This is a genomic window from Lentimicrobium saccharophilum (genome assembly GCF_001192835.1).
GTDB lineage: Bacteria > Bacteroidota > Bacteroidia > Bacteroidales > Lentimicrobiaceae > Lentimicrobium > Lentimicrobium saccharophilum.
In genome coordinates, this window is the sequence record NZ_DF968182.1 from 1915688 (window position 1) to 2146373 (window position 230686).

The window sequence follows — 230686 nt, forward strand, 5'->3', positions numbered from 1 at the left end:
TTTTACGCAGCGCACGGCCGCACAACTCAAGGTCTTTCCTCAGAAGGGGTTCGCCTCCGGTAAAAACCACGGTAAAATTTTCAGGCCTCTCCTTTATTGTATCAACCGCTGCCAGAAAATCATCCACAGGCATGTCGGGAAAACTATAATCTTGGGAACAATCGCTGCCGCAGTGCCTGCAGTTTAAATTGCATCGTGTGGTACACTCCCAGAACAAATAATTCAATTCATGCAACTGTACTTCCGATTCCCTGAACTTTCTGAAAGCAACCCTTTTCAGCGATGAGATCATCTATTTTTCTTCAAGAATGATATCCAGATAAACATTTTCGTTAACATCAGCCAGCACAGTATCTTTACCTGCGTATAGTCCGTTCAGCGTTGAGTCCGTGTCCTGAAATTTCAGTGCCAGATGCTGAATCATCTCCGTGTAGAATGAAAACTTACCATCTTCATCTGTTATTACATATTGCAAATTATCCGCGACTGAAACTTTAATCCCTTTAATGGGCAATCCTGAAGTTTTTGCTTTTACCTGACCTTCGACAAACAAATCATTTCCAAAATCCTGGGGTGTGCCATAACATGCCTGAAAGACAAACAGAGCAGAGGTAAGGCTTAATCCTCCGAGAATTTTTCTTATAAAGCGGCTTTTCATAGGTTCTGGTTTTTAAGTGCAATACTTGAGTTTATTAAGGCATTTTTTCAATAAAACCGGCCGTTAAAAATCAACAGTATTTCCTCTCTGGCAGCCTGAAATGATTGAAAACGGTCCGCCCCGCAATCATCAATAAATTCTGCCTGTTTATGATGTATAAAGATACGAAGAAATCAAGGATTTATAACTCCAGATTAATCAACAGGAAGCCCGGAAGGACTGAACCATTGATTCTATAAGGGTAATCCCTGAAAATCATTCCATAAACCCTGCCCCAGGAGAAGCAACCTTTTTGTCAGGGAGGGATGAAACAAATAACCGCCCGCCGAAACGGGGGCTTTTCAACAAATCAGGGCTGAGTCTGTTATAGAGATTAAAGACAGGCTTATCTTTGCATCTTCAAACGGACTCCTTCCATTCCGGAAAAGATGTTTGAGTTATAGAGAAGAGGGGAGAGAACAGGCTCCGTGAACCTCTGGCAACCCTCCGCTGTTTGGCGGAAACGGTGCCAATACCTGTTCCCCGCAAGGGGAAGCTTATAATTGAAACACACCTGCGTTGCGCTTTCCGGCCTTCCTGATTGTGTTTTACCATGTGTAAACTGCGGATTGTGCAGCCATGCTGCTGAATCCTGTTAAAATGCAAGAACGATGACAAAATCGATAGTCCGCGAACTGGAGCAGCGGGTACTGGTGCTCGATGGCGCCATGGGCACCATGATACAGCGTTACAAACTTGAAGAGCGGGACTTCCGCGGCGAACGCTTCCCTGATCACCCCTGCGACCTGAAGGGCAACAACGACCTGCTCTGCCTCACCCGGCCCGATATTATCCATGAAATCCACACCGCATACCTTGAAGCGGGTGCCGACATCATTGAAACCAACACCTTTAACGCCACCTCGGTTTCGATGGCTGACTACCGGATGGAGCCGCTGGTATATGAAATCAACAAAGCTGCCGCGGAGATCGCGCGGAAGGCTGCCGATGCCTTTACCCTCCGCAATCCTGACAAGCCCAGGTTTGTCGCCGGAGCCATGGGCCCCACCAACAAAACGGCGTCCATGTCGCCCGACGTGAATGACCCCGGTTACCGGGCCGTGCATTACGACGACCTGGTGGAAGCCTACACCGGACAGGCCCTCGGGCTGATCGACGGCGGGGTTGACCTGCTGCTGGTAGAAACTATTTTCGACACCCTGAATGCCAAAGCCGCCCTGTTTGCCATCAACGAGCTGCTGCGCCGGCGCGGCATCCGCATGCCGGTGATGGTATCGGGTACCATTACCGATCTCAGCGGCCGCACACTCTCCGGACAAACGCTGGAAGCCTTTCTGAATTCCGTATCGCACATCGATATGCTGAGCATAGGTTTCAACTGTTCCCTGGGGGCAGAACAGCTCCGTCCCTTTATTGAAGAATTGTCCGGGAAATCGCCTTTTTATGTAAGCGCCTACCCCAATGCCGGCCTGCCGAATCAATTCGGTGAATATGACGAAACTCCGGCCGAGATGGCAGCACATGTAAAACCCATCATTGACGGCCGGGCGGTCAATATCATCGGCGGCTGCTGCGGAACCACACCGGACCATATCCGCGAACTGAGCAGGCTTGCTTCACAGGCGAAGGTCAGAAAACGCCCCGTATTGCCCAAAAGCCTCAAACTAAGCGGGCTGGAGCCCCTGCAGGTGTTTGCAGGAAGCAATTTTATCAACATCGGAGAGCGCACCAATGTCTCCGGCTCGAAGAAATTCGCCCGCCTTATCCGCGAAGAGAAATATGACGAAGCGCTGGCCATTGCCCGGCAACAGGTCGAAAACGGCGCACAGGCCATCGACATCAATATGGACGATGCCCTGCTCGATGCCGAAAAAGCGATGGTGCGTTTTCTCCACCTTGCCATGGCCGAGCCGGAGATCGCGAAAGTACCGGTGATGCTGGACTCCTCGCGCTGGGAGGTGATAGAGGCCGGGCTGAAATGTGTTCAGGGCAAAGCCATCGTGAACTCCATCAGCATGAAAGAGGGAGAAGCGGTATTCAAAGAACATGCCCGCCTGGTGAGGGCATATGGAGCCGCTGTGGTGGTGATGGCATTCGACGAGAAAGGGCAGGCCGCCTCTCTGGAAAGGCGGATTGAAATCTGCCGCAGGGCTTATGATATCCTGACCAATGAAGTCGGTTTCCCTGCCGAAGACATCATCTTTGACCCGAATATCCTCACGATAGCCACAGGCATTGAAGAGCACAACAACTATGCGCTTGACTTTCTGGAAGCCGTGAAGTGGATAAAGCAAAACCTGCCTGACGCGCGGGTAAGCGGGGGCATCAGCAACCTCTCGTTTTCGTTCAGGGGAAATGAAAAGCTGCGCGAAGCCATGCATTCGGCATTTCTCTATCATGCCGTGAAAGCCGGGCTCGACATGGGCATCGTAAACGCGGGAAATCTTCCGGTATATGACGACATTGATCCTGCAGAACTTGAACTTATTGAGGATGTGCTTTTTAACCGGCGACCGGATGCCACGGAGCGCCTTACGGCTTATGCAGCCGGCATGGATAAAACGGAAAAAAAAGAAGACAAAACGGAAAGCTGGCGCAGCCTGCCGCTGAACGAACGTCTCTCCTACGCCCTGGTGCACGGCATCGACAGTCACATTGCCGGAGATGTGGAGCTTGCCAGACACGGTTATGACAAAGCCCTTGAAGTGATCGAAGGGCCCCTGATGGCCGGAATGAATATCGTGGGGGATTTATTTGGTTCGGGAAAGATGTTCCTGCCCCAGGTGGTGAAAAGTGCCCGGGTGATGAAAAAGGCCGTGGCTGTGCTTTTGCCCTATCTTGAAGCGGAAAAGACTGCCGGCGAAAACCGCTCTGCCGGCCGTGTGCTGATGGCCACCGTGAAAGGCGATGTGCATGACATCGGAAAGAACATCGTGGGCGTGGTGCTGGGTTGCAATAATTACGAAGTGATCGACCTCGGGGTGATGGTGCCCGCCGCCAGGATTCTGGATGAGGCGAAACGGCACAAGGCGGACATCATCGGACTCAGCGGGCTGATTACACCCTCGCTTGAGGAGATGGCCCATGTTGCGCGGGAGCTGGAAAAATCAGGCTTTACCACACCCCTGCTGATCGGCGGGGCCACCACCAGCGAAATGCACACAGCGGTGAAAATAGCCCCCGAATATTCGCATCCTGTAGTTCATGTTCGTGATGCAAGCCGGGCAACCTCGGTGGTGGCAAGCCTGCTTTCGTCAGATCAGCAACCCGCTTTCGTCCGGTCGCTGAATGAGCGCTACAGCAACCTAAGAACCAAGCACCTCAATACAAAAGCAGGGGTCACCTATATTTCCCTCGAAGCAGCCAGAAACAACCGTTTTAATCCCGGATGGGAAGGTTATCAGCCACCTGTTCCTGCCAAAACGGGCGTCACCCGCTTTTCCGGATGGCCTTTGGAAGAAATCAGCCGCTATATCGACTGGACTTATTTCTTTTATGCCTGGAAAATCGGCGCTAAATACCCCGAAATTTTTGATGATCCCGAAAAAGGTAAAGAAGCGCGTAAACTTTACGATGACGCACAGGTAATTCTCCGGCGGATGATTGATGAAAAGATGGTTCAGGCCGACGGGGTTATCGGCATCTTCCCGGCGCGTTCGCTTGATGAAAGCATTGAAATTTATGATGCAGACACGGGCAGGACATTAGAAACATTCCACTTCCTCAGGAACCAGGAAGAGAAGGAAGCGGGCAAGCCAAACCTCTGCCTTTCAGACTTTGTTGCACCTGCCGGCAGCGGAATCCGTGATTATGCAGGATTCTTCGCCGTAACGGCAGGACTGGGTGTGGAGAAACACGCCCAACGGTTTACCGATGAAAATGACGATTACAATGCGATCATGGTCAAGATACTGGCCGACCGCCTGGCCGAAGCATTCGCCGAGGTGCTGCATCTTTATGTCCGGAAGGAATACTGGGGATATGCCCCTGATGAAAATATGGCCCTGCCGGATATACTGGCAGAAAAATACCAGGGAACCAGGCCCGCTCCGGGATATCCCGCCTGCCCCGAGCACAGCGAAAAGCGCAGGATTTTCGATCTGTTAAAGGCGGAAGAGTCGGGAATTCATCTTACGGAAAACTACGCCATGATGCCTGTGGCTTCGGTATGCGGATACTATTTTTCGCATCCCGGATCGCAATACTTCAATGCCGGCCGGATCAGCAGGGATCAGATTGAAGCCTATGCATCGCGCAAAGGCCTGTCACCGGTGGAAATCGAAAAACTGCTGGCCCAGAACCTGAATTACTGAAGACTTTAACATCGCTGATTCAGGGGATAAACAGGGAAACAAACCCAGGGAGTAAAAACCACTGCAGATCAACCATTTGAGTTTATCTGTTTAACAGCTCAGACTTACGGACACGAACTTAAAACCGCGTCATCCATCAAAGATGGCAAAACAATGAAAATTACCGAACATATTGCAAACCGCCGGGGCAAAACGCTATTCAGTTTCGAACTGCTGCCTCCGCTTAAAGGTGAAAACTTCGAAGGCATCAGTCAGGCAATTGATCCGCTGGTGGAATTCAATCCCGTGGCGGTGGATGTAACCTATCACCGCGAGGAGATTGTTTACAGGGAGCGGCCCGACGGCCTGATCGAAAAAAGGACCATAAGGAAACGTCCCGGTACCGTAGGAATCTCTGCCGCCATAAAATTCAAGTACAATATTGATGTGGTGCCCCACCTGATATGCGGTGGTTTTACCCGGGAGGAAACCGAGAACGCATTGATAGACCTGTATTTCCTGGGCATCGACAATATATTGCTTGTGCGGGGTGACAACCCGGCCGGCGAAAAGGTTTTCCGGGCCGAACCCGGCGGCAATTATTACGCCCTCGAACTGGTAAAACAGGCGGTCAATATGAACCGGGGCATCTACCTCGAAGAGGAAATCATCAATGCGAATCCCACGAACTTCTGCATCGGGGTAGCAGGTTACCCGGAGAAACATGCCGAATCGCCGAATATGGCTGCCGATATTGTTCATCTGAAAGAGAAGGTGGACGCCGGCGCCGATTACATCGTTACACAGATGTTTTTCGACAATGCGGATTTTTTCCGGTTCGAAAAGGCATGCCGTGAAGCCGGCATCACGGTGCCGATAATTCCGGGGATTAAACCACTCTCCCTGAAATCACAACTCTCAGCCCTTCCCAGGACCTTCTCCATCGACCTGCCGGAAGCCCTGGTCAGAGAGGCTGAAAAATGCGCCAGTAATCAGCAGGTCAGGCAGCTTGGGGTAGAATGGGCCATCAGCCAGAGCCGCGAACTGATCCGGCACGGGGTGCCCTGTCTGCATTTTTATTCAATGGGGAAAAGCGACAACATCCGGGCGATCGCCAGGGAGGTTTTTTGAAATTAAGTGCTTTATCTATCAGCTATTTCTGAACAATTAAAACTCCTTTCACCCTGAAACCAAAACAGGGTCAACGGCTTAGCAGGGTGACACTATCCTGCAACTCCCCGCTGAGCAGTTTAACCAGGCTTTCCTCCAGCCGCAGCTTACCCAGGCTTTTGCCGATAAAAATCAACCGGCTGGCCCGCTCCTCATCTTCATTCCACGGCTCCCCGGCCGAGATCATGATATGGTCTCGCACCGACTGCACCACAACCTTCTGAGGCACTTTGTCGAAACTTACAATGCCTTTGATGCGGTAAATACCGGCGCCATAGTATTCGACCAGGTGATCGAGCCAGAAATTAAACTGATGGGGATCGAAATTGCGGGTGAAAGTGTAACTGTGCGATTCAATATCATGCAGGGCAGGACGCTGATCTTTCTGCACCAGGGCAAAACCTGCGGGTTTCATCACCCCGGATGAAAGCCTGAGTTTTCCTGCATTGATACTGAAGTCCTCGATCACTTTCGGCGCGTAGGTGTATGTATCAAGCAGGCTGGAACCGTTGACACTTCCAAAACTTGAATAAACCAATTCTGCAAAGGGATTGAACGACTTTACCAGCTCAGCGGCGCCGGCCATCTCCGCTTCAGTAACCAGATCCGTTTTATTCAGCACAACTATATCCGCGTAGCTGATCTGTTTGGCAGCCATGGCCGTATCGGCAGCAATGGGCCCGATATTCCTGGCATCCACCAGACACACCACGCTGTCGATGCGGTAAAACATTTCAATCTGCTCCGACGACATGAACGCTTGCACTACCGTGGTTGGATCGGCAATACCGGTGGTTTCCACAACCAGATGCGTCAGTTTGTGCCGGATATTGAGCAGATCAAACAGCAGCTCAGCCAGTTCGCCGTTGAGCGTACAACAGATGCATCCGTTCGACATTTCATAGATATTATCGCTTTCCACACCAACGATCAGATCGTTGTCGATCGGAATCTCCCCGAATTCATTTTCAATGACCGCGAATTTATGCTGCGGGTAGTTTTTAATCAGGTTGTTAAGCAGGGTGGTTTTCCCGGCTCCGAGAAATCCGGTCAGTATGGTTACCGGCAGCCGGTCGTCATCCATGTAGTCTTCCATCAGGGTTAAATTTGGCCTGCGCAAAGGTAATCATTTGCCATGCTTAAACACCCGTGGCAGACCCGCGAAAGATGTCAGGATGGATTGATCAGATATTCGGCCATTTTCGTGTAATATGTTGCAAAACATTCTGAAACCATGACAGAAAGCATTAAATTTAATCCTGATTTCTAAAACCAAACGATCATGCTCAATCAATTAATCAACCTGGTGAAGGAAAATGCCGGGGATGCCATTGTCAATAACCCCTCCATTCCCAACGAGCGCAACAACGAAGCCATTCAGACGGCCGCAAGATCATTGCTCAACAGCCTTCAGGGCCAGGCAAAGGGAGGCAACCTCAATGCCGTGCTCGATATGTTCAAAGGAAACGACAATGCCTCCTCCAATCCGATGGTAAATATTATCAGTTCGGGTGTCGCCGGCGACCTGATGAAGAAATTCGGCCTCGACAATGCCGCGGCAGCCAACATCGTCAACCAGCTTATTCCTGCCGTGATGGACAAACTGAAAAACAAGACCAACGATCCCAACGATAGCAGCATCAACCTGGATCAGATCATTGGCGCACTTTCCGGAAAGAAAGGCGGCGGACTGCTGGGATCACTGGCCGGCATGCTTTTCAAAAGAAAATAGAATTTCAGATATTTAGCCCGGAACAGCCTGCCCACTGCAGGCTTGCGGGGTTTACACTTACCGGCAGGAAAAAAAAACAACATCAGTGGCCTTATCAACCGGCATTTATTAATAGCCGGCCGCCTGCCCGTCTTTTCTTGACTCGGAAGCCCCGTAATAAACTTTTTTCACCGGGTCGGCCATGATTGCCTGATAACCGCCGAAGTCGCCATACGACCACCCGGCTTTATGCCCCATCTGCATCAGTTCGCGGATGGTTTCATAGCCGAACCCGCTTTCAAGCAGAATTTCGCCCCGGCCGGCCTTTCGCAACCCGGTCGGATCCGAAGATCCGGCATGGCTGATCCTGGGGGCATCGCCCGCCTCCTGCAGGTTCATCCCGAAATCCACCAGGTTCATGATGATCTGTACATGTCCCATTGGCTGGAAATCTCCGCCCATCACGCCGAAACTTACATACGGCCTGCCATCTTTGGTGATGAAGCAGGGGATAATGGTGTGAAACGGCCGCTTGCCCGGCGCGTAAACGTTCGGATGTCCCTCTTCCAGACTGAAAAGCTCTCCCCTGTCCTGCAGCATAAAACCCAGTCCGGGCGGCACCATGCCCGATCCCAGCCCCCGGTAATTGCTTTGTATCAGCGAAATGATATTGCCATCACGGTCAGCCACGGTCAGGTAGATGGTACCGCCTTCCATAGGCTCGCCTGCCTCAAAATCTCCGGCCCTTGATTCGTCAATCAACGCCCTCCGGCCGGCCGCATATTTTTCGGAGATCAACTCCTCAACCGGAACACGGGAAAAATCCATATCGGCATAATACCTGGCACGGTCTTCAAACACGAGCTTTTTAGCTTCCGTAAAAAGATGAATATGCCTGGCCGATCCGAAAGGAATCTGCGAAAAATCGTATCCTTCGAGGATATTCAACATCTGAAGTGCCGCGATGCCCTGACCGGAAGGGGGAAGCTCCCACACATCGTATCCCCGGTAATTCACCGAAACAGGGTCCACCCACCCGGAACGGTGTGACGCCAGGTCTTCGCGCGAAAGAAATCCGCCCTGACTCTTTATAAAATCAGCGATCACCCCGGCAATTTCCCCTTTGTAGAAGGCATCCCGTCCTCCCTCTATCAGTTTGCGGTAGGTTGCGGCCAGGGCCGGATTCCTGAATATATCCCCCTTTCCGGGAACGGTTTTTCCGTCAAGTGTATAGGTTTGCATTACATTCGGGAAGCGGCTTCCCAGCGAGGGGACCGAACGGCCCAGATACCAGGACACGAGTTCCGTCACCGGAAATCCTTTTTCCGCATACTCAACCGAGGGCATCAGAATATCCTGCACCGGCAGCTTTCCGAAGCGCGCATGCAGCTCGAACCAGCCGTCGACACACCCGGGAACGCTTACCGGCAGCGGCCCGTGCGACGGGATTCTGCCGATATTCAGGCTTTTGAGATGCTCAAGGGTAAGTCCCTGCGGGGAACGGCCGGAAGCATTCAGGCCGTAGAGCCTGCCACTTTTGGCATCCCACACGATGGCAAACAGGTCACCACCAATCCCGCAGCCGGTGGGCTCCATCAGCCCCAGTGCCGCATTGGCGGCAATGGCCGCATCCACCGCCGTTCCGCCCTTTTTCAGGATATCAATCCCGATCTGGGTTGCTAACGGATGACTGGTGGCCACCATCCCCTGCTGTCCAATGACTTCGGAACGGGTCGCGAAGGTTTTGCCGGTTATCCGGTCCTGCGCGGAAACACAGGTTGCAAGTATTGTTGTTAACAGCAAAAAAAATATCTTCATTGGTTCTGTTTTTTAAGTTTTATACTTCACTACCTCTGATACCGGCTTTATTTCTTCTTATTACGGGCCGTTTTCTTACGACCGGCTTTGAGTGCCTGCATGGCCTGCTCCAATTTCGTCATCAGTGTCCGAAGCTCCGTTTCATAATCCGGTTCCGGCAGCACGATTCCAAAACGCGCTTTCAGCCTGTCCGAAAGATCGATACATGCCTGAACGGCTTTCAGTTGTTCCTTTATGCCGGACGTCAGTTTCCGGATTTCCTTCCGGAGTTCTGCGCCGGCTTCAGGATCAGCGGCCGGATGATCCGGCCTGGATTGCCGGTTTTCAGCATTCAGAAGTACCGGAACTTTTGCGATCAGTTGTTTTCCTTTCCTCAGCTGGCGGCCGGCTGCATAAGCACCCAGTACCAGCGCCCTGCTCCGGCCCTTGCCGTTAAGTTGTTCCACCGCCGACAGCAGCATCAGCACGGCTTTGTTGTAATCGCGGTTGAGATAAGCGGCCAGGGCGCGTTTCAGATAATTGGTTGCCTTCCCCGATTCCAGCTCACTGACCAGAAGGGTTTCGGGGGTTTCCTGTCTGGCAAACTCCAGCACCACGGGATCGGTTTTTATGGAACGCGCATTCAGCGGGGTTTTCAGAAGCAATCCGTTAAACGCTGTACACCGGCTGAGGGCAACGTACACCTGCCCCGGGGCAAAAGCTTCCTCCAGGTCGGCAATGATTTTCTCAAAAGTAAGCCCCTGGCTCTTGTGCACGGTAATGGCCCAGGCCAGCTTCAGCGGATACTGCACAAATGTACCGATGGTCTCCTCCACCACCTTGCTTTCCTTGCTGTCCCATGAGTAACGGATATTCCCCCACTCCTCCCGTTCCACGGCAATGATATCGCCTTCTGGCAACTCCACGAATAGTCCCTCTTCCGATATCTCGATCACATGGCCTATCTTGCCGTTGTAGAAGCGTTTGTTCCTGTCGTTGCGCAGAAACATCACCTGGGCTCCCTCTTTCAGCTTAAGAATGGCGTCGGCCGGGAAACTGTTTTCGGGAAATGTACCTTCCACCACAGCTTCAAACCGCATCAGCGGTTCATCAATCTCACGCAGCCGCTTCTCGTTGGTCTCCTCCACCATGCGGTTGTGGGTCGCCAGAATGATATAATCCTCTTCCTCTTCGGGCGAAAAGCCGTGGAGGTAACGGCTGTTGAGCAGTGTCAGGTCTTCCGGCCCGAGACTGTTCACCCTGATTCGGTTGAGCAGGTCAATGAAATCCTGATCTGTCTGGCGGTAAATCTTCTTCAGTTCAATGTAAACCGGTTTCATATCCTGTATGACCCTTGCACTGAAAAAGAAGGGGCTGGTGTAGAATTGTCCGAGAATACTCCAGTCGTCCTGATTCACGATGGGCGGTAACTGAAAGCTGTCGCCGATCAGCACCACCTGCACCCCGCCGAAAGGGGTAAACTCCCTTTTCCGGAATACCCTGAGCAGGCGGTCGACCACATCAAGCAGATCGCAGCGCACCATGGAGATTTCATCGATAACCAGCAACTCAAGCCCTCGGATGATATCCAGCTTATCGCGGTGGTAACGGAAATGGTCGTTGATAATGCTTTTATCGGGATCTTCAGGCGGAATCCGTGTCCTCAGCCGCTTGTCGCCCGGCACATAAACACTTGGTTTGATATTGAAAAAGGAATGAATCGTTTGCCCGCCCGCATTCACGGCCGCCACGCCGGTAGGCGCCAGCACCACCATATTTTTGTTGCAAACGGTTTTCAGGTATTTCAGAAAGGTAGTTTTGCCTGTTCCCGCTTTCCCGGTAAGGTAGAGCATACGGTTGGTATGCATCACGAAATCAACGGCATAACGGAATTCAGGATTGTCGGCGTCGAGGCTGAAACTGTTGAGCAACATGGGATATCGGATAATCAGATTGCAGAATTGCGTCTCGCTAAATTAGCAAAATGACCGGGATTATGCCTGCCTGAAAAAAGAAAAACCTGCCGGTTTTAAGCAGCAGGTTTATTTAAGCGGTTTATCAGTTACTACCAGCGCTTACGCTGAAAGGGGCGATGATTCGCGCCGGAAGGCCGTGGCATGCGGTTGCGGTGGTGAACAGCTTCAGCCTGCACATCCATTCCCACCTGAGCGGCAGGTACACTGGCCACAAAGCCATTCATGCGTTTCACCTCGATCGAGCGGGGCAACAGCTTATTGATATCCTTGAGACTTCCGCGCTCTTCCGAAGCACAGAACGAAATTGCCGTGCCGGCCTCTCCGGCCCTGCCGGTGCGCCCGATGCGGTGCACATAGGTTTCGGGAACTTCCGGAAGCTCAAAATTGATTACATGCGAAAGCTTGTCAACATCGATGCCGCGCGAGGCAATATCGGTGGCAACCAACACCTTGACGGAACGGTTCTTAAATCCCTGCAGCGCCTTTTGCCTGGCCTGCTGTGATTTATTGCCGTGAATGGCAGCGGCGGAAATACCCAGCTTGTTCAGTTCACGGGTTACCTTATCGGCGCCGTGTTTGGTCCTGGTAAAAATCAGCGCCGTTTCAATCTCTTCAGAGGCAAAAACCTGTTGCAGCATGGCGCGCTTATCGGCCTTTTCAACATAATATACTGACTGGCTGACCATTTCAGCCGGTGCTGAAACCGGAGCCACATTCACTTTTACCGGTTTGTTGAGCAGGCTGTCGGCAAGCGCCCTGATTTCGTTGGGAATGGTAGCGGTAAAAAATCCGGTTTGCCTCTCAGCCGGAAGTCTGGCTATGATGCGTTTGATATCGGGAGCAAAACCCATGTCAAGCATACGGTCTGCTTCGTCAAGGATAAAAATTTCTATGGAATTCAGGCTGACGAAGCCCTGGTTCATCAGGTCGAGCAAACGGCCGGGGGTCGCGATCAGGATATCGATGCCTTTTCGCAGTATTGTCGTTTGAGGATTCTGTGAAACACCACCGTAAATAACGGTGTGGCGGAGTTTCAGTCCTTTGCTGTAGTCGCTGAAGCTTTCGCTGATCTGTATGGCCAGTTCGCGCGTGGGGGCGAGCACCAGTGCACGGATCCCGGAATTGTGCCCTTTACCGTTACTGTAAAGCCTTTGCAGAATGGGAATCGCAAATGCGGCAGTCTTTCCGGTTCCTGTCTGGGCTGTGCCGAAAACATCGGAACCATTTAAAAGATGGGGAATTGCTTTTTCCTGTATGGGGGTGGGTACTACATAACCCTTTTGTTTCAATGCCTGGGTAATGGGCGCAATGATGTTCAGATTTTCAAATGTCATGAAATATTAAATAAAGTGATCGCAGCCGGCAAACAACCGTGACTTATCGGAGAGTCCTGAGTTAAGTTCTGAAAGAATCGTGCATTAACGAAGGTTCGATGGGCAGGAAAGGATATAAACCTATAAATGAGAAACAGCTACTTTAAATGAGCTGCAAAGATACGCATTTAATAAACACCTTCGACAAAACGCATCAGTTGATAATAAGGGATGCCCATTGTGTCCCTGAATCTGATTTAAGTATCAGGAAATACCGCCCCTGTGCCGGTTTCCCCAGATCAAAAAACATTTCATTCTGAAGTACTGCTTCTCCCGACTTCACCAGCCTGCCGGCCTGATCGGCCAACAGCCAGCGGGTTTTGCCTCCTGCCAGTGACAGTCCGCTAATCCTTACCTGACCGCCGGAGGGATTAGGGAAGACTGTAAAAGTTCCTGCCTGGATAATTTCAACATTGGTCACCAGACCTTCCTGCAATAAGAGCACTTCCGCAGATGGACCGCCATTCAACGTAGAAACGGTGATTACGGCAATCCGGTCATCTTCCGAAGGATTCGCTTCATACACGGCACTGATCTGTCCTTCACCCTCGCCTGAAGCCTCCGCATTGCACCAGGTCGCATTGCAGACTGCATTCCATGAAGTATTTGAAAAAACGGAAAAAACGACCGATCCGGCATCCGGGGAAACCTGCTGCATCTCAGGCATTACGGCAAGGGTTGCCGCTGCAGCTTCCTGAACCAGCAACACCTGCTGATCCGGCGCTCCGGCGGCAGAAATTGTGATCGTAGCAGTTCTTGATGTGTTCACAGAATTGGCATAATACTCAGCCAAAAGAGCGGCACTGCCGCTTCCTTCAGGAGTAACGGTGCACCATTCCGCGTTGCTGACCGCCGTCCACACAGTATTTGAAGTTACGGAAAATTCCGCTGCCCCCGCTTCGGACGTCACAAACTGCTCAACCGGAGAAACCGATAAAACGGCGCTTGCTCCGGCCTGAACTACTGTAACAATCTCCGGATCAGCGCCCTCCGCGTTGACAGAAATCGTGGCTGTACGGGGCGACGAACCGCCATTGGCTTCGCATTCTGCAACCAGCATCCCGTTGCCACTTCCCGCCGGCGTTACCGTGCACCACCCTGCATCGCTCTGCGCATTCCAGCTGGTATTCGACACAACGTTAAATTCAGCGGTCCCGCTTCCGGATTCCACCTGTTGAGACTGGGGGGTAACGTTCAGCACAACCGCTGCACCCTGCTGTGTCAAAGTCACTGTCTGGTCAGCGATCCCAGGCGAAGAAACGGTAATCAGCGCCGACCGCTGCGAAACTTCCGTATTTTCAGCATACTGGGCGTTAAGTATCCCGCTTCCCGATCCGGAAGGCGTTACTGTGCACCACCCGGCATTGCTCTGGGCCGTCCAGCCAAGCGTGGTGGTAACTGTAAATTCCGCGGTACCGGCCTGGGATGTTACCTGCTGGCTGGCCGGCATTACCGACAAAACAGCCGCACCCTGCTCATAGGCGATGGCCGCACCAAATATCTCGCTGACAAACTGAGGAGCAACCAGCGCGGTGGCCGCGGCATTCGGGTGACTGTCGGTGTTGCTCACCGCGTATTGGGGCATCTGGTAACCATTGGCATCCGTCAGCTTGGCGAAATAATTAAAAACGTAAACATTCGGAGGCATGGCGCCCATCACAGGGTCAAGTCCCTGCGCCAGGGTATCCTTTGCCCAGGTACAGAATGACTTTGCCAACATCGCGGCATTCGGATTGGTATTTGCCTGATTGAGCGGGGCATTGGTCCATATGGCGAAAAAGTTTTCCGGATGCTGCGCCATCACCGAAACAATGCTTCGCCAGTGCCATTTATAATTATACACGGATTTTACCGTGCGGTTCAGCGTATCGGAAGGTTGTCCCCATCCGGTCATGGCCGAAGAGGGAAAACAGGATTTGACCACAACAATCTTATTGTTTGTGAGGATGGGTGTGATGTTGGCAGCTGGATCCTCCCCGTCGAATATGCGGTGCCAGCGTTCCCATTCGTTTTCCCAGGGATTAAGCGGCCACGACTGCCGCACCATGCTCACAGCCTGACTGCCGGTATAACCATGATTTGTATTATAAACCTGGATTTCCTGGGGGATGCTGGTGGGCGAACCGTTGGGCCCCCAGATGTTCTGACCGGTGGAGTGGGTCAGAAAGACCCCACTGCGGAAAAGGGTTTGCGCAAAGCTGAATAATGGAAATAAGATGACTGCAGTTAGTATAATTCGCTTCATATATAAAATCTCCTGATTTAAAACGAGAGAATTTGCAAGCCAGGGTTGTTCTTGAAAAGGTTCAGGCATCCCCTGCCCTATGAGTGAACGGCATGCGGATAAAATTGTTCAGCCCCGACATGAAAATCATCCCCTGATTCATTCCGAAGTACCAAATATACAACAAATTACAATAATAATCCAGAAAATACATACGCCTGTTTTGCATCCGGAATTCAACTTATGAAACGCCGCGAAATTAATTACCCTGAGCCACGGTTACCGGAGAATCATGCCTGCCGGGCCTATTTGCATTTCAACCGCCGATTTCAGCATCTCAGGAATTTTATTTAAAACCCGGCTCCGGAGCAGCCGTAATTTTGCATTTTCAATGTTAATCAACCATAAAAATATGACATCCATCAGAAGCATTGCATCAATCTGCCTGTTCCCCGGGCTGCTGGCCGGATGCAGCGGCATTTCACAAAAACCGGAAGAAATCGTCAGAAGCGTAAAAGTTGAAACTGTAGTTCCGGCCGATTCCCTGCTTGAGAAATCATTTCCGGGAATCATTACCGGAGGCGGTGAAATCAACCTGGCATTCAGGGTGGCCGGGCCGATTGCTCAGATTGCCGTGAAGGAAGGAGATTTTGTGAGAACCGGTCAGCTGATAGCCCGCATCGACCCGCGCGACTACGAAGTACAGCTGCAGGCGGCTCAGGCGCAGTACGACCAGGTGAAGGCTGAAGCCGGGCGGGTTACCGAACTGCACAACCGCCAGAGCGTTGCCGGCAATGATTACGATAAGGCGGTTGCAGGAGAACGCATGGTTACCGCCAAATTGAAAAATGCGAAAGACCAGCTCAACGATACCCGCTTACTGGCACCTTCACAGGGGTATATTCAAAAAATCAATTTCAGTGTGAATGAGCTTATCGACGCGGGGATGCCCCTGGCTACCCTGCTTGATGCCGGACAGTTCCGGGTGGAAACCGACATCCCGGCATCGCTGTATCTCCGGCGCGATGAAATCGTTTCATACACCGGCATACAACCAAACCTTCCCGAAAATCAATTTAAGCTTAAGCTGCTCAGCTTCAGTAAAAAAGCCAGCCATAATCAGCTTTATAAACTTCAACTGGCCATGGATTCCGAAGCCCGCTCAAAACTTGCCGCAGGAATGGATATTGAAGTAAAAATTCTGCAAAAAATCAGCGAAGGATCACAATTATGCGTTTCTCTCAGCGCGTTGTTCAACCGCGACGGTAAAACTTATGTTTGGATATACCAACCCGGTACGCAAACCGTGACCAGCCGTGAGGTAACCACAGGTAAGCTGACCGGCGACGGCAGAATCCGTATCAGCGGTGGTCTGAAGCCGGAAGAACAGGTGGTAGTAGCCGGAGTCAGCCTGCTCAGCGAAAACCAGAAAGTTGTCCCTGTTGAACCCGTTTCAGAAACCAACGCCGGAGGAATGTTATGATGCACATAACCGATTATATATTTCACCGGAAGGCGATATTCTATTTTATCTTCTTTGCCATGCTGGCCGGGGGTATCCTGGCCTTCCAGCGCATCAGCAAACTGGAAGATCCCGAGCTGGTGGTGATGCAGAGCCAGATTGTGACGGTTTACCCCGGGGCATCGGCCCATGAAGTGGAGATGCAGGTAACCAATGTGATCGAAGAAAAACTCAATACATTGGCCAATGTGGAAAGCATACGCTCCAAATCCATGGCCAATCTTTCAATAGTTGCCGTTACCCTTGAACTTACTGTTCCCCAGGATGAGATTGAACAACGCTGGGATTACCTGAGGCGCCGCATGAACGAAGTGCTGCCGGCATTGCCTGAAGGCGCTCAGCCACCCGTGATTTATGATGATTTCGGCGATGTATACGGCATGTTTTATGCCATGACGGCCGAAGGCTTCACCTACAGTGAAATGAGCCGTATGGCCCGTTATATCAAGCGCGAAATGCTGGCCGTTGAAGGGGTGGCGCGCGTTGAGATCTATGGTGAACAGGAACCTGTCACCGAAATCGTTTTCACTCCTTCGGGTATGGGCGAACTCGGCATTTACCCCCTTCAGGTGATGGCCGCCGTTAACGGCCGTACTTCCACCGTTTACCCGGGGCCCCTCCAAACCGGCGATCAGCGGATCGGTTTAAACGTGGACGGAAAGACAACCCACGCTAAGGATGTGGCCAATACCATGGTCAAAGGCATCAACGGCAACCTCTTCAAACTCTCCGACATCGCTGCTGTAAATGATACTTACAGCGACCCCTTGCGAAACACCCTTTACCTGAACAATCAGAAAGCCATCGGCATTTCCCTGTCGATGGAATCGGGCGAAAACATCGTCGAAGTAGGGAAAAGGGTGGAAAAACGACTGGCAGAACTGCAGCAAAACATGCCTGTTGGATACAATTTCGAAAAAGTATTCTTTCAGCCCGATATGGTTAAAAAATCCATCGACGGCTTTATGCTGAACCTTATCGCCTCGGTGGCCATCGTAATCCTGGTGCTGATGATTTCCATGGGACTGAGAAGCGGATTTATCATAGGAACAGGATTGATTCTTACGGTCCTGGCTACATTTCCCATCCTGCTCGCGGCCGGCGGAACGCTTCAGCGCATCTCGCTCGGGGCATTTATCATCGCCATGGGCATGCTGGTGGACAATGCCATTGTTGTGCTCGACGGCATTCTGGTGAACTTTAAAAAGGGAATCCCCCGACCTGCGGCACTTATAAATCCTGCAAAGAAAACAGCCTGGCCTTTGCTTGGCGCAACCTTTATCGCGGTGGCAGCCTTCCTGCCGGTGTACCTTTCGCAGGACGCTGCAGGCACCTATGCACGCGACCTGTTTGTGGTCCTGTGTATCTCATTGCTGATCAGCTGGCTGCTGGCCATGACCCAGGTGCCGCTGTTTGCCGGCCTGATGCTGAAGCCCTCCGCTGAAAAAGGCGAAGAAGCGCTCTTTACCGGAAAATCGTACCGCACACTTCGCAAGGTGCTATACAAACTGCTTCACTACAAAACCCTAACACTCACGGTATCGGCCCTGCTCCTGCTGGCCGCTGCCCTGAATTTCGGAAATATCAGGAAAACCTTCTTCCCTGACTTCAACTACAACCAGGCATACATCGAGTACCGCATGCCTGCAGGGGTGAGCCCCCGTAAGGTGCAGGATGACCTTAATCAGATCACAGCATATCTTAATTCGCTGGATGAGGTTAAAATGGTGGTTTCAAGTCACGGACAGACACCCACCCGTTACTGCCTGGTGCGTCCGCTGGGCGAAGCCGGCGATAATTACGGTGAACTGATCGTAAACTTTGACGATTATAAAACCATGATCCGGATGAAGCCATTAATTTCGGAATATCTTCACAGGAATTTTCCGGATGCAAGAACAAGGATCAGGAAGTATAACCTTTCCATAAAGGCTTCGCATACGGTGGAGGCCGAATTTTCCGGGCCCGATCCCGCTGTGCTCAGGGATCTCAGCCGGCAGGCCATGGATATTTTCAGAGAAAATCCTTATGTTGACCCGTACACCCTCGAAGAGGACTGGGAATCTCCGGGCGAAGCGCTTACTGTGCGTTACAATGCTCAGGCAGCCGGCAGGGCGGGCGTCAGCAGGCAGGATGTGAGCAATGCGCTGCTGGCAGCCACCGACGGATTGCCCATCGGCAGCTACTTTGAAGATCAGACCCGCGTGAATATCATGCTGAAACTGCGCAACAACGATGGTTCGCGCATCGAAAATCCCGGAGAAATCCCCGTTTGGAGCATGTTGCCCGATATTTCAGGAATCAATGAGCAAACGGTCAGGGAACTGATGACGGGAATTAAGTCGATGGATGACCTGAGCCGGGAGCTGGTAAGCCCGGTCCCGCTGAGCGCGGTCACACACGGCATTGACCTGACTTGGCAGGAGCCTGTTGTGCACAGGGTGAACGGGCGGAGAGCCATTCAGGTGCAATGCGATCCAAAAGACGGTTACAGTCCCGCCGAAACGCGCAGATTCAGCAAAAAGGCGATAGAAGCCATCCCGCTGCCCGCGGGCTATCAGATGCAGTGGGTGGGCGAACATGAACTTCAGGGAGACGCGCTCAGAAACATCTTCAGATTTCTGCCCATCTCCATTTTGCTGATTATCCTCACACTAATCCTCCTGTTCAACGATTTCAGGAAACCGCTGATCGTGATCCTTTGCATCCCCATGGCTTTCATCGGCATTGTTCCGGGCATGATTCTGGCGGGGCAGCCATTCACGTTTATGGCCATCATCGGCTCATTCGGGCTGATGGGAATGATCGTTAAAAACGCCATTGTGCTGATCGACGAAGCGCAAGGGCTGATTGCAGCAGGTATTGAAAAGCACCTGGCACTGATTAATGCTACCATCTCGCGCGCGCGACCGGTGATCCTTGCTTCACTCACCACCATCCTGGGCATGCTCCCTCTACTCACCGATCCCATGTACGCCAGTATGGCCGTTGCCATCATCAGCGGACTGCTGGTCGGCACCCTTATCACCCTGCTCTTTGTACCAATTCTTTACGCCGTTTTCTACGGGGTTAAACCCGCTTCAGTACCTGATAAAAATAACGACACATGCGCATGAACAAACTGATAATCAATTCCCTGATACTGATACTGGCGTTTGGCTCACAGGCTGCAGGGCAGCAGCAACTCAGCCCGGAGCAATGCCGTAAAATGGCCCTGGAGAAGAACGAAGACCTGAAGATTGCCGGCATGCAAACCGAAAAAGCAAACCGCATGCAAGCCGCCGCGCGTACACTCCGGCTGCCTTCGCTTTCAGTATCAGGCACAGGCATCTACCAGAACAAGGATTTTGAAATGGAGATGTTCCTGCCTACGCAAACTCCCAATCCATTGACCGGCCAGTTGGAGCCCAACATTATGGTCAATCCGCTGACCGGACAGCCGGTAATCGGCCCTGACGGCAATCCTGTTTTCAATATGTATGCCTGGCTGCCCCTCGAAATCAGTCTTAATGGCGCGTACCTTGCCGGCATCAGTCTTGAACAGCCTGTTTATGCGGGCGGCAGGATAAGGGCAGGAAATCAGATGGCTGATCTGGGGGTGGAAATGGCCGAAGAGAACACCCGCCTGCAACTGGGAAATACCCTGGAGGAAGCTGACCGCGCTTATTGGACGTTTGTATCGGTCAGGGGCAAAACCATGCTTGCCGAACAGGCGGTAATAATGCTTGAGGAACTGGTTCAACTGGCATCCAACAGTTATGAAGTGGGCATGGCCAGCCGCAACGACCTGCTGAAAGCACAGGCCGAACTCAATCAGGCAAAACTGAACCGGCTAAAAGCACAGCACGGGCTGGAGCTCAGCCGCATGGACCTGTGCCGGGTGACCGGCTTGCCGTTTGACACAAGGATCATAGTTACCGACACCATACAGGATACGGAAAGCTTAACTCCAACAACCGTGAATCCGGAACCCGCCAGGCCTGAAAACCGGCCGGAATACCAGCTGCTGCTGAAAAAGATCGGCATACAGGATCATCAGATCCGTATGGAAAGGGCAGAATTTCTGCCAACTGCAGGGGTGCGGGCAGGATACAACCACATCGGCGGAATTGAACTGAGCGGCACCGGCTTTGAAAATACCGGTTTCAATGTTTTGGCATCGGTCAGTATCCCGCTCTTTCACTGGGGTGAAGGCATACAGAAAATCAAAGCCGCCCGCCTCGAAAAGGAGATCAGGGAAACGGAGCTGACCAAATATCACCAACTGATGCTGCTCGAAGCAGAACAGGCAAGGCTTAACCTGATACTGGCTTCGGACCGGATCCGGATGAGCAAGGAAGCGTTGGAGCAGGCAAATGAAAACCTGCGCGTAAGCCGCGACAATTATGAAGTCGGCATGGGGACGATGAGCGACCTGCTGATCGCGCAAACACAATGGCAGCAAGCGCACAGCGAACTGATCGATGCCCGCTCGGAATACAAAATAAAAGAAACCGCCTGGCTGAAGGTTTCCGGCATGCTCAATGCTGAATAAAAACCAGCCCGCTGATGCATGGATTATAAAACATTTACGGCATGATCTGAATGCCGGGAATTCAAATATTCCGCTTCCTCATGAAAAAGAGCTAAATTTGAGCAGGTATGAAAACAAACAGCATGAACAATCACAACCTGCATTTCATCAGCCGGCTGTCGGATTACACCCTGAAAAGCGTACTGATCAGGATATCGCTGGTAAGCGCTACCGGCTGGCTGTTTCTGTTTTCTGCCTCCCGCCTTGCCGGCGACGGGACGGTAGAGGTTACACTCCTGAAATATTTACGCACTATACTGGTATTCAATATCATCAGCGAAGGAAATGTGCTTTTTGATCATATAGCTGAACGCTATCTGCCGATTCCTGAAAAAATCAGCCTCCGCATTGTCCTGCATGCCATAGTCAGCCTGCTGCTCGGAGTAGCCCTGCTGGCGGCTGTGGTGCTTACAGGGAATGAACCCCTGTTCTTTTCGAATCCCATCATGCAGATGATGATCCTGTTCGGACTGATCTTCACTTTTATCCTGATCCTGATCTCAGTCACCCTGCGCATCATCGACCAATGGATAAATTCCATCAGAGAACTCGAAGAGATGAAAAATCTCAAACTGGCCAGTGATTACAGTTCGCTGCAGGCGCAGCTTAACCCGCATTTTCTCTTCAACAACCTGAGTGTGCTGAAATCAATGATTACCTACGAACCGGAATCTGCCATACAATTTACCCAGAACTTTACCGATGTATACCGTTACGTTTTGCAGAGCAAGGATAAAAGCACGGTGAAAGTTTCGGAGGAACTCGGTTTTATCGGGGCTTATATTGCACTGCACAAGGAACGCATGGGAAACGCCCTGATTGTGGAAACAAATATCAGTAATGAAGCAATCAACCGGGAAATCCCGCCGCTCGCCCTTCAGCTGCTGATCGAGAATGCCCTGAAGCACAACATCGCCCTGAAAGACTCCCCGCTGCATATTGTCATCAGAAGCAGCGACAACAGCATTACAGTCACCAATAACATTAATCATAAAGAAGCTTCATGGTCCGGTAAAACCGGACTGACAAACCTGCAGCAGCGCTATGCCCTGCTCACGGGCCGTCCGGTTGAAGTCAGGCGGCAGAGCGGCTTTTTTGAAGTAGAAATCCCTTTGCTATGAACAGGCCGGTAAACATTCTCCTGATCGAAGATGAAGACTATAACCTCAGGCTGCTGGAGGGCATGATCCTCAAACTGCGCCCCGGATGGAAAGTTTCCGGCACGTTTGAGAGTGTAAAACGCAGCGTGGAATGGCTGAAACAGCATCCGCAACCCGACCTGATATTCATGGATATACAGCTGGCCGACGGACTTTGCTTCGCCATTTTTGATCAGGTTGAAGTCAGCAGCATGGTTATATTTACCACAGCCTATGACAATTACGCCATTCAGGCCTTTAAAGTAAACAGCATCGACTACCTGCTCAAGCCCTTCAGGGAAAAAGAGCTTGAAGAGGCCATCCTGAAATTTGAAAAATTCACGGGGCTTGCCGTTGACTTGCACCATACACCTGATTATCAAGACATTCTTGAAGCTATCCGGAAAGGGGTGAAAAAATTCCGCCGGCGTTTCCTGGTATCGAAAGGCGACGCCTACATCAGGCTGGAGGTATCCGACATTGCCTATTTCCATAATGAGAACCGCATCACCACCGCGGTTACGTTTAACAAGCATACGCACATCCTCGACTTTTCACTGGATGCACTAGAAGAGCAGCTTGATCCCGATGAGTTTTACCGCGCCAACCGGCAGCTGCTGGTCAATGCAAAGGCTGTCGACAGGGTGGAAAACCATTTCGGAGGCAGGCTTAAACTGCGCCTGAACCCGCCCTTTTCCGGCGACCTGATGGTCAGCCGCCTGAAAGCCATAAACTTCAGGCAATGGATGGGGAATTGAGGTTAGGATAAGATTGAGGTTGTGCTTCGGTTGGTCTCGGCTGGTCTCGGCTGGTCTCGGCTGGTCTCGGCTGGTCTCGGCTGGTCTCGGCTGGTCCCGGCTGGTCTCGGCTGGTCTCGGCTACTCTCGACCACCGCCGCTCGACCACCACCGCTCGACCACCGTCGCTCAGCAACCAGGGTTGAGGTTTCTCCAGATGGTATCTTCTAAAAATGTGTCCGGTTGGTTTGGTTCGGCTGGTCCCGGCTGGTCCCGGCTGGTCCCGGCTGGTCTCGGCTGGTCTCGGCTACGCTCGACCACCACCGCTCGACCACCACCGCCCGGCCACCGCTGCCCGGCCACCGTTGCCCGGCCACCGTTGCCCGCAGGCGCGGACGTCCACGTCCGTGCCCATAAATGTGCAAGCCCTGCCGGAATCCGGCAGGGCTTGCACTGCAAATCCATCCACAACCGTCGTGGACTACCTGATCTCCTTTTCTATCCATCCCGAGCGGTCGGGAGGAGCCGGAGACTTCACTTTCTTCACCGGGTTGGCTTCCAGCTCTTTCAGCAGTACTTCCACGGCTTTTTCGATGCCGGGGTCTATGCCTTTGGCCAGTTGTTCCGGACGGTCAACCACTTCAATATCCGGATAAACGCCAATACCCTCGATGATCCAGTTTTCATTTTCATCGAAAATACCGAAACGGGGAACGGAGATGTATCCTCCATCCACCAGGCGTGCATTGCCCGAAATACCAACCAGGCCGCCCCAGGTGCGGGTACCGATCAGCCTGCCCAGGCCCATTTTCTTAAAGAAATAAGGGAATGCATCCCCGCCTGATGAGCTGTATCCGTTGATCAGCATCACCTTCGGGCCGTCGTGGGCAATGCCGGGAGCCTTGCTGGGCTGCATGCCGTTACGGTGCCAGTAGGTGAGCGTACGGCGGTCGAGCAGGTCGGCCATGCGGTCAGGGATAAATCCGCCGCCATTGTAGCGGTCATCGATGATCAGCGCCTCTTTGTTATGATAGGTGTACATGCCGCGATAAAGTTCACGGTTGCCGTCCTGAGCCGTATTGGGCACATAAATGTATCCGATGCGTCCGCCCGAAAGCTTGTCCACCATCAACCGGCGTTCTTCCACCCAGTTGAAGTGCCTGAGTTCAACCTCGCTTTCAATGGGTTTGATGGTTGAGGTTTCAGCACCGGAGCCATCGGCATTGGCGCTGACGGCGATTTCAACCGTTACGCCCGCCAGATTTTCGAGGAAGAGATAAGGATTGTCTTTGGTGGTGATTTCTCTTCCATTGATGCTGATCAGGAAATCGCCCTCTTTTACTTTCACACCCTGCTCGGTAAGCGGCGAACGGCGGGCTTCATTCCAGTTTTCGCCTTTGTAGATTTTTGCGATGCGGTAGCGCCCGGCCGCAGCATCGGCCTCCAGTTCGGCGCCCAGCAGCCCGGTATTCACGCGTTTCACCCGTTTGATGTCGCCCCAGTCAACATAAGCATGGCCCGTGTTGGATTCAGAAACGATCTCATTCAGGATATAATCCAGGTCGAAACGGCTTCCCACATAAGGCAACAGCTCGCCGTAACGCTGCTTCAGGCCCGGCCAGTCCACGCCGTGAAGGTTATCCACATAGAAATAATCCCTGAAAATGCGCCAGCCATCGGTATAAATCTGGTTCCACTCCTTGCGGGGCTCTATCTTCATTTCCATGCGGCCAAGTTCAAGTTTGCCGGTGCCGGGTTTCTGACCCGGAGCAACTTTGGCGATTCCGTAATCACCACCCGAACGGTACAAGAACATTTTACCGTCGGCACTCGGAACAGCCACAAAAACGCGGTCCATAATCTCTTCGGTCTTCTCATCGGCGGCATTGTACCGCATCAGTTTGCCATCGGCGATGTAAAGCAGACCACCATCAGCCGGACCAACGATACGGTAATTGCCTGCGGATACGGGTAAGGCTTCAACCCTGTTATTGATACCTTCAAAGTCGATACTCACCTTCACCTTGTCATCCTTCTTTTCAGGCTCTTCCTTCGACTTTCCTTTCGATTTGGAATCCTTTGCTTCCTCAGCAGGTTTTGATTCATTCACCGGCTCCACATCGTTCTTTGTCTTAATGAGGCGGGTACCGTCGTTCTTCAGCGCTACTGCATAGATTCTGGATGCGTTATTATAGAGGTAATCAAATTCAAAACCTGAGAACTCCAGGTTGAAGTCACGGTCAGACACAAAGAAGATGAACTTACCGCATTTGCTGAATACGGGTGAATAGTCCGCAAAGCGGTTATCGGTGAGCTGAGTGGCTTTTGCCGAAGGGATATGGTAAACCCAGACCGCGGAGAAACCGTTTTCGCTCTCCTTGCTGTAAGTGATCCATTCTGAATCGGGCGAGAAAGCGTAGGTACGGATTTCGCTGTCGGTGGCTTTATCAATTTCTGTCTCTTTACCGGATACCACATCTACCAGCCGGAGTTTCATGGTTCGGTCGCTGTAAACCAGGTATTTGCTGTCGGGTGACCATTCGGCGTCGTATTTCCAGGCAGCGGATCCCGAAGTCATTTTCCGGGGTTTGGCACCTTTTACATTTTCGAGCAGGTAAATCTCATACTCGCCCGATTCGTCAGAATAGTAAGAGATGTATTTGCCATTGGGCGACCAGGCGGGATAAATCTCGCGTGCATCGGGCGTTTGGGTGAGGTTCTCCACCACCCCGTTTTCGGCAGGCACCGAAAAGATGTCGCCACGGGCGTCGAAGAGTGCACGTTTGGCGGTTGGCGAGATGTTGAAGCTGTGAATGTCGTCCTTCACATTCTTAAAATAAGCCACCAGGTTCGGATTGTCGAAATTCAGGCTGACGGTAATCTTTTCGGAACGGCCGGTTCCAATATCCAGCTTGTAGAGGTAACCCCCGTTTTCATATACCACCTGTCCGTTTTCGCCGGAAGGCCACATCACGTCAAAATCCTTGTGAAAGGTAAGCTGCGTAGTTTGTTTGGTGGCTGTGCTGTATCGGTACAGGTTCAGCCGCAGGTCGCGGTCGGAGGCAAAGATGATGTCGCTGCCCCACCAGATCGGCCACTGATCGGATCCGGCGAAGCTGGTAATCTGTTCGGCGGTATTATTTTCAAGATCATAAGTCCACAACTCGGTTGCCCGACCGCCTTTGTAGCGCTTCCAGGTGCGGAACTCCCGGTCGACCGGGGTAAAGGCCAACTTTTTCGCGTCGGGCGAAAGTACGGCAAACCCGCCATTCACGATGGGCAGGGGGCGTTCAAATCCGCCTTCAAGACTCACCAGAAAGTATTTTCCGTTACGTTCGCCAAAGGTGGTGCGGTTGGCCCGGATAAGGATTTCCTTGCTGTCGGGCGTCCAGTCGAGCACCACATGGTCGTATCCGCCGCGCGGCGGCATTACACCGACTTCGTTGTACCAGGTGAGCTGACGGGCTGTACCTCCACCGGAAGGCATCACCCATATCTGGCGGCTTCCCGAATATTCGGCCGAGAAGGCGATCCAGTTGCCATCGGGTGAAATCTTCGGGAAAAGCTCCAGCCCTTCGTGCGAAGTCAGCCTCCGGGCCTCTCCCCCATTGGCTGAAACCGTCCAGATATCGCCTGCATATACAAAGGCGACAAGGTTTTTATTGATGTCGGGAAAGCGCAGCAGACGGGCATCGTCCATCGCTTTAACCCCGGCTGACAAACTGATTGCCAGCACCATAAGTAATAGTTTCCTGATCATGACTGATTAGTTTTGGAAGATTGAAAACAGAAGGGCTAAAGTAAAGTTTTTTTTGATTTGAAAGTGCCTGTAATTCACCCTGCTGATGTGTTGCAGGCCTGGTCCGGAGTTTTCAGCTTCAGGGATTTTTATGCCGGATGGATTGTTGCGCAGGTTTTTACCCAGCGGTTATTTCATAAAAATCAAGGGAGTCTGACCCTTAAAAAAAATCAGATTTTATCCTGCAGCCGGAAAAGCAATTGTTACTCCAGCATAAAAATCAGCACCGCCACCGGCAGCTTTCCTTCAATGTTATAAATAACGGATCCGTAATTGCTGGAACCATGACGCACCAGGTTGCCGTCGAAATTGTACAGAATGGTGCCGTAATCGCTGCTTCCCTGACGGATATATCCACCGCCCCAGTTGTACAACACCTTGCCGTAGGTGCTCCTGCCCTGCCGGAAATTACGGCCATCCCAGTTAAAAAGCACTTCTCCATAGGTACTTGATCCCTGGCGGATTTCAGTCCCATCGTAGTTTATAATAACTTGTCCGTAAGCGCTGCTTCCTTTCCGGAGGTAACGTCCGTCCCAATTCCAGAGCACCTCCCCGTAACTACTGCTGCCCTTCCTCACCAGCGTTTGTGCATGTGCCGTTCCTGTCATCAGGAGCGTGATCAGCACAATCAGGATTTGTTTCATTGTACGAAGCTTTATGAATGCCCTGTTATCATTCCGGAATGCAGCCGGTCTGTATCTTCAGACTTTAAGCATGCCCCTGAATCCCCGGGATGCATAGTAAGATTCAGCACCATTGTGATAAACAAAAACCTTACCATAACGGAAATCGCCAAAAAGAGCACCGCCAAGTTTCCGCACCTCCTCAGGAGTGATGATCCAGCTGGAAGTAGTGGTATCGAAGCTGCCCAGCGTTTGCAAAACCCGGTATTCCGCTTCGGCCAGCACCTCAATGCCCATAGTCTCAGCCATTTCCAGCGCGCTGCCCACCGGCTTGTTCTGTCTGCGCGATTCCAGGGCCTTGCGGTCGTAACAGAGGCTTCTGCGCCCCGAAGGACTTTGCAACGAACAATCACAAAAAATAATTGCGCCGGTTGCGGGTTCCACTCCTGTTACATCCGGCTCACCGCCTGTGCGTTCCATTTCATTCAACGACCAGAGCTTTTCCGGATGCTGCCTCAGCCTCTCCGAAACCGCCCCCCACACCATATCAGGGTGCCGGCGCATATTTTTCAAAAAACGCGCTTCCAGCACTTTCAGCAAGGTTTCGCTATCTGCCGGGGATAAATGTCTTTTTGTTTTCATAACCGGATTGTTTTAGTGCCGGCATCCTGCACGGATACCCTGATCTCCATTAACAATCAGCAACCCATAACTGTTTAGGCCGCACCTGGTCATGAATAACAACAGACTGTCAGTAACCCTTCACATTTTATTGACCTCCAGAAACGCCTTCACAATCGGTTCCGCCTTATCCATGTCCGTATCAAGAATGTATAAATCAACCGAATAGGGAGTTCCGGTTGAGAATCCCCTGAAATTGGATTCTTCAAATTCATTTATAACGTTTGTTGCAATGCCTTCCTTTTCCAGTTCATGCCTAAGCAGGTTTACCGTTATTTCGGAACCGGCAAAAACGCGGATCAGTTTGCTTTTTGTTTCCATAGCCTGATGAATTTATGGTATAAGGTTTATTGATATATTGATTTTACCAATATGAGTTAACAGGCAATCCATGTTGTAGTATTTTCGAAACTGCCAATTATTTTGCAATTATTCCCTTTTCAGGAAGGTTTATAGGTTATTAGCCCGACAGTATTATGGTAATAGTTAAAAAATGATCCCGGCGGCTTATCTGAAATTTTGCAGGATGCTGAATTTTAACCACCTCCGGTTATTAAACCGGGAAAGCAAAAAGACCACCCTGCCGCTTCAGTTATAATTCAGCAACTCCGTTGACAGGCTTTGGTACGGTGAAAAAATAAGCGGCAACGATCAATGTCATGGTCGCTGTTAAAACAAAGGCTGTTGCCGCCCCGAACTTAAACCAGACAAATCCGGTCAGTGAGCTTGCCAGCATTGTGCATATACTCTGAAGCCCTGAAAATGTCCCGATTGCCGTTGCAGTATCCTTTTTTCCGGTAATGTTCGAAATCCAGGCTTTGGAAATCCCTTCTGTTGCGGAAGCATAAACGCCATACAAAAAGAACAATCCGAAAAAGACGTAAAGATTTGTGTTTACTGCCATCCCAAAATATACAGCCGAAAACACCAACAGCCCGGCGATGAATATTGCTTTCAATCCGACGCTGTCGGCAAGGATGCCCATCGGGAATGCAAACAAGGCGTAAACCAGATTATAAAAAATATAAACCCCGATAACCATTGTGTCGTTTAATCCCGCCTGTTTTGCCTGCAGCAAAAGAAACACATCCGAACTGTTGAAAAGCGTAAAAACCAAAAGCCCGGCTACAACTTTTCTGTAAACCGCCGGGCTCTGTTTCCAGTACTTTAAAAATGAAAAGAAACCTGTTCTGACCTTTGGTTTGTCCTTGTGAACATTTTTTTCTTTGAGGCGGAGTGAAGAAATAATGGCGAGCAGTCCCGGAATCAGTGCAATGAAAAACAGTGTCCTGTAGTCCTCAGGATAGAAATACAGATAAATTAAAGCCAGGCCTGGACCGATTACCGCGCCCAGTGTGTCCATAGAGCGGTGAAACCCGAAAACTTTTCCCTTTGTTTCCGGAGTCGCTTCGTCAGAAAGCAAGGCGTCTCTGGCCCCTGTCCGGATACCTTTGCCAAAGCGGTCCATTGTCCGTGCAAAGAATATCCAGAGCGGAAATGTAAATACCGCCATCATGGGCTTTGATAACGCACTTAAAGCATAACCCATCTGCACAAAAGGGACGCGCCTGCCTGAAGTGTCGGAAAGTTTTCCGAAATAACCCTTGCTTAAACCCGCCGTTGCTTCGGCAATGCCTTCAAGTACTCCGATCAGCACCACTGAAAACCCGATTGTTTTTAAATAAATGGGCATTACCGGGTACAGCATTTCGCTTGCCGTATCGGTAAACAAACTTACTGCCGATAAAATCCAGACTGCCCGTGAAATGTATTTCATAATTCAGTTTGCTGATCTGCTATATCATTACCTGCCAAAAGGTTTGCCGCTGCCGCCCGGGTTCGTCAGCGGTTGAGGCCAAGCGCTGGACGGCAGTTTTGAAAGTATCTCTCCCGGGCCTGCAGAATTATTAATAAATGTACAAGCTTTCCCCTTACAACCATGCGCCCGTCCGCTTATTGTCTATCTTTCAAACAATATTTATCCTTTTACAATCTTTTTTACAACGTTTGTATTTACACCAAATACTCTTATAAAATAAACACCGTTTTCAAACTGAGACATGTCTATCTCTGTTTTGGCCTGTTGCATCGGATGATTAAATAATAGTTGTCCTTGAATGTTATAAACTGAAATTGACAAACCATTTTGAAATGCAGCATGTGAGATAATAATAGTATTATTTGCCGGATTCGGGAAAGCGCTTACTCCATTCCGGATTTCAATTTCAGGCGCGCCTTCGGTATGAATTAACAACTTAATGTCATCTAGTATCCAACCAGCTTTACCAGTCTGAACACTGTCACTAATAAATGTATAGCGAAACAGGAGCGTGTCAATATTTTCAACATTTGGTAACATCGCGAAAAATTCGGTCCATTCAGAAATTCTTCCGGTAAATATTGGCTTTGGGGTTAACCAGAACCCATCCGGAATGACATTGTTTGATAGTATATTGTTCCAGCTTAAGCCATTATCTGTTGAAAGTTCTATCAATCCAAAGTCTGTTAATGAGTCGCTTTCCATTTTGTAGAATGCTCCGATCATCGGCATGCACCAACACTGGGAATGATCTGTCAATTGAACTGTAAATGAAGACGTGTCGTTAACCCGATAAGGCCCGGTACTATCGGTGAGAATAGCTAAAGGCGCAGAAAATGCACTTTCAAACGTTTGTTTATTTGGTATACAAATGTGCCAGTTACTCATGGAATATGATGTGTCAATTTTGTAAACACCCCAACAAGGATTGCTTTCAAAATTAATAACACAATCATAGTCATAAGATTGTCCGCTTGATGAACCAAATATTGCTATGATTGCCGATAGAAGAAGTAGTGTTTTTTTCATTTGCATGTTGTTAGTTTTGCCTGTAATGTCGTGTTGACAACAGTGATTATTATCTGTGTGAATCAAAATATCCCGGGTCACATGATATGTAAAGCAACAGATGAATGAAACTTCTTCCGAAGACGCTCAATAGTCTATATCAAACTAAAACTATTAAAGGCCAGTCAGTTCAATGCCTTTTGCACTGCAGGATGGTCTTCGGGAAGGCGTTTCCACATCTGATCGGTAATAACAATTACCGCAACAAACACAAACAAGACTATAATCATGATATTCAGTTCTAAAGGCTGGAGAAATGCAACTACAGTATTTGCAGATGCGTGAGCGATGCCAGCGACCAGCACGCTTCCGCGACTCCGATTATAACACCAGCAAAGAATAATACCGGAAGGTATGTGCAGCAGGCAAGAATTGACCCAGAACGATATTGTCAAGACAGCTTTACCTTCACCGATCCAAAGAAATAAGTGCCACGGTACCCATAACAGAGCCAGTATCAGGCCGGCAACAAGAGGGCTGGCATACACCTGGAGCCTGGGAAGCGCGAAACCGCGCCATCCCACTTCTTCACCGGTTCCGTTAAAGAAAAAGAACTGTGACAGAAGTTTTACAACAATCAACCCGGCCAGGCCAAAACCTGTAGCCGGAAGGCTGGAAAATGAGGGTGACTCTGGACCCAGTAACCTGCTGATTAAAGCCGAAATCAATGTCAGGGAAGGAAAAACCAATAACGCGATAATAATCCACGCAGGAATCGCGCCTGATCTGAATGACTTCAGTTGAAACCCTCTTACAATGGAGTAACGGGTATAGACGAGATTCACGATGAATGCTACAGGAAGAGCTGAGATAGCCACCAAAACCACAAGTGCGGTCGATACTGGCCCTTTATTAATGAAAAGATGATTTGCAATAAAGGCCACCGTTACAACGATCCATGAGATGAAGAAAGCGATCCATGAAATCCTTTTTTTTGCCGATGGTCGGTTTGAACCGGAAATGCATGCTACCGTTATCCCAGCAAGGGCAGGTCCACAGGTTGCCAGGAACATCAGGGGCAAAACAAGATACTTCCCGTTCATGACTGCTATATAGGAAAATCCCAAACCCCATGTTATCACGAATGTGATGATAAAAAAAGCTGTAACCTGGTGACAGCCGATCCATTTGAAAGTTTTAGCAATCATAATTTCTCGCTATTATTGGGTTTGAAAAAAAATGATATAATTTCGTAATAACTGAATTATTAGGTTGTAATTTTCATTTTATAGAAAAGTTAAATAAAAGTACTTAATTGAGATTAATGAATTTACATTTGAAGCATTGCAATTTACGAATAGCATATTTTGAAGAATCATCCCCATAAATTTCTCCGATTGTTTAAAATGGTTTGTTTGGTTTATTCTCAGGGTTTATCTTCTTTTCTTGTGCACTTTTCCTTACCGCCAACATTTTGCGTTTAAGTGCTGTTGCCATTGCCACTATTGCTTCGTAAATAAAGATACGTTGCAAATATTGAACAGACAATAATTACCACTAAGTGGCAATGGCATTTACACGCAGTTGTGCGAAGTTGCTGGCTTTCGGGTAAGTTTATTTCATAGAAATATTGAATATTTTAGTAATATGTATTTCATTTATATCTATGATTTAAATCGCTCCGGGAGGTAATGGCAGTAAGCTGTTTAATGCAAATTCACAATCAAAACAGTGTCAAATATAAATCACTGAATTAATGAATAACCTCCGTCCCTGGAAATACAGATATAGCAGCCAAAAGAATTATAACCACCGTCGAACGCGGTGCCGATAGCTGACAAACTGCTCACCAAAGGTTTGCTGGAGTTTTTTTTCTTCGGGGGGAATAAGTAGAAAGTTCGCAAGCACAAAGAAAAGAAGTGGGAAAAGAAAAGCAATCAGCGATCCGAGAAGTACCGCCAGTCCTGTAAGCCATATCAGCATTCCCAAATACATCGGATTACGACTATAGCGGAATGGACCCGAGGTTACTAGTGCGCGACCGCCTGTCTGCAATTGAAAATCGGTTCCGGCTTTGCGGAATTCTCCAGCACCCGAATTGGCCAATATCAATCCAAAAACAATGACAATAATTCCCGAGAATCTCCAGAATCCGGTTATCACCTTCTCAATTGGCAAAAGAAAGTGGAACAGAATCGGTGCACCCAGTAGTATCATAATTTCCAGAACTGTAGCAGCAGGATTTCGTCTTCGTTGCGTTGCGTTTTTCTCTTTCATGTTACGTTCGCCCCTTTTCTTTCAAGAATCAATGTTTCAAGCTCGATAAGGGCACGTGCTGGTTCGTTTTTCCGTGCCATCATCGATGCAATCGTCCTAGCCTTGTCGCGGTAACCCGATTCGTTGAGAGCACGTGTAATTGCCGAACGAAATGTCTGTGGTGTTGCCTTTTGGGAGATTCTTATCCCCGCGCCCAGCCAAACCACACGCGCAGCAACATCTCCTTGATCGCGACCCATGGGCATACAAATAAGAGGAACCCCGTATGAAAGTGCTCCCAGAACCGTACCGTGGCCACCATGGGTTATTGCAAGAGCTGTGTGTGGAAGTATCCACTGGTGAGGCACAAACGAAACCAATGTAACATTCGCAGGAGCCTGAAACTGATCGGGACTCATGGAATATCCGAGGGTCACCATGACATGAACAGGAAGATCTTCTACGGCACGCAACAGCCGCCGTATTACATTGTCTTGTGCTTGATACGTTGTACTGAGGCTAACAAGTACCAAAGGCGTTTTGTCCTTATCATTCCACGGTAGCTTCCACGATTTAAACTGGCTCGCATCCTCTAGTTGCGGGCCACAGTATACCGTGTGGGCAGGCAATGTTGCGGGAAAGTCAAAGACGCTACTGCTCAAAACCAGCATGCGTCCTGCGCGCAGCATTTGGTCTTTGATGGATTTTACTGAGGAGACACCAAACTGTGCGCGCGTTTCATTGAGTCTTTTCAGATTCATATTCCACAGACGTTGCAAAAGGAAATTGACCACCGAGTCACGTATTTTTCCGGCAGGGCCCTTTGCAAGAGAAAATCCGGATCCAAAAGGAGGTAATCCGGGCGCAGGTAGGGGATAAACGGTAGGGACAAGCGATGCGCACGGAATGGCCAACGCTTCAGCCACAATATACGCGCCGGTCAAGATGTAGTCGGTCACAATGATGTCAACGGGTGACAAAGCGATAGTTTCTTTTACATCGTCGGCATATTCAGCACAAGCGGCAATTGCCACCGACGCCGGACTTTTTACTTTTCCGTCTTGATCGAGCTTCCTGGGATCGCGATCGGGTGCACGCCGATATGGGGAGAAATCGGCACCAAGCGCTTTTACTTTTTGTTCTATAGATCGGGGTCCCAATATCCTTACAATATGGCCGGCGGCAACAACCCGGCTGGCCAAAGTTAACGCCGGAGGAATAGTACCTCCTCCGTCCCATACAACAAAAAGGAATCTCTTTGTATTTGTCTGATTCATTTTTTGGTTCCTGCTCTATACCTTTTCAATTCTTAATGCAACAGCCACATTTTTGGCTTCGTATAATAAATGTAATATACTTTATCAAGAAAAGATTTACGGCTGTTCAATTTCATTTTACGAGCAATTTCGCACAACGGTTTGCAGCTATGCCCAGCAGCCGTGTTGCGGGCTTGTCATTTTCCAGAGGTGCAATATTTCTGCGGGGCACAATGTTTCAAGTTTATATTTCATAGGCTATTGGGCAAAGGTGCTGTTATGTGGCGTTAATTCTTTTTCATTTAGTTTCTTAAAAAGTAGTTCATAAATACCCCAGGAGATCATTCCAGCAATTAATGTTGCTGCAATATCTCTCCAATCACAAGTATTTGTTCCTGGCAATATAAATTGAATAAGCTCATAGACTATCAATCCCAATGTAATAAAAATTATTAAAATTCTTCCCTGTCTATATTTTGGGTTAACAATTGCAAAATCAAAAAAGATTATCGCAATTGTGCCGGTAAAGTTTCCAATAGTGTCTGCAATCCAGAAATCAAATAAGTCATTTGAATAGATGTAAGGTCTGTATATTTTTCTGCCTATTTCAGTAAAGACAAACATGAAGACAAAAATCAGGAAGAATGCTATTCTTTTATTGTCAATAATGAATATCCTGCTTTTCTCTATCATCTGAAAGGTAAATTATCTGGTCTTTTCTACAACTAAAACAAAGTCAATTTTGGATGTTGCTCCCATAAGTTGGAAAGTTGGCCGAACATTCGGTATTACCGAAATAACTTCACCATCCAGTTTATTCAGAAACTGTTCTAATTTTTCCTGCATATTGTCGCTATTGACTTCTATGCGATGTACTCTGTATTTCATAATGCTTTTTTTTAAATTATTTATTTAGTGTTGCCTGTTTTTATAATGCCACATAACTTCTGAGGCTAGCACTGGCGGCAGTTTTGAAAACTTATCTTTCCGACCAGCACAATTTCTCATTAAATGTACAATCTTTCTCCTCACAACCATGCGCCCGATAGCGTTTAGGCTTTGTTACCCACGGTTTGTATTATTCCACGAAAGTTTCCCTTATGGTATTTTTTACTTCAATGATTTCTTTATCAGCAAGTTCGCCTAATATTTTTATTATTCTTTGTTTATCGATTGTTCTGATTTGATCAATAACTACCCAGCCAATTTGATCATTGTGCTTTACTTTGACTCGTGTAGGATATTTCCTTGACTGAGAGGTCATTGGAGCAATAGTAATTGTTTGCAGATGCTGATTCATTTCATCTGGAGAGATTACTACACAAGGTCTGGTTTTTTTGATCTCGCTACCGACAGTTGGATCCAGATTAACAAGAATAATAGAATATTGTACTATTTCCATTCTTCAAAATGTTCATCATCAAAAACATCTGCTATCAGCGGCTTATCATCATTGTTTTCATGCATTTTTTTAAACGCTTTTTCCCAACCTTTTCTTGGGGTTGATTTTGGTCGAATAATAATATAGCCTTTCTCAAGGATCAGTTCAACCGTGTCCTTGATATTATATTTTTCAAGAAGGGTTTTGCTTAATCGTATCCCTTTTGAATTGCCTATTTGTATTACGGATAAATCCATGGTAGATTATTTTGTAAATACAAAGTTATTACATTTTTTTCTAAAAACGTACAACAATCGATTTTTTTTCAAATCGTGGGTAACGGTTGAGGCTAAGCGCTGGCGGGCTCTTTTGAAAATATATCATTCCGGTCAGCACAATTTTCAATAAATGTACAATCTTTCTCCTTAAAACCATGCGCCCGTTAGCGTTTAGCCTTTGTTGTGCGTAGTATTTCTTATTCAATCAGGATTTTTGACGTGTAATCTGTTACATAACTTCTTAAAAATGAGTCAATAAATTTTTTCGAATTTCCGCCTTTTCTTAAGTCTTTCTTGATTTTCTTGTATTCTCTTGTCTTTTTGAATGCCTGAAACTGCCTTCCTTTGAAATTCTCATACTCTATGTAATTGAAGTGTTTTTCCGTTTCCAAGTTTCCTTCGTTAATCTCTAGTAAGATATAGTTTTCGTATGTGGAACCATAACCCATATGAACATAATTCATAAGGTTTCCTAAAGGTAAAACAAGCAATCCCGTAAACCAATCAACCTCCATTTCTTTCGGTTCGGGAAAAACTTCAATTATAACACTTTCCCAACTTATGTCATGATTGTTCCTATCTGCAGTGTCAATACAATGTATTTGAATGTCTTTGACTATGAGTTTGTTGTCTTTGATCTCAAAAGTAGCAACATATCCACGCCATAAGTCAGTAGATTCAATAATTACACCTCCATAAACATGTCTAGGCCTTTTGTCAGGATTTTTCTCAAAATAGATTTCTAATGGATTACTAAATAGATCATACTCAATTCCTTTGTATAGGAGTTTATCAGCTCTTTGTGATGTTGCAAAAGCCTCTACTCCAAACAACAAGAGCAATATTTTTATAAAGATTGATTTCATAGATTTTCGAAAAAATGGTCTGATAATATTACGCATAACGGTTGGTACATGTTGCGGAGCGGATTTCGGAGCGCGTTCCTGTCCGATAGGACGGAACGGCGATGCGAGAATCCGCAGTTGGCATACCACCGAACACCGCCCTGCAATATGTACTTTGTTATGGGCTGATTTTTGTTTAATTCATTAATTTTTAAATAATTATGTGTCAAAAAATTAAAGTTTTTCCAGATGAAGTAAACACCGTTTATAAAGATGGTTTTGTTTACGTGTCAATGAGCGAATATTTTAAAGTAGTACAAGACAACGTTTTATTACGTGAAACCCTCAAAGATGTCTGTCAGAGAGGAGTATCTGTCGAAGCAAGATTGATTTGTGCGCTTACAGAACCTTTTTCTGAAGGTCAGCAATCGATAACTCCATAGAGTTTATTTTACTCTCTATTCTTGACAATTTTGATTTTATTTCGTCGATTTTGTCGAATAAGTTTCGAACGTTTCCATAAGTCGGCTCCATTAAGTCAAACGTGTCATAGGTTCTCTTATTTATTTTATGCGTGTCTGCAAGAATAAGGTTAAAACCTTCAATGATTTTGTCATAGAGTTCTTGATTGGTTTTGTCAGTTGTTTTTTCAGTCATGTTTGAAACTTATTAAATTATTAACTAAGTAATTATCTGTTGTGTGGCTTTTAAATTTGCCCATAACGTTTTGCAGCTACCCGAAGGTGGCGATTTCGAAGCACTTCACAGTCAACCAAGCACGAACTTTGATAGAAGCACAAAGCTTGATTTAACCACTGAACCGCCACTTTTGGGTAGGTGCTGTTATGGGCTGCCTTTCTATCGTCCATAGATTTCATATAAAGTGTTTAATCCTAGTCCTTCGTTGTCGTGTTGCGTCCAAAGGTCTGTGATTGTATATATGATTTCAATTTTTCCATTTTCTGGTCCAAATTGATAGTCTGTCAAAAAATAAACTTTTTTAATTGGTGAGTTATCTAATGCAATTTTTAATAATTTGTCAATGTCAGACTTATATTGTTTTAAAAACTTGAACCTAAATTGTTGATTTGCTCCACGATTATATGTTGGGTCGTTATCGTCATACTCTGGGATAATAATGTCTCCAGGTTCAAAGTCCCAGTCAACTATAGCACCAGCATAAAATCCACCTTCTTTGTCGTCCTTTAAGTCAGGATTTCCAATGTGAACAATGACTCCATTTTGTTCTAAAAGCAGGTCATAAAATAGGCTGCGATGACTAATAAGTTTGTTTTCTTCAATAATAGAAATATCAAAGTCCGTTTGGCTTAGTCCAATTTTTGTCGAGTTTATAGATACTATTTCAATTGTCGGCACTGTTTTCTTTTATTTATTAATTTTGTCGGTCTGTTAAGGTTGCCCATAACGTTTGTGGCTAAGCGCTGGCGGGCAGTTTTGAAAATATCTCTTTCCGGCCAGCACAATTTTCAATAAATGTACAATCTTTCTTCATACAACCATACGCCCGCTCGCGTTTTAGCCTTTGTTAGCACCTGTGCTTTATCTTTTCATTCTATTTTTAATTTCCTCGAATTCATCAAAAAAAATTTCAATGAGAAAGTATTCACCACTCCCCTTTGTTTTTATAATCAATCCGCTTGTCTTTCCGTTACCATATTGTATAGATTTGCTTTCTGCTAATTCATAATCTGTATCCAAGATATTAATTGTCTTTCCTTTGATGAAATTTACTTTTTCTGTACTCAAATTAATTCTTGAATCTTCAAATGTTAACTTCGAAATAACTTTTCCAAATTTCTTAGCTGCTATAGTTGGAGAAATAATTCCTATAAATACAAATAATAACAGAAAGATGGGAAGGGAAGCCCAAAAGAACAATGAACCTCTCATACTAATGTATGACAGACACAAATATGCAATAAAGAAGAGAGGAAAACCAATGAATATTTTGAGATTTTCTTTTCTCCTTTTTTTTAATTCATCTAATCCGGCATTATTTAAATAGTAAATCATTGGGTTTATTTATTAGCATTGGTGCTAACGTTTTGCAGCTACCCGAAGGGCGGGCGATTCACCACAAATGTTGATTAAAAGTACTAAAGTTTCGTTCACCACAAATCTGTCTTTAATGCACAAAAACCCGCCTTTTGGGTAGGTGCTGTTATATGCTGTGCATTTTGTCAGTGTTGATTTAGGTATTTTCACTTAGAATACAATTTTATATCCATGTCCACGGCTATTGATGATTTTTATATTGGGGTCGCTGGATAGTTTTTTTCTCAGTTTGGTGATAAACACATCCAGACTTCGGCCATTAAAAAAAGTATCGCTTCCCCATATTTTCTTTAGTATTAATGACCTGTCCACAATTTCGTTCTTATTATCGATAAGCATCAGCAACAGCTTCGCTTCCATAAATGTGAGTGCGTGAACCTCTGTTTCGTATTGTATTGTTTGTCTACTGAAATCAAAAATATAGTTTCCTAATTTAAATACTTTGTCTTCAAATTGTTGGCTTTGTCTTCCTAGCAATGATTCTACTCTAACAATTAATTCCTCTATGCTAAAGGGTTTTTTTATATAATCGTTGGCTCCCGTTTTAAAACCATACACCACGTCCGAGGTTTGCGACTTAGATGTAAGCAATATGATTGGAATGGATTCGTTTTCTTGCCTTATTTCCTGAATAAGGGTGAAGCCGTCTTTTTCAGGCATCATCACATCCAACAACAATACATCAAAGCCGTTTTTCTGATAAAGTTCCAGTGCTTCCCTTCCGTTATTGGCAACAGTAACAAGGAAATTACGGGTTTCCAAACTTTCCTTAACTATAGTGGCCAATGCAATTTCATCTTCTGCCAGAAGTACATTTATCTTATCCATAGTCTGATCAAAAATTTGTTTGGAGTTATTAATTCAATTGTTCCTTTGTGTTTTTCAATAATGTTTTTGGTGTAATATAAGCCAATGCCAAAACCTTTTATACTATGCATATTCTTTGTTCTTGCTCTGTAAAATTTATCAAAAACGAAAGGTTCGTCTTGTTTTGAAATTCCTTCTCCATTATCGTGTACCGAAATCTGAACTTGGTCGGCACTATCCTTTGTGATGCTTACCGTTATTTCGATACCACCATATTTTATTGCATTGTCAATAAGGTTCGACACTGCATTTTCAAAATGAAATCCGTCCAGTTCGCACTCCAGAGAATCAAAAGTACTCTCGAAGATTATTTTCTTTCCGGTGTTTAGTTGATGCCTTTGCACACACTCTTTAATCAACTTCACCAAATCATTCTTTTGGCAATCCAGTTTCAATTCTGAACTTTCAAGGAGGGATGTTTCCATTACTTTTTCTACCAACAGATTAAGCTTTTTCAGTTGTTGTTCGGAAATATCGAGGTAGCGTTTTGTTTTATCTGAGATTTCTTCGTTGCTGAAATTTTTAATGGCTTCTAATGCACTAGTCACTGTGGCTATAGGTGTTTTAAATTCGTGTGTAACATTACTTATAAAGTCGTGCTTAATTTCAGATAGATCTTTCTGCTTTTTAATTATTTGCAATAAATAATACAAGGCAAAAATAACTATGCAGCACAGAATAAACGATAATATTATCCCGGTTAAACCCTTCAATAATGAAGGTAAAACTGGATCGGCATAATTCATGACAATATCTGTACTCGATCCAAGCGGAGTTAATGATGAATTGGCCTGCAGCATATTAAAATTGTCCGACAATTGACCTAATGAGTCAGTTACTAGGCTATTATCAATTGCTTTTAGTCTATAATCCAAGGTATAGTTGTATAGCTTAAGTTCTTGCTTTAGTAGGCTGTCAAACTCGGTTAAATTCACCTTGACATCAATTACACTATAACTTATTGAGGGTGAATTGTCATTCAATGCACTTAGATGTTGATCCATCTTTAATTCCTCAAGGACCTTATTTACAATTCTTTGTATAGAGTCACTCTTCGAATCACCGATTTCTTTGGTTATTTCCTGATCGGATAGGGTTTTGCCATTGGAATGCGATTGGATATACTCCATGGTTACATCATCCAGAATGCGTTGTATGTCGTTAATTACCAGACTGCGGTTGCTGGCATACTGTATGTAGTTCCAATACGCCTGAATACCAATAGTTAGCAGCACTATTGTAGCAATAAAGAGGACAGTTTTTTGATGTCTTTTCATAGTTTAAAACTACTAAAATAAATTGAAAAGGCAGTCAGGAGTTCTCAACTTTAACGAACGATAACTTTCGGTAACATTCTGTTAAGATAAGTCACCACACCTTTGTACCGTAAATATTTAAACAATTAAAACGATGAAAAATCAAATCAAAAATTCAGGGATGGCTATGGCCATTATTTTATTCACTTGCGCTTTTGCCAGTCTTTCCTTTGCGCAAAACAAGCAAGTTTGCGAAGACATTGTAGCACAAATCTACAACGGTATTAATCAAAGAAAGGCAAATCATCTTACTCAGTATCTATCTAAAGATTTTAGTATGGCTGGACAAAAGGGTGAGATAGCACTAGAGATTTTTCCGGTGTATATCACCAGCTTAAAGGACAATGTAGCAGACATTAAAAAATTCTCCGAAAAACAAACCGATGTTTTAACCTTGGTTTACGAAGCAAAATTTGCAGAGATGGGATTGAAGAAGTCAACTTTTGTTTTTGATAAAAACAACAAGCTGATAAAGATGGATCTTTTACCTACTAAGGTACAACATCAAAAAGGACAGTAATTTATTCTATACAAACATCAAAAAAATTGATATGAAACGAATTGTAACCATAGTAATTTTCTTAGTATTAAACAATATTGCCTTTTCGCAGGAATCAGCAGAATGTGAAAAAATTGTTTTTCAAACCTACGAAGCAATCAATCGAAAAAGTGCTGAGCCATTAATGAACCACTTATCGCCCGACTTTACTATTGCAGGATATACCGGTGAAGTAGCGCTGTTAATTCTGCCACAGCTATTTGACCAGCTGAATATGAAAGTAACGAATATCAAAAAAGTTAGTGAAGTTAAAACAGATGTACTGACGTTGGTTTATGAAGCAGAATTTGGAGAAATGGGGGTAAAACAATCCACCTTTATTTTCAATGAAAAGAATCAACTTAAAGAATTGGGGCTTCTGCCAATGGAGGTAATGGCAACAAAAGCAGATGCCCAAGTTACCCAAAGCGAAAAAGCTTTTTTTTCTATACCGTTTAAAAGAATTGGTAACCTGATTTCGGTACAGACTAAATTAAATGGGGTTTCCAGAACATTTCTCATTGATAACGGTGCTCCAGTTTTTGTTCTAAATAGTGCACATCTTGGAAAGGATAGTACAGATAATAAATTGACTTTGAGTAATACGAAAGGTGCAGGAGGCACAATTTCCAATGTAGGTGTAGCGAAAATAGAAAGCTTTGACTTTGGCGGAATATCAATGGATACCCAAAATGTGATTTCTATGGATTTATCCCATTTGGAGAAGGCTACTAAAACTACTTTTTATGGATTGCTCGGTTATGATGTTTATAAGGAATATGATTTGTTTTTTGATTACAAGAAAAATACAATTACATTCATTAAACCAGAGGCTACAAAAGACTTTCTAGAAAGCAACTTCAAATCTAAAAGACAAGTTGAAGTGCCTATTGAAATGGAGGGGCACATTGCAGTAGTTAAGGGTGTAATTAACGGTAAAGAATATATGTTTGGAATTGATTGCGGAGCAGAATCTAGCTTGTTTGATATTAAACTGAAAGACGAATTAAAACCAAATTTCAGAAAGTTAAAGAAAGACAAGATGGGTGGAGCTGACCTGAATGTAGTGGATATATATACTGGAAAATTAGATTCGATGGTTATTGGAGGTGTTGAATTCAAAAAAACCCAAACTGCATTCAGTGATATTTCTCATTTGAATGAGGGGTATAATTTGAAATTGGATGGTTTAATTGGTTATGATATTCTATCCGAGCAGCCCACGTTGATTAGTTATGTGAACAAAAAAATAGTATTCTTGAAGTAACGTATTCTTTTCTTCTACAAAAGTAAATGACATGATGACAAATAACATTAGGTCATTTTATTTTTCCTTCAATTATTTTTAAATATAATGTTTGCTTTGTTTGTTGATTTCTTTTGCATAGCATATAACGGTTGAGGCTAAGCGCTGGCGGGCTCTTTTGAAAATATATCATTCCGGTCAGCACAATTTTCAATAAATGTACAATCTTTCTCCTTAAAACCATGCGCCCGTTAGCGTTTAGCCTTTGTTGTGCGTAGTATTTCTTATTCAATCAGGATTTTTGACGTGTAATCTGTTACATAACTTCTTAAAAATGAGTCAATAAATTTTTTCGAATTTCCGCCTTTTCTTAAGTCTTTCTTGATTTTCTTGTATTCTCTTGTCTTTTTGAATGCCTGAAACTGCCTTCCTTTGAAATTCTCATACTCTATGTAATTGAAGTGTTTTTCCGTTTCCAAGTTTCCTTCGTTAATCTCTAGTAAGATATAGTTTTCGTATGTGGAACCATAACCCATATGAACATAATTCATAAGGTTTCCTAAAGGTAAAACAAGCAATCCCGTAAACCAATCAACCTCCATTTCTTTCGGTTCGGGAAAAACTTCAATTATAACACTTTCCCAACTTATGTCATGATTGTTCCTATCTGCAGTGTCAATACAATGTATTTGAATGTCTTTGACTATGAGTTTGTTGTCTTTGATCTCAAAAGTAGCAACATATCCACGCCATAAGTCAGTAGATTCAATAATTACACCTCCATAAACATGTCTAGGCCTTTTGTCAGGATTTTTCTCAAAATAGATTTCTAATGGATTACTAAATAGATCATACTCAATTCCTTTGTATAGGAGTTTATCAGCTCTTTGTGATGTTGCAAAAGCCTCTACTCCAAACAACAAGAGCAATATTTTTATAAAGATTGATTTCATAGATTTTCGAAAAAATGGTCTGATAATATTACGCATAACGTTTTGGCGGTATGTTTTTGTTGCCGATTTCGAAGTACTTTCCTGTCAAGTTATACGAAAGTTTATTAGATGCAGAAAAGCTGAACTCAGCACTATCTCGGCAATAAAATATACCGCCTGTTATGCACAGATTATTCATTTAATTCAAGTTGTACGAAAACAAGTAGTAATACAAATTTTTGTAAAAAGGGTCTATTAAAATCAGAGGAATCATACTTTTTTAGTAATCCATTAATTATTACAATCATATTTAATTCAACATTTGGATCATTTACCGCAATTCCATGTATTAATTCATCGTTAAATTCTTCTGCTTTAAATTTATCGTGGTACTTTTCAACTACAGGTTTTACTGTCTCATAAAACAGCTTTTGTATTCCATTTTCTGAGTCTAAACCAATGAATTCCAGTTCTTTTTTTATTTTTGCTGTCAATGAATCATTAATAATTTTGTTTAGACCTCCTCCATGATCAGGTACAAATTTCAAATAGTTATAATAGATCAATCCTTTATCTTCATTTTTACTTACAATATGATTTGAACTTAAATAATTCTCAAAGTAAACTTCAAGTTCTTTGTTAAAATTTGAATTATTTATCGTCAATCTTTTGTCAATGTTTTCATTTATCTCATTTTCAGCCTTCTCCAAATAAGTTTTTGAAGTACAACTTGCAAGAATAATAGCTATTAAAATCAGCAGTGTTCTCATTCTTTTAATTTGTGCATAACGGTCGAGTGTATGTGCCGTAAGGGTTTGCGGAGCATTTCCCTGACCACTAACATGAAAGTTTGAGCGGGCTAAAAGGCTTGAATACCCACTGAAACCCTTATGGCATATACACTTTGTTAGCAACTGGCAGATTATAATTTCAATTTCTCTTTTCTTACTTGATCTCATTCTGAAACAATCGTTTTGCCTCATCTTGAAAAGTCTCGGCAGGGGTGAAGTCAATTTTTTTAGGGATGTATTTTGAAGTATCGACAATCCCATTACGATAAAACTTATCTACAAGATGTTCAAAACCTTCTCGTTGATTATATACAACTTCCATATGCCCCATTGACGGGATAATAACAATTTTACCATTACTCAAGTAAGGATTTAATTCCATAATGTAATCAGGAGGGCTTGAGAAATCCAGTTCTCCGTTGATTATAAGTGTTTTAGCCTTTATGGTGTCAAGTTGTCGGAATTCAGTTGGAATTTGATTGACCGGCCATCCTCCCAATGAAGTTGAATTCCACCAGAATTTTCTTGAAGGGGAGCCAAAAATTGAACCTGTAGGTTCTGAATCATAGCTTTTCGTTGTATCCAAACCACCACTGACAACTTTATTAATAAAATCACCCCAATACTGTCTTGATGTATCAATAACAGTCTCATCATAACCCAGTGAGATCAACGCCAAACCACTGTAATCACCCTTTTCTGCTGCAACGTAAGCATCAAAGAGCGCTGCTGCTGTTTCCGTTTCGTATAACAAATAAAACGAAGCAAGCTTTAGTTTATCAGGATCAATCCTGATATTTTGCCATTCAATTGGTAACGTTTGAAACACTTTTTTAATTGTTATTAGAATGTCGGGTGATTTTAAAACAGCTTCAGAATCTGATTTCCATAGAGTGTTGTAATTATTCAGCATCTTGTCAACCATTTCAGGTTCCCAACCCAATAAAAGACGCTCCCTGTTGCTTGCCCCAATCATAAGATTGCGATGAATATACTGTGGATAACGCAAACAAGCTATGTATGCAACCTGCGTTCCATAGCTTGTTGAAAAAAGGTTGAAATCCTCATATCCCAGAGCATTACGTACAGCCTCTATGTCATCAACAACTTCAAGCATATTGTAACCATTTAAATCAATACTTTCCTGTAGAAGAGAATCGTAAGTTCCCCGTAATGTTTTTCGCATAGTTATAAGCGAGGCTGGCGAAAGAGGATTATTTATGGTCATAGCTTCTCCAATTCCTTTACATTTCAGCTTAATATCACCATCAACACCCCGATAACCAACATTGATGACATCATTATGAGTGTAGAATACTTCCGGCATCTCTGTCCATAGATTACTTTTTCCTGGTCCACCACCCAATAGGAAAATTGGTTTCTCAATTGAGTCATTTCTGGCGTAATGTCTGATGAATGGAATGGTTATGGGTCGTGATTGAGGATTACTTCTGCTCTCAGGTACTAGAATTAATCCAAAATCTGCTTTGTTCTTGTAAATGGTACCACTTTTAATGACAAAATCTCCTGAATTTTTTCCCTCCAATTCAGATTTGTCGGGGAAAGGAGAATCCTGTGCATACAGCCTTGAAATGCTTAATAGCATAATTAACAAGGCTTTGAATATATTTATGCAATACGTATGTTCCATGATTTTTTTCTGCTTGTTGCTAACGGCCAAGGCTAAACGCTGGCGGGCAGTTTTGAAAATATCTCTTTCCGGCCAGCACAATTTTCAATAAATGTACAATCTTTCTTCATACAACCATACGCCCGCTCGCGTTTTAGCCTTTGTTAGCACCTGTGCTTTATCTTTTCATTCTATTTTTAATTTCCTCGAATTCATCAAAAAAAATTTCAATGAGAAAGTATTCACCACTCCCCTTTGTTTTTATAATCAATCCGCTTGTCTTTCCGTTACCATATTGTATAGATTTGCTTTCTGCTAATTCATAATCTGTATCCAAGATATTAATTGTCTTTCCTTTGATGAAATTTACTTTTTCTGTACTCAAATTAATTCTTGAATCTTCAAATGTTAACTTCGAAATAACTTTTCCAAATTTCTTAGCTGCTATAGTTGGAGAAATAATTCCTATAAATACAAATAATAACAGAAAGATGGGAAGGGAAGCCCAAAAGAACAATGAACCTCTCATACTAATGTATGACAGACACAAATATGCAATAAAGAAGAGAGGAAAACCAATGAATATTTTGAGATTTTCTTTTCTCCTTTTTTTTAATTCATCTAATCCGGCATTATTTAAATAGTAAATCATTGGGTTTATTTATTAGCATTGGTGCCAACGGTTGAGGCTAAGCGCTGGCGGGCAGTTTTGAAAAAAAACCTTGCCGGCCAGCACAATTTCCAATAAATGTACAATCTTTCTCCTTACAACCATGCGCCCGATAGCGTTTTAGCCTTTGTTAGCAACCGTAATTATTTCTTTTTCGATGAATTCGACAAAAGGAAATAACAAGGACAACATGTCTTTAATTCTTTACTGTTTTCTGAATAGTATCGGATAGTTTCACTTCTCGATCCTAAATCTTCCTCTACAACATGGGCTTTAGTTATGGAATGAAGTTTTATACCATTTGAAAAAATGTTAAATTCACCGGAGTCTAGCATTTGACAAATTAAATCATCATGTAAACTATTAACACTTCCCAATATTGCACCACTATAATTCGCATCTTTGTCAACAATAATATCAAAGTTTAGAGGGACTGTCAGTTTAATTATTCCGCTGGAGTTGAGATATTCACGAATGGATTTTATCAATAAAGCTACATTTTCAAGATCTTGTTTAGAGAATGCAGAAGTGTCGAGAGTGGTTTCAAAATTTCTGAGTTGTAAGCTGTCCAAATATTTCAGCGACAAACTTTTGCTAAATCGCAAGACAATACCATTAACGCTGTATTCAAGTTCTGTGTCCGGCAATGATTTCGATGATATAATTTTTAGCAGTTCAATCTTCTTGGTACTCTGGTTCTGTCCAGATGAAAGTAAGGCCAAAAATATTAAAATTGTCAAGATGATCGTTTTCATATTATGGTTGCTAACGGTGGCGGTATTAAAAGTTGCCGATTGCGGGCGATTTCTTATCAAGGTACACAAAAGTTGAAGCGGGCTGCAACCATTGAATGACCTACCGACCCGGCAATTTTTTATACCGCTTGTTGCCACCTGTTGTTATTTCAATCTCGTTTTAAATTTCTTTAATTCTTCTTTTGAATAAACACTTCGGTTCAATGCAGTCATTCCTCCTTCAATCCTAGCATTGACTTGTGGAGCATTTACAAGTTTATTGTCAATTATTAGGCCTAATCGCTTACCAATGGATTTTTCAGTCGCTGTTGCCCATAGATTGACATATTCTTTATTAATCCTTATTTCTAATCCAATGTAGTCGGGATATTGTCCTTTAAAATCGGTTTCAAAAAGTTCGATTTTATCAAAGTGGTCTTTTACTAATATTGGTCTAGGGTCAACAAAATAAAATTCATCAGATTTGTCAAGTTGTCTTTTAAATCCATTGTTTGTTTCAATTATATAATACCAACCAGAAACTAATATAGAGTCCATTAAAATATGATTATAAACAGAGTCAATATTCACATTAACAACTTTATTATCTGCTTTTCTTAGTCCGCTGCAACTCGAAAATGCAATCAAAAAAACAAAAACAATCAGTAAGGTATTTTTTAAATCTCTCATTCTAATGCATTATAAAATTTATCAATCAAGTTCTCACAAATTAATCCAAATCTGTTTGGGTTATAGTCTCGGTCAAATCCTTGATATATTAATTTGTCCTTAATTAACTCATCAAGTTCCGAAGCGTTATCTATGTTGTCAAATGTTATAATATATTCATTTTCATTAATCTGATTTAATTCGAATAAACTATCAGAATTAGCCGTAATCTCATTGATTACTTCAAGTTCTGGTTTCGAAATTCTAATTGTTATATGTTTCACAGTGTCTTTCATACAATTGGTGGCAATGGCCAGGCGGATAAGGCGAGTAGCCAGAGAGCTTGCTCTCGATGGCTACGTAAAGCCTTTAGACGCTATTCGCTTTATCCGCTGTTAGCGGATAGTGCCGAAGGCACGAAAGCGAATAGAGGCTACTGCCTGGCCATTAGCGAAAATAGCAGAAGTAAAGCCGTGCAACGGCGATTCTGCGTGCCTTCGGCATTTTCGCTAACGTCCGCGTGTATATACAGTGCAAGCTCAGCCTGCTAAAAGTACTTTAAAAAACTCAAACCTGCTCAATCGCATTGGATATACACGCTGTTGTACGCTTTTTTCATTTTCTTTTAATCACTTTATATCTTGAAGATGCATACCCTTTGTCAGAAGAACCAGCAACTAAAGCAAATGCCCATCTATTCACAGTGTAATCTATTAATAAAAAATCTCCTGATTTTCCGATTCTTGTTCTTTGGAAATTGTATCCGAATATCAAGGGAATTAGAGGAATAATAAACCCTTTAGGTCTTAAATAAAAATATCCATTCTTAAATTTTCCACGTATTTTTTTAGTGAAAATGAAGTCATGGTTATGATAGAAGCTTACATAAGCTTTTTTCGAGTCAATAAATTCAATCTGAATAAATTTTTCGTTAGGTTCAATTATAGTTCCCAAACTGTCCCTCCAAGACAATTCAGGTACAGATAGAAAAAGTTGATTCAATATCGAAAGTCTTTCTAATTCATCGAAGCCATTTCCAGGAGAGTGTTTAAGTTTACCAGATACAGTATCATGTTGATTTTCGTAAATGCCATTTAGTAAAGAAAAGTCACTTTTCTCTATATGTTCTATATCATAATATTCAATTCCAACTTTCGAAAGTGGGGTACATCCGAATAGAATTAAGATTATTCCTATTAATAGTAGATACTTCATTTTATAAATTGCGTACAACGTCAGACTGTCTAAAAACCCCGTATCATCTCCCGAAAAAAACAGCATAAATTTTCAATAATGAATGTCGTAATAATCCAATAATAAGTTGTACATTTAATGCGTAAACAACACAACTTAAATGAAGTACCAACAAGGACAGGACAGGGAACAGCTGCATATCTTTCCAATGAGTATGGAAGCTGCCATCAGTTCCGACAATGAGGTGCGGATGATCGAACTGTTTGTGGAAAGCCTTGATATTAAGTCACTTGGATTCAAGGTTGATCACATGGAGAACGGTCGCCCGGCCTATCACCCCAAGGACTTGCTCAAGCTCTTTCTGTATGGCTATATGAACAGGATCCGCTCGTCACGTGAGCTGGAGAAGGAAACCAGACGCAACATCGAAGTGATGTGGCTGCTCAAAGGCCTGAACCCCGACCACAACACCATCAGTAACTTCCGCAGAGATAACCCCAACGCCATTAAAAAAGTGTTCAGAGCAACAGTTGCCCTGGCAAAGCACTTCAACCTGATTGGCGGCAAACTGCTGGCCGGCGACAGCACCAAACTCAGGGCACAGAACTCCAAGAAAAACAATTTCAACGAAAAGAAAATCCAGCGCCATTTAGATTATATCGAGAATAAACTGGGAGAATATGAGAAGCAATTAGCTGAAAATGATGGCGATAAAGAAAAAGAGCAAGAACTAAAGCAACAAATTGAAACACAGCAGCAACGCAAGCAATCCTACGAAAACATCCAGAAGCAGCTGGTAGAAAGCGGTGAAGTTCAGGTTTCAACCTCAGACCCTGAGAGCCGTCAGATGATTACCCGCAACAACATCACCGAAGTAGCCTACAATGTGCAAACCACAGTGGACGATCAGCACAACATTCCGATTGATTACAAAGTAACCAATGAGAATGATTCAAAAGCCATGGGCGATATGTTGCGCCGGGCAAAAGTCATTGTTGGAAACAATACATTTACAGCCCTTTACGACAAAGGTTACCACACAGGCAGTGAATTTGAGAAAGCAGCAGAGCTAGGCGTTGAGGTGTTGGTAGCTATTCCTGCTGTGGCCGCCAATGCACCCGATGAAGCCTACAATGTGGAGCATTTTCGTTATGAAGCAGCAGGAGACTATTATGTTTGTCCACAGGGATCGGAATTACACACCAATGGCACCTGGTATCAAAGCAAAGCAGCACCTTTTAAACAATACAAAACACCTGACTGTAAAACATGTCCGGTGAGGGAGTTATGCACTACATCCATCAAGAACGGAAAGATCGTCCAGCGCAATAAATATGTTGAATACATAGAAGCCAACAAGATTCGCATCCAACATAACCAGAACTATTACCGCCGACGACAGGCCATTGTGGAACATCCCTATGGCACAATAAAAAGGCAATGGGGCTTCAATTACATCATGACCAAAAAAAGCATCAAACGTGCCTCGGCCGATGTAGGATTGGTATTCACGGCCTACAATTTGCGCAGAATTTTGAATATCATTGGAAAAGAAGCACTTAGGTGTTTTCTTGTTGATTTTTTGATGTATATTGTCGTCTTTTGGGCTTTATTAGAGCATTTTTGGCGCATGCAAAAAAATCAGCTTCAAGTTTCGCTTGAAAAATCAAGTTGTTTAGAACCTAAGTATTTGTTAATTTAGCAGTGTAAAATTGAAGTAAAATGAGAATTAAAGGAGGTTTTTAGACGGACTGACGTCCGACGGTATGACCCAGTTGCCGTGTACATGTGAGTTTCTGTCTAGTTACCGGAAAGTTAGTAAAAATTGTAATTTTTAAATAACCAATTCACCGGCAATTGGTTATACCGTTTGTTGTAAACCGTACTACCTATTTTAGTTCAAATCTGCACAATATGCTATATTCCAACCTAATTTTTTCAAAATCAATATCTAGATCCGATGCGCGCGAGCCATATATATTAGAGCTAGCATATCCTCTAACAACAAAATTCGAAGCTCTATTATCTACATAGCTATTGTTCAGTTCTTGAATATAAATTGCTCTTCCAATATCTTGATTTATGGCCATAGCTAATGATTGAGCCTTTTCTTTAGCAGCTTTTATTGCTTCCATCTTAACCTCTTTTCTATATTCTGTAATTTTACTATTGTCAAGCTGGTCAATTGAGACGTTTGAGATTCCAATTTTTTCTAATTCAATAAATACCTTACTGGCAGTTTTGGCATCTCTAACTATTACTTGATATTCCTTAGCTAGCAAAATCTCATTCTTAGTCAATAGATAATATTTAAAATTGCTTGATATATCTTTAACAAGCAAATCCTTTGAGATATCAATTCCAATTTCACTAAGTTTGTCCGCCATTTGTTGCTCCATTTCAGAAATAGATATCTTGTTTTTATTATCTTTTTCATTTAGCAATATTTTAAGATATATCAAATCCGGACTTATTTCCATCTCTGCTTTTCCTGTAACTTCAATGTAATTAAAGTCAATAAAGTTCTTTTCACTACTTTGCGCAAATGCAAATGATGGAATCAATAAGAGTATTCCAAATAATGTTTTTTTCATGGGTATTGTTTTATATGTGTTTCAGTATGGTTTACAACGGATGGCAATAAGAAACGTAGGGCATTTCAAAGCGCTTATCTTTCAAGTTACTAAGTCGCTTATTAAATGTTATGTCCTTCAAATTTAGCACTTTTTGCCCTATGTTTTTTATTGCGTGTTATGGCACGTTATTCATATAGTAATTTTTCTTTTTTCTTGTATATAATTTTCCCATTTACAGCATCTAAAATAAAGGTTTGCATCTCTCCAAGATATCCATCATGCTCACCTCTAATAGATCTGGAAATTTTCCAGGCAATACAGTTTTTCTTACCGTAATATCCAAATCTCACATAAATATCAGATTTATCATTCTTCCATTTATTTTTTACAATTGATTTTGCTTTTTCAAAGTCAATAAGAGTACAGTCCTTTTTGTCTGAATGGAGAAAATTGTTTTGTCCAATTATTTCACCCTTACTGTTCAAGTAAATATTGAAATAATAAAATTGTTCAATCTGTGAGTTGTGAAATTTGTAGATCAATTCATAGGATGGCAAATTGTACAAAAAATTCTCAGGGTCATTTTGTTTTTTGTTGTAAAACCTTTTAAAATTAGGATTTAAAAATTTTGAGCCAGTCTTTATTATTTGCCCTTTCTCAAAAGTAATATTTGAGAAAAAGCATCCTGTAAGAGATTTTAACGACTGATTAATACTTTCTTTGTCAATGCCAAGAATTGAATCAATGTTTTCAAAGGAGGGGTTTTCTTTTTCGTAATTCTCGAAGTCGAACTTAGACAATCCATAATCAAAATTGTTTTGGGAGTAAGTCTTTAGTGTTAGAAGAACAAGAGTCGAAAATAATAATATTTTGTTCATTTGCTTGAACTTTTGTTTAATTTAATGTGCCATAACGTTTGCCGGTATGAGCTGTTGCGTGATTCAAAGCGCTTGCTTGTCTAGTTAGCAGATCCTGACCAAGAGTATTAACCACCGCAACCCACTGACAGCAATAGCTTATACCGGCTGTTGTGCCCAGTTGTTTTTTATTTCTGTTTCAATTTATCTAAAATCTGAAAGTAATCATCTTTCTTGAATGTAAATGGTCCAATCTCTTTGTAATCATCTAAGTCTGGCTCTGAATAATTATTTTCATATCCAAAATCTTTCCAAATCACAAAGTTATCCGAAAACTCAATCTTAGCAGTTATTGCGCCACATCCAATGTCACCACATTCGGGACAGACGTAAAAAGGTATTCTACCAGTTTTTAATTCAGGGCTTTCAAATCCAAGAAATTCGTCAATTTGTTTGTTTTCATAATCTCTATTATCGCTCCAACCAAAAACTCCTATCAAGTCGGAATCAGGCAATCCAAAAATCTGTCCAAGTGATTGGCCTGAGACCACAAAATCAACATATTTTCGCTCAGTTTTTAAAGAACCATTCTTAAATGTTTCACCATTTCTAATGCCATATTCTAATGACAAAGTATCCATCTATCTTTCTAATTTTTTTATAAGTCTAAAAATATCGGAATTGTAATCATCATAAGTACTTTGTCTCACGCCTAAAAATCCCCCGAGTTTTGGTTGATGTTCTATCAAATCAAACAATGAATCTATTTCATCGTCTCCAGTGTCAGTAGGATATTGGTCAACAAATTGCTCGTAAGAAATCTTTTTATCCATGATTTTCTGAGCTAATTGTGATGCTAGTTGTCTATGTGTCTGTGTTTTCATACAATTGGGCACAACGTTTTGCGTGTATGAGAAGTAGCGGATTAAAAAGCACTTCACTTTCAGTTTGGTACTGACTTTTATTAAAAGCACTGACCTTTGATTTAGCACTGAACCCGCTATTTCTTATACACGCTGTTGTGCGTTCGTACTTTCTATTTTTCAATTTTTTTCCCACTTATTATTCTTGAGATAATACCTTTCTGATTAGTGAATTCTGCCATTAAGACACCTCCTAAATGTATCCCAATAAATGCTACTAAATAGTAGATGCCCAAAACGTGAATTTCTTCCATTGGTTTTTTTAGTTCTTTTGGTCCTAATTCGATGATAAGTCCTGTTACCAAAGAAATTAAAACACAGATATAAAATATTAGATAAGTCCATTTTTGAAATTTCTCCTTTACAGTTAGGTTTTTAGTAAAAGGATTTTGAAACTTCATTTGCCCTAATGTCGGAAGTATGATGCGAATACTAAATAATCCAACCAATACATATCCGATATAAATATGCCAATCCCACATTGGTTGTCGAATTTTTTTGGCTAAGACAATTAGTTGCTCTTGAGATAATGTCTGGTCGGTACCGCTCAAATAATCTTGAATAATGGCTGCAACATTAAACTTATTCAACCACGTCAATCTCAAAAAGATAGTCAATAGTAATAAAGTAAATGATATTGCTATCGTCCAATGAATTATTCGATATACTTTAGAATAATTTGTCTGTTCCATATTGTCTTGTATTAAGTTATTAAATTCTCTTGTCTGTTTTTGTATGACGCACAACGGTTCGGGTATTGCCGCAGTGGGGGATTTTCAGCACCAAAGTTCAATAGATGTACTACCGTTTGTTTAAGCACAAAAGTTTCATAGAAGCACTTTACCCCCCATTGCGGCAATACCTTGTTAGCGGCTGTATTTTTATCAAAGTTCAATTGTCCGTTCTATGTTTATTTGTTCTAAAAATGTTTCATCGTGCGACACAACAATGATTGTCCCTTGGTATTCATTTATTGCTGCTGTCAGTATTTCAACATTCTGTATGTCTAAATTATTTGTTGGCTCGTCAAAAATAATAATATCTGGTGACTTACTGTTAATCGTCAAGCAACAAAGTAACAAACGCATTCTTTCGCCACCACTCAAAGCACTACAAGATTTGTCCCAATCATTTTTTGTAAACAAAAAGCGGTTGAGCCGGATTTTGATTTCGTGTTCTTGTAATGCAGAAACATTGAATTGTTCGGCTTGTTCGTAAACTTTTAGTTTGTTGTCAAGCAAAGAATAGTCTTGGTCAATGTAAACCGCTTTGTTGTCTGCTCGGTAAATTGTTCCTGCTTGCGGTTTAATGTCGCCCAAGATGAGTTTTATCAAAGTAGTTTTTCCCGAACCATTTGTACCTTTCAATGCGATTCGTTCGCCACTTGTAATTTGAAAGTTCAGATTGTCTTTCCAAAGCGGTTGTTTGTGGTAAGCATAATTGATATTTGTTGCCGTAAACAAAACTTTTCCTTTGTGTAATGCTGAATTGTCAAAACCAAACTTCATTTTGTCAATGTCAGGCAACGAAGAACGAAGTTCTTGTAAGTCTTGCGAAATGCCCCCGATTTTTTCTGCGTGAACACTTTTCATTTTTGATGTGCTGTTTTCTGCATTGTTTCGCAAAGTGTTCAACATTATTCGGGCAACGCCCGCTTTTTCTTGTTTGCCTCTTCCACGACTGTCTAATTTTTGCTGTCGTTCCAATGTTTCCCGTTCTTTTTCTTTGGCTTTTCGCAGTTCTTTTTCTTTGCTTTGAATGTCTTGACTTAAAGCGTTGTTTTCAATTTGTTTTTGCTCTTTGTAAAAGTCGTAATTACCGCCATAAACTTTAACTCCGTGTTTACTTAATTCGCAAATTGTGTCCAACAAGTTTAGTAATTTTCTGTCGTGGCTTACAACAATCAATGTGCTTTTTGTGGACTTAATGAAGCTATACAAAAGTTGTCTGCCCGAAACGTCTAAATGATTGCTTGGCTCGTCCAACAAAACCAATTCGGGTTGATGAATGGAAATTCCCGCCAAAAAAACTTTTGTTTTTTGTCCTCCGCTTAACGTTTCCATTTTTTGCGATAAGTCTAAGCCGTCCAATTGCCAAAAGTTCAGTGCCTCTTTGCAACGGTCTTCTATTGTCCAATCGTCATTCAGCAAATTGAAATTTTCCTCGCTTGTGTTTCCGTTCAAGATGTCTTTCAAAGCGTTCAATTTGCCTTCAATTCGCAACGCTTGTGCTATTGTCAAATGATTGAATTGTCCGAAAATTTGCGGAACATAATACGGCTCTGCGTCAATGTTTATTTGTCCGCTTGAAGGTTGAAGTTCGCTTGCAATAATTTTGAGCAAGGTAGATTTCCCTACTCCGTTGTTGCCTATTAAAGCTGTCTTTTCGTGATTGTTTACTGTCAGATTGATGTCGCTAAACAGTAAATCTTTGCTTGGGTGTGTATATGAAATGTTTTGTAAAATCAACATAATTTCTTTCGTTAAAGATGAAACAATACAGCAACCGCTTTGCGGTTGTTGTTCTGATATGTCTGAAAGAAATTATTTTTTACATTCTGTCTTTACTTAATTTTTTGTGTCTGCAAATATATGAACTTTCTGTTTAGCACGGTCGGTTGTAATATAGCCGCTAACGGATGGCGGTATGGTTAGTTGCCGATTACGAGGCACTTTCCTATCAAGTTACAACTACTTTTGATACGAGCTGTGCCGCTCGAATAACCACTGCACCGGCAATTAACTATACCGCGTGTTGGCAACTGGTGTTCATTCATATCCGTCTGTTTATCATTTATTTAGCTTTAATTTTCATATCATTCTCAATCTGCACCAACCTATCCACGAAGCACAAATTTATTTTGTTTTTTTGAGCGTTGGACAAAATGGCTATGCCAAGGTGCGTTGTAAAGGCGGAAGCTCTTTTGCAAGCCTTTGGTTTGAGCGTTGGCTCGTGAGGGCTTGCAAATGTGCTTACGACTGTGGGTTAGAATTTGTAATTGTAACCAAGCCTTATTACCTGCGTCTCGTAATAATCACTGCTAATGTAATTGAACCCATTACCCTGAATTTCTTTTTTAATAATCATTGTATTTAAAATATCTGTTGCGTTTAAAAACAATTCACCTTTCCCTTTTTGTACACTCTTTTTTATTCCAATGTCTAAAGAAAACCGTTGTGCAATTCTTCCTTGCGGAATAATGTCAGGAGCCAAATAAATTGCGGTTAATTGTGCATCAATGTTTTTAGGCAAATGAAAAGTATTATTTAGTTTAAAATTTCCTGAAATAATTTCTTGTTTTTCGTCTGTAAACGTGTTTGGAACTGGATATTTATTTTCAACACTAAAAGCGTTGATTTGATTGTGGTATCCATTGATATTTAAATTGATTGAATACCATTTTGCAATTTCCTGAGACAACACAATTTCTAAACCTGTATTATAACTTCTTCCTGCATTTTGAAATATCGCATATACGATATCACTGTTTGGAGCAATACTCGAAATACGTGTAATTGTTCCTTTCGCAAAACGGTGATAGACGGCAGAATAAAAATATCCTTTTCCCCAGCTTGTTTTGTAACCAAGCTCAAATGAATTGGTAAACTGTGGACGCAAAGCTGGATTTCCAACTTTAATAATTTCAGCATCATCGTATTTAGGGAATATTCTTATATCAACTTCATTCGGTCTATCAACCCTGCGATTGTAAAATAGTGAAATTTTATTGTTATCGTTTATTTTGTATGCTAATCTAAAATTAGGAAATGGCTGTGTATAATTATATCCATCGCTACTATAAGTGTTATGATTAGGATTGACATCATATTGAATTTTCACATATTCTATTCTCAAACCCAACTCTGCTTCCCATTTTTTGTTTTCAAAAATATAGTTACCATAAATTGCAGGAATTAACTCCTTGTAGGTTGCCCAACCACCCGCATTTGTGTCTAAAACGGAATTTACTCCTGGTATAAATTGCATATTTGTTGGAATATTCCTATTGCGAAGTTTTACACCTGTTTCAATTCGTCCGTATTTCAGTGGTTTAATATAGTCGAAATTAAAGTCATAAACCTGCTCGTCTGATAATAATTTAAAAGCATCTGTTCCAGTTTTTGACGGTAAATAGTTGTCATAAAAATATTTTTCATCTTCTCTATGAAATGTATAGTTCAACCCAATATTAAACAAATGACCTGCTTGTTTAAATTTATGTTGATAGGAGGCAGTTGCCATTGCCGTTGTCTTTAGTTCATCTTCCAAAAACTGCCACAATCTATATCTTTCTGAATTGTCTGAATTAAAAAACGGTTGGTCGCCTCTATCAATTATTTTTTCACTTCCAAAAAGCCCTGAAATTGTTAATGAATTTTGGTTATTAATTGTATAATCAATTCCAGATTTGACTGTTGTAAAATGGGTATTCCTATTTCGTTTTAATTGCGAATTTATCACATCACCATTGTCATAACTTCTTGTTACAAATTCATTTTTATTCAGTGTTTCGGTGTATAAATAATCACCTTGAAAAAAAACATTGACTTTGTCTTTTCTGTAATTAAAAGAAACGCTTGGATTTATTTTTGGAGTAAATGTGTATTGTGGTCGTATGGTTGGTAGATTTTCTTGTCGAACCCATAACGAACCTATACCTGTTGTGAAGCCAACTTTCCCATTAAATCCCTCTTGATTGTTCTTCTTCATTACAATATTAATTATGCCTGCATTTCCATTTGCATCATACTTTGATGAAGGATTGTTAATTATTTCTATTTTGTCGATTGACGAAGCAGGAATGTTATCTAAACCTGACTGACTTCCAAAACCGGTTAAGGAAGTTTGTTTGTTGTCAATCAAAATGGTTACTTTATCATTGCCTCTTAATTGCACTTTTCCGTCTTGAACTGTTACGCCTGGCAGGTTTTGCATTGTTTGTAAAACCGAACCTCCGCTTTGGCTAATATTATCTTCAACCATAAAAGTCTTTTTCTCCATTTTACTGCCTACATCATCTTGTTTTGCAGAAACAACAACTTCATCTAATGGTGTTATTAGTTCTTCTAACTCGATAGTGGCTATATCCAAAAAGTCTGAAAGGCTTCCAACATAAATGGATTGCTTTTTAGTGGCATAGCCGATGAAAGAAATTTCAAAGTAATAATTGTTTGGCTTTATGTTAGAAAGAGTAAAGCGACCTTCTTCGTTAGTTACTGTTCCTGTTACAAAGGCACTATCTTTTTCGGTTTTCAAGACTACATTTACATAAGACAAAGCGGATAAATCCGCTTTGCCCTTTATTAAACCTGATATCGTAACACCTTTGTTTTGCCCAAATGAATATGAAATCAAAAATGTGAAAAAGATTACTGTGGAAATTAATTTAGCTTGCATTGTCTAATAGTAAGTTTAGTCATTGGTTTCTTCGTCTTTCTCGGTTTTTACTTCTTTTTTCACTACTTTCCCATCGGGCGAAACAGCTACTTCCATATTTGTTTTGTCTTTTTCCAATTCAAATTCATAAACGCTTCCTTCGGCAGTTTCCGAAATTTCTGCTTCTTCAATTTTGTAGCCGGCAAATTCGGTATCCAAAGTTTGTTTTACATTAGCCGGAATGGCTGATTTTTCAATTTCATGTTCGGTTTCTATCCAAACGCCATCTGTAGAATAGTTCGCCGAATACTCTTGTCCATTGATTTTAAACTCGGCTTCCCATTCCGTTTCGTTTTCTTTGTCCCATTTTACCGATTTGGCATCAGAAAATTTTTGTGTAAAGGCTTTGTTTACTTTCTCAGGAACATTAGGTTTTTGAGCACAAGCATTGATGCTGATTGCTGCAAAAGCAATGACAAATAATTTTGATGTTTTCATTTCTGTAATTTTTTATGTGAATTAAAATTTATATCGCAATATTATAACCCGATTTAGAAGAAATTTTGAATTTTCAAAAAATCAAAGAAAAAGAATGAATGTTTTCGGTAAAAGAATAAAACACAGACCATTGGTTAATCTCTGTTATTTTTTTTACAATAGCCAAACCAAGTCCGTTTCCTTTTTCCAAAGGGTTTGTTTTTGAGAAACGTAAAAATAACTTTTCTCTATTTAATGATTGCGGGATTCCTGTATTTGAAAAAACAATCGAATTTTCAGTCAGTTTTATCCATACTTGGCCGTTTTTTATATTATGTTTGATAGCATTCATAAATAAATTGCTAATAAGAATTTCGGCTAATGTTTGGTTTGATTGAATAATAAGTCTTTTGCTCAATTCTGTTTTTAAACTAATACCTTTTGAAAGAGCTTGTTCGGTAAAAAAAACGAGTTGTTTTTCGATAATTTCATTTATACAAATTGGCTCTATGCTGCTGTAGATTTCATTTTCGATTTTTGAAAGTAGCAATAAGTTCTTATTTAATCGGTTTAATCGTGAAACACTCTCATTTAAAGAACACAAAATCACCGATTGTTCTTCACTTACATCTGAGCGTTGAATCAAAGTATCAATTTTTGCTTGAAAAACAGCCAAAGGCGTTTGTAACTCGTGTGCTGCATTTTCAACAAATTCTCGTTGATTTCTATAAATGGTAGTATTTTTCTCTATAAGTTTTTCAATACTTTGATTCAACCGGTTAAATTCTTCAATGTTCGTTTTGGTCAACTGTGGTTGATTGGTTTTATCAATCTCAAACATTTCTATTTTCTCTAAAGTTAGGTAAAAAGGCTTCCAAAGTTTAGCCGATAATCGTTTGTTGATAAAAAATAATCCAAGGAGTAAAAAACTTAATAAAAATATAAAAATGATGAATATACTTATTATTAAATCCTCAGATTCGACCATGTTCGCACGAACTGACAAGGTATAAGGTTTTCCTTCGATGGAAATAGGAGTATATAATTCCCTAAAAGGTTCATTTTCTTCACTCAATGAATCGTAATAATTTTTATAAAAGTAAGTATCACTTTTTGCAGATTGGTTTTCCAAAATTTTTATATCACGATTATATCTGTTCCATATAGAAATGTCGGCTTCTTTCAATTGGATACTTGAGTATTTTAAAAATTCATCTTTGTGAAGTTCCAATCCTTCATCTATATCTTCGAGATACAAATTTTGAATAACGTAATAAAAAGCAGGAGCCGCTATTACAATTAATATAATTGTAAATAACAGGTAAGATTTTGATGTTGTATTTAAAAGTTTTTTAGTCATTTTGCCATTTATATCCTAATCCGTAAACTGTTTTTAAATAATCGCAACTTCCGGCACCTTTTAGTTTGTTTTTCAGGTTTTTAACGTGAGCGTAAACAAAATCGTGATTATCGAGCATATCAGCCATATCACCCGAAAGATGCTCTGCAATTGCACTTTTCGAAAGAACTCTATTTTTGTTTCCAATCAAAAACAGAAGCAATTCAAATTCTTTTTTAGTAATTTCAATTTTAGTGTTTTTGACTTTTACAGTCTTAGATAAAATGTCAATTTCAATTTCGTTATAAAATAAAATATTGTTGCCATTGAAGTTTTTTCTTCTTATAAGTGCCTGTATCCTGACTAATAACTCAGATAAATGAAAAGGTTTTGTAAGATAATCATCAGCACCCAGATTAAACCCTTCAATCCGTGTTTCTAAAGTTTCTTTGGCAGAAATAATGATTACACCTTCGATTTTGTTTTGACTTTTAAGTTCTTTTAAAATTTCAAAGCCATTGCCATCGGGCAGCATCAAATCCAATAATATGCAGTCGTATTCATAATCAGAAATTTTATCCATTGCGGAATGTAAACTGTTTGCCCACTCACAAACAAATTTATTTCCTGTCAGATAGCCAATAATGCTTTCTGCAAGTTCATTTTCGTCTTCAATGAGTAAAATTTTCATAGCACAAATAAAAATATCAATTTAGAATAAATTTAGAATAATTTCTTTATTAGTTGAACGAGGTGGCAAGATTGCACTCTTTGGCAAAGCTTTGGTTAGAGCGTTGGCTCGTGGGGCTTTGCCAATGTGTGCAATGTGGGTGGGGTTTCTTTCTTTTTTTTGAGGGGGGGGAAGAAAAAAAACAAAATAAATTTCCATCAGATTTGCACTGTCCTATCAAAAAGCTAAATCCTTTCTTTCGTTATTATTTATCACTATCGTATCTGTCTGGTCGTCTGTCTTTTTACACTTGTTGCCAACGGTTACGTATATGAAACGTTTGGCATTTCGAAGCACTTTCCTGTCAAGTTACAAGTACTTTTGATACGAGCTGAAATGCTCGATAACCCACTGACTGCCAAATGTTTTATATACGATGTTACCATGCGTTTTTATTTTCTAAGTTTTACTTTTTCAATATCTTCAACAGGCAACCAATCGTCCATATTTCCATATTCAGACCTATCAATCTTGAAAGGTTCAATATCACTAAAATCCTTTATTGTAATCAACACCAAATATCTTTTGCCTGCAAATCTTTGTTCAAGTCCTTTGTTCAAATGCAGTTTTGGTTGATTCTGCAAAACAATTTCTATAGATTGTTCTTTTGTCAATATATCCGAATTGAAAACACTTTCGACGGTTGCTTTCCCTTTTACGACTCCATCTCCGTTGTTTTCGATGAAATACAAAACATCACCCTTATTGACACGTCCATAAGGCAACTTACGTCCCATGGCTCCTCGAATAATCATAGTTTTATGACCACTTCTAATATTGTCAAGCTCTTTTGCCTTGAAATCTAAATACACTACATTATCCATTTGAATTATTGTTAAACTTTTAATCAATAAATTTTGCTCCAGCAATTCCAATTCCGGCACCAAGTATCAATGAAAATATAATCATTGGAATAATTGCTTTCTTGTCTTTTGGGTAAACAATAATCATAACTGGAATTGCAGAAAGAAATGAAATTATTACCCCCTTAAGCCAAGGAGTCATATCCCAACCGACAAATGGAATAATCAATCCAAGTACAAAATAATGAACGAAAGCTGAGATATTTGCAACCTTCTCAAGTTTCATAATTACCATAGGTGTAACATCTATCAATCCTGCTACAAGTCCTATTATTATTGCTATTAACAAATCATTCATATCGTATTTTATTTGTTGTACTGTCGTTCTTCAAAATGCATGGTAACGGCTGGGGGTGTGGCAAGTGTGGGAGAGCGTGTTACGTTTTCGTCCCCCGACGAAAACGCCCGAGCGGGCGAAACAGCTCCGTAGTCCCACTCTCAACCCACATTGGCTACACCCCTTGTTGTGCGTTCGGCGTTTTATAAATCATCTATCGCTTTTGTTTTGATTATTTCACTATTAATTTTGTCATAATATGACAACATTACAAAGCATCTTGTTACTCCATCGTGTTCAATTGAAAGTTGAATACTTCCTTTGTCAGTCTCATAAGTTGTATAATATTTGCAGTTATCCATTTTAACTGCGTGCATTCTGTCACCGTCATCTTCTGGTTCAGAATAGGTATCAAACTTTTCAACACAATTTGATGGTTTGCCATATTTTTGTGTAAGCATTTCTTTCAAATTCAAATAATTTCCCGACAGCAAAGACCAAGTATCACAATCAGGAAAAATTACTGTAATTTTACTAACTAAGTCCTTCTGTTTTAAAGTTGCTACTCCTACAATACAATTTTTATATGCCGCAAAATCACCCGTTAGCATTGCAACCCCATCTTTTGTGTTTATGAGGGTAAATCCATTATGTTTCATCTTTGACACATATTCATTGAGTGTACCGTCAATCGGAACTCCCTTAAATATAAGGTGGTCTGACAACTGCGTTTGCGCAAACGAAACTATTGTCGTTAATGCAACAATTAATGTGATAATTATTTTTTTCATACCGTTAATTTTATGTTTCTAAAAATTGCTTGTATTTAATGATGTTTAGAATTATGACAATTGTTACAGACAGATACAAGCCATTCGATAGGCTCTTTACCAATATTTCTCTTAGCATAACGTTTATGATGGACTTGTGTTGCCCTAGCACCACAATACACACACCGCCAATTGTCTCGTTTGAGCACTACATAACGTTTTCTTTTCCATTCGTCTGATTGTAGATATACGTTCCTGTAATAGTCTCTTCGCTGTTTTCGACTTATATCGAACCCCCATCTCTTAAATGCAAAGATGATAACTGCTAATATTATCAAAAGTAAAAACTGATATTCCATTATCAATTACTTTTTCACATTCAGTTTGCTTTTCTTGTCCGCACTGTTCTGTCCTACGCTGACGCACAACGGCAAAAATATATTTAGTGCAGACTTGTGATCCAAAGTTACTCAGATTGCTCATTCTTCACACCTGCATTGAATATATTTTTATGTTGTGTGGAGTTTTTTCTTTGTTGTTAAACAATCCTTGAAAAAACTGAAAGTTTGAGCCTGTGTCACCGTGAAAGACTTTAGGCAAAAAATATTGAGTCGATAGCGGGAGCCGGAGCTATGATCAGTCTTTTTTACCGTGAAAATACTCATATCAAACAGCTTAAATTGGCAAATTTCCATCCAAAATTTGACTATCTCAATTTTTTCCTGTAACTTTGCCGGGCATTTTAAGCGTGCCAACGCTTTTGAAAGTGAACTTTCACGCGGTTTCTCCCGCTAATGCCCGCCAGTTTTTCTGAACTTCCATTATTTAAGCTGTTGACTATTTCTTGTTCCTGTATTTTCATGTCTTCACGGTGGGCTCAAATTACACACAACGGATTGGTATATGAAAAGTTGGGCAATACGGAGCGATTCACTGTCAAACCACACAAAGTTAAATGCGAGCTACACACTTGAAATTTAACACTATCTGCCCAATTTTTTATATACCGTGTTACCAACTGGGCGTTATTGTCTGTCAATGGTTTGAGATATTTTTTTAATCCTGTCATACCGTTTTCCCTGTCTTAAAAGATTTAGTTTTTTTGTGTCGGGTAAGTCAGGGTAGGAAAATAGCCAAGCTCTATGGCAGGTTTTGGCTTTAGCGTTGGCTTGTGCGACCTGCCATTGTGCTTGGCTATGTGCGTTAGCGTTTAATTGCTCGAATAATTTCACCTAACCATAAGACAAAAGACGTCGACCCAATAATTACTGCCCAGTCTTTCAATGTTAATGGAACAGTCCTGAAAACTTCGCCTCCAAATTCAACAATTAATATTTGACCTACTAAAATGACAAAAGCTACAATTAAGAAACCAATAGATTTATTTAATCCATGGAAAGCAGATTTACCTGATGCGAATGCTTTTGCATTAAACATATTCCAGAATTGTAACATTACAAATATTGTGAAGAAACGAGATAAGTCATAACGACTAACTTCACCATTATTTGAAAAATAAAAGAGAAGTCCTAATAAAATAATTACGAATGAAAAACCGACAAAAAGAATATTGAACCTCATTGAAGGTGTAATTATAAAATCCTCATTTTTCCTAGGTTTATTATCCATTACACGCAAATTCGGAGGCAGAGAAGCCAATGCCCCTGCTGCAAATGTGTCCATAATTAAGTTCACCCAAAGCATTTGCGTAACAGTCAAAGGTAATTCATGACCGAATATTGAACCTAAAAAGACAATAATAAGGGCAGCAACGTTTATTGTTAATTGAAAAAGAATAAAACGTTGAATGTTCTGGTATAATGAACGACCCCACATTACAGCAGTTGTAATACTACTAAATGAGTCATCTAACAGTGTTATGTCGCTGGCTTCTTTGGCAACAGAAGTCCCTGAACCCATTGATAAGCCAACATGAGCAAAATTCAAAGCTGGTGCATCATTTGTGCCATCACCTGTAACAGCAACAACAGAACCGTTTCTTTGCAATAGTTGAACTAATCTTTGTTTATCGGTTGGTCTTGCTCTGCACATTATTTTTAAATGTTGCACTCTTTTTAGAGCTTCTTCATCGGAAAGATTTTCAAACTCAATACCAGTAATAATATTATGAAAGTTATCACTGTCATTCCAAATACCTATCTGACGACCAATTTCCTTAGCCGTACCCGGAGTATCACCAGTTACAATTTTCACTTCAATACCGGCATTTAAACATTTTGTTACTGCGGAAGGAACATCTAATCTAACAGGGTCAGAGATTGCTGTTACTCCAAGAAAAACAAGATTTGAATTAACTAATTTTCCATTTTCAAATCTGTCAATATTGTCTTCGATAATCTCGTACGCAAACCCCAAAGTCCTCATTGCCTGATTCTGATATTGGGTTAGGGAATTTTCGATTATCGAGTTATATTCCTTAGCATCTTTTAAACCTTGCTCTGTTAATATCTTACCACATTTTGACAAAACAATCTCAGGAGCACCTTTAACATATAAGACTTTTTTACTTAACAAAGGGCTGTTAATCAAAGAAGCCATAAATTTTCTTTCGGTTGAAAATGTAAGTTGTTCGATTACTTCCGAATCTTCACGAATATCTAAATAATTTATTCCTTGTTCATGCAACCATAATAACAGAGCAGCTTCTGTTGGATTGCCTAAAGTTTTTATTTTTGATGGTTCAGAATAATCAAGATATGCTGTTGAATTAACAGAAATACTCTCCTTGATAATATTATGGTTTTCATCATTTGAAAGTTTACCACCATTTAAACAGAAAAAATCAGCTTTATAAACTTGCATTTGATTCTGGGTCAAAGTGCCAGTTTTATCAGTACAAATAACAGTTGTTGCTCCCATTGTTTCACAAGCATGCATCTTTCTCACAAGATTATTGTTTTGAAGCATTCTACGCATGCTTAATGCTAAACTAAGGGTTACACTCATTGGCAAACCTTCCGGAACTGCAACCACAATTAATGTAACAGCTACCATAAAATATTGCAATATCCGACCTGCAACGTCTAGGCTAACCCAAGATTCAGAATTTAAAGGGTTTATACCAAATAAATAACCAGCAGCGGCAAGTATTACAAATGTTCCAATCCCATATAATATCCATCTAAACCAACTACCTTCTTCAACACTTTTAGGTAGTTCTTTTTCATTGCCTAATAACTCAAATGAATCGTAGATGATAGGCAACCAAACTTTGGTCAAGACTATTGAAGCAGATAAAATTACTATGCCAATTGAACCTAATTGAATAATTGTATATTGAGCTTCCCCTAAGAATAAATCTTTAACAAAAAGGGCGAGAAATGTCAAGACTGCCAAAGCAAAACCAACAACACCAATAAATTTAGCCAGTTTGTCCAATTGCTTATTCAACGGCGTTTCTTCACCACTCATTTCAGTTGCTTTCTCTGCAACTTTACCAAATTCTGTTTCATCGCCAACCTTTTTTATTTCAAGAATACCATGACCATCCATTAACTTCGTGCCTCTCATAGCCCAATTTGAGGGATATGTTGCATCCGAATGAAAATTTGCAGGATTGGTAGTTTTATCAATGATTGGTTCTCCTGTTAAACATGATTCATCAATTTGAAGAGACACTGCTTCTAGTAATTCTCCATCCGCAGGAACTTCTTCACCCGTACCGAGAATTACAATATCACCAACAACAATTTCTTTTTTTGGTATTTCGCAAATATTTCCATTTCGTATTACCTTGTAAAGCGTGTCGTCATTAACTTTATTTAAAACATCAAATTTCTTATTTGCGTCCATCTCAAACCAAAAAGCAACACCGGTTGCTAAAAGAATAGCACAAAAGATACCTATTGTTTCAGCAAACTCCATGTGAACAAATGAAATACCTAATGAAAGAAATGCAGCAATTAAAAGTATTCTGATAATTGGGTCTTCAAACTTTTCTAAAAAAAGTTTCCATAAAGGTTCTCTCTCTGGTGGAGTTAAAATATTTTCTCCATATTTATTGCGGCTTTCGAGTACTTGCTCATTAGAAAGCCCGGTATAGTGCTTCTTGTGTTCCATCTTATTTCAATAAATTTAATAATGATTGAGGTAATTGCTTTGATTTTGCTTTTAGGTTATTTAATAAGGTAAGTTCGATTTTATCCAACTTCCCATCACCTTGAATTTTTGCCAAAAGCCATTTTGCTTCTTCTTCATCAACGACACCGGGAGATGTTTCATCTTCTAATAAGAAACTGGTTATTGCATCAACAAAAAGCGTTTCCCAATTAGGATGATTTTCTTTACCGCTTACAGCATCGTTTAACTCGAAAAGAAATTCTGCTTCTTCCTTGTCAATTACGCCATCAGCATACAATACTTCACGTAATTGTTTTACTTCTTGTTCATCAATTACGCCATCGGCGAGTATTGATTTTTTTAGTTCATTTAATTTGCTCATTTTAAAAAATTTTAAGTTTGACAATAAAAGGATTTTGAAATATTACGTTTTATGATTTTACTAATTGCACAATAATTAATCTCCCTCCATTTTCCTTTGATAAAAGAATTTTTTTGCCTTCAGTTAATTCAACAGCTTCGCCAATCTCAATCTTTTTATCAATGTCCTTATCGTACATACTTGTAAGTTTTCTATTTATTAGAATCCATTTGCCATTATGAAAATGAAAGTCTCCTACAGGAATTTTTTGGTCAGGGGTAGTTTTTTCATTAGCATTTACAAAACGATTTACATGCCACATGTACAAAAGTTGCTTATTGTAAACCATCAATCTGTAGTTTTCAGGTTTGAAAACACCTACTTTTGGGGAATAATATAAATTTAAAACAGGTAACTGTCCTTTATATTCAGTACCACAAAATGGGCATTTAGGTTTTGTCGAATTATCAAATACAAACCATTTGTGCCAGCAGTTAGGATTTTGACAAGGTTGCATTAAATCTACAGTTTTTAACAATGCTTGCTCCCATTCGTCAGCAGTTGGTCTAATATCTGGATTTTGTAAACCATCAATAAAAGCCTTATTAAATAGTTCTTTTAAATATGGGCCACAAACAGAATATGGAATCTTAACAGGGTCACCTTGAGGTAGCTGACTTGGGTGTAACTGGTCAACTTTTACTCTGTTACTTCTATCTGTTGGATGTTCAATAAATAGAGCCTTGATACCCATAGAAAGCTCTTCATCCTTTGCTGAATCTAAATCATTAACTTTACCACCTCTTAAAGGATGTCGATATAACAAATACATATAAATCATTACAGCTAAGGCATGTCTATCTGTTTTTATACTTGGCAATTTTCGTTTAGCATCAGTAATTGGAAGGTGTTTTGTTGAAATTACTTCGGGAGCAATAAAATCAGGAGTACCTAAAACATCGGGGGGGTACTTGCCAGGAACGACTAATCCGTCAATGTCTATTATTGAAGCTTGGCCTGTTGTTGGGTCTACTAAAACATTTTTATACGACAAATCAGAATGAGCTAAGCCAGCAGCATGAAGTCTTTTAACTGCACGACTAATTCTAATACAAATTTGAAAATATTTAAACCAATCACCTTTTTCTTCAGGTGCTAAAAATTTGTTTAAATTTTTAGCGGAAGCATACCATTTTCCTTCCTTTTCTTTTCCTTTAATTCCTAAAAAATCATTATTTATAGAGCCCTTCTTAAAGAAAAATTGCTTTTGATATGTTGGGCAAGTAATTCCTAGTTTACCATTATACTCCACAATTTTAGTTGGCCAACAATATAAATCTTTCCAATATTCACCACCAGCTTGGTTAAAAATGTTTTCTCTGTATTTGCCCGTAATATTTTGTAATCGGTCTTTTGCATTAAAATCCTGTTTATCTCTAAAAAAAGCCACTACATAACTTTTGTCAGGGCTAAAATAGACATCTTTCATACCGCCAGCACCAATCATTTCGTCCACAAATTCAACTTGTGAGCCGTCTGTCGCTGTAATTTTTACTGTTTTTGCCATAATTAAAATAGTATTGCTATTGTCCTATCATCATGATTACCCGGCGACCAAAAGTCTAGCCAGTTTAACAATTGGTCTGCTGAGGCTTCGTTATCATCCGAAAAATCAACCTCTTTTGATAGGTCTTGCCATAATTCATTCCATTTTTCAACTTTCAACAAATTTGCATCTGTTTCAAATTTCGGGTCAGTAATTCCATCAGACATAAGAATTAATGCTGTGAAATCATCAACAATATCAAACCTCAGTCTTCTGTATAATTCTGTGGGTTGGGTTATCTCAGGCATTGTTAAAAAACGTGTCTGACCTGCATATTCACCACCATCAGATTCTCCTAGAATCTTTAAAAAATTAGTGTCTTTATTGTAAATACCAATACCACCATCACCTACCCAAAATGCTCCAACAAACCATCCAAATTTGAATTTCTTACAAATTGATACTATTAGAGTCGTGGAATAATCTTTTAAAGGTTTGTTAGTTTTCTTTGCTTCTTCTTCAATGTTTTTTACTGCTTTAAACACTGAATTACCAAGAATACCGTACAAAGAATCTCCCATTTTTTTTCTTCTCTCATCCGATTTTTCAGTGCTAAAGTCTTTGATTAGATTTTCAAATTCTTTCGTCTTTTCCTTAATTAGTTGTTCGCAAACTTCAACTACCGTTTTACATGCTATTTCAGAACCTTTTCTTGAGGATTTAGCAGAACCGGCACCATCAGCAACGGATAAAATATACCAATCTACTTCACTTATATATCTAATATTAAAATCATCATCACGGGGTTTACCTTCTTGGGCATGTGAACGACCTCTTTGGCTTGCTGCAACAATGTCTTTTTTGTGGGTTTTTCCAAGTCCAAATATATTGGTAGAGGATGTGACTTTTACAAAACATTTGTCGCTATCAGGTTTATAATATTCAATGTCATTTGGAGTAGGAATATTTTTCCATAATGATTTTGGGTCTGGATTAATTATAAATGTAATTTGTCTTTCGAATACTGGTTTTCCATCTGACCAATCGTTTCTCTTAATCTTTAGTTTTATTTTATGGTCGCCAGCAGTGTTTGGTTTTCCTTTAATTTCATTTGTGTCAGAATTAAAAATCAGCCCAATTGGCTCTAGTCCTTCAAACCAATAATCGCCAATTTCTGTTAAACCGAGTTCCTCAATTTTAAAAAGAAAGCAATACTCTTGATTTACTTTCCCATTTGGAATAATTATGCTTTTATTCTTTATCTGTAATTCAAAGGAGTTAGAACTTTTATCTTTTATTTGTTCAACTTTTACGGGTGCAGGTGCAGTTTTACTCTCTGCGATTATTGTATTTTCGTTTTGTATAAATACTGATTCGGTTTTATCGGAAGTTACAATCATTTCATTTTCTGCATCAATTTTTGAATCTTCGTTTATTTCTGTTTCTTCTGCTGACACATCATTTATTTTTATTGCATCTTCGTCTGGAATTGTATTAGTGTTAATCACAGAAAAGTTTTGCCATGATGCTTTTATAAAGTCTTTAATTTCTGATTCCTTTTCGTTAAGGAATTTTGATAATTGTTCTTCGTCTTTTGCATCTATTTCAAGACTACCCATATATTTTAAAATATCCATAACTACCCCCTTGTCCTGTTAATATTAATACTACCTTCTCCAAAACCAAATTTTGCTTCAATGCCACACCAAGGACATTTACTAACTTCTTCTTCACCCGTACACATAATATTTCCACAGCCACAATGACTAAAACCAAATTGATTACCACAACAAGGGCAAGCAGGAAAACCAACTAATTCAGAGGTGTTTATTTTGATTTGATTTGAATCACTTTCGCACAAATCAAAGTAAGAGTTTTCAACTGGATATGCACCAACGAGTTTGTAATCTACAGTGTTTAATGCTAATTCTTTAAATTCTGATGGTGAAATTCTTTTTTGATACTTGATTAAATATGGTCTTTTGGTGCTTTGACACTTGGCTAAAATAACAGCAAAATTCTCATCAACCTTTTTACTAAAGCCCTTTTCAAGGTCAATTTTTGATAAATAACCATTTGTGATTGGTGCTAAATGCAAACCATCATCTTTTGATTCCGATACACTTACACTACTTGTTTTGATTGAAGCTGTTACCCATTTAAAAAACTTCTTAAATGATTCAGAATCCGTATTTTTAAGCAATAGCACCTGGTCAGTAATTTTACCAAATATGTTCGTATCAGTATTGTCACCCAATGAGATTACTACAAGATTGGATTTTGATTTATATTTTTGATTCCATTTATCAAAAGCAGATTCATACTTGTCTGTTGGATTTCCATCGGTAAATAAAAAAACAATTGGTTTCCAATCGCCCTTAATTTCAGGAGTAGTTTTTTGAAGCGAAGAATCAAAATCATTCATTAAATAATTTAGTGCATTTCCCAATGAAGTGCCACCACCAATAGGTAATTTTGGCGGATAGAAATTGTAAAGTTCAATTAAAGGTGTTACTTTTTGAGCTTTTCCAGCAAAGACAATTATTGAAATATAAACAGTTTCTAACGCATAAGGGTCTGTTCTAAGTTCCTTAATGATATTACCAATTCCTTCTTGAACTTGTTCAATAGGCTCGCCAATCATTGACTCAGAAACGTCAATTACAAAATATATGGGTAATCTTCTCATAAAATGAATTTTAAAGTTAATAATAGCAAAAAGAGCAAAATTATTTGCGACATATCAACAGCAATGCCATTGCCAACTTGCGCAGGTTTAGCAATTTTTTTTAGAAAGTTTAAGAACGGATTAAATATACTTTCAAAAAAATTGAAGGCTTTTAAGTACCTTCCGGTTAGCCTGTTTTTATAAGGTGTAAGTTTAGAATACAGGAATAAACCTACAATCAATACATTAACTAATATGTATAAAAATAATCTCATAACAAATTATATTACAGAATGAACTTCCGGAGGTGGCGGTGGTAACAACATTTGGTCAGTAGCACCAATACTTCTGTTGCCAACACTAACCGATGCTGAAACCCATTTGAAAAACTGTTTAAATGTGCCACTATCAGTTGTTTCAAGACTAACAATTTTATCGGTAATCTTTCTTACATTATCAACATCCGTTTTCGAACCAACAATACACGCGATTATGCTACCAAAATGGCGTTTTTGTATTTCAGATATTATTGTGTTAAAAAGCTGAGGGTCTGATGCTCTTCCATCACACATTATAAATAGTAAAGGCATCCAGTCTCCTTTTTTATCAGGCGTACTTAACTCCACTTCATTATCCACTTTTTTGCAAATAAACTGTAAAGCTTCCCCTAAATGTGTTGGGCCTGATTCTGGTTGGTTTATTGTTGGTATTTGCAAACTTTCTAATTCAGTTAGAGGAACTAACAACTCAACATTTCTGTTGAAAGTAGCGATACTCATATACACTGATTCAAGTGCAAATGGGTCTTGTCTTAAACTAGCTACCATAGCCTCTAAACCTACTTTTATTGATTCAATAGGTTCACCTCTCATTGCTCCGGAGGTTTGAATCAAAATATATACTGGTAATCTTCTCATCCTTATTTAATTTAGCATAATTCTTGAAATCTTTTTCTGAAGGTAAGTGGGCTCTGGATATTGGCAAATATTTCTTTAGTACCACCTGTCCCTACGATTTGTAAACTACCATACCCTAAAATTCTTCCAAGAATACTTTGGTTAACATTTACACTTTCTATTTTCGACAAATTTAGTTCAACTGTTTTTCGACTAATTAATCCAGTTTTAATAATTACTCTTTTGTTGGTAATTCCAAATTCATCTGTCCATTTATCAATTAATGGAGCAATAAAAAGAGTAAATAAAGCTCTGAACGAAACGAATATTATCCAGTGATAAGATGTCTCATACTCAACAACTTCACCCCGTATAAGATTATTATTGATATAATTTCCCATTATTGCTAATATTTCCAGAATTATTTTCTCCCAAAAAACAATGACATAAGCAAACTCAAAATGGATGAACCTACCTTGCGTTCTAAACCTTGTTTCGTGGTAGGAATTCCCGTTCTACGAGCAAAACTTTGTTTTGCACCGGAAATTCCTACCGCCCTTTTCCACGAAAAGGAAAACCCATAACTTTTATTTCGTCCCATAATTAAACTACAATATTTACTTCGGGTGGTGGTGGTGGTAACTCATTTAAACCAGATACATCTTTTCCGCTTGCCTCAATTTTTTGACTACCAGTACTTACGGAAGCTGAAACCCATTTAAAGAATGCTTTAATAGTTGCACTATCTGCTGTATCAAGCTGAACGACGACTTCAGTAATTTGCTTTAAAATGCTGGTATTAGCACCTGACCCTGCTGCACAAGCGACAACCATTCCGAATTTTTGGTTTTTAAAATCGTTCAAGCCTTTCTGCCAATTATCAGTAGGTTCACCATCTGTCATAATGAAAACCAAAGGTTTCCAATCTCCTTTTACTTCGGCTGTTGATTTTGTCACCTCTGTACTTACTTTATTTGCAAGTAAAGAAAGTGCATCACCTAAAGCAGTTGTACCCGTTGCTTGTATGTCGGGCATCTGAAACATTGATAATTCAGTTAACGGAACAACCTGTCTCGCTGAACTGTCAAAAGTAATTACACTTAAAAAGGCTGTTTCCAACGCATACGGGTCTTGCCTTAACGTTGAAACCAAAACCTGAACACCATTTTTTACGGCTTCTATTGGTTCTCCGGTCATTGAACCGGAAATATCCAAAACTAAATAAACTGGTAATCTTCTCATTTTGCGTATTTGTTTAAAATTGTTTGAATTGTTTCAAGAAAAACTTTGTCTTCTGTCGGGTCACCGATAGCATCAAATTTCCATTCTCCATTGCGTTTATACAATTTCCCTAAAACTAAAGCCCTTTTATTAGCGAATGTGGAGTCTGTGGTTATGTCATAGTTAGAAAATACTTTATTTACCTTTGTTGATGTACCTTCGTACATACGGATTTTTGCGTAAGGTATATTCGTAAAATCAAAACTCTGACCTTGATTAAGATAGATGTTGATGAAAAAGAAAATTTTCTCAATTGTCGAATTTACTTTATTTAAATCTACCGTTATAATTTCATTGTCTAAACCATCATCTCCGCCTTGGTCGCCTTTTCTGTCATCCCCACTATGACGTAATGAACCATCAACAGATGTCAATTTACCAAGTGGAAGATTATTTCGTTGTAAAAAACCATTGTAATCTGGTGAATAGATATAGTCAATTAAATTTCCTGCATTATCTGTCATAATGCAACTCAAATCCAAATCAACATCTTCAATGATTTTTTTAGTTCCAAATAGACCTTTTTTGATGGTTTCAATTGCACCCCAATTAACGCCAACACAGAAGTTAGTGAGTTTCTCTCCAGTTTCTTTTCTAAGGTCAATTTTTTGACCTTTTGATAAATTTATTGCCATTTTCTTGATATTTTAATGGTTAATTATATTTGTTTAAATAGTCTTGCAAACCACCCTTTTGTCCAACCCCAACAGCTTCAAATTTCCATTCTCCGTTTCGTTTATACAAACGACCAAATTCAACAGCCGTTTCAATAGAAAAATCTTCTTCCAATTCATATTTCAGAATTTCTTCTTTTGTATCAGGGTTGTAAACACGCACAAATGAATTTCTCACTTGACCAAAGTTTTGTTTGCGATTTTCTGCATCATGTATTGTTACGACAAAACAAAGTTCAGTAGCATTTGGGTTAATTTTAGACAAATCAATTTTTATGCTTTCATCGTCACCATCACCATCACCGGTAAGATTATCACCTGTATGTTCAACTGCACCATCTGGAGAGGTAAGGTTGTTATAGAAAACAAAATGAGAATCGGTTAGAAGTTTCTTGTTTTCGCCTAATACGAAAACAGAAGCATCTAAATCAAAGTCTTGTCCTGTACTTGAAGCGTTGGCATCCCAGCCAAGCCCGACAACGAATTTTGGTAAATTCACATTAACTCGTTGCCCTTTTTCTAAATTTATTGCCATTGTATTTAGTTTTTAATTTTTATTTACTGCCAGCAGTCCACTTCATACCCCAATTATATGCTTTATCACAATCCCCGTGACCATTGTGAAAGGTTACAAGTTTTTTAACTGTGATAGAGTCATTTTGGTCAAATAATATTTCCGCAATCGCACAAAACTTTTGGGAGCTGTACTGTTTGCCCATTTCAACAACAATTTCAGGATTTTCAGGAACTTTTATTGTAACTACTGCATTTGTTTCAGTCCATTTTGCAACGCCTTCATAAATAAAACAGTAAACTACAATTCTTTTAAGTTCAGATAATCCTTGTGGATTAACTAAAATATTCTCCCCTGAACCAGCACCTGAGCGGTCATCGCCTGTATGCCAAACCCAGGGAATACCTGTATATTTTCCTTGTTTTGTTAGTCTGTCTTTGGGGCCTCCTTGTCCGTGAGCAAATTGAATTCCGTCAATTACAGATTTTTGTCCATCATTAAGAAGATAAAAACAACCGAGGTCAAGGTCAATGCCTTGCGAACCACCAAATAGACCAGATAAAAACCCTTTCTTTTGAGTTTCCTGAGTCCAATTCAAATTTATGATTATCTCTTTATTGGATTTATTCCCTTTCGACAAGTCAATTTTATGACTGTCGCCTTGTTTTTCAAGGGTTACTTTGTTTAGATTTATTGCCATAGCTATTGATATTAAGCGTATTTCTTCACAAAATATTCAAGTCCGCCTTTATAACCGATTCCCATTGCTTCAAATTTCCATTCTCCATTTCGTTTATAAAGCCTGCCAAATTCAACTGCGGTTTCAACTGAAAAATCTTCATCCAGTTCATATTTCGCAATTTCTTCATTTGTTTGAGCATTGTAAATTCTAATAAATGAATTCCTTACTTGCCCGAAGTTCTGTTTCCGATTTTCATAATCGTGAATGGTTACAGTGAAAATTATTTCATGTATTTTTGAGTCAACCTTTGAAAGGTCGACTGTTAAAGTTTCATCATCACCATCACTATTTCCTCCCGTTAAATCATCGCCAGATGATTCAACCGAATTGTCGGGTGATTTTTGATTGTTATAAAAAACGAAAAACTCATCTTTGGGAATTTTTTTGTTTTCACCTAGCATAAATGCAGATGCATCCAAGTCAAAATCAAAACCTGTACCTTCATTTGGGTCCCATCCCAAACCGACACCTACTTTTGATAAGCCAATTTCGATGCGTTGTCCTTTTGTCAAATTGATAGCCATGAAATTTTATTTTAATTAGTTAAACAAACCGTGAAATTACAATTATTTTGTTCAATGAAAGTCTTTGGTGCGAAGGAAAGATTTGGCTCTTTGACTTTTGCGAAGCGTTGGCTCGTGTGTTGGGCAAAAGGCAATGTGCCAAATGTGGGTCGGCTTTCCGCTTTTCTTTCTTGCGGGTCGGCAAAAAAACTAAATCTTTTTTCTGTCATTGTCATTTCTTTTTTCATTCTCAAACCATTTTTTTTCTGTCATTTTCGTTGTCGCTGTCTTTTTCTTCGCCTTGTTGGTAACGGTCGAGTGTAGCAGTAGTAAGGGATTACGGGCTTCATCACTATCAACCTACACGAAACTTAATGCGAGGAAGAACGCTCGATTACCCTCTGAAACCCTTATTACTGCTACACTTTGTTAGCAATCGTAATTCTTAGTGTTTCCAAATATCTTGTCCTTTGCTGTATTTGATGTAAAATTTATCAGCCGAAACATTCTTAAAATATTTTGTCATTGTCATACTTTTTTGTCCACAATACTCATCATATTTTGATTCAAACATTTCGCTTTCTGGATAATTTGAAATTTCTGTTACATAAAATTCATTTTCAAATTTTATAAGATTGTCAGTCTGACCTATGGAATAAGCAATCCTATTGCTGAAAACAAGAGGACTTTGTTCTTTTGAAAATGTCTTAGATTTAATCTGCTTTTTCGTTGGGTATTTAAATAAGTCACAATCTCTGAAAAGTGATTCATTGATATTATATTCTGAAATAATCTTTGAAGTCTTTGATGGAATACATATAATTTTTTCTTCATTGTATGAAACTGAAAAACCTGAAGATGTCAGTATGCCAACAGTATTAGTTGCTGAAATTCTATTTGTTTGAATTAAATCCAAATAATTTAGACCTGTTACAGATTTTGTTGCAGTTGCTCCACGAGAAGTTGTTGCTCCTGAACTTGTCGAGTTTGTAAAAACTCTATTTCTATAATAATTGTAAGAAATTCCGTTTAGAATAAAAAAACTTTCTTCCAAATTCAAGTATATATTTTTGTCTGTTTTGTTAAAAAACTGGAAACCAATATTTCCACCTTCACCCCATAGATTGTATGAAACTTTACAGTTTTCATCTTCATAAACCAAAAGGTTGTCCTTAACAACTAATTTGTCAGAAGGAACAGTTTTATAAACTTGGAAATAAGATGTCGATACGCAAGATGTCAACATCATTGCAATTAATGCGAGTAAAAGGATTTTTTTTGTTTTCATTGTTGATTTTATTTGAGTTAATAATGATGTGTTTCAGTTTTATTATGGTTGCTAACGTTTCTCAGCTATACGCAGGCAGGGATTTTAACCACTGAACTTCCTACGAAGAACTGAACTTCAAATTTACCACTTTCCTGTCTTACGAAGCACGAACCCCCTGCTTGCGTATAGGTGATGTTATGCGGTCGGCTTTCATTTTCTCTTCTTTCTCGTTAATTTGTCAAGCAAAGTTACTAAATTTGCAGTCAAGCAATTTCAATTTTTGAATTATGAATTGTGATTTGAATTCAAGTATTCACCTGTAAGAAGTTACTAATGACAAAAAAGAAATTGCCCGTTCGTTTTACGGGTCAGCACTTTACTATTGATAAAGTGCTAATAAAAGATGCAATAAGACAAGCAAATATAAGTAATCAGGATACGGTTTTAGATATTGGGGCAGGCAAGGGGTTTCTTACTGTTCATTTATTAAAAATCGCCAACAATGTTGTTGCTATTGAAAACGACACAGCTTTGGTTGAACATTTACGAAAATTATTTTCTGATGCCCGAAATGTTCAAGTTGTCGGTTGTGATTTTAGGAATTTTGCAGTTCCGAAATTTCCTTTCAAAGTGGTGTCAAATATTCCTTATGGCATTACTTCCGATATTTTCAAAATCCTGATGTTTGAGAGTCTTGGAAATTTTCTGGGAGGTTCCATTATCCTTCAGTTAGAACCTACACAAAAGTTATTTTCGAGGAAGCTTTACAATCCATATACCGTTTTCTATCATACTTTTTTTGATTTGAAACTTGTCTATGAGGTAGGTCCTGAAAGTTTCTTGCCACCGCCAACTGTCAAATCAGCCCTGTTAAACATTAAAAGAAAACACTTATTTTTTGATTTTAAGTTTAAAGCCAAATACTTAGCATTTATTTCCTGTCTGTTAGAAAAACCTGATTTATCTGTAAAAACAGCTTTAAAGTCGATTTTCAGGAAAAGTCAGGTCAGGTCAATTTCGGAAAAATTCGGTTTAAACCTTAATGCTCAAATTGTTTGTTTGTCTCCAAGTCAATGGGTAAACTGTTTTTTGGAAATGCTGGAAGTTGTCCCTGAAAAATTTCATCCTTCGTAGTTCAAAGTCGGGTGGTTGTCAAGGTGATTTTTTTTGGTTTGGTGTCGTCTTTTAAGCTGCCGCATAACGTTCCGCAGCTACCCACAGTAGGCGGCTTAAAAGTACTAAACAGTCTTGAAAATACCAACATGAAAAGAACCACAATTTACCACGTTACTACAAACCCGCCTATTGTGGGTAGGTGCTGTTATGGGCAGGTTTTCCTCTTAAAGGATATTTATCCATCAAATCAATGCCATACAGTTTTCGCTTTGATGATGCGAGATAATCATATAGTTCTTTTGTAGTCTTTTCATTCAGATTAAGTGGTCGTGAAGGAATTGCAGGCCTCTTGTTTGAATTCAAAGAAATTGAATTTCTTAGTTGTTCAATTGAAACGCCCTTGCCTTTAAGAAAGGGAACAATGTCTATCAATTCCTGTGTTTCATTCTGAGGCTGAAATGAGCTTTTTTCACATGCTTTAATAGTAATTCTCTTTTTTGGTCGTTTTACTCCTTTGAATAGATGCTGTTTCACCCATTTGTAATGATTCTCGTATGCTGGATAGTTATCAACAATTGAATCGTTTATGGATATATCATTGCAATCTTGCCATTCGTGTAAAGATTTTACTTTAAATACTAAATCACAGAAAAGGTGATCAAAGTAAGGGTATGAATCTTTTTCTCCTCGTGAAGCCCAAAAGATAATCTGCCCTATCTCTTTCTTAATCTGAGTTATATGACAAAATGAATGCAAGAAAGGTGAATTCCATATATATGGGTCTTGGTTGCCGGAAAAACTATCATGATAAACTTGCCCCATCTCATTAATATATAAGCATTTCCTGGGTGGATGATACAAGATATAGTTATACATCTATTTTTGGAATTGTTTAGGGTTTCTGACTGTTACTCCTGTTCATGATTGCGTCAATTGACTTAGTGTTGAATCCCCCGCTGGAGGAAGTTTACTCAGACACCTTTTTGCCATTCACTTTAACAGGAGGTGTATCAATAAAAAGTTGAACTGTTCGCGATGCTTTTTTCTTAGAAATTTCATCAAACTTTAAAGGGTCTATCCTTTTTGATGGTTTCCCATTTTCTTCATTTATATAAGCATAAAAAGTATTGTCTTTAATCTCCCAGATTCCTTTTTCATTATATTCTTTATAGACTGGACTTTCCAACCATTTTTTAAAGTATGATTTATATGTATAACTTCGATCGGAATTCAATTTAAAATCTTCATAGAAGATAATTATTGCATCATTTGTATAGATCTTTTCTGACTTAAATTCCCATGTACCTGTAAAATTATGCTCTGTTTCAGTAAATTGTTTTGATTTGACACTATTTATCATTTGAATGTAATCATTTTCCACTTTCTCTTTGGCCATTCTAATGCTATCTTGCTTTCTTTCGAAAGCTTTAATTCTCTCCTCATTAGCTTTTTTATAGGCATTTTCAATACTGTCAAGTTTTTGTTTTACGTCAGCAGAAATATAAACTTCGTCTTTTAAATATTTCCCGTTATTATACACTGCATTAAATCCTTTTTTAGGGCCAAAAGCACTTTCACTACCTCCAGTAAATTCTATGTATGAATTTTCAGTTTTCTTTGGCAAGTATGAATATTTTTTTCCGTAATCGCCTAAATAAGCATAACACTTACCATAATTAACCCATTCACCATCCCTATTTCCACTAATATAGTTACCTTTTGAAAAAATATATTCACCTGTCACCATATCAGGGCCATATTCAACCCAGTAGCCGGTCTTGTCACCGTTTAAATAACTTCCTTCTTCTTTTATTGTTCCATCATCAAAATATGTAATATGTTTTCCATTTGGAACGCCATTCTGATATTCTGTAAAGGATAAAATTTTTGTTCTTGATTTATCAGAATATGTAATTTTCTTTCCGACTATCCGACCTTGAATATAATTAACTACTGTGATATTTTCACCCAAGTAGTGTTCGATCCACTCTCCTTCTTCTAAATCGTTTTTATAATTCCCTGACGCATAACCTAAATATGCTGGTCCATTTTTTTTCCCATTTTTATATGTTATCTTCTTTTGAATCGTTTTTCCATCTTCATAATATAAGATATATAGCCCTTCAATTTCACCATATGAATTAGTTCTATATCTTTCTTTTGGAATTTTAGTATCATACTTTCTACCATACACATCTTCTTTAATCCATGTGGTTTTCAATGGGACCTCTGTTTGTCCATTTACTGATGTTAAATACACTGTTAAAAACATCAATGTAATGATTAAATTTTTCATATCAGGAGTTTTAAGATTTTTTTACTCACTTTTCTTCTGGGTTTCGCCCCATTTTTGGAATGGTTTCTAGTCTCCACTTTTCATTTTAGCAAGTGCACTTGACAAGAGTGTCAAACCAAATTGACGGTGGTGGCTCTCTTGTTTGTTCGCTATATTGACCCTTAAACTTGCCCATAACGGACAGCGGTATGTTTTGTTGCCGACTTCGGAGCACGACACTGTCAACCCGTGATGAAGTTTGAAGCGAGCCACAGCCGTTGATTTCAGCACTAACCCGGCAATAAAATATACCGCATGTTGGCGGTAGTTTTTCTTTATAAATGTGTCACTTTGTAATTATATTTATCAGTTAATCTGTCTGTTACAATTGACCGATGACATGCTTCTGGAAATTCTTCTACACAAAAGAAAGCCACACGGTTTGCCCCAACTTGTTCAAGTTTTTCAATGAATGTTTCAAAGTCAAAGTTTTTTAAAATCTTATTTTTATATTCGATTACAAAAACTTTCCCTAATTCATGTCTTTCCCTTTTTAATTCACCTTTTTCTATGTCAATTTCTTTTTGCAGTCCTCTAATTTCACTTGTTGGGGCTAATTCAGGTACGTAACCATATTTAATTTCTAATTCATTTAATTTTTGTTGAAGTCTATTGCTGTTTACAAAAGAATATTTTGCACCTCGTACACCTCTTCTTTGTCTTATGTCGCAGAATGTGTCAATGTTGTTCTTTGTCAATTTGTCAAAAAACTCTTTTTCCGTTGAGTTGTAAACTCCGATTGTAAAAAATTCCATATTATTTGATTTTTCTTTTTGAAGTCATATCTATTTCGCCCCATAGATTTATTGGGCTTTTACCACCGTTAATAAGTAAATTAACCTCGTTTTGGTCCATTAATTTACCATTTTTAGTAATGTGTTGCATTATTATACCTTCCTTTTGCAATGACAGACCGATTAACTTACTGCGATGACATTCTTCTGGATTTAATTCGCTACACATAACTGCAACATTTAATCCTTTCTCATTTGCTGTTTTTAATCTTTCCAATCCTTTGATAAAAAACTCCTTTTTTTCAATTTTACTATAATCTATTTTCCTTGCTTCTTCATGTTTTTTGTCTGTGTACTCAATGTAGCAAGTTGGGTCTTTTGGTAAGCCTCCCAAAACATCTCCTAAATAAACATAAGTAAATCCTTTTCGCTTAAGTAAATTTGAAAATGCTTCACGATTAAATGTTGGAGAAAATTTTGAATAAGGCGAAGAACGAACATCAATAAGGTATTCGATATTGTATGTTTGAAGCAATTTAATAAAATCTTCAAATTCTCTATTCCCATGTCCAATCGAAAAAATCATACTTGCCCTCCTAATTGATTTTCAAAATGTGAAAAAGAGTTTCCATCAAAAAGGTCTGGAATTGTAATTAATGCCGTTACTTGTTTCCAATGCTGTCCTTGCCATGCTCTCGTAAGTCCAATCCGCACATAGCGATTTGGATTATTATTAAAATTCCTTACAATTTGAGCGGAGTAATTCATATTTCTAATACTTATTTGATACCTTACAAAAGCCAAAGTTAATAAATCAGTAACCGGAACACGCTCATAAAGATTGCCTTCCCAATCCACAAAGTTAATTCTTACTTTAAACTTCTCGTACTGTTCATGCCAAATTCTTCCAATGCTTTGTGCTTTAACTATAAAGAGAGATTTATCTTGACGTTCAATTGCATTATTAAGATTTGTAATAGCCATTCTATTCACAACTCTTAAAATTTCTTCATTAGTCAAATGTCTAATGAAACGAGGTGCAAAATTTTCATTTATTATCCAATCTTCAGTATGAAATGTTTGGTCAGGTCTGTACCTCCTGAATTCAATTTCAACTAAATTAAAATGGTTTACAACCTGTGTCGTGCCGTGCATTAAAAAGTCTCTGTCTAGTCCTGTTGGGAAAACCGGTCTTACAAAATTCCATGTCTGAGGGTCAATTCCAGATACACAAACATTACCACTATTCATTCTTGTAATACCAGTAATAATAATTTTTTTGCGGAATAATCCCTGATTTCTGCATGTATTACAAAGTTGTCCTGCATTTGAAATTATTGGCACAGGTAAATCTGTTCCGCATGCTATACATTTTGTTTGTGTTACTGGCATATCACTGTCTTTTTAAAATTACCGCCAACTAGTGAATATCATAACAAACTTATAACTTTTTTTCGTTTCCCTCATCATCTTCCTCTTCATTTTCATTCTTTTTTCTTTCATCCATCAGTTTATCCAGCGGACTCCGGATCTTGTCAACCCCGCGCCTCGTCAGATGTGTGTATATTGTGGTGGTTTTTATGCTCGAATGCCCCAGCAACGCCTGTATAAACCGCAGATCCGTACCGGCCTCCAGCAAATGGGTGGCAAAGGCATGCCGCAGGGTATGGACAGTGGCTTTTTTCTCCAGCCCGGCCGCTTTCACCGCCCTGCGCATCACATTGGCAACGCTCTGCCCACTGTATGGCTCCCCCTTGTACTGGCCTTCAAACAAATAGAAACTGCTTTTGTACAACTCGCGGTACGAGAGCAACGCGGCCACTATCGAATATGGAAGCATAACCATGCGGTCCTTTTTACCCTTACCCGAACGCACATGAATCTTGTACTCATCAAACAGTATATCTTCCCACTTCAAACCCAGAAGTTCGCTCCGCCTGAGTCCGGTTCCATAGGCCATCATAATCACCATCTTGTGCTTTGGATTATTTATCTGATCAAAAATGGCAATACACTCCTCCTGCGTAACCACCACCGGCAGCTTGTACTCTTTCTTCGGCCGGGGCAGATCTATCTGAAAATGCGGAATCTGCAACACCTCACTGTAGTAGAGATTGAGCGCATTCACACAATTGCTTGCAGTCGATGGTGTTAAACCTTTCAGGATCATGCCGCCCAGGTACTTTATAATCTCTTTGCGCTCAATACCCGCCGGATCACGGTAACCGGTAAACCTGAGAAATGAAATCAAAGCATGACTGTATGTCCTTATGGTACTCGCGCTCTTATTGGTGGCAAGCATCAGATCAGTAAATGCATCAACATATACCCTAGCTCCGGGAGGGGTAAGATTCCGTACATTGTCCATTGCCAGGCTGAGCTCCACCTTGCGCCTCGAAGGCGTGAAACGCTTATTCAGATACTTCTCCGGAAGATGGTTTTCGAGCGTTAGCCCGTTATCTTCCGCTATTTTAAGCAGGTTTTCAAACACCAGCGGGCTGGAAGGCAACAGGTAACATGCCTGCGCTTTGCTGTAACGGCTTCCCGCAAAACGCTTCACAATATGGATAACCGATGAAATCGCCGGAAGCCTCACCTGCATTACCCGCTTGTCGGCCTCATGTACTTCAACAACAATTTTAGCATCCGGTCCCGCAGGCTCAGGGCCTGTCCAGTAATCAGCCGGCAACAGGCCCGGCCTCCCCAGCAGGGCCTCCACACGGGTTTTCACGGCTACATGCCTGTAAACCATCCATGCCTTATGTGGCTTATTCCAATAAACGCCCTTTATCGCCTTAAGCCCAAGACAAACCTGCTCCTGGTAGGGGACTTTTAAAACCCAGTATTTTCCCGTGGTCGACAGGTATTCAGCTTTTAATCCGGCATTTTCATCCGTCAAAGGCGGATTATGTCCCGCACCTGCAGCAGGCGGGCGTTCGCTATCAGCAATAGCTATGGGCGCATTGTCGTGACCATTTTCCAGGCCAGGCGCCGTCCGGTTCAATTCAGCTTCTGCCTCCCTGATGATTTCAATTTCCGGGAAAACATTTTTCAGGGCTTGGTAGCTGGCAACATCATAATCAATATACCAGCACTTCTTTGACTGACTCCATCTCCCCCCAAGGGCTTTTACCTTTTGCTTTATCTCTTCGTTAAAATTAAAAAATATACCGATCCGCGCAGCATCACGGTGAAAAATTTTTCTGATGCTGATGGTGAAATCACCTCCCGGTCCCTGATTACTGCCTGCCATTTCTATAATCCTGAAACTTGAAACGCTTGAATAACAATCTACTAATTATTTAACTAACTATTTGTTTATTAATGTATTACACAGCTTCGCCTGGTCAGTCACATCCTGTAAACAACCTGTCATCAAAACTTTATACCAGACATATATAATAATGATACTATGACAGGCATTTTACACACTGCTAACATAAGCAAATTTCTGCTTCCTGTCAAGATACCCGAAAATTTTCTGAAAATCACTTCGGGACGGGGTATCAGGGAAAAAAGAAATTCTAATTTCTAATTTTTAATTTCTGATTCCTAAAATATTAAATTATAGATAAATAAGCGGTAATATGTATTGTAATTACTGAATTATTAAATCTTTGTCCGGATAGCTATCGGAACACAAAAAACCACAAAAGATTTTTTATATCCTGGCTACAGGTAGACAAAAACAAACAACAACTAAAAATAGGGAATGAGAAGTAACCAGTAGTAATATAACTATTAACTACAATACTTTCTACCTACTTCTTACTTCTTACTTCCTACTTCCTACTTCTCACTTCTGAATCTTTGAATCTTTGAATCTTTGAATCCTTGAACCGACCGAAGAGCCTGTCCCGAACTCTTTTTCGGGAGAGCTCAGCGAAGCTAATCCTTTCAGCCACAAATGCACGAATGTATTTGCCACCAAAACACTAAGGCACAAAAAAACACAAAAGATTTTTTAAATCCCGGCGACAAGCAGACTGAAACAAACAACAATTGAAATTATCGAATAAGAAGTAACCAGCAGTAATATGGTCCTAAACTACTTACTAGCTACTACTTACTTCTTACTTCTTACTTCTTACTTCTTACTTCTTACTTCTTACTTCTGAATCCTTGAACCGATCCCGATCGCTATCAGGAGAGCTCAGCGAAGCTAATCCTTGAATACAACTTAAGCACCAGAACACCAGAACACCAGGAATTTCCAATTTCCAATTTCTAATTTCTAATTTCTAAACTGACGCATTGATCTTTAGGAATATAAGAGACATTTCAGATTGAAATCTTCAGGCTCAATTTACATATTTACATATTTACTCATTTTCACATTTACACATTGCGAAGCACCTGAACACCAGGAATTTCTAATTTTCAATGGCTGTAGTTTATAAGTGCGTTGCTTTTAACGTTTGATATTTCTCTCCAATTGTTCGGTATCTCGTAAGACTTAAAAGGTCAAGTGTTGTGTACTTTACGACTTCTTCTGTAGGTCTAAGCGAGCTCTTGACTGCTTGCTGTACTCTGTACCAGTTTAAATAGTTCTGAAGATATTTTGTGGAGACGCCCCAAAACGTTGAGTCAATCCACTTCTTCACTCGATTATGCAAAGAGTTTACGGTTTGTATGTGATAGATGCCATTCTTAACATATTGCTTAAGGTCTGCGCGTAGCACCACCAATGAAAGCTGGTTATCCTTGGCAAAGCCCTTATAGCTTACGTGCCCATCAGCGCATAGGATGGAGTCCTTTTCAATTCGGTTCCCAATGGCGTTCTCGATGTCAGCTTTGCTGATGCGCCCGAGGGTGACCACCTTCATATCCATCGCCCCCTTACGGTCAGACGTCACGATTACAGCCACCTGGTCTTTGGAAACACCTCTTGAAGAGGAGCTACCCCCTCGCTTGCGACCTTTCCTTGTTTGCTGTTCTTTCCCTTTTTCTGACAGCAAAAAGAATGTTTCGTCACTCTCAACAATCCCGTTGAAATCATCCTTCCTTACCTCTTCGAGAGAGGAAAGCACTTTATGACGCCAATCAAAGGCGGTTTTCTTGTTAATGCTCAGAGCAAACTTTATTTTATCCAATGACATGGACTTATGCATCAGTTCAAGGTAATCATTAACAAGCTCTTTCTTATGCAGACCAGCTAGCCATGTGCCCGTGTACTCCGTAAATGTTCGACTGCAAGCTCTGCATTTAAAGCGTTGGCTGCCCTTATCCTTGCCAAATCTGTAAAACCTTAGGCTTCCGCAATGAGGACAGCCAACCTGCTTGTTTATCAGTTGGTTTCTGCGTAATGATAGGTAGTCGGGGGCACTTTCGTTCCCCGTTAATTCTGCAATCAGGTTCGCCTGTTGGTGCGAGGGTAAGGCGCGAATGGCTGATAATATTTCTTGATAGTCCATTAGCAAGTAGTTTGAGCAAAGATAAACAATATTTTCATAATACAACGCTATTCTAAACTACAGCCTTTTCAATTTCTAATTTCTAAACAGAAAGATTAATATTCAGGAATATAAGAAGTATTTTAAATTGATCCCATCAGACTCCATTTACATATTTCCACATTTTCACGACTTGTCCCGCAGCAGGCGGGATTTTCACATTTTCACATTCTCAAATCCTCAAATCCTCAAATCCTCTCTTTGCGCAGTAAATCCCTCAACGCTCCCTCCACCTCCGGAAACCGGAAAGTAAACCCCACTTTCAGCAAGCGTTCGGGAATAGCTTTTTGTCCGGTAGTGAGCGCGGAAGCCCCTTCGCCGAACAACAACCGGAGGGCAAAGGCGGGAACAGGCATAAAAACCGGCCGCCTCAGCACCCTGCCCAGGGCGGAGGTATAACCCTGATTGTCGGTAACCCCGGGGGCCGTCAGGTTAAACGTCCCCGTAAGACGGTGATCCAGCACAAACATAAAAGCGCTGACCAGATCATCAATATGAATCCATGAGAAACCCTGCCTGCCGCCGGCGATGGGCCCGCCCAGTCCGAGGCGGAAGGGCGTCAGCATTTTGGGCAATGCGCCCCCCTCTTTTGCCAGCACCACCCCCAGCCTGAAAACTGCCAGTCCGGTGGCCGGATCCAGCTGTGCAGCCTCCCCTTCCCACTGCCGGCACACATCGGCCAGAAAACCTTCGGCATAATAAGCATTCTCCTCGGTATTCACCCCTTCATCGCTGTAGATACCCACGGCTGAAGCCGAAATAAACAACTCCGGTTTGCGCTCCGCCAGATTTACAGCTTCCACCAGCTTACGGGTAGTAAGTACACGGCTGTCGAGAATTTCCCGCTTGTAAGCCCTGCTCCAGCGGGCCACGATGGGCGCGCCCGCCAGGTGTATCACGGCCCCGGCATTCTCCACCTTCTCTTTCAGCAAAGCGGGATCGCCGGCAAAATCAGTCCGGCCGGCCGCCGTAACGGTATGGCCCCTTTCCTCCAGGGCGGCCCGCAGCCTGCGCCCAGTCAAACCCGTTGATCCACTGATAAGTATATTCATATTTAAGTTTCTATATGTATTGAAAGTCAGCTTTTTATCCGCTGGCAGGCTGTTAAATTAAAGCTAAAAAGTGCTTGCAGGATAAAAAAACCTATACCTTTGCACCGCTTTTTGTAAGCGGTTAACAAACAAGGCGCTAAAAGGTTTCTGTATAAAATCAATATACCTGCAATGGACAATACGAAGAACACAAATCAGGCGGACAGGCTTTTCGGGGAGTTTCCACCGGTCACTACCGCCGAATGGGAGGCCAGAATTCAGGAAGACCTGAAAGGGGCGGATTATGAGAAGAAGCTGATCTGGAAAACCGCCGAAGGATTCGCCGTGAAGCCTTATTACCGTTCCGGCGACATGGAAGGCCTTGCTTCGTTCGGGGATGCCCTTCCCGGACAGTTCCCCTATCTCAGGGGCAATAAAGCGGATGGCAACAAATGGCGCATATGCCAGGACATTGAAACAGCCAATCCGGCCAACGCCAACGCCCTTGCCCGCGAGGTGATCGCCAAAGGCGCTGACGCTCTCTCTCTCAATGCCGCAAATATTGACAATACCGCCTCACTGAAAACATTACTCGAAGGGATAGACACAGGCAAAATTTCGCTCAATTTCAATTCCGCAAAATCATACCCTGCCCTTGCCGGGATGCTGGTTCAGCATTTGGGCGAAGCGGCCGGCAACACCTGCGGCTCCTTCGACTGCGACCCGCTGAGCTACGTGCTGCTGAAGGGAAATTACCACACTTCACGTGAGAAAGATCTCGGTGAGGTAACGGAACTGGTAAAAAACTACGGCGATAAACTTCCGCCTTTCAGGCTGATCACCATCAACGGCCACTACTTCCACAATTCAGGGGCCACCCTCACCCAGGAACTGGCATTTGCCCTTGCCTCGGGCAATGAATACATGGCCCTGCTCACCTCAGCAGGCATTCCGGCCGGCAAAGCCGCGGAAAGCATGATTTTCGTATTTGCAACGGGCGGAAACTATTTTATGGAAATCGCCAAACTGCGTGCCGCCCGCTTATTGTGGGCACGCATTGTGGAACAGTATCAGCCCGCTTCCCCCGAAAGCGCTAAAATGCGTATCCATTCGGTGACAGCCAACTGGAACAAAACCATATACGATCCTTATGTAAACATGCTGCGTACCACCACCGAGGCCATGTCGGCCGCGCTGGGCGGAGCTGATATGATTACGGTACTTCCTTTCGACCTCAACTACAAGGAACCGGACGGATTCTCCATGCGTATGGCCCGCAACCAGCAGATTATCCTGAAGGAAGAATCGAGCCTCGATAAAGTGGTTGACCCGGCCGCCGGCTCCTACTACGTCGAAAACCTCACCGCTTCGCTGGCCGACGCCGCCTGGAAGCTCTTCCTCGAAGTGGAAGAAAAAGGAGGCATGACCGAAGCCGTACAATCCGGCTTTATCCAGAACAGTGTGGCCGCCAGCGCCGCGCAGAAAAACGCTGAGATTGCCGCACGCCGCACCGTAATGCTGGGAACCAACCAGTATCCCAATATGACGGAAAATATGCTGGATAAGATTCAGGCCGATGAGGAAGAGGAAGATGCTGAAATTACAGACCCCGTTCCGGTATATAAAACAATGGAGCCTTACCGTGGCGCCGATGCTTTTGAAGACCTGAGGCTGGCAACCGAGATTTACGAATCGGAAGAAGGACACCGTCCGCAAGTTTTCCTGCTTGCCACCGGCAACCTGGCCATGCGTAAGGCAAGGGCGGGCTTCAGTACCAACTTCTTCGGATGCGCCGGTTATAAAGTCACCGACAATGCAGGGTTCAACACCGTGGACGAAGGCGTGAAAGCGGCCCTGGAGGCAAAAGCCGACATCGTTGTGCTTTGCAGCAGCGACGAGGAGTATGCCGATATCGCCCCTACCGCGGCCCGGGCACTGAAAGCCGCCAGACCTGAAATCCAGGTGGTGGTGGCCGGTTTCCCGAAAGAGCTGGTTGAACAACTGAAAGCTGCCGGCGTGGATGAGTTTATCCATGTGCGCACCAATGTGCTGGAAACCCTATATGCCTTCCAGCAAAAACTGGGCGTCATGCTGTAAACCTGCATTGAAATTTTTAAATCTTTGAATCTTTTAAGCCACGAATGCACGAATACACTTTTTTTGAATCCTATACCCGCTTTAGCGGAATTGAATTTTTGAATTTTTGAATCTTTGAATCCTTGAATCTTTGAATCCTTGAATCCTTGAATCTTTGAATCTTTGAATCCTTGAATTAAAAAATATGCGTCCCGATTTTAAAAATGTAACGATCAGATCGTTCGGCAAGGCGGATCCCGCGGCGCTGCCCAAGGGCTGCGAATGGATGACCACCGAGCAGATCCCGGTGAAACCGGTTTTCACTGCAGAGGATCTTGAAAAGATGGAGCACCTGAACTATGGCGCAGGACTCCCGCCCTTTCTCCGCGGCCCATACAGCACCATGTATGTAATGAAACCCTGGACCATCCGTCAGTATGCAGGGTTCTCCACCGCCGAGGAATCAAACGCCTTTTACCGCCGCAACCTGGCAGCCGGTCAGATGGGCCTCTCGGTAGCCTTCGACCTGGCTACACACCGCGGCTACGACTCCGACCATGAGCGCGTGGTCGGCGACGTGGGTAAAGCCGGTGTCGCCATCGACAGCATCCTCGACATGAAGATACTGTTCGACCAGATCCCCCTCGACAAGATGTCGGTATCCATGACCATGAACGGCGCCGTGCTGCCCATCATGGCATTCTATATTGTTGCCGCCGAAGAGCAGGGCGTGCCCATGGAAAAACTGAGCGGCACCATCCAGAATGACATCCTCAAGGAGTTCATGGTACGCAACACTTACATCTACCCGCCCATTCCCTCGATGAAGATCATTGCCGATATCTTTGAGTTCACTTCAAAGAATATGAAGAAGTTCAACTCGATCTCCATCAGCGGATATCATATGCAGGAAGCCGGCGCTACCGCCGACATCGAGCTGGCCTACACCCTGGCCGACGGACTCGAGTATATCCGCACGGGCATTCAGGCAGGCATTCCGGTGGATGCATTTGCACCCCGCCTCTCTTTCTTCTGGGGCATCGGCATGAACCACTTTATGGAGATTGCCAAGATGCGCGCCGCCCGCCTGCTCTGGGCCAAGATTGTAAACCAGTTCAACCCGAAAGATCCAAAATCCATGGCCCTGCGCACACACTCGCAGACCTCCGGATGGAGTCTTACGGAACAGGATCCTTTCAACAACGTAACCCGCACGGCTGTGGAGGCGCTGGCGGCCGCCCTCGGTCATACCCAGAGCCTGCATACCAATGCATTGGATGAGGCCATCGCGCTGCCCACCGACTTCTCGGCACGCATCGCCCGCAACACCCAGATCTACCTGCAGGAGGAGACCAACATCTGCAAGGCGGTGGATCCCTGGGCTGGCTCCTACTATGTGGAGTCGCTCACCCATGAGCTGGCCCGCAAAGCCTGGAAACTGATCGAAGAGGTGGAACAGCTCGGCGGAATGGCCAAGGCCATTGAGACCGGAATTCCAAAAATGCGCATCGAGGAAGCTGCTGCCCGCAAGCAGGCGCGCATCGACTCGGGCCGCGACACCATTGTTGGGGTGAACAAATACCGCCTCGAAAAAGAAGACCCCATCGAAACCCTCGAAGTTGACAATACCGCCGTACGCGAAGCACAGCTGAAAAGGCTGGCACAACTCCGCGCCAATCGCGACAATGCGGAGGTACAGGCAGCCCTGGAGGCGCTCACCCGTGCCGCAGAGACCGGAGAAGGCAACCTGCTTGCCCTTTCCATCGTCGCCGCCCGCAAACGCGCATCGCTTGGCGAAATTTCAATGGCACTCGAAAAAGTTTATGGGAGATACAAAGCCGTGATACGTTCCATTTCAGGAGTTTACTCCTCCGAATCGGCCGACGACAGCAGCTTCAGGAAAGCCTGCGAAATGGCCGACCAGTTCGCTGAACTCGAAGGACGCCGCCCCCGCATCATGATCGCCAAGATGGGTCAGGACGGGCACGACCGTGGCGCCAAGGTGGTAGCTACCGGCTATGCCGACATAGGATTTGATGTCGACATCGGACCTTTGTTCCAGACGCCGGCAGAAGCCGCCCGCCAGGCCATGGAAAACGACGTGCACGTGCTGGGCGTTTCCAGCCTCGCCGCCGGACACAAAACCCTGGTGCCCCAGGTGATCGAAGAGCTGAAAAAGCTTGGCCGCGAAGACATCATGGTCATCGTTGGCGGGGTAATTCCGCCCCAGGACTATGACTTCCTCTACAAATCGGGCGCCATGGCCATCTTCGGCCCCGGCACCGTGATTCCGGAAGCCGCCATCAAAATGCTCGAAATTATGATCGAAGCCCGCAGCTAACCCTGCCGGCATCAACCTGCATACCTGACCTGACAAGTCTTCTTCCGACTTGTTAGGTCTTCTTTCTTTAGTTAACGCGCGTCTTCAGACGCGTGCCTCGAACCTTTCCTTTTGTTAGCGCGCGTCTTCAGACGCGTGCCTCGGACCTCAACAGAATAAAACCTGCATAACCTACCCCGCGCAAAGCCGCCACGACGCAAAGATTATTCTGCGTCCCCGCAATTCCAGACTTCCCCGCAGGGCCCGGCCACCACAATCCACAATCTGACCTAACAAGTCTTCTCCCGACTTGTTAGGTCTTCTTTCTTTAGTTAACGCGCGTCTTTCCCGCCAAGAGGCGGGACGTGCCTCGGACCTTTCAATGGGTAATCACGGACCTTTCAATTATGATTCTGTCCCGGTGGTCGGCGATTCCGATCGCCATCGGAACGAGACCATCCGGGATAACCTTTCCCACGCAAAACCGCCACGTCGCAATGATTATTCTGCGTCCCCGCAATTCCAGACTTCTCCACAGGGCCAAACCACAACAAGCAACGACCTGACCTAACAAGTCTTCTTCCGACTTGTTAGGTCTTCTTTCTTTAGTTAGCGCGCGTCTTCAGACGCGTGCCTCGGACCTTTCAATGGGAAACAAGGACCTTTCAATTATGATTCTGTCCCGGTGGTCGGTGATTCCGATCGCCATCGGAACGAGACCATCCGGGATAACCTTTCCCACGCAAAACCGCCACGTCGCAATGATTATTCTGCGTCCCCGCAATTCCAGACTTCTCCACAGGCGTCCCTCGCCCCTCCTTCAGGCGTCCCTCGCCCCTCCTTCAGGCGTCCCTCGCCCCTTCTTCAGGCGTCCCTCGTCCCTTCTTCAGGCGTCCCTCGTCCCTTCTTCAGGCGTCCCTCGCCCCTCCTTCAGGCGTCCCTCGTCCCCCCTTCAGCTTCGTCCCTTTGCATCATTTCGAAAAAATCTGCATCTTTGACTTATGAAATACATAAAACGCATTGCAATCCTCCCGGCACTGATAGTTACCTGCCTGTTGCTGCATGCACAACCACCGCAGCACCGGATTGCCACGGCTGGCAAAGCGCGCTACGCCATTATCCTCAGCCGCGATGCTGACTCCCTTACCCGCTTTGCCGCGGATGAACTGCAGGACTACCTTTTCAGGATTTCCGGAGCGCAGGTCAGGATCGCCGATAAGCCCGTGAAAAGGTTCAAATCAATATTTATCGGCAAGGAGTGGTTTGCCAAAAAAGCGGCTTCCGGCAGGCTTGAAGCCATGAACGACGACGGTTTCTGCATTTTCAGCGAAGACGGTCACTTGTACCTCGGCGGGAAACGGCCGGTGGGCGATATTTACGCGGTTTATACCCTTTTGCAGGACTATGCCGGTTGCCTGTGGCCAGGCAACGGCGAGGTTTATATCCCGGAAAAACCGGATCTCAACCTGCCGGAGATTTCCCTGTTTACCCAACCGGATTTCCGTTTCCGCCATCCGCACTTTCCTGACAAGAACAAACCGGAATACTACTTCCCGGCCCGCGTACATCCCATGGATGAATGGGGCATGTTCGTGCATACCTTCCACAAACTGATGCCGCCCGAAACATACTTCGGCAGTCATCCGGAATATTACTCCCTGGTAAACGGCAAAAGAATCCGCGACGGACAGCTATGCCTCAGCAATCCGGATGTGATCCGCCTACTGACCGAAAACCTCAGGGAAGAAATGAAGAAAAAACCGGATTGTACTTATTGGTCGGTATCGCAAAACGACTGCATCAACTATTGCGAGTGCGAAAAATGCCAGGCCCTTTACGATAAGTACGGAAGCATTTCGGGGGCGTATATCAGCATGGCCAATCAGATCGCGCGGCAGTTCCCGGATAAGCAGATATCCACCCTTGCGTACCAGTTTACGCGTTCCGCTCCCGCGGCCATCGTGCCCGACAGCAACGTGAACATAATGTTCTGCTCCATAGAGTGCAACCGCAGCCAGCCGCTGGCAACGGATCCGCGCAGCGCTGACTTTGTGAAGGATATGAAAGACTGGTCTTCCCTTACGGACAATATTTTCATGTGGGATTACGTGGTGCAGTTCAAGACCTTCACGGGTCCCTTCCCGAACTTCAGCGTGCTGCAGCCAAACATCCGTCTCTTCCGCGAGCACGGGATTCCTATGATGTTTCAGCAGGGAAGCGGCAACTCCTGGTCCGACTTCAGCGAATACAAGCAGGCGCTAATTTCCAGGCTGCTTTGGGATGCGGATATGAACGAGCCCGCTTTCCGCGAAAAGTTTTTCCATGCCTTTTACGGTGCTGCGGCTGACGTGATGCTTGAATACTTTGAGCTGGTCCAACATGAGATGGAAAAGCAGGCCGCCACACGTTCACTGGATATCTACGGCTATCCGGCCCTCTACTCCGGATGGTTTCTGAAACCTGAACTGCTGATCCGCTACCGTGAGATGATGGACAGCGCCCAGGCCCTGGTGCAGAGTGATCCGGTACGGCTGAAGCGGGTACTCCGGCAGCGTTGCAGTGTGGATTTCGCCTTTCTCGATGTCGCCCTCAACGTCAATCACCCCGCGCTGTCGTTTTATCACATGCAGGATGGCCGGCGAACCATCAACCCTGTGATGAAGGATTACCTGGACCGGTTTGTGCGCAACTGTGAGGCTACCGGAATAAAAACCATTGATGAAAACGGCTATTCACCCGAGGCCTACAGAACCCAGGCGTTGAATGTGGCGGCCATGGCGGTAAAGCCGAACAAGGCTGCCGGCAAACAGATTTCTTCACTTACGCCGGTCTCTCCCCTTTACGATGTTGGAGGCACCCGCGCGCTCACCGACGGATTGTTCGGCGGGCAGCACTTCAGGATGAACTGGCTGGGATATCAGGGGCATGATATCGAAGTGCTGATAGATTTCGGGCAGACGGAAACCTTCAGCAGGGTGGAAACCAACTTCTTCCTCGACCTGGTAAGCTGGATCTTTCTTCCCCTGGAAGTAAGGATAGAAGTTTCGGACAACGGAAAGGATTTCAGCACCGTACATACGGAAAAAATTCCCGAACCGGTTAGGAATTTCGGACAAAAACCGGTGCACTTCGGTTTCTCCTTTCCGGAAACAAGGGCAAAATTCCTCAAAATAACTGCCATCAGCCACAAAACCTGTCCCGACTGGCACCGCGGCGCAGGCCAGCCGGCATGGTTATTTATTGATGAGTTGGTGGTGGAATGATTTCGCCCGGATATGATTAATCTTACAATATCCTTTACGCCGGATTTCCACTGTCATTAAGTCCGTAGCGGATCTTTACGGAAAACATCATGAAGAACATAACCCTGCAGAAATTTTTTCAAAGACCGGGGCAACTCCTTCTCTTTGCATAGATAACAAGCCATCCGCCAGCATAAGTTGTCTGCCCTTCCGCAAACGAGGAGGAACCGGGCATACCCCGTGCTGATTCAGGGAAATATGCACCGGATCACTCCTATTTGATAAAGGGATTATAAACTATTCCAGAATCTGCGGTTCCTTCTCAATGCCCCCGGATCTTATCAGGCGAAACCCGCTGTTTTCGAAGGGAGATCCTGATAAGTTGTAAAACCAGGCATTTAGTTTTTACATTTGTATCAATCAACCGGAAAAGATGTACATGCACAGATTAATTCTCTTGACTTATTTAACTTGTACCTCCTTATTACTTTACGGGAGCAGTGAAACGGATCTGCTTTTAAAGCAACTCGACCAAACCGTTAAGGAATACAGAAACTTTGACAGGCAGAAAGAGCAGCGCATTCAGCAAATCAAGAATTCGCTTATTTACACATCTTCAAACCAGCAGCAATTTGAAATATGCGGCAGGCTTTTCGATGAATACAGGTCTTACAAATCCGATTCGGCCCTGGTTTATGCCAGGCGCAAATTGCAGCTTGCCGAAAAATCAAATAACAATACAAATATTACCGATGCCAGGCTAAATCTTGCCTCAATTATGGTAATCATGGGCATGTACAAAGAAGCGCATGACATACTGAGGAATGTTGACATTGCCAGATACCCTGATTTAAAGGCTTATTACTTTCACATCTACCGTACAATTTACGGGGCCATGTCTGATCATGCCCTTTCGGTTCACGAAAAGGCAAGGTACGACAGCCTGACGGAAGCCTACCGCGACTCCCTGCTGCTGTCCAACCCACCATCATCCTCTCCCCATATCATGGTAAAGGCAGACCAGCTGATCGTGAAGAAGCATTACACGTCTGCGCTTCAGTTGTTGCTTAATTATTTCCCGACCATCAGGAATGACAAACATAATAAAGCCATCATCGCATACAGCATCTCCATGGCTTATCAAGGATTAAATGATCATACCAATGAGAAAAAATGGCTGATTATTTCAGCCATCAATGATCTGGAATCGGCCAACAAAGAATATGTTTCGCTGCGCAATCTGGCCTATATGCTATACGGAGAAGGAGACATCAACAGGGCCTATCATTACATCAGCAGGTCGATGGAAGATGCCATCTTCTGCAATGCCAGGCTTCGTACCATAGAAATTTCCCAGATGATGCCGATTATTGATAAAGCCTATCAGTACCAACTCAGGTCCCAGCAACGCACTTTGTTAATCTCGCTGATAAGCATCAGCACCCTTGCCATATTGCTATTGATCGCCGCCGGATTGATATTCAGACAAATGAGGAAGCTTGCCGTTGCAAGGGAAAAGTTAGACAAAGCCAATAAACAATTAAACAACCTCAATCATGATCTTTCAGCAATCAACAATGAATTGAGTGAGATTAACCGCAACCTGAAGGAGGCGAATATCATCAAAGAAAAGTATATCGGTCAGTACATGGATCAGTGTTCGGTATATATTGACAAAATGGACAATTACAGAAAGCATCTTCATAAGATGGCATCTTTCGGCAAAATTGACGACCTTATTCACCGGATAAAATCATCCGAAATCATTGAAGATGAACTGGCAGAATTCTTTCATAATTTCGACACAACCTTCCTTCAACTTTTCCCGGATTTCGTTGAAGACTTTAACCATCTTCTTTCTGACGGGGAATCCATTCAGCTCAAGCAGGGGCAGTTGCTTAACACCGAACTGAGGATATATGCACTTGTGAGACTGGGGATAACTGATAGTGTTAAAATATCCCATTTCCTGAGGTGCTCATTGTCAACAATCTATAATTACAGGACCAAAATCAGGAATAAAGCCAGAGACAGCAGGGAAAGCTTTGATGATAAAGTTTTATCGATAGGGAACAATACCCGGAACTAAGCTTTGGTAAGCGCGGCAAACTGCAGTCTGCAGCTTTGCCGTATAATGCACGGATTCTTGAACCCTGCCTTTGCAGTAAACTGACAAAGTGCCGGCTGCATCTGTAATTGTATCCTGATCAACCTGCAGAAAGTCATCCGGAAAAATTGATCCGGTTTTACTTACAGCTCCATATCAAATCATTCCTTGAGACCTCTGGATTTGGACAGATCCGTTTGTGAATATTTCAGGTATTTACATTCTTCCGGCCCTGATTCCGAAATATATTTCATTGAGGCTCCCTCCATTTGAACTACATTTTTTTACGATCCGTAAATGTATATATTGTTATTTTTAAAGCACTTACATCATTATAATTTAATATCAGGCTACAACTTTTTACATGATCTGGACTTCCCTGATCCGGTTCAATATATTTGCCATGTTTGAGACAGGTAACCTTGGCATTGGTTGAAGGCACCCATTAACTAACCATACGTTAAACATAAATTAAAAATTGATGAAGACTTATCTACCATTGATGCTGCTGCTACTGGGCAGTATGTTTGTCGTTATTCCCGGAGCGGAAGCCCAGATAAAAGGCAAACCGGTTACGGGAATAGTTGTCGATTCAAAGGGGGAACCCTTGACAGGTGTTACCGTCTTGTTGAAAGCGACCTCCATCGGGACCATTACCGATGTAAACGGAAAATTCACCCTGGAAACCGGCTCCAAATCCGGACCGGTGCTTATCTTTTCCTATGTTGGTTATGATTCACAGGAGGTACAAATAACTTCACAGGAAGAAATCCGTGTCGTGCTGGTTGAATCCAATGTTATGCTCAACGAAGTGGTAGTAGTCGGGTACGGGAGTCAGAGAAAGCGCGACCTGACAGGATCGGTGTCATCGGTAAATACAAAAGAGTTGAAAACGCTGCCGGTGCCAAGTATCGGTGATGCTTTGCAGGGACGTTCTGCCGGAGTGCAGGTATTATCAGCCGGTGCCCCTGGCAGCAATGTTACTTTGCGTATCAGGGGAACCGGAACCATTAACAACAGCGACCCGTTGCTGGTTATTGACGGGGTCCCGGCCAACGTATCCCTGAATACAATCAGCCCGGATGACATTGCCGGAATCGAAATCCTGAAGGATGCATCGGCGGCAGCAATATACGGTTCACGCGGAGCCAACGGGGTTGTGCTGATTACGACCAAAAAAGGCGCTCAGGAAAGAAATACCCTGGAATTCAAAATGTTTACCGGAGTACAATCGGTAGCCAACAGGGTTGAAATGCTCAATGCTTCGGAATTTGCATCGCTTCACAATGATATGATGACCAATAATGGCCAGGCCCTGAACCCGGACTTTGCCGATCCGGCAGGACTTGGAGCCGGCACTGACTGGCTTGATGCCATTTTCCGCAATGCTCCCATTCAGAACTACACCCTGGCATATTCCGGAGGTAATGCAAACTCGCATTATTATGTTTCAGGGGCCATTCTCGATCAGCAGGGCATCGTGGCCAACACCGGCTATAAGCGCTATACAGTTCAGTTTAACAGCGACTCAAGGGTTTTTGACTGGCTGAAATTCAGCAACAACCTTACCCTGAATCATGATGTTAAAACGAGCGGGGACTATAATATCCGTAACGCCATGGCAGCCTTGCCGGCACAGCCTGTATACAATGCCGACGGCACCTACAGCGGCCCCATAGGCCAATCGTCGTGGGTGGGTGACATTACAAATCCCATAGGCAAGGCCATGCTGGTGGAAAACAGCACCAAAGGCTACAACGCGCTGGGCAATATATCTGCCGAAATAAACATTCTGAAGGAGCTGAAGTTTAAATCAACGGGAGGCCTCGAAGCATCATTCTGGGACAACCGGACCTGGTCACCGGCATACAACTGGCAACCAACTCCACAGGCAAGCAGCTATCTTTTCCAGCAATACAACAAGGGCATTACCTATCTTTGGGATAATTACCTTACCTACGATAAATATATTAACGGCAACCATCACCTTACTTTACTCGCCGGTAGCAGCGCACAGGCCTTTCGTAAAGATTACATGAGTGGTTCCGCCCAGGGATTCTCCAGTACTACCACCCAGCAACTCAACAACGGCACTACCTCTAAAACCCTGGGCGGCAGTGCCAATGAATGGAAACTGCTGTCATTTATCGGAAGGGGAAATTACGATTATAAAGGCAGATATTTACTAACCGCCACCTTGCGACGTGACGGCAGCAGCCGGTTCGGCAGCAACAACCGCTGGGGATGGTTTCCATCGGCATCAGTGGCCTGGAGGGTTTCGCAGGAAGAATTCATGAACCGTTATACCTGGCTCGACGACTTCAAAGTACGCGCCGGATACGGAATCACCGGAAACCAGAATATCGGCGATTACTCTTTCGCTTCTGTATTACAAACCATTCAGTATGTTTTCAACGGACAGGTCGTCAACGCCGTTGTGCCCCTGGCAATACCCAACCCGAGCGTACGCTGGGAACAGGTTGAGCAATCCAATCTTGGATTCGATGCATCGCTGATCAATGGCAGAATCAACCTCTCACTGGATGCATATATCAAGAACACCAATGATATGCTCGTTCCAATGAGTGTTCCCATCTCAACCGGATATTCCGACATTGTGGTTCCAAGCATTAATGCAGGAAAAGTCAGGAATAAAGGGGTGGAAATCAGCATCACCAGCATCAATACGACCGGCGCCATCAAATGGACCACAAGTGCAAATGTGGCTTATAACCATAACCGGGTGATTAACCTGAATGATACCATCCCTTTATACACCGGAAGTATAGGCCTGAATCAAAACCTCTCGATACAGAACAGTGGCTACCCGGTGAACGCCTTCTACGGCTTTGTAACCAATGGACTGTTCCAGACACAACAGGAAGTGGACAATTATGCCGTTCAGGTTCCCGGCGAAGATCCGTTTAACCGGACGTCGGCCGGTGATATCAGATTCAAAGACCTGAATAATGACGGCAAAATTGACGATAATGACCGCACATATATCGGCAACCCAAACCCGAAATTTATTTTTGCCATCAACAATACCATCGAATGGAGGGGTTTTGATCTGAGTATCTTTTTGCAGGGAGTTTATGGCAATGACATTTTCAATGCCAACAGAATTTACCAGGAAGGCATGGCTGTTGCCCAGAATCAAACCACAGCCACGCTTGAACGCTGGACCGGCGAAGGAACCAGCAACACAATGCCCAGGGCGGTATTTAACGACCCAAACAAAAACACCAGGGTTTCTGATCGATTCATCGAGGATGGCAGTTACTTGAAAATCAAGAACCTGACCTTAGGCTACACATTCAGACAGAAATGGCTTGAGAAAGCCAAACTCAGTTCGGCCAGGGTCTATTTCTCGGCTCAGAACCTGCTGACAATTACCAATTATTCCGGATTCGATCCCGAAGTACCGGTCAATGGCATAGACCTGAATGTTTATCCGGTTACCAGAACGGTCAGCGCCGGTATTAACCTGATTTTCTGAAACAATACAAAACTAAAGATATGAAAACCTTAAAATATACCCTTGCATGCCTGATGCTGATTTCATTGGCTGCATGCGAAAAGTTTCTTGACACTGCCCCCCTCGACAGCATCAATACCTCTAACTTCTACAAGACGAAAGAAGATGCCATTGCAGCCATTAACGGTGCATATCAGCCGCTGCAGTGGCCCAAGCTATACAATATGAGGATCTGGACAACCGATATCTGGGCCGGAAACAGCCTTGTCGGCGCCGGCGGGGGTACCGATGGTATCGAAACCCAGGATATTGCAAACTTTGTTACATCAACCGACAATGCAGCTGCTCTTGACGTGTGGAGGGGGCCCGCTCCCGGAATCCTGAGGTGCAACCTGGTACTGGAGAATGTTCCCGGAATGGACATTGACCAGGATCTTAAAAACCGGATAACCGGAGAGGCTTACTTCCTGAGGGCCAATTACTATTTTATCCTTGTAAGGCTGTTTGGAGATGTTCCGTTAATCACCAAAGCCCAGACCCCGGATGATGACCTCCGGCCCCGCCGCACTGCCGCCTCAGTTGTTTATGATACCATTATAGGCGACCTGAAACGTGCTATTGAACTGTTGCCTCAGCGCGAGGCATATTCGGGTGCTGATATCGGACGGGCCAGCAAAGGAGCCGCCACCGGGATGCTCGCAAAGGTTTATCTGACGCTGGGCAGGTATGACGAAACCGTTAATCTGTGCCAGAGGGTAACATCACTGGGCTATACTTTAAACGAAAACTATACCGATAACTTCAACCCATCAAGAAAAAACTCACCGGAGAGCCTCTTCGAGGTTCAGTATTACGGTAAAACCAGTTACAGTTTCTGGGACAACGAAAATCAGGCCAGTTGGGTCAGCACATTCACAGGCCCCCGGAATTCAGATTTTGTAGCCGGAGGTTGGGGATGGAACCAGCCCACCCAGGAGTTTGTAAGCCTTTATGAAAACGGCGACAATCGCAAAGAAGCAACGATTCTTTATGATGGATGTCCCTCTTTCGATGAAAAAGAGTATAAAGCTTCATTTTCATCAACAGGATACAACCTGCGCAAATTCCTGGTTTCAAAATCTGTAACTGAAGATTACGATGGCAGTCCTGCCAACTGGCCGGTGTTGCGCTATGCCGATGTATTGCTGATGGAAGCAGAAGCCCTATGCGAATTAAACCGCACAGGCGAAGCTTATGGCCCGCTTAATCAGGTGCGCAACAGGGCCGGATTGGACAATCTGAGCGGTTTGTCGCAGTCAGCCCTGCGCGATGCCATCAGAAAAGAAAGAAGAATAGAACTTGCATTCGAAGGCTCACGATGGTTCGACCTGATCCGTTATGACAATGGTCAGTATGCTGCTGCATTCTTCAACAGCATTGGTAAAACAAATTTTTCATCAAAGTTCCTTCTGTTGCCGATTCCGCAAAAGGAAATTGATGCCAACCCCAATTTAACTCAAAATTCAGGTTACTAAACCTTCAAAAATAAAACTATGAAACGATTAACATACATAGCATGCTGTCTGATGGCAATGGCATTTGCAACAGGCTGCAAAGAAGATGAACTCGCCGACCTGAATAAAGGCGACACTCCCCTGGCACTGACCCTTTCGGAGCAAACACTTATCCTGAACGAAACAAACAGGGATAAGACAATATTAAGTATGAACTGGACTTCGGGAAGCAACTATGGAACCAATGCCGCAATTACCTACGAATTACAGATAGCTCAGGCTGGCACAGGGTTTACCGATCCGCTTACTTATTTCCCGGGAAAAACAGTTTATAATTACACTTTTACCACCAAAGCGCTGAACAATGCAATAAGAGGGCATTTTAACACACAGGCGGGAACCGGAATTACATTAGAAGCCAGGGTCATTGCCACTGTAGCAGCAGACAATGTTGACCCACAGGTTTCACCGGTAGTAAGTTTCAGTGTGACCACTTATGAACCTGTTTCAGAAACCCTTTTCCTTTACGGTACTGCAACTTCCGCCGGTTGGGACAACAGTCAGGCCATCGCAATGACTCCGGCAGAAGTTCCCGGAACATTCACCTGGCAGGGACAGCTCAGCTCAGGCGGGTTTAAGTTCTTAACCGTTGCTGGTCAGGATTTCCCTTCTTATGTCAAAGGCAACAGCCAAAACAGTATCGTGCTGCGCACTTCGGCATCCCAAACCGACAACCCCTGGACTATTTCGGATCCGGGAATTTATGAAATCGAAGTCAATCTGCTCGCCCTTTCTGTTTTAATCACTAAAATGGAAGGACCGGCTTACAGTCAGATTTTTATGGTTGGAAGCGCTGCGCCCAACGGGTGGGATATCTCCAATGCAACCGAGCTCGTTCAAAATCCTGACAACCTGTATGAGTTTACTTACACCGGAGTAATGAACCCGGGCGAATTTAAATTCCCTGTAAACCGCAATTCCGACTGGCAACAGGACATGTATATGAAGCTGGATGAAACCCATATGTACCTGCATCACGGCGGAGACCCCGACGACAGCAAGTGGGAAATCGCGAAGAAGGGTTATTACACCATCACGCTGAATCTGCAGGACCTTACCATCAGCATCAACAGGCTCAAACTATACATGGTTGGCAGTGCTACTCCCATTGGCTGGGACATCAGTAATTCTATTGAGATGGAAGAGGATGCTACTGACGGGTGCATATTTAAATATTCGGGGCCTATGATTGCCGGCGAATTCAAATTCCCTGTCAACCGAAACTCCGACTGGGGCCAGGATATGTATATGAGACTGGACGATACCCATATGTACCTCCATCACGGAGGCGACCCCGACGATAACAAATGGACGCTGACAGAGGATGGCAATTACGCGATTACTGCAAATGTTGAAGCCCTGACAATAAACATTCAAAAACTTTAGGTTGGTTTGGATTGGTGTGTGTTAAAAGAATCCGGAATTCATACAGAGAGTTGATAAAACCATTAACGGACAGTCCTGACAATCAGAATCTTATCCGCTCTTTGGGAAACTTAATGATGAATTCCGGTTCTTTTCACCTTACTTTACCGGATTACTCTTTAACTATGCAAGTGACCAAAGCCATTACAAACAGGCCGGTGTTTTTATTTCTCGTTGCCTTAATAGCTCTATCAGGATGCAGCAAGGATAAGGCAGATACAGGCAATGACAGCATCCCCGGAAACCTTCCGGCGCCTGTGTTTTATAATCTGGCCGTAGAATCGGACAAAGCCTGCTATCGGCCCGGCGAGGAGGTAAATTTCTCATTGACCGGACCCATAAGCCTGCCGGCAAGGGTAAGGTATAAAAACCTGAACACCCTGGTTGAAGATATTGAGCTTAACGGAACTGCCTGGAAATGGAAAACCCCCGATACCGATTTCAAAGGTTATCTTGCAGAAGTTTATGGGATGGATAACAACAAAGAAGTGATCTATGCTTCCATAGCGATTGATGTATCATCCGACTGGACAAAATTTCCGCGTTACGGATTCCTGAGCAATTTCGGTGTTGCAGATGATCAAAAAATCCCTCAGGTAATAGCTGATTTAAACCGTTATCACATTAACGGGCTTCAATTTTACGACTGGCACAACAAGCATCACAAACCCCTTCCTGTGTCAGGAGGAATGCCGGAGACAACCTGGAAAGATATCGGTAACAGAATTGTTAGTTTAAGCACAGTTAAACATTACATACAGGCGGCCCACGACCGGAATATGAAGGCCATGTTCTACAACCTGTTGTACGGCGCGTGGGACAATGCCCAGGCCGATGGGGTAGAACGGGAATGGTACATATTTACCGACAATACGCACACCAATCTTGATTTTCATGCACTTTCCAATCCGTTTCTGAGCAACCTCTATCTGCTGGATCCTTCTAATACAGGTTGGCAGCACTACCTGAATGCTCAGCATGAGATCGTCTATAACCACCTTGACTTTGACGGCTACCATATTGACCAACTGGGCGACAGAGGTAACAGGTACACTTACAATGGCAATTTCCTGAACCTGGCCCAGTCATTCGGCTCATTCCTGGAGTCAAACAACACTGCTTTCCCGGGAAAATATGCCGTTATGAATGCAGTAAATCAATACGGGCAGCAAACCCTTGCACAATCACCTGTCAACTTTCTTTACACTGAAGTATGGCAACCTTTCGACACCTACAAAGACCTGACATCTATCATCAAACAGAACAACATGCTGACAGGTGCAACAAAAAACCAGGTACTTGCCGCCTATGTAAATTACGAACTGTCAGATACAAGGGAATTCTTCAATGACGCATCGGTGCTGTTTGCCGATGCAGTAATCTTTGCTTTTGGAGGAGCGCATCTCGAACTGGGTGAACACATGCTCAGCAGGGAATATTTCCCGAATAACAAACTCCGGGTCAGCGAGACCCTCAAAACCGCCCTTATTGCGTATTACGATTTTATGGTAGCTTACCAGAACCTGTTGCGTGATGGAGGCATTTTTAATAACATAACCCTGCATCCGGTTGACGACAAGGTTAAATTCGCGGCATGGCCTGAAACAAGCGGCTGTGTTTCCGTAGCCGGCAAACAGGTTGGTGAACGCCAGGTGATTCATCTGATTAATTTTTCGGCTGCCACCACTACATCATGGCGCGACAACTCAGGAATTCAGGCGATGCCCCCAATCATCAGCGGGGCAAAAATATCATTTACCCATCACGGCCAGATAAACGAAATCTGGATGGCATCACCTGACATCGCCGGCGGTTCACCCCGGAATCTGGAGTTCCTGAAGCAAGGCGACAAAATCAGCATTGAAATCCCTTCGCTGAAGTATTGGAACATGATTGTTGTGGAATAACAGCCGGTTTCATTCCGGGGAAATCAAGCAATGCCAAACAAAAAAATATAAAACTATTAAACACTGACACCAAACACTGCCTTCATGAAGATTCTGAAGCTACTGACTTTCTTCGTAATCGTATCCGGAACAATTTTCGCCCGCGACAATGATACCCCTGCCCCTGTTTTTCCGGGAAACTGCCTTTCGTATCAGATAACCGGGCCACAGGTGACCTTCCGGTGCGAATCTGAAATTAATGTAATGCTGAAACTCTGCTCACCGGGCATAATCAGGTTCTGGTATGAACAGGGTGAATTCAGCCGGCAGAATGAATCGTTTGCCGTTGTTAATGATGATATTGACAATCAACTTACATGGTCGGTTACCGAACAGGAATCAGGGTATGAATTATACACAACCTCACTGATTATCAGGATAAAGAAAAGACCTTTTCAGGTAAGGATTTACGACAAATACCAGAAACTTCTGCTCGAAGATTATGGCAATGAGGGTTTTGAGAAGGTTTCAGACACGATTATCTGCCGAAAACTGCTCAGAGACGGAGAAAATATATATGGATTGGGCGAAAAATCAGGGAAACTCAACCGCCGGGGCGGGCGCTATACAATGTGGAACAGTGATAAACCCTGCTACGACATCAATGAAGATCCGCTTTATAAAAGTATTCCCTTTTTTATCAGCAGTGCAGGGTATGGCATTTATTTCGACAATACTTACCGGAGCACTTTTGATTTCGGGGCTTCAAAACAGGACTGCCTGACTATTTCAGCTCCCGGGGGAGAAATGATCTGTTATTTTATTTATGGCCCTTCAATGCCGCAAATCATCGAAAAATACATGCAGCTTACAGGGAGTCCCATTATGCCTCCGGTGTGGGCCCTGGGCTTTTCACAGTGCAGGGGATTGCTCACCAATGAACAGCTTACCCGCGACATTGCCGCAGGCTATCGGACGCGCCGGATACCCTGCGACATTATTTACCAGGATATCGGGTGGACCAATTATCTGCAGGACTTCAACTGGAGACAGGGCAATTACAAAGACCCTGCCGGCATGCTGTCAGACCTGGCGGACAATGGTTTCAAAGTCATAGTTTCACAAGACCCTGTAATCTCACAAAATAATACCATACAATGGAAAGAGGCCGATTCAATGGGCTATCTGGTCAGCGATATACGAACCGGAAAAGCGTATGATATGCCCTGGCCCTGGGGAGGCAACTGCGGCGTGGTCGATTTTACCAATCCTGCCGTTGCCGGTTGGTGGGGCGACTATCAGCAGAAAGCCATCAGGGATGGTGTAAAAGGGTTCTGGACAGATATGGGCGAACCGGCATGGAGCAATACGGAAGACACCGACCGGCTGTTTATGAAACACCATCTGGGCATGCACAACGAAATTCATAATGTTTATGGCCATACCTGGGATAAGGTTGTAACTGAACAATTTGAAAAACACAATCCGGGCCAACGCATTTTTCAGATGACCCGGTCAGCATTTGCCGGTATGCAACGCTTCACCTTTGGATGGTCGGGCGATGCCGGTGATGGCAATGATGTAACAAACGGATGGAAGCGGCTAAGATACCTGATTCCGCTCGCCTTGTCCTCCGGTATGAGCGGTATTCCATTCTGGAGTTGCGATATTTCAGGCTACTGCGGCGATATAACCGACTACGAAGCCATGGCAGAATTGTATGTCCGCTGGCTTCAGTTCGGGGTTTTCAACCCGATAAGCAGGGCCCATCATGAAGGCAACAACGCGGTTGAACCCTGGCTGTTTGGCCCTGACGCTGAGGAGGCCTGTACCAACGCCATCAACACAAAATATACACTGCTCCCATATATTTACAGCCATGCAAGACAAACCTTTGACAAAGGGTTACCGCTTATGCGGCCAATGGTGATGGCATTCCCCGAAGACAAAGAAACACATAACCTCGATACTCAGTTTATGTTTGGCAGCGATTTGCTGGTAGCCCCGGTCGTGCACCCCAATGCACATATTGCTGAAGTGTACCTGCCCGAAGGGGAATGGGCCAGTTTCAACGATCCGTTTACCCGGTATCCGGGTAACCAGTGGATTGCATATCCGGTTTCATTGCAAACCATTCCTGTTTTCGTAAAGGCAGGCGCTGTTATACCCATGATGCCGGTTATGCAATACATTTATGAAAAGCCTGATGCCCCCGTATGGTTCACTGTTTTTCCCGCGGCCAACGGCAATTCATCCGCCATGCTATATGCAGACGATGGTGAGTCGAACGACTACAAAAAAGACATTTATTCGACAACCGGAGTTAAGTGCAGTTTCAGAAATCATGATATCAGGCTTCTGTTCGAAAAGAAAGATTTCAATGGGGGATATAACTCGGGTAAACGCAACACAGGAGTGAGAATATTTACACAGAATGCCCCTGAAAGTGTGACACTGAATGGTATTAAGGCTAAGAAACTTGCAGATACCAGGCTGCAGGAAAGCTGGTATACAGGCCATAATTCAGCTGCATGGTCATACGATAAAAAAAATGCGATTCTCTGGATCAGATTTCCGGAAACAAAAGATACCTCAGACATCACAATCAAATTTTCCCGTTAATGATAAAGCGAATTATTTTTTTCTCCGGCCTTCTGCTCACTTGCTTGCCGGCAGCATACTGTCAGGAACACGCAAAGACAATTTATCACTCCGAAGCATATTCCATTTATCAAAACAAGGTAGTACAGGACAGTTTCACAGCAACTGCCACATCAGCCACAAGCCTGACATCTGATTACAAAAGCCCTGAAAATGGCAGATACAGCCCGGATATAATTTTTAAATTCAGTATCAACCTGCGCGACAATGAAATGGCCTCAGGGCACGATCATAAAGTCACCCTGCAGCCGGTCAACGGACAATGCACCACAACAGTCCGGTTTGGAAAACAATTTACTCAAACAGCAGAAACAACCGGTTATGACAACCTGGGCCAAAACACACGCTGGGTATTGCGCCTCGACATGCGGGAAGTTTTGTATGCCTTTGAAAAACAAGGTTTCTACACGTTGTATAACGGTGAAAAACTCTACCGTGATGACTTTAAGGGTGTATATGTTGCCGGCAATCAGCCGCCACTGAGCTGGGATTTCAACAATCTGAACTCACAGCCCGGCCTGCAGCTTACTGACGAAGACCATGACGGCATCTTCCAAACCACCCTGGTAATGAATTCGCATGACAACAGCAAAACCACCGCGTCATCATGGACACTGTCAAAGGACATCTCCGCATTCCCGGCCTATCATTCTGACTATCTGATATCCGACGCATTGTATAACCTTGCCCTGGAGGAGATGGTGAAAGCGGTTGAACCCGACAGCACATTCAGAACAGGTAAGGAGTGGGCTGGTGTGTGGACGCGCGATATCAGTTACAGCATCATCCTGTCCATGGCATATCTGCAACCGCAGGTAGCCATGAACAGCCTTATGCGTAAGGTAAAAAATGGCAGAATTATTCAGGACACCGGCACAGGGGGAGCATATCCGGTTTCAACCGACAGGATGATCTGGGCCGTAGCAGCATGGGAAGTCTATAAAGCCACCGGCAGCAAGGAGTGGCTGGATCAAATTTACCCTATAATAAGAAACTCCGTTGAGGATGATCTTCACAATATCTGCAATCCGGAAACCGGCCTGGTAAAAGGCGAATCATCGTTTCTCGACTGGAGGGAACAGACCTATCCCCGGTGGATGCAGCCTGCCGATATCTTTTCTTCAGAAAACCTTGGCACCAACGCCGTTCATTATCAGGCAAATATCGTCCTTGCTGAGATTGCCGGCCGTTTGGGCGAGTCAGAAGCAACCGGAAAATACCTGGAAAATGCAGGAAAAATCAAAGCCGGAATCAACAAATTTCTATGGATGCCCGACAAAGGATACTATGGGCAGTATCTTTACGGCCGAAATTTCCAATTGCTGTCACCAAGATCTGAAGCCCTTGGAGAAGCGCTTTGCATCCTGTTTGGAATCAGCGGTCAGGACCAAAGCATTTCCATAGTAAGGAAAGTGCCGGTAACCGACTTCGGGATTCCGTGCATCTTTCCGCAGATACCCGGCATACCCCCTTACCATAACAATGGCATCTGGCCTTTTGTACAATCATACTGGGCCCTGGCCTCGGCCAAAGCAGGAAACGAGAATGCCGTGGTTGAGTCCATCGCTGCTATATACAGACCTGCAGCCCTGTTTCTTACCAATAAAGAAAATTTTGTAGCCGGATCGGGCGATTATGCAGGCACACAAATCAATTCGGACAACATGCTCTGGAGCCTCTCCGGCAGCATCGCCCTGGTGCACAAAATCCTTTTCGGGCTGGAATTAAGAACAGACAGCCTTTCATTTCAACCTTTTATTCCCGAAGCACTCAGCGGCAAACAATCACTAACCGGATTCAGGTACCGCGATATGGTGCTCGACATTGAAACGGAAGGTTACGGCAATAAAATCCTCCGTTTTACCATAGATGATATAGCAACCAATGCCTTTGCAGTTCCCGCCACCCTTAAAGGAAAGCACAGGATAAAAATCATCCTCGACGGCTTTACAGGAGCCGAAAACACCATCAACAAATGCGCGAATGATTTTTCGCCCGAAACGCCCCAGGTGAAATATGAAGATGGTATACTTTCATGGGATATTATTGAAAATGCAACCGGATACATAATCATCTGCAATGGAAAGACCATTGACACCACGCATGATAACCACTACCGGGTTGAATCGAACGGATATGCAGAGTTCCAGGTTGTAGCAAAAGGACTAAGCAACACCATTTCATTTGCTTCTGAACCATTGGCTGTGTATGAAAAAGATATGTGCATTTCGCTGAATATTGAAGACTTTGCAGGCCCGGTGGCCGGAGAATTCAGGGATTATACAGGGAGAGGCTATATTATGCTTCGCAAAAATGAAAACGGCGATATTACCATTCCTGTAGATATTCCGGAAAAAGGTACATATTCCATACAGATCAGATATGCCAATGGCAACGGGCCGGTTAACACTGAGAATAAATGTGCTGTTCGCAGCCTGAAACTTAATGGAATTGATTCCGGCATATTCGTATTCCCGCAAAGGGGTGCAGGCGAATGGTCAAACTGGGGATTATCCAATGTGGCGATTGTTTCGATGGAAAAAGGGGGAAATATCCTCCAACTCTCCTACAGACCTGAGAATGAAAACATGCATGGCGAGGTCAATGATGTTGCGGTTGACAGCATTATGCTGATAAAGACGGGCTTATGATTCACATTCCTGAGAGGCTCTTTAAGCGATGAACAGGCCTCAGGCTACAGGAGACGATTCCGGATAAAAGGTCTTAACCGCTTGAATCCTGTATTGGCATATGCAAAACAGCATTCATGCGTGACGACCGGCAATTCTTTTAAGTCAATTCCTCCATCAGCATCTTTTTTGCATCCTTTAGTCTGGCTTTCTCCGCTTCGGGCAGCACGGGATATTCCACCTTCAGCTCCTTCAGCCGATTGATGATGATATTGCTCACGGCATATCGCATAAACCATTTGCGGTCGGCCGGGATCACAAACCAGGGGGCATGTTCGGTGGAAGTTGAGGTGAGCATATCGCTGTATGCATTCATATAATCATCCCAGTGGGCGCGCTCCTTTACATCGCCGGAAGAGAATTTCCAGTTTTTTGCAGGATCTTCAATGCGCTCCAGAAAACGCTTCTTCTGTTCCTCTTTAGAGACATTCAGGAAAAACTTCAGGATAATGGTGCCGTTCTCGGTCAGGTGCTTTTCGAGGTCGTTGATCTGCCGGTAACGGCTTTTCCAGAAATCCCTATCCACCGCATCCACGGTTTTAATCCCCGGAAGGTTCTGCGCCAGCAGGTACTCAGGATGCACCTTTACCACCAGCACCTCTTCGTAATACGAACGGTTAAATATCCCGAACCTGCCGCGCTCGGGAAGACATTTGTAGGTTCGCCAGATGTAATCATGATCCAGCTCAGTGGCCGAAGGGATCTTGAAACTGTAGACTTCACAGCCCTGGGGATTAAGGCCCGACATCACGTGCTTGATGGTGCCGTCCTTGCCCGCAGCATCCATCGCCTGGAATATCAGCAAAACCGCATACCGGTTATGGGCGTAGAGTTTATCCTGAAGCCCGATCAGCTCATTCACGTTTTCCTCCAGGAGTTTTACCCCTTCATCTTTCCCGTTAAGGATTCCCTTGTAGGACGAATCAAAGTCCGATACCCTGATTTTTGTTCCGGGCTTTGCCAGAATGGCCGGGTCGTGCAGCAGGTTTTTCTTTCTCATAAACTTCAGATTTCAGCTTAATGGATTACATCTGCTAAAGATAGAAAATCAGGCCTCAAAAGTTAAAAAATTATTCATAAAAAAATCACACAAATAAGTTCTTGCATTTTACAAACAGCAACCTAACCAATCAAGCATTTAATTTATTGTAATACAACTTATTATGAATGCTTTTATGTACCTTCAATCAATAAAATAATATATTCGTAATCATTTTAAATAAATATTTATTTTACCGGCCCGAAAAAAAGCCGTATCTTGCAAACCGAACAAAACCCAATCTATATGATGAACTTTCAATTAAGTGTATTCAATGCAGTATTAAAACCAGGGATTAATGACAAAAATGCGCTAGCCGATTTTCTGTTCGAGCACCTTGACCAGTTTGGCGACAAAAAAGAGGACATTATGAAGGCCATTGATTTTTCTGTCAAAGACAGGGCATCGTTCGGAGGATTTACGCTGGTGGCAAAGGACAATGGCAGTATAATAGGGGCTGTAGTGGTGAATCAGACGGGAATGGAAGGTTATATTCCTGAAAACATCCTTGTATACATTGCCACCCATCGCAATTACCGGGGGAAAGGCGTTGGGAAAAGCCTTATGCAGGAAGCCATAAATATGGCCCATGGCGACATCGCCCTGCATGTGGAGCCGGATAATCCCGCGAGGTATCTTTATCAGAAACTGGGCTTCGACAACAAATACCTTGAAATGCGTCTTAAAAAAGAGGCCGTCTGATGGCATTCATAACGCTGGATCAGCAAAAGTTAAAAGATAATTACCATTATCTGGATAAACTTTTCCGGGAGGAAGGCATACAGTGGGCGGTTGTCTCCAAGCTGCTCTGCGGAAACAGACTCTACCTTCAGGAGGTAATCAGCCTGGGAATCCATCAGTTGTGCGACTCCAGGGTATCCAACCTCAGGGCCATCAAAAAGATGTCGCCCGAAATTGAAACAATTTACATCAAACCTCCTCCCATGCGCTCCATTCCGGAGATCGTGCGTTATGCCGACATCAGTTTCAATACAGGGTTGAGCACCATACAGGCACTTTCGGCCGAGGCGGAAAAACAGGGGAAGGTTCACCAGGTAATTATCATGGTCGAGATGGGTGAACTGCGCGAAGGCGTGATGCGCGATGACCTGATAGAGTTTTACGAAAAGGTCTTCCGGCTCCCGCACATCAACGTCGTTGGCATAGGCACCAACCTGAGCTGCCTTTACGGCGTGCTTCCCAACCACGACAAGCTGATACAGCTCAGCCTCTATAAACAATTGATCGAAGCGAAGTTTAACCGAAAAATCCCTTATGTGTCAGGCGGTTCCTCGGTGTCCATCCCGCTGATCTTTGAGAAGATACTGCCAAAAGGGATCAACCATTTCAGGGTAGGTGAAACCCTCTTTCTGGGAACGGATGTCTATCATGATACAGTCATCAACGGCATGCACAACGATGTGCTGCGCCTGTATGCCGAAATCATTGAACTGATCGAAAAACCCACCGTTCCCATGGGCGAAATCGGCACCAATGTTGAAGGACACAGTTTCAGTTTCGACGCTGAGTCATCAGGAAAAACAGCCTGCCGGGCAATCCTCGACATCGGCCTGCTGGATGTGGAAAGCAACCACCTTTTCCCGGCTGATCCGCAGATAAAATTTGCCGGCAGCAGCAGCGATATGATCGTGATCGACCTGGGCGGGAACGAAAAAAATTACAAAACCGGCGATCTCGTGGAATTCAAAATGGATTATATGGGGGCGCTCCGCATCATGAACTCAAGATATATCGGCAAGCAGGTGAGGTAATCCCATTTATTGCATTGCATAAATACTGATATTTGCATTTCATTAGCCTGAAAGGGCTTTTTTTCAGTATTGTCACCCTCACACAAACCTGTTATGCCTTTTTTGGTTGTTGACCTCGAAATGAGCGGCCCGGAGCCGGGCTATCATGAAATCATTCAGATCGGAGCAGTTTTGCTGAACGACAACTGGGTGGAGCTCGGAACTTACCTCAGCAATGTGTATCCCGAAAACCAGGAGGCCTTCACGGCTTCCGCCGAGAAGATTCACGGGCTTTCGCTCGATGAATTGCAGGAAGCGCCCATGATATACGAAGTACTGGAGGACTTTGAACAATGGATCCGCAAACTGCTGAAACGGCAGGGGGGCGATCTGCGCGATTTGGTTATCTGCGGGCAAAGCGTCATTTTTGACGTGAACTTCCTGAAATTTGCCTACAGCGGCGAAAACCTCGAATGGCCCTTCAGCAACAAGCTGATCGATCTGCATACCATTGCCTTCTACACATTCCGCATCCTTGAAGCCAACGGCAAAACCGTCCCCCGCTCCCTCAGCCTGAAAGCCATCTCGGCATGGTTCGGCTTTGAACGGGAAGGCGACACCCACAACGCCCTGGAAGATTCACAACTGACCATGCAATGCCTGCAGAAGTTTTTCCGGATGGCGGCAAAGTTTAAAGTTTCAGACTGAAATCTGCTGCAACATTTCAAACTTTAGTCAGCATGAAGCCCTTTTGCACAGTTAAGAAAGCATAACCGCGCATTGGCCTTATACCGGAACCTGAGCAACATAATGTTCGCTGATATTTTTCAGAAATACTCCGTTAAGGATTTTTAATGAATTGACTTAGTGTGGATTATGAAATCCTGTTAAAAATGGTAAATGATTTATAATCAAGCTATTGCTTCCCGCCCTGCCACTTTTGCGGGGTCTTTGCAGCTTGTCCCGCTGAGGCGGGGGCCTTGCGGGATTCTTAAATTTACGGACTATTTTTTCAGTGAAATCCTGCTTTTTTCAGTACTCCATCAGTTACAGCAGAGGAACTCCGTTATCGCTGAAAAAATCGCAACGCATCATAATGACGGACTATTCTGAACCGGGCATCCATTCATAAAAGGATAAAATCCACAGCAAGGCCAATCCTGAGGTAACAAAAATGACAAACAGACGCAATTCTTAAAAAAAACCGGGGCCAGGGCAAACGATAAGCCGGGGATTTTATAATTTTGAAAAATCTTACACGGAACGCTCACATGATGCCTGATGATTCTCATATTCATAACATTGCCGGTTCCATCCTCAGGAATTATAACTACCTTTTCCCCTCTACATATCCTGATATCCCGTTAAACCTCAATATGTTAAAAGAGGCCATGGCAGAAACCGGATTTTTTCTTGAGGAAGAAAAAATTCCGGAGTTCATGGAAGACATTGAGCTGCAACTCGCCGCCATGGTTCCCCTGAACTGGAACAATTACGGCACCATCGCCATACTGCTGAACAAAGCCCACCCTGAGGAAGACCTTATCGCCATCAGTTTGCAGCGGATCACGGAACTGGTCAGGGAATTGCCAAACTTTAATGATGCTGCAGTTCCGGATGAAGACACCCTGGACTCAATCATTTATACCTGGATAAGCCTTACGGATGAGTATCCGGGATTTACGGAGGATGAAGCCTGGTCGTAAACCGGGTTCCGTTCACCGGGCCTGCTGATTAACAAAGAAAAACCATCGTATGAAAAAGATCCTGAGTTTTCTGTTACTGTTTGCTTTCGCAGGCAGCGCAGTGGCACAGCAGAACAATTTTACACCGCCACAGTATAAAAAGATCAGAAAAGCCATCGAAAAGAAGGGCTCCGGATCATATTATCCCGGTTTGATGCAGCGGTTACAGACCAATGACACTACCCTTACCGTGCAGGATTACCACCTGCTTTACTACGGATACGCCCTGCAGCCCGGCTATGCCCCATATGCCACCCATCCCCTGGCCGACAGCCTGATGAGCATCCTCCGGAAAGAGGAAGTCACGGGTCAGGATTACGAAGCCATTATCCGGCACGGCTCGGCCCTGCTGCTCGAAAACCCTTTCGAAATCAGTTTTCTCGATCCGTTGATCTATGCCCACCGTATGAAAGGGAATCAGGAGATGGCCGCCAGGCTTGAATTCAGGTTTGGCCGGATCATAGAAACCATATTCGGATCAGGCGATGGATTAACCAGAAAAACCGCCTTTCATGTAATCTCGGTTTCCCACGAATATGACATGCTCAGGGCGCTGGGGTTCGGCTTTGGCGGGCAGCAGCAGCTGATCGACGGCAAATACGACTACCTTAAAGTCAGCAAAAACGATTATGGCATTGAAGGGATGTATTTCGATGTATCCGTCCTGCTCAGGTCCCTGTCAAACCTCCGGTAAACAGCCGCTATCCGGATAAGGTCACATAGCAGGATTGCATTTATCCTGCCACATGAAAGCAACACTTAATGAATCCGTTGAGATTTATATTGATTCTAAATTACAATTATCCAGACCTACATATCAATTTTCTATATTTGTGAGTAATCTTTGGTGGCGAAAGGAACGACTGTCCGTTCCTGCCTGCCGGCAACTCCATTTATGGCAAAATTCAAGATAAAGCATACTGTCCTGAGGTTTTTTTACATCTTACTCACTGTTTTTCCAGGCCTCCTTTCAGCGCATTCACTGCCCGATTCCGGCCTGGTTGCCGCCTATCCCCTCGACGGGCATGCCAAAGCGCCGGAGCAACGGGAATTTTCAGGTAAAACCCTCAGGACAAAAGCCGTTGCTGACCGCAATGGCCAGGCTGGCCGGGCGCTCGGATTTCATCCCGGGCCCGGGATGGAGTTCAGCCAGGCTGAGTTACCACTCGACATTTCACCCGATGCGTTACCCGTGGTCACCATTACCTGCTGGATCAAAGCCGCAGAAACCTTTAAATACCTCACTCCCCTCCGCAGCGGCGACAAGAAACAAAGAGGCCTCCTCACCGACAGGCACAGGGGCAGTCAGCGCTGGAGCGCTTCGGCCGGCAGGGACGGCATCATCCACGGCTCTCCGGCCCTGAAGGATCAATGGACTTTTATCGCTTTGATCTATGACGCCCCCAACGAGCAGGCCCGGCTGATTGTGAACAACCAGGTGTTCGGCGGCAGGGCGCGGCAGCGGAAAAACAATCCTTCAACAATCATAGGCGCATTCAACGGCGCCATGGACGAACTGATGGTCTATAACCGGGCGCTTTCGCTTGAGGAGATTGAAAAATTGTATGGCAGCCCGATAGACATAAACAGGGAGGACTTTGCCATAGACGACCGGAGCGCTTACCGGCGCCGAATGGAAGCGCAACGGAACCCGGAAGTGGAAGCCGGACAACAATTCATTCCCGGCTACGAAGAACTGATCATCCGCGACAGCGTTCACAGCCCGAATACACTCCATATCTTCGGGCGTGGCGACACCATTACCGTGCTCAGGCAGGCGGGCGACAACTGGCTTGAAGTGAGCAACCAGAAAGGGGAGAAAGGCTATATATCCGCCTCCTCGCTGATTTCGAATGCCTTCAGGACCGGAAAAACAAAGTCGGTGTTCAGGTTCACCAACTGGCTCGGGCAACTGTTCATGATGAATAAGGCCTGGAACTGGTTTTTTGTAGCTCTGTTCACGTTGCTGCTGGCCATGGCCCTGAAGTACCGGAAACAATTGAATGAATGGTTTATCGCGCTGGGCGGCAAAGCGGAAACAGAAGCAGCAGGGTCAAGGAACGAAGGCATTGTAACCACCCGGAGATTCGGCAGATTGGACAGGTATTTCCCTGTCACCAGGCCGAAATGGTGGAGTATTTCACCGGGAATTGTTTTCGCGCTGATGCTTTTGGGTGGATCGATCTGGGACACGGCCGAAACCCAATGGTTTTTCAACGAGGGGGCCCGCATCCTCCCCGCCGGCTTCACACTGGCCATCCACTGGGTTTTATGGTCGCTTTCTCTCATCATCATCCTGCTTATCCTCGCCATCACCATAGAAAGCCTGCATATTGCCGGCCCCTGGGCTGGTTTGCTGCGCCTTGCCATGCTGCTGATATTAAACCTGATGGCCGTTGTGGTCTGTTTCTACCTGGCCGTGGGCATCATCCTGGTGATCTTCGGATTTGTTTTATTTGTGATCGCCTTGTTTTCACTGTTGGGCAGGAGAAGATAATCAACATTAAATACTGATTTTGTACGAATACATTAACTTACCATGCAATCCGACAATTACAATATCTGTCAATCCTTCCCCGAAAAAGAAATCAACCAGGCCTGGGACGGAGGCCTGCAGATTCAGGGCATGGCTTTCGGCCAGAACAAATGGATACTGCTGAACTCTTCACAGGCAATCTATGGGCTTCAGCGCTGGGCCACGAATGCCGCTTTTCCTGCCGATGAAATTAAGGAAGGCTGGGATGAAGGTTTTGACATTATTTTCCTGGCTTATACCGGCGACCGCTGGACGGTGATCCTGTCGAAGGACTCCGGATATACCGACCAGATATGGCGTACCAGCAGCCGTTTCCCCGAAAAGGAGATCCGGCAGGGATTACAGGACGGATACGCCATTACCTCCCTTTCGTACGGGGTAGACCGCTGGGCGGTGGTGATGAGTAAAGGGTCAAACCTGAAAAACCAGACTTTCATCACAACCACAAACTTTCCGGAAACGGAAATCACCGAAGGCTGGAACAACGGACGCGACATCACTTCGCTGGCTTTCGGCGAAGGCAAATGGGCGCTGGTTATGTCAGAAAACTCCGGCTTTAAAACACAAAGCTGGGCAACACGAAACAATTTTGAAGAAGGGCTGATCAGTGAAAAAGCGGGCGCGGGAAACGTCATTACCGGCCTGTTTCATGCAGATGGCATGTGGGTTTACGTGTTTTCTGTACTGCCCGAAATTGTCGATTCGGGGAATAAAAGCAGCCGGTCAGCAGGCCTGCCTGCCGCCGAAACACCTGATGATACATTTGGTCCTGAAGCGGTCGAATTGTTTGAAACCGGACGCAAATACTCTGAAAACAATGAACCTGCCAAAGCCATTCCGTATTTCAGGAAAGCCATTAAACTTGAACCGGGCTATTTTTCCGCCTACAACTCCCTGGGCGTCGCCCTGGATGAAACCGGCAAAAAAGAAGAAGCCCTGAAGTGCTTTCAGAAAGCCTATGAGCTGAACCGGCACAATTCCATTATCCTGAGCAACCTGATCAGCCAGATTGCCGATAACGAAGAACCCCTGAAAACGGTGATCAGCCTGGTGGAAGCCGCCGAACCCGCTACCCTTGAAGGCATTTCATCGGTGAGTGCGCTCAGCACCATAGGCAAAGCTTATTCGGTGAACGGCAGGCACACAAAGGCGGCCGGATTTTTCCGCAAAGCCCTTGAAATTGAGCCGGAAAATGATGATTTAAGAATGGAGCTGGGCTATGAGGAGTCCCATTCGGATACTACTACAGACTTGCCTGCTACGCCTGAAGTTCAGCCGGGAAACAGGCCGGAGTCGATTGAATCCCTGCTGGCGGAGCTAAACCACCTTACCGGGCTGGAACAGATCAAGCGCGACATTGACGCGCTGCTGAAGTTTATCCGGGTCGAGAAAAAACGTCAGGAAAGGGGCATCGCGGTCGGAAAAACCACCCTGCACACCGTGTTTGCCGGCCCTCCGGGTACCGGAAAAACCACCATGGCCAGGCTGATGGGGCGTATGTTCAAGGCAATGGGCCTGCTTAAAAAAGGCCATGTGGTGGAAGTTGACCGCTCGGCCCTGGTGGGCGAATTTATCGGCCAGACCGCCATCAAAACCAATAAAGTGATCGACTCGGCGCTCGACGGCATCCTTTTCATCGATGAAGCCTACGCGCTGGTTCCCTCAGATGCGCGCAACGATTTCGGCGAAGAGGCCATCAATATCCTGGTGAAGCGGATGGAAGACCACAAACACAACCTGGTGGTGATTGTGGCCGGCTATCCCGATGAAATGAAACGGATGATTGCCTCCAATCCCGGCCTGCAGCACCGTTTTACGCGATACTTCTACTTCGACGATTACAATCCGGAACAGCTTACCCGGATATTTAAAACCATCTGCCACGACAGGAAATTTATTCTTACCCCCGAAGCGGAAAGCAAGGTAATGCGCTATTTCGGTTTCCTTTACCGCTCGCGCGACAAGCATTTCGGCAACGCCCGTACGGCAGGAAACCTTTTCGAAGAAGCCGTGCATATGCAATCGGCCAGGCTTGCGCTGCTTGATGTTGACAACCTGCCCGACGAAGCCCTGCTGACCATCACGGTGGATGATATTACGGCTTCCGTACAGGATGAGTTTGAAGACAAGGAAATGGAATCGCTGGAAGATATTATGGCCGAACTCAACGCCATGGTAGGTCTGGAGGAGATCAAACAAAACATTGTTACCCTGGTCAACTTCATTAAAACACAACAGAAACTGATCGCCACGGGTTATGAAGCTGATGAGATTTCACTGCACAGCGTTTTCTTCGGCCCCCCGGGAACGGGCAAAACCACCGTGGCCCGCCTTATCGGCCGCATCTACAAAGCCCTCGGTCTGCTTTCCAAAGGTCACGTGGTTGAGGTAAACCGTTCGCACCTCGTGGCTGAATTCGTCGGCCAGACGGCCCCGAAAACCAGCGCCGTCATCGATTCCGCCATGTATGGCATACTCTTCATCGATGAAGCCTATTCGCTGACCCCCGAAAAAGGCGGCAATGACTTCGGGAAAGAGGCCCTGGAAATCATCCTGAAACGTATGGATGACGAAAGAGATAAATTTGCGGTGATTGTTGCCGGATATACCGCTGAAATGCAACAGCTTATCCGTTCCAATGCAGGCCTGGAATCACGGTTCAACAATTACTTTTATTTCAACGACTACACACCGGCCGAACTGCTTGAGATCTTCAGCAGGAAGATTGCCAGACGAAGGTTTCACATTGCGCCGGAAGCACTCAGCATAGTGGATGAGTTTTTCAAAAAGCTGTATGCGGAAAAAACCGAAAGTTTCGGCAACGGCCGCATGGTCAGAAATTTCTACGAAAAAATAATCAAAACGCACAGCAACAGGGTAGCGCTTGACGACAGTCTGACCCGTGATGAAATGGTCACATTTACCCTGGAGGATGCCGAAAAAGCCATCGGGATGATGACGTCCATTGATGGCAAAAACCGGGGTGCGGGCGACAAATACACCCCCATCGGGTTCAACAGAAAATAAACACCAGGGCAGCCGGGATGCTTCCGGATTGTCAGGTGCATCAATCCATATCCAGATTGGGCTGAACTTTCAGCTCCATGGATTGCAGTTCAAGGGCCGGCAGATTGCCGTAGCCCGGCCGGTTGACCATATAACATCCGTTGTCCAGATCTACAAATGGATATCCCGGGCTGTTGACGGCGATATCAATGAAATCAAGGCTTACCGGCACATGACCGTGAATCAGCCGCCGGTTTTCTATTTTGGAAGGGATAATCCGGTAATCCTTTATCCACAGCATGGAGTGGGTATCCTGAAACGGATCTTCAATGTTAAAATTCAGACCGGCGTGTACCAGCAAAAAATTTCCGGTAATGTGAAAAAGTGGCAGCTTACGCATCCAGTCGATGTAATGAACCGGGATTTTTGAAAGCTCTGTTGTGCCGAAACTCTCGAGCGCCTCACGGCCGCCGTGGGGCATCCATTGCGCTTTGGATTTATTGGTCTTCTTCAGAAAAAGGAATCCCCGCGCTTGTTGCTCCTCTTCCCAGGCTTTTATAAAAAACTCCTCATGGTTGCCCTTCAGGGCAACAATGTTGTATCCCTGATCCTCAAGCCCCATCACATAATCCAGCACGCCTTTCGAGTCGGGCCCCCTGTCAACGAAATCACCCAGAAAATAAAGGGTATCCTCCTTTGCAGGGATTACCAGTTGCTCAATCAATGCGCGCAGGGTGCGGACACAGCCATGAATATCAGGGATAACCCATTGTTTAGGCATATACTATTTTTTCGCTTTACCCTGATTGGCAACCTCTTCCATCAGTTTCTTAATGGTCTCCTCGTCGCCCAGGAAATAATCCTTCTGCAGGTTAAGCTGATCATCAAATTCAAACACATAGGGAATGCCTGTCGGCAGGTTCAGGGTGACAATATCCTGATCGCTGATATTCTTCAGGTATTTGATCACGGCCCTGAGGCTGTTGCCGTGTGCAGCAACCAGCACCTGCTCGTTTGTTTTCAGCGATTCCCTGATCTCCCCTTCCCAGTATGGCACCATGCGTTCCACGGTCTCCTTGAGCGATTCGGTAAGCGGGATCAATTCAGGATCAACACCGCGGTAACGGGCATCAAGGCGGGGGTTGCGCTCATCGTTGTCAGCAACCGGCATGGGAGGCACATCGTAACTCCTGCGCCAGATCAGCACCTGCTCATCCCCGAATTTGGAAGCCATTTCAGCCTTATTAAGCCCCTGCAGGTTGCCATAGTGCTTTTCATTGAGGCGCCAGCTTTTCTTTACCGGAATCCACATCTGATCCATTTCTTCCAGGGCAAGGTTCAGGGTCTTGATGGCCCTCTTCAGGTAAGAAGTATACGCAAGGTCAAAAAAGAACCCGTTCTCCTTCATCACCTTTCCGGCCTCACGGGCTTCATTTACCCCGCGTTCCGACAGGTCTACATCGGTCCATCCGGTAAACCGGTTTTCCTTGTTCCACACACTTTCGCCATGGCGAAGCAATACTAATTTCTTCATGTCTGCTTGTTTTATGGTAATTTTTGCATCCGGATTCAACAGTGCAAAATTACAAAATTAAGCGCTTCGCCGGTTGAGGCCGTTTCGTTCCATATAGCTTAATGAACATAATGCCGGAAAGTAAGTCAGCGCAGTCACTATCGTGAATCCAACGCCTTGGAGGCCAAAAATTTTATACCTTCGCAGTCAGCCCGATGCCAGGCCTGACTATCTGGCTATTTCAGCCCTATGAAGCAATTCAGAAAAATCAATACCCTCACCGGTTGGCTTGTTTTCGCCATTGCATCGGTGGTTTACCTTATTACGGCCGAACCCACAACAAGTTTTTGGGATTGCGGCGAGTATATTGCCACGGCCTACAAGCTGCAGGTTGGCCATCCTCCGGGAGCCCCGCTTTTTCAGATGCTGGGAAGGGCCTTCAGCCTGCTGGCCTTGGGCGACACCACCGCGGTTGCCTATACGGTAAATGCCATGTCGGCCCTCAGCAGTGGCTTTACCATCCTTTTCCTTTTCTGGAGCATCACGCACCTGGCCAGAAAAATCATCAGCCCGAATGACGAATTCAACACAGCCGGCCTGATCACCATTACCGGTTCGGGCGTGGTGGGCGCGCTGGCTTACACCTTCAGCGATTCTTTCTGGTTTTCGGCCGTCGAAGGCGAGGTTTACGCCCTCTCCTCCTTCTTTACCGCCTTTGTGTTCTGGGCCATGCTGAAGTGGGAGGAATCAGCCGGCAAGCCCCACTCGGTGCGCTGGATCGTGCTTATTGCCTATATGACCGGGCTGAGCATCGGCGTTCACCTGCTTAACCTGCTGGCCATCCCCGCCATATCGCTGATATTCTACTTCAGGAATTACAAACCGGCCCCAAAGGGGATCATCATCACCCTGCTGACTTCTGTCGTTTTACTCGGACTGATCATGAACGTGATCATTCCCTGGATTGTGAAACTGGCCGGACTTTCAGAACTGCTTTTCGTCAATACCTTCAGGCTTCCTTTCAATACAGGGACCATCTTCTATTTTCTGGTGCTGGGCGCGTTGATCGTCTGGGCGCTGCATTATACCCGCTCCCGGGGAAAAGTTGTCTGGAACACCATCGTTTTGGCATTCACCTTTATCCTTATCGGCTATTCGAGCTTCTTTATGCTGATCATCCGCAGCAATGCCAATACCCCTATTAACGAAAACCAGCCCGACAACGCCATTAACCTGCTTTCTTATCTCAACCGCGAACAGTACGGCGACTGGCCGCTGCTACACGGACCATGGTACAATGCACCTGTGGTTGACCGGGAAGATGGCAGTCCCGTTTACAAGAAGGACCTCCGCAGCAGAAAATACATTGTCGTTGACCGGCGCAAAGACTATGAACCGGTTTATGACCCTGAATTCACCACAGTTTTCCCGCGTATGTGGAGCAACACCGATGCCGCACATGCCGGCAATTACAAAAAGTGGGGTAAAATAAAGGGGACGCCGGTAACCATCACAAACAGGGATGGTGAAAAAGAGGTGGTGTACAAACCGACCTTTGGTGAAAACCTGCGGTATTTCTTTGATTATCAGCTAAATTATATGTATTTCCGGTATTTTATGTGGAATTTTGCCGGGAAGCAAAACGACAACCAGGGCTTCGGCAACGACCTGAACGGAAACTGGATCAGCGGCATCCGCTGGCTGGACGAGCTGAGGCTGGGCCCCCGGTCTGACCTCCCCGAAAGCATGCAAAGCAAGGCGCATAACCGCTATTACCTGCTCCCGCTGCTGCTCGGGCTTACCGGACTCTTCTGGCATACCAACCGCAATTACAGGGATGCCCTGATCGTAACACTTTTGTTTATCATGACCGGCATTGCCATCGTGGTATACCTCAATCAGGTGGCCTATCAGCCGCGCGAGCGGGATTACGCCTATGCAGCCTCATTTTACGCTTTCTCCATCTGGATAGGCCTGGGCGTTGCCGCAATCGTGCAGATGTTCCGGCGCTTCGCCGCGCAAAAAACAATTGCTTTTACGGTAAGTGCGGCATGCCTGATTGCTGTACCCGGCATCATGGCTTCAGAAAACCTGGACGACCATGACCGCTCAGGCAGATATACCGCCCGCGATATGGCCAGGAACTACCTTGAATCCTGCGCCCCCAACGCCATCCTCTTTACCATGGGCGACAACGACACCTTCCCCCTGTGGTACGCGCAGGATGTGGAAGGCATCCGTACCGATGTAAGGGTGGTCAACCTGAGCCTGCTGGCCTCCGACTGGTATATCAGCCAGATGAAACGGAAAGTTTATGACTCCCCGCCGGTACCGTTCAGCCTGAATTATGAGCAATACAAACCCGGAACCCGCGATGTGGTTTACCTGACCAACGATGAAAGAATCCAGGGTGCGGTTGATCTTAAAGAATTGTTCGGAGTGATCCACCAGAATCCGAAAGCCCTGCAGATTGAAAGCACCTACGGAACGCTGGACTATTTCCCTGTAAAGCAGTTTTACATCACCGCCGATTCAGCAACGGTCGTTAACAATGGCACGGTGCCGCCCGGAGACGCGCCCTACATCACCGACACCATAGTTTGGAGCATCAACGAAGGCGCCATTTCGAAAAGTTCCCTCATGGTCCTCGACCTGCTGGCCCACAACAACTGGGAACGGCCGGTCTATTTCTCCACCACCGCCGGCGAAAGCGCCTACCTTGGCCTCACGGATTACTTCAGGCTTGAAGGAATGGCCTACCGCCTCGTTCCGGTGAGTAAACCTTCGGAAGACGGCCTTTCAGGGCATGTGAACACTTCAATTCTCTACGACAGGCTTATGCATACATTCTCATACGGCAATATGGATGATCCGGGCGTTTACCTCGACGAAACCAACCGCCGCATGATTGCCAACCTGAGAAACATTTTCGGCAGGCTGGCGGGCGAACTTGCCGAAGAAGGAAAAAACGAAGAAGCCATCCGTGTGTGTGACAGATGTCAGGAGCTCATGCCTGATGAATCAATCAGGTACAATTTCTACATGCTGACAATGGCTGAAATTTATATGCAGGCCGGTGCACCGGAAAAGGGCGAGAAACTGCTTTCGCGGCTGCTGGACCTTTATACGCAGGATATGGAATACTACCTCAGGTTCCCGCGCCATAAAATGCAGCAGCTTGATTTTGATATGCAGCAGGCCCTGGCAGTGATCAACCGGGTAAGTATGGTGGCATCGCATTACAAGCTTACCGGACTTGAAACGCGGTCAGCAACCGCGCTTGAGCGGCTGTACAACAATTACCTGAATGTTACTGGAAGGTAATGCAGACCGGATGACCCTGGCGGCAACAACCACACGCAGACCTGAAAAGTTTAGTCAGCAATTATCTCATTAAGCATCAGTGAATCATGTATCTATCAAAATCTCCTACCCTGCTCCGCATCCTTACCCGGAAAAACCTGGTCTGGAGTATTCCGGAGGCAAAAAAGGAGATATTCCTTACTTTCGACGACGGACCGGTACCTGAAATTACCCCCGGCGTCCTCAGCATCCTCAGTCAGTATGGGGCAAAGGCCACTTTTTTTTGCGTGGGAGACAATGTGCGTAAAAACCCCGGGGTGTATCAGCAGGTGCTGGATGCAGGCCATGCAGCGGGCAATCACACCTTTAGTCATCTCAACGGATGGAAAACACCCCTGCCTGAATACCTTGGCGACATAGAAAACTGCAGCAATTACGTAAAAAGCAGCTTGTTCAGGCCCCCTTACGGAAGGATCAGGCCCTCTTACATCCCTTACCTCCGCAAAGACTACCGGATCATAATGTGGTCGGTCATCACCGGCGATTTCGACCGGGAAGCCAGCCCGGAAAAGATTCTAGATAATGCCCTGCGCTATACAACCGGAGGAAGCATCGTGGTGTTTCACGACAGCCTGAAAGCAGCAGACCGGATGTTCTACGCGTTGCCCAGGTTTCTTGAAGCGTTCAGCAATAAGGGATTTACCTTTCCCGTGTTGCCGGGCAGTTAAATCATTGTCGTTCCGGGAAATTCAAGCATAATCCCTGACTGCCAACAGGTAACAGCGGCCGAGGCTAAGTACAGGCGGGCGCTACTGATAATAATACATTCAGGCCAGCAGAATTTATATTAATAATCACTATTGTCCGGTTAAAATATGAAAAGAACCTGCCACAAAGACACCGAGACACTAAGTACCACTAAATGAGAAAAATAAATTCGTGCAACCTGATGCCTTTGAGCCACTTCGGCAGGCTCAGTGCATCGCTTTGTGGCGAAAAAGTGAAAGAAAGCCGTAACTTGTTACATTCTTCTGAAACCCATAATTACAAAGCATACTGGTCAAATTTTATTATTTTTCCCGGACAACAATGATTAATAATGCAATCTTTATCAGTTCAACCATTCACCTGATGGTATTCAGCCTTTGTTCTGCTTTCGTGCTTCTGCTTTCCTAGAATTCCAGACTAACTTTGAGATGCCCCCCAAGTCCTTCCCGAATAATTCTCATAAGTGTAGAAAGGCGAATATCACTGGCGTTGTTTTCAATTCTTGATATATAGTTCTTCGTTGTACCACATTTGAGCGCAAGTTCCTCCTGTGTCATATTTTGTTGTTTCCTGGCTTCCTGAATAAGTATACCAATTTTAAAATTCTCAAATTCTTCTTCATATTTGTCTCTGGTTGGAGTACCAACTCTCCCATACTTATTATCCAGATGGTCGTCCCAGGAAACAAGATTAGTTTCTTGATTTGTCTTCATAGTAGTTGTTCTTTAAACGTTCTGCTTTTTCTATTTCTCTTTTCGGAGTTTTTACAGACTTTTTCTGAAAACCATTCAGCAGAATAATAAGATTCCCTTCATCAAAGAAGCATATTATCCGGAATATATCGCTTCCTGCTTTAATTCTGATTTCAAAAAGTCCATCTGTTCCTTCAAGATGCTTGAAAAATTTCTCCGGAATCATTCTTAATGTCCGAACCAGACCTATGATCCAATCAATTTTATCTTGAACCTCTGGCCTTTGCTTATAATAGAAATCCCAAAACTCGGTTCCATATACATAAGTAGTCCGCATAAATTTTTCAATTTCGAAGCAAAGTTACCTATTTAGACAACTATTTCCAAATTATTATTCATTTAATCCTCAAAGTAATATTGGCTTAAGCATGAGGCACAACAAACCGTTTGACTAACTGTGTATTCCGGCCTGTCAATCTCAATATCCAGATACCCGGACTGAGCTGAGCCGGTATGGAGTTCAGGGCGTTTTTATCCAGCCTTACGGAGGCAAGCAGTTGCCCTGAGACGTTGTAGATTTCGCATTTTTCCGGCAACCGCTCAGGAGTACGGCAGCTAATGCTGAGTAAACCCGCTGAATATGCAACACTGACATCATAGGAACCTGCGTCATTTCCCGGCACACCGCTGGCTGCCAGCGTACTGCTGACGATGTCGTCCCGGGTATTCACCGCGGCATTGCCGATATTCACAGATATTGCAGGAAATGCCGAAGGATCGGCCGAAAGCAGGAGATCGCAGGAGGAAGCATCAACATATTCAACCTGCTGAATATTGATTATTCCGGGTGCATTGTTCAACGAAAAGTACTCCTTCCGCAGCTTGTTTGTCCTGAAATAATCGCCATACAAGTGAACCCGGATGCGGTTGCCCTCCGCCTGAATGCCCGCCCAAGGGGCCAGGCTACTTCCCGGCATATTGTAATCCATCCAGGCCAGGCGGTCGAAAAGGAAATCCTCAAAATAGTCCACTTCATCCGCATAGGTATTATTCTGCCAGTCGTAGTTCGGCCATACATACTGCCCGAGAATGGGCCAGCGCTGATAATTCCTTTCTTTTGCACCGCCGATATGCCCCACGAGCGAATCAATCACGGAATGGATATAGGCGTTCGTGAGTGTGGTCTGCCGGAGTTTCTGCCAGCGCGTTTTCGACAGGTCCCTGAAATAACTGTCCTCCATCAGCCGTTTCCACCAGTACATCATACCGGGATTGCCGCTGGTAACGGTAGCATACAGCCACCCGGAAGTATTCAGACCCTCAGGCCAGTAATCCACATTGCCGTAACCCAGGTTAAAATCCCAGGGCGGACCGGCAAACAGTTTACCACCGTCACTATCTTTATGTTTGTAAAAATAGGTACTGTACTTGTACTTGTCCACCTCTTTCGAGATTTCGTTCAGCAGCATGAAATCGACAAAGGAGGGCAGGTCCAGGTACTTCAGGTAACCTTCCGTCCGGCTCAGGAAGTTGTTCCCTGCAAGCGCCGCTTCGGCAGTGGTCACAAAATCGCGGATATAAGCGCGCTGAGGCTGAACAATCTCGTCGTTTTTCGGATAGAAATACTGGAATGTAACAGGGACCGCCTGCGGATAGGTTGGATTTACGGAAGAGACCCAGCCATCCATGCCCGGGATATAATCAGGATCCAGTTTATCCACCCTCAGGATATAACCTCCGGTGACATCATCCCCGGAGATTTCATCAGGATTGAGGGTGGCGATATCCACCCGGTTCGCATCGCGTTTGATCCTTTCCATCAATACATACACACCCTTGTAATCATTGTTGACAACAACCTCGCAGAAGCGCGTCCGGGTAACATACCCTTCCATCCTGCGGGCCATGGCAAAAGTGACCACATTGCGCAGCATCGACTTGTCGGTATAGGGTGCATACAACACCCAGTCATTTTCCGAAGGCATTCCCAGCAGGGGTACATTCAGGTTGTCGCCTGAGCTGGTGCGGGTTTCAAAGGAATAAGATTTCTTGGGAAACATTTGTGACGATTGCCCCCGGATTTCGATGCCGATGGCACCATCGTAATGATTGAAAGGATCAGTGAGGTTGTTCTGATTCCCCGCGCCGTTGTCGATGATTCCCATATGGCCGTCAACCTTGGGTTCATCCGGGATGGGAACCCCAAAAGTATTGATCACAATAATGGGGAGGTGCGATGTCAGCGTCAGCGGGCCCGGAATTTCCGACAACACGTCATCAATAAACCACTCCTCTCCGGCAGCCGTTCCCATAAAGTCATAAAAAATCACCATACGGGTAAGGTTGTTGTAGCTCAGCCCGCTGAAATCAAAAACAAGGTCGGTCCATTCACCGGGCACCGGCGTCATCAGTATTTCCTGGGATGCCGTATTGTTGTAGTTTTCAAACTTCAGCACCACATTCCCGCCGGAAGAAGGAGCCAGTACCTTAATCCTGTACCGCGGGTTCTCATCAAAATTCACCGGTCCGTCAAGATCGCAGATCATAAAGTCATATAAACCCGTTCCCGTTACTACCCTGAAACAACCTTCGGAATTATTCACGGCATCAGGCAAAGGGTTCGCAGCAACGCCACCGGTGCCTGTGGAGATATACCAGTCCCGGGCAATCCCGTCCCAATTCGAAATGGTATCATAGGTCTGCGCCTTCGTTACGCTGAGGTTTAAGGCAAAAAAAAGTAAAACAAATATCCGGCTTTTGGTGTACTTCAACATATTCATTTTCAAAATTTAACGGACAACCTGTCCTATCGCTTCACAAACTTCTTAACAGACCAGCCTTCCTTATTTTTTATCCGCAACAGGTACATGCCCGATGCCAATCCCGCAAGATCAAAGGTAAGTCCCGAACCTTCACGGAGAGACTTCAGCTTAATTTCCCTCCCTGAAAGGTCAGCAACACTTACCGCCACAGGCTCTGCTGTCAGTGCAACACGCAGCCGGTCGTAAGCCGGATTGGGATATGCATAAGTATTCCCGGGCGTTCCGGCCAGTTCGAAGGTATTGCCTGCGGTAACCAGCCATTGCTCAGGGTCAACACTCACGCTGTCAATAATAAAACCGGGATAAATCATCCAGGTCTGATTATTATGCATGTGATCAAATACTATTGTTGTATCCCTGTTTCCTCCATTGAACCGGATGGGTACCGGCAGTTCGAAGAACTGAACCGAAGGATGGGACTGCTGCTGCGTCAGTGCAATTTCGTAATCCTCCCACGCCAGCCGGGTACACCTGACATGCCAGGATGGAAATCCCTCACCATAGAGCCAGTCGTCGAAGAACCAGGTAAGATCCCGTCCATGCATGGCTTCCAGATGGAATTTCAGGTCCGTGGTTCCGGCAAAGCTGAACCTCAATGCAGGATCATTCAGGTAGTTCCGGCAGGCCTGAAAAAACGATTCGTCGCCCATAATCCGGCGCAGCATATGCAGCAGCAATGCCCCCTTGTAATAACTGAGTCTCGGGCTGAAAAGCCTTTCCACATTGGCAGTATCTTCGCAAAACACACTACCTCCCGGTTCGGAGGTGACATATTCGATGGCCTGCGATTTCCAGAAAGGCCAGTAATACCCGTCGAAAAAGTACTGGTACGACATCCCGGCAAGGTAAGTGGCAAACCCCTCGTTCAGCCAGATATCCTGCCAGGAGTTCAGCGTGATGGTATTACCGAACCACTGATGGGCCAGTTCATGCGCAATGATCTCGTAATCGAAGCGTCCCATAAACGACATGGTCTGGTGTTCCATTCCGCCGCCCCATCCGAACTGGGCGTGTCCGTATTTTTCAGCGGCAAAAGGATACATCCCGAACAGATCACTGAATAGCTCCATAATCATGGCCGTTTGCGCCGTATACTGCATGGTCTGCGCCAGGGTCTCCGGGTAAACGTAATTCTGAATCAGCACAGGAATGCCTGCGGGATATGCGGTTTCGTCATAGAGCTCGTAATTGGTCACAGCTACGGCAATCAGGTAAGGCACAATGGGGTAACGGTGTTTCCAGTGGCAGGTGCGGATGTGGTTGTCCACCTCATCCCCCACCAGCAGTCCGTTTGAAGCTGTGCGGTATATATCCGGCGATCTCACGATGACATCAATGGAGTCGGCCTTGTCGGTCAGGTCATTTTTCCCCGGCCACCAGTCGCGGCAGCCATAAGGTTCTGAAAGCGTCCAGAATGCCGGAATCCCGGCGTGCTCCCCCCGGCCCACCGATCCGAATCCGTCACCCGAAGGTGGAATGCCATGATAAAACACTTCCACTTCCAGTATTTCTCCCCGCTGAGTTTCGGCAGGCAGGCTGATCAGCAGGTTGTAATCCCCGCTGTGCTGAAATCCTGCAGCCTCGCCATTGCAGAGCACCGAATCAACCGTAAGCGCGGTGCTCAGCTCCATCCTCAGCCCGTCCGAAGCCTCTCCGGTCAGGATCAGCCTTGTCAGCACCTCCCCTTTAATCGGCTCAAGCGCAGGATCAATATCGAGGATAAACCTGAGGTAGTCCACATCGTAATTCCAGGCTTGCTGCTCCCGGTTTTCAACAACCTGCCGTTTCAGCAGGGTTGGCCTGCTGCAGCAGTGATCCACTCCCGAGCCAATAATTACCTGAGCCTGCCCCAAACCGGCACCCAGGCTCAGGAACATCGATAAAACAAGGACAGGTATACGGTATTTTTTCATGGTGTAAAGCGGAACAGAATGTAAAATTAACCATAATCCCGGCATGTTCCCATATCTCAGCAGCAATTGTCCGGAATCCGTTGACCATCAACCTGATTTTTCCTATCCCGGATATATGCATGACGATAACATTTAAACCGGTGAGTCAAATGATCTCCGGTCTGTTGATGAAATTTTACCATCTTTGCAAAAGTTTACCCGTGCTATGTTATTGTTCAGGAATACAAATCACCTTGTTTTCAATCTGCTCGCAACAGGAATGCTGGCCATAATAGCCTGTGCCAATCCGGTAGCACCGACAGGAGGTCCAAAAGACACTACCCCGCCGGAAATTATCCGGTCTGTACCCGAAAACCAGAGTGTCAATTTTAACAGCGACAGGGTGACAATCACGTTCAGCGAATTTGTCAACCTGAAAGACATCAACACACAGCTGATGGTATCGCCGCCCCTATCGGAACAGCCTGATTTTGTGATGAAGGGCAAAACCCTGACCATGAAATTCAGGGAGGCCCTGAAAGAAAACACGACATACAATTTCTTTTTCGGCGATGCCATCGTTGATATTACCGAGTCTAACCCTGTTCCGGGCTATAGCTTCACTTTTTCAACCGGCCCAGTGATAGACTCGCTGTCAATGAGCGGCAAAGTGCTGAATGCTTTTACTTTACAGCCTGTCAAGGGTGCCTTCGTTATGCTTTATGACAGCATCAGCGATTCCATCCCTTATAAAATACGGCCTTACTATGTGGCCCGGACAAGCGAATCCGGTGAATTCAGGCTCAACAACCTGCGTGGCAACAGATACCTGATGTTTGCGCTTACGGATATTAATTCCAATTACATCTACGATATGCCAACCGAGGATATCGGATTTTCCGACACCCTGGTTGAACCGGATATTCCGGCAATAAAACTACCTGAACTTGGTCCGGGAAGTGAGGAAGTGCCCCTGGATACATTAAAAGCCGATTCTGCAGACGTTAAACCCATTCAATCGGTGCCCGACACCGTTCATCAGGAGCGGGGTGATTCCCTGGCCGTAACGGCCCCTGCCGTAAAGGTCTCGCCCGTAAAGAATTACCTGATTTATCAGTTCCGCGAAACCGACACGATACAACGCCTGCTGAAAGGAACGGTAATCAGGGAGAATGTGGCAGGCCTCTATTTCCGGCAACCGGTCAGGGATGTGCACATTAAGCCTCTTGATCCTCCATTGGAAGGAGCGTGGAACCTCACCGGATACAATGCCACCCGTGACACGCTTACCCTATGGATTCCCGGTTCAGGAACGGACAGCCTGATGGTAGAGATATCGGACAACGGGATAGTACTTGATACGCTCGACCTTGCTTTAAAGCCTGCTGCGCGGACCACCGGAAAAGACAAGGGTGCGGTCGCAAAGAAAAAGTCACTGGAAATGCGCCCAAACCTGGTTTCATCAAAAATCAAACCCGGCAGACCGTTAATCCTGTCCATCGCCGATCCGGTAAAAGAAGCGGATCTTTCACGGATCAGGCTTTATCACGATAGTCTGGAAGTTAAACCTGTCATTGCATTCTCCGATTCCCTGAAAACCCGTTTAAACATCAGCCATGCCTGGAAGGAAGCAGAATCCTATCTGCTGGAGGTAAACGACAGCGCCCTGATCAGCGTATTCGGCCTGGCCAACGACAGTACTGCCTACAAATTTAAAGCGATGAGTGAAGCAGAAACCGGTTTTATAAAAATCAATATTACGGTTCCTGATCAGGAGAAAAGCTATATCATCCAGCTTCTGGGCGATAAGGAAAGTATACTTGAGCAACACCGCATTACCGGCAACGCCACCCTTGAGTTCAAATACCTCCTGCCAAAAAAATACCGCTTTAAAGCAATTCATGACCTGAATAACAACGGCAGGTGGGATACCGGAAATTACCTCAGAAAACTTCAGCCGGAACCTGTATCCTATTTCTCCAAGGAAATTGAACTCAGGGCCAACTGGACAATGGAAGAAGACTGGAGTTTGGAATAGCCGGAAAATTCAATGTATTCCCCGGGAAACAACAATCCGGAAAAGATGAATAAACATCTCCTCCGGATTGCATCAGGGTAAACTGAATAATTTATTCTGCTGATTATCCGTTACATTTATCAATGCACTGAACAATCTCAGTAAGTGCAGAAGCTTTGACCGAGTAATGAATTTGCTTGCCTTCGCGCTTGGAAAGAAGAACACCCTTACTTTTCAGTATGTTGAGGTGATGAGAAGCGGCAGCCTGTTCAATTTTCAGGTATTCATAGATCTCGGTTACACTCAGTTTCTTTTTTTCGTTTAGCAGATCAATGATCGCGATCCGCATCGGATGTGCAATAGCACGTAACTTGCTGGCAGCAGCCTCAAGTTTTACGATGTCCAGAACTATTTCTTTTGCCATAATTTTATGGATTAAATTTTTCGCAAAGATACATAAATAATCTGCAATAAAAAGTATATGTTACGTATGTAATTTGTTTTATTCAAATAGTGTGGTAAAGCCGAAGGTATTACCATCAAACAGCCCTTTGTCGCTCAGTTTGAGTGCAGGGATCACCAGCAAAGCCATAAAAGAAAGTGTCATAAACGGTGCATCCAGCGAAGATCCGAGATTTCTGACTTTGCGGTTGATCATCTTATAGTTTTCAGCTACGGTATAACCATCCTCAGCCGACATGATTCCTGCCACGGGGAGCGGCAGAATCAGTCCATCATCCGCCTGTGTATCAGGCCCCTCCACACAGGCTATTCCACCGCTGGCCTCAACCAGCATATTCACAGCCCTTACAATGGAAGCATCGTCGGCACCCACCGCGATGATGTTGTGGCTGTCGTGGGCAACCGTAGAGGCAATGGCCCCTCTTTTCAGGCCGAAGCCGGAGACAAAATCCATGGCCGGCTCAGCCGGACTGTAGCGGTTCATGACGATCATCTTCAGAATATCCCGCTTAGGATCACTGACAACCATACCATCCGAAATACTTGCGGCAACTACTTTTTTCTCCGTAATCAGCTGTCCGGCCAATGCCTGCTGAACTTTTATCCGTCCGGATACAGCTTCAATCGACAGCATACCGGGTGAAAGTGTCATGGCATTGAAAGCGTTCGGCGACTCCTCCTTAACCCGATCAATCAATGATTTACCATGTTCTGCAACCTTGATGCCATCCACAAAGGTTGCCAGAACGTTGAACTGCTCAGGATGATCAATGATAATAAAGTCAGCCTTATCCCCGGGCTGCAGCAGTCCGGCATCCAGTCCGTAATGCCTTACCGGATTGAGCGTACAGGCGCGCAGTACATCCATCAATTCATAACCCGACTTCAGTGCCCTTTTGATCAGCAGATTGATATGCCCGTTGATCAGATCGTCAGGATGTTTATCATCGGAGCAGAACATAATCATTTCCGGATAATCTTTGATCAGGCCGATCAACTCATCAAAATTCCGGGCGGCACTGCCTTCGCGGATCAGGATCTTCATACCTGCCCTGATCTTGTCAAGGGCTTCTTCACGCGAAAAACACTCGTGATCGGTCGAAATACCGGCGGCAGCATACCGGCGGGCATCTTCGCCCAACACTCCGGGGGCATGCCCGTCAACAGGCTTTCCGTATTTTGCGGCAGCGGCCAGCTTTGCCATTACTTCCCCATCCTGGTGAAGGACACCCGGGAAATTCATCATCTCGGCAAGATACAGTATCTCAGGCCATGAAAGCATCTCCTCCACTTCTGCCGGACCAAGGCAGGCGCCGGAGGTTTCGAATCCGGTAGCCGGCACACAGGATGGCGCGCCGAAAAAGAACCTGAAGGGCACTTTCTTACCATTGCGAATCATGAATTTTACACCCTCCATGCCGAGGACATTGGCAATCTCATGCGGGTCCGACACCGTTGCCGTGGTGCCATGAACCACTGCCAGGCGCGCAAATTCTGATGGCAGGAGCATGGAACTTTCAATATGTACATGGGCATCGATCAGGCCCGGAAGAATATACCGGTCTCCGGCAACTGAAACACGTTCTATGGCAGCAATGCGACCGTTTTCAACGATCAACTCTCCGGGGAAAATGGTGCCCGAAACCACATCTGTTACCTGACCGCTTATCCTGTATGACGCTGAGTTCACTTCCATATTTACACCCGATAACTACTTATCAATTATTTATAAACCAATACTTTCCGACCATTCAGTTAAAAATGCAGCAACTGACTCCGGAAAGAGAAAGGGCTATTCTGCATCATTAAGGCTTTTATAAACCGGGATGATTTCAATATCCTGGTTGCGAAGTTCAGTCCTGGCCTTTTCAAGATCGTCGGTGAAACCAAGCAAAAACCCGCCACCACCTGAGCCGCAGAGTTTCAGGTAATATGAATGCGTCTCCAGACCATATTGCCAGATCTTCCGGAATGCTTCCGGAATCATCGGCTCGAGGTTGTCATACAGAAAACGGGATAAGTCACGCAGGGTATCGAAAAACCGCCGGGTTTCCCCTTTTATCAGGCTTTTAATGCAGGCATCATTCAGCGGAATCATTTCTTCCCTTACCCGCGTCATAAAGTCATCAAGTTTACACCTGTCGAGAAATATATTGACCAGGGGACCTGTCTTACCGGGGCTTCCGGTATTGATGAGGAAAATAGCCCCTTTTTTATCGTGCTTGTTTCTGGGAATGCCCACCATGCAGACATCTTTCCGGTTGTGGATCAGCAAAGGGTGTTTGATGTAACAATTCAGGGGATCCATTCCTGAACTGGTTCCATGGAAATAGGTTTCCATCTGGGAGAATATCTCGCGGAGTTTAAGCACCTCATGTTTTGGCAGGCGCCGGTTTCCCGGGATATGATCCCTCACATACCTTTCGTATAGCGCTGCTACCAGGGCACCCGAACTGCCGACCCCATACCCCTGGGGAATGGTGGATTCAAAATAGAGGCTCTCCGCAATATCCTTCTCGAAAGCATCAACATCAAAATCACACAGCAAGGTGCCGTTTTCCTTAAGGCTCCGGAGATAGGAAGCGTACTCCTTCAGCAAACGGTTCGAACTGACGGCAAAATCGTAATCTGTATACTTATCCTGCTTGATAAAACTAAGCTCTCCCCTGAAATGTGTATAGGGAATGGTGAGCCCCATAGAATCGCACAGGATACTGTATTCGCCGAAAAGAAGGATTTTAGCATAAAAAATCCCGGTCTTGTTTTTCATCTTTATCTGCAGGTTAATTGTTTAGGCCCTTCCCCTACTGAATCTTCTATCACTTTTTCATTGAAGCAATACAATTTAAGACTTTTGATAAGGGAAGCAATGCGTTCAGTCTCTTCTTCCGGATAAAGCAGATGAATGTTCGGCCCTGCATCGAGGGTAAAACAAACCTTTGCGCCCGTTTGTTTTCTGAATTCTTCTGTTTTGTTGATTATCAACAATGTGTTGGGATGCATTAAAATAAACCAGGGGTCAGAAGCAAGCATCATGGCATGCAGGCTCAGGGCTTCATTTTCAACAATCCTGGCAAATACCTGCCAGTCCCCCGACTTCAGTGCAACCAGTAATTCTGAAAGATTTCTCCCGGCCTGGGCAAATCTTGATTCAGCAAAAGGATGGCCATTCATAAGGCCATGCCCGACACTGCTCGAAACTTTCTTTTCTCCCGGATCCACAATCAGAATAGCATCTCTCAGGCCTGAAAACAAAGGGTGAGGATCGAAATGGAGCGGTACAGCATATTCATCCGACGAGCCGGGCACATCATGATGCCTGCCCCATACAGTAATTCCTCCGTAAACAGAACGGCAAGCACTACCGGAGCCAAGGCGGGCAATGGAGGATGCTTTCTCATAAAAACCCGGAGCACCGGCTTCCTTGTCTTGAAACTGCGCCTCAAGCGCACAAAGGCAGAGCGCCAGTGCACTCATCCCCGAAGCGGAGGAAGCTATGCCGGCAGAATGCGGAAAACTGTTTCCGCTTTCTATGGAGAGTTTTACATCAGGCAAATATTGGAAATGACTGGCTACTGATTTAAGGAAAGTATTGATCCTCGATGAAAAGGGCAGATTAAGTTCCCCTTCAAACCGGAATTCCGCCTCAGGGCCTGAGCCGGGAGTATCAAGCCGGGACGCAGCCACCCGGGTCACCGTGTAGGCATTGCTCAGCGTAATGCTGAGGGACGCGTTGGCTGGCAATTGCCCGCCAAGTTTGCCCCAATACTTGATCAACGCGATGTTGGAAGGACTCTTCCAGCAAGCCGACAAACCTTCGGCCGGAATATCTTTAGTGCTGTATGTCATATCGCCGCCTTTCATTTACCGGGTGTCAGATCAGTCGATTTTACCAGACTGCGGAAGGGGAAAACAACTTCCAGCCCTTTCGCTGCAAAATACCTTTTTACATATTCATTTCCTGATGCTGTTGCTGCCATAATAAAATCACCCCCCCAGGCACCGAGCGATTTAATGCTTCCCTGAAAGTCCTGAAAGAGTTGCTCTTTAATGGTAACCTGGCCCAGGACAGATGACATTATCTGTTCATGTCTGTCAATCAGCGTTGAGAACTCCTCAAAATTATTGCACCTGACAATTTTATCCGATAAAGATGTAACTTCATCCGTCTCTTTCTGAAACCCGGAAGCCTTCTTTTTTCTGAACTCATAAACTTCGCGGGAAGAATCCTGTTTACGACCAAGGTAAATCAGATACAACTGATCTGTAAATGACGGGGTAAAACTAACCTGCCTTATATCAGGAATTCCGTTGTTCAGCCTGAAAAGAACCGGCTTATCATGCAGCGCGCAGGCTACATCGTAACCTGAACCATCTGAAACGGCCCGGTGCAGGCTGAAAGCATCCACATTGGCCATCCGGGCAATCAGGGCAATCAGGGTCGAACTGCTTCCCAGGCCCCAATAGCGGTCGAAATCAAGTGTAGTTATAACCTGAATACCGTCAGCATCAGAAAGAAAACTGCGGTTAAGGGTCCTTGTTGCTTTCAATAACGCGGTAAGCCAGGCGGCCGCTTTTTCATCCGATGAGGCTATAATCTCAAGATCCGGAAGTTTAATCCTCGCTGTAAACCAGGTACCTGACGGATCCCCGGCCTCCCAGTGAAGGATACCGGGCTCAGCGCCCCGGCCAACCCGAATACTCTGGCCAACTGTTAATGGCACCGCCAATGACAACGCCCCGTACATTACAAGGTATTCACAGGTAATCAGTAATTTACCATTTGCATATCCCGAATACGGAGCTGACATAACCTAATTTTTCACGTGACCGTTTCGGATTGAACTCAGAAATCCGGCAACAGCATTATGGGAAACTTTATGATGCTTGAAATATTCCACCGCCAGCAACTTTTCACTTTCACCGGCATTGAACATATTCAGAATATTTAACAGGTGCATTTTCATATGCCCTATCTGTATTCCTTTGGTTGTCAATGATTTTATTGCGCCAAAGTTATTGGCAAGTCCGATCACTGAAGCGATCTGCATCAACTCGGGGGCGGAAGGATTGCCCAGCAGATGAAGTGAGAACCGGGCCATGGGATGCAGGGAAGTCAACCCGCCCACAGTTCCTATTGCAATCGGCAATGTTAGGCTGTAGTGGAAACGACCTCCTTCAACCTTGATTTCCGTAAGACTGCGATACTGTCCGTCGCGGGCAGCCCAGGCGTGTCCGCAGGCCTCAATGGCCCTGAAATCGTTGCCGGTGGCCAGTGTCACAGCGTCAACACCATTGAAAATTCCTTTGTTGTGGGTGGCCGCACGGTGAACATCAACCCGGGCAATCTGTACAGCCTTTTCAAATTTCCAGACAAAATCTTCCGCAGTAAGACTGTCATCGATGTCGGCAAAATCCTTGACATCACATTCCACCCAGGTTCTGACCGTACATTCCGGCGTGTAGTTAGAAAGGATGGACATGATCACCTGTAAAGGTTCTCCTTCAAAAAGACCGCTGTCATTCACAAAAGCCCTCAGTCCGGAAGCATACTCTTCGAGACAGGAGTTGATGAAATTGGCCCCCATGGAGTCGCGGGTATCAAACTTTACCGATAACTGATAATAATCCTGAAGCTTTGAAGTCATATCAATCAACTCCATATCCAGTACACCCCCGCCCCTCTTTTGCATGTTCGCGGTAATGGGGAATGTACGCTGCAACAATTGATCCTTCAGCTGAGGGAACAATTCTTTTAACCGCCCGAATTCTCCCTTCCAGATAAAATGAACCTGACCGTTCTTGACAGTTGACAGAATTTCGGAGTGAAAACCTCCCTTTTCGGCCCAGTATTTGGCACTGTTCGCCGCTGCAGCAATCACTGAACTCTCCTCAATCACCATCGGAACCATCATAATGTTTCCGTTGATCATCACATTAGGGGCGACGCCATAAGGAAAGAAATAATTGGTAAGGGTGTTCTCGCTGAATTCATCAAACATCTTTTGCACCGAAGCATCCTGATGCCAGAACGACTTCAGCTCTGAGATGATGTGCTCACCGTTGGGCATCTGTGCGGCAATGAATGAGAGTTTCAGGTCCTTGGTCAGCTTCGAAAAGCCGGATATAAATTTTTTTTCAATCATTGTGTACAACTTTCAGAATTAGGTTGAAATCAGCCCGAACAATCAACAAAAATATAAATAAGCGACCGTTTTGATGACATTGTAAACGTGATCTTTTCAACAGTTCCGTTCAAATAACAACATATTTAAACCGGCACTTACACAATTTGTTCAATATTCGCGCATATACATTAAACAATAAAAAATCAAAAAATCACCCTGACGGATTTCATGACAAGGCATACAGCGATCCTGAACATATTCTGTTTACGGAAAGTTGTTTAATTATATTCTGCGATCCTTATGAACAAAAGTAAGGGTACTCCGGCAACCATTCAATCAGAAAAATGTTGTATTATTGAAGAATCATATTGCCTCTCAAACATTATGACCCTGTTTGTTAACAACGTTGAATTTCATCTCTTTGGCGGAGCAAAGGCCATAGATGCAGTAAGGGCTTATTACAGGGCCCTGGAGCATGACATTCCGCGTCCGCTTCCGGTGATATTTGATAACTTCGGCAATACCATAGAGCCTGACGGCGGACTCACCCCGATGCAGAGAATTTATTTGGTTGAATTTCAAAATTATAACGATGAAAATGAAAGGTTTTAGCCGGATTGCACTTTTAATATTTCTCCTGACCACAAGTATAATTTCACAGGCTGTTGCCGTCAGCGACACAACCACGGTAGTGATTCTGTCGGTAAATGACATGCACGCCAAGATTGACAATTTTCCGCGGTTTAAAGCGATGGTTGACAGCATCAGGCAGGCCGAAAAATACGTGCTCCTGCTGTCTGCCGGGGATATTTTCACCGGAAACCCGGTGGTTGACCAATTCCCTGAAAAAGGACAGCCCATCATAGAGCTGATGAACCGGACAGGCTTTTCTGCCAGTGCAGTGGGTAACCATGAATTTGACTACGGGCAGGAAATGCTTGCCAGGCGAATGAATGAAGCGCATTTCCCTTTCCTGAGTGCAAATATCCTGCCTGACTCATCAAGTCCTGTAAGCTTTAAACCCTATGTGATCATTACCCTTGAGAATGGCATCAGAATAGGAATCCTGAGCCTTATCCAGGTCAATGATGCCGGTCTTCCGGATACGCATCCCAGCAGATTGGAAGGACTTTCTTTTCCCGACGGATTAAAAGTGGCACCGTCTTATGCATCATTGCGCGACAGTTGTGATGTCTTTATTGCACTTACGCATCTGGGCTATGAAACCGACATTGAACTGGCCGGCATCCTCCCCTCGCTCGACCTCATCCTGGGTGGGCACTCCCATACCCTGGTTAAGACCCCGGCCGTGTTTAATGATGTATTGATCATGCAGGCCGGATCGGGGCTTCGCTATTTAACCAAAACCACCCTGAAACTTTACGACAAAAAACTGGTAAGCAGGCATGCGGAAACACTCAGCATACCGGCATTTACCAAAACCGACGAAGAATTGGAACAACTGATCCTGCAATACAATGACAACAAAGAGTTGAATGAAGTGATCGGCACAGCCCTGAGCGACATCCGCGGCAGTGATGAATTAGGCAGCATGATGACAGATGCCATGGCAGCCATCGCACCGATCGAAATTGCCTTTCAGAACAATGGCGGCATACGCGTTGATAATTTCCCTGAGGGGGATATCACCATTAAAAATGTTTATCAGCTCGACCCTTTCGGGAACGAAATAATCCTTTTTTACCTGACCCCCGCCGAAATCAGATCGCTGATCCTGAATGCATATAACCGTGAACGCGCCATCGACCTTCAGACATCGGGCATCATTTATACCGTGCTCACCGATGCAGCAGGCAACGGACTTGAAGTGGAGTTCAGGCTGCCTGACGGCGCTGCACCGGATGAGGAAAAAGCATACGCCACAGGCATCAGCAGCTATATCGCCAGCAGTTATCAGTTTGACCACAAGGATGAAGGAACCTCTCTTTATACCATTACCGCGCAATCGCTGATCAATTATATCAGAAACAAAAAAGCCCTTGATTACAAGGGCGTTAAAAGAGCTTTCGTGAAATCAGCGGATTAAGCCTTTTAAGCGTCTTACCACTTTTCTTCAACCTTGATAACCGGAGGCTGCATTCCCGCTTTCAGGCTGTTTATCAATTCATTAATCTGCGTATTCACCTGTTCAAGGTAAGTGTCCCACAAGGGGGAATACATGGAGTCATTTTTATCCATCCATTTCTCAATCGGGAAACGCGACGACTGTCTCAGTGTCATATCAGTAATGGTATAACGGTATCTTCCGGGCTTAAACTCAAGTTTGAGCACATAATTAACGATGCCCGCAATCAATTTATCTCCCTCAGCATCGTTCAGAATCTCTAACCGGTGATTGATCTCTATCACCCCGCTTTCACGGTTACGCACCCTGCAGGCATCAGCCGGGTTTTTATATTGTGTATTGATCCATTCGATACACCGGATATAAAGTTCATCTGCAGTTCCTGCCTGTTGAACAACTTCCTGATAGGTTATCAGTTGCGTATCCTTATCAACCGGATAAGCGGAAACGGGTTCCTGTGCATTGACTGCTGAAAAGACAAACAGCAGACCAAATAATGATGAAAAAATAAGTTTTATCTTCATGGCAAAACCTGTTTTTAAGAGAACAACGGTTTATCTCTGATTGTGAATTATCATTACAAAGATAGGCAATAATTATTGAGGACCTGTTGAATTCGTCAGGGCATTAATGCAGAAACCCCGCTGGCGCGGGGTTCCTGTAATAGCAATAAGGGTTGAATCTTAGTACATTCCGCCCATGCCGCCCATGCCCGGATTTGGCATGGCAGGCTCTTTTTCTTCTTTGATATCGGCGAGCACGCACTCGGTAGTGAGGAGCATACCGGCAATCGAAGCGGCATTTTCCAGTGCTACGCGGGCTACCTTGGTGGGATCGATTACCCCTGCCTGGAAGAGTTTCTCGTAAACTTCAGTGCGGGCGTTAAATCCATAATCATCCTTACCTTCACGTACTTTCTGAACAATTACTGAACCTTCGAGACCAGCGTTTTCAACGATCTGACGAAGCGGTTCTTCAAGCGCACGTTTAACAATTGCAATACCGATTTCTTCGTCTTCATTTTCGCCTTTCAGATCATCAAGCATGGGGATTGCCCTGATATAAGCGACGCCCCCACCCGGGATAATCCCTTCTTCAATGGCTGCGCGGGTTGCATGCAGTGCATCGTCGAACCGGTCTTTCTTTTCCTTCATCTCGACTTCGCTGGCAGCACCCACATAAATTACCGCAACACCACCGGCCAGTTTAGCCAGTCGCTCCTGAAGCTTCTCACGGTCGTAGTCGGAAGTGGTGGTTTCAATCTGTGCCTTGATCATGGCAACACGTGCCTTGATGTTGTCAACATCGCCGCGACCACTTACAATCGTCGTATTTTCTTTATCAACGGTAATCTTATCGGCCTGGCCAAGGTATGAGAGGTCAGCGTCCTCCAGCCTGTAACCTTTTTCCTCAGAGATAACGGTACCACCGGTCAGCACGGCAATATCCTCAAGCATTTCCTTACGGCGGTCACCGAAGCCCGGAGCCTTAACGGCGGCAATCTTCAGCGAGCCACGGATCTTGTTTACAACAAGCGTAGCCAGCGCTTCACCGTCAACATCCTCGGCAATGATCAGCAACGGACGGCCGGTCTGAACGGTTTTCTCAAGAATCGGCAGGAAATCCTTCATTACCGAGATCTTTTTGTCATAGATCAGGATAAACGGATTTTCATAAACAGCCTCCATCTTCTCGGTATCGGTGATAAAATACGGAGAAATATAACCCCTGTCGAACTGCATACCTTCAACCACCTTAACGGTAGTTTCAATACCCTTGGCCTCTTCGATGGTGATAACGCCTTCTTTCTTCACCTTATTCATAGCTTCGGCAATCTTTTCACCGATAAAACTGTCGTTGTTGGCTGAAATGGTTGCAACCTGGGTAATCTTTTCGCTTCCTTCCTCAATCCTGATCGACTGGGTTTTCAGGAACTCAACGACTTTTACAACAGCCTTGTCAACGCCGCGCTTCAGGTCCATCGGATTGGCACCTGCGGTAACGTTCTTCATTCCGGTAGTAACAATGGATTGTGCCAGAACGGTGGCGGTTGTGGTTCCATCACCTGCAACATCAGCGGTTTTGGAAGCTACTTCCTTAACCATCTGGGCGCCCATATTCTGGATACCATCTTTCAGTTCAACTTCTTTTGCTACGGTAACACCGTCCTTGGTTACTACCGGTGCACCGTAGGCTTTATCTATAATAACATTGCGGCCTTTGGGACCAAGGGTAACCTTTACTGCATTGGCCAGCGCGTCAACACCCTTTTTAAGTTCTTCGCGGGCTTCAATATTGAAAATAATCTGTTTTGCCATTGTTTGATATTTTTAAATTAATTCACTGAGTAATTAAATAATTGCAACAATATCCGATTCACGCATGATGAGGTAGTCACTCCCATCAACGGTAATTTCGGTGCCTGCATATTTTCCGTAAAGAACGAGATCCCCGACTTTTACTGTAAGTGGTTCATCTTTCTTGCCAGTCCCCACTGCCACAACAGTCCCGCGCTGGGGCTTTTCCTTTGCGGTATCAGGGATAATAATACCACCGGCGGTTTTCTGTTCTGCTTCTGCCGGCTTTATCAGAACACGGTCAGCTAATGGTCTTACATTCACTTGTGTCATTGCTGTTATTTTTTAAGGTTACACATTAACATGTTTGCAACGCCTTTTGACACAATTTGTGCCAAAGTATTCCCTTCCTCCTCTTTCCCTTATCCGTTTCGTGATGACAGAAAGGTATTATGCCTGATTTTCAGCACTAACAGGGAATTTTACCATTTTATGACGGTGGTATAATCAGAATTTATTCCGGCACAGTCAAAAAAAAATGTCAGATTGCAATGACAATCTGACATTTTTTATCGAAAGGTTTTTGACGCTTATTCAGCCGGAGGAGCCTGAAAATCCTCAACCGGTGCGGATTGCTCGTTGATCAGCTGACGCAGTTCAGTATCTGTGGAACGCGATACGTTGACATTGCGGGGAATTACAAATATGGAGAAAAGACTGAGAACCAGCAGGATAATGGCCAGCGTCCAGGTTGTTTTCTCCAGAAAGTCAGCAGTTTTACGAACGCCCATAAACTGGTTTGATGATGCGAAATTGGAGGCAAGTCCCCCGCCCTTTGAATTCTGAACCAGTACTACAAGACTCAGTAACACGCAAGCGATGAGGATAAGCACCGAAACTAAAATATAAGCTCCCATTGTAAGTTTGTATTATTAACGTTAAATTCAACCGTTTGACAGGTTTTCCTGTATTTTCTCAATTTGGGCTGCAAAGTAAGCACTTTTTTCCGGATTATTCAAACTTAATTTACGATATATTTTTATCGCCTTTTCCGGATTCCCCTGCTGCAACTGAATACGGGCAAGTGTCTCTGAAACAATCTCTTCATGATCAACAGAACTTTGCTTTGCCTTATCCACCGGATTGAAGAAATCCTTCTTTGGCTGGCTGATCCTGGGCTGGTTACGGATAAACTTGTCTATCAACTCGCTGTTTCCTGATGAAGACAGCGTAAATCCACGGACTGACGAGCGATCCTGACTGTCAGGATGATCCCCGCGTCCAATTTCCATTTCAAGATCATACGTATTCATTTCCATTCCTGCCAGCAAAAGATCATCGGGGAACTTCTCCTCATCCTGTGGCCTACGCTCAGCATCTTCATGCAGCTGAGCACCATGATCTTCAATTTCCGCTGTGGCAGCGAGCGCTGAATCAACAATATCCTTGGGGCTATCCTCATCAGCCGGAGACGACTCCTCAGAGGGTTTATCACGCGCGCCAAGGGCTATTTCGGCCAGGCGACGCGCAACAATCTGCTGAAGATGGCGCAGATGAGCTTCTTCATCATCCGGCGTCGGCAGACTCTTGCTTTCTACTGAAAACTGAACTTTTCCCTCATCAGGCATTTCAACATCCGGCGATTCAGCATCACTGGCATGAATGTCTTCCAAAGGAATTTCCATGAACGATTCCGGGATAACTTCTGCCTGCACCGGCATTTCCGCAACTTCGGTTTCAACGGTCTTTTCAGCATGTGCTGACTCTATGTGCGGAATTGAAGATGCATTTTCCTTCAGGGTGACGGCCGATTCCGACACCCGGTGCATCAGCTTTCTCAGTATGCCACGGTCTCCGGCATACGCAGCCGCTATTTTCAACTGAGAATTATACCGGATACTTTCGGTTTTTCGCATATTCGCCACCAGCATCATCTGGGCGATCTGAAAATAAGGCATTTCACGCGCAAGCTGCTCCATTGCCGGGAGGCTTTCATGATCCAGCAAAGCAGGATCAGCCAGGAACGACTCGAACAGGGATGGCCTCATGCTTGTTACCAGTTTACCACAGCTTTGTTAAAAATATCTTCAACCAGCGCTTCCGTAATCTTGCTGATCAGGTCGGCTTCCACCGCGTTCAGGTTCAGGCTGCTGCTGTAATCCTCAAAACGGGTGAAATTTGTTTCAAAGCTATCCTTTGCATTGAACTTATTGGTATACCTGACGTTGACCGTAACTTTCAGGCGGATCAGCGCCGCTGTCTGCTGACCGGTAATTGCAACCGGCTCTGTTGAATATCCTGTAATCTCTCCTTCAAAATGCAGATCGCCACCCCTGGGAATCAGGGCAAGGTTGGTTTGTGAAGAAAACCTGTCGCGCAAAGCATCGGTGAATGTCTGACTCAGGCTCGGCTGAACAAGTTCGGCCTTATTCGGAAACAACGATATTGAAACCGTTTTTGCCTCAGGAGGAATTGAGGCACCGGTAAAAGAGTAAACGCCGCATGACTGCAACGCTGCGACCGTTGCAGCAAGTGTAAGGCAAATCGCCACTCTCCTGACCATCTGAAACATATCAATCAAATTAACGGATGTCGTATTCCTTTATTTTACGGTAAAGCGTCCTTTCGGAAATCCCCAGTTCCTTTGCGGCATTCTTTCGCTTACCTCCATGCTTTTCAATGGCCTTGCGGATCATGTCGATTTCCTTCTTCTGAAGTGAAAGGGATTCGTCCATAACCTCCGGGGCGTAGAAGGTATCAAGCACTATCGGCTCAGTATGGGGATCAGCCTCCTCTTCGTGCAACCGTTGTCCTGCCTTGTCAATTTCCTTGTAAAGCTGGGTGATGATCGGCTGATGCTCGCGCTTCAGCTCATGACTGATCTCCCCCTGGTCAATGATATCAACAACAAGCTTTTTCAGTTCATTGATATCGCGCTTCATGTCAAACAGCACTTTGTAGAGCAATTCACGTTCCGAGAAATCCCCGCCCTGAGGCTCCTTACCATACAGCACAGGGAGGTCCCTGTTCTCTGATGGCAGATACTTCTGCAGAATCGCGCCGGTAATCAGTCGGCTTTGCTCAATGATTGAGATCTGCTCGGTAATATTCTTCAGCTGGCGGATATTTCCCTGCCAGCGGTAATTCATCAGCATCTGCCTGGCCGAATCATCAAGTTCCAGGGCGGGCATGCGGTATTTCTCGGCAAAATCAGCAGCGAATTTTCTGAACAGCAATACCACATCTTCTTTTCGCTCACGTAAAGGCGGAATGTAAACAGGCACAGTGTTCAACCTGTAGTAGAGATCCTGCCTGAACCTGCCTTTGCTGATGGCATCCGGGATATCAACGTTGGTGGCAGCCACAACCCTTACATCTGTCTTGATCACCTTTGAAGAACCTACTTTAATGAATTCGCCGGTTTCCAGCACGCGCAACAAACGTACCTGCGTGGAAAGAGGCAGCTCGGCAACTTCATCCAGAAAAATGGTTCCCCCGTTTACAACTTCAAAATATCCCTTGCGGGATTCATGGGCCCCGGTGAATGACCCCTTTTCATGTCCAAACAATTCAGAATCAATGGTTCCCTCCGGAATAGCGCCGCAGTTAACGGCGATATAAGGGCCATGTTTACGCGCGCTCAGATTGTGAATTATCTGCGGAAAAACCTCTTTACCTACCCCGCTCTCGCCGTTTATCAGCACGGTAATGTCAGTACCGGCAACCTGCCTCGCTATATCAATGGCCCGGTCGAGCAAAGGGGAGTGCCCGATAATTCCGAACCGTTGTTTGATCGACTGTATATCCATTATTTTTTAACATCTTGTTAATTCAATGCAAAGTTAGTAATTCGCACGCACCTTATGCCAATGCTTATGCAAAAAACTGACATTTTGTCAATACAACTCAGATTATCAGGCAGCCGTTCAGCCGGAGTTGTCACCGGTTGTCAACGATGGCAATTACTTGTTCATCGGCATGCTATTATTAAGACAAGCGTGCCGTTATTATCTTTTAAAGGCTGACGGCTAGCTAAGCTCAGATACAGTTAATTATAAGCCTGGCTAACCATAAGCGCAGGGTTTAACACTGCAGGCGGATTCATTCGTTATCAAACGGAAGGAGATTGCATGTGTCAGATCCGATTATAGCAGCAGCGAACTGCCATTAAGCAGAATCAGAATCCATTAAGCAAAAAAAACAATTATATAACAAACAGATCAGTCTCCCCCGGATTATCCGCAAAACGGAGAAAGTCCCTCAAAACCTTACCTGCGATTACCTGCGCACCCTGGCGCCGGTTTCCGTTTCAAGCGCCGCGGCCAGACGATCCATAAATTTATCAATCTCCTTGTCGGTCAGGGTTTTGGTTTCATCCTGAAGGATAAAGCTGATGGCGTATGATTTTTTGCCGGCCTCTATTTTATCGCCCTCGTAAACATCAAAGAGGTTAACTTTTTTTAGCAACTGCTTACCTGTCCTGAAAGCAACAGCCTCCAGATCAGCATATTTCACTGATTTATCAAGCACGAGCGCCAGATCGCGTCGAACCTCGGGGAATCTGGATACCTCGCTGTAGCTGACCGAATGATTCCGGATAACTCCGATAAGGTTATCCCAGTGGATACCCGCATAAAACACAGGCTGACCAATCCCGAACTGCTTCAGTAATTTGACATGAAGACGCCCGATACAATAAATGGCTTTCCCGTTCAGCGTATAAACACTCCCTGCTGTAAAAAAGGGCGGCAGGCTTTCAGCAACCTGAAGTCGCCGCTGATCGATGCCTGTTTTTGCCAGCAAAGCGGTGACGTATGAACGCAACTGATAAAAATCCGCTGAACTTTCGCTGTTGTACCAGCTTTCGGGCACCAACCGTCCTGTTACAAAAAGGGCAAGCAGTTTCTGCTCGCGGTAGCTCCTGACAATATCTCCCTTTACATTGGCACCGGTTTGCTCATATACAGTCCCGAATTCGTAAAATTTAAGATTCAGCTGCCTGCGGTTCAGGTTATAGGCTACCGATTCAAGGCCACTGAAAAGCAGGGTTTGCCGCATAACATCAAGTTCACGCGAAAGCGGATTAAGCATCTTCACACACTTTTCCGGGTCAAACCATGCACCGCCTTCATAGTAAGCCGAGCTGCTCAGCGAATTGGTCATGATCTCATTAAATCCATTACTACTCAGGTAATCTGCGACCAGGTTCTGCAACTTCTCCCTGTCAGGGCGCTGATGATACGAAATGCTCGAATTCAGTTTATCTCCGGCTTCAATTTTATTGTATCCGTATATGCGGAGGATTTCTTCAATGACATCTGCAATGCCGAAAACATCTACTTTAAACGGAGGAATGTCAAGTTCCAGCCCCCCGGCAGATTCTGAAACAATTCCGATCTCAAGTCCTTTGAGAATGACTTTGATGTCCGCTTCCGGAATTTCCTGTCCGGTAAACCGGTTTACATAGTCATAAGACAGGTTGATTCTGCGATGAATCACAGGTTCAGGATAGACATCAACCACCCCTGTTGATATTTCACCCCCGCATATCTCCTTAATTAGCAATGCAGCCCTTTTCAAAGCTGTTACGGTGATTTCAGGGTCGGTACCCCGCTCAAACCTGAAGGAGGCATCGGTCTTCAGCATATGCAGTTTCGAGGTCTTCCTGACAGATACGGGATTGAAACAGGCACTCTCAAGAAAAACGGCAGTAGTTGAACCGCTCACGCCTGATCTGATGCCGCCAAAAACGCCTGCGATACACATTGGTTCCGAGGAACTGCAGATCATCAGATCTTCAGCGCCCAATTTACGTTCAACTTCATCAAGGGTAACAAACGGAGTGCCTTCAGGCATTTTCCTTACCACAACGGTATTGCCCGCTATCTGCGCAGCGTCGAAAGCATGCAGGGGCTGGCCATATTCAAACAAAACATAGTTGGTGACATCCACCACATTGTTGACCGGTCTTACGCCGATGGCTTTCAGACGGTCGGCAAGCCAGGCCGGCGATGGACCGACCTTTATCCCTGAAACGGTGATCCCCGAGTATCTGGGGCAGGCCATGGCATCTTCCACAATAACAGCAACCGGCAGATTGTTGTTATCGGGTTTAAATCCACTGACATCCGGTTTTCTGACTCCGGCGGTGCGATGTTCCGGATGCCTGGCGGTAAGGGCCGCAGCCAGATCCCTTGCCACGCCCAGGTGCGATGCGGCATCCGCCCTGTTGGGTGTCAGTCCGATCTCGAATACTACATCATTGGTCACCCCGAAATATTCTGCTGCAGGAATACCAATCTTTACATCAGATGGCAGAACCATGATTCCGTCGTGAGAATCACCAACGCCCAGTTCATCTTCGGCACATATCATTCCTTCGGATACCTCACCGCGTATTTTCGATTTCCTGATTTCAAAAGACTCATCCCCTTTATGGATGATTGTACCTGTTGTAGCAACCACCACCTTCTGACCGGCGGCCACATTGGGTGCTCCGCAAACAATATGAAGCAGATCGGCCCCTCCCACATCAACGGTCGTAACACTGAGCTTATCCGCGTTGGGATGACGCTCACAGGTAATCACTTCACCGGTTACTACCCCTTTCAATCCGCCTTTCAGCGATTCAAACGTCTCAACAGCCTCCACTTCAAGTCCGATATCGGTGAGCAGATGCGAAAGTTCTTCAATGGAAAGGTTTGTATCAAGGTAATCTCTGAGCCAGTTGTATGAAATCTTCATAAGGCGAAAAAATTTGAAGCGACAAAGGTAGGGAATTTTGGGTTGAAGCCGGAGGTTGAGGTTAAGGCTTGGGTTAAGGTTAAGAAGATAAATATGGTCATGTTTATCAAAAAAGTTTCTGGTCTATGCTTGTTTATGGCCTGGCGAGAGATCCCGGCTAAGAAATCCAATCCAAAATGGATTCCTCAAATAATCTTTAATCAGCTAATCCGCTAATCATCAAATCACCTAATCAACTAATCTTCCCCCAGTCAAATTCACTGCTTTGCAGGTGTTTCACCATTGGCTGGTTTTCAGGTCTTTCGAGCTTGGGATCCTCATCCAGGGTGCGGTAAGCAAGTTCCCTTGCCAGCCGGAGCAGTTTCTCATCTTTCACGAGACTGGCAAGTTTCAGTCCGACCAGCCCGCTTTGTTGTGTGCCCTGCAAATCACCGGGTCCGCGCAAATGAAGGTCTACCTCGGCGATCTCAAAGCCGTCAGTGGTGCGCACCATGGTTTCGAGGCGCTTCCTGCCGTCAATGGTAAGTTTATAACTACTCATCAGGATACAGTGCGACTGATCGGCGCCCCGGCCGACGCGTCCGCGAAGCTGGTGGAGTTGGGAAAGCCCGAAGCGTTCTGCATTTTCTATAACCATCACCGATGCATTGGGCACATCTACCCCGACCTCAATCACAGTGGTGGCCACCATAATCTGGGTCTTTTTCTCCAGAAAGCGTTTCATCTCACTTTCTTTCTCTGCAGCCTTCAGTTGGCCATGAACAATACTGATCTGATATTCAGGCAGGGGGAAATACCTGGAAACGGTATCCATCCCATCCATAAGGTCCTGAAGCTCCAGTTTATCCGATTCGTTGATAATGGGGTAAACCACATATACCTGCCGGCCCTGGCTTATCTGTTCCTTCATAAACCGGAATACTTTCAGCCGGTCTTTTTCGTAGAAATGATAAGTCTTCACCGGTTTCCTGCCGGGGGGCAATTCATCAATAACCGAAACATCCAGATCGCCGTAAAGGGTCATTGCCAGGGTTCGCGGAATGGGAGTGGCGGTCATTACCAGCACATGGGGCGGTATTGCACTTTTCTCCCAGAGCCTGGCCCGCTGGGCGACCCCAAAGCGGTGCTGCTCATCAATCACAACCAATCCAAGGTTATTAAACTGCACCTGCTCCTCGATCAGGGCATGTGTCCCGATAAGTATCTGCAACCGCCCATCCTGCAAACGGGTATGCAGATCAGCACGCAACGCCTTACGGGTAGATCCGGTAAGCAGGGCGACTTCAACAGTTAAACCCTGCAGCATCCGGCTGATTGTTTTATAGTGCTGCGAAGCCAGAATTTCGGTCGGTGCCATCAGGCATGCCTGACAGTCATTATCCAGGGCTATCAGCATGCTCATCAGCGCTACAAGAGTTTTTCCGCTCCCCACATCCCCCTGCAGTAACCGGTTCATCTGTTTCCCGCTACCCAGGTCTGCCCTGATCTCCCTGATTACCTTTTTCTGGGCGTTGGTAAGTTCGAACGGAAGGTTATTGCGATAAAATGAGTTAAAAAACTCCCCGATTTTGACAAAAGAACGGCTTTTAACCTTATCCATTCTAATGTACTTAAGTCGGAGCAGCTGCAACTGAATAAAGAAAAGCTCATCAAACTTGATCCTTTCCTGTGATTTTGCCAGGCTTTGCGGATCTCGGGGAAAATGTATATTGAACAATGCCTCAGCCCTGGATATTAACTTCGCCTGACGTATTAACTGCGGACTCAATGTTTCAGGTATGGCTTGATATACCTGCGACAATAAAGTCCGCATAATCCTGACGAAATTCCTGGGCGTGAAGCCCCGGCTCTTTAATTTCTCCGAAGTTGAATAGTAAGGCTGAAGAGGCTCCTGATGAACCTGTATCTCCTCATCGGCGGGCTCAATATCGGGATGGGTAAAATTGTACTTACCCTGAAAAAGGTTTGGCTTGCCAAAAACGATATATTCCCGGCCAACCTGAACTTTTTCCCTGATCCATTTCAATCCCTGAAAAAAAACAAGTTCGGTCTCTCCGCTGCTGTCGCGAAAAGTCATAACCAACCTGGAAACCCTCTCCGAGCCAACAGACTGTATGGCAGTTATCCGGCCTTTGAGCTGTACCCAGGCGGCATCGGAGTCTATCTCCCTTACAGTATAAAATTTGCTCCTGTCAACATAGCGGAAAGGATAATAATGCAACAGATCTCCAAAGGTCCTGATTTCAATCTCCTTCCGCAGCATTTCAGCCCGCGAAGGGCCAATGCCTTTCAGATATTCAACCGGTGTATCGAGGATATGCCTGACCATGCTTTTTCCAATGCTGCTGTATGACAAAGATACAAATTACCGGCAATCCCGGAAAATGAAACGCCCTGTCGGGAAGACAGGGCGTTTCATTTCTTAGAGTAATAAGGGAACTAAAATTCCCATAGATTGTGTTCAAACATAAACAGATCGTTTTTCACCCGTTCTGCTTCCATCAGTGCATCGATGCCGGTAGCATAGTCTGATATCCTGCGGTCGTAAACGTTGTCCTCTTTGTAGATATAACTGGTGAACATCCGTTTCCAGAAAATATCGTCATAGGTTTTCCGGGCAGCACTGTTATTGCGGTTAAACACCTCGGCTTTTGCCAGAACTGGCCTTGCCTCCGGGAAGTAGATCCAGAACAAAGGATCATAAGCCCTGAATAAGCCCTTCTCATCATAGTTATCCCGTACCGGGCATATTCCCAGAATCCGGACTTCCATCACGGAGCGCTGCTTATCAAAGAACCAGTCCTCTTTAATCCTGAACCGCTTAACATCGGAAGGGTTAAACTTGACCGAAATCACCGTATCATACCAGTCATAAGGCGGATATGGCCTTTGCATGGTAGCTGAGTCGGTACGTTCCAGCCGGTTCATGATTTCCTGATAAGTCAGGGGAACCAGAAACTCATCGGTGGTGCTTGATGCATCATAAGCGGTGATGGTACCTTCCTTGAGGGCGTCAAGTATAACCTGAACCAGGCTCCTGAGGTCATTGTGGGGAACTTCAGGATAATAGAACGGCTGGTTCATCTTCTCACGAAGGTCAATCACACGCCATATCCTCTTACGCCATACCACGTCAGCTTCACGAACCCATGGATAGGTAATGGGCTTTTTCTCAATGGTGACTTTCTTATCGTAAACACCATCGCGCGGAGGGCTGTCGAGCACCTGGGCATCAGCTGATTTTGCAAGACCGGCCATGACAAGGGCCAGAACAAAATAACCAAATAATTTTTTCATCCGTCTTTACTTTATTTTCGGTTTTCAGACTGGATTTTGCTGACAAACCGGATTCAATAATCTTTTGCAGTTATTCCTGCTTGTAATGTCTTACGATGCATCTGCAAGGTAAAACGATTCGGAGTCTTTCTTATTGTACGATAAGACTGATGGTACCCAATCTGCGGTTTCCGTCGGGGCCACGTGCAATAATGTTCTCCAGCCATATCCTCTCGCCGCGTTTACAGTTTGAAATAAAGGTCTGCATTTCCTGGGTCAGAATATTACCGGTTCCCGGGCGTTCATAAGTATCTCCGCCACGCACTCCGACAAATGTATACGAAACGATTTCAAAATTCAGGTCGAAATCGAAATCATCCGGCATACGGGGGATAATTGCCCTGGCGGCAAGCAGCATATTCTTCTGAACAGGGCCTCCATCCGTATTTGCAATGAATGCTTTGGGATCCGGAACACGCTTGATCCTGAATTCAGCAGAGCCCATTTTCCGTTGGGTTTTCCCGTCATTATGAACTACCGAGATGGTGGCTTTCTGTCCGAGAGGCACCCGGGCAATCCAATCCTTACCGTCGCGCCGCAATGTCCCCGAGCTGATGGTCGGCTGAATCTGCGACTCGGGTATCCCGGAAGCGGCGATGGAGATGGGGTTATCTACATTGGCATACAACACGTTCATCTTGGTAGGCGCCACGGTAAGTGAAGGGGTCATAACAAAATATTCGCTTTCAAACGGATATTCCTTCAATTCACCATCGGGGCCGGCAACTTTAATGGTTCCGCGATAGGTCTGTAAACCGGTAGCACCAGCGGTAACGGTATATTTGGCAATACCTCCGGAAGCAGGGATGGTGCGTCCGCCGATTACCACTTCAGGATTCTGTTTCGAATCGAGCGCAGCAACCATAATTTCAGCCTCATAAGTATCTCCCTGGAAAACAAGTTTTGAATTGGGGATAACCTTGGGCTGAACCATGTCGAATTTATAGTCTTCAGCAGAAATTGAACCATAGAGTAAAGAAACAACGTCGATTTCCACATTGCGCACATCAGCAATCAGCTTGTTGAGGAAAGTAACGTTGGCTGCGAGAATCACGTGATAAAAGTTATGCTGTTCCCAGTTCTGATTCTTACCATTGGCATCCTTGTAAGGGCCTTCGGTATCCATTCCGAGCTTTACATTGGAACGGTGCTTTTCATCGAGTTGATTAATGACATCGGCTTTGAATTTCTCGATTCTCTGCCTGAGCTCACCAGCTTTTCCTTTAGATCCATCCTGAGAACCTCCGAAAAAGTAATTGGTCGAAACGTCATATTTATCCCTGCTCTGTATCTCGGAAAGGGGGGTTGTTTTGGCTTCATCAACCGAGATCTTTTCAGACCTGGAAATCACTTCCCACTTGATATCTTCAATATAGGAAATCAGATCATTTGAGAGGGTTCTGACCTCCTTTGCCCTGTCCCAGAAAGGACCAACTTTTGCTTCATTCATCAGGTTCTGTTGCTCAAACCTTGCGTAAGTCTCATCGATCTTCAGTTTGAGGTTCTCGTTGGTATTCTCCATACTGTTGTTTACCGAGACGAAAGCCTGAATGATCTCTACAGACACATTAAGGGCAAGCAGAGCAGTCAACACCAGGTACATCATCGCGATCATTTTTTGTCGCGGTGTCTCCTTGTATCCAGCCATATTAAAATTTATCTTGTAGTGTTAAAAATCAGTTAAATATCAGCAGCAAAATTACTTCACATTCATTGCTGCAAGCATGTTACCGTAAACATTGTTCAGGGCAGCCACTTTCTTGGTAAGTGTATCGAGCTCCTGCCTGTAACGGGTCATGTCTTCACTTGATCCACTGATATTGGCAAGGTATTGATTGATGCTGGAGTGAAGTTTGTTGGTATCCTCAAGATGTGTATTCGAATTCTTCAGCTGAAGTTCATACACTGCATTAAGGGCGGCCAGGTTGCTTCCGATTTTCTGCAACTGCTCGCTGTATGTCCTGTTATCCAGACCGGTAAAATCAAATTTCTCAACCGATTTGGCCAGACTTTGAGCGGTTTGCTGATAGGTAACTGCAAACTGGTTGGTTGATTCGTTGGCTTTGGCTACTGACAGTGAAAGATCATTCACCGATTTGGCAGCATTTGAAAGATTTTTTGAATAATCATTGGTTGCCACAGCGGCGCTGGAAAGGTCAGCCATTTTACCCGCGTTCTCACTCAGGCTTCGCAAACCGTTGCCCAGACTTTGTATTAGTTCAGGACCTATCTTGGCTTTTTCAAGCATGTTGTCAAGCTCCTGGGTCGGGGTTTTCCCTTTAGGACCAGCAGGTGATCCACCACCATGATACATGCCGGCCAGCTCCGGATAAACAAGACTCCAGTCAGGCTCAACGTGCGGGGGCTCAAAAGCAGAAAAGAAGAAAATAAGGGCCTCAGTACCCAAACCAACGATGAGCATTTCATTGGCAAGGGGGTAGTGATTAATTTTAAAAAGTGCTCCAAGAATAACTACAGAAGCTCCCCATCCGTAAAGCTTTGCCATGAAGTTCCTGAATGCTTTCCCTCTGACGACATTATTCAATCCCATGATAGTTACGTGTTAATTTGTTGAGTGATTAAAGTTTGTTGTTTATTCAGTTTCTGAAAAAAGGTAATCCCTGATTAATTGTAAATTTTTGATGCCCTGGCGGGGTTATCATCTTTCTGACGTCCCATGTAATTCTGCACACAACGGAAGCCGATATAACTCTTGGCCGTATCCTGGAATTCGTAAGAACGTGCGTTTACCTGAAGGTAATAAGCAATGTCCTTCCAGCTTCCTCCCCTGACAACCTTGCGTTTCAATGCGGGAGGATCACTGTCCTTGGCATTGTAGTTGTACGCAGGATTCATATCCCAGGTAAAGTTGTATGCGCTTTCATCAAACGCATCGTTTGTCCATTCTGCAACATTGCCTGCCATGTCATACAAGCCAAAGTCATTGGCAGGATAATGGGCCACGATTACAGGCGTCAACCCGCCATCATCCACGTAATTTCCACGCAAAGGCTTGAAGTTGGCCAGGAAGCATCCTTTTTCGTTACGGGTATAAGGGCCTCCCCATGGATAAGCGCTGAATGAATTTCCTCCGCGGGCAGCCCATTCCCATTCAGCCTCAGTCGGAAGCCTGAATTCATTTACAACCGCATTTCCTTTGCTGTTCAGATAAGCCCTGAGCAACTCTGTTCTCCAGATACTGAAGGCCTTGGCCTGCTTCCAGTTTACACCGACTACGGGATAATTATCGTAGGCCGGATGCCAGAAATACCGCTCAGTCATAGGATCATTGTATGAATAAGCATAATCATGAATCCATGCAAGGGTATCGGGATAAACATTAATGATTTCTTTACGCACATAAAGAGAGCGGTCTTTCAGTCCCTGCGGGCGGTTTGCAAGACCTGCATTCACAGGGTCTCCGGCTGAATAATCCTTCCCGGCGGCAGCTTTGAAATCAACCCAGTAATACTCATAGAACAACTTCCTGGTATCGATCTCCTTGCGGCGGAAATAGCGTTCATGCTCAGGGAGAAACATATCTTCCAGCGCTTCACGCTCCTCTTCACCGTTCCATTTGATATCTGCTTTCCAGTTAAGGAAAGGAGGATCATAGGTTTCTCCGGTTTTCTTATTCTCTTCAACAAGATAAACCTCGGGATTAATCTCGCCCAGCTTGCGTCTTGCAATGGAGTCCCTGACCCAGTAAACAAACTGCCGGTACTCATTATTGGTGATCTCAGTTTCATCCATGTAGAATGCACTTACGGAAACAGTCCGCGGATCATTGATATGCGCATATGGCACATCCTGATCACCAACTCCCATGGTAAAACTTCCCATCGGGATATAAGCCATTCCGAATGGATCGGGCTGATAAAATTTCTCACGCTTTTTTACACCCACCAGTTCCCCGTTACCTGAATTTCCGCAACTGCTCAGGATAAGGGCAGCAATGATGTAGTTGAAGAGTCTTTTCATGTTTGTACCTGATTTTAATGCAAATAACGAGCGTTACTCTGATTTTATTATCCCTGCCCGTTTTTTAGACCGACAAAAATAGTAATATAATTTATTAAACCAACTTTTTTAAAAATTAAAGGAAGCGGGTATTCCTGAAACTTCTCCTGGCCTTTTCCAACTCAAGCTTAAAACTGTACCTCACCATTATTTCATGACTTCCGGCTCCGCCAATCCGCGAAAGCGGTATGTCATAGGCATAGCCGAAACTCAGATCCTTTACACTCATTCCAAGCATTACCGCCGCTGTTTCCTGAAACCTGTATGTCAGCCCGCCCCAGAATTTTTCATTGTACTGAAGCCTTGCATTGATGTCGACCTGTGCAGTTGTTCCGTCAAATTTTGCAAAGATTCCCGGAATAAACACATAGGCCGGATTCCTGATCCAGGTAATTTCATAGCCGGCAGCTGCATAATAATGCCTGCGCAACTGAAAATCAAGGCCGCCGCTTCCCAGCTCCCTGGCACCTTCCAATAACTGGGTGGCTGAAAGACCCAGATACAATCCGCCGGGCTGCTGATAAAAAGCCCCGACAGCCAGATCTGTAAACATGGTACTCTCCGTTCCACCTTTAAGAATCGGGTCATCATCAACAGGCTTAAGCTTGCCGATATCCAGCGACTTATTCAGAAACCCGACATTGAACCCGATTCCGAGCTCACCATCACCCACAAGACGATTATAGGCATAACCCAGCCTGACATAAATGTCTTTGAAATAACCGATCTTATCCTGCATTACCGATGCTGACACTCCTCCCCTCAGTATCCTGACAGGTGCATCACCGGAGATAACGAAACTCTCAGGTGAAACCCTGTTCCCTTCATCATCCTCTATCCCTATCCATTGCTGCCGCATTAATCCGGTAACCGTAATGGCGTCTCTCAACCCTGCATAACCGGGGTTTACAGCCATATGGTTAAACATATTCAGGGTAAACTGAGGCTCCTGCTGAGCATAAACAAATGACGAAATAAAAAGGCCGGCAAGCGACATCGTCATCGCAAGCCTCCGGCTAAATCGTGGCTTTGAAAAAATCTCAACTATTTTTTTTCCTGTCATCCTGGGAAAATATCATATCAGATTCAGGTCACCGTTATCCCGTCCTGGCGCAATTAACAACTAACAACAAAAAGCTAACTCTACTGCCGAAATCCCTGATTTTTCATCCTGCAGCATTAATAACACCAGAACAGCTGAATTATTATACAGCTTCATCCTGGATTAATCATTGAATGCAACAAAAGTAACATTTTCCTTAAAAATACGCATATATGATCCAAAAAAAAGCCGGTAACAATTATTAAATCGACTGAAGATGAAGACTTCTTTTCATGGGTATTTCTTTAGGAAAATCTATATACCTTTGCCACGCCTTAGGGTTTTGATAAATATTACTGATTAACAACTACTTAACATGGCATTTGTTCAAAACGAGAAACTTTTTTCGAAAAAATGGTTTATCGCCTACGCACTGATCGTCATCGGATCGTTTATCCTTGCGGCAGGTTTTGTATTTTTCATCAACCCTTACAACATTGTTCCCGGAGGCGTTTATGGCATCGGGATTGTGGTGCACCATCTGACTAAAGGGCTGTTTTCATTCTGGCCAACGGGTATTCCGGTAGGATTGTTCGGGCTTGTGCTGAATGTTCCGCTTACCATCATCGGCATAAAAATTCTGGGTCCCCGGTTTGGGGTCAAAACTGTGATCGGTTTTGTGCTGACCTCTGTTTTTATGGACATGCTGACTATGATCGTAGGGGAGAATGATCCCCTGGGCCTTGCCGGAGACGTGCTGATGGCCTGTGTGTTCGGAGGTGTTCTGATCGGGTTCGGGCTTGGCCTGATTTTCAAATCCAAAGCCACCTCAGGCGGTTCGGATATTGTTGCCATGATTATTGCAAAGTATACCCGTCTCCCCTTGGGCCAGCTGATGATCTATGTGGATTCGGTAATTGTGCTCTTCGGACTCGTGGTATTTCAGGATTGGAAAATACCCCTCTATTCATGGATTGTAATTTTCGTTACCGGAAAGGTAATTGACATTACCATGCAGGGAGTAAGCTACGACAAGACGCTTTTCATCATCTCAAAAGAATTTGCTCAGATCCGCGATAAAATCATTAATGACCTGAACCGCGGCGGCACCTATATCCCGGGCAAAGGGATGTATAACGATGCCGACAAAACCATTATATTTACCGTTCTTAACCGGAGGGAGCTGGCTATCCTGGAGGAGTATATTCACCAGATTGATCCCAAAGCTTTTGTAACCGTTGTGGATGCCAATGAAATCCTTGGTGAAGGTTTTAAATCGCTGCGCGACAAAATTTCAGAGTAGTTCTGTATAGTCTTCAGTCGCCTTTTTAAATCATTAAAATCCGGCTAAAAAATGGCTTTTTTACAGAAGGAAAAACGGTTCACCCGAAAGTGGTTTATCTCCTACGGCCTGATCACCGTGGGAACCCTTTTGGTATCCGCCGGTTATGTGTTTTTTATTACACCCTACAAAATAGTCCCGGGAGGCATTTACGGCATTTCCATCGTGATCCACCACCTGCTCGGGTGGCCGGTAGGCCTTACTGCACTTGCCTTTAATATTCCGCTTACAATTCTTGGCACAAAGATTCTAGGGCCCCGCTTCGGTGCAAAAACGGTTACAGGGTTCGTACTGACCTCTGTATTCGTGGATGTATTTTCCTATTTTTCAGAATTTAAACCATTGGTCGAAAGCGACCCGCTGCTCTCTTCTATTTTCGGCGGCGCCTTGGTGGGCGTGGGTGTCGGCCTTATTTTCAAGGCAAAGGCTACCTCCGGAGGTTCAGATGTGATCGCTATGATCATTGCAAGGTACACCCGTCTTCCGCTTGGCCAGCTGATGATGGGTGTTGATTCCGTGATTGTGCTGCTGGGATTTGTTGCGTTCGGCGACTGGCATATCCCCCTGTATTCATGGATTACCATTTTTGTGATGGGCAAAGTGATCGATGCCGTGCTGGAAGGGGTTTCCTATGAAAAAACAATTTTCATCGTTTCGGATCAGCACGAAGCCATCCGGGATAAAATCATCAATGACCTGCACCGGGGAGGCACTTTTCTGTCCGGCGAAGGCATGTATAACGGAAATGAAAAGAAGGTTATCTTCACCGTGGTAAACCGCCGTGAACTGGCCATGCTTGAGGAATTCATCAATAAAATTGATCCCAGGGCATTCCTTACTGTTATGGATGCCAATGAGATACTCGGTCAGGGGTTCAAATCACTGAAGGATAAACTTGAGGATTAAATCCGGCTTAATCAATAGAAAGCCAGATGCGCTGAACTATTCATTTTTCAAGGGTAACTCCCGTTCACAGCCTGTTCAGCGCAATTGAATATTGTGCTGATTACAAAAATTTAAGCGTTTAAGCATAATCAAATACTGAATCCGGGGTTCTGCTGCTATCTGAACAATTTCACGATGTCATTCCCGTTCGCAAAAATCAGCAATCCGAAAAGCAGCACCATTCCAACGATCTGTGCGTACTCAAGGAACTTGTCGGAGGGTTTCCGCCCGGTTATGATCTCATAAAAAAGGAACATTACATGCCCGCCGTCGAGGGCAGGAATCGGAAGCACATTCAGGATTGCCAGCATAATGGAAAGAAAGGCTGTAAGGCTCCAGAATGCCTGCCAGTCCCAGGTAGAAGGAAAAATATTTCCGATTGTAATGAAACCTCCGACAGATTCATACGCCTTCGCTTCCGGGGAAAAGATCAGCTTCAGCTGTTTCAGGTAATTCCCGACCCCTTTCCATGTCCGGTTAAAGCCTGCCGGAATAGCGGCTAAAAAGGAATATTGCTTATCCTTGAAAGAAAAGTGATCGGCAGGATTGGTCATTGCTCCTATCAGACCCGATTCGGGCAATCTGAAATTAAACGTGAGGGTATCAGCCTGGCGCAACACTTTCAGACTGATATCCTGATTTCTGTATTCCGGTATTATTTCCCTGAACTGATCAAAATACAGCACCTCAAGATCGTTGATCCCTATAATGCGGTCGCCTTCAAGCACGCCGGCCGCTTTGGCAGCAGATTCAGCGGAAAACCCCGCGATGACAAACGGCATACGGGCATTGATAAAATCGGGGGACTGATGCTTGAGCAAACGGGCAAGGAAACCTTCAGGAATCAAAACGTTGAAAGGCTGACCGTCGCGCTCAACCTGTATGGTCTTTGCTTTGTCAAGAATGATTTTCCCGGGGATCTTGAAGAAATCTTCAACCGGTTCATTATCCACCGACAGGATTTTGTCGCCGTTGCGCAGCCCCATTTCCTGAGCCACAGAATCAGCAACAATACCATATTTATTGGCTTCGGAAGTAGGCAGATACTGTTCGCCCCAGAGCCAGAGCATACCTATATAAATTGCAATGGCAAGCAGGATGTTGACAGTAACACCTCCCAGCATGATGATCAGCCTTTGCCAGGCGGGCTTGCTCCTGAATTCGAAAGGTTGGGGAGGCAGTTGCATCTGCTCCTTGTCCATCGACTCGTCAATCATTCCGGAAATTTTGACGTATCCGCCAAGCGGCAGCCAACCCAGGCCATATTCCGTTTCGCCCTTTTTGAATTTAAAGAGTGAAAACCAGGGATTGAAGAAAAGGTAAAATTTCTCCACACGGGTTTTAAAGATCTTGGCGGAAATAAAATGTCCGAATTCATGAAAAATAACGAGAATTGACAGGCTTAAAAGTAACTGAGCAGCTTTAACAAGGATTTCCATACTTTGAGGTCAGAATAAAAATGAATGAGTTTAACAAAAATACATGTTTTAGGTTCAGCCAGACACCATCTGATTACCGATTATTTCCCCGGCAATCCGCCTTGTTTCCTGATCGGTTCCGGAATATACCGAAAAATCCGGATTACGGTCAAAACCAACCCGGTGCATGCAGGCTTCGATAATGTCAGGAATCTGAAGAAATTTTATCTGGTCTTTCAGAAAAGCATTTACGGCTACCTCATTGGCTGCATTTAAAATACAAGGCATGTTTCCACCGGACTTCATAGCGCTGTAAGCCAGATCGAGACAGCGGAAATTTTCACGGTCAGGTTGTTCAAAAGTAAGCTCGGGATGACTTAGAAAATCAAACCGGGGATACGCTGACCTGAAGCGATGCGGATAGGAAAGGGCATACTGAATCGGCAGGCGCATATCCGGAAGTCCCATCTGGGCTTTTATTGAGCCATCGCCAAACTGCACCATGCTGTGGATAATGGATTGCGGGTGAACAACCACATCGATCTGGTCCGCACCAAGTCCAAAGAGCCATTTTGCTTCAATTACTTCGAGTCCTTTATTCATCAGGGTAGCTGAATCAATGGTTATTTTGCATCCCATGGTCCAGTTGGGATGCTTCAGGGCTTCGGCTTTCGTAACTTGTTGCAGGTATTGTTTATTTTTCCCCCTGAATGGCCCGCCTGAAGCTGTCAGATATATTTTTTCCACGGGGTTGTGAAATTCACCGGCCAGGCACTGGAATATCGCCGAGTGCTCAGAATCTACCGGATTAAGGTTAACCCCCTTTTCCCTTGCCAGTGTGGTCACCAGTTCACCGGCTACCACAAAGGTTTCCTTATTGGCAATGGCAATCTGTTTCCCGGCTTCAATGGCGGCGAGGGTGGGGCGAAGGCCTGCATATCCGACCAGGGCAATCAGCACCATATCAATGGATTCCATCCCGATCACCTGCACCAGCGCATCTTCACCGGTATAAACTTTAATATCAAGAGGCTGAAGCGCCGAAGCAACCTTCTGGTAAAGGTGCTCAGCGCCAATGACAACGGCATTGGGCCTGAACTCAACAGCCTGTTCGATCAGCAGGGTCGCATTGTTTTGTGCTGAAAGGACTTCAACACAAAAATGCCCGGATTGCTTCCTCACCACATCCAGGGCCTGCGACCCAATGGAACCGGTCGAACCCAGGATGGCCAGATTTTTCTTTTTGGTAATTGCCGACATCAGCTTCTCAGAAAGTAAGATATTTTTCAGGATCAACCGGTGAACTGTTGATCCACAATTCAAAATGCAGATGAGGCCCGGTTGAATATTCACCGGTATTTCCTATGATCGCAATGGATTCTCCCGCCCGCACATAAGCACCCTGTTTGCGCAGAAGCACTGAGTTGTGCTTGTAAACAGTGATTACCGCCCCTGTATGCTGTATCGCGATAACATTCCCGGTTTCTGCCGTCCATTCCGAAAAAAACACCACACCATCGTATGCCGCCTTTACTGCCTCGTTTTGCCCGGTAGCGATGTCAATGCCGTAATGCCGCTTTGAGGCATCAAACCGGTTTGTGACTATCCCTTTTACAGGCGCATAAAAGTTAAGCTTGCTGACGGGGGTATTCTGCCGCGGGGACGACCTGGAATCAATATTCAGGTTATAAAGATTCTCCTGCTCATATTCTTTTCTCAATAAGGAATCTTCTTTAGACCTGAGGTTGCTGATCCTGGAATAACCGGACCTGATTATTGAATCGGTCTGCACCGGTGATTGATCCGGCAATGGAACTACTTCGCCGGAAAGCAACCTCTTTAGGTTTAAAATATGCAGATCACGGTTTTTCAGGGCCTCTCCGATTGAATCGGTTCTCACCTGTAACTCATAGAGGTCTTTCTGCAGGTTTGCATTGCTGTATCCGGGGATATACTCGCGCAAGGGGGTAAAGGCGATGAGATAGGTGGTCAGGAAAATCAGAATAATGGCAAGTGTCCCTGTTACAACAAATACATTCAGGCGCGAAAGCTTGAATGACAATTTCTCTTCAAAAGTATCTTCATTGAGAATAACCAGCCTGTATTTATCCCTCAGCTTATGATACCAGCGGACTTTACGCTCGTCATTACTATCGGAGGTTCTCCTGAAGGATGCCATAACCGGGATTTAATCAACTTGAATTTGAGGCCACAAATATCGGAAAAAACCAGATACACGGTCAATTTATTCCCGGATTCATGCATGAATACTCCCGTGAAAGCATCGCCGGCTTATAGGTCAGTCATCGGCAGAAGCAGGTCGTGCAGAAAAAAGGAAACGGTTTATTTACTGAGTTTTGGGGCCGTTTCAAAAAAATAAAATATTTTTGCAAATTATCAGTTATTTATAGTGAAACTGAAAATCCGCATATCCTTGACTACAAATACCGTAAACCTGCGACAAGTTGCCTTCTGGGCATTGCTGCTTTCCGTTTTGATTTCCTCCTGTTCTACAAAAAAGAATACATTCACAAGGAGGGCATATCATAACCTTACCGCACATTATAATGCTTACTGGAATGGCAATGAAAGCCTGAAGGAAGGTGCCGCCGATTTGCGGAAAAACGCCAAGGACAATTATGCTTCCGTTTTACAGATATATAATTACGGTACTGAATCCAATGCCCAGACTATAAATCCGAATATGGACAGGGCTATTGAAAAGGCTTCGAAGGTAATCCAGCGCCATTCGATGTTTTTCGATAAAAAAGAGCATGTAAAATGGGTTATCCGGAGTTATATGCTGATTGGCAAGGCCAATTTTTACAAGCAGGACTACAATGCTGCCCGCAGGGCTTTTGAATATGTTAACCGTCAGTACAACTACGATCCGGTAAGTTTCGAAGCCAGGCTATGGCTGGGAAAAACCTACAAACAGCAGAAGCAATACGACAAGGCTGTGACCATCCTGGATGAGCTGAACAAAGAATCGGCCCAGACACTGCTGCCCTGGGTGGTTCGCAAGGAACTGCCGCTGGTCTATGCCGACATGTATATTGCTCAGGGAAAGCTAAACCTGGCCAGGGAACAGATTGAAAAAGCCATTCCGTTGAACAGCAATGCAAAACTAAAAACAAGGCTGAACTATATTCTGGCACAGATTTATCAGACCGAAGGCAAAGACAGCCGGGCCGGAGAATATTTTACCAAAGTCCTGAAAAGCCCTGCTTCCTTTGAAATGGCATTTAATGCCCGTATCAACCTGGCCAGGGTATACAACGCCAATACAGGCGATAAGAAACTCATCATCCGTGAACTTGAAAAAATGCTCAGGGATATGAAAAACAAGGATTTTCAGGATCAGATTTACTATGCACTGGCCGACATCGCCCTTAAGGACAAGAATGATACCCTCGGAATCAGCCACCTCAGGAAATCCGTTGCAAGCAGTTTCTCCAATGACTACCAGAAATCTATTTCCTCGCTGCGGCTTGCCGATATCTATTTCGCCGGAAAAGATTACCGCAACGCCCGGGCATACTACGACACAACGCTGATGTCGCTGCCAAAGGATTTCCCGGATGCTGAAAAAATCGAAACCAAAACCGAAATCCTTACCCGCCTTGTAGAGAACCTGCAGATCGTTCATATTCAGGACAGTTTGCAGCACATGGCCGCGTTACCCGAAGCCGAGCGACTTGCCATCATTGACAAGGCAATCGCGGAATACACAAGAAAAGAAGAGGAAAGAAAAAAGCGTGAAGAGGAAGAGCGTTTGCAGGAAATGGCCGGCGCCAGTCTTCAGACCAGACAAATCGTTGACCCTACACGCGGCACTTCCGCCCTTGGCGGAGGCGGATGGTATTTTTACAATCCTACAGCCATCAGCATGGGTTTCAGTGAATTTACACGAAAATGGGGCAGGCGCAGACTCGAAGATAACTGGAGGCTTAGCAACAAGCGGGAGGTGATGTCTGATCAGTTTGCCGAAGACGGCAGTGAACTCATGCCTGCAGATTCACTGGCCGGCGGCAAGGATGGGGGAAAAGGCGGAGCTGATTTCAAAAGCCGCGACACCTACCTGAAAGGCCTCCCTTTTACACCAGAGAGTATCGAAGCAAGTAATCAGCAGATAGCCACCGCCTTGTTCAATGCCGGCATCATTTACCTGGAGGAGCTGTTTGATAAAAACAGGGCTGCCGAAGTGCTCTCACAGCTCAATACCCGGTTCCCTGAAAATGAAAGTGCCTTGCAGGCCAATTACCACCTCTACCGGATAAACCGGGACCTGGGCAACGAAGCGGAGATGAACCGCTACAAGGATGCCATCATCAGCAATTACCCCGACAGCGATTATGCGAAAATACTCATTGATCCCAATTACAACCTTGAACTGGAAGCTGCAATGAACCGGGTAAGATCCCTGTATGAAGAGACATACCTGGCTTTCAACAGGGGGCAATACCGTACCGCCATCATTTACAGCAACGATGCGCTCGCCAACTACCAGGACGAAACGCTTACCCCCAAGTTTGCATTTATAAGGGCGGTATCGCTCGGCAAAACGGAAAATCAGGACACCATGAGGGTAGAACTGAATAAGCTTGTAACTGAATATCCCGGCAGCGATATTGTTGACTTTGCCCGCAGGTTGCTCGGCGAAAGCAGCCCCGGCGCTTCCTCATCCGGGATCCCTGCGAAAGAAGAAGAGGAAAAGACTGAAAAACCGCTCGACCTCAGTATGTATAAGTTCAATCCCGGAGCCACCCACTTCTATGCACTGATCGTTGACGGTGCTTCAGTGAATGTTTACGGCACCAAAGTCAGGATTTCGGACTTCAATACGAAGAACTACAGCGTGGAAGGGCTTCAGGTAAACAGCGTGCTTCTTGATAACAGCAGGCAGATGATTACCATAAGCAGTTTCAACGAACTGGACAAAGCCATGAAATATTTCAACGGCATCAAAGAAGACACTTATGTCTTCTCAGGCATCAAAGAAGGCACATTTGAACAATTCCTGATTTCAGCCGAAAACTACCCGGTCTTCTTCAAGGAAAAAAATACAGCTGCCTACAAGCAGTTCTTCGAAAAAAATTACCTGAAAAAGTAATTTCTGAAAGAATTAATCCGAAATTAGCAGTTATTAAAACAATTGTGATGGCAAAAAATACGCTACCAGAACCTCCGCAATCCGCAAACCTGATTCAGTCGGGAACTTTCATTACCGGCGATATTGAATCGAATGGCAATATCAGGATTGACGGCACACTGAAAGGAACTGTTACTGCAGGAGGAAAGGTAATTCTGGGTTCTACCGGAACCGTTGAAGGCGATATTATCTGCATCAACGCAGATATCGAAGGAAAAGTAAACGGAACCATCAGGGTAAAGGAACTGCTCTCTTTCAAGGCAACCGCCCTGGTGAACGGCGAAATCATGACCGACAAACTTGCCATTGAACCGGGGGCAAGATTTACGGGCACTTGCCGGATGGATACCAATACCCCTGATACCATCCCGGCTCAGCATTATGCCGAGGCCGAACAACAATAAAAAAAACGGGAATCCACTGGCTTCGTATGCCAGATATTCCGCCATTGCCCTGCAAATGGGCGTCATTATAGCAGCCGGTGTTTTTGGCGGATTTAAAACCGACCAACTGCTGAACCTAAAATTCCCGGTATTTACGGTATTTCTTTCCCTGCTTGCCGTTGGCGGCGCCATCTGGTTGCTTGTTAAAGAAGTTAACTACAAAGACAAAGAAAGATGAGCACAAGCAACTACCTGTACCTCAAAAAACTACTGCTGATTACTGCAGCCTCCGGCATACTTATGCTTGTTGCTTTTCTGACCGTACCTCAGTACCTTAGTCCGGCACTTCCGTTCGTATTGATTTTCTTTATGTCGGTGTCTCTGATTTCATATTATCTGCTGCAGAAAAAAGCCGCATCGGGAACATCCGGGTTTGTAACGGGGTTCATGAGCCATACCGTGCTGAGAATGGCGCTATATCTTGCAATCATTCTCAGCTATGCTTTTCTTAACCGTGAAGATGCAGTAAGGTTTATTATCGGTTTTTTCATTTTATATCTGATCTTTACCATCTTTGAAGTTTATCAGTTTCTGATACTTACCCGGAAAAGCAAGCCTGCCGGAGAATAGCTGATACCGATGAATGGAATTCAGGTTTTTTTTGAATTCCGTTTTGTTTTGAACTTTAAAGATATTTTTTTGTTTAATCTTTGTTCGGATATATTAAACAATTAAGTTTACAGTATTTCCCGGCAAAACAAACGAAAACCTATGATCTTTATCACCCGCAAAGAACATTTTAATGCCGCGCACCGTCTCTTCAAAGCCGAATACAGTGATGAAAAGAACCTTGAGGTTTTCGGAAAATGCTCAAACCCGAACTGGCACGGGCACAATTACGAACTTTTTGTAACTGTTAAAGGACCGGTCGACCCGGAAACAGGTTTTCTGATCAATCTGAAAGATCTCAGCAAAATCATCAATCAATTTGTTGTTGACAAACTGGATCATAAGAATGTGAACCTTGAAGTTGATTTTATGTCCGGAAAGCTTGCATCAACTGAAAACCTTGCCATTGCTATCTGGGAGCAACTTGAACAACCAATCAGTGAAACCGGTGCCCGGTTGCATTGTGTGAAACTCTTCGAAACTGAAAGAAATTTTGTTGAATACTTCGGAAATTAAAAAACCAGAAATATGAGCAGTGAAATCGTGAAAGACATGATCATCGAAAACATGATGGATGATTACGAAATAAAGGACGGATATCAGAAACGTGATCTCTACAACCAGAAAACCATCAAAAAACTGGCTGGTCATTACAGGGAAATCCTTAAGCTGATCGGAGAAGATCCAACAAGAGAAGGCCTGGAGAAAACCCCGGAACGTGTGTCCAAAGCAATGCAGTTCCTCACGCATGGTTACGACCTGAACCCTGAAGATATCCTTCGCTCGGCAATGTTTAAGGAAGACTACAAACAGATGGTGCTGGTGAAAGACATTGAAGTTTATTCGATGTGCGAACACCATATGATCCCGTTCTTTGGCAGGGCGCATGTGGCTTATATCCCCAACGGATATATTGTCGGATTAAGCAAAATACCAAGAATTGTTGACGCCTTTGCCCGGCGCCTGCAGGTCCAGGAGCGACTCACCACCCAGATAAAGGAGTGCATTCAGAACACCCTGAAACCCCTCGGCGTTGCAGTGGTAATAGAAGCCCAGCATATGTGCATGAGCATGCGCGGGATTCAGAAGCAGAATTCGGTGACCACCACTTCCGATTTTACCGGAGCGTTTCTTGGCGAAAAAACCCGTGCAGAGTTCATTCATCTGATAGGTTCAAGGCTCCACGGAAATTAATTAAAGGCGCTTTAAGCCGATCAGAACTTCTGCTTTAACTCTATGCCGGCCCTGTTCATCAGGCCGGCATTTGTATTTAATATATCCTGAATAATAATCAACCGCGTCAGCTGTCCGGTCAGCAGCTATCCATTCGTCATTGCGAACGGCGTGTTTATCAGCGCTTCGCAACATTCATCATGATTACAGCCCCTAATCTGACTCAGAAAGTTCATCCTCAAAAACACCTGCAGTTTCCTGCCTTTTTGTAATTTAGCCTATCCGACAACCTAAGATGATCTTTCCTATGGATAAGAATATAACGCTGATTAACAATACAATAGCCTTTGTTAAAGAAACATTGAAAGATGCCGAAGGCGGCCATGACTGGTTTCACATTGAGCGGGTGTGGAAAAATACCCGTACCATCGCTGAATCAGAATCGTGTAACATGCTGGTTGCCGAACTAGGGGCATTGCTGCATGATATTGCTGACGCCAAATTCCATAATGGTGATGAGGAAGCCGGGCCGGCCCTGGCCCGGGAATTTCTGACATCCCAACATGTTGATGAAGAAGTGATTTATCAGGTAGAGATGATCATACGGCATGTTTCCTTCGGAGGAGGAAATACACCGGCAACCTTTAAGTCGCCGGAATTATCGGTGGTACAGGATGCAGACCGCCTTGATGCCATGGGGGCCATTGGCATAGCCCGCGCGTTTCATTACGGAGGGCACAAAAACAGGCAGCTCTACAATCCAGGAATCCCGCCTGATATGACCATGAGCAAAGAAAAATACAGAAAAAGCAATGCGCCTACCCTCAACCATTTCTATGAAAAACTTCTGTTGCTGAAAGACCTCATGAATACGGAAACCGGGCGTCGCATGGCAAGCCGCAGGCATGCGTTCATGCAGACGTATCTGATTGAATTCCTTTCTGAATGGGAAGGCGGCTGAATTGAACCTGACGCAGGTTCGCCCCTAATGGCCACATTGTCACTCCGGGATTCAACCAATTCCCATGTAAACAGTCAATAAAATATACAGCTTTCCCAAGCATTTTCAGCCTTAATCTGTTATATTTGTAATTAAACATCTAAAAATGAATTTTAGTAAGCTATGAACAGACCTCCTTTCTCAAAAGACATCCTGAAGATCAAAGACATAGAGGCGATGGCCGGTCATCTGGGCGCACTTCTCAAAGAAGAAATTTTCGTTAAATACAAGCGGCGCGGAGCCGTGGTCGGCATCAGCGGCGGAATTGACTCATCGGTTTCTATGGCCCTGGCCGCAAAATATATCGGAGCTGAGCGGGTTTTCGGCGTAATGATGCCGGAAAAAGATTCCAGTCCCGACAGCGAAAGCCTGGCGGAGAAACTCGCAAAGAAATTCGGGGTTCCGCATATAGTTGAAAATATCAGGCCTGCACTGGAAGGATTCAAATGTTACGAGCGGCGTGATGAAGCCATTAAAAGGGTCTTTCCAGAGTTTGATCCGCTTACGGATAAATCCAAGATCGGCATAAACAAGACCGGTCTTGATCAGAAACTTCCGCCGGTGTTTCACCTGACGATTATCGATAAAAACGGCAACCAGAAAAGCAAGATTATTCCCATCAACGAATACCTTCAGATCGTTGCAGCTTCAAACTTCAAGCAAAGGTGCCGCATGTCGATGGTGTATTACTATGCTGAGAAGATGCATTACATGGTGATCGGGACCGCCAACAAACATGAGATTGACCAGGGTTTCTTCGTGAAATACGGCGACGGAGGGGCAGATTTCTATCCCCAGGCCAACCTGTACAAAACCCAGGTTTATCAACTGGCCGAATATCTGGGTGTCCCCGATGAAATCATACAACGCACACCCACTACCGACACTTACAGCGCAGAACAAACCCAGGAGGAGTTTTTCTACCAGCTGCCATTCGAGATCATGGACCCCATGTGGTATGGTTTCGAAAACGGTTACTCACCGGATGAAGTAGGTGAAGTGATGGGGATGCCGGCCGGCGAGGTGCAGATTATTTTCGACAACTTCGCCCGTAAGAAAAAAACCACTGAATACCTGAGAGCCAATCCTTACTATTTCCCGGTGATTTAAGCAAAACGCCATGAATGCTTTTGACTATTTCTTCGAAAACACGTCGGCCCTGGACAAAGAGGCTGTTACAGGCCGAGAACCGGTCAGTTATCCCCGCTTGTTTGCAAATTCTGTCAGAACAGCCGCCCGGTTTAAACAAATCCACGGAGAAAATAATTATGTCATCATCCTGAGCGAGAATTCCGGTTTTTTCATCACGGTTTACCTTGCCCTGATGAAATCGGGAAACATCTGCGTACCGCTGAATCCTGCCATCGAACTGGAAAATCTGGATAAAGTGCTCGAAAAAACAGGTTCAACCCTGGCATTTATCAGCAGGAAGTATCAGCAACGCTTCGCTGCTTACAATTTTACCGTTTACGATGATCTGACACTGGAGAAGTGGTGCTCTGAAGAAACAGCAACAGACATCCCCTATCCCGATCCCGGGTTTGACGATCAAAGGCTGGCGGAGATCATTTTCACCTCAGGTTCAACGGGTGAACAGAAAGGGGCAATGATCACCCATCGTAATATTATTGCCAATTCCGTATCCATCATCGAATACCTGAAACTTACTTCTTCCGACATCATCGAGGTGGTGATGCCCTTCTATTATTGCTACGGACTCTCGCTTCTGCATACCCACCTGCGGGTTGGCGGGGCAGTTAACCTGAACAACTCATTTATTTTTATCGGGAGTGTTATTGACGATCTCAATAAATACAACTGTACCGGTTTTGCAGGGGTCCCAAGCCATTTTCAGATACTTCTGAGAAAGACAAGGGATTTCAAGAATACAAAATTTCAATCGCTTCGCTACGTCACCCAGGCCGGCGGCAAATTACACACTGCATTTATCGAGGAATTTATTGATGCCTTCCCTGATATAAAGTTTTATGTGATGTATGGTCAGACAGAAGCCACAGCAAGGCTTTCGTATCTCCCCCCGGAGATGTTGCGTCAGAAACTCGGCTCACTCGGACGCGGCATCCCGGGAGTTACCCTTAAGGTTGTCAATGAAGCCGGAGAACCGGTGAAACCCGGAGAAACCGGGGAAATTATTGCCAAAGGCGACAACGTGATGGCAGGATATTTCAAGGATCCGGAAACTACGGCTGCCACGATCCGGAATGGCTGGCTTTATACCGGCGATATGGCCACCGTTGATGATGAAGGATATATCTTTATGCAATCGAGGGCAAAAGAAATCATCAAAGTAAGGGGAATCCGGATCAGCCCGAAGGAAATTGAGGCTGTAATAGTTTCTTACCCCGGGGTGATTGATTGCACCATTACAGCCGAGCAGGACGATATTGCCGGGGAAGCCATCAAAGCTACCGTAGTGGTGAATGAATCCGATCTTGATAAGTTCACTGCCGATGAGATCAGGGAACACTGCGCAAAGAACCTCGCCTCATTCAAAGTGCCTCAGAAAGTAGTGTTTGACACCAAACTTTACTTCAACGCAGCCGGCAAGAAATCAAAGTACTGAGGAAATCTATTCACCAATAAGTCCGCCTCTGGCCCATAGCATGGTTACCAGCGAATCCATGATCGCCGGCTGAGGATGGAAATAATCGATAAAATTCGAACGTTCTGATTTTATCTCCGACAGGCGGTCGAGATCATAGGTTGTACCCAGAGACTGCATATCTGCTTTAAACCGCAGCTTCTGATCAAAAAGTCCGACACTTCTCAGGTGCTCATCCACCGCCTTATACACCGGAAGTATGATAAATTCCAGATCGATTCCGTGCGCTTCGCAATACGCTTTGATCTTCTTAAACTCCCTGTTATAATTCTGAGGGTATTCATATTTCTTAAAAAACAGATCAAGCCTGAATTGCGCAAGATGCTGAAGTTCCTGCTGATTTAAAAACTCGTACGACCGGTTGATGACCTTAGGATTACGGGTGATAACCCAGACGAGATTCATAAATGAGTCAATGAAAATTTCCTTGGTGGTAAAATACTCCCATGGCCGGTCGAAATAGTCCTGCGCGAAGTGAAAAAGATCATATTCGCGATGGGTATTGTAATTCATGAAAGCCACCTGAAAATAAACCTTTTCGGGCTTCACATACTTAACGGCAAACCAGAATGTCTCAAACATGGTATTGAAACTTGCCCCCGGAAAACAAAAATTATAGTATTCTTCACCGGTCAGTTCCCCGATCAGTTCAGTATTTATGTCCCTGCCCTGCGAATCGCCGATAATAAGGTTTTTTACAGGTTTACGCTTGAATTCTAAGGTTTTCCAGAGGATATTTCCGCGCGGACTGCTTTCATCTGTGCGCTGAATCACCCTGAACTTGTCCTCATCGCTGATAACACTGGAAAAATTCAAAAAATTATAAGGATCCACGACAATTATAATCGCGGCATATATGAAGAGAGGCACTGAAAAAAGCAAGCCTTTGAGCAGGTATTTATTCATAAATATCTCTCCTGTGGTTAAAATTGCAGATAAACAAAAGCATCACCGGCTCCGCTGTAATAAAAAACAGCCACCATCATCAGATAATAACCCGTCCAGCGCAGTCCGCGGGGAAGACCGTAAAAATAAGACGGCACATCCACTTTCATCTCCTGCAGCATTTCCTTGATATAGATCACCCCGAATGCAATTATTGCGACAAAAAAGCTTGCAGAATCGTAGATCAGCTTATTGCCACTCAGATTAAACCTGAAATCGGAGAAAATATGTGAAAGGAAGTAGAAGGCATCATGGATATTCTGCGAATTGAAGAATACCAGCGTCAGGCTGAAAAATAAATAGGTCAGGGTCCGGCTGACGAATGTCACCAGTCCCTGAGGCAGCCTGGATGCAATCTGCAGTCGCTTCCGCTTGGTTGCAAACTCATAACTGATAGCAATTCCCTGTAAAAGGCCCACTGCCACAAAAGTCCAGTTTGCACCATGCCAGATACCGATAACATAAAAGGTTATGAAGATTCCGGCTATGGCCGCCTTGTTGCCATATTTACGGTATTTAACAATGAATGGGGAAAAGATAAAGTCATTGCACCAGGATGAAAGCGAAATATGCCAGCGCCGCCAGAATTCCCCCACATTTCTGGCAAAAAACGGCCGGTTAAAATTATCAACCAGTTTTATCCCGAAAATCCGGGCCACACCAAGTGCCATATCAGTATATCCGGAAAAATCAGCATACAGATGGATCGCCTGAAGGAAAAAGATGATCAGCAATGGCAAACCAGTGTAATCTTCAATATTGTTGTAAAGCTTGTAAACCGGATCAGCCAGATTATTACCGATGACCACCTTTTTAAACATCCCCCACAGAAACAGCCTCAGCCCTGCCGTAACGTTATCTGCCTGAAACAAAACCGGCTTGCTGATCTGCGGAAAAAAATGATTGGAACGCTCTACAGGTCCTGCCAGAAACTTCGGGAAAAAGATCAGGTAGTTGGCAAAAGCCAGAAATGAAGTTTCGGCTTTTTCCGCCTTTCTGTTGATCCTGATAAGATATCCCAATGCCTGGAAGGTATAATAAGAAATCCCAACAGGAATAATAAGATCAAGGAGTTTTAAACTTCCCTGAGCATTAAATAATGACAAAAACAGATTGACATTCTCAAAAAAGAAATTGATATACTTGAAAAAGCCAAGAATGCCAATATTGGCAGCGATTGTAATCCAGAAAACTGTCACCCGGAACCTTGTTTCTGCTTTCTTCTGCAACCAAATGCCGAGAAAATAGTTTAATATAACGAAGATCAGGGTAAAAACGACTAATTTTGGAGAAAGAAAAGCAATAAAAAAAATACTTGCCGCAAACAGCACCAGTTGCTGAAACTTGTATCCTATCCTGTAATATAGCAGAAATGTTACAGCCAGGAAAACAAAAAAGTATAATGAGTCGAAATGCACCTGTTCGGGGATTGATTGAAAGAATTAAAAACTTATAAACTATTAAATCAAACGCTATGTTCAAGACAAATTTAAACTTTTTGCTTTTCACAGCAGCGCTTGTGTTTGTTTTTTTATTTAACGGATGTAAAAACGAAAAAACAATGGTTCCCGGCGATAACTCTTACAAAATAATGTTTCTCCACCACAGCACAGGCCATGTGATCTGGAAAGGAGAAACAGGCGGGATCAAGGGATTGTTTGGGAAAAAAGAAGCTGTTCCTGCCTGGTTTACAAAATATAACAAGGAAAACGGGACGGACTATTTCATCACTGAACAGAATTTCCCGAAGGCACAGCCCTATGGATGGAACAATTATCCTTTTGATTACTTCAACATCTGGGTAAAAAACGCCGGCGATGAAGCATATATGGAAGAACCCACCCTCGAGATGCTCGCAAAGGATTATGATCTCATCGTATTCAAGCATTGCTTCCCGGTCAGCAACATTGACATTGATCTTGATACTGCAGACATTGACTCTCCGGAGAAGCGGCTTCAGAACTACAAAGCCCAGTACGAAGCAATCAGGGAAAAGCTGCTTCAGTTTCCTGAAAATAAGTTCATACTCTGGACTGCCGCTGCCCATGTGCAGTCAAATGTTACGGAAGAAGAGGCCATGCGTACCCGCGAATTTGTTGACTGGGTAATACAGGAATGGGATAAACCCGGGGACAACATCTTTCTTTGGGATTTCTATGCGCTGGAAACTGAAGGCGGACTGTACCTGAAGGAAGAATATTCTGCAAAGAAGGGAGATTCACACCCATCAGCGAAGTTTGGCGAAAGGGTAGCCCCCCTCTTCGCTTCCAGAATTGTGGATGTTATTGAAAATAATGGCGAAAAAACAAATCTCAAAGGAGAAACAAAATAACTTTTGTTTCTGTTAATTATCCACCTGCTATTTTAAATTATAACCCTACACGAAAAATGTTGCAATTAAGTGAAGTTAAAGACCAGCTGAAAAAATTCATCGTTGAAACAGCCTTTGTCCCTGCCGATAAGGTTCAGGACGACACCCTAATTTTTGTTGAAGGAATCTTCGATTCGATGGGTTTTCTGGCTCTGATAAATTTTATTGAAGAAAATTTCAAGATTAAAGCTGCTGATTCCGAATTGCTGGAAGGCAATTTTGAGTCAGTGAACGCCATTGCCGGTTTCATCGGCAGTAAACTTAACTAATGTCCTAGCCATGTGCGGCATTGCAGGAATTCTGAATCTTGGAGGCCTGGAAACAGTCCCCACCGAGCAGCAGCTCACAACCATGCTGGCTGCTATCCGTTACAGGGGGCCCGACGAAAGCGGAATCTACCTGAATCACAAGATCGGGTTAGGCAATGTGCGTCTCAGCATTCTCGACCTGTCCTCCGGACTGCAGCCCATATCGGTACGGGATAAGCGCTATTGGATTGTATACAATGGCGAATTGTTCAATTACATAGAGATCCGCAGGGAACTTGAGAGCCTTGGCATCAGCTTCGTAACCAACACCGATACGGAAGTTGTTATACAGGCCTATGCGCAGTGGGGGCCTCAATGCCTTCAGCAATTTATCGGGCAGTTTGCCATTGCCATCTGGGACAGTCAAAAGGAAGAACTCTTCCTGGCCCGCGACCGGGTTGGGATAAGGCCGATCTTTTATACCCGTTCCGGAGATCGTTTCATCTTTTGTTCTGAAATAAAAGGCATTTTTCAGGTGCCGGGTGTAAGAAGAGCGATCAGTCACAAAGGGCTTTCGCAGATTTTCTCATTCTGGACTACCATTACGCCCGACACGCCCTTCGAGAATATCTATGAAATACCCCCCGGGCACTACCTGACCATTGGCAAAGGGGAGACTGCAATTACCCGTTACTGGAACTTTAAATTTCCGGAGGATGGAAATTACATCAGACTCAGCCTGAATGAAGCTGCAGAAGAGTTGCGCGGGCTTTTTAAAGATGCCGTAAGAATAAGGCTCAGGGCCGACGTTGAGGTGGCCGCCTACCTGAGCGGCGGTATCGACAGCAGTGTTACCACTGCCTTTATCCACGAACTGGAGCCGGGCGTGCTCAATACCTTCTCTATCGGATTCAGCGACAAAGCTTTCGATGAAACCGCCTTTCAACTGGAAGCAGCGAAATACTTCAACACGCACCACACTGCATTTTCCTGTACTTCCGCAGAGATCGGCCAACATTTCTACGATACAATCCGGCACACCGAATTCCCTGTCCTCCGCACGGCACCAACCCCCATGTACCTCCTTTCGAAAAAAGTACGTGAACATAACATCAAAGTGGTAATCACCGGTGAAGGCGCCGATGAAATGCTCGCCGGATACAACATCTTCAAAGAGGCAAAAATCAGGCGTTTCTGGGCAACCAATCCACAATCGGACATCCGTCCGCTGCTGCTGAAGAAACTTTACCCTTACCTGCCGATGATGAAGGACGCAAAATCCTCCGTACTTAAAATGTTTTTTGGTTACAAGCTATCCGATACCGATAATCCTTATTACTCACACCTCCTGCGCTGGCACAATACCTCGCGGCTGCAGAATTATTTCAACGACCCTGTCATTGCCGGTCTTAAAGGATATGACCCTTTGGATGAGGTAAGTAAAAACCTGGCAGAGAACTTCAGCCAATGGGGAGACCTGGCCAGGTCGCAATACCTCGAATCCACCATCTTTATGTCGGGTTACCTTCTTTCATCGCAGGGAGACCGCATGGCCATGGCCAATTCAGTGGAAGGCCGGTATCCGTTTCTGGATCACAGGGTGATTGAATTTGCCGCCGGACTGCCTGAAAGTTACAAGCTGAACAGCCTGAACGAAAAGTTTATCCTGAAAAAGATGATGCAGGGCAAAATTCCGGAATCCATACTTCACAGGCACAAACAAGCTTACAGGGCTCCGGTTTCCTCAAGTCTCGCAGGTACCCTGGCTCCGGATTATGCTAAAGAAATGCTCAATGAAAGCGCGATACGGTCGACCGGAATCTTCGATCCCGAAAAAGTAAATAAACTCGTTGATAAACTCGGGCAGCCAGGCAGTCAGGCAACGGAAGTTGAAAACATGGCCATTGCAGGGATACTCTCCACCCAATTGCTGGATCATTTCTTCATCAGCGATACCGTACTTGTTGCACCCGGAGAAAAGCCTGCAAATCTGAGGATATTCAGAGACTGATCCGATTAACTGCCTGCATATTAGTACATTACACAACAATCGGCTTTAACGGGTATTTTGTAACTTTGCCGGCTGAAACTTAGAAAACTCATACCTTATGAAAGCATACGTATTTCCCGGACAGGGAGCCCAGTTTGTGGGCATGGGCAAAGAACTTTACGACAACAATGCCATGGCGAAAGAGATGTTTGAAAAAGCCAATGAAATTCTTGGCTTCCGCATCACCGACCTGATGTTTGCCGGCACCGACGAAGACCTGCGACAGACCAGGGTGACACAGCCCGCCATTTTCCTGCATTCGGTGATCCTGGCCAAAACCCTGGGCGAATCGTTTCGGCCCGATATGACCGCCGGACATTCTTTGGGTGAATTCTCGGCATTGGTGGCTGCCGGCGCATTGTCGTTCGAAGACGGCCTCAGGCTGGTTTATGCCCGTGCCATGGCCATGCAGAAAGCCTGTGAAGCTGAGCCCTCGACCATGGCCGCCATTCTTGGACTGGCCGACGAAAAAGTTGAAGAAGTCTTATCAGGCATAGACGATGTGGTTGTTCCGGCCAATTACAACAGTCCCGGACAACTGGTGATCAGCGGCTCGGTGAAAGGTATTGAAGTTGCCTGCGAGCAACTTAAAGCGGCCGGCGCCAAACGCGCACTTCCGCTAAAAGTTGGAGGCGCCTTCCATTCTCCGTTGATGGAACCTGCCCGCGTCGAACTGGCAGCAGCCATAAATGCAACCAGCTTTAACGCGCCTGTTTGCCCAGTATATCAAAATGTCAGCGGCAAACCGAATACCGACCCTGCTCAGATCCGCGAAAACCTCATCGCGCAGCTTACGGCACCGGTCCGGTGGACCCAGAGCGTTCAAAATATGGTTGCCGGCGGCGCTACCCATTTTGTGGAAGTAGGCCCGGGTACCGTTCTTCAGGGACTGGTAAAAAAAATAGCTCCCGAAGTGGAAGCTGTAAGCGCATAAACTTTAGTAAGTGAAAATCAAAAAGCCGGTTGCCCGGCTTTTTTTATTCTTTTCCGATCATTACTTCGGTCGACTTAATGATGGCATACACCTCATCACCCGGCTTCAGGTTCAGCTCCTGCACACTTTCCATGGTGATGACCGAACTCAGGTGATTTCCCCCTCCGATGTCAAGAATTACACGTGCAGTAACCACACCGGACTTGATTTCCGTAATGACGCCTTTGATTTGATTTCTTGCACTGATTTTCATGATGCTTCGCATTTTGGCCTAAAGGATTAACATTTCCCGGTCTATAAAGTTCACACAAGCACGCTCAACTGTTGAAAGAATCAGTTCTTCATTGCGGAGATATCAGGAATACCCGGACAGGTAACCGAAAAATTGCACCGGAATGTGTGTTGAAACAACCGGCTTATACCAGCATCCTTTCCATGGCGATCTTAACAAGCATCGCTGTATTCCGGGCGCCCAGCTTACAAAGCAGATTTTTGCGGTAGCTGTTAATGGTTTCTAAACCCAGAAACATCCGGTCAGCTATTTCGGGGTTGGTAAACCCATCAACAATGTACCTCAGCAGTTCGGTTTCGCGGTTGGTGAGCCAGACCTGCGGTTCACCGCGACGGTGGAGCATTACATCGATCTCTTCGCAAAGAAACTGCTGGTTCTTATACACCGTTTCAATACTCAGGATGATTTCATCGGGCATGGCATTTTTAATCACGTAACCGGAAGCTCCGTTGGCCAGCATGCGTTTGACCACAGAATAGTCACTGTAACTGGTAAGGGCCACGATCTTCACATCGGGGAAAGTGGATTTAAGCTGCCGGCACAAATCAAGCCCGCTTGCATCGGGCAGGTTGATATCGAGGAGCACCACATGAGGCTCGCACCGGACAATAACGGAAATAGCCTCCTGAGCGGAGTAGGCAACATCGCTGACCAGGGCAACCTGCGACTCATCGATCAGCTTGCGCAGTCCTTCAACCACCATTTTGTGATCGTCGACGATAACAACTTTAATGCGATCCATATCAACACCTTAAATCATAAAACTTACGCTCACTTCCGTGCCTTTGCCGGGTACAGAAACAATATCCACAGTTCCCCGGAACATTCCGGCCCGGCTCCTGATGTTATTCAGCCCGGTACCCGTAACGGCTGCAGCCGGATCGAAGCCTTTACCGTCGTCATGAACCGTGAGGGTAACCGAATCCATCTGCTGAACCAGTTGCACATTGATGGCATCAGCCGATGCATGTTTCAGGGCATTGTTCACCAACTCGTGGATGGTGCGGTAAATCATAACCTCCAGCCTGGATTCAAGCCTGTCTTCATTGCCAAAGAAATGAAACTTCAGATTGGGAATACTGCGGCAGAAATCGTTAAGGGCTACTTTAAGCCCGTAACGGGAGAGCGACTCTGGCATCATATTATGCGCCACCCTCCTGAGCTCCTGCATGGATTCATCCAGCAAACTTACTACCCTGTTGAATTTCTGAACATCTCCGGCCTCAAGTATCACCCCGTTTTTTACATCAAACAGATTGAGTTTCACCGCCGACAACATACCCCCGAGACCGTCGTGCAGGTCACGGGCAAGGCGGCTGCGCTCGGCAGTTTCGCCATCAAGCACCGATTGCGTGGCTATGGTAAGTTTTTCCTGCTCAAGCTGCTTAACCTTCTGCTCGGCAAGTAACCGGCGCTGTTTCAGATTTTTCTGCCTGAGCATCAGCAACAACACCACAATAAGAAAGATTAAAGTGCCGGTCAGAATCCCGATCCATTGCAATTTCTGTCTGTTCTTAAGGTTACTGATGATCAGTTCTTTTTTCTCGCTTTCATATTTCACCTCCATCTCGGATATCTTATCCCTGAATTCATCTTCCTGGGCTTCGTTTTTAAGTTTGACATAGGCTGTATAAAACTTCAGCGCATTCTGTTTGTCACCGACTTGAATGCTCAGGGTAGTCAGCAGATCATAATGATAAATCATATCTGATTTATTTGAGGTATCTGCCAGTGAGAAAGCTTCGAAAGCCACTTCACGGGCTTTTTCAAAGTCACCGTGCTTCATATAATAATCTGCCAGCAGCCTCAGCGCTTCCGCCCTGAGGTGATCGTTACCGGTTTGTTCGCTGATTGAGTAGGCTTCGCGGGCATATTTCAGTGCGTCACCGTCATTGTTTAATCCTATGGCAGCACTTCCGGCCCGCACCAGGCAAGCACCTGTGAAAAAAGGATCATTCAGCTGCCTGAAAACCTCAACGGCTTCCTTGCCATAGCCAAAAGCTTCTTCAAACTTCCTTTGCGAGGATAAACTCAGGCAGAGGTTGATGAGGCTGATACCCCTTGAACGGTCGACGGGAAGCCGGTACTGAATCTCAAGGGCTTTTCTCATGTATTCGTCATGCTTTCCGTTATTGCCCATTTCATTGTAAATGGTACCCATATTGGCAAGCGTCTGCGCAATCCTGAAGTCATCTTTCTGCTCTGTATAATAATCAAGCACCTTCTGAAGCTTTGCCAGCGCCTCCTCAAATTTAAAAGTCAACCTGCAGGCAGTACTGATATTACAAAGCTGGTTCATGGTTGCATCATCATTGCCGGCCTCCTTATATTGCTTATAAGCCCTGGTAAAAAAGTAACCGGCGCTATCGGCCATCCCCCGGGCCAGGTACAAGGACCCAAGGTTTGCAAAAGCACCACCTACCCACTCCCGGTTATCTGATTGCCTGCTGAAATCCATTTGCTGCCACACTGTTTGCAGCGCTGACTGATGGTCGTTCGCTTCATAATAATCGAACAGCTGATTGTAGGCATTGAATTTTTCAACTCCTTTAGCCCGCGATATCACATTCAAAAGTGAATCGGTATAGGATGCCGCATATCCCTGAAACGAAAAAGTGAGGCAGCAACAACCCACCAATAGGATGATGCAGATCCTGCGGGAAAAAGTAACATCATTATTTTGACCAAACCAAAAGCTTAACATCTGAAAAAGGAATAATTTGAGTTTATGCAAATGTATCAATCATTTCCCGCATTCAAAAACCCCCAAAAGGGGGTATTTTCTGATAGAAGGGCTGAATAGTTTTGCACAAGTTTCAAACTCAAAAAAAACACATTATGAAAAAATTATCTGTATTGTTTGCCTTCTTTACCACACTGGTTCTGCTTTCAACCTCCTGTACGAAAGATGATGATAAGCCTTCCCTCAAAAGCGAAAAACAGATTCTGGGCATCGTATTCAATCAGTTTACCCCTGCAGTGGTCGCAACCGTTGATCAGGATAACAAGACCGCGACTGCGGTAATTCCTGCAAACGGGAACATCACAGCACTTATTCCGACCATCACAGTTTCAAGCGGTGCAACCGTAAACCCGGCTTCCGGAACGGTTGTGGATTTCACCGCTCCGGTGGCATTTACGGTTACTGCCGAAGATGGGAGCACTTCAGCGTATGTGGTTACCGTTACCTCCGAAGGCGGCGGCATGGGTTCAGAAACCCTTACAGGAAGTATGTCGGCAAACCGCACCCTTGTCAACCGCAACGATGGAATTGATTATATTATTGATGGATATTTCTACATCGAAGGGAATGCACTGTTAACCGTGGAGCCGGGAGTAAAAATCGCATTTACCGGCGTGGGCAGTGGCATCAGTGTCGGCGAAAATGCCGGATTAAGAATGGTGGGAACAGCGCAGCAACCCATTATCCTGACCGGACCTGTGAACAACCAGAATAAAGGTTCATGGGATCAGGTAAGTATCTATTCGAGCCGCAGTGACAATCAGTTTGAATATGTGGAGTTTATCAACGGCGGCAGCGACGAAGACTGGGCGGTGGTAGTTTTGTTATACAATGCAAAACTTAAAATGAATAACTGCCTGATTGACGGATCACTTGGCAGCGGAGTCATGACTTCCGATGTGTCACAGAAATTCACGGGCTTTGATAACAACACCATCAAAAACTGCGAAAGGTATCCCATCAGAATGGCTGACCTTTCACATTGCAGCGTGCTGAATGAAACCTCACAGCTTGCCCTTAACAACCGTCCGATGGTATGGGTTAACGGACTGAGCATGAACGAGGATTTTACCCTGAACAAAACCACGGTTCCCTATGCATTTGAAAACAGCGCTTATGTTGAAAAAAATCTGAGTATTGGTAAAGGAGTTCAGATCCTGTTCAGTGCGGATACCTGGATGAATGTAATCAATTCGGGGAGGTTGCAGGTGAACGGAACAGCCTCGGAGCCGGTGCTTTTCTCAAAACTGGATGCAAATGCCTCGAACTGGGAAGGGCTTTACATCTCAACAGACCATGAAAACTCACTCAGCAATTGCATCATTGAGTATGCCGGCTCAAACAGCACTTTTAAATGCAATGTGGTGGTTGATTATAACGCAATCCTTGCAATGGATAATGTAACACTCAGAAATTCAAAATACTTCGGGATCGGGCTTCACGATGACAGCATTATAACACATACCAATGTCTCGTTCTCGGGCAACCCTTCGGGCAATGTTTACAATTTTGACACCGGCGAAGTCAGCGGCAGTTTATAGTGTGTTTTGCGATATCCGGAGTTATTTACAACCGGATCAAACCGGACAGAAGGTCACCCGGCCTTTGTCCGGTTTCACTTATTCAGATTTCTTTCCGCAGGATATTCAGGAACCGTGTTTTGCTGATGTAGTGATCGGCAAGCAGTTTTCCGTCTTTGATCAACCCGAAGGTTCCGTAACCGGTTGGCGCATGCCTGGCCTGTTCCGGGGTTTCGATCAGCGTAACGTTAAGCTCAAGATGATTTTCGACCGCAGCCTCCTTCAGGTCGCTAACGGCTTTTTGATGCCAGGGGCACTGATCGGCATAAAGCAGGTGCCAGCCCTGATACTTATCAAGCTGCAGGCTCCAGTCAATCAGCGAAGGGGCCGGCACACCGGGCCGGAAGGTTTTGTAAAGCAGTTCAAAGCGGTCGAGTTGATCACAAACCGCATAACCATTTTTCTCAAAAAGACTCTTGCCGGCCATCCAGGTTCCGCTGCTGCACATCGCGCAAACCCCGTTCATGCCCTGCGACAAAGCCTTTTCTTCAATAACCGTAAGCATTTTCCCGGCTACGCCCTGACTTCGGGATGCTTTCCGGTACATGACAATGCATTGAATAAACATGTAATTATCCGCTGAAACCGGCCGCCATGCAGCTTCGGAAGGCATGTATTCGGCAAAGCCGATAATGCCATCAACGTGCTTGCTTACCAATAGAAGCCGGACTTCTCTGTTATGGGGCTGCTGAAGCCAGGCCACCTTGGTTTGATAACCCTTTGATTTTCTATCCTTGCTGCAGCAGATACCCTTTTCAAATGCGTCTTCAGCACCAGCTTCAATAAAAACCAGATCATCCTCTTTTGCCATAGCATTCAAACCGGTTAATCGTAAAAAAAACTAAATCATATCCGGAAAAGAAAAGAATAAACGATAATATCAGAGAATTCAGCCTGAACCACTGGCCTCTCTGCCTTTTCAACTCCACAATATAATGTTCGAAGCCCCCGGGAATTATTAAACTCTTTTCCCGTATTGTTCTTCGTAATATTTCTGATAATCGCCCGAAGTCACGTTATTCAGCCATTCTTCATTGCTCAGATACCAGTCAACGGTGGTTTCGAATCCTTCGGTAAACCTGATGGCCGGCTCCCAGCCCAGCTCATTCTTGATTTTTGTAGCATCAATGGCATACCGGAGATCGTGACCGGCACGGTCTTTAACGAAGGTAATCAGTTTTTCCGACTCCCCGGCTTCCCTGCCGAGTTTGCGGTCCATAATTTCACATAGTTTCCTGATCAACTGTATATTTTGCCACTCGTTGTTCCCGCCTATGTTGTAAGTCTCCCCTTCCCTGCCTTTATGAAAAATAAGATCTATTGCTTTTGCATGATCAACCACATACAGCCAGTCGCGCACATTTTCGCCTTTTCCGTAAACCGGCAGGGGCTTGTTGTTGCGGATGTTGTGAATAAACAGCGGAATAAGTTTTTCGGGAAACTGGTAAGGACCGTAGTTGTTGGAACAGTTTGAAAGCACTGCCGGCAAGTGATAGGTATGAAAATAAGCCCTTACCAGGTGATCGCTGCTGGCCTTGCTCGCAGAGTAGGGGCTTCGCGGATCGTAAGGGGTGGTTTCAAGGAATTTACCTTCATCGTCAAGGGAGCCATAAACTTCATCCGTGGAAATATGGTAAAACCGCTTTCCCTGCATATCTTCACCCCACGTTGCACGGGCTGCATTCAGAAGGTTAACAGTTCCGACGATATTGGTAAGGATAAATTCCATCGGGTTTAAAATGGAACGGTCAACATGCGATTCGGCCGCCAGATGGATTACCCCGTCGAACCTGTATGCCGAGAACAACTCCAGCATTCGCCCGCCGTCAGTAATATCGGCTTTCTCAAAAATATAATTGGGACAGTTTTCAACATCCTTCAGGTTGGCCAGGTTGCCGGCATAGGTGAGCTTATCGAGATTAACGATCCTGTAGTCAGGATACTTTTTTACAAACAGTCGGACAACATGAGAACCGATAAAGCCGGCTCCTCCCGTGATCAGGATGGTTTTCATAATTGTAATTTTAGAGTTATTTTTTATTTGCCAGGGCTTTTTCCCAGTTCCAGGCCGAAAGCATCATTTCATCCAGCGACTTTCCGGCTTTCCATCCCAGTTCCCTGTTGGCGTATGAAGTATCGGCCCATACTTTTTCCACATCTCCGGGCCTTCGGTCAACTATCCGGTAATTGAGCTTCTCTCCGCTTACTTTCTCAAATGAATGTATCACTTCCAACACACTGAAACCGTTGCCTGTTCCCAGATTAAAAATTTCAAACGGTGACGCTGACGCGCCGGAGATCATTCTGTCAACAGCAACCACGTGGGCTTTGGCAAGGTCAACCACATGAATATAATCGCGAATGGCAGTTCCGTCAGGAGTATCATAATCATTCCCGAATACGTTCAGTACCGGTCTCAACCCGATTGCTGTCTGGGTTATAAAGGGCACCAGATTGTTGGGAACACCCAGCGGCAACTCGCCGATCAGGGCCGAGGCATGCGCCCCGATGGGATTAAAGTACCTGAGGGCAATGGTTTTTAGTCCGTGGGCTTCCACTGTAAATCGCAGAATCTGTTCTGACATCTGCTTGGTATTCCCGTAAGGCGACCAGGCTTCCTTCACAGGGGAGGTTTCGCGCACCGGCAACTCGTCGGGTTGTCCGTAAACCGTACACGACGAAGAAAAAACCAGGTTGGGGATATGATGCTCCTTCATTCCTTCCAGGACGTTAAGCAGCGAATCCAGGTTGTTACGGTAATACCTGAGGGGCTCAAGCATGGACTCGCCAACAGCTTTGAAGGCGGCAAAATGAATAATTCCATCAAGCTTCTGTTGTGCGGCAAAGAAATCCCTGGTTTCATCCCGGGCGGCAAGATCAATTTTGCAGAATTCAGGCCGCCTTCCGCAAATTTCCGCAATCCGGTCAACCACTTCTGCATGTGAATTGGAGAGGTTATCCGCAATGACAACTTCATAACCCTGCTCCATCAGTTCCACAACGGTATGCGAGCCGATATAACCAGTACCGCCTGTTACGAGTATCCTCATACCTGATTACTTATTTTCCTGTAATTTACTGACTATATTGCTTTCGAGCCGGTATTTCTCACCGCTTTCGGGACAAACGGCGATTCCGCCTGCATCAAAGTTAAGCCGGTGTCCGTATTCACTCATCCATCCGATCTGCCTGGCAGGATTCCCGACTACCAGTGCATAAGCGGGTACCGAACGCGTAACCACTGCACCGGCTCCGATAAATGCATATTCGCCGATATCGTGCCCGCAAACAATGGTGGCATTTGCTCCTATTGAAGCACCTTTATGAACCGTTGTTACCGCGTACTGCCCTTTTCTGACCACCGCACTCCTGGGATTTACGATGTTGGTAAAAACCATGGAAGGCCCGAGAAAAACATCATCTTCACAAATAACGCCGGTATAAACAGAGACATTGTTCTGCACCTTCACATTATTTCCGAGTACAACACCCGGCGATACCACCACATTCTGCCCCAGGTTGCAGTTTTCGCCCAGTTTGCAGCCTGTCATCAGGTGCGAGAAATGCCAGATTCTGGTTCCTTTTCCGATTATGCAGCCCTCGTCAACCACGGCGGTTTCGTGTATAAAAAAATCTTTTCCCATATAATTCCTGTTTTAAGCTGTTGCCATTATTGCAGGTTAAAATGCAAATGTAAATTTACTGATTCGGTGATTGAATAACAAAAACGGCCGGAAAAAAACCGGCCTGTGCATTTATCGTAAGTCAGCCCTATTGATTCACAAACTCCAGCACTGAAGTTGTGATATAATTCAGCTGCTCTTCATCCAGTTCGGTGTGCATGGGCAGCGAAACTACCGTTTTGCAAAGGTGTTCAGTAACCGGGAAGTCACCTTCACGGTACCTGGGATCAATATATGCCTTCTGCAGATGAAGCGGAACCGGATAATAAATCATGGCAGGGATATCGCGCCTGGCCAGAAAATCGATCAGCGCCGCCCGGTCGATGCCGTCAGTTACCAGGGTGTACTGATGAAATACGTGGGTAGAACGTTCAAACCTTACGGGGATTTTCAGCTTCGGGTGATTACCGAAGGCCTTGTCGTAAAATGATGCCGCACGATTGCGGGCGGCTGCATACTCATCCAGCCTGGCCAGTTTCACCTTCAGTACAGCCGCCTGTATGCTGTCGAGCCGGCTGTTAACCCCCACATAATCATGGTAATACCTGACTGTCATCCCATGATTTACCACCACCCGCAGTTGTTTGGCCAGTTCATCATCGTTGGTAAAAATCGCACCGCCATCCCCATAGCAACCAAGGTTCTTGCTCGGGAAAAATGAAGTACAACCCACATGACCTATCGTCCCGGCCTTTTTATGGCTGCCATCGGCAAAAATATAGTCGGCTCCGATAGCCTGACAGGCATCTTCTATCACAAACAGATTGTATTCCTTCGCTATCTCAAGCATGGCCTCCATATCGGCGCACTGCCCGAAAAGATGAACCGGAACAACCGCCTTTGTTTTAGGTGTGATGGCACGGCGAACGGCATCCGGATCAATGTTAAATGTTTCAGGGTCAACATCTACAACCACCGGGGTAAACCCGAGCAGGGCAATCACTTCGGCTGTTGCAATAAATGTAAAGTTGGTTGTAATCACCTCATCACCGGGCTTGATTCCCAAAGCCATCATGGCAACCTGCAACGCGTCTGTTCCGTTTGCACACGGGATAACATGTTTTACATCTAGGTATTTCTCCAGGTCTTCCTGGAATGCCCTTACCGCGGGCCCGTTTATAAAGGCTGTTGAATTAATTACATCACTGATGGCCTGATCTATCTCAGGTTTAATTTTCTCATACTGACGCTTAAGGTCAACCATGGCAATCTTGTTCATCGGCTGCAGATTTAGTGAGGTTGGATTATTTGCAGGGTAAAAACCTGAATAATTATATGAGCGGCAAAGATACAATAACTCGGCTGTACACTGATAAACATGCCGCAAACAAACATGAGTTTTTTATAAATACTTAACTGTTGCCGAGCGAAAGGAACAACTTCCGATAATTCAATTTCATATCTTTGCCATAATATTTTGCCTTGTCTGATGCGCAAGAAATTCAACTTCCGGAGCCGTATCAGCATGATGCATCTTTTTTGCATGGCAAAGCACTGTCCTGTCAGCAGGTCGTTCAGGTGTTTTTTAAAACAACAGACCGGGTGTCACCTATGCGCTGCGACAGGTTGTACATCTATCTGACCATTGAAAAAACTCCGTAAATGAAACACTCGTTAAAACTGATCCTTCTCTTTTTGCTGGCGGCACCCAGCCTGTTTGCCCAAAAAAGCATCAGTGATTCTGCCATATTCACACATCTTATTCATGGCAGTTTGTCGCTGCAACTGCCGGGCAATGATCTTGCCGGCAGGTTCGGACAGTTTGCCCAGGTTGGACCCGGCTATATATTCAAGACCAGGGCTAACTGGATACTGGGAGTTGAAAGCAATTTTATCTTTGGTGGAATAGTAAAAAACAGTGACAACATTTTGCAGAGTATCGCCACCACCGATGGCAATATCATTGATATGGAAGGCACATACGCCGATTTTCATTTCTACATGCGGGGATTTAACGCGATGGCCAGAATAGGAAAAATTATACCGGCCTGGGGGCCAAACCGTAACTCAGGCATATTGCTGACGCTTGCCGGAGGATATCTTCAGCATAAAATATACATCGAACACCGGGACAAAACCGCGCCGCAGATCACCGGTGATTATGTAAAAGGCTACGATGAATTCAAAAACGGATTTGTTTCCAATATCTTTCTGGGATATCTTTACCTGGGCAATAACAACAAGGTCAATTTCTATACCGGCCTGGATTTTTCAATGGCAAAAACTTCATGGGTAAGACCTTATAGTTTTGCTGAAAGAAAGTACCATGAAGGTAGTTTTATTGATACCTTTGCCGGTATCAGGTTCGGATGGTTCATTCCTGTTTACAGGAGGGCGCCGAAAGAGTTCTACTATTATTGAAAATCAAAAACTGCTGTGAAAGAAATATTCATCAACACATCCGGGTCATGAGGCTTCTATACAGCACCTCCATTGCAATTTATTACCTGTTCCTGCGAATGGCCGGAATTTTCAGCCCAAAGGCGAGGTCGTGGCATTATGGCCGGAAATCGCTTTTCGACAAGCTCGGGGAAGTTTTTGCCACCCATTACAATTCAGATAACCCGGCTCCGGTGATGTGGTTCCATTGTGCATCCCTGGGTGAATTTGAGCAGGGGAAACCGGTAATTGAAGCGTTCAGAAGAGAATACCCTTCCTATACCATCCTCCTGACCTTTTTCTCCCCTTCGGGCTATAACCATCACCATAATTACGACTTTGTTGACCATGTATTTTATCTCCCCATTGACACAAGGCGGAATGCCCGGCGTTTTATCAAAATAACACGGCCATCAGTTGCAGTCTTTGTCAAATATGAATTCTGGTTTAATTATCTGAACGAGCTTTTCATCAATCACGTTCCGGTATTTACTGTTTCAGCCATATTCAGGCCCAACCAGCATTTTTTCAAATGGTACGGCGGCTGGTTCCGCACCCACCTGCGGAAAATCAATATGATTTTTGTTCAGGATGAAGAATCGGCCGAATTGCTCCGGATGGTCGATGTGAGCAATATTGTGATCAGCGGAGATACCCGGTTCGACAGGGTAACTGCCATAAAAGAACAGCAGAAACCCTTTCCGCTGATCGATAAATTTGTTGCAGGAAAACACGTGGTTGTTGCCGGGAGTTCCTGGCCTCCCGATGATGAGCTGATCGAAGCACTCAGCAAGAAAACCGGCGACAACGTTAAATTTATCATTGCACCCCATGAAACCAATCAGGGCCGGCTTAGGGAATTATCGCAGAAGTTGGGTGACAAAGCCGTTTTTTACAGTCAGGCTCCGGGAACCAACCTCGAAAACAAGCAGTTTCTAATTATTGATTCCATCGGCATCCTTTCACAGTTATACAGGTTTGCAAGCATTGCTTACATTGGCGGTGGATTTGGCGCCGGAATCCATAACATTCTTGAAGCCGCAGCTTATGGGAATCCGGTATTCTTCGGCCCGAACTACCACCGGTTCAGGGAGGCCCGCGAAATGACTGCAGAAGGTACTGCATTCCCGGTGAGCCTGGCAACTGAGTTTTGCGACAAGGTCATTCAACTGCTTTCAGATCAGCACAAGCTGGAATTAACTGCGCACAATGCAGGGGCTTATGTTTCTGAAAGGACAGGGGCCACCCGGACTATCATGGATGAACTCCGGAGGCACATCAGCAATACTGACATGCACCAGGCCTGAAAACCTGAAAATCAGCAATGGTTTTTTATTCCGCCGGCCGGACCTCTACTCCGTGAAATATCCTTCCCGCGGCAGCAGGCGTTTCAGATCGGCGATGCCATAGACTACCACGGCAGTTACTACAGCCGCATGCTCCTGATATTCCGGAATGCTTTTATTATAGGTATCCCTTTCGGTGTGCCAGATCTCCCGGTAGTTAAAATTATACCCCTTTACATCCTCAAGGCCGAAACTCATCACAGGCACCCCTTCAACGGCAAACGGTCCGCTGTCGGTTCCCCAGGGTTTCAACGGACGCGCTGAAGGATCCCGCTTTTTCATCTCAAAAGGAAAATCCGGATTGATATCAGTAACGGGAGCGCAGACCTTTTCCATTTCGGACCACATCGCTTCGGAAACACTGATACTTACCGGCGCCAATGGCCCTGAATCGCGGTTAAACATGTTTGAGATGTAAGGAAGTTTCTCCCGGTTCCTGTCAACCCAGCTTTGTGATCCAAGCAGCCCGAACTCTTCTGCGGCCCAGAGGCACACCAGAATGGTACGTTTCGGTTTACCGCCGGCTTTCATTATCAGCCGGGCCGCTTCCATGGTGGGCGAAACGCCCGATCCGTCGTCAACACCACCGGTAGCCACATCATAGGCGTCAAGATGACCTCCCATGATTACGTACTCCTCAGGATACTGAGTTCCGGGAATGATTCCGATTACATTGTGATATTTCACCGGGCCCGGCTTGAAATGGTTGCGGATATCAAACTCAAGCAACACCGTTCTCCGCTCTTTAACCATCTGTTCTATCACGGCAAACTGATGCTCATCCAGCTTGATATCAGGCACTGTCGGCAGATTTTCAAATGTCATGCTGTTGATGTTCTTCCGGTCGTAGAGGGCTACCAGGGGCACCGGAGCCGACTGTATGATCCCGAGTATACCAGCCTCACGCATCTCCCTGTAGAAAAGTGCAGGTTCATCCTTCAGTTCAGGGAGTTGCTTTTTGCTTTCCGATTTCTCATTCTCCCTTGAAATTTCACGAATCTGTTTTCTGATTTCCACATTTTCCTGAATCATGCTGTCGCGGCGGGCATCTGCTTCTGCCGAAAAATCTATGGGGAAACCGTTGCTTCTGCCTGTGATCAAAACCCAGGCACCATTGAGGGCCCCTTTCATTCTTTCAAACTCTTCAGGGGTTTTGGGCTCCAACAGCACATGACCGGTCTGAACCCCCTTGGTACCTGATGTATACGATGGTGTTACAAAATGGAGTGTCATGGACTGTTCGCCCATCATACGCCCAAACCATGGGCCACGGTTAAAACCTACCGGAACGCTTCCGGCCTCATCCATCTCCACCTGCATCCCCCATTCCCTGAATCTGGATGCAGCCCATTCCGCGGCATTTTCATAGGCATCAGACCCCACAAGCCGGCCGCCAAAGCGGTTACACAGGATATCCAGGTGCTGCATAGTCTTGTTATTGGTTTTTCCCTCAGCGATAATCCGGTCAACCACAGCATTGTGCTGCGCCCTGACATGATCGCAAAAAACCAATGTGAGCAGTACAAGAGGAAGTAATGATATTCTTTTCATAAACAAGGTTTTAACAGTTCTGTGGATTTGATTACTGGTTTAGTTCAGGGCAGGAGCAATTTTCGCTCAGAATCACACGGATTGTCGATTTCAAACCTGACCACCGCCAGTTCCGGACCGTTGTGTGCTGCCGTAAAAGCACAGGTGCGGCCGAACTTCTGTTCCCAGTGGCCGGTGATCGCTGCCGACTCGTGAATATGGCCGTGAAGGGTGATATAAGGCTGCCGCGCTTCAATAAACCGCTTGATGGCAATGCTTCCTACATGCAGATCGAGCGGGACATGTTCAATCTTCTGTCCGTCAAGGGCCGCCCTGTCAAAATGGGTCTGATAGGGCGGGGAGTGGAACAGAAAAATGGCCTTATCCATATCATCATCACCGGTAAGTTCCTTCAGGTCCTTTTCGATGGTATCGTACTCAGTGTCATAATCAGGATCTACGGTGCGGTATCCTTCGGTGGGGGGAACACAACCCGGGTCGGTAAACCGCGAAACGTCGTATTTCTCCCAGTCTTTCAGCAGAAAGGGGGTTGGCGGGACAAAAGGATATCCGTAAATCATGTATGGCCCGAACCTGAATTTCTCCCTGTTAAGGTACTTCCACAACTCCATCGATTCACCTTCCAGAAAAGCCTGCTCCTCTACCCTGTGATCATCATTGCCCATAATGATGAAAACCTCAGGATAATTGCATCCCAACTGCCGGCGTAAGTTTTTAAAACCCGGGATAATAAAATCGCGCACAAAATCCGGCACCAACCTGCCGCTTTGCCTTACTGAACGGTGAATGTGAGGCAATAAATCCCCGCCGATAAATAAAAACGAAGGTTTATTCCTGATGACCTCGGCGAAAAGCAGTTCATATTTCCGCGTATTCCCGTGAAGATCACTGACAAAGTAGCAGGTAGTCATAGGCAGCTTTACTGATAAAATTAATCCGCCTTCCGCAGCAGCCTGGCAGGATCATTTACTGCCCCGATCATTACAGCATAGCTGTTACCTTCATGGATATCCTTATCTGTAATAAGGTGGAGGTCAATAAGTCCGCCGGTCTGGTATCCGGTCCGCTGCAGGTTTTCTTCTGACAGGCATAAACTCCATCCGTCGAACCATGATCTCAGGCAATTGAGTTGCTGTTCGTCGGATTGATGATAAACAAGCAGGTCAAGATCGCTGGCCGGGCCTGCAGTGGCGTTTTTTGTACTGCCAATCAGGTAAATGGCCTTCACTCCGAAACGTTCCATATCCATCAGTTCACTGATGCGTTCAGCCATCCTGTAACGCCATTTCCAGTGCTGGTCCGGATCGGGTTTCAACAATACCTTGCCATTCCCGTTGCCATTTTCATTACCGGTCTCGAGCAGCTTAAGCGAATTCTTCAACCGTTGCTGAAAAAAATAATCCCCTATCCTTTCTGCAATCGTATTCAGCAGTTTCTGTTCCTCCGGCAGAAACTGGCTTCCGTGCTGCATCTCAATCAACTGGGTATAAGCTACCCTGATCTCACCCGAAGTATTGTTGTCCACAAGTATGTCAGAAACCAACAGCCAGGGCGTCTCCCGGTAATCGTCACTTTCCCACGTTTTCCCTTCAAAAGTTATCCTCGATTCACATATGGTTGTATACTGAAACCCGAGTGGAATAAACCGGATCAGTTCCCCGAATATGGCTTTGGGATTCAGATCCGGATCCGACAACAGGCTACTCAGGCGGTAAAGGGTGTTTAACTCCTTTTCCCGCTCCTTCAAACGCTGCAAAACAATACTGTTTATCATGCCTGAAAAGTTATGGTCCGGTCAGCGAATTAACTGTGACGCATCACACTGCTAAATTAGCAAAATCTTATCTTTGCGGATAATTATTGACAAACAATCCGAAAAATGTCCGAAAATGATAAAAGACCCGTCGTGGGGATTACCCATGGCGATATCAACAGCATCAGTTACGAGATCATCATAAAATCATTTGTTGATAACAGGATATTTGAACTGATTACCCCTGTTGTTTACGGATCTTCGAAGATCGCTTCATATCACCGGAAAATGCTGAATGTAAGCGATTTCAGCTTCAACCTGATCAAAAAGGCCGATATGGCGAATCCCAAGCGGGCCAATATCGTCAATATTCACGACCAGGAAGTAAAAATTGAAATGGGTAAATCCACGCAGATAGCCGGTGAGCTGGCCCTGCTGGCCCTCGAAAACGCCACCGAGGACCTGAAGAAAGGGCTGATAGATGTTTTGGTCACCGCGCCCATCAACAAGCAGAATATTCAGTCAAAAGATTTTCATTTCCCCGGCCACACAGAATATCTGGCCAATAAATTCGGCGCTACGGATTACCTGATGCTGATGGTAAGCAATAAACTACGGATTGGTGTTGTCACAGGTCATATGCCGCTGCGTGAAGTTCCGGGCCATTTAACCGAAGAATTGCTGCTTCATAAAATCAGGATATTACATCAGTCGCTGGTACAGGATTTTGCCATACAGAGCCCGCGCATTGCCTTGCTGGGCATTAATCCGCATGCCGGGGATAGCGGTCTCTTAGGTTCGGAAGAAACGAATGTAATCACGCCGGCCATTCAAAAAGCTTTCGGATCGGGCATGATGGTTTTCGGACCATTCCCTGCCGACGGTTTCTTTGGCTCTTCAAATTATACCCAATTTGATGGTATTCTTGCCATGTACCATGACCAGGGTATGCTGCCTTTTAAAACACTTTCGTTCGACTCGGGGGTGAACTTCACGGCGGGGCTGCCCGTTATACGCACTTCACCTGCCCATGGAACTGCTTATGAAATCGCCGGAAAGGACATGGCTTCTCCTGATTCCTTCAGGGCTGCACTTTATCTGGCTGCTGACATTTACTATAACCGCCGTCAATACAAAGAGATTACAGCAAACCCGCTTCAGCTGAGTAAACAGGAAACGGAGAAATAACCCTGTGATGGTTTGCCTAAATTATGGGAAAAACAGGATACTTTTTCAGTGAAATCATTAATCTGCTGGGTGGCGAATGTACCGGTGCCGGTGGAAACGGGCTGATTAAAGAATTGCTGACCGATAGCCGTAAACTCTCCAGCCCCCTGCATACCCTCTTCTTTGCCCTTACTACTGCACGCAACGACGGGCACCGCTACATCAGGGAACTTTACGAAAAAGGTGTAAGGTATTTTGTTGTCTCCGCTGTGCCTGATGGCAATTTTTCCGAAGCAAACTTCCTTGTTATCAATGACCCGCTCGAAGCACTGCAAAAACTGGCAGCGCACCACAGGTCAGGGTTTGACTTTCCGGTTATCGGAATTACGGGCAGCAATGGCAAGACCATTGTCAAGGAATGGTTATGGCAATTGATTTCGCAGGAAAAAACCATCGTTCGCAGTCCTAAAAGCTATAATTCGCAGATCGGTGTCCCGCTTTCGGTGTGGCAGATGAACAACTGGCATAATCTGGCCATCTTTGAAGCCGGCATCTCAGAGCCGGGCGAGATGGAGCAGCTTGAGCACATCATACGCCCTGATATCGGGATATTCACCAATATCGGCCATGCGCATGATCAGTATTTCCTGTCAAAGCAACAAAAAGCTGAAGAGAAATTAAAACTTTTCCGCGATTGCAAAACCCTGGTTTATTGCAGTGATCACAAAGAAATCGGGTACGCTTTAAGAAACAGTCCTTACGGCATTCCGGATCTTTTCGACTGGGGAAGTACCGGGAATGCCCGGCTGAGGATTATCCAGACGCAGACAGGAAAATCGAATACGCGTATAACGGCGGTTTATCAACACCGCACCATGGAGATTTCCATCCCTTTTTCCGATACTGCCTCCTTCGAAAATGCCATGCATTGCTGGGCTGTCATGCTGCTGATGGGCTATGGCCCTGATGTTACGGCCAGCCGGATGCTCAGACTGCAACCGGTAGCCATGCGCCTCGAGATGAAGGAAGGAATCAACGGGTGCTCCGTTATCAATGATGCTTACAGCTCCGATCCCGAATCACTGGCCATCGCGCTTGATTTTCTTGTTCAGCAGAACCAGCATGAACGGCGCACGGTGATCCTCAGCGATATGCTTCAAAACGCCGGCAATGAAGAAGAGCTTTACGGACAGATCGCCCGCATGCTTATCAACAAAGGCATTACGCGGCTTATCGGCATCGGTCCTGCCCTCTGCAAACATAAAAAGCTGTTTGAAATTCCCGGCGGATTTTACCCCGGCACCGATGAATTTCTGAAAAGCTTTCACCCGGGCGATTTCCACGATGAAAGCATACTGATCAAAGGGGCCAGGATTTTCGGTTTTGAAAGGATTAACAAACTCCTTCAGCAGCGTTCACATGAAACGGTACTTGAAGTCAATCTGAACGCCCTGGTGCATAACCTTAACTACTTCAGATCCAGGCTTAACCCCGGCACAAAACTGATGGCGATGGTAAAGGCTTTTTCATATGGGAGCGGGAGCTTTGAAATTGCCAATACCCTTGAGTGGCACCGGGCCGACTACCTGGCCGTAGCCTATGCAGATGAAGGCGTCGAATTGAGAAAAGCCGGCATCAGTTTACCCATCATGGTCATGAATCCGGAGGAGAACGGGATGGATGCCATGCTCCGCTATAATCTTGAGCCTGAAATTTATAATTTCAGAACCCTGAGCATGCTTGCGAGGGCAATCAAACGGAAATCCGACAGCCAGACCGCCGCCGTAAAGATCCACCTGAAACTGGACACCGGCATGCACCGCCTTGGGTTTGAAAATAATGACATTAAACCCCTCGCTGATCAGCTTTGCACCCTGAAAGAAATCACCGTGCAATCGGTTTTTTCTCACCTTGCCGGCAGCGAAGATCCTGAAATGGATGCATTTACCCGGCAGCAGATTGACTGCTTCCGCAGGATGGCAGAAGAACTTACCAGGCGACTGGGATATCCTGTAATAAGGCACATACTTAATTCGGCCGGGATCAACCGTTTCCCCGACAGCCAGTTCGAGATGGTCAGGCTTGGCATCTCACTTTATGGCATTTCAACAGACCCCGGAGAACAAAAATCGCTTGAAACCGTAAGCAGCCTGAAAACCAGCATTTCCCAGATTAAAGTAATCAGAGCCGGAGATACCGTGGGCTACAACAGAAGCTGGAAGGCAGAAAAAGAATCAGTGATTGCCACCATTCCCGTTGGTTACGCCGATGGCCTCAGCCGCAGACTGGGTAACGGCCGTGGAAAGATGATGGTCAACGGACATATCGTACCGGTTGCCGGAAACATCTGTATGGACATGACCATGCTCGACATTACGGGCGTTTCCGCCAATGAAGGCGATGAAGTGGTGGTTTTTGGCAGCGATATGCCCATCACCCGGCTGGCAGAAGCCATGGACACCATTCCTTACGAAATCCTGACAGGTATTTCGCGCAGGGTAAAACGCATTTATTTCCAGGAGTAACCGAACGACAAGCTTATCCTTGCGTAAAATCTTTGTTTTGCATACTTTTACACCCGATCGGCCAATCAAAGAAAATCAGCACAAAGCTTACCTGTAAGCATAATAATCTTTGAATCCCTGAATTCCATTCTTATCCATGAAACGTCTCTCCATCGTCATTCCCGCCTATAACGAAGCCAAAACCATTCATCTTATCCTCAACAAGATCAGGGAGACCAGGCTTGACTACGATATTGAAAAAGAGCTGATTGTGGTCAACGACTGTTCCACCGACCAGACAGCAGAAGTACTGGCCGGATATTCAGCCGCCCATCCTGAAGCCGGAATGGTACTTTTCAATCAGCCGGTCAACAAAGGGAAGGGTGCCGCCATCCATAAGGGGATTGAAATGGCTACCGGAGATTTCGTTGTGATTCAGGATGCCGACCTCGAATACGACCCTGCCGACTATAACCTTTTGCTGAAACCCCTGATGGCGGATGTTGCCGATGTGGTTTACGGATCGCGCTTTATGGGTATAGGGCCGCACAGAATTCTCTTTTTCTGGCACTCCATCGGCAATCAGTTCCTTACCTTCCTTTCAAATATGTTTACCAATCTGAACCTTACCGATATGGAAACCTGCTACAAAATGTTCAGGGCCGAAATTATCAAAAAGGTAAGGCTGAAAGAGAACCGTTTTGGATTTGAACCAGAGGTCACCGCCCGCATTTCGCGTATTCCCGGTATCCGGATCTATGAAGTCGGCATCTCGTATTATGGCAGGACCTACGAAGAAGGAAAAAAAATCGGTGCAAAAGATGGTTTCAGGGCCATATACTGCATCCTGAAATACAATATTTTCAGCAGGAGAGTATTCAAAGACAAATGAAAATCTGATCTTTGGCACAGTGCCGGTCATAGCCGCTTAATTCAATAAAACCGCTCTGCAAAGCATCACAGGCCATCCTGAAAAAGCAACAGATTTAACAGTATTCATCAGCCGGCCCTATTTCCTGCAGAATTCTCCGGAGATAATTTCAAGGCTGAAATCATCAGCATAGAGTTTCGTTTTTTCAGACCCCCAGATATATGCGATCAGCTCATCATCCGGCATAAAATCGTTACTGAATGTTCCGGCCTTCGCTACCTGAACCCAGCCATCAGTTTGTTTGGTCAATCCGGCGAGGGGAAGCGGGAATGTTTCCACAGCCAGATTCCCGCGACGCTTTTGGATAATCAGTGACGCACCCTCAGCGTTGCCTTTGACCCTCACCCTTGCCAGGACAGTGATCCTTCCTTCCGGCAACCCGGGCACAGTCCCTTCACCGAACTTCAGCCTGCAGGCATAACTTCCCGGTGAATCGCCGTCTATCCTGTTTGAGAATCTACCGCTGAACGGATTCAGGCTGTCGAGTGCCTCAACATGACCATTCCACCCCGGAACCGCTTGTTCAAAGTCGTTTAATGTCTCATAAAAACGACGATCACCACCTTTGTTCAGAAGGCCCACATTTCCGAAATCATTCAGGTTATCTTCAGAAATACAATCCCAGGAGGAAAGCACACAGGCTTCTTCGAATGAGAACGGAGTGAACAGGCTGACCCTGGCAAGATTTTCAACCCCCTGTTTATCAATTGAATCCAAATAATCCAGCATCAGACTGATGTCTGTCCTCCGGGTAAGATTGTAGAAATAGCCTTCCCCTTTAAAGCCGGCTTCACCGAGGTATTTTCGCATGAGCAACTCGTTGTCGGTATTGAAGACAGCGTGTTTTACCCCGGAGCCGGCAACTTTTTGTGCCGCATCCCGGTAAGCTTTTTCCTTTTTGACGGAATATGGTTCTGATGGATTAAAGCGTATCAGAAAAACAGCAACAGGCATAATCCAGAGGAATGCAATTGCTGCAACAGCCAGTTTCTTCCTCCCTCTGAAAGCAACGGCAATCAACCTTGACAATATCAACAGAATTGCAATTACTGATACAAGAAATGCCGCAATGATCAGGTTGTTGCTGTATACGAATTCGACGCGGTGGTTACCCGGACCGCAAAGTACACTCATAAACATCCGGTCAGAAACAAATATCTCCGCTTCGTTACCGTCAATCAGCACCATCCATCCGGGATACCAGGCCTGCAACAAGGTTATTGCAACCGGATTCTTCAGGCTTACTTCAGCGCTGGCAAACCCCGGATAGAAATCAGTAAGCCTTATTGAATCATCCGCGGATTTCTGCAACTGACCGGGGATAGTCTTCAGCACATGCCCTTCTGTATAAAGTATTGAGTTGTTGCCGGAAGCCGCAAAATCAATTTCCGGAGAAAATGGCTTAAGGCTATCGGAAAGAAAAATAACCGGATTCCGCAATACCTTCTCAGCCAGTTGCGGGAATGAATCGGCAAGACTCACACAACCCTCCAACCTGAACGAATTAAACCCGCCGAATGAAACCGCCTTGCTGTATATCGTCGTATTGCGCCACAAAACGGAGTAAGAAGTACTTGCATCTGTATGCTCCGAAACCGGAATATCTGCCTGAGGCAGCGGAAAAGCCGGGGCCCGTTGTTTAAGGTTTGCTGCCAGATCCATCGGACGCACCCCGGCTGAAACGACCGTATAATAGGTATTCAGCTGGACAGCCAATGTCATTTCAAGAATTATCAGCAGCATAAGTGCCGGATATATTCTCCGTTTGCATTTTGAAATAAGTATTGCGAAGAGGGAAAGCAGAAAAATCTGAATCGTTGCATGTATCACAACATGCTCATAGCGCGTTGGTTGCATCAGCCATTCCCGAAAACTGACAATCTTACCCAAAAACAGAAAAGGTCCCGGTCCGGCATTCATTAGCCCATAAATGAAGAGTATCAGCAGGCCGGCGCCTGTCACCAGAGAAATACGGAACAGTAAACGGCGGCCTTCATGGGGATGTTTAAGAAAACTGTTGAATCCGGCCGCTGCCGACAATATTATGGCCAATAATGCAAAATAACTGAAGAAGCTGGAATGCCTGAACAAATCCATCATCGGAAGGGTGTGAAACAGCATTGACCTGACAGGGGTATACCTCCCGAAAGAGGCCAGCAATGCAATCAATCCAAAAACCAGAAAAGTATTGAGCAGGGAGCTTCGCTTTCTGAACAGGCTGAAAACGAAGAAAACCAATACGATCAGCCCTGCATAGGCGTTGTTCATCGAAAGGTCGGTATCATACCATGCGGCATCTTTAACCGTAGCAAAAGGAATAAGAAACGACAAAGCCGATCGTGGAGAGAATGGCATAAACCATGCATCTTCCATTGACAGGCCCGACAACCTCCCGAGATGAGGGGCGACCTGAAAATAGCTGACGGCAATTACTGTCAGGCTTAAAACTGATATCAGTAAAAGTAAAACGTTAAGCTTCAAAAGCTGAACAGCTTCCCGGGCCTGTCGCAACCTGAGCAGGCGAATCATCCTGACAATAAAAACAGCAAGGAGGAGATAAAAAAGAATTGCCCACAAAGCCTGGTAGCCTCCCGTAACAAGCAGAAACACAAAAACCGAGGTTCTCAGCACATCGTCGAACTGCCGGTATTTCAATAGCCTGATGTAATAATACAGGACAAAGGGAATCCATGTGGCTGCTATGATCCCGAACATCTCCTGACCATGACCGGTAAAAAATCCCGAAAGCAGGTAGGCACAACCCGCCATAAAGGATGCCCTCCAGTCACGCACAAAGTGGGTACTTAACAGGTACATCCCCAGCCCGGCCAGCGAAAGATAAAACACAAATAAAAAGTGAAGATGCAGATTGGTGTACCCGGTAGATAATCCGATCACAAAAGCTTCGGGATACCATACAGACCGAAGGTCGGCATGAATCGGGTAACCGCAGTGGGTATATGGATTCCAGAAGGGGAATATGCCGTTTTGCAGACATTCGCCCACATGATACCGCCATGGAAGATAACAATCCATTACATCCCATTTGAGGCTGTTCTGCAGCAGGGCTACCTGCCAGTATGCCAATGCAGTGACTGCAAGAAAGACCAGATATACCCGGTATGTGGACGGGCGGTTTCGCATCATCTTATCCGAAAGGCTTTATGCAACGAAAATAAGGAGAAAATAAGCAGATTCCGAACAATTAAAATATTGCTAACTTAGCCACTGATTAACAAATCCGCTATGTCGTTCTCCGTTTCGGTCGTAATCCCCTGCTATAATGAGCAGGACAATATCGGCAGCATTTACAGCAAACTTACAGAAGTATTGGCATCTTATGAGCAATATGAACTTCTGTTTGTGGATGACGGCAGCAGTGACCTCACCCTGCAGAAGATAATTTCGCTGGCTGAAACCGACATAAGGATTCATTATATTGCCCTGTCGCGCAATTTCGGCCATCAGCAGGCACTTAAAGCCGGTCTCGACCACGCTTCCGGCGACTGCGTCATCAGCCTTGATGCCGATCTTCAGCATCCGCCGTCACTGATCCCTGAACTTATTGAAAAATGGCAACAGGGCTATGACGTTGTGAATACCATCAGGGGCGAATTAAAATCACTTCCCCTTTTAAAAAGGATTACTTCACGACTGTTTTACAAAAGCATCAACAGACTCTCATCGGTCGAAATCAATGCCGGAATGGCTGATTTCAGGCTGCTCGACCGTAAAGTAGTGGATGCCCTGAAGCATTTCAACGAAAATTACCTGTTTCTGAGAGGTTTGATTCCATGGCTTGGATTTAATCAGACAGCCGTAAATTTCCAGCCGGCGGAAAGAAATTCCGGCTCTACAAAATACCGTTTCTCACGCATGCTTAAACTCGGACTGGACGGGGTTACTTCGTTCAGCAACAAACCATTATATCTTTCAATCTTCATAGGATCAATGATTGCCGCGGTTGCCTTTCTGTATGGACTGTACGCCGTTTATATTCACTTTTTCACGGAAAGTGCCTTGCCGGGATGGACATCAATCACTGCAAGTGTTTTGTTTATCGGTGGCATTCAGCTTATTATGCTGGGAATCATCGGCATATACCTTGGCAAATTGTTTATTGAAAATAAAAGAAGGCCCAACTACCTTATCCGCCGGAAGAATTTCTGATATCTCCGGGCGGCTGGCACATCCTGCAAGTGGCCATGAAGTTCCTCACTCTTCGGCAAGTCCAGAATCAGAGGATTGACTGTATCAGGGAAACCATCCGTTTCCGGCCTTTCATGCAAATATTATTGCGAAATACAGCCTTTTATGCGTTATTTTGTAAAAAAATCAAAAAATGAGCCGCCTTATCCTTCCGAAACAACACCGGTACTCTTTTTTCGCTGTTCTGTTTTTAGCAGCCGTCATCATCGTGCTCAGGATTATCATCCTGAATGATAACGAACTGAGTTGGGATGTGCTGGGCTATTATATCCATCTGCCGGCAATGTTCATCTATAAGGACTACGGATTAAGCGATCTGGGGTGGATTCACCGCCTGCTTGAGTTGTATCCGCTCACGGGCTCTCTCTATCAGATCAGCACCGGGCCTGAAGGAAACCCCATTTTCTTCTTTCTGATGGGGATGTCATTTTTCTACCTCCCCTGGTTTCTGCTGGCACACCTGCTTGCTTCATTCTCAGGATATCCTGCCGACGGATTCAGCCTGCCCTATCAGTACACCATGGCTGTCGGAGTAATTACCTACACCATCATCGGACTGATTTACCTTAGGAAAATACTGCTGAACTTCTTCAGCGATAAAATTACCACCATTGTGATGCTGATCGTGGTGCTGGGCACCAACTACCTGCACTTTATGACCGTGAAGAACCTCGAAACGGCCAATATCCTGTTTATGATGGTAACCCTGATAACCTGGAACACCATCCGGTGGCACAAGCATTATAAACTGATCAACCTGGCGGCTGTCGGCGCATTCACTGTTCTGACCGCCCTCGCCAAGCCCAGCGAGGTGCTGGTTGCGCTGATCCCGTTCTTCTGGGGTGTATACAACCGCGAAACCCTGCTGGCAAAACTTCAGCTCTTCTGGGACAAACGAAGCCAGGTGCTGACAGCCATTGCTGCCGGGGTTGTGGTTGCGCTTCCGCAGATGATTTACTGGTATTCCGAGACAGGCCATATTCTGTTTGACAGTTACAAAAATCCGGGGGTCGGACTCGACTTCGCTTCTCCCCATATCCTGAATGTGCTCTTCAGCTTTAAGAAAGGGTGGTTTATCTATACCCCGGTAATGATTTTCTCGGTGATCGGCTTTGTGCAGCTTTACCGGAGGGATAAGGCGGTTTTCGCCCCGGTCCTGATCTATTGCCTTGTGGCATTCTACCTGCTTTCCAGCTGGACCGAATGGTGGTACGGCGCATCCTTCAGCATCCGGCCGATGATTACATTATACCCGTTACTGGCCATCACCCTGGGCAGCTTTCTCTCTGCCATCAGCACAAAAAAATGGCCGGCCCGGACCGGCATATCCATTCTTGTGATATTCTTCGTCCTGCTTAACCTTTTTCAGACGTGGCAGATGAATAATTACATCATCGAGCCTTACCGCATGACGAAAAAATACTATTTTGCCGTATTCGGGAAAACAAAAGTCACGGAAGAAGACCGGAAACTTCTGGCGCCTGATCTTACGTTTAACCAGGGAGCCAAACTGACGGATGAGGCAGGATACCACCGGAGGAACTTTGGTTTCTATGATTTTGAGGTGAAGGATGTCAACTACCTGGATCACTACTATACAGACTCCACCGGCAATACCATGCTGAAGATGGATAGTACCCTGAGGTTCTCGCCCGAAATCCGTAATACTTACAGGGGGCTGACAACCAAGGATCATTTCTGGGTAAGGGCCAGTGCCGATGTGTTTATCCCCAAAGATTACCGCGATGAGCTCCCCCTGCTGGTGTTATCCTTTGACCGCAAAGGCGGAGGGTATTTCTACCATTCCTTCGCGGTAGATACCAATACCTATAAACCGGGAACCTGGGGCACTATCAGTGTCGACCTTATGAGCCCCCACGTCAGGAGCACCAGCGATTTCTTCAAAATTTACGTGTGGCACCGCGGCAATCAGGCTGCCCTGATCGACAACATCAGGGCTGATGTTTTTGAACCGAAATAAAATAATTCAATTCTCAGCCACTGCTGCAGGCAAGGGGTTAATTCAGAAATTTGATCTTATTCATGGCGTAAAACACCATTTTCAGCAGCAGCCATCCATGCCTGAAACGTGAAATATTGGTTTCTCCGTATTTTCTGGCGCGATATCGTATGGGCACCTCTATCAGCTTCAGATTCAGCTTGGCTGAACCAAAGATAAGGTCAAAATCGCCAAAAGGATCAAAGTTACCAAAGTATGAACGGTTGGTGGCCAGTTTGCGGTAGTTGGCGGCGCTCAGCACCTTGGTTCCGCAAAGGGTATCCTTAATACGCTGACCCAGCAGCCATGAAAACATTACCGAGAAGAATTTATTTCCCATCATATTAAGGGTGCGCATGGCTTCCTGCTCCATCGGATATACCAGCCGGGTTCCGTTAATGTACTCTCCCCTGCCGCTGGCAATGGCATCGTAGAACTTGGGCAGGTCTTCAGGCGGGACCGTGAGATCGGCATCCAGGATCATCAGGATATCACCCGAGGCATGCTCAAAACCCTTTCTCACGGCATCTCCCTTGCCTTTGCCATCCTGAACCAGCCATTTTATATCCCGCTGATCTTTATACGCTCCGGCCACCCGCCCGATCTCCTCAAGGGTATTATCCGTTGAATTACCCTCTACAAAAATAATCTCCGTATGGCTGCCCATATCCGGCACACGCCTGACTGCATCTTCGATGTTGCCCTGCTCGTTCCGGGCCGGGATGATCACACTCACGCTCATCTCTCTGCCAGATTCAGCATGCTTTACCGGCTGACGGGCAACGATATATCCGGTCAGGCACAAGGCGTTAAACAGCGGCAGATGCGCCAGGTATTTATTGAGCAGCCAGGATAATACCGGGATATAAACGGGGAAAAGAAACCTCCGGCCCGACTTAACCACATCATATCCTTCAAGCTGAAGCAGGTTAATCAGGTCACCGCGCCCCAGCCAGTTGAGCCTGCGGTGAGGCATCTTCAGCCCGGCCTTCTGTACCAGCCACAACAGAGGTTCCCAGAGAAAACTGTGGTAGGTGATCAGCACCCGGGTTCCGGGATGGACTATTTTCTTTATTTCACTGAAGGCTTTCTGAATATCTTCAAGATAACCAAGGGTATCAGAAATAATGACAAAATCGAATTTCTCATCAAGGCTGAGCTGTTCCGCGTCCATAACCTCAAAACGCAGGTGGGGATATTTATTCCGGGCTATGGCAATCATTTCGGGCGATATATCAATCCCCAGCCCTTCGGAAGGCTTGAGGGCGTTCAGCAGATATCCGGTCCCGCAGCCGATTTCAGCTATCCTGGCGTTGACGGGAATTGCAAACCTGAAATAATTGATCAGGTTCCGGTAATAATACCGGTTTCGCTTTATATAAGAATCGCGCTTAGCAGCGATGCGGTCCATCGCCTCCAGCACTTTTGCCTTATTTTCTGAATACTCTCCCATCGCAACCACTAATTTTTATTTCTCCGCTCAATCTCCACCGAAAAATAATCGAACCAAACTTTACCTTCGCCACTGTTCCAGCCATAGACAATCACCCTTTTTCGGCTGGTTTCCCTGTTGCCAAAACCCGTTTGAATCTCAATCATGTGCTCACTCCACGCGGTCTTTTCCGGAGGAGACTTCATCACTAATACATCGCCGGAATCAGCATCGGCAACTACCAGCCTGGCATCGTTCAGCATCCCCGTAGCTAAAACCCTGACAGATAAACTGTCACCGGAATCCAGGATAAGCGGAATAGTCGTAAAGGCAAACGGCGAAGCCGGATCAGCCTGGATACAACCATAGCCAATCTTAGATATAGATTTAGCATGATCGGGCATGCCATGGCGGCTGATTCCTTCAGCCACAGGTTCATCACCTGCCACTCCCTGATGGGTTTCGGCCGAGCTGAAAATCATGGTACGCGTTGCCTCATTTATAATATCCGGGTTTCCTGCCAGCAGAATCATCTGCTTTTCGTCTTTATAGTAAAAGGATTCCTGAACAGCAACACCCTGTGCAGTCAGTGCTTCCCTGATCTGCTGCGCTGATTCGAGCGGGCCGGAAACATATAGTTTTCTGTGCCTCTTCAGGAGTTCCTGAACAGATATTGAAACGCTGTCCATTTGTGTAATTCTGTTTGATGCCAGATTATACACATAGGTGTCCGGATACAATTCGCGCAACTTTGCGGTGTAATTCCAGCGGCTGTATGCATTTCCGAAATACAAGGCTGCCACCTGAGATGAGGACGGATGTGCAAAAACCAGCCCGCCTTCCATACTTGAAGCAGCCTGCGAAAAGGTTTCCCAGAGGGGATTCTTGTCGGAAGAATAAAGCGCTGTTTTCCTGGCTATCCCGTTTGGAATAAGGACCAGCGACAAGCCGGCTGCCGCTGTGAGAGCAAGCATTCCGGCCTTTCCATGGAATAATTTTATTGTTGTGACCTGCTTCAATAAAATGACTGCCATCACAGGTGTCAGCATTTCATAAGGAAGCAGGTATGATTCTTTCGGCGACTTGGCAACAATAAGATAGCCGGCCACTATAGTAGCAATCACAGCCAGCATCAACCGGAATTCAGATTTGGGGAAATCCTGCTTTTTAATAAAGCGGAGATATGCACCGGATATAAGGTAAATCAGACCCAAAACCAGTAAGCCAGCCAAAAGCGGATTGGATTGAATGATCCAGATAAGATTTTGAGGGTAGGTCGCGGCATCAATAACCCCTGCCGGTCCGGTTCCGTATTGACCCGAGAAAACCAACAGTTTAATGATCCAATAAGCCATGCGTGGATAAAGCAAAATTACCGGGAGAGTGAAAAGCAGAAAAGAAACCGCCGAATAAAGGAGAAAACGCTTCCTGAGCTGGTTGTTCTGAGCGATCATCAGCGGGATAATCATCAGGGGGGCGAACAGGATTTTCGAAGCCAATCCAAAGCCGGCTATCCACCCCAGCAGCTTGAAGTCACGCGCATCATCAGTGGCTGCTCCGGCGGTAACGCGGACGATGAGGGTTGAGGCGAAACCGAGCGAGGCAATCATCAGCATCGCTTCCTGCGTGAATCTGGTAAAACCGTTGAAAAGCACGAAGCCAGAGACAAAAGGAGCTAACTGCACGATCAGCGCATAACCGGGATTTCCGGTCCTTTTTAAAACAATGAATCCAAAAAATAAAACCATCAGTGCCGTCAGCACCGCAATCGCAACATTAAGAATCCTGAGGTAGTGCTCCGGAATTACCAAAACAGCATATTCCGGATTTTCGCCGGCGGGTTCAACCAGCCAGGTTGCCCTGAGCACAAGGGCCCCGAAAACCTGCATGGGTGTGCCCGGATGATCGAAATGGCCCACCAGCCTGAAGTTTGCCATATTCATGGAATTAAGGAGGTAGGCATACTCCGGGTCATACCCTCCGCCATACCATACTTTATCCCTTTCATAAATGGTGCGCTGTGAAGAGAAAAACAAAATAAGCGGGACAGCCAGCACCATAAGCTTCTGGCCAACAGTAAAAAAATAAGAAACAGGCTTATTGCTGATAAACATGTACGGAGCTAAAAACTTCTCCAAAGATAGTAAAACAGTAGTTATGCATCCGCAAAGGCCTGACGGATGAATGCGCGCCATCTCCTTCAGGTGGTCAGGGTTTTCTGATTTCTCAATTTCAGAAATAAATTACCGGCCCACCACTCTCCTCCGGCGAAAAACCGTTTACCTGAGGATATCATCTATCATCCGGAGTTCATCCTCTGAGAATAAGCGATTTTCGAGGCTGCTGATATTATCGTCCATCTGTTCCACACTGCTGGCCCCAATCAGAACAGAAGTAATCCGTTTATCGCGGAGCACCCATGCCAATGCCATCTGCGCCAGTTTCTGTCCCCTGGATAAGGCAATCTCGTTAAGGCGTCTGACTTTCTCAACTTTTTCGGGCGTAATCTGGCTTACCTGAAGAAACCCATGCTCTTTTGCAGCCCTGGAGCCGGCCGGAATGCCTTCCAGGTATTTATCGGTAAGCAACCCCTGGGCCAATGGTGAAAAAGCGATACAGCCCATCCCTTCCTCTTCAAGTACATTGAGCAGACCATCTTCAACCCAGCGATTGAACATGGAATAACTGGGCTGATGAATAAGACAACGGATTCCCAGGCTCTTTAGAATTTCAACCGCTTCGCGGGTTTGCTTGGCGGAGTAGTTTGAAAGCCCTACATACAGCGCTTTTCCCTGCCTCACAACCTGTTCCAGCGCACCCATTGTTTCTTCCATGGGAGTGTCAGGGTCGGGACGGTGGGAATAAAAGATATCTACATAATCAAGTCCCATCCGCTTCAGGCTTTGGTCGAGGCTGGCGATCAGGTATTTCTTTGAACCAAACTCACCATAAGGGCCGGGCCACATGTAATAACCGGCTTTGGTCGAAATAATCAGTTCGTCGCGGTAACGGCCAAGATCGGTCCGCATCACCTGACCCATGGTTTCTTCGGCTGAACCTGCCGGCGGACCGTAGTTGTTGGCCAGATCAAAATGGGTGATGCCCCTGTCGAAAGCATGCAGCAGCATACTCCGGCTTACCTGCAGAATATCCACACCACCGAAATTATGCCACAGGCCCAGCGATACAGCTGGCAGCTTCAGACCGCTCTTCCCGCAACGGTTATAACACATGGTATCGTAACGTGACTGGTTTGCATTAAATGTTATCATAACACAGGGCTTAAATCCGTAAAAACAGTAATTCTCTGATAAAAGATAAAGATAGTGAAATCTCCGGCTTCATTACAATTTATTACTCCGTTTTACGCAGAATCGTGAAAAATACAACACCCAAGTGATACAATAAAAAACGGGCATTCCTTTTAAGAACGCCCGTCTGAAAAATTTTCATCAATAATTAAACTTCAATCTGCGCGGCGATTGCATCGGCGGTGTGCTTAAACTGTTCCGGAGAAAATTTCAGTTTGGGTCTGCTGAAATCGATATCATAGATTGAATTAATAGGGATCAGGTGGATATGGGCATGGGCAACTTCGAGGCCGATCACCGCAATACCAACCTTGGTGCAGGGGATAACCGACCTGATGCCCTTAGCCACTTTTTTGGCAAAAGTAAAGTATTCTGCATACAGGGGATCTTCAATATCAAAGATGTAATCCACTTCCTGCTTCGGTATTACCAGGGTGTGTCCTTCAGCCAAAGGATTGATGTCAAGAAAGGCCAGGAATTTGTCGTTTTCGGCTACTTTCCAGGCCGGAATTTCACCATTCACAATACGGGAAAATATACTTGCCATAGTTCTGATATTTTTTTACCTGACGATTTCAACAATTTCAAAATTCATTTTACCAGCCGGAACCTGTATCTCAACAGTTTCACCTACCGATTTGCCCAGCAGGCCTTTAGCGATCGGAGAGTTGACAGAAATCTTTCCTGCCTTGAGATCGGCTTCGTTCTCAGGAACAAGGGTATAGGTCATGGATGCATTGTTCTTCGTATTTTTAATCCTTACGGTAGAAAGAATCAGCACCTTGGAATTATCCAGTTTACTTTCGTCAATAATTTTGGCATTCCGGATAACTTCCTGCAGTTTTGATATTTTCAGTTCAAGCATTCCCTGTGCATTTTTGGCTGCATCGTATTCTGCATTCTCAGAAAGGTCACCCTTGTCACGGGCCTCCGCAATCTGCTGTGAAATGGCCGGCCGCTCGACGGAAACCAACTGATCGAGCTCGGCCTTTAATTTATTCAGTCCTTCCAAAGTGTAATACATAACGAAAATCTTAAATTTTTATCCGGGATAATAAGAAGAAAAGACCCTTATACAAGGGTCCTTTCAGTTTATGGGATCAGGCCGGATTGAACCGTGCCTGAAGATCAGAGGTTAATTCGTGCGCCTATGCTATGGGTTCCGCTAAAGGGATCAGTAGCCCTGTAAGAATAGTCAATAGCAATTGAGGAACCTTTCTCTTTGTCAAGCGGAACTGCAACGGTAAAGCCTGCACTTGGCCCTGTAAAGGCAGTAGTGCGCTCGGTTTTTTCAGTAATTCCTTCTTCGTAGGTATATCCGCCACGAAGCATTAGATATGATTTCAACTCATACTCTGCCCCCACGATGAACTGGTCTTTGTTGAAGGAGTTGGAAACAAAGTTACCAGCCAGACTCAGGCGATGCATTTCGGCGATATAAAAATCGTAGGATGCACCTATTGCAAGCTGCGTAGGCAATTCAAAATCGGCAGAACGCTGTTCCAGTGTGAAATAGCTCTCCTGTCCCGGCAACAGGCTCCGGATTGATAAACCGTCACCGCTGAAACTCATGGTAGGGCCGACATTGCGCAATGTAATACCAAAGCGTACGTTTTCACGGGGACCGGTTACATATTGAATACCGGCATCAATACCAATTCCCTGTGCACTTACGTCGGAGATCACCTCAGAAATAATTTTAATGTTAATACCTCCGTAAATACTGCTTGAAAAAGCTTTGGCGTAAGAGATATTAATATTCATGTAACTGGGTGAATAATTACCGATTCCGCCTTCAGGCAGGTCTTCGGTTCTGATGGGGATGTCACCGAAATTCATCGACATAATCCCCAGACCGATGACCCCTGATTGTCCGATTTTCTGGGTTAAACCAAAAGCATTGATATTTACTTCACTGCCTTTGAGCCATTGCGTATTGGTAAAAATCAGCTCTGTCCCTTTGGTGTGGGCAGTACCGGCCACATTCCCGAAAAGACCTTCGAGCCCTTTAACGCTGGCAATATTTGCCCCTCCCCAACCTGAGCTGCGTGCCCAGGGATTGATGAGAAGTTCGGATGCTCCAGCCTGACCTGACCTGTCCTTATTACCGGCAGACAATTGTGCAAAAGGAGTCAGCAATGCCCCTGTCAGCAAAATAGCAGCGAAGTATTTATAGATCTTGTTCATAATCAATATTTTGAGAGTTTTTCGTTATTTCAGATTCTTACTTTCAGGAATATCAGAAGGCATTAAGGTCAACCGGCCGCAGAGCACCGAACCACTTAACGATCTTCTCACCGATTCCATCAGCTTTCACATGCACCAGATAAACGCCGCCGGAGATCGGAATACCGGCAAAGTTTTTCAGATCCCACTGAATCGAAGTTCCTTCTTCATCCTTTGTAAACTGCCTGATAAGCATACCGTTGGTGGTATAGATTGTAACCGTACATTTTCTGGGCAAATTAACAATCTTCACCCTGTTATCAAGCTGGTTAGTCTCATACGTTGAGTAAGCGTAATAAGGATTAGGTACCACGGCAATCAGATCCAGTTCGGACTCTGCCTTTGCGATGTTGTTTGTGGTGGTTGCTACACTCTCCGTTGAGAATTTATATTTCGGGAAGTTCCGGTTATCGGCGTGATCAGCCAGGTAAGTGCTGTCCAATTCAGCGGAACTGTAATAACGGCGGTACGGCTTGGCAATGCGGATACGCACCTTGGCTTCATTTGAGAGCCACTCCTGACCAGGAACGGCAATGGGAATATTCACCCACATTGCGCTGGAATATACATACGCGAGAAACTGATTGTTCAGATTCTGGATGCTGTTCCTCAATTTCCGGCCGGCATCATAAGCAGGAATATCAGCTCCGGCAATTAGCTTGCCTGTTGTATGAGAAAATACATAAACGTAATGCATACCTCCAAAAACAAATTCACTGCCCGCCTGAAGATTCGGACTGGGGTTAAACAGCATATCCCTTCCGTTTTCACCAACCAGCCAGGAGTTCTCGCCGAATACGATATTCAGACGTTCACCTGTTTCAATATTAATCGCATATCCGGGGAACCAACCCATACCAGTTTCTGAAATATAGTTGGGGTCATCAGGATTATCGCTGGCGCCACTGCCTATAGGAGCAGGATTACCATCCTTATCAACAGACTGACCTGCCCTGATCTTAAATCTTTCCACATTGCCTTCCGAAAGTGTCTTGTCAGCACACATCTCTATCACCGGACAACGGGTCCACTTACTTTTATCAGCTGTGTAAACAAAATCAATGCTTGCCACATCTGAAAAATTAGCGCCGGTCTTGGAGAGATTGCGGAATGCAGGGGCAAAGGTTGCATCCTGCTCACTGGAGGCCGTCATAATATAAGGAGCCCAGGTTGCATTCACCACTTTTTCGTAATTCGCATTCGGATCGTAAGGCTTTGATGGCATGTAATAGTCATTGTTGCCAGGTGTGGTAGCGTCATTCACTACGCCCGACCTGATCCAGTTAAAGGCAGGGATACCATCAATATCAGGTAAGCCGGTGATCCATATCTTTGAACTGTCGGCAAACGTGAATGTGGACTCGAGCAATCCGTTATTCTCAGAAATAATACCCCAGATGGCTTCATTGTCGGCATTAGTTCCAATCCGGTATGGTCCCGGGTCAAGAATCTGACCGATGGTAATCGAAAATCCTAATTCAGGGAACAATTGCTCGCTCTTGAATGCAATGGTTGTATCTGACCTGTACGTCCTGTTGGTGCTTAAGTCAGTCAGCATCCAGGCTGCCCTGAAGCTTGCGGCACTATCAGCACCTGTTATAATGGAATAGGGCTGCAGTGAGTCAAATGTCAGAAGATATTCCGCGTTTTTGACATTTAAAGGATCAATAACTCTAATATCAATAGGGCCACGGCCAGCCTGATATTTAGCCTGATAAGCAATGGGATAATCAGGATTTCCAAGTTGGTTGGTTGAATCAACTGGTTTCCTGGAAAGGATTTCAGCAATCGTTTCATCCTGCAGATCCAGGATGTTTCCACCATTCCCCTGTCCCTGAATACGGGTAATCTCAACACCGGCGCCATATTCGGCATTTGCCTGAATGGTACCCACAGGAATGTGAGGAATACCGGTATAAACCTTAATGTTTTTACGTCCGGCAAGATAGGTACGCTTCTGACCAGACAGTCCGATAATGCCTTCCTCCTGAGATCCCGGATCAGCGCTGTACTTCATATACTCATTGTGTCCGTATGCCAGTGCCAGGTAATAATACTGTTTGTGGTTCACCAGGCGCTGCCCGCTGAAAGCATCTTCACGCAGTCTGAAAGTATGTGATATCCCCAGATCAGCACCATAAACTTCCTCAACAGGCACATTGGCGTTGACCGATTGATCAAAATTATGATTCACCAGCTGTGCTATGCCGTTTTTAATGTCACACTGATACACAAGGCGGGCCAGTGACTGGTCGTGAATATCGGCAACGGAAACATTGGCATCCTTTAACTGGAAGACCTGATATCCTTCAAAACGGTAGTAAGGATCAAAGTCGTATCCGGTACTGTTGGCTACTGCAAGAATTGCGGGATCCAGCTCAGTATAGGATTCGTTGAAGTTATTACCGGCATCATTGGTTTTGCGGTTTGAAATATAGAATATAAACTCTTTGTCAAGCTCACGGATACTGAGGTCAGGGGCATTTGGTCCGCTGACAACTGCAAAACAGTTATCAAACAGCAACTGACATTTGTCATCAACAACCTGCAACAGTTTAACTGAAGCCCAGGGGCCTCCTGAAGCAGCACGTGCCCAGGGAATACCAACAGTAATATAGTTCACTGCACCCGGCTCAAGAACAAAAGGCCCTGCTGATTGCATAAACCTGCGGTCGTGCGGCTGGTTCTGGGCAATTTCTTCTGTCCAGTTCTTCGGACCTGAGGGCGGAATTCCACCGGTACCCCAGTCACATTCGTCGGTATCTCCGGGGAACATAAAGTCACAGGCAGGACCATAAGCGCCGGATGAGGTGTGGGCATTACCACCATACATCATCTTGGTGTTGTCTTTCCAGATACCGCGCAGCAGGTTGTAATATTCCGGAGCATAATCCGGGTCAGTCATATAATCAGGAACACCACTGTTGTTGTGATAAACAAAACGGCGCATTCCGAAACGCTCATCGTCAACGATTCCGTTACCGAAGTTTACACCATTGATGGCCTCAGAACGAACGAGGAAACTTCCGCTCTGGATGTTGCCCTCCTCACCGTAATTCATATCAAGATAGGAACCATTCAGGCTGACGATACTGCAGTCCCCGTTGAATGAAGGACCCAGTTTGCCGTCACCTTTAAATGAAGGGTTATCAGAACCATCGGGATCCATATAAGGTCCCTGGAAGAAGTCGACACCGATTGCGGGAGGCTGATCACCGTAAGCCCAGAACTGTCCGTCGCCGTCTTTGGGTTTACCATTGTATGAATATCCGAGTCCCCTGTCTACATCACAACCCACGTAGTCGTCGGTAGCAAAACCAAGGTCGGTATCCACCCACTGGCTGAAATATGTTCCGGTAAGGCGGTATGTTGAACGGTTGATGATTTCATAACTGTAAAAAGTCATATTATTGATCTCATCGTTGGTAGCAAATCCGAATGCCTGGGCACGGATTTCAAGACCAATCGGGGTACCTTCCGTTTCAGTGTGGATATTTCCCTTATCGTTGAACACCCACCACAATGTTGCATCACCCTTGATTACCTGGTCGGCCAGCAATCCGCCTTTTACAATACCTTCCTCACCTTCTTTGGTCTGAACCGTTGAATGGCAGAGTTCGTTGGAAAGGTCATAATACGGATAGTCACCATCTTCGGGATCGTAAGTGCCGTCACCTGATCTGTCGAAGAATGGAGCAAGATAATAGCTCTGCTTTTTGGAAACATCGCCATGGGCAGGCCAGTCCAGAATTGTCTGAGGAATCTGGTATCCCGGGAAAGCGGCGCGGTTGTCCCACCATGCCAGGTATTCATCAATTTCGGCACGGGTGATCGGGAATAATTTATCATATTGTGCACAGGTTTCTTCACTGATCGCAGCAGTACCATCAATGGTAAGCGGACCAGGCCAGAAATCATTACCTGTACCGGGACTTCCTGAACTGGGACCCTGGCGGAAACGCAAAGCAGCCAGTTTCAGCTGGTCGTTCACGTCAATACCCCCGATCCACAAAGCAGCGGAAAACATGGAAGTCTTCCTGGAGCCTTTGGGAATCTCATACTGGGCAACTTCAAAGTCCCACCACATATCGCCCCCGGTATTGATACGGGTACGGACATTATTAATCTCAAGGTATTTAAACCCTGCTCCCGGGAGACAGCCTGCCGCAGTGGCCTTCACATCAGCCCTCCCGGACTTCCTGGCTTGCTTGTTGTAATCTGCGTAACCCGGCATGGCCAGGAGTGCACAGATTAAAGTTACAAGAGACAAACGGACAATATTTTTCATAATCGGAAATTTTATAGTATGTGCGTTTCTTTTCGTATTAGGGATTTTTCAGTGTGGCTTAGAAGTTGAAGATCAATCCCAGGCGGATCTGGCGCGGTGAACTGTAGTTTCCGGGGCTGTTGATCCGGAGGCTGTAAAGTTCACGGTAGGCATCAGGATCCAGTTGAGAATTTATCTGGGTCTGGTATTCTGCAGCAGCAAGATAACCGTCATCATCGGGATTGCCGGTAGCAGCATATACACTCATGATATTCTTGGAATCAAGAATATTTAACACCTGCAGGTAAACATTCAGATACGACTGGCGTTTGCCCTCACCCCAGCTGACATTGATATCCTTATCAACGCGGCCATCAATCCTGAACTGCCAGGGCAACCTGGATCCGTTCACAGAACCGTCAATAATACCGGACTGTCCGAGTTGAACAATCTTGCTTGATTTAGTGTATGGGGTACCGGAGCCACCGAAAATGGTAAAGTTCACCCCGGTGTTTTTAAGCAGCTGGGTGGTTTTAACCACTTCCGCTCCGGCGGCGTCAGTTTTCTTGCGGCGGATAACGGGTCCGTTGTATTCCTTACCTTCAGCAAAACGATAGTCAAGCATAAGGTTAAGTGCATGGCGGCGGTCGAAACTCAACGGGAACAGTGTACGCAGGTTAGGCTGTCCTGTCTGGATCAATCCCTTTGCGAATTCGGGATCCGAACCGGTACCGTTGGCAAACTGCAGGGTATAGCTGGCCCTGACCCTGGCGTTGGATGTACGGCGCAGGTCATAAGTCACGGTAAGTCCCTTTACAGTTGAAAAGTCAATATTGTTGTATGAATAATATGTCTTTGGATAAGCAGCCGTATAACGGTAAGCCTGGATCTGATCCCTGATTTCACGGTAATATGCTGACAATGTGAGCGAAGAACTGTTGGTCAGACGCTGCTGGAATCCGAGTTCATAGTCAATGGTCTTCTCAGGTTTCAGGTTTGGATTGTTGATGGTCGGACTTCCCAGAACCGGAAGGAAGAAATAATCCAGGGGATTCATGCGCAACGCGTAAGTGGGACGCTGGGTGAGCACGTCGTAATGTGCAAAAAACAGCGCCTCATCCGAAATCGGGAAAGAGAAAGATATACGGGGCATTACTGAGATCTGAGGCTCATAATCGCTGAAAGCCTTAGAGGAAACCGTAACATTATTTCTGTCAGCAAGATAAGGTGTAACACCGTTTCCGGCATCCAGTGAGATGGAAGGATCGGTTACAACAAGTCCATCGGCATTATACCACGTGTCACCATTGCGGTATCCCATGATGGTGGTAGGGTTGCGCATATTGTCAACATAAACCACGTAATCGTTACCCATATTCTGCGGATGCTGACCCAGATCGTTCACTTCATTCACGGTAAGCGCCGGATAAATGGTGTAAGGATCGGTAAGCACCTGCTGGTTAGCGTCAAAGCGGTCAACCCTGACACCGATATTGAAGATAAGGTCATCAAAAGCAAACTTATCCTGAATAAAACCTGCCATATAGATAGGTGAGAATGGAGCGATTTCCCTGGTAAAGTTTCCATCAGCATCCCGCTTGGTAAAGAAATCATCGAAACTGGGACTGTCTTTCAACTTAACCCGTTCACCGGTATATGTATACCCGCTGTAGCTGGCAAGATTCTCGCCATTGTTTAAAAGTTCATCGGGTGAGAACATATCGATGGACAAGGCATTGGCCAGACTGGCAGTATGCCTCTTACCATTGGCATCGTAATAATTGATGGTCAGTGCATTCACATCATAGGAATCGATGTCAATCCAGTCGGTACCATCTGCCGGCAGTCCGATGCTGCTGCGCAGGCTCTTATCGAAGTAACGCTGCGAAAGGGCATCGTATTTGCGGTCGTAATAGATGGTGTCCATAAATACGCCATCCAGATAAACCAGTTTCGGATTTGTAACATCAAGCTGCTCAATATGCGCATTGGTCAAACCGCGCATCAGGCTCCACAATCCGATTGGAGTGTAATTATAGTATCTGTCAACCCGTTGTTCGTAAATAAACCCGAATTGAAGGGCGTGGTTGCCGATATCGGCAGAAGCATTGGCATTGATGGCATACTGCTCATTATCGATTCGCTGATAGCCTGCTTGATTACCAACAACTGCCTGACTGGCCCCAGGTGAGCCCCATAAACCGTATATAGCCGGCGCTGTCATTCCGTTGAGCAATCCACCACCTGAAATAATGTTGTTCAGGTTGTTGTGATAAAAATCTTCCGGATACAGTTCATAATACTGCCTGGTATAATTTGAAATAATCGGGTTGGCAGTACCTGGGGTGAAGTCAACGGCGATATCCTGGAAACCATTATGGATAAAGGCTGTCTTCTGGGTAATGGTATCAAAACCGAATTCATAAGACCGTATCTTATTGGTTTCATATTTCCCGAGATATCCATAATTAAAGAGCTGATCTTTATGGTCAGCATCCTGAACCGTTTGATCATATTTTGTATAGTCGGCCTGGATGGTATAGAATACATTCTTGATCAGCGATTTGCTTTCCTTATCGGCGGGGAAACGCTGGGTAAAACGGGCAAAAACCCTCCAGGTATTGTCAATTACCTGAATGTTTTTGTCATAGTTGAACATTGACTGGGCATAGTTAAAGTTCCGGCCATCGCTGAAATTGATAGAGCCTCCGAGTGAAAGGTTGATATTCGGACCGGTTTTCACATCTATTTTACCGGAAGCATTGATATCGATATTTGCCGTGTTAGGGGTGGCTTTTACGAATTCCAGGTCGCTCTGACGGACAAAATTGGTATTATAATAAGTACCGAACCCGGTTCCTGAAAGACGGAGCGGGGTTGCTTCGAGTTGCCGTAAAACATCATCTTTCACCTTATAAATTCCGGTAGCGGTAGGTCTGCTATCCTGGTTGTACACCACTTCACCGGCAACAAAATAGCCCAACAGCGAACTGGTTTTATCTTTATTCCATAAAAGGGGACCCTGCATATTCAAACCGGCCCTGTTGTAACCGAATGCATCCAGATACTGAGATGTCTGCAACTCGATACCGGCACCGAATTCCCGGCTGGGACCCTTTGTGGTAACGTTGATAATACCCCCGGTAGCATCCCCGTACTGGGCGGGAACTCCCGAAAGGATTACCGACACCTGCTCAATGGCTGACTCAGGGAGGGATGACGAGCCGCGAACCCTGATACCGTCAATATACATAACGGTACCTTCAGAACGCTGTCCACGCACACTGCCGCGCTCACCGTCGGCCGAGAATACACCACCTACTGTTGTTGCGATGGCATTGGCTGACCTGTTGGGCATCTTGGCGATTTCCTCAGAAGTAACCGTTGCACCAACCGAAGTTTTGTCTTTATCGATGAGCGGAACAGCATATTCAACAATCTCAAAGGTCTCTATCTCAATCATGGTCGATTCCATCTCCACATTCTGGAAGGTAATCTGGTCCGACTTGATAATCAGCCCGGTAATCATCACCGGTTTAAAACCAACAAACGTTGCTTTCAGGTTATACCTTCCCGGAGTGATCGGCTTAATCGTGTAGTTCCCATCAAAGTCAGAGGTTGTGCCGCCAGCCTGTGTTCCTCCAAGTTCCACGATAATATTGACAAAGGGGATGGGTTCCTTTGTGGTTTTATCGATCACTTTTCCCCTGAGGGTTCCCGACTGGGAGAATACAAGCGCGGATGTCGCGAGCACTAACCCAATAGTTAACAGTAGATTTCTGATCATACCATTGAAATTTTATGTTAGATTTTCTGTGTGTGTTGCGTGTGCCGTTAAAAGCGGGTAAAGGTAATAATAAAATATTTTATGCTCCAAAACTTTTTAGAACACCGGTGAACAAAATTTGATTTCGCTTAAATGTAGCGCGGATTCAGGACTTCGGAATAGATCACCGCTTTTCGCAGGTCAAAATCCTCATCAAAATCTGCCATCTGTTCATCCTCTTCCGAAAATGCAGGATGCACGCGATCCGGCTTAACTGTATCAACCCTGGCCCTGAGATTGTATTGTTGCTCAAAATAAGAAGCAGAAACCTCTTCCTCAATTTTCTCAAGGGATTCGTTCTCCGGAACAATTTTCTCAGCGCTCCAGGCTTCTACGGTATTGTTGTACTCCGGCTCATATTGTTCTTCTTCCGCTTCAACAATAAGTTCGGGCAACTTTACCTCAGCATCGAGCAATTCCTCAAGCAGTGAACGGCGCGGCGCAGCCTCGGGAACTTCGACCTGCCTGCGTTGTTCCTCCATCATACGCTTCTTCTGCTGTTTCTGCTTGTTGGTATACAGAGAGTAAACCACCCAGAGTATACCTATTATAATATAAAGAAAATCATCCATAGCAAATCGGTTTAATGCTTTATAACCTGTAAAAATAGGTAAAAAATCATAAGTTTTCAGGATTGATGAAATTTAGATTCAAAAATCTGATGATGGCCAAAAAGCGGAAATTATATGGCATCATCCTTAAAACGGGTTCTGCAAAATATTAACTTTACTGCCCCGTTATTACAATATGCTAACTCCTCTGAAGTGAAAAAAGTACTGATTATCTCTGCCATGCTTACGGCAACTTTGCTGCTGGGCTCATGTGACAAAGAAAATGAAAGGGATGAAATTCCCTATGTTTACGTTAATTTTGTGGTTTACCCCAATACACTGGACTTTATCCCTGTAGGAGATTATGCATACTTCAGCGGAGGGTATAAAGGGATAATCATCTACCGCCAGCTCAGCGACGATTTCAAAGTTTATGAAAGAGCCTGTCCACACGATCCGCTGGTCGAGAATGCCCGGGTATTTGTTGAAGAATCGGGGATCATAGCTATTGACACTGTTTGCGGTTCCAGGTTCCTGCTTACCGATGGGTCTCCCGTTGAAGGTCCGGCAACCATCGGGCTGAAACAGTACCGGACACGCTATGATGGTTTCTCCCTGCAGGTAATGAATTAGCACACCATCAGCCGGCATCATCATTAAAAAAAGGTTGCATGCCAGGCATGCAACCTTTTTTTATTGTAAATATGTTGTTCTTAATACCGGTAATGCTCCGGCTTGAATGGTCCTTCAACAGGTACGCCGATGTAAGCCGCCTGGGCCGGGGTCATTTTCGTAAGTTTCACGCCCAGCTGCTCCAGATGCAACCTGGCAACTTCCTCATCCAGTTTTTTCGGCAGACGGTAAACGCCGGTTTCATAATTGTTTTTCCACAGATCAAGTTGAGCCAGGGTCTGGTTGGAGAAAGAATTGCTCATTACAAATGAAGGATGCCCGGTGGCGCAGCCGAGGTTTACCAGGCGGCCTTCGGCCAGCAGAAAGATAGCGTTACCTGCAGCGAAAGTATATTTATCCACCTGGGGTTTGATGTTGGTGTGTACCACTCCGGGAGTGATGTTTAACCGGTCAACCTGAATTTCGTTGTCAAAATGTCCGATATTGCAGACAATGCTCTGATCCTTCATCTGCTGCATGTGGTCAAAGGTGATCACATCGCGGTTGCCGGTGGCAGTCACATAAATATTACCCTCCTTCAGTGCATCTTCAAGGGTTGAGACCTCAAACCCTTCCATGGCTGCCTGCAGGGCACAGATGGGATCGATTTCGGTAACAATCACCCTGGCGCCGTAAGAGCGCATAGAGCGGGCGCAACCTTTGCCTACATCGCCAAAACCCAAAACTACAACTACCTTTCCGGCAATCATAACATCAGTCGCCCGCTTGATACCGTCGGCCAGGGACTCGTGACAGCCATAAAGATTGTCGAACTTCGATTTGGTAACTGAATCATTTACATTGATGGCCGGAAAGAGCAGCTCTCCGGCTTCCATCATCTGGTAAAGCCGGTGAACACCGGTAGTTGTTTCTTCAGATACCCCTTTCAATTCAGGTACAATCCTGTGCCAGCGCTGGTTGTCCTCTACATAAGCTTCCCTTAAAATCTTAAGAATCGCAGCTTCTTCTGCATTTGAGGTTTCTGCTTCAAGCAGCGAAGGATTTTTCTCGGCAGCAAAACCTTTATGAACCATCAGGGTGGCATCTCCGCCGTCATCCACTATCAGGTGAGGGCCTTTGCCATCAGGGAATGACAAAGCCTGCAGCGTACACCACCAGTATTCTTCAAGGGTTTCGCCCTTCCAGGCAAAAACAGGAATACCTATACTTGCAATGGCTGCAGCCGCATGATCCTGGGTAGAGAATATATTGCAGCTAGCCCAGCGCACGTCAGCGCCCAGTTCAACCAGGGTTTCAATCAGTACGGCAGTTTGTATGGTCATATGCAGGGAGCCGGTGATACGGGCACCCTTCAGAGGTTTCTCAACTGCATATTTCCTCCGGATCGTCATCAGACCGGGCATTTCTTTCTCGGCTATCTCTATTTCCTTGCGGCCAAATCCGGCAAGAGATATATCTTTTACTTTATAGGGAATGATCTCGGCAGTAATTTCTTTCATAACGGAACATGTTTGTTTTAAAGGGCAGCAAAGTTAAGCATTCTTTTCATTCAAAATGAACTGCATAAACATCAATTTCATCTTAATTAGAGCCTCCGAACCCGTTGATCTAAGATATTTGCGTATCATTGTATGCCATTTTTGATAGCATGTTATGACAGTCTATGAAAGAATAAATGAAAAGATGTTGCAGGGCAAAAAACAGCTTGCCGTGCTGATCGACCCAGATAAATCCGACAACAAAACACTTGAAGAAATTACGGCCAGATCAGCTGAAGGGGGTGTGGACTATTTCTTTGTCGGCGGAAGTTTACTCATCAGCAACAGAATGGATGAGTGTATCAAAATTCTGAAACAGGCCGGTAATATTCCGGTGGTTCTGTTTCCCGGAAACACCCTCCAGATGAGTAACAAGGCAGATGCCATATTGTTTTTATCGCTCATTTCAGGTCGAAACGCCGAAATGCTGATCGGCAGGCATGTCATTGCCGCACCTTATCTCAAGCTTAGTAACCTGGAGGTCATTCCCACGGGCTATATGCTGATAGAAAGCGGCCGCCCCACCGCGGTTTCCTATATGAGCAATTCGGATCCCATCCCTGCCGACAAAAACGACATCGCCATCTGCACTGCCATGGCCGGCGAAATGCTGGGGCTGAAACTGATCTTTATGGATGCCGGCAGCGGGGCCCTGAATGCCGTTTCAGAAAGTATGATCAGCCAGGTTAAACAAAGCCTATCTATCCCCCTGCTTGTCGGGGGCGGTATCCGGACTCCCGAAAAAGCAGCAGCCAGCGCCGATGCCGGCGCCGACCTCCTGATTATCGGCAATGCCACCGAACACAATCCATCACTTATTGCCGAAATGTGCAGCGCTATAGGTAAATAAAAAATCCGTCACTCAAATTTTTCAATCCCATGCTTTTTAAAAAACTACCCCTCATCTCACTTCTGCTCCTGAGTTCACTTCTTTTTGCTCAGGATAAAATGCTTGTCCCCGAAGAGATCATGTCGAACCGCAGCCTTTACCCTGGCGGCCTCTCAAACCTGCAATGGAAAGGTAATTCAGAATTTTATACCTGGCAGGAAGGAAACAACCTCCTGCAGGGCAACCTGAAAAACGAAACGACCGACACCCTCCTGAAGACCAGTGAACTTAACGAAATTCTGGAAAAAGCCGGATTAAAAACAGTAAAAAGATTGCCATTCTTCACATGGAAAGATGAAACCTCCCTCAGCTTCACCCATAACAATCAGTGGTTAGAATACCAAACCACCGGAAGGCTGTTGAAGGTGGTAAATGCTGTGGATTCCCTCGCCGAAAATACCGATCAGGCCCCCGACACCCGTTATATCGCCTATACCATCGGAAATAACCTTTACATAGCCACCGGGACTACTCAGGTTGCCGTAACTGCAGACACGGATAAGGGCATCGTAAACGGGCAGTCGGTGCACCGCAACGAATTCGGCATCAGCAAAGGCACCTTCTGGTCGCCGGGCGGCAGATTGCTGGCATTCTACAGAATGGATGAAACCATGGTAACAGAGTATCCCCTTGTGGATATCACCGCAAGGGTGGCCGAAGCAGACAATATCCGTTACCCGATGGCCGGCATGAAAAGTCATCATGTAACCCTGGGTATTTTCAATACCGGAACAGGTAAAACCATTTTTGTAAAAACCGGCACACCTGAAGAACAATACCTAACCAATATCGCATGGAGTCCCGACGAGAAAACCATTTATATCGCCGTGCTCAACCGCGACCAGAACCATATGTGGCTGAACCAATACGATGCCGGCACAGGCGATTTCATTAGAACGCTGTTTGAAGAGAAAAACGACCGCTATGTCGAGCCGCTAAACCCAATGACCTTTCTTCCTGACAATCCCGGACAGTTTATCTGGCAGAGTCAGCGTGACGGCTACAACCATCTTTATCTGTATAATACAGATGGGAAGCTGGTCAGACAATTGACCAAAGGCCCCTGGGTGGTCACCGGTCTGGAGGGTTTCGACGCTTCCGGCAAGGGGCTTTTTTACACTTCAACGGCCGCCAGTCCGCTCGAAAACCGCCTTTACTATCTGGAAATCTCTTCTGGAAAAACCGCCCTGCTCACCGGGCAGAAAGGCACGCACAACGTCAACATCCGACCCGATGGCAGGTTCTTCATCAGCCGGTACAGCAACCTGGATACTCCTGCCCGCATCTTTGCCGGCGACCTGAAAGGCAAAGAAGTAAAAACCCTGTTCACTTCCTCCGATCCGCTGAAAGATTACCTTCTGGGCGAAACCAGCCTTTTTACGCTGAAAGCTGACGATGGCACCGACCTCTGGTGCAGAATGATCAAACCCGCCGCCTTTGATCCGGCAAAGAAATACCCGGTCTTTATCTACGTTTACGGAGGTCCGCATGCCCAGCTGGTTACCGAAAGCTGGCTGGGTGGCGCCGGTCACTTCCTCAACTATATGGCGCAGCAGGGGTATGTGGTGTTTACACTCGATAACCGCGGCTCGGCCAACCGGGGATTTGAATTTGAAAGTGCCATCCACCGCCGCCTCGGGGTGCTTGAAATGGCCGATCAGATGAAAGGGGTTGAATACCTGAAATCACTGTCATTCGTCGATTCCACACGCATAGGCGTCGACGGCTGGAGCTACGGCGGCTTTATGGCCATCACCCTCAAACTGAAAAACCCTCAAGTATTCAGGGTTGCCACTGCCGGCGGACCCGTTACCGACTGGAAATACTACGAAGTAATGTACGGGGAAAGATACATGGACACCCCTGAACAGAACCCTGACGGCTACAACGAAGCCTGCCTGATGAACCATATCGGAAAGCTGGATGGCAAACTGATGATCATTCACGGCGCACTCGACAACACTGTGGTTTGGCAGCAGAGCCTCCAATTCCTGAAAACAGCCGTGGAAAAGCAGAAACAGGTGGATTATTTTGTCTATCCCACACATGAACACAACGTAAGAGGCATTGACCGGGCACACCTGTTCAGGAAACTGGCCAACTACTACAACGAAAATCTCTGATATACTATAAATATACGAAAAGGCCTGCAGTATAATAAACGTAAGCTGCAGGCCTTTTTATTAAAGCTCACTCTGTTCACTTACCCATTGCCCTGAAATACAGTTCGAGCAGTTGCGCTGCCGCCTGATAGGGTGTCACCTGATCGGCCAGCATTTTGTGTTCTATCTGCCGGAGGGCGGTTTTTATTTCCGGATTAAGGTAAAAATGATCATGCAACCGTTGGTCTATGCTGTCTATCATAATCTGCTTTGACTGCTGTTGGCGCTTGAGGCGGAAATAGCCGTTGGTCTGGGTAAAGCGGATATATTCCGTAATGGTATCCCAGACCCCCGGTATACCATCGCCCATAAGGGATGAACAGGTTATGGCCGGAGGAGACCAGCCCGATTCAGGCAGAGGGAACAGGTGGAGTGCATTTTTGATTTGTGTACAGGCAATCTGCGCCCTGCTTTTATTGTCGCCGTCGGCTTTATTTACGGCAATGGCATCGGCCATTTCCATAATCCCGCGTTTGATGCCCTGCAGTTCGTCGCCGGCACCGGAAATCATCAGCAGCAGAAAGAAATCAACCATGGAGTGCACGGCAATTTCTGACTGGCCGACTCCGACAGTTTCAACGATGATGGTGTCAAACCCGGCAGCTTCACAGATAATAATGGTTTCCCGGGTTTTGCGTGCCACGCCGCCCA

Annotated in this window: 185 protein-coding genes and 1 riboswitch (2 of these 186 cut by a window edge); of the genes, 60 read left to right on the top strand and 125 right to left on the bottom strand. The window is 45.2% G+C overall.

Translation table 11 applies throughout. The annotated features are described in order from the left end of the window. On the bottom strand, window positions 1-292 hold the start of the coding sequence (locus tag TBC1_RS07325; RefSeq protein ID WP_062040239.1) for a TIGR04133 family radical SAM/SPASM protein. The gene continues 779 nt to the left of window position 1, outside the view; only the first 292 of its 1071 coding nucleotides appear in the window; the start codon lies at window positions 290-292; its stop codon lies beyond the left edge, outside the window. Continuing rightward, window positions 293-658, bottom strand: a complete 366-nt coding sequence (locus TBC1_RS07330; protein ID WP_062040241.1) for a hypothetical protein — start codon at window positions 656-658, stop codon at window positions 293-295. 434 nt (window positions 659-1092) lie between these two features. Then, window positions 1093-1203, top strand: a riboswitch (SAM riboswitch). Between the two features lie 105 nt (window positions 1204-1308). Between TBC1_RS07330 and metH the strand changes: the two genes are divergently transcribed. Then, window positions 1309-4971, top strand: coding sequence for a methionine synthase (gene metH / locus TBC1_RS07335; protein WP_062040243.1), 3663 nt, complete (start codon window positions 1309-1311; stop codon window positions 4969-4971). A 153-nt stretch (window positions 4972-5124) separates the two neighbouring features. Then, window positions 5125-6081 carry a methylenetetrahydrofolate reductase gene (locus tag TBC1_RS07340; protein ID WP_062040245.1) on the top strand — a complete coding sequence of 319 codons (957 nt, stop codon included), beginning with the start codon at window positions 5125-5127 and terminating at the stop codon, window positions 6079-6081. A gap of 70 nt (window positions 6082-6151) precedes the next feature. On the opposite strand, the gene TBC1_RS07345 is transcribed toward TBC1_RS07340, so the two are convergent. Further along, window positions 6152-7216: a CobW family GTP-binding protein gene (locus TBC1_RS07345; protein ID WP_062040247.1), complete on the bottom strand. Its 1065-nt coding sequence runs from the start codon at window positions 7214-7216 to the stop codon at window positions 6152-6154. Between the two features lie 186 nt (window positions 7217-7402). Here TBC1_RS07345 and TBC1_RS07350 point away from each other — a divergent pair, with 186 nt between their 5' ends. Then, complete coding sequence (locus tag TBC1_RS07350) at window positions 7403-7852, top strand: DUF937 domain-containing protein (RefSeq protein ID WP_062040249.1); 450 nt, start codon at window positions 7403-7405, stop codon at window positions 7850-7852. 108 nt (window positions 7853-7960) lie between these two features. On the opposite strand, the gene ggt is transcribed toward TBC1_RS07350, so the two are convergent. From ggt to TBC1_RS07370, 4 genes are all read right to left on the bottom strand, one after another. After that, complete coding sequence (gene ggt, locus TBC1_RS07355) at window positions 7961-9649, bottom strand: gamma-glutamyltransferase (RefSeq protein ID WP_062040251.1); 1689 nt, start codon at window positions 9647-9649, stop codon at window positions 7961-7963. Between the two features lie 47 nt (window positions 9650-9696). Continuing rightward, window positions 9697-11562 (bottom strand): ATP-dependent DNA helicase, encoded by a 1866-nt coding sequence (locus tag TBC1_RS07360; protein WP_062040253.1) that lies wholly within the window; start codon window positions 11560-11562, stop codon window positions 9697-9699. A 131-nt stretch (window positions 11563-11693) separates the two neighbouring features. Next, window positions 11694-12938 carry a DEAD/DEAH box helicase gene (locus TBC1_RS07365; RefSeq protein WP_062040255.1) on the bottom strand — a complete coding sequence of 415 codons (1245 nt, stop codon included), beginning with the start codon at window positions 12936-12938 and terminating at the stop codon, window positions 11694-11696. A 193-nt stretch (window positions 12939-13131) separates the two neighbouring features. Then, window positions 13132-15222, bottom strand: a complete 2091-nt coding sequence (locus TBC1_RS07370; RefSeq protein WP_062040257.1) for a BACON domain-containing protein — start codon at window positions 15220-15222, stop codon at window positions 13132-13134. 391 nt (window positions 15223-15613) lie between these two features. On the opposite strand from TBC1_RS07370, the gene TBC1_RS07375 reads away from it, so the two are divergent. The 5 genes from TBC1_RS07375 (at window position 15614) to TBC1_RS07395 (ending at window position 23193) form a co-directional block, all read left to right on the top strand. Then, window positions 15614-16684 carry an efflux RND transporter periplasmic adaptor subunit gene (locus TBC1_RS07375; RefSeq protein WP_172668850.1) on the top strand — a complete coding sequence of 357 codons (1071 nt, stop codon included), beginning with the start codon at window positions 15614-15616 and terminating at the stop codon, window positions 16682-16684. Further along, the gene (locus TBC1_RS07380) at window positions 16681-19839 is read left to right on the top strand and encodes an efflux RND transporter permease subunit (RefSeq protein WP_062040261.1); all 3159 of its coding nucleotides are present in this window, start codon (window positions 16681-16683) and stop codon (window positions 19837-19839) included. Before TBC1_RS07375 ends, TBC1_RS07380 begins: the two co-directional genes overlap by 4 nt. Next, entirely contained in the window at window positions 19836-21257 is a 1422-nt protein-coding gene (locus TBC1_RS07385; RefSeq protein ID WP_172668851.1) for a TolC family protein, read from the top strand. The genes TBC1_RS07380 and TBC1_RS07385 overlap by 4 nt, the downstream gene beginning before the upstream one ends. Before the next feature lie 107 nt (window positions 21258-21364). Further along, window positions 21365-22417, top strand: coding sequence for a sensor histidine kinase (locus tag TBC1_RS07390; protein WP_062040265.1), 1053 nt, complete (start codon window positions 21365-21367; stop codon window positions 22415-22417). Continuing rightward, window positions 22414-23193 (top strand): LytR/AlgR family response regulator transcription factor, encoded by a 780-nt coding sequence (locus TBC1_RS07395; RefSeq protein ID WP_062040266.1) that lies wholly within the window; start codon window positions 22414-22416, stop codon window positions 23191-23193. The genes TBC1_RS07390 and TBC1_RS07395 overlap by 4 nt, the downstream gene beginning before the upstream one ends. 460 nt (window positions 23194-23653) lie before the next feature. On the opposite strand, the gene TBC1_RS07405 is transcribed toward TBC1_RS07395, so the two are convergent. The 19 genes from TBC1_RS07405 to TBC1_RS07495 form a co-directional block, all read right to left on the bottom strand. Further along, complete coding sequence (locus tag TBC1_RS07405; RefSeq protein WP_062040270.1) at window positions 23654-26932, bottom strand: S41 family peptidase; 3279 nt, start codon at window positions 26930-26932, stop codon at window positions 23654-23656. Between the two features lie 242 nt (window positions 26933-27174). Beyond that, window positions 27175-27615, bottom strand: coding sequence for a hypothetical protein (locus tag TBC1_RS07410; RefSeq protein WP_062040272.1), 441 nt, complete (start codon window positions 27613-27615; stop codon window positions 27175-27177). 57 nt (window positions 27616-27672) lie between these two features. Further along, window positions 27673-28236, bottom strand: coding sequence for a DUF4256 domain-containing protein (locus tag TBC1_RS07415; protein ID WP_062040274.1), 564 nt, complete (start codon window positions 28234-28236; stop codon window positions 27673-27675). Between the two features lie 120 nt (window positions 28237-28356). Next, entirely contained in the window at window positions 28357-28596 is a 240-nt protein-coding gene (locus TBC1_RS07420) for a putative signal transducing protein (RefSeq protein WP_062040276.1), read from the bottom strand. Between the two features lie 271 nt (window positions 28597-28867). Beyond that, window positions 28868-30052, bottom strand: coding sequence for an MFS transporter (locus TBC1_RS07425; RefSeq protein WP_062040278.1), 1185 nt, complete (start codon window positions 30050-30052; stop codon window positions 28868-28870). Between the two features lie 201 nt (window positions 30053-30253). After that, a complete protein-coding gene (locus tag TBC1_RS07430) occupies window positions 30254-31123 on the bottom strand; it encodes a T9SS type A sorting domain-containing protein (protein WP_172668852.1) in 870 nt (289 codons plus the stop codon). Between the two features lie 164 nt (window positions 31124-31287). Beyond that, entirely contained in the window at window positions 31288-32310 is a 1023-nt protein-coding gene (locus TBC1_RS07435) for a CPBP family intramembrane glutamic endopeptidase (protein WP_062040282.1), read from the bottom strand. A gap of 595 nt (window positions 32311-32905) precedes the next feature. Further along, window positions 32906-33379: a methyltransferase family protein gene (locus TBC1_RS07440; protein WP_062040284.1), complete on the bottom strand. Its 474-nt coding sequence runs from the start codon at window positions 33377-33379 to the stop codon at window positions 32906-32908. Continuing rightward, a complete protein-coding gene (locus tag TBC1_RS07445; RefSeq protein ID WP_062040286.1) occupies window positions 33376-34635 on the bottom strand; it encodes a glycosyltransferase in 1260 nt (419 codons plus the stop codon). Before TBC1_RS07445 ends, TBC1_RS07440 begins: the two co-directional genes overlap by 4 nt. A 237-nt stretch (window positions 34636-34872) precedes the next feature. Continuing rightward, window positions 34873-35307, bottom strand: coding sequence for a hypothetical protein (locus tag TBC1_RS07450; RefSeq protein WP_062040288.1), 435 nt, complete (start codon window positions 35305-35307; stop codon window positions 34873-34875). Between the two features lie 12 nt (window positions 35308-35319). After that, window positions 35320-35502 carry a hypothetical protein gene (locus tag TBC1_RS07455; protein ID WP_062040290.1) on the bottom strand — a complete coding sequence of 61 codons (183 nt, stop codon included), beginning with the start codon at window positions 35500-35502 and terminating at the stop codon, window positions 35320-35322. Between the two features lie 190 nt (window positions 35503-35692). Continuing rightward, window positions 35693-36016: a type II toxin-antitoxin system PemK/MazF family toxin gene (locus TBC1_RS07460; protein ID WP_062040292.1), complete on the bottom strand. Its 324-nt coding sequence runs from the start codon at window positions 36014-36016 to the stop codon at window positions 35693-35695. Beyond that, on the bottom strand, window positions 36007-36252 hold the full coding sequence (locus TBC1_RS07465; RefSeq protein ID WP_062040293.1) for an AbrB/MazE/SpoVT family DNA-binding domain-containing protein: 246 nt from the start codon (window positions 36250-36252) through the stop codon (window positions 36007-36009). The genes TBC1_RS07460 and TBC1_RS07465 overlap by 10 nt, the downstream gene beginning before the upstream one ends. Before the next feature lie 218 nt (window positions 36253-36470). Further along, window positions 36471-37139 carry a hypothetical protein gene (locus tag TBC1_RS07470; RefSeq protein WP_082189520.1) on the bottom strand — a complete coding sequence of 223 codons (669 nt, stop codon included), beginning with the start codon at window positions 37137-37139 and terminating at the stop codon, window positions 36471-36473. Between the two features lie 378 nt (window positions 37140-37517). After that, window positions 37518-37775, bottom strand: a complete 258-nt coding sequence (locus tag TBC1_RS07475; protein ID WP_062040297.1) for a hypothetical protein — start codon at window positions 37773-37775, stop codon at window positions 37518-37520. Window positions 37776-37976: 201 nt separating this feature from the next. Then, entirely contained in the window at window positions 37977-38495 is a 519-nt protein-coding gene (locus TBC1_RS07480; protein ID WP_062040299.1) for a hypothetical protein, read from the bottom strand. A 183-nt stretch (window positions 38496-38678) separates the two neighbouring features. Next, window positions 38679-39152 carry a hypothetical protein gene (locus TBC1_RS07485; RefSeq protein WP_062040301.1) on the bottom strand — a complete coding sequence of 158 codons (474 nt, stop codon included), beginning with the start codon at window positions 39150-39152 and terminating at the stop codon, window positions 38679-38681. Between the two features lie 192 nt (window positions 39153-39344). Next, window positions 39345-40022, bottom strand: coding sequence for a response regulator transcription factor (locus TBC1_RS07490; RefSeq protein WP_062040304.1), 678 nt, complete (start codon window positions 40020-40022; stop codon window positions 39345-39347). Continuing rightward, entirely contained in the window at window positions 40010-41338 is a 1329-nt protein-coding gene (locus tag TBC1_RS07495) for a sensor histidine kinase (RefSeq protein WP_062040309.1), read from the bottom strand. The genes TBC1_RS07490 and TBC1_RS07495 overlap by 13 nt, the downstream gene beginning before the upstream one ends. A 133-nt stretch (window positions 41339-41471) precedes the next feature. Here TBC1_RS07495 and TBC1_RS07500 point away from each other — a divergent pair, with 133 nt between their 5' ends. Beyond that, entirely contained in the window at window positions 41472-41897 is a 426-nt protein-coding gene (locus TBC1_RS07500; protein WP_062040311.1) for a hypothetical protein, read from the top strand. Window positions 41898-41928: 31 nt separating this feature from the next. Next, window positions 41929-43182, top strand: a complete 1254-nt coding sequence (locus tag TBC1_RS07505; RefSeq protein ID WP_062040313.1) for an aspartyl protease family protein — start codon at window positions 41929-41931, stop codon at window positions 43180-43182. 263 nt (window positions 43183-43445) lie between these two features. Here the strand turns inward: TBC1_RS07505 and TBC1_RS07515 are convergent, their stop codons facing one another. The 8 genes from TBC1_RS07515 to TBC1_RS07550 form a co-directional block, all read right to left on the bottom strand. Continuing rightward, window positions 43446-44114, bottom strand: coding sequence for a hypothetical protein (locus tag TBC1_RS07515; protein WP_082189520.1), 669 nt, complete (start codon window positions 44112-44114; stop codon window positions 43446-43448). 170 nt (window positions 44115-44284) lie between these two features. Further along, window positions 44285-45052 (bottom strand): hypothetical protein, encoded by a 768-nt coding sequence (locus tag TBC1_RS07520; RefSeq protein WP_137305512.1) that lies wholly within the window; start codon window positions 45050-45052, stop codon window positions 44285-44287. Next, complete coding sequence (locus tag TBC1_RS07525) at window positions 45039-46616, bottom strand: alpha/beta hydrolase (RefSeq protein WP_062040321.1); 1578 nt, start codon at window positions 46614-46616, stop codon at window positions 45039-45041. The genes TBC1_RS07520 and TBC1_RS07525 overlap by 14 nt, the downstream gene beginning before the upstream one ends. 76 nt (window positions 46617-46692) lie before the next feature. Further along, a complete protein-coding gene (locus TBC1_RS07530) occupies window positions 46693-47166 on the bottom strand; it encodes a hypothetical protein (RefSeq protein WP_062040301.1) in 474 nt (157 codons plus the stop codon). A 161-nt stretch (window positions 47167-47327) separates the two neighbouring features. Then, window positions 47328-47939 carry a hypothetical protein gene (locus TBC1_RS07535; RefSeq protein ID WP_062040323.1) on the bottom strand — a complete coding sequence of 204 codons (612 nt, stop codon included), beginning with the start codon at window positions 47937-47939 and terminating at the stop codon, window positions 47328-47330. Between the two features lie 144 nt (window positions 47940-48083). Further along, complete coding sequence (locus TBC1_RS07540) at window positions 48084-48608, bottom strand: SecDF P1 head subdomain-containing protein (RefSeq protein WP_062040325.1); 525 nt, start codon at window positions 48606-48608, stop codon at window positions 48084-48086. Further along, a complete protein-coding gene (locus tag TBC1_RS07545) occupies window positions 48605-48883 on the bottom strand; it encodes a hypothetical protein (protein WP_062040327.1) in 279 nt (92 codons plus the stop codon). The genes TBC1_RS07540 and TBC1_RS07545 overlap by 4 nt, the downstream gene beginning before the upstream one ends. 319 nt (window positions 48884-49202) lie before the next feature. Further along, window positions 49203-49802 (bottom strand): hypothetical protein, encoded by a 600-nt coding sequence (locus TBC1_RS07550; RefSeq protein ID WP_137305516.1) that lies wholly within the window; start codon window positions 49800-49802, stop codon window positions 49203-49205. A gap of 139 nt (window positions 49803-49941) precedes the next feature. Here TBC1_RS07550 and TBC1_RS07555 point away from each other — a divergent pair, with 139 nt between their 5' ends. Further along, complete coding sequence (locus TBC1_RS07555) at window positions 49942-51483, top strand: IS1182 family transposase (protein ID WP_062040331.1); 1542 nt, start codon at window positions 49942-49944, stop codon at window positions 51481-51483. A 187-nt stretch (window positions 51484-51670) separates the two neighbouring features. On the opposite strand, the gene TBC1_RS07560 is transcribed toward TBC1_RS07555, so the two are convergent. The 28 genes from TBC1_RS07560 to TBC1_RS07700 form a co-directional block, all read right to left on the bottom strand. Next, window positions 51671-52375, bottom strand: coding sequence for an SIMPL domain-containing protein (locus tag TBC1_RS07560; RefSeq protein ID WP_062040333.1), 705 nt, complete (start codon window positions 52373-52375; stop codon window positions 51671-51673). 167 nt (window positions 52376-52542) lie between these two features. After that, a complete protein-coding gene (locus TBC1_RS07565) occupies window positions 52543-53235 on the bottom strand; it encodes a hypothetical protein (RefSeq protein ID WP_062040335.1) in 693 nt (230 codons plus the stop codon). Between the two features lie 167 nt (window positions 53236-53402). Next, complete coding sequence (locus TBC1_RS07570) at window positions 53403-53855, bottom strand: hypothetical protein (protein ID WP_062040337.1); 453 nt, start codon at window positions 53853-53855, stop codon at window positions 53403-53405. Continuing rightward, window positions 53856-54098, bottom strand: coding sequence for a hypothetical protein (locus TBC1_RS07575; protein WP_062040339.1), 243 nt, complete (start codon window positions 54096-54098; stop codon window positions 53856-53858). It abuts the gene before it with no gap. Window positions 54099-54250: 152 nt separating this feature from the next. Further along, complete coding sequence (locus tag TBC1_RS07580; RefSeq protein WP_062042871.1) at window positions 54251-54829, bottom strand: cytochrome b/b6 domain-containing protein; 579 nt, start codon at window positions 54827-54829, stop codon at window positions 54251-54253. A 192-nt stretch (window positions 54830-55021) separates the two neighbouring features. Then, entirely contained in the window at window positions 55022-56611 is a 1590-nt protein-coding gene (abc-f, locus tag TBC1_RS07585) for a ribosomal protection-like ABC-F family protein (protein WP_201781678.1), read from the bottom strand. A 511-nt stretch (window positions 56612-57122) separates the two neighbouring features. Further along, window positions 57123-59534 (bottom strand): TonB-dependent receptor domain-containing protein, encoded by a 2412-nt coding sequence (locus TBC1_RS07590; RefSeq protein ID WP_062040343.1) that lies wholly within the window; start codon window positions 59532-59534, stop codon window positions 57123-57125. A 15-nt stretch (window positions 59535-59549) separates the two neighbouring features. After that, window positions 59550-60011, bottom strand: coding sequence for a PepSY-like domain-containing protein (locus TBC1_RS07595; protein WP_062040345.1), 462 nt, complete (start codon window positions 60009-60011; stop codon window positions 59550-59552). A 73-nt stretch (window positions 60012-60084) separates the two neighbouring features. After that, window positions 60085-61350 carry a sensor histidine kinase gene (locus TBC1_RS07600; RefSeq protein WP_062040347.1) on the bottom strand — a complete coding sequence of 422 codons (1266 nt, stop codon included), beginning with the start codon at window positions 61348-61350 and terminating at the stop codon, window positions 60085-60087. Next, entirely contained in the window at window positions 61343-62020 is a 678-nt protein-coding gene (locus TBC1_RS07605; RefSeq protein WP_062040349.1) for a response regulator transcription factor, read from the bottom strand. Before TBC1_RS07605 ends, TBC1_RS07600 begins: the two co-directional genes overlap by 8 nt. A 431-nt stretch (window positions 62021-62451) precedes the next feature. After that, the gene (locus TBC1_RS07610; RefSeq protein WP_062040351.1) at window positions 62452-62883 is read right to left on the bottom strand and encodes a hypothetical protein; all 432 of its coding nucleotides are present in this window, start codon (window positions 62881-62883) and stop codon (window positions 62452-62454) included. 19 nt (window positions 62884-62902) lie between these two features. Continuing rightward, a complete protein-coding gene (locus TBC1_RS07615; RefSeq protein WP_062040353.1) occupies window positions 62903-63220 on the bottom strand; it encodes a hypothetical protein in 318 nt (105 codons plus the stop codon). A gap of 182 nt (window positions 63221-63402) precedes the next feature. Next, the gene (locus TBC1_RS07620) at window positions 63403-63990 is read right to left on the bottom strand and encodes a DUF19 domain-containing protein (protein WP_062040355.1); all 588 of its coding nucleotides are present in this window, start codon (window positions 63988-63990) and stop codon (window positions 63403-63405) included. Window positions 63991-64025: 35 nt separating this feature from the next. Beyond that, the gene (locus TBC1_RS18295) at window positions 64026-64328 is read right to left on the bottom strand and encodes an HNH endonuclease (protein WP_062040357.1); all 303 of its coding nucleotides are present in this window, start codon (window positions 64326-64328) and stop codon (window positions 64026-64028) included. Between the two features lie 844 nt (window positions 64329-65172). Beyond that, a complete protein-coding gene (locus TBC1_RS07630) occupies window positions 65173-68049 on the bottom strand; it encodes a calcium-translocating P-type ATPase, PMCA-type (protein ID WP_062040359.1) in 2877 nt (958 codons plus the stop codon). 1 nt (window position 68050) lies between these two features. Then, on the bottom strand, window positions 68051-68431 hold the full coding sequence (locus tag TBC1_RS07635; protein ID WP_062040361.1) for a hypothetical protein: 381 nt from the start codon (window positions 68429-68431) through the stop codon (window positions 68051-68053). A gap of 49 nt (window positions 68432-68480) precedes the next feature. After that, entirely contained in the window at window positions 68481-69977 is a 1497-nt protein-coding gene (locus TBC1_RS07640) for a helix-hairpin-helix domain-containing protein (RefSeq protein ID WP_062040363.1), read from the bottom strand. Between the two features lie 2 nt (window positions 69978-69979). Further along, window positions 69980-71593: a PP2C family serine/threonine-protein phosphatase gene (locus TBC1_RS07645; protein WP_062040365.1), complete on the bottom strand. Its 1614-nt coding sequence runs from the start codon at window positions 71591-71593 to the stop codon at window positions 69980-69982. 2 nt (window positions 71594-71595) lie between these two features. Next, on the bottom strand, window positions 71596-72645 hold the full coding sequence (locus tag TBC1_RS07650) for a TerY-C metal binding domain-containing protein (RefSeq protein WP_062040366.1): 1050 nt from the start codon (window positions 72643-72645) through the stop codon (window positions 71596-71598). Window positions 72646-72905: 260 nt separating this feature from the next. Beyond that, window positions 72906-73541: a vWA domain-containing protein gene (locus tag TBC1_RS07660; RefSeq protein WP_062040371.1), complete on the bottom strand. Its 636-nt coding sequence runs from the start codon at window positions 73539-73541 to the stop codon at window positions 72906-72908. Window positions 73542-73552: 11 nt separating this feature from the next. Beyond that, window positions 73553-73921, bottom strand: coding sequence for a PH domain-containing protein (locus tag TBC1_RS07665; RefSeq protein WP_062040373.1), 369 nt, complete (start codon window positions 73919-73921; stop codon window positions 73553-73555). Window positions 73922-74123: 202 nt separating this feature from the next. Next, a complete protein-coding gene (locus TBC1_RS07670; protein WP_062040376.1) occupies window positions 74124-74762 on the bottom strand; it encodes a vWA domain-containing protein in 639 nt (212 codons plus the stop codon). Beyond that, window positions 74759-75436 (bottom strand): TerD family protein, encoded by a 678-nt coding sequence (locus TBC1_RS07675; RefSeq protein WP_062040379.1) that lies wholly within the window; start codon window positions 75434-75436, stop codon window positions 74759-74761. Before TBC1_RS07675 ends, TBC1_RS07670 begins: the two co-directional genes overlap by 4 nt. Window positions 75437-75455: 19 nt before the next feature. After that, complete coding sequence (locus TBC1_RS07680) at window positions 75456-76010, bottom strand: TerD family protein (protein ID WP_062040382.1); 555 nt, start codon at window positions 76008-76010, stop codon at window positions 75456-75458. Window positions 76011-76029: 19 nt separating this feature from the next. Further along, window positions 76030-76689 carry a TerD family protein gene (locus tag TBC1_RS07685; RefSeq protein ID WP_062040386.1) on the bottom strand — a complete coding sequence of 220 codons (660 nt, stop codon included), beginning with the start codon at window positions 76687-76689 and terminating at the stop codon, window positions 76030-76032. Window positions 76690-76700: 11 nt separating this feature from the next. Then, window positions 76701-77255: a TerD family protein gene (locus TBC1_RS07690; protein WP_062040389.1), complete on the bottom strand. Its 555-nt coding sequence runs from the start codon at window positions 77253-77255 to the stop codon at window positions 76701-76703. An 11-nt stretch (window positions 77256-77266) separates the two neighbouring features. Next, window positions 77267-77482 (bottom strand): hypothetical protein, encoded by a 216-nt coding sequence (locus TBC1_RS07695; RefSeq protein WP_062040391.1) that lies wholly within the window; start codon window positions 77480-77482, stop codon window positions 77267-77269. Window positions 77483-77679: 197 nt separating this feature from the next. Continuing rightward, on the bottom strand, window positions 77680-78522 hold the full coding sequence (locus TBC1_RS07700; protein ID WP_062040393.1) for a hypothetical protein: 843 nt from the start codon (window positions 78520-78522) through the stop codon (window positions 77680-77682). A 315-nt stretch (window positions 78523-78837) separates the two neighbouring features. On the opposite strand from TBC1_RS07700, the gene erm(F) reads away from it, so the two are divergent. Continuing rightward, the gene (gene erm(F), locus TBC1_RS07705; RefSeq protein WP_042005545.1) at window positions 78838-79638 is read left to right on the top strand and encodes a 23S rRNA (adenine(2058)-N(6))-methyltransferase Erm(F); all 801 of its coding nucleotides are present in this window, start codon (window positions 78838-78840) and stop codon (window positions 79636-79638) included. Between the two features lie 168 nt (window positions 79639-79806). Here the strand turns inward: erm(F) and TBC1_RS07710 are convergent, their stop codons facing one another. The 8 genes from TBC1_RS07710 to TBC1_RS07745 form a co-directional block, all read right to left on the bottom strand. Further along, window positions 79807-80442, bottom strand: coding sequence for a hypothetical protein (locus TBC1_RS07710; protein WP_062040396.1), 636 nt, complete (start codon window positions 80440-80442; stop codon window positions 79807-79809). A 145-nt stretch (window positions 80443-80587) separates the two neighbouring features. Then, complete coding sequence (locus tag TBC1_RS07715) at window positions 80588-81916, bottom strand: toxin-antitoxin system YwqK family antitoxin (protein WP_062040399.1); 1329 nt, start codon at window positions 81914-81916, stop codon at window positions 80588-80590. A 314-nt stretch (window positions 81917-82230) separates the two neighbouring features. Beyond that, the gene (locus TBC1_RS07720; protein ID WP_062040402.1) at window positions 82231-82710 is read right to left on the bottom strand and encodes a DUF488 domain-containing protein; all 480 of its coding nucleotides are present in this window, start codon (window positions 82708-82710) and stop codon (window positions 82231-82233) included. 1 nt (window position 82711) lies between these two features. Beyond that, entirely contained in the window at window positions 82712-83275 is a 564-nt protein-coding gene (locus TBC1_RS07725; RefSeq protein WP_062040404.1) for a DUF488 domain-containing protein, read from the bottom strand. Further along, window positions 83272-84081, bottom strand: a complete 810-nt coding sequence (locus TBC1_RS07730; RefSeq protein ID WP_062040407.1) for a dual OB domain-containing protein — start codon at window positions 84079-84081, stop codon at window positions 83272-83274. The genes TBC1_RS07725 and TBC1_RS07730 overlap by 4 nt, the downstream gene beginning before the upstream one ends. Before the next feature lie 49 nt (window positions 84082-84130). Next, the gene (locus TBC1_RS07735; protein ID WP_062040410.1) at window positions 84131-85942 is read right to left on the bottom strand and encodes a tyrosine-type recombinase/integrase; all 1812 of its coding nucleotides are present in this window, start codon (window positions 85940-85942) and stop codon (window positions 84131-84133) included. Between the two features lie 1141 nt (window positions 85943-87083). Beyond that, window positions 87084-88103: an IS1595-like element ISLesa1 family transposase gene (locus tag TBC1_RS07740; protein WP_062040413.1), complete on the bottom strand. Its 1020-nt coding sequence runs from the start codon at window positions 88101-88103 to the stop codon at window positions 87084-87086. Window positions 88104-88330: 227 nt separating this feature from the next. Then, complete coding sequence (locus tag TBC1_RS07745; protein WP_062040416.1) at window positions 88331-89194, bottom strand: TIGR01777 family oxidoreductase; 864 nt, start codon at window positions 89192-89194, stop codon at window positions 88331-88333. Window positions 89195-89365: 171 nt separating this feature from the next. On the opposite strand from TBC1_RS07745, the gene TBC1_RS07750 reads away from it, so the two are divergent. The 10 genes from TBC1_RS07750 to TBC1_RS07795 all read left to right on the top strand — a co-directional run bounded on the left by TBC1_RS07750 (window position 89366) and on the right by TBC1_RS07795 (window position 112572). Continuing rightward, window positions 89366-91270 (top strand): methylmalonyl-CoA mutase family protein, encoded by a 1905-nt coding sequence (locus TBC1_RS07750; RefSeq protein WP_062040419.1) that lies wholly within the window; start codon window positions 89366-89368, stop codon window positions 91268-91270. Window positions 91271-91454: 184 nt separating this feature from the next. Beyond that, window positions 91455-93590, top strand: coding sequence for a methylmalonyl-CoA mutase (scpA, locus tag TBC1_RS07755; protein WP_062040422.1), 2136 nt, complete (start codon window positions 91455-91457; stop codon window positions 93588-93590). A 980-nt stretch (window positions 93591-94570) separates the two neighbouring features. Beyond that, entirely contained in the window at window positions 94571-96832 is a 2262-nt protein-coding gene (locus TBC1_RS07760; protein ID WP_062040425.1) for a DUF4838 domain-containing protein, read from the top strand. Window positions 96833-97250: 418 nt separating this feature from the next. Further along, entirely contained in the window at window positions 97251-98900 is a 1650-nt protein-coding gene (locus TBC1_RS07765; RefSeq protein ID WP_236695644.1) for a DUF6377 domain-containing protein, read from the top strand. 499 nt (window positions 98901-99399) lie between these two features. Then, entirely contained in the window at window positions 99400-102417 is a 3018-nt protein-coding gene (locus TBC1_RS07770) for a SusC/RagA family TonB-linked outer membrane protein (protein ID WP_062040428.1), read from the top strand. Window positions 102418-102437: 20 nt separating this feature from the next. Then, window positions 102438-103910: a RagB/SusD family nutrient uptake outer membrane protein gene (locus tag TBC1_RS07775; protein ID WP_062040430.1), complete on the top strand. Its 1473-nt coding sequence runs from the start codon at window positions 102438-102440 to the stop codon at window positions 103908-103910. An 18-nt stretch (window positions 103911-103928) separates the two neighbouring features. Then, window positions 103929-105335 (top strand): SusF/SusE family outer membrane protein, encoded by a 1407-nt coding sequence (locus TBC1_RS07780; RefSeq protein WP_082189523.1) that lies wholly within the window; start codon window positions 103929-103931, stop codon window positions 105333-105335. 164 nt (window positions 105336-105499) lie between these two features. Then, complete coding sequence (locus TBC1_RS07785) at window positions 105500-107281, top strand: endo-dextranase (RefSeq protein WP_172668853.1); 1782 nt, start codon at window positions 105500-105502, stop codon at window positions 107279-107281. A gap of 84 nt (window positions 107282-107365) precedes the next feature. Further along, window positions 107366-109882, top strand: a complete 2517-nt coding sequence (locus TBC1_RS07790; protein WP_082189524.1) for a glycoside hydrolase family 31 protein — start codon at window positions 107366-107368, stop codon at window positions 109880-109882. Further along, window positions 109882-112572 (top strand): alpha-L-rhamnosidase-related protein, encoded by a 2691-nt coding sequence (locus TBC1_RS07795; protein WP_062040439.1) that lies wholly within the window; start codon window positions 109882-109884, stop codon window positions 112570-112572. Before TBC1_RS07790 ends, TBC1_RS07795 begins: the two co-directional genes overlap by 1 nt. A gap of 139 nt (window positions 112573-112711) precedes the next feature. Here the strand turns inward: TBC1_RS07795 and TBC1_RS07800 are convergent, their stop codons facing one another. Next, complete coding sequence (locus TBC1_RS07800; RefSeq protein WP_062040442.1) at window positions 112712-113611, bottom strand: polyphosphate kinase 2 family protein; 900 nt, start codon at window positions 113609-113611, stop codon at window positions 112712-112714. A 285-nt stretch (window positions 113612-113896) separates the two neighbouring features. On the opposite strand from TBC1_RS07800, the gene TBC1_RS07805 reads away from it, so the two are divergent. The 7 genes from TBC1_RS07805 (at window position 113897) to TBC1_RS07840 (ending at window position 122709) form a co-directional block, all read left to right on the top strand. Further along, complete coding sequence (locus tag TBC1_RS07805; RefSeq protein WP_201781643.1) at window positions 113897-114352, top strand: GNAT family N-acetyltransferase; 456 nt, start codon at window positions 113897-113899, stop codon at window positions 114350-114352. Further along, a complete protein-coding gene (locus TBC1_RS07810) occupies window positions 114352-115422 on the top strand; it encodes an alanine racemase (protein WP_062040445.1) in 1071 nt (356 codons plus the stop codon). The genes TBC1_RS07805 and TBC1_RS07810 overlap by 1 nt, the downstream gene beginning before the upstream one ends. Before the next feature lie 93 nt (window positions 115423-115515). Continuing rightward, a complete protein-coding gene (locus TBC1_RS07815; protein ID WP_062040448.1) occupies window positions 115516-116109 on the top strand; it encodes a 3'-5' exonuclease in 594 nt (197 codons plus the stop codon). Between the two features lie 563 nt (window positions 116110-116672). Further along, window positions 116673-117107 carry a Fe-S cluster assembly protein IscX gene (locus tag TBC1_RS07825; RefSeq protein WP_062040454.1) on the top strand — a complete coding sequence of 145 codons (435 nt, stop codon included), beginning with the start codon at window positions 116673-116675 and terminating at the stop codon, window positions 117105-117107. Window positions 117108-117156: 49 nt separating this feature from the next. Then, complete coding sequence (locus TBC1_RS07830) at window positions 117157-117840, top strand: DUF4919 domain-containing protein (RefSeq protein WP_062040458.1); 684 nt, start codon at window positions 117157-117159, stop codon at window positions 117838-117840. Window positions 117841-118041: 201 nt separating this feature from the next. Then, window positions 118042-119643, top strand: coding sequence for a LamG-like jellyroll fold domain-containing protein (locus tag TBC1_RS07835; RefSeq protein ID WP_062040461.1), 1602 nt, complete (start codon window positions 118042-118044; stop codon window positions 119641-119643). A gap of 42 nt (window positions 119644-119685) precedes the next feature. Further along, the gene (locus tag TBC1_RS07840; protein ID WP_062040464.1) at window positions 119686-122709 is read left to right on the top strand and encodes an AAA family ATPase; all 3024 of its coding nucleotides are present in this window, start codon (window positions 119686-119688) and stop codon (window positions 122707-122709) included. Window positions 122710-122749: 40 nt separating this feature from the next. Here the strand turns inward: TBC1_RS07840 and TBC1_RS07845 are convergent, their stop codons facing one another. Together TBC1_RS07845 and gpmA are read right to left on the bottom strand one after the other, a co-directional pair. Beyond that, window positions 122750-123469: a metallophosphoesterase family protein gene (locus tag TBC1_RS07845; RefSeq protein ID WP_062040466.1), complete on the bottom strand. Its 720-nt coding sequence runs from the start codon at window positions 123467-123469 to the stop codon at window positions 122750-122752. A gap of 3 nt (window positions 123470-123472) precedes the next feature. Next, window positions 123473-124222 (bottom strand): 2,3-diphosphoglycerate-dependent phosphoglycerate mutase, encoded by a 750-nt coding sequence (gene gpmA / locus TBC1_RS07850; RefSeq protein ID WP_062042882.1) that lies wholly within the window; start codon window positions 124220-124222, stop codon window positions 123473-123475. Window positions 124223-124450: 228 nt separating this feature from the next. Here gpmA and TBC1_RS07855 point away from each other — a divergent pair, with 228 nt between their 5' ends. Beyond that, window positions 124451-127525, top strand: coding sequence for a protein O-mannosyl-transferase family (locus TBC1_RS07855; protein WP_062040468.1), 3075 nt, complete (start codon window positions 124451-124453; stop codon window positions 127523-127525). Between the two features lie 86 nt (window positions 127526-127611). Beyond that, window positions 127612-128232 (top strand): polysaccharide deacetylase family protein, encoded by a 621-nt coding sequence (locus TBC1_RS07860; RefSeq protein ID WP_062040471.1) that lies wholly within the window; start codon window positions 127612-127614, stop codon window positions 128230-128232. 444 nt (window positions 128233-128676) lie between these two features. Here TBC1_RS07860 and TBC1_RS07865 read toward each other — a convergent pair whose 3' ends face one another. The 4 genes from TBC1_RS07865 to TBC1_RS07880 form a co-directional block, all read right to left on the bottom strand. Continuing rightward, window positions 128677-128985 (bottom strand): helix-turn-helix domain-containing protein, encoded by a 309-nt coding sequence (locus TBC1_RS07865; RefSeq protein WP_062040474.1) that lies wholly within the window; start codon window positions 128983-128985, stop codon window positions 128677-128679. Further along, on the bottom strand, window positions 128963-129301 hold the full coding sequence (locus TBC1_RS07870) for a type II toxin-antitoxin system RelE/ParE family toxin (protein ID WP_062040477.1): 339 nt from the start codon (window positions 129299-129301) through the stop codon (window positions 128963-128965). The genes TBC1_RS07865 and TBC1_RS07870 overlap by 23 nt, the downstream gene beginning before the upstream one ends. A gap of 85 nt (window positions 129302-129386) precedes the next feature. Next, entirely contained in the window at window positions 129387-131744 is a 2358-nt protein-coding gene (locus tag TBC1_RS07875) for a CotH kinase family protein (protein ID WP_082189525.1), read from the bottom strand. A 26-nt stretch (window positions 131745-131770) separates the two neighbouring features. Next, window positions 131771-133699 carry a M1 family aminopeptidase gene (locus tag TBC1_RS07880; protein ID WP_172668854.1) on the bottom strand — a complete coding sequence of 643 codons (1929 nt, stop codon included), beginning with the start codon at window positions 133697-133699 and terminating at the stop codon, window positions 131771-131773. 184 nt (window positions 133700-133883) lie between these two features. Between TBC1_RS07880 and TBC1_RS07885 the strand changes: the two genes are divergently transcribed. Next, the gene (locus TBC1_RS07885) at window positions 133884-135716 is read left to right on the top strand and encodes an Ig-like domain-containing protein (protein WP_137305524.1); all 1833 of its coding nucleotides are present in this window, start codon (window positions 133884-133886) and stop codon (window positions 135714-135716) included. 103 nt (window positions 135717-135819) lie between these two features. Here TBC1_RS07885 and TBC1_RS07890 read toward each other — a convergent pair whose 3' ends face one another. The 6 genes from TBC1_RS07890 to TBC1_RS07915 all read right to left on the bottom strand — a co-directional run bounded on the left by TBC1_RS07890 (window position 135820) and on the right by TBC1_RS07915 (window position 142303). After that, window positions 135820-136119: an ArsR/SmtB family transcription factor gene (locus TBC1_RS07890; RefSeq protein WP_062040489.1), complete on the bottom strand. Its 300-nt coding sequence runs from the start codon at window positions 136117-136119 to the stop codon at window positions 135820-135822. A gap of 78 nt (window positions 136120-136197) precedes the next feature. Then, entirely contained in the window at window positions 136198-137853 is a 1656-nt protein-coding gene (ade, locus tag TBC1_RS07895; protein WP_062040492.1) for an adenine deaminase, read from the bottom strand. 96 nt (window positions 137854-137949) lie between these two features. Next, entirely contained in the window at window positions 137950-138927 is a 978-nt protein-coding gene (locus TBC1_RS07900) for a mevalonate kinase family protein (protein WP_062040495.1), read from the bottom strand. Window positions 138928-138929: 2 nt separating this feature from the next. Then, window positions 138930-140006, bottom strand: coding sequence for a diphosphomevalonate/mevalonate 3,5-bisphosphate decarboxylase family protein (locus tag TBC1_RS07905; RefSeq protein WP_062042885.1), 1077 nt, complete (start codon window positions 140004-140006; stop codon window positions 138930-138932). Window positions 140007-140017: 11 nt separating this feature from the next. Continuing rightward, entirely contained in the window at window positions 140018-140968 is a 951-nt protein-coding gene (locus TBC1_RS07910; RefSeq protein ID WP_062040497.1) for a GYDIA family GHMP kinase, read from the bottom strand. Between the two features lie 3 nt (window positions 140969-140971). Beyond that, window positions 140972-142303: a hydroxymethylglutaryl-CoA reductase gene (locus TBC1_RS07915; protein ID WP_062040500.1), complete on the bottom strand. Its 1332-nt coding sequence runs from the start codon at window positions 142301-142303 to the stop codon at window positions 140972-140974. Between the two features lie 282 nt (window positions 142304-142585). Here TBC1_RS07915 and TBC1_RS07920 point away from each other — a divergent pair, with 282 nt between their 5' ends. Both TBC1_RS07920 and TBC1_RS07925 read left to right on the top strand, forming a co-directional pair. After that, on the top strand, window positions 142586-142897 hold the full coding sequence (locus TBC1_RS07920) for a hypothetical protein (RefSeq protein ID WP_062040503.1): 312 nt from the start codon (window positions 142586-142588) through the stop codon (window positions 142895-142897). Continuing rightward, the gene (locus tag TBC1_RS07925; protein WP_062040509.1) at window positions 142878-144332 is read left to right on the top strand and encodes a bifunctional metallophosphatase/5'-nucleotidase; all 1455 of its coding nucleotides are present in this window, start codon (window positions 142878-142880) and stop codon (window positions 144330-144332) included. The genes TBC1_RS07920 and TBC1_RS07925 overlap by 20 nt, the downstream gene beginning before the upstream one ends. Before the next feature lie 14 nt (window positions 144333-144346). On the opposite strand, the gene TBC1_RS07930 is transcribed toward TBC1_RS07925, so the two are convergent. The 14 genes from TBC1_RS07930 to TBC1_RS07995 form a co-directional block, all read right to left on the bottom strand. Beyond that, a complete protein-coding gene (locus TBC1_RS07930) occupies window positions 144347-144895 on the bottom strand; it encodes a DUF4468 domain-containing protein (RefSeq protein WP_062040512.1) in 549 nt (182 codons plus the stop codon). A gap of 159 nt (window positions 144896-145054) precedes the next feature. Next, a complete protein-coding gene (groL, locus tag TBC1_RS07935) occupies window positions 145055-146689 on the bottom strand; it encodes a chaperonin GroEL (RefSeq protein WP_062040515.1) in 1635 nt (544 codons plus the stop codon). A gap of 33 nt (window positions 146690-146722) precedes the next feature. After that, window positions 146723-146992, bottom strand: coding sequence for a co-chaperone GroES (locus TBC1_RS07940; RefSeq protein ID WP_201781679.1), 270 nt, complete (start codon window positions 146990-146992; stop codon window positions 146723-146725). Window positions 146993-147258: 266 nt separating this feature from the next. After that, on the bottom strand, window positions 147259-147585 hold the full coding sequence (secG, locus tag TBC1_RS07945; protein WP_062040521.1) for a preprotein translocase subunit SecG: 327 nt from the start codon (window positions 147583-147585) through the stop codon (window positions 147259-147261). A 27-nt stretch (window positions 147586-147612) separates the two neighbouring features. After that, window positions 147613-148716 (bottom strand): hypothetical protein, encoded by a 1104-nt coding sequence (locus TBC1_RS07950; protein WP_062040524.1) that lies wholly within the window; start codon window positions 148714-148716, stop codon window positions 147613-147615. Between the two features lie 5 nt (window positions 148717-148721). Then, complete coding sequence (locus tag TBC1_RS07955; protein ID WP_236695645.1) at window positions 148722-149240, bottom strand: LptE family protein; 519 nt, start codon at window positions 149238-149240, stop codon at window positions 148722-148724. A 10-nt stretch (window positions 149241-149250) separates the two neighbouring features. Next, window positions 149251-150477 carry a sigma-54 interaction domain-containing protein gene (locus TBC1_RS07960; RefSeq protein ID WP_062040527.1) on the bottom strand — a complete coding sequence of 409 codons (1227 nt, stop codon included), beginning with the start codon at window positions 150475-150477 and terminating at the stop codon, window positions 149251-149253. 469 nt (window positions 150478-150946) lie between these two features. After that, complete coding sequence (gene pheT / locus TBC1_RS07965) at window positions 150947-153412, bottom strand: phenylalanine--tRNA ligase subunit beta (protein WP_062040530.1); 2466 nt, start codon at window positions 153410-153412, stop codon at window positions 150947-150949. A 232-nt stretch (window positions 153413-153644) separates the two neighbouring features. Next, a complete protein-coding gene (recG, locus tag TBC1_RS07970) occupies window positions 153645-155741 on the bottom strand; it encodes an ATP-dependent DNA helicase RecG (RefSeq protein ID WP_062040533.1) in 2097 nt (698 codons plus the stop codon). A gap of 110 nt (window positions 155742-155851) precedes the next feature. Continuing rightward, window positions 155852-156709: a type IX secretion system ring subunit PorN/GldN gene (gene porN, locus TBC1_RS07975; RefSeq protein WP_062040535.1), complete on the bottom strand. Its 858-nt coding sequence runs from the start codon at window positions 156707-156709 to the stop codon at window positions 155852-155854. A 130-nt stretch (window positions 156710-156839) separates the two neighbouring features. Beyond that, window positions 156840-158396 (bottom strand): type IX secretion system motor protein PorM/GldM, encoded by a 1557-nt coding sequence (gene porM, locus TBC1_RS07980; RefSeq protein ID WP_082189527.1) that lies wholly within the window; start codon window positions 158394-158396, stop codon window positions 156840-156842. A 51-nt stretch (window positions 158397-158447) separates the two neighbouring features. Next, the gene (gene porL / locus TBC1_RS07985; protein ID WP_062040540.1) at window positions 158448-159299 is read right to left on the bottom strand and encodes a type IX secretion system motor protein PorL/GldL; all 852 of its coding nucleotides are present in this window, start codon (window positions 159297-159299) and stop codon (window positions 158448-158450) included. A 74-nt stretch (window positions 159300-159373) separates the two neighbouring features. Continuing rightward, complete coding sequence (gene porK, locus TBC1_RS07990) at window positions 159374-160729, bottom strand: T9SS ring complex lipoprotein PorK/GldK (RefSeq protein WP_062040543.1); 1356 nt, start codon at window positions 160727-160729, stop codon at window positions 159374-159376. A gap of 115 nt (window positions 160730-160844) precedes the next feature. Next, window positions 160845-161831 (bottom strand): PorP/SprF family type IX secretion system membrane protein, encoded by a 987-nt coding sequence (locus TBC1_RS07995; protein ID WP_082189528.1) that lies wholly within the window; start codon window positions 161829-161831, stop codon window positions 160845-160847. Window positions 161832-162186: 355 nt separating this feature from the next. Between TBC1_RS07995 and TBC1_RS08000 the strand changes: the two genes are divergently transcribed. Beyond that, a complete protein-coding gene (locus TBC1_RS08000; protein ID WP_062040548.1) occupies window positions 162187-163113 on the top strand; it encodes a YitT family protein in 927 nt (308 codons plus the stop codon). 51 nt (window positions 163114-163164) lie between these two features. Continuing rightward, window positions 163165-164058 carry a YitT family protein gene (locus TBC1_RS08005; RefSeq protein ID WP_062040551.1) on the top strand — a complete coding sequence of 298 codons (894 nt, stop codon included), beginning with the start codon at window positions 163165-163167 and terminating at the stop codon, window positions 164056-164058. A gap of 155 nt (window positions 164059-164213) precedes the next feature. Here the strand turns inward: TBC1_RS08005 and rseP are convergent, their stop codons facing one another. From rseP to TBC1_RS08020, 3 genes are read right to left on the bottom strand one after another with little or no spacing between them, the layout of a single operon-like run. Next, window positions 164214-165536, bottom strand: coding sequence for an RIP metalloprotease RseP (rseP, locus tag TBC1_RS08010; protein ID WP_062040554.1), 1323 nt, complete (start codon window positions 165534-165536; stop codon window positions 164214-164216). A gap of 54 nt (window positions 165537-165590) precedes the next feature. Further along, the gene (locus TBC1_RS08015) at window positions 165591-166775 is read right to left on the bottom strand and encodes a 1-deoxy-D-xylulose-5-phosphate reductoisomerase (protein WP_062040556.1); all 1185 of its coding nucleotides are present in this window, start codon (window positions 166773-166775) and stop codon (window positions 165591-165593) included. A gap of 7 nt (window positions 166776-166782) precedes the next feature. Continuing rightward, entirely contained in the window at window positions 166783-167694 is a 912-nt protein-coding gene (locus tag TBC1_RS08020; RefSeq protein ID WP_062040558.1) for a M23 family metallopeptidase, read from the bottom strand. Between the two features lie 255 nt (window positions 167695-167949). Between TBC1_RS08020 and porW the strand changes: the two genes are divergently transcribed. The 9 genes from porW (at window position 167950) to TBC1_RS08065 (ending at window position 176476) form a co-directional block, all read left to right on the top strand. Next, window positions 167950-170628 carry a type IX secretion system periplasmic lipoprotein PorW/SprE gene (gene porW, locus TBC1_RS08025; protein ID WP_137305526.1) on the top strand — a complete coding sequence of 893 codons (2679 nt, stop codon included), beginning with the start codon at window positions 167950-167952 and terminating at the stop codon, window positions 170626-170628. Window positions 170629-170675: 47 nt separating this feature from the next. After that, window positions 170676-171071 carry a bactofilin family protein gene (locus tag TBC1_RS08030; RefSeq protein WP_172668855.1) on the top strand — a complete coding sequence of 132 codons (396 nt, stop codon included), beginning with the start codon at window positions 170676-170678 and terminating at the stop codon, window positions 171069-171071. After that, window positions 171049-171288 carry an AtpZ/AtpI family protein gene (locus tag TBC1_RS08035; protein ID WP_062040564.1) on the top strand — a complete coding sequence of 80 codons (240 nt, stop codon included), beginning with the start codon at window positions 171049-171051 and terminating at the stop codon, window positions 171286-171288. Before TBC1_RS08030 ends, TBC1_RS08035 begins: the two co-directional genes overlap by 23 nt. After that, window positions 171285-171680 (top strand): hypothetical protein, encoded by a 396-nt coding sequence (locus TBC1_RS08040; RefSeq protein ID WP_062040567.1) that lies wholly within the window; start codon window positions 171285-171287, stop codon window positions 171678-171680. The genes TBC1_RS08035 and TBC1_RS08040 overlap by 4 nt, the downstream gene beginning before the upstream one ends. Window positions 171681-171821: 141 nt before the next feature. Further along, complete coding sequence (locus tag TBC1_RS08045) at window positions 171822-172235, top strand: 6-pyruvoyl trahydropterin synthase family protein (RefSeq protein ID WP_062040571.1); 414 nt, start codon at window positions 171822-171824, stop codon at window positions 172233-172235. Window positions 172236-172247: 12 nt separating this feature from the next. After that, the gene (gene folE / locus TBC1_RS08050; protein ID WP_394330753.1) at window positions 172248-172913 is read left to right on the top strand and encodes a GTP cyclohydrolase I FolE; all 666 of its coding nucleotides are present in this window, start codon (window positions 172248-172250) and stop codon (window positions 172911-172913) included. Window positions 172914-173199: 286 nt separating this feature from the next. Further along, a complete protein-coding gene (locus TBC1_RS08055) occupies window positions 173200-173853 on the top strand; it encodes an HD domain-containing protein (RefSeq protein WP_062042893.1) in 654 nt (217 codons plus the stop codon). A 162-nt stretch (window positions 173854-174015) separates the two neighbouring features. Next, entirely contained in the window at window positions 174016-175002 is a 987-nt protein-coding gene (gene nadE / locus TBC1_RS08060; RefSeq protein WP_062040574.1) for an NAD(+) synthase, read from the top strand. 10 nt (window positions 175003-175012) lie between these two features. Then, window positions 175013-176476 (top strand): AMP-binding protein, encoded by a 1464-nt coding sequence (locus TBC1_RS08065; protein WP_062040577.1) that lies wholly within the window; start codon window positions 175013-175015, stop codon window positions 176474-176476. A 6-nt stretch (window positions 176477-176482) separates the two neighbouring features. On the opposite strand, the gene TBC1_RS08070 is transcribed toward TBC1_RS08065, so the two are convergent. Next, window positions 176483-177421 (bottom strand): hypothetical protein, encoded by a 939-nt coding sequence (locus TBC1_RS08070; protein ID WP_062040580.1) that lies wholly within the window; start codon window positions 177419-177421, stop codon window positions 176483-176485. 17 nt (window positions 177422-177438) lie between these two features. Continuing rightward, complete coding sequence (locus TBC1_RS08075) at window positions 177439-178878, bottom strand: MBOAT family O-acyltransferase (RefSeq protein ID WP_062040582.1); 1440 nt, start codon at window positions 178876-178878, stop codon at window positions 177439-177441. Window positions 178879-178934: 56 nt separating this feature from the next. Here TBC1_RS08075 and TBC1_RS08080 point away from each other — a divergent pair, with 56 nt between their 5' ends. The 4 genes from TBC1_RS08080 (at window position 178935) to fabD (ending at window position 183063) form a co-directional block, all read left to right on the top strand. Further along, window positions 178935-179792 (top strand): hypothetical protein, encoded by an 858-nt coding sequence (locus tag TBC1_RS08080; protein WP_062040585.1) that lies wholly within the window; start codon window positions 178935-178937, stop codon window positions 179790-179792. A 56-nt stretch (window positions 179793-179848) separates the two neighbouring features. Further along, entirely contained in the window at window positions 179849-180100 is a 252-nt protein-coding gene (locus tag TBC1_RS08085) for an acyl carrier protein (RefSeq protein ID WP_062040588.1), read from the top strand. 10 nt (window positions 180101-180110) lie between these two features. Next, window positions 180111-182090 carry an asparagine synthase (glutamine-hydrolyzing) gene (asnB, locus tag TBC1_RS08090; RefSeq protein ID WP_062040591.1) on the top strand — a complete coding sequence of 660 codons (1980 nt, stop codon included), beginning with the start codon at window positions 180111-180113 and terminating at the stop codon, window positions 182088-182090. A gap of 97 nt (window positions 182091-182187) precedes the next feature. Then, entirely contained in the window at window positions 182188-183063 is an 876-nt protein-coding gene (gene fabD, locus TBC1_RS08095; protein WP_062040594.1) for an ACP S-malonyltransferase, read from the top strand. A gap of 43 nt (window positions 183064-183106) precedes the next feature. Here fabD and TBC1_RS08100 read toward each other — a convergent pair whose 3' ends face one another. The 3 genes from TBC1_RS08100 to TBC1_RS08110 all read right to left on the bottom strand — a co-directional run bounded on the left by TBC1_RS08100 (window position 183107) and on the right by TBC1_RS08110 (window position 186059). Beyond that, a complete protein-coding gene (locus TBC1_RS08100) occupies window positions 183107-183316 on the bottom strand; it encodes a TOBE domain-containing protein (protein WP_062040597.1) in 210 nt (69 codons plus the stop codon). A gap of 163 nt (window positions 183317-183479) precedes the next feature. After that, window positions 183480-184097: a response regulator gene (locus tag TBC1_RS08105; RefSeq protein WP_062040600.1), complete on the bottom strand. Its 618-nt coding sequence runs from the start codon at window positions 184095-184097 to the stop codon at window positions 183480-183482. A 9-nt stretch (window positions 184098-184106) separates the two neighbouring features. Further along, window positions 184107-186059 (bottom strand): tetratricopeptide repeat-containing sensor histidine kinase, encoded by a 1953-nt coding sequence (locus TBC1_RS08110; protein ID WP_062040603.1) that lies wholly within the window; start codon window positions 186057-186059, stop codon window positions 184107-184109. Between the two features lie 134 nt (window positions 186060-186193). Between TBC1_RS08110 and TBC1_RS08115 the strand changes: the two genes are divergently transcribed. Beyond that, the gene (locus tag TBC1_RS08115; protein WP_062040606.1) at window positions 186194-187639 is read left to right on the top strand and encodes a DUF5018 domain-containing protein; all 1446 of its coding nucleotides are present in this window, start codon (window positions 186194-186196) and stop codon (window positions 187637-187639) included. A gap of 82 nt (window positions 187640-187721) precedes the next feature. Here the strand turns inward: TBC1_RS08115 and TBC1_RS08120 are convergent, their stop codons facing one another. From TBC1_RS08120 to TBC1_RS08140, 5 genes are all read right to left on the bottom strand, one after another. Further along, window positions 187722-188489 (bottom strand): YoaP domain-containing protein, encoded by a 768-nt coding sequence (locus TBC1_RS08120; protein WP_062040609.1) that lies wholly within the window; start codon window positions 188487-188489, stop codon window positions 187722-187724. Window positions 188490-188636: 147 nt separating this feature from the next. Continuing rightward, the gene (rfbB, locus tag TBC1_RS08125; RefSeq protein ID WP_062040612.1) at window positions 188637-189692 is read right to left on the bottom strand and encodes a dTDP-glucose 4,6-dehydratase; all 1056 of its coding nucleotides are present in this window, start codon (window positions 189690-189692) and stop codon (window positions 188637-188639) included. Between the two features lie 16 nt (window positions 189693-189708). Then, entirely contained in the window at window positions 189709-190728 is a 1020-nt protein-coding gene (gene galE / locus TBC1_RS08130; protein WP_062040615.1) for a UDP-glucose 4-epimerase GalE, read from the bottom strand. Between the two features lie 6 nt (window positions 190729-190734). Next, the gene (locus TBC1_RS08135; protein WP_062040618.1) at window positions 190735-191322 is read right to left on the bottom strand and encodes an acyltransferase; all 588 of its coding nucleotides are present in this window, start codon (window positions 191320-191322) and stop codon (window positions 190735-190737) included. A 127-nt stretch (window positions 191323-191449) separates the two neighbouring features. Next, on the bottom strand, window positions 191450-192580 hold the full coding sequence (locus TBC1_RS08140; RefSeq protein WP_062040619.1) for a DegT/DnrJ/EryC1/StrS family aminotransferase: 1131 nt from the start codon (window positions 192578-192580) through the stop codon (window positions 191450-191452). A gap of 383 nt (window positions 192581-192963) precedes the next feature. On the opposite strand from TBC1_RS08140, the gene TBC1_RS08150 reads away from it, so the two are divergent. Together TBC1_RS08150 and TBC1_RS08155 are read left to right on the top strand one after the other, a co-directional pair. Beyond that, window positions 192964-193722 (top strand): hypothetical protein, encoded by a 759-nt coding sequence (locus TBC1_RS08150; RefSeq protein WP_062040625.1) that lies wholly within the window; start codon window positions 192964-192966, stop codon window positions 193720-193722. 47 nt (window positions 193723-193769) lie between these two features. Further along, window positions 193770-195047 carry a 3-deoxy-D-manno-octulosonic acid transferase gene (locus tag TBC1_RS08155; RefSeq protein ID WP_062040628.1) on the top strand — a complete coding sequence of 426 codons (1278 nt, stop codon included), beginning with the start codon at window positions 193770-193772 and terminating at the stop codon, window positions 195045-195047. 45 nt (window positions 195048-195092) lie between these two features. Here the strand turns inward: TBC1_RS08155 and TBC1_RS08160 are convergent, their stop codons facing one another. From TBC1_RS08160 to TBC1_RS18070, 3 genes are read right to left on the bottom strand one after another with little or no spacing between them, the layout of a single operon-like run. After that, on the bottom strand, window positions 195093-196637 hold the full coding sequence (locus tag TBC1_RS08160) for a M28 family peptidase (RefSeq protein ID WP_062040631.1): 1545 nt from the start codon (window positions 196635-196637) through the stop codon (window positions 195093-195095). Window positions 196638-196681: 44 nt separating this feature from the next. Next, on the bottom strand, window positions 196682-197548 hold the full coding sequence (locus TBC1_RS08165; RefSeq protein WP_062040634.1) for a metallophosphoesterase family protein: 867 nt from the start codon (window positions 197546-197548) through the stop codon (window positions 196682-196684). Between the two features lie 20 nt (window positions 197549-197568). Further along, window positions 197569-198411: a nucleotidyltransferase domain-containing protein gene (locus TBC1_RS18070; protein WP_062040637.1), complete on the bottom strand. Its 843-nt coding sequence runs from the start codon at window positions 198409-198411 to the stop codon at window positions 197569-197571. A 105-nt stretch (window positions 198412-198516) separates the two neighbouring features. On the opposite strand from TBC1_RS18070, the gene pdxA reads away from it, so the two are divergent. The 3 genes from pdxA (at window position 198517) to TBC1_RS08185 (ending at window position 202953) form a co-directional block, all read left to right on the top strand. Next, complete coding sequence (pdxA, locus tag TBC1_RS08175; RefSeq protein ID WP_062040640.1) at window positions 198517-199578, top strand: 4-hydroxythreonine-4-phosphate dehydrogenase PdxA; 1062 nt, start codon at window positions 198517-198519, stop codon at window positions 199576-199578. 23 nt (window positions 199579-199601) lie between these two features. Then, window positions 199602-202082, top strand: a complete 2481-nt coding sequence (locus TBC1_RS08180) for a bifunctional UDP-N-acetylmuramoyl-tripeptide:D-alanyl-D-alanine ligase/alanine racemase (RefSeq protein ID WP_062040643.1) — start codon at window positions 199602-199604, stop codon at window positions 202080-202082. Window positions 202083-202218: 136 nt separating this feature from the next. Continuing rightward, a complete protein-coding gene (locus TBC1_RS08185) occupies window positions 202219-202953 on the top strand; it encodes a glycosyltransferase family 2 protein (protein WP_062040646.1) in 735 nt (244 codons plus the stop codon). A 117-nt stretch (window positions 202954-203070) separates the two neighbouring features. Here the strand turns inward: TBC1_RS08185 and TBC1_RS08190 are convergent, their stop codons facing one another. Then, window positions 203071-206139: a glycosyltransferase family protein gene (locus tag TBC1_RS08190; protein WP_062040648.1), complete on the bottom strand. Its 3069-nt coding sequence runs from the start codon at window positions 206137-206139 to the stop codon at window positions 203071-203073. 99 nt (window positions 206140-206238) lie between these two features. On the opposite strand from TBC1_RS08190, the gene TBC1_RS08195 reads away from it, so the two are divergent. Continuing rightward, window positions 206239-207162, top strand: a complete 924-nt coding sequence (locus tag TBC1_RS08195) for a glycosyltransferase family 2 protein (protein ID WP_062040651.1) — start codon at window positions 206239-206241, stop codon at window positions 207160-207162. A 172-nt stretch (window positions 207163-207334) separates the two neighbouring features. After that, window positions 207335-209182: a hypothetical protein gene (locus TBC1_RS08200; protein ID WP_062040654.1), complete on the top strand. Its 1848-nt coding sequence runs from the start codon at window positions 207335-207337 to the stop codon at window positions 209180-209182. 37 nt (window positions 209183-209219) lie between these two features. On the opposite strand, the gene TBC1_RS08205 is transcribed toward TBC1_RS08200, so the two are convergent. The 9 genes from TBC1_RS08205 to TBC1_RS08245 all read right to left on the bottom strand — a co-directional run bounded on the left by TBC1_RS08205 (window position 209220) and on the right by TBC1_RS08245 (window position 224834). Next, window positions 209220-210653 (bottom strand): glycosyltransferase, encoded by a 1434-nt coding sequence (locus TBC1_RS08205; protein ID WP_137305529.1) that lies wholly within the window; start codon window positions 210651-210653, stop codon window positions 209220-209222. An 8-nt stretch (window positions 210654-210661) separates the two neighbouring features. Next, the gene (locus TBC1_RS08210; protein WP_062040657.1) at window positions 210662-212746 is read right to left on the bottom strand and encodes a hypothetical protein; all 2085 of its coding nucleotides are present in this window, start codon (window positions 212744-212746) and stop codon (window positions 210662-210664) included. 165 nt (window positions 212747-212911) lie between these two features. After that, the gene (gene mgrA, locus TBC1_RS08215; RefSeq protein ID WP_137305533.1) at window positions 212912-213904 is read right to left on the bottom strand and encodes an L-glyceraldehyde 3-phosphate reductase; all 993 of its coding nucleotides are present in this window, start codon (window positions 213902-213904) and stop codon (window positions 212912-212914) included. Between the two features lie 187 nt (window positions 213905-214091). Next, window positions 214092-214490 (bottom strand): HIT family protein, encoded by a 399-nt coding sequence (locus TBC1_RS08220; RefSeq protein WP_062040660.1) that lies wholly within the window; start codon window positions 214488-214490, stop codon window positions 214092-214094. Window positions 214491-214505: 15 nt separating this feature from the next. Beyond that, on the bottom strand, window positions 214506-214967 hold the full coding sequence (greA, locus tag TBC1_RS08225) for a transcription elongation factor GreA (RefSeq protein ID WP_172668857.1): 462 nt from the start codon (window positions 214965-214967) through the stop codon (window positions 214506-214508). Window positions 214968-215071: 104 nt separating this feature from the next. Then, window positions 215072-216130, bottom strand: coding sequence for a PorV/PorQ family protein (locus TBC1_RS08230; protein WP_062040676.1), 1059 nt, complete (start codon window positions 216128-216130; stop codon window positions 215072-215074). A 52-nt stretch (window positions 216131-216182) separates the two neighbouring features. Then, window positions 216183-220457 carry a T9SS type A sorting domain-containing protein gene (locus TBC1_RS08235; protein ID WP_062040679.1) on the bottom strand — a complete coding sequence of 1425 codons (4275 nt, stop codon included), beginning with the start codon at window positions 220455-220457 and terminating at the stop codon, window positions 216183-216185. Window positions 220458-220515: 58 nt separating this feature from the next. Next, on the bottom strand, window positions 220516-224223 hold the full coding sequence (locus tag TBC1_RS08240) for a TonB-dependent receptor (RefSeq protein ID WP_062040682.1): 3708 nt from the start codon (window positions 224221-224223) through the stop codon (window positions 220516-220518). Between the two features lie 128 nt (window positions 224224-224351). After that, entirely contained in the window at window positions 224352-224834 is a 483-nt protein-coding gene (locus tag TBC1_RS08245; RefSeq protein WP_062040686.1) for a hypothetical protein, read from the bottom strand. 192 nt (window positions 224835-225026) lie between these two features. Here TBC1_RS08245 and TBC1_RS08250 point away from each other — a divergent pair, with 192 nt between their 5' ends. Further along, on the top strand, window positions 225027-225446 hold the full coding sequence (locus tag TBC1_RS08250; protein WP_137305535.1) for a Rieske (2Fe-2S) protein: 420 nt from the start codon (window positions 225027-225029) through the stop codon (window positions 225444-225446). Between the two features lie 80 nt (window positions 225447-225526). Here the strand turns inward: TBC1_RS08250 and ahcY are convergent, their stop codons facing one another. Beyond that, window positions 225527-226945, bottom strand: a complete 1419-nt coding sequence (ahcY, locus tag TBC1_RS08255) for an adenosylhomocysteinase (RefSeq protein WP_062040692.1) — start codon at window positions 226943-226945, stop codon at window positions 225527-225529. 154 nt (window positions 226946-227099) lie between these two features. Between ahcY and TBC1_RS08260 the strand changes: the two genes are divergently transcribed. Together TBC1_RS08260 and TBC1_RS08265 are read left to right on the top strand one after the other, a co-directional pair. Then, complete coding sequence (locus TBC1_RS08260) at window positions 227100-227834, top strand: geranylgeranylglyceryl/heptaprenylglyceryl phosphate synthase (protein WP_062040694.1); 735 nt, start codon at window positions 227100-227102, stop codon at window positions 227832-227834. A gap of 29 nt (window positions 227835-227863) precedes the next feature. Further along, window positions 227864-229996: a S9 family peptidase gene (locus TBC1_RS08265; protein WP_062040697.1), complete on the top strand. Its 2133-nt coding sequence runs from the start codon at window positions 227864-227866 to the stop codon at window positions 229994-229996. Window positions 229997-230072: 76 nt separating this feature from the next. On the opposite strand, the gene meaB is transcribed toward TBC1_RS08265, so the two are convergent. Beyond that, window positions 230073-230686 carry the 3' portion of a methylmalonyl Co-A mutase-associated GTPase MeaB gene (gene meaB, locus TBC1_RS08270; RefSeq protein WP_062042903.1) on the bottom strand. It continues 493 nt past the right edge of the window, so the window shows 614 of its 1107 coding nt (coding positions 494-1107); the start codon falls outside the window, past its right edge — the gene reads right to left on this strand; the stop codon is at window positions 230073-230075.

Excerpts from the sequence above, each read along its gene's own strand:
- TBC1_RS07415 (WP_062040274.1), bottom strand. The coding sequence starts at position 28,236 with ATGAAAACAAAAAGACATTTATCCCCGGCAGATAGCGAAACCTTGCTG.
- TBC1_RS07555 (WP_062040331.1), top strand. The coding sequence starts at position 49,942 with ATGAAGTACCAACAAGGACAGGACAGGGAACAGCTGCATATCTTTCCA.
- TBC1_RS07645 (WP_062040365.1), bottom strand. The coding sequence starts at position 71,593 with ATGGATATTTTAAAATATATGGGTAGTCTTGAAATAGATGCAAAAGAC.
- TBC1_RS18295 (WP_062040357.1), bottom strand. The coding sequence starts at position 64,328 with ATGGAATATCAGTTTTTACTTTTGATAATATTAGCAGTTATCATCTTT.
- TBC1_RS07810 (WP_062040445.1), top strand. The coding sequence starts at position 114,352 with ATGGCATTCATAACGCTGGATCAGCAAAAGTTAAAAGATAATTACCAT.
- TBC1_RS08030 (WP_172668855.1), top strand. The coding sequence starts at position 170,676 with ATGGCAAAAAATACGCTACCAGAACCTCCGCAATCCGCAAACCTGATT.
- TBC1_RS07760 (WP_062040425.1), top strand. The coding sequence starts at position 94,571 with ATGAAATACATAAAACGCATTGCAATCCTCCCGGCACTGATAGTTACC.
- TBC1_RS07445 (WP_062040286.1), bottom strand. The coding sequence starts at position 34,635 with ATGAATCAGACAAATACAAAGAGATTCCTTTTTGTTGTATGGGACGGA.
- TBC1_RS07615 (WP_062040353.1), bottom strand. The coding sequence starts at position 63,220 with ATGAATGATTTGTTAATAGCAATAATAATAGGACTTGTAGCAGGATTG.
- TBC1_RS07840 (WP_062040464.1), top strand. The coding sequence starts at position 119,686 with ATGCAATCCGACAATTACAATATCTGTCAATCCTTCCCCGAAAAAGAA.
- ade (WP_062040492.1), bottom strand. The coding sequence starts at position 137,853 with ATGGAAGTGAACTCAGCGTCATACAGGATAAGCGGTCAGGTAACAGAT.
- TBC1_RS18070 (WP_062040637.1), bottom strand. The coding sequence starts at position 198,411 with ATGATAAACAGTATTGTTTTGCAGCGTTTGAAGGAGCGGGAAAAGGAG.
- TBC1_RS08115 (WP_062040606.1), top strand. The coding sequence starts at position 186,194 with ATGAAAAAATTATCTGTATTGTTTGCCTTCTTTACCACACTGGTTCTG.
- TBC1_RS07345 (WP_062040247.1), bottom strand. The coding sequence starts at position 7,216 with ATGGAAGACTACATGGATGACGACCGGCTGCCGGTAACCATACTGACC.
- TBC1_RS07930 (WP_062040512.1), bottom strand. The coding sequence starts at position 144,895 with ATGAAGATAAAACTTATTTTTTCATCATTATTTGGTCTGCTGTTTGTC.
- TBC1_RS07700 (WP_062040393.1), bottom strand. The coding sequence starts at position 78,522 with ATGAAAACAAAAAAAATCCTTTTACTCGCATTAATTGCAATGATGTTG.
- TBC1_RS07660 (WP_062040371.1), bottom strand. The coding sequence starts at position 73,541 with ATGAGAAGATTACCAGTATATATTTTGATTCAAACCTCCGGAGCAATG.
- TBC1_RS07605 (WP_062040349.1), bottom strand. The coding sequence starts at position 62,020 with ATGAAAATTTTACTCATTGAAGACGAAAATGAACTTGCAGAAAGCATT.
- TBC1_RS07620 (WP_062040355.1), bottom strand. The coding sequence starts at position 63,990 with ATGAAAAAAATAATTATCACATTAATTGTTGCATTAACGACAATAGTT.
- TBC1_RS07330 (WP_062040241.1), bottom strand. The coding sequence starts at position 658 with ATGAAAAGCCGCTTTATAAGAAAAATTCTCGGAGGATTAAGCCTTACC.
- TBC1_RS07715 (WP_062040399.1), bottom strand. The coding sequence starts at position 81,916 with ATGAAAAATTTAATCATTACATTGATGTTTTTAACAGTGTATTTAACA.
- TBC1_RS07720 (WP_062040402.1), bottom strand. The coding sequence starts at position 82,710 with ATGGAATTTTTTACAATCGGAGTTTACAACTCAACGGAAAAAGAGTTT.
- TBC1_RS07490 (WP_062040304.1), bottom strand. The coding sequence starts at position 40,022 with ATGGATAAGATAAATGTACTTCTGGCAGAAGATGAAATTGCATTGGCC.
- TBC1_RS07960 (WP_062040527.1), bottom strand. The coding sequence starts at position 150,477 with ATGGATATACAGTCGATCAAACAACGGTTCGGAATTATCGGGCACTCC.
- TBC1_RS08140 (WP_062040619.1), bottom strand. The coding sequence starts at position 192,580 with ATGAACAAGATTGCCATGGTTGACCTTAAGCGTCAGTATGAGAAAATT.
- TBC1_RS08035 (WP_062040564.1), top strand. The coding sequence starts at position 171,049 with ATGCCGAGGCCGAACAACAATAAAAAAAACGGGAATCCACTGGCTTCG.
- TBC1_RS07750 (WP_062040419.1), top strand. The coding sequence starts at position 89,366 with ATGGACAATACGAAGAACACAAATCAGGCGGACAGGCTTTTCGGGGAG.
- TBC1_RS07420 (WP_062040276.1), bottom strand. The coding sequence starts at position 28,596 with ATGGAAACAAAAAGCAAACTGATCCGCGTTTTTGCCGGTTCCGAAATA.
- TBC1_RS07390 (WP_062040265.1), top strand. The coding sequence starts at position 21,365 with ATGAAAACAAACAGCATGAACAATCACAACCTGCATTTCATCAGCCGG.
- TBC1_RS07880 (WP_172668854.1), bottom strand. The coding sequence starts at position 133,699 with ATGAAAAAATACCGTATACCTGTCCTTGTTTTATCGATGTTCCTGAGC.
- TBC1_RS08240 (WP_062040682.1), bottom strand. The coding sequence starts at position 224,223 with ATGATCAGAAATCTACTGTTAACTATTGGGTTAGTGCTCGCGACATCC.
- TBC1_RS07550 (WP_137305516.1), bottom strand. The coding sequence starts at position 49,802 with ATGAAGTATCTACTATTAATAGGAATAATCTTAATTCTATTCGGATGT.
- TBC1_RS08005 (WP_062040551.1), top strand. The coding sequence starts at position 163,165 with ATGGCTTTTTTACAGAAGGAAAAACGGTTCACCCGAAAGTGGTTTATC.
- TBC1_RS07475 (WP_062040297.1), bottom strand. The coding sequence starts at position 37,775 with ATGACTGAAAAAACAACTGACAAAACCAATCAAGAACTCTATGACAAA.
- TBC1_RS07775 (WP_062040430.1), top strand. The coding sequence starts at position 102,438 with ATGAAAACCTTAAAATATACCCTTGCATGCCTGATGCTGATTTCATTG.
- TBC1_RS07575 (WP_062040339.1), bottom strand. The coding sequence starts at position 54,098 with ATGAAAACACAGACACATAGACAACTAGCATCACAATTAGCTCAGAAA.
- TBC1_RS07360 (WP_062040253.1), bottom strand. The coding sequence starts at position 11,562 with ATGTTGCTCAACAGTTTCAGCCTCGACGCCGACAATCCTGAATTCCGT.
- TBC1_RS07595 (WP_062040345.1), bottom strand. The coding sequence starts at position 60,011 with ATGAAAACATCAAAATTATTTGTCATTGCTTTTGCAGCAATCAGCATC.
- fabD (WP_062040594.1), top strand. The coding sequence starts at position 182,188 with ATGAAAGCATACGTATTTCCCGGACAGGGAGCCCAGTTTGTGGGCATG.
- TBC1_RS07350 (WP_062040249.1), top strand. The coding sequence starts at position 7,403 with ATGCTCAATCAATTAATCAACCTGGTGAAGGAAAATGCCGGGGATGCC.
- mgrA (WP_137305533.1), bottom strand. The coding sequence starts at position 213,904 with ATGATAACATTTAATGCAAACCAGTCACGTTACGATACCATGTGTTAT.
- TBC1_RS08000 (WP_062040548.1), top strand. The coding sequence starts at position 162,187 with ATGGCATTTGTTCAAAACGAGAAACTTTTTTCGAAAAAATGGTTTATC.
- TBC1_RS07875 (WP_082189525.1), bottom strand. The coding sequence starts at position 131,744 with ATGAATATGTTGAAGTACACCAAAAGCCGGATATTTGTTTTACTTTTT.
- TBC1_RS08210 (WP_062040657.1), bottom strand. The coding sequence starts at position 212,746 with ATGTTTATCAGCAATAAGCCTGTTTCTTATTTTTTTACTGTTGGCCAG.
- asnB (WP_062040591.1), top strand. The coding sequence starts at position 180,111 with ATGTGCGGCATTGCAGGAATTCTGAATCTTGGAGGCCTGGAAACAGTC.
- TBC1_RS07545 (WP_062040327.1), bottom strand. The coding sequence starts at position 48,883 with ATGAAAGACACTGTGAAACATATAACAATTAGAATTTCGAAACCAGAA.
- TBC1_RS07950 (WP_062040524.1), bottom strand. The coding sequence starts at position 148,716 with ATGAGGCCATCCCTGTTCGAGTCGTTCCTGGCTGATCCTGCTTTGCTG.
- TBC1_RS07915 (WP_062040500.1), bottom strand. The coding sequence starts at position 142,303 with ATGATTGAAAAAAAATTTATATCCGGCTTTTCGAAGCTGACCAAGGAC.
- TBC1_RS07860 (WP_062040471.1), top strand. The coding sequence starts at position 127,612 with ATGTATCTATCAAAATCTCCTACCCTGCTCCGCATCCTTACCCGGAAA.
- TBC1_RS08205 (WP_137305529.1), bottom strand. The coding sequence starts at position 210,653 with ATGGGAGAGTATTCAGAAAATAAGGCAAAAGTGCTGGAGGCGATGGAC.
- TBC1_RS08245 (WP_062040686.1), bottom strand. The coding sequence starts at position 224,834 with ATGGATGATTTTCTTTATATTATAATAGGTATACTCTGGGTGGTTTAC.
- TBC1_RS08235 (WP_062040679.1), bottom strand. The coding sequence starts at position 220,457 with ATGAAAAATATTGTCCGTTTGTCTCTTGTAACTTTAATCTGTGCACTC.
- TBC1_RS08230 (WP_062040676.1), bottom strand. The coding sequence starts at position 216,130 with ATGAACAAGATCTATAAATACTTCGCTGCTATTTTGCTGACAGGGGCA.
- TBC1_RS07735 (WP_062040410.1), bottom strand. The coding sequence starts at position 85,942 with ATGGCAGGCAGTAATCAGGGACCGGGAGGTGATTTCACCATCAGCATC.
- TBC1_RS07710 (WP_062040396.1), bottom strand. The coding sequence starts at position 80,442 with ATGGGGCAAGTTTATCATGATAGTTTTTCCGGCAACCAAGACCCATAT.
- TBC1_RS08120 (WP_062040609.1), bottom strand. The coding sequence starts at position 188,489 with ATGGCAAAAGAGGATGATCTGGTTTTTATTGAAGCTGGTGCTGAAGAC.
- TBC1_RS08165 (WP_062040634.1), bottom strand. The coding sequence starts at position 197,548 with ATGACTACCTGCTACTTTGTCAGTGATCTTCACGGGAATACGCGGAAA.
- TBC1_RS07370 (WP_062040257.1), bottom strand. The coding sequence starts at position 15,222 with ATGAAGCGAATTATACTAACTGCAGTCATCTTATTTCCATTATTCAGC.
- TBC1_RS07565 (WP_062040335.1), bottom strand. The coding sequence starts at position 53,235 with ATGAACAAAATATTATTATTTTCGACTCTTGTTCTTCTAACACTAAAG.
- TBC1_RS08080 (WP_062040585.1), top strand. The coding sequence starts at position 178,935 with ATGTTCAAGACAAATTTAAACTTTTTGCTTTTCACAGCAGCGCTTGTG.
- TBC1_RS07495 (WP_062040309.1), bottom strand. The coding sequence starts at position 41,338 with ATGAAAAGACATCAAAAAACTGTCCTCTTTATTGCTACAATAGTGCTG.
- rfbB (WP_062040612.1), bottom strand. The coding sequence starts at position 189,692 with ATGAAAACCATCCTGATCACGGGAGGAGCCGGCTTTATCGGTTCTCAT.
- TBC1_RS07665 (WP_062040373.1), bottom strand. The coding sequence starts at position 73,921 with ATGGGAAATTATATCAATAATAATCTTATACGGGGTGAAGTTGTTGAG.
- TBC1_RS07785 (WP_172668853.1), top strand. The coding sequence starts at position 105,500 with ATGCAAGTGACCAAAGCCATTACAAACAGGCCGGTGTTTTTATTTCTC.
- metH (WP_062040243.1), top strand. The coding sequence starts at position 1,309 with ATGACAAAATCGATAGTCCGCGAACTGGAGCAGCGGGTACTGGTGCTC.
- TBC1_RS07955 (WP_236695645.1), bottom strand. The coding sequence starts at position 149,240 with ATGTTTCAGATGGTCAGGAGAGTGGCGATTTGCCTTACACTTGCTGCA.
- TBC1_RS08045 (WP_062040571.1), top strand. The coding sequence starts at position 171,822 with ATGATCTTTATCACCCGCAAAGAACATTTTAATGCCGCGCACCGTCTC.
- TBC1_RS07800 (WP_062040442.1), bottom strand. The coding sequence starts at position 113,611 with ATGAGAAAGAAAAACCTGCTGCACGACCCGGCCATTCTGGCAAAGCCC.
- TBC1_RS08065 (WP_062040577.1), top strand. The coding sequence starts at position 175,013 with ATGAATGCTTTTGACTATTTCTTCGAAAACACGTCGGCCCTGGACAAA.
- TBC1_RS07780 (WP_082189523.1), top strand. The coding sequence starts at position 103,929 with ATGAAACGATTAACATACATAGCATGCTGTCTGATGGCAATGGCATTT.
- TBC1_RS07795 (WP_062040439.1), top strand. The coding sequence starts at position 109,882 with ATGATAAAGCGAATTATTTTTTTCTCCGGCCTTCTGCTCACTTGCTTG.
- porK (WP_062040543.1), bottom strand. The coding sequence starts at position 160,729 with ATGAAAAGACTCTTCAACTACATCATTGCTGCCCTTATCCTGAGCAGT.
- TBC1_RS08260 (WP_062040694.1), top strand. The coding sequence starts at position 227,100 with ATGACAGTCTATGAAAGAATAAATGAAAAGATGTTGCAGGGCAAAAAA.
- TBC1_RS07470 (WP_082189520.1), bottom strand. The coding sequence starts at position 37,139 with ATGAAATCAATCTTTATAAAAATATTGCTCTTGTTGTTTGGAGTAGAG.
- TBC1_RS07890 (WP_062040489.1), bottom strand. The coding sequence starts at position 136,119 with ATGGCAAAAGAAATAGTTCTGGACATCGTAAAACTTGAGGCTGCTGCC.
- TBC1_RS07770 (WP_062040428.1), top strand. The coding sequence starts at position 99,400 with ATGAAGACTTATCTACCATTGATGCTGCTGCTACTGGGCAGTATGTTT.
- TBC1_RS07460 (WP_062040292.1), bottom strand. The coding sequence starts at position 36,016 with ATGGAAATAGTACAATATTCTATTATTCTTGTTAATCTGGATCCAACT.
- TBC1_RS07395 (WP_062040266.1), top strand. The coding sequence starts at position 22,414 with ATGAACAGGCCGGTAAACATTCTCCTGATCGAAGATGAAGACTATAAC.
- groL (WP_062040515.1), bottom strand. The coding sequence starts at position 146,689 with ATGGCAAAACAGATTATTTTCAATATTGAAGCCCGCGAAGAACTTAAA.
- TBC1_RS07580 (WP_062042871.1), bottom strand. The coding sequence starts at position 54,829 with ATGGAACAGACAAATTATTCTAAAGTATATCGAATAATTCATTGGACG.
- TBC1_RS07685 (WP_062040386.1), bottom strand. The coding sequence starts at position 76,689 with ATGGCAATAAATCTAAACAAAGTAACCCTTGAAAAACAAGGCGACAGT.
- TBC1_RS08195 (WP_062040651.1), top strand. The coding sequence starts at position 206,239 with ATGTCGTTCTCCGTTTCGGTCGTAATCCCCTGCTATAATGAGCAGGAC.
- TBC1_RS07380 (WP_062040261.1), top strand. The coding sequence starts at position 16,681 with ATGATGCACATAACCGATTATATATTTCACCGGAAGGCGATATTCTAT.
- TBC1_RS08220 (WP_062040660.1), bottom strand. The coding sequence starts at position 214,490 with ATGGCAAGTATATTTTCCCGTATTGTGAATGGTGAAATTCCGGCCTGG.
- TBC1_RS07805 (WP_201781643.1), top strand. The coding sequence starts at position 113,897 with ATGATGAACTTTCAATTAAGTGTATTCAATGCAGTATTAAAACCAGGG.
- TBC1_RS07675 (WP_062040379.1), bottom strand. The coding sequence starts at position 75,436 with ATGGCAATAAATTTATCAAAAGGTCAAAAAATTGACCTTAGAAAAGAA.
- TBC1_RS07530 (WP_062040301.1), bottom strand. The coding sequence starts at position 47,166 with ATGATTTACTATTTAAATAATGCCGGATTAGATGAATTAAAAAAAAGG.
- TBC1_RS07425 (WP_062040278.1), bottom strand. The coding sequence starts at position 30,052 with ATGAAATACATTTCACGGGCAGTCTGGATTTTATCGGCAGTAAGTTTG.
- TBC1_RS07870 (WP_062040477.1), bottom strand. The coding sequence starts at position 129,301 with ATGCGGACTACTTATGTATATGGAACCGAGTTTTGGGATTTCTATTAT.
- greA (WP_172668857.1), bottom strand. The coding sequence starts at position 214,967 with ATGTATTACACTTTGGAAGGACTGAATAAATTAAAGGCCGAGCTCGAT.
- TBC1_RS07515 (WP_082189520.1), bottom strand. The coding sequence starts at position 44,114 with ATGAAATCAATCTTTATAAAAATATTGCTCTTGTTGTTTGGAGTAGAG.
- TBC1_RS08110 (WP_062040603.1), bottom strand. The coding sequence starts at position 186,059 with ATGTTAAGCTTTTGGTTTGGTCAAAATAATGATGTTACTTTTTCCCGC.
- TBC1_RS07925 (WP_062040509.1), top strand. The coding sequence starts at position 142,878 with ATGAAAATGAAAGGTTTTAGCCGGATTGCACTTTTAATATTTCTCCTG.
- TBC1_RS07500 (WP_062040311.1), top strand. The coding sequence starts at position 41,472 with ATGAAAAATCAAATCAAAAATTCAGGGATGGCTATGGCCATTATTTTA.
- TBC1_RS07505 (WP_062040313.1), top strand. The coding sequence starts at position 41,929 with ATGAAACGAATTGTAACCATAGTAATTTTCTTAGTATTAAACAATATT.
- TBC1_RS07610 (WP_062040351.1), bottom strand. The coding sequence starts at position 62,883 with ATGGATAATGTAGTGTATTTAGATTTCAAGGCAAAAGAGCTTGACAAT.
- TBC1_RS07430 (WP_172668852.1), bottom strand. The coding sequence starts at position 31,123 with ATGAAAAAAACACTACTTCTTCTATCGGCAATCATAGCAATATTTGGT.
- TBC1_RS08185 (WP_062040646.1), top strand. The coding sequence starts at position 202,219 with ATGAAACGTCTCTCCATCGTCATTCCCGCCTATAACGAAGCCAAAACC.
- gpmA (WP_062042882.1), bottom strand. The coding sequence starts at position 124,222 with ATGAAGAAATTAGTATTGCTTCGCCATGGCGAAAGTGTGTGGAACAAG.
- TBC1_RS08155 (WP_062040628.1), top strand. The coding sequence starts at position 193,770 with ATGAGGCTTCTATACAGCACCTCCATTGCAATTTATTACCTGTTCCTG.
- TBC1_RS07670 (WP_062040376.1), bottom strand. The coding sequence starts at position 74,762 with ATGAGAAGATTACCAGTTTATTTAGTTTTGGATATTTCCGGTTCAATG.
- TBC1_RS07835 (WP_062040461.1), top strand. The coding sequence starts at position 118,042 with ATGGCAAAATTCAAGATAAAGCATACTGTCCTGAGGTTTTTTTACATC.
- TBC1_RS07680 (WP_062040382.1), bottom strand. The coding sequence starts at position 76,010 with ATGGCAATAAATTTAGAAAAAGGGCAACGAGTTAATGTGAATTTACCA.
- TBC1_RS07725 (WP_062040404.1), bottom strand. The coding sequence starts at position 83,275 with ATGATTTTTTCGATTGGACATGGGAATAGAGAATTTGAAGATTTTATT.
- TBC1_RS08200 (WP_062040654.1), top strand. The coding sequence starts at position 207,335 with ATGAGCCGCCTTATCCTTCCGAAACAACACCGGTACTCTTTTTTCGCT.
- TBC1_RS08085 (WP_062040588.1), top strand. The coding sequence starts at position 179,849 with ATGTTGCAATTAAGTGAAGTTAAAGACCAGCTGAAAAAATTCATCGTT.
- TBC1_RS07640 (WP_062040363.1), bottom strand. The coding sequence starts at position 69,977 with ATGGCAAAAACAGTAAAAATTACAGCGACAGACGGCTCACAAGTTGAA.
- TBC1_RS07790 (WP_082189524.1), top strand. The coding sequence starts at position 107,366 with ATGAAGATTCTGAAGCTACTGACTTTCTTCGTAATCGTATCCGGAACA.
- TBC1_RS08055 (WP_062042893.1), top strand. The coding sequence starts at position 173,200 with ATGGATAAGAATATAACGCTGATTAACAATACAATAGCCTTTGTTAAA.
- TBC1_RS07845 (WP_062040466.1), bottom strand. The coding sequence starts at position 123,469 with ATGCCTAAACAATGGGTTATCCCTGATATTCATGGCTGTGTCCGCACC.
- TBC1_RS08070 (WP_062040580.1), bottom strand. The coding sequence starts at position 177,421 with ATGAATAAATACCTGCTCAAAGGCTTGCTTTTTTCAGTGCCTCTCTTC.
- TBC1_RS07535 (WP_062040323.1), bottom strand. The coding sequence starts at position 47,939 with ATGAAAACGATCATCTTGACAATTTTAATATTTTTGGCCTTACTTTCA.
- TBC1_RS07410 (WP_062040272.1), bottom strand. The coding sequence starts at position 27,615 with ATGAAACAAATCCTGATTGTGCTGATCACGCTCCTGATGACAGGAACG.
- TBC1_RS07995 (WP_082189528.1), bottom strand. The coding sequence starts at position 161,831 with ATGACAGGAAAAAAAATAGTTGAGATTTTTTCAAAGCCACGATTTAGC.
- TBC1_RS07815 (WP_062040448.1), top strand. The coding sequence starts at position 115,516 with ATGCCTTTTTTGGTTGTTGACCTCGAAATGAGCGGCCCGGAGCCGGGC.
- TBC1_RS07740 (WP_062040413.1), bottom strand. The coding sequence starts at position 88,103 with ATGGACTATCAAGAAATATTATCAGCCATTCGCGCCTTACCCTCGCAC.
- TBC1_RS07365 (WP_062040255.1), bottom strand. The coding sequence starts at position 12,938 with ATGACATTTGAAAATCTGAACATCATTGCGCCCATTACCCAGGCATTG.
- TBC1_RS07765 (WP_236695644.1), top strand. The coding sequence starts at position 97,251 with ATGCACAGATTAATTCTCTTGACTTATTTAACTTGTACCTCCTTATTA.
- TBC1_RS07405 (WP_062040270.1), bottom strand. The coding sequence starts at position 26,932 with ATGATCAGGAAACTATTACTTATGGTGCTGGCAATCAGTTTGTCAGCC.
- TBC1_RS07745 (WP_062040416.1), bottom strand. The coding sequence starts at position 89,194 with ATGAATATACTTATCAGTGGATCAACGGGTTTGACTGGGCGCAGGCTG.
- galE (WP_062040615.1), bottom strand. The coding sequence starts at position 190,728 with ATGAGGATACTCGTAACAGGCGGTACTGGTTATATCGGCTCGCATACC.
- TBC1_RS08135 (WP_062040618.1), bottom strand. The coding sequence starts at position 191,322 with ATGGGAAAAGATTTTTTTATACACGAAACCGCCGTGGTTGACGAGGGC.
- TBC1_RS07375 (WP_172668850.1), top strand. The coding sequence starts at position 15,614 with ATGACATCCATCAGAAGCATTGCATCAATCTGCCTGTTCCCCGGGCTG.
- TBC1_RS07730 (WP_062040407.1), bottom strand. The coding sequence starts at position 84,081 with ATGCCAGTAACACAAACAAAATGTATAGCATGCGGAACAGATTTACCT.
- TBC1_RS07650 (WP_062040366.1), bottom strand. The coding sequence starts at position 72,645 with ATGAGAAGATTACCCATATATTTTGTAATTGACGTTTCTGAGTCAATG.
- porN (WP_062040535.1), bottom strand. The coding sequence starts at position 156,709 with ATGAAAAAATTATTTGGTTATTTTGTTCTGGCCCTTGTCATGGCCGGT.
- TBC1_RS07590 (WP_062040343.1), bottom strand. The coding sequence starts at position 59,534 with ATGCAAGCTAAATTAATTTCCACAGTAATCTTTTTCACATTTTTGATT.
- TBC1_RS08160 (WP_062040631.1), bottom strand. The coding sequence starts at position 196,637 with ATGAAAAGAATATCATTACTTCCTCTTGTACTGCTCACATTGGTTTTT.
- TBC1_RS08040 (WP_062040567.1), top strand. The coding sequence starts at position 171,285 with ATGAGCACAAGCAACTACCTGTACCTCAAAAAACTACTGCTGATTACT.
- TBC1_RS07520 (WP_137305512.1), bottom strand. The coding sequence starts at position 45,052 with ATGAGATCAAGTAAGAAAAGAGAAATTGAAATTATAATCTGCCAGTTG.
- TBC1_RS07455 (WP_062040290.1), bottom strand. The coding sequence starts at position 35,502 with ATGAAATACAGAGTACATCGCATAGAAGTCAATAGCGACAATATGCAG.
- recG (WP_062040533.1), bottom strand. The coding sequence starts at position 155,741 with ATGGTCAGGCATATCCTCGATACACCGGTTGAATATCTGAAAGGCATT.
- TBC1_RS07630 (WP_062040359.1), bottom strand. The coding sequence starts at position 68,049 with ATGGAACACAAGAAGCACTATACCGGGCTTTCTAATGAGCAAGTACTC.
- porM (WP_082189527.1), bottom strand. The coding sequence starts at position 158,396 with ATGGCTGGATACAAGGAGACACCGCGACAAAAAATGATCGCGATGATG.
- rseP (WP_062040554.1), bottom strand. The coding sequence starts at position 165,536 with ATGGAAATCCTTGTTAAAGCTGCTCAGTTACTTTTAAGCCTGTCAATT.
- TBC1_RS07905 (WP_062042885.1), bottom strand. The coding sequence starts at position 140,006 with ATGACATACAGCACTAAAGATATTCCGGCCGAAGGTTTGTCGGCTTGC.
- TBC1_RS07920 (WP_062040503.1), top strand. The coding sequence starts at position 142,586 with ATGAACAAAAGTAAGGGTACTCCGGCAACCATTCAATCAGAAAAATGT.
- TBC1_RS07485 (WP_062040301.1), bottom strand. The coding sequence starts at position 39,152 with ATGATTTACTATTTAAATAATGCCGGATTAGATGAATTAAAAAAAAGG.
- ahcY (WP_062040692.1), bottom strand. The coding sequence starts at position 226,945 with ATGAAAGAAATTACTGCCGAGATCATTCCCTATAAAGTAAAAGATATA.
- TBC1_RS07465 (WP_062040293.1), bottom strand. The coding sequence starts at position 36,252 with ATGGATTTATCCGTAATACAAATAGGCAATTCAAAAGGGATACGATTA.
- scpA (WP_062040422.1), top strand. The coding sequence starts at position 91,455 with ATGCGTCCCGATTTTAAAAATGTAACGATCAGATCGTTCGGCAAGGCG.
- TBC1_RS07450 (WP_062040288.1), bottom strand. The coding sequence starts at position 35,307 with ATGATAGAGAAAAGCAGGATATTCATTATTGACAATAAAAGAATAGCA.
- TBC1_RS07690 (WP_062040389.1), bottom strand. The coding sequence starts at position 77,255 with ATGGCTATCAATTTGACAAAAGGACAACGCATCGAAATTGGCTTATCA.
- TBC1_RS07570 (WP_062040337.1), bottom strand. The coding sequence starts at position 53,855 with ATGGATACTTTGTCATTAGAATATGGCATTAGAAATGGTGAAACATTT.
- TBC1_RS07825 (WP_062040454.1), top strand. The coding sequence starts at position 116,673 with ATGATGCCTGATGATTCTCATATTCATAACATTGCCGGTTCCATCCTC.
- TBC1_RS07910 (WP_062040497.1), bottom strand. The coding sequence starts at position 140,968 with ATGTCAGCTCCGTATTCGGGATATGCAAATGGTAAATTACTGATTACC.
- TBC1_RS07855 (WP_062040468.1), top strand. The coding sequence starts at position 124,451 with ATGAAGCAATTCAGAAAAATCAATACCCTCACCGGTTGGCTTGTTTTC.
- TBC1_RS08150 (WP_062040625.1), top strand. The coding sequence starts at position 192,964 with ATGAAACACTCGTTAAAACTGATCCTTCTCTTTTTGCTGGCGGCACCC.
- TBC1_RS08190 (WP_062040648.1), bottom strand. The coding sequence starts at position 206,139 with ATGATGCGAAACCGCCCGTCCACATACCGGGTATATCTGGTCTTTCTT.
- porL (WP_062040540.1), bottom strand. The coding sequence starts at position 159,299 with ATGGGATTGAATAATGTCGTCAGAGGGAAAGCATTCAGGAACTTCATG.
- TBC1_RS08100 (WP_062040597.1), bottom strand. The coding sequence starts at position 183,316 with ATGAAAATCAGTGCAAGAAATCAAATCAAAGGCGTCATTACGGAAATC.
- TBC1_RS07340 (WP_062040245.1), top strand. The coding sequence starts at position 5,125 with ATGAAAATTACCGAACATATTGCAAACCGCCGGGGCAAAACGCTATTC.
- TBC1_RS08020 (WP_062040558.1), bottom strand. The coding sequence starts at position 167,694 with ATGGCATCCTTCAGGAGAACCTCCGATAGTAATGACGAGCGTAAAGTC.
- TBC1_RS08265 (WP_062040697.1), top strand. The coding sequence starts at position 227,864 with ATGCTTTTTAAAAAACTACCCCTCATCTCACTTCTGCTCCTGAGTTCA.
- secG (WP_062040521.1), bottom strand. The coding sequence starts at position 147,585 with ATGGGAGCTTATATTTTAGTTTCGGTGCTTATCCTCATCGCTTGCGTG.
- TBC1_RS07560 (WP_062040333.1), bottom strand. The coding sequence starts at position 52,375 with ATGAAAAAAACATTATTTGGAATACTCTTATTGATTCCATCATTTGCA.
- TBC1_RS07635 (WP_062040361.1), bottom strand. The coding sequence starts at position 68,431 with ATGAGCAAATTAAATGAACTAAAAAAATCAATACTCGCCGATGGCGTA.
- TBC1_RS07440 (WP_062040284.1), bottom strand. The coding sequence starts at position 33,379 with ATGAAAGAGAAAAACGCAACGCAACGAAGACGAAATCCTGCTGCTACA.
- TBC1_RS08105 (WP_062040600.1), bottom strand. The coding sequence starts at position 184,097 with ATGGATCGCATTAAAGTTGTTATCGTCGACGATCACAAAATGGTGGTT.
- TBC1_RS07600 (WP_062040347.1), bottom strand. The coding sequence starts at position 61,350 with ATGACTAAAAAACTTTTAAATACAACATCAAAATCTTACCTGTTATTT.
- TBC1_RS07540 (WP_062040325.1), bottom strand. The coding sequence starts at position 48,608 with ATGAGAGATTTAAAAAATACCTTACTGATTGTTTTTGTTTTTTTGATT.
- folE (WP_394330753.1), top strand. The coding sequence starts at position 172,248 with ATGAGCAGTGAAATCGTGAAAGACATGATCATCGAAAACATGATGGAT.
- pheT (WP_062040530.1), bottom strand. The coding sequence starts at position 153,412 with ATGAAGATTTCATACAACTGGCTCAGAGATTACCTTGATACAAACCTT.
- pdxA (WP_062040640.1), top strand. The coding sequence starts at position 198,517 with ATGTCCGAAAATGATAAAAGACCCGTCGTGGGGATTACCCATGGCGAT.
- ggt (WP_062040251.1), bottom strand. The coding sequence starts at position 9,649 with ATGAAGATATTTTTTTTGCTGTTAACAACAATACTTGCAACCTGTGTT.
- TBC1_RS07865 (WP_062040474.1), bottom strand. The coding sequence starts at position 128,985 with ATGAAGACAAATCAAGAAACTAATCTTGTTTCCTGGGACGACCATCTG.
- TBC1_RS07435 (WP_062040282.1), bottom strand. The coding sequence starts at position 32,310 with ATGATTGCTAAAACTTTCAAATGGATCGGCTGTCACCAGGTTACAGCT.
- nadE (WP_062040574.1), top strand. The coding sequence starts at position 174,016 with ATGAACAGACCTCCTTTCTCAAAAGACATCCTGAAGATCAAAGACATA.
- TBC1_RS07695 (WP_062040391.1), bottom strand. The coding sequence starts at position 77,482 with ATGAAAAAAGAAATGACAATGACAGAAAAAAGATTTAGTTTTTTTGCC.
- TBC1_RS07830 (WP_062040458.1), top strand. The coding sequence starts at position 117,157 with ATGAAAAAGATCCTGAGTTTTCTGTTACTGTTTGCTTTCGCAGGCAGC.
- TBC1_RS08015 (WP_062040556.1), bottom strand. The coding sequence starts at position 166,775 with ATGTCGGCAATTACCAAAAAGAAAAATCTGGCCATCCTGGGTTCGACC.
- TBC1_RS07385 (WP_172668851.1), top strand. The coding sequence starts at position 19,836 with ATGAACAAACTGATAATCAATTCCCTGATACTGATACTGGCGTTTGGC.
- TBC1_RS08180 (WP_062040643.1), top strand. The coding sequence starts at position 199,602 with ATGGGAAAAACAGGATACTTTTTCAGTGAAATCATTAATCTGCTGGGT.
- TBC1_RS07900 (WP_062040495.1), bottom strand. The coding sequence starts at position 138,927 with ATGAAAAACAAGACCGGGATTTTTTATGCTAAAATCCTTCTTTTCGGC.